Below are 230686 nucleotides of genomic sequence, written 5' to 3' on the forward strand. Positions count from 1 at the left end.
CGCCGGTGCGGACGAAGTGCTGGCCGATGAGCTCACGCAGCACGTCAAGCTGTCGATGACGGCCACGCGGCCGAGCTATCTGCCGCAGCCCGCCTGAGACACCAGCGACTTCCCCGGCTGAACCGGCCGCTTCCATTCGCCCCGCCAGATCGCAAGGTCTGGCGGGGCGGCTGCGTTTGGCAGCGGCCATCGGGTGGTGCGGCCTGGATGCCGGGGCACTTCCACGGCCCGCGCTTATGCCGTGGTGGCTGCAACTCATGCCCCATACATCTAAGTCAAAGCTTATGAGTAATGACCATTTATTCGTATAAGAAACTTAATTTACATTGCTTCTGGTTGTTTAGTTTTGTGGTTGCACGGCAGGTTGCCCGGTGCGACAGATCGTTGTCGACACGGGCCTCCGCCCCAGCATCCGCCCATTTTTTCCCCATCTTCCAGGAGCCTTTTCATGTCCATCCAAGCCATCAACGTCCGCAACCAGTTCAAGGGCAAAGTGCGCGAGATCATTCGCGGCGACGTCGTCTCCGAAGTCGATGTCGAAACCCCCTGGGGCATCGTCACGTCGGTCATCACCACCCGCTCGGTGGACGACCTGGCCCTGGTCGTGGGCTCCGATGTGGTGGCGCTGGTCAAGTCCACCGAAGTCTCCATCGCCAAGCTCTGACCCGGAAGCAGCCATGACCGAGACACGGACTTCGCCATCGTCGACAGAGTTGTCGCGCCAGCGGCGCACGCTGCTGGGCCGCGCTGCGGCCAGCGTGTGCGCGCTGGCCTGCGGTGTGGGCGGTGCCCCGGCCGCGTGGGCCCAGGCGACGGCGGTGCCCGAGTCTTCGCGCATCCTGGTCGGCTTTGGCGCGGGCGGCGGCATCGACCTGCTGGCCCGCGTGCTGGCCGAGCGCATCCCCGCGCACCTGGGCGGCAAGCACAACATCATCGTGGACAACCGGCCCGGTGCCGGCGGCCAGATCGCGGCGCAGGCACTGCTGTCGGCGCCTGCAGATGGCAGCACTTTTCTGATCGCCCCGCTGATCACGCCGGTGCTGTCGCAGATCGTCTACAAGAAGCCGGGCTACGACCCGGCCAAGGATTTCACGCCGGTGGGCCTGCTCGCGCACTTCCAGTTCGCGCTGGCCGTGCCGGCCAACCACCCGGCGCGCAACGTGGCCGAGTTCGTGGCCTGGCTCAAGGCCCACCCCGACCGCGCCAACTTCGGCAGCCCGGCGGCGGGCAGCCTGCCGCATTTCTTCGGGCTGCTGCTGGGTGGCGCGGCGCAGATCGACATCGTGCACATCGCCTACAAGGGCGGCGGGCCCATGCTGTCGGACCTGGCGGGCGGGCAGATCAGCTCGGCCATCCAGACCACTACCGAGCTGCTGCCGCTGCACAAGCAGGGCAAGATCCGCATCCTGGGCACGTTCTCGGAAAAGCGCACGCGCGAACTCCCCGACGTGCCCACCTTCGCCGAGTCCGGCTACCCCAAGGCCGTGGGCAGCGGCTGGTACAGCCTGTGGGCCCGCAGCGGCACGCCGGCAGCCACCGTCACCGCTTTCAACCGTGCGCTCAACAAGGCGCTGGCAGACCCGGTGGTCAAGGCACGGCTCGACGAGATCGCGCTCGACCCGGACCCGCGCACGCCGCAAGCCCTGGAGCAACTGCGCGTGGCCGAGATCGCCAAATGGCGGCCGGTGATCGAGTCGTCCGGGTTCTGGGCGGATTGACCGTGGCCCAGGCTCCCAACATCGTTTTCATCCTGGCCGACGACCTGGGCTGGGCGGACCTGAGCGTCTACGGCGCCACGGACTTCGCCACGCCCCACCTGGACCGCCTGGCCGGGCAGGGTGTGCGCTTCACGCAGGCGTACGCCAATTCGGCCGTGTGCTCGGCCACGCGCATCGCGCTCATCACCGGCCGCTACCAGTACCGGCTGCGCGCGGGGCTGGAAGAGCCCATCGCCTTGCGCGACACCGGCCTGGGCTTGCCGCCGGACCATCCCACACTGCCGTCGCTGCTCAAAGCCGCGGGCTACGACACGGCCCTCATCGGCAAATGGCACCTGGGCCTGCCGCCGCAGTACGGGCCGTTGCAGAGCGGCTACGACCGCTTCTTCGGCAACCTGCACGGTGCCATCGACTACTTCACGCACAAGCCCGGCGTGGGCGACGACGTGGCGCGCGACCTGTGGGAGAACGAGGTGCCCGTGGAGCGTGCCGGCTACTACACCCAGGTGCTGGCCGACGAGGCCACGGCGTACATCAACGCCCGCGCAGGGCAGGGTGCCGACGAGCGCAAGCCGTTCTTCCTGTCGTTGCACTTCACCGCGCCGCACTGGCCCTGGGAAGGGCCGGGCGACGAGGCCGTGGCGCACCAGATCAAGAGCCTGTTCCACTACGACGGCGGCAGCCTGCGCAAATACGGCGAGATCGTCGAGGCGCTCGATGCCGCGGTGGGCCAGGTGCTCGCGGCGCTCCATGATGTGGGCGAGGCCGATAACACCATCGTCGTCTTCACCAGCGACAACGGCGGCGAGCGCTTCTCCAAGACTTGGCCCTTCACCGGCCAGAAGACCGAGCTGCTCGAAGGCGGCCTGCGCGTGCCCACGCTCTTGCGCTGGTCCGCACGCATCGCGCCGCAGGTGCAGCACCAGGTCACCGCATCGATGGACTGGCTGCCCACGCTGCTGGCCGCTGCTGGGTTGTCGCCGCATGCGGACTACCCGAGCGATGGCGAGAACATCCTGCCGGTGCTGCAAGGCGCTGCGCCCGTGCACCCGCGCACGCTGTACTGGCGCTACAAGGCGCAGGCCCAGCGCGCGGTGCGCGACGGCAACTGGAAGTACCTCAAGGTCAATGACAACGAGTTTTTGTTCGACGTGGCCGCGGACGAGCGTGAGCGCGCCAACCTGCGCGACCTTGAGCCCGAGGTCTTCGCCCGCCTGAAGACCCAGTGGGCCGCGTGGGACGCGCAGTTTTTGCCCATCACCGAAGACGTCTACACCCATGGCGTGACGCCCGACATCCAGGCCGACCGCTACGTGCCGCACCGGCTCACGCGGGGGTAGCCGCAGGTCGCCGCGCAGCCTCACGGGCTGCGGCACTGCGAGAAGAAAAGGCGAGCCACGGCTCGCCTTTTTGCGTTCTGGTGGGCAGCCCGATACGCGCCTGCCGCCTACTGCCTACCGCTTGGCACGCGCCCGCGCAGGCACCGGCGCGCAATCCGCACACCGCCCGTACAGCGTCAGCTCGTGCCGCTCCACGGTGAACCCCTGGGGCGCCAGGTTGCGCAGGTCGCCGGGGCACTCGTGCACGTCGAACACCCGCGAGCACACCGTGCATTGAAAGTGATGGTGGTGGTCGTGCGCGGACGACTCGTACCGCGGGCTCTCGCCCGGCAGGTTCACCACCTGCACCGACCCATCTTCCACCAGCGCCTTGATGTTGCGATAGACCGTCGCCAGGCCCAGGCCCTGCACGCTCTCCCTCGCACTGTCCAGCACCTCTTGCGGTGTCAGGGGGCGGTGTGCGTCCGCAATGGCGGCGTGGATGGCGGTGCGTTGCTTGGTGGATCGTTCCATCGGGGAAGACAGGGTGGCGTGGGGCAGGGACTGCGAATTATCGGTGACTGCACTCCCTGCGGTCCGCGATGCCGGGCGTGTGGTTTCTTGTGCGGGCCACCGGATGGGATTCTTTTTTGATATCGATAATGCATTATCATTAAAGGCTGATCTGGCGTCGCCAGGTTTTTGCGCCGATCGCTGGCTGCCCTTGTGCCCTCCTGCCCTTGTGCCTTTGTGCAGTAAACGGCCTGCCTCCCTTTCCCGCGCCTGACTGGAGAACCTCCCCGTGCTCGAAGCCATCGGCCTGACCAAACGCTACGGCGACCACACCGCCCTGCACCCGCTCGACCTGTGCATTCGCCCGGGCGAAATCTATTGCCTGCTGGGCGCCAATGGCGCGGGCAAGACGACCACCGTCAACCTGTTCCTCAATTTCATCGACCCCGACGGAGGGCAGGCGCTGATCCACGGCGTGGACGTGACGCGCGAGCCCGTGGCCACCAAGCAGTACCTGGCCTACATCCCCGAGCAGGTGAACCTGTACGGCACGCTGACCGGGCTGGAGAACCTGCGCTACTTCGCGGCGCTGGCCCTGGGCGAGCCGCCGCCGCGCACGCGCCTGCTGGAGCTGATGGCGCAGGTGGGGCTCGACGCCGGCGCGGCCGACAAGCGGGTGGCCGCGTATTCCAAAGGCATGCGCCAGAAGATCTGGATCGCCGTGGCACTGGCCAAGGACGCCAAGGCGCTGCTGCTGGACGAGCCCACCTCGGGCCTGGACCCGCATGCTGCGGCCGAGTTCACCACATTGCTGCAGCGCGCGAGCGACGCGGGTGTGGCCATCCTGGCCACCACGCACGACCTGTTCCACGCCAAGCAGACGGCCACGCGCATCGGCATCATGAAACAGGGGCGCCTGGTCGAGAGCCTGGACAGCCAGCAGATCAGCGACACCGACCTGCAGGCCCTGTACCTGCGGCACATGCGGGGCGGCCAATGATCTGGCTGATCGCGTTCAAGGACCTGCGCGAGCGCCTGCGCGACGGGCGGCTGTACTGGGCCGGCGGCATGGTCATGCTGCTGCTGTTCACCGCGCTGGCGGTGGGCTACGGTCACCAGAAAGAGGCACGCGCAGAGCAGGCCGCGGCCCAGAACTCCGACTACCAGGACTGGCTGCGGCAGGGCGCACGCCACCCGCACGACGCGGCGCACCAGGGCATGCACGCCTTCAAGCCCGACGCGGCGCTGGCACTGCTGGACCCCGGCATCAACCCCTACATCGGCAGCACCGTGTGGCTGCAGGCGCACCGGCAAAGCGAGGTGAAGTTCCGCCCCGCGCAGGACGCCACCGGCCTGCAGCGCTTCGGCGATTTGTCGGTGGGCTGGATCCTGCAGGTGCTGGGCCCCTTGCTGGTGGTGGTGCTGGGCTTCAACGCCTTTGCAGGCGAGCGCGAGCAGGGCATCCTGCGCCAGACGCTGAGCCTGGGCGTGCCGCCGCTGCGCCTGCTGTGGGGCAAGGCGGCCGCTTTGGGCATGGGCCTGGCGGCGTTGCTGCTGCCGGCCGCGTTGATCGCGGCGGCGGTGGTGGCCCTGTCTGCCGCCAGTGGCGAACGCGGCGACGCCTTGCTGCGCTTTGCGGGCCTGGCGCTGGGCTATGCGCTGTACCTGGCGATCTTCGTGTTCGTCACGCTCGGGGTGTCGGCCGCATCGCGCACCTCGCGCGTGGCCATCACCGTGCTGCTGGCGCTGTGGATCGCCAACACCGTGGTGGCGCCGCGCGTGATGTCCGAGCTGTCGCGTGCCGTGTTCCCCAGCCCGACGCGGCTCGAGTTCAACCAGGCGCTGGACGCCGACCGCAAGGCGACTTCTGACAAGGTCTGGATGCAGGCCTTCGGCACCACCGAGCGCTGGAGCCGCGATGTGCCCCTGAACAAATGGGGCATCGCGCTCAAGCTCGACGATCAGTCCAGCTACGCCGTGTACGACCGCCACTTCGGGCGGCTGTGGGACACCTGGGAGAACCAGCAGGCGGTGCAGGAGGCCGGTGGCCTGCTGATGCCGCTGCTGGCCATACGCACCTTCTCCACCGCCATGGCGGGCACCGACTTCGTGCACCACCGTGACTTCACCACCGCTGCGGAGCGCCACCGCCGCGTCATCCAGGACATCGTGAGCCAGGACCTGATGGCGCACGCCGACCCGCTGGGCCACCAGCACTTTGCCTACCAGGCCAGCCCGTCGCTGTGGGCGCGCGTGCCGGCTTTTGAATACCACGCGCCCTCCGTGGGCTGGGCGCTGGCCCGCAGCGGTGCGAGCCTGGCGGTGCTGTGCGTCAGCCTGCTGCTCGCCGTCGCATTCGCCTGGGCTGCCGTGGCGCGCCAGCGGGCGCTGTAAGGAAACCATCCGTGCAAGCATTTCAGTTCCAACGATTTCGCATGGTCGCCCGGCAGGAGCTGCGCCTGCTGCTCAAGGAGCGCAGCCTGTGGTGGGTGGGCGGCCTGTTCCTGCTGCTCATCGGCTATGCGCTCTTCAACGGCGTGCTGCAGACCACGCAGCGCGACAGCGCGCAGGCGGCCCTGGTGGCGGCCGATGCGCAGTCGCGCGCCGGCCAGCTGGCGCAGCTCCAGCGCATCATGGCGGGCACCGAAACCCCCACGCCGTTCGGCAACCCGGCCAACCCCGCCAACATGGCCGGCGGCCTGGGCGCGCACTACGCCGTCATGCCCAGCGCCGCGCTGGCGCCGGTGGCCCTGGGGCAGACCGACCTGTTCCCGTCGCAGTTCAAGGTCACGCACCAGAGCAAGGTCAACTTCCTGCACAACAACGACATCGAGAACCCCTGGCACCTGCTCAGCGGGCACTTCGACCTGGCGTTCGTGGTGGTGTACCTGCTGCCGCTGCTGATCTTCGCGCTCAGCTACAACCTGCTGTCCGGTGAGAAGGAAGACGGCACCTTGCGCCTGCTGCTCTCGCAGCCGCTGGCCTTGCCCACGCTGATTGCCGGCAAGATCGCAGTGCGTGCGGCGGTGCTGCTGGGCGCCGCCGTGCTGGTGCCGCTGGCCGTGCTGCTGGTGGCGCGCCCGCAGGCGCTGGCCATGCCCGGCGCCACGCTGTGGTGGGCGCTGGTGGTGGGGGCGTATGCGCTCTTCTGGTTCACCGCGGTGGTGGCGGTCAATGCCTTCGGCCGGTCTTCGGCCACCAATGCGATGGTGCTCATCATCGGCTGGGTGGTGCTGGTGCTGGTGGTGCCGGTGCTGCTGAACATCGCGGTCACGCACATCAGCCCGGCACCCTCGCGCGCAGAGCTGGCCACCCGCACCCGCGTGGTCACCGCGCAGGCCATGTCGCAGAACGCCGCGCTGCTGGCCACCGACTACGAGCATGTGGACAAGCCCGACGTGCTGGTGCCCAAGGACGGCCGTCTGGCCATGAGCGGGCGGGCCATGGCCAACTACCGCATCCAGCGCCAGGTGGACGACACGCTGCAGCCCGAGCTGGACCGCTTCGATGCGCAGCAGGCGCAACAACAGGCGCTGGTGGCGCGCTGGAGCGCCGTGTCGCCTGCGGCCGTGGCGTACGAGGGCATCACCGCGCTGGCGGGCACGGGGCACAGCCGCAACGCCTGGTTCATGGCGCAGATCACGGCCTACCACCAGGCGTGGAAGGACTTCTTCTTTCCCCGCATCGACGGTGGCCTGGCCATCACCGAGGCGGACTTCGCGCACATCCCCGCCTTTGCATGGCGCGACGAAGCGCCGGGCACCTTGCAGGCCCAGGCCGCGCGGGCCGTGCTGCAGCTGCTGCTGCCCACGCTGGCGCTGCTGGGCGTAGCGCTCTGGCGCCTGCGCCGCTACCGCTTGGTTTAGAGCGGATGAAAAACTCTTCTGGCGTTGTTGCTGCGTCTTGTCGTACTAGTCGTACTGCCTGCGACGCAGCGCCTAGCCAGAACCGCTTCGCTGAGTTTTTCAGCCGCTCTTAGCCCCCGATCCCTTGACACCCACCCATCCAAAAAAACCCGAGAGGACGATTCCATGACCCCCTTCACCCGCACCGCCGTGGCGCTGGCGGTGGCTGCTGCCACGCACGCCAGCTGGTCCCAGACGCCAGAGCCCGACCGCGAATTGCCCGCGGTCAGCATCGTGGGCGGGCAGGACCGCGACAGCCTGCAGCTGGACCAGCGCAGCACCAGCGCATCGCGCCTGGGCCTCACGCTGCGCGAAACGCCCGCGTCGGTGGAGATCCTGTCGCAGGACGTGATCCAGGAGCGCGGCGCACGCACCTTGAGCGAGGCATTGCGCGGTGCGGCCGGCATGGCAGGCGGGGGCACGCCAGCGGCACCCACCACGCTGTCGATGCGCGGCTTCACCAACGTGCTGTACCTGTACGACGGCGTGCGCATGTCCGGCGCGGGCGTGACCAACCGGGTGCAAGACACCTGGAACTACGAGCGCATCGAGGTGCTCAAGGGCCCGGCGTCGGTGCTGCAGGGCGACAGCGCCATCGGCGGCATCGTCAACTTCCAGACCAAGCGGCCCGACCGTGGCAACCCCGGGCGCGAGGCCCTGCTGTCCTACGGCAGCTACGGCTCCACCCGGGCGGCGGTGGGCCTGGGCGGTGCCGTGGGCGAGACGGGCGCCTACCGCATCGACTACAGCCGCAACGACACCCGCGTGGGCACCATCGACCGCAACAGCGAAAGGCTCGAGCACCTGACCACCGGCGTGTCGTTCGAGCTGGCGCGCGCTACCCGGCTCGATGTGTCGTTCGACTATGCCCGCGACGAAGGCCACGCCTACTGGGGCACGCCGCTCATTCCCGGCAGCCTGGCGACCCAGCCCACCAGCGTGGTCAGCACGCCCGACGGCCGGGTGGTGGACCGGCGCATCGCGCGCAACAACTACAACATCCTGGACGACAGGAACCAGTCCGAGGCCTACTGGCTGCGCGCCCGCATCACCCACCGCCTGACACCCGAGTGGACGCTGCGCAACGAGCTCACGGCCAACCAGGTCGACCGCCTGTGGCGCAATTCGGAAAGCGCGGTGTTCACCGCCCCCGCGTCCATCACGCGCGACCAGACCACCATCGCGCACGACCAGCGCTACCTGTCCAACCGGCTGGATGCCTCGCACACAGGGCGCCTGGCGGGCATGGCGAACAAGTTCGTGGTGGGCGGCGAGATCAGCAAGACCGACTTCGACAACACGCGGCGCTTTTCCAACGGCTCTGCCGCCACTGCCGCCAGCCTGCGCGTGCCGCTGTTCGACCCGGCCGTGGGCACCTACAACGACGACCCGGCGCTCATGGCGGGCGGCGGCAACCGCACCAACTTCACCTCGGACGTGCGCAGCACCTCGGTGTTTGCAGAAGACTCGCTCAAGCTCACCCCGGCCTGGACGCTGGTGGGCGGCCTGCGCCACGACCGCGTGGACGTGGACCGCAGCGTGGCCGACCTCAACCTGGGCACGTTCAGCGCCTTCGGCACGCGGTACTCGTCCAACTCGGCGCGGCTGGGCACGGTGTACGACCTCAGCGCGTCATCGTCCGTCTACGCGCAGTACACCAACGCCACCATTCCGGTGGGCTCGCTCTTCCTGCTGTCGGCGGGCAATGCGGCGTTTCCACAGTCCAAGGGCAAGCAGCTCGAACTGGGCTTCAAGCAAAGCCTGGCCAGCGTGGAATGGACGGCGGCGGCCTACCACATCGCGCTTGACAACGTGCTCTCGCGCGACCCGAACAACGCCAACGTCACCATCAACAACGGCCGGCAGTCGTCGCGCGGGGTAGAGCTGGCCGCCGCCTGGCGCGCGACCCGGCAGCTCACGCTGTCGGGCAACGTGGCGGCGCTCGATGCGCGCTTCGACACGCTGACCGAGGCGGGCGGCGTATCGCGCGTGGGCAACACGCCGCCCAACGTGCCCGAGCGCATCGTGAACCTGTTCGCCAACTACCGGTTCAAGGACCTGCCGCTCGATCTGTTCCTGTCCATCAACCACACCGGCAAGATGTACACCGACAACGCCAACCAGATCCGCATCAACGGCCACACCACGGCCGACGTGGCGGCCAGCTGGCGCATCAAGCCGGTGCTGCTGACCTTCCGTGTGCGCAACCTGACCGACAAGCTCTACGCCAGCTTTGCAGGCCGGGCCACCAGCCAGGTGCTGATCGCGCCGCAGCGCACCTTCGAGCTGTCGGCCCGGTATGACTTCTGACGCGAGGACTGCACCGTGCCCCTAGAATCGCCCCGTTGGTGCTCGCAGCATGGTTCGCATGCCGCAGTTCAACGGGAAGCAGGGAGGCACCACCGAACAGGACCGTGCCGCGCCTGCGCTGCCCCCGCAACGGTCAACGGATGGGTCGCCACCTCGGCAGCCCGCTCCCCTTACGCACAGCCACTGGACTGCCTTGAACAAGCACCTGGGAAGGCTTTGGGGGATTCTTCCGCCAGCCCGGATACCGGCCAACAAGTGGGTGGTGCTCTCAGGGAGCGCTGCCGTGACGCTCAAGCGCTGGCGGGAGGCTGGCGCCGGGCCTATTTGTTTTCCATCATCGTATGAGCCACTCATTTCATCCCCTGCGGATGGCCGCGCTGCCGTTGGCCTTGGCCGCTGCTTTCCCTTTGCATGCCCAGACCGCAGGCACCTTGCCCGATGTCGTCGTGAAGGAATCCGCCACGCCCGGCACGCTGCTCGATCAGCGCACCGACAGCGCATCGCGCCTGGGCCTCACGGTGCGCGAAACACCCGCGTCCATCGACGTGGTGCCGCGCGAGGTGCTGGCCGAGCGCGGCCTGCGCACGGTGACCGAAGCCGCCCAGGCCGCAGTCGGGGTGACGGCCGGGGACTTTCCGGCAGAGCCCAGCGCGTTCTCGATGCGCGGCTTTGCCAACAGCCAGATCAACACGCTGTACAACGGCATCAAGATCGGCCCGCCCAACATGACATCCCGTGTGATGGACGCGGCCAACCTGGAGCGCATCGAGTTCTTGAAGGGCGCGGCATCGCTGATGTCGGGCGAGGGCGCCGTGGGTGGTGCCGTCAACTTCGTCACCCGCGCGCCGCACCGCGGCGCGGTGCAGAGCGAAGTGACCGGTGCGGTCGGCTCGTTCGGCGAGCGGCGCGTGGCCTTCGGCTCGGGCGGCACCACGGCCTGGAAGGACCTGGACTACCGCATCGACGTGAGCGGCTCGAACAGCGACGGCTTCGTCCACGACACCGGCCAGCGCAACCGCCACATCTCGGGCGGGCTCGACTGGCACGTGGCGCCGGGCGTCAAGCTCTTCGTGGCCGGCGAGGCCAAGCGCGACAACGGCAGCAGCTACTGGGGCACGCCGCTGGTGTCGGCCAACGCCCCGGGCATCCAGCCGGTGGGCGGCGTGGTGTCGGGCACCTATACCTCCAACTACAACGGCACCAATCTGGGCCCGGTGGCCATCGACCGCCGCACGCTGCGCACCAACTACAACGTGCTCGATAACCGCAACGAGGCCCGCGAGACCTGGCTGCGCGCGGGCGCCGACTGGCGCATCGACAGCGCCTTCACGCTGCGCACCCAGTTCTACCGCTACACCGCCGACCGCACCTGGTTCAACAACGAGATCGCCGCGTTCAACGCCACCACGGGCCTGGTGGACCGCGAGCGCTTCTTCCTGGCGCACGACCAGACCTCGGTGGGCAACAAGACCGAGCTGCAGTGGGACAGCCAGGTGGCAGGCCGCGACAACCGCTTGGTGGCGGCGTTCGAATACAGCGACCTCGACTTCATCCGCCCCGGTGCGGCCAACTTCCCCGGCGACAGCGTGAGCCTGGTGAACCCCGCGCGCGGCACCTACGGTCCGCTCACGCAGCAGCGGCAGACCACCGGCATCCGCAACACCGTGCTGGCACTGGAAGACCGCCTCAAGCTCACGCCCAGCGTGGCGCTCATCGGCGGCGTGCGGCACGAGTCCATCGAGCTGTCGCGCACCTCGGCCAACGCCCAGGGCGTGCAGCGCAACGGCTTTCCGTTCGACAAGACCTGGCACCCCACCACCGGGCGCCTGGGCTTCACCTGGGAAGCTGCGGCGGGCACCACCGTGTACGGCCAGTACGGCACGGGCGCCGACGTGGCGGCCAACAACATCTTCCTGCTCAGCGGCACGCAGCCGCTGGACCTCACCCGCACCCGCAACGCCGAGGTGGGCGTGAAGCAGGGCTTCTGGCAGGACCGTGGCGAGTGGACCTTCGCGCTGTACGACACCAAGCGCCGCAACGTGTATGCGGGGCAGGGCGGCCAGACGCTGGCACGCGCCGGCGCCCTGCAGTCGCGCGGGGCCGAGGCCTCGGTCGCATTGCGGCCCGATGCGCAGTGGAGCGTGTGGGGCAACCTGGCGCTCAACCGCGCGCGCTACCAGGACTACGCCCTGGCCGGCGGCGGGTCGCTGTCGGGCAACACACCGCCCAACGCGCCGCGCGTGGTGGCCAATGCGGGCGTGGGCTACCGCTTCGTGGCAGGCGTGCCGATGCAGCTGTCGGCCTCGGTGCGGCACGTGGGCGAGCGCTTTCACAGCGATGCCAACACCGTGCGCCTGGCCGCCTACACCGCGCTGGACGCGGCTTTGACGGTGGACGTGGCGCGCGGCGTGCAGGTCACGCTGCGGGGCCGCAACCTGGCCAACAAGGTGTATGCCGCCTGGTCGGACCCGTTCTACCCCGACCAGATCCTGCTGGGCGCGCCGCGCAGCGTCGAGCTGGCCGTGCGCTGGGCGCTATAAGCTCGCCGCATGTCTCCACCCCTGGCCACGCCCACCCCCGTGCTGCAGCTGCAGGCCGCAGGCTTTTGCACCGACGGCGGGCGCGAGCTGCTGGCGCCCATCGATGCGACCGTGCACCGCGGCGAATGCGTGGCCCTGGTGGGGCCCAACGGCGCGGGCAAAAGCACGCTGCTGAAAATGCTGTGCGCACGCATCGCGGCCACGCACGGTGTGGTGCGGGTGCAGGGGCACGACCTGGCCGGCTGGCCTGCGCCGGACCGCGCACGCCACGTGGCGGTGCTCGCGCAGTCCGAATCGGTGGACCTGGGCCTGCTGGTGCGCGACTACGTGGCCATCGGCCGGCTGCCGCACCAGCACCGCGTGGCCCGCGCCGAACACGCGCGGGTGGTGGACGCCGCGCTGCGCACCTGCCGAGTCGACACCCTGGCCGCGCGCAGGCTCTCCACCTTGTCGGGCGGCGAGCGCCAGCGCGTGCACCTGGCGCGGGCGCTGGCACAGGAGCCCACGCTGCTGCTGCTGGACGAGCCTACCAACCACCTGGACCTGGCGGCGCGCGCCGACCTGCTGGCGCTGGTGCGTGGCCTGGGCATCACGGTGGTGGCGGCATTGCATGAACTGGGGCTGGTGCCATCCTTTGCCGACCGGGTGTGGATGCTGCAGGCCGGCCGCCTGGTGGCCGACGGCCCCCCGCGCGAGGCGCTGAGCGCGCAGCGCGTGGCCAGCGTGTTCGGCATGGAGCTGGTGCACACCCGGCACCCACGGCACGGCGGCACGCTGTGGTCGTTTGAAAGAGAGGCCGCGTGATGAAGGCCGTGCTGCGTTTCTGGTCGTTGTCTTTGTCGTTCCTGTGGATGCTGCTGCTGGCTGCCGCAGGCCCCGCCGCTGCAGCGGGTGCCGTGGCGGGCTTTCCGGTCACCGTGTCCAACTGCGGCGACACCCTGCGCTTCGATGCCCCGCCGCAACGCCTGGTGGTGCACGACCTCAACATGACCGAGATGGCGCTGGCCCTCGGCTTGCGCCCGCAACTGGTGGGCGTGACGGGCATCACCGGCTGGTACAAGTCCGACGCATCTCTGCGCGAGACCCTGGGCGACGTGCCCGAGCTAGCGCCCAAGTACCCCACGCTCGAAAACCTGCTCGCTGCGCGGCCCGACCTTTTCATGGCAGGCTGGTACTACGGCATGCAGCCTGGTGGCGAGGTCACGCCCACCACGCTGGCGCGCCACGGCATCAAGACCCTGGTGCTCACCGAAAGCTGCTCGCACACGCTGCGCGACAAGCCCCGCGCCACCCTGGACTTGCTCTACGGCGACATGCTGCGCCTGGGCACGGTGTTCGGCCGCCGCGATGCGGCCGAGCGGCTGGTGGCCCAGTGGCAGGCGCGCGTGCGGGCCGCAGCGCAGCCTGCGCTGCCGGCCGCGCCGCGCGTGTTCGTCTACGACTCGGGCGAGGACAAGCCCTTCACCGCCGGGCGCGCCGCCATGCCCACCGCGCTGATCGACGCCGCCGGCGGCCGCAACGTGATGGACGGCCTGACCATGAGCTGGGGCACCGCGTCGTGGGAGGCCGTGGCGGCCAGCAACCCGCAGTTCATCGTGCTGCTCGACTACCAGAACGGCCAGGGCCCCGACCACCTGCGCCAGGTGCTGCAGTCGCACCCGGCCATGCGGCTCACCGACGCGGTGCGCAACGGCCGCTTCATCCCGCTGCGCTATGCCGAGCTCACGCCGGGCCCGGCCAACATCGGCGCCATCGAGAAGATCGCCCGCGCGCTGCGGGCCGTGCCATGACGCTGCCGCGCTGGGCCTTGCCGCTGGCCGCCGGGGCCGTGCTGCTGGTGCTGGCCCTGCTGTCGCTGACGATGGGCAGCACCCCTGTCGCGTGGCACGAGGCCCTGGCTGCGCTGGCGCCCCCCGGGGGTGGGGGCGCGGATGGCGCCATGGCCCAGGCCATCGTGCGCGACCTGCGGCTGCCGCGCGTGCTGCTGGCGCTGCTGGTGGGCGCCACGCTGGCCATGGTGGGCAGCCTGCTGCAGACCGTCACCCGCAACGACCTGGCCGACCCGTTCCTGTTCGGGCTGTCCTCGGGCGCATCGGCGGGTGCGGTGGCAGTGCTGGCCTGGGCGGGCGACTCGCTGGGCGCCTGGACCTTGCCGCTGGCCACCTTCGCCGGGGCCATGGTGGCCGCGGCGGCCGTGCTGCTGCTGGTGCGCCGCGCGGTGGGGCAGGGCCCGGCGCAGACGGTGCTGGCGGGGTTGTCGGTGTCGTTCCTGTTCGGCGCGCTGACGCACGCGCTGGTGTTTGCCGGCGACCAGCGTGCGGCGCATGCCGTGGTGTTCTGGTCCATGGGCGGCCTGGGCCTGGCGCGGTGGGACAACCTGTGGCTGGCACTGGCGGGCCTGGTGGTGGTGGCGGCCTTCGTGGCGCTGCGGCACCGCGCGCTCGACGCGCTGCTGGCGGGCGACGACACCGCCCACAGCGTGGGCGTGGCGCCCGAGCGGCTGCGGGTGCAGGTCTTTCTCGTCGCTGCCGTGGCGGCCGCCTGCTGCGTGGCGCTCACGGGGGTGATCGGCTTTGTGGGGCTGATGGTGCCGCACGTGGCGCGGCGTTTTGTGGGCCCACTGCATGCGGCGTTCGTGCCGTGCGCGGCCTTGCTGGGCGCCACGCTGCTGCTGGGCAGCGACCTGCTGGCCCGCACCGTGCTGGGGGCGCAGGAGCTGCCCGTGGGCATCGTCACCGCAGGCCTGGGCGCCGTGTTCGTGATGCTGTGGCTGCGGCGCATCGCGGTGCGCTGAGGCTGGCCCAGGTACCCGGCCGTCCGACGGCCATCGATTCACTTCCCCCAAAAGAGTTGGGACCTTGGGAGCCGCTTCGGGCGGAGCTTGCGTTCGCCTCCCGCTCGCCATGCAGCCAGTCCACATAGACATTTTGGGCGGAAAGTTATCTCTATATATTGTTTATCGTTTTAAATTCGTTATTTTAAGATTGACAGGTTATTTGAACTACAACATACAGCCTGTGATCTTCTTCGCCCACCCGACCTATCGTCTGGCTGTGCGCGCCCTTAACGCGCCACCTTCGCTCCCTGCCAGGAGCCAGCCATGAACTTCCAGCAACTGCGCTCCGTGCGCGAGGCCGTCCGGCGCGGCTTCAACCTGACCGAGGTGGCCAACATGCTGCACACCTCGCAGCCGGGCGTGAGCCGCCAGATCCGCGAGCTGGAGGAGGAGCTGGGTGTGGAGATCTTCGTGCGCGCCGGCAAGCGCCTCACGGGCCTGACCCCCCCGGGCGAGGCGCTGCTGCCCACGGTGGAGCGCCTGCTGCTCGAGGCCGACAATTTGAAGCGCGCCGGCCAGGACTTCAGCGCCAGCGCGCAGGGGCGCCTGTCGGTGGCCGCCACGCACTCGCAGGCGCGCTACGCGCTGCCGCAGGTGGTGCGCGACTTCCGGGCGATGTTCCCGCAGGTGTCGCTGCACCTGCACCAGGGCTCGCCGCGCCAGGTGGCCGAGATGCTGATGTCCGGCGAGGCCGACATCGGGGTGGCCACCGAGGCGCTGGCCAGCTACGACGGGCTGGTCACGCTGCCGTGCTACCGCTGGACGCACAGCATCGTCGTGCCCCCGGGCCACCCGCTCTTGGACCTGGCGGGCCCGGTGACGCTGGAGCAACTGGCAGAGCACCCCATCATCACCTACGAGCTGGGCTACACCGGCCGCGCGCACATCGACGAGGCCTTTGCGCGCGAAGGCATCGCGCCCGACATCGTGCTCACCGCCATGGACGCCGACGTGATCAAGACCTACGTGGAGCTGGGCATGGGCGTGGGCATCGTCGCGTCCATCGCGGTGGATGCCGAGCGCGACCGCCACCTGCGCCTGATCGACGCGGGCCACCTGTTCGAGGTGAACCTCACGCGCCTGGGCCTGCGCCGTGGGGCCTGGCTGCGGGGCTATGCCTACCACTTCATCGAGAGCTTCGTGCCCACGCTCACCCGCGACGCGGTGGAAAAGGCGGTGCAGCAAAGCGCGCACGGCCTGGGCCAGGGCGCGGGCGATGCGCCAGGCGACGATGCGGGGCATACCGATATCTGAATTTCTTCGTTGGCGCGGCGGGCCGAGGTTTCTACGCTGAGGGGTTTGTGACCTGCCTTCGGGCCTTTGTTTCGGGACCACCATGACCTCATCTTCCGCACCCGCCACGCCGGCGCCACGCGCGCCGCGCACCCTCCAACTCGGCCTGGTGCTGCACGGCGTGGGGGCCGGGTGGGGCGACTGGCGCCACCCGGATGCCGTGACCGACGCCAGCACCAATTTCGCGTTCTACAAGGCGCAGGCGCAGCTGGCCGAGCAGGCGCGGTTCGCCTTCCTGTTCGTGGCCGACAGCGTGCACATCACGCCGCGCTCCAGCCCCCACTACCTCAACCGCTTCGAGCCCATCACCATCCTGTCGGCGCTGGCGGCCGCCACCTCGCACATCGGCCTGGTGGCCACGCTCACCGCCAGCTACAGCGAGCCCTTCACGGTGGCGCGGCAGTTCGCCTCGCTCGACCATATCAGCGGCGGGCGCGCGGGCTGGAACGTGGTCACGTCGTGGCTGGACGGCAGCGCACGCAACTACAGCCGCCAGGAGCACTACGCCCACGACGTGCGCTACCGCCTGGCGGGCGAGCACCTGGATGTGGTGCAGGGCCTGTGGGATTCGTGGGAGGACGACGCCCTGGTGCACGACAAGGCCACCGGCCAGTTCTTCGACGAAGACAAGCTGCACAAACTGGACCACCAGGGCGAGTTCTTTGCGGTGGAAGGGCCGCTGAACATCGCCCGCTCGCGCCAGGGCCAGCCCGTGATCTTCCAGGCCGGCGCCTCGCACGACGGCAAGACCTTTGCCGCGCAGCGGGCCGACGCCATCTTCTTCCATGCCGACACGTTCGAGGAAGCCCAGGCCTACTACCGGGACGTGAAGGCCCGCGTGCGGGCCGAGGGCCGCAACCCGGACGAGGTGTTCTTGCTGCCGGGCTTTCGGCCCATCGTGGGCCGCACGGAGCAGGAGGCCGCGCAGCGCTACGAGGAACTGGCCGCGCTCGTGCCCATCGAGAACGCCACCGCCGCGCTGGCGCGTCCGTTCAGCGACCACGACTTCTCGCAGTACCCGCTGGACGAACCCTTCCCGGACCTGGGCGACCTGGGCCGCAACAGCCAGCAAAGCGCGAGCGACCGCATCAAGCAGCACGCCCGCGACAACGGCCTGACGCTGCGCGAGGTGGCGCTGTGGCACGCCCGGCCCAAGCGCACCTTCGTCGGCACGGCGGAGCAGGTCGCCGATGAAATCCAGCGCTGGTTCGAGGGCGGCGCCGCCGATGGCTTCAACTTCTTCGAAGCGCTGCCCAACACCTCGCTCAAGGCTTTTGTCGAGCTGGCCGTGCCGGTGCTGCAGGCGCGTGGGCTGCTGCGCACCGAGTACGCGGCCGAGACCCTGCGCGGCAATCTGAGCCTGCCGGTGCCGGAGAACCGGTACACCGCACGGCGCAACGGGGCGCCGCGGGCAGAGGCCGCATCGGCCGCCGTGGCCGCCGATGCACCCAGCAAGCGGGACGCCGTGCCTGCATGACTGGGACCGCAGGGGTGACCACGCTGTAGCACCACCGAATCGATCAGCGGTTGCAAGGTCGATGGGTGCGCAGGTGGGTGCATGCGTGCATGGCTCACCCAAGTCGGTCGGCGATGGAAGCGGGCCTCCAGACCATGCGCAACCGCCCCATGGCACCTGCGACCACCTCCCAGGCAGCGCACTGGCAGTTAAATTTGAATAAAAAAGGCCTCTACCGCTTGATGGTAAAGCGCTAGCAGCTATCGAAAATATAGCAATCGTGATAGTGCTGGCCGCTGGCACATCAACGCGGCAGACACCCCGCCAGGCCTTTGTCCGCCGCCACATCGGCCAGAGACAACGGCGTGGTCTCGTCGTTCTGCGGCGGCGTCTTGGTCAGCCGCAGGCCATTGTTCCAGCGCCACCGCTGGCCATCAAAGCTGTAGACGAAGGTGTGGGTGCGGTTGGAGCGCAGGTGCGCGGGCGTCAGCGTGATGGCTGCCGCCTGCGCCTGCGAACCCGCGCTGGCCTGCGCCACGTTGTCCTTGACCACGATCTTGCCCACGTGCGGCGTGATGGGCGACTCGGTGCGCGTGACCTCGCGCTGCACCTGCGCGGGGCTGTAGCCGGTCTGCGTCCACTGGCCTTCGTTGTCGGGCTGCACCGTGCGCTCCCGGCCCGCCAGCGACTGCGTGCAGGCGGCCACCAGCGTGTCGAAGTCTGTCTCGGCCGTGCTGGCAACTGCAGGCACGGCAGCCTGGGTGCCCAGGCCACCACCCACCCTGTCGCAGGCCGCCAGTGCCACCGCGGCGGCCACCACGGCCACGCAGAGCGCGGCACGCTGCAGTCCGCATTCGGTGATGCTGGTCACGGTCGATGTGGGGGAATGGGAAGACGGGTTCAGGAGGTTTGGCACCGGCCCATTGTGGCCGGGCTGCCAGCGGCCGCCTTGACCTGCATCAAGCGTGCGTGCTGTCGTCGGCTCCGTCGGTCCTGTCGATCTTGTCGGTCGTCTGGTCGCTGCTCCGTGTACCAAGCGCCACCAGTGGCAGCCAGACACGGGCGGCCAGACCCGTCGCCTTCGCACCTGGTTCCGCCTCGCCCAGCTCTAGCCGCCCGCCCATCAGTTGCGCATACCGGGCCACGATGGAAAGCCCCAGGCCCGCGCCCTGGCCCAGTTGCAAGCCCGGGTCGCCCTGCGCCCAGCGCTGCTGCAGCTGCCCAGCCAGGTCGGGGCCCACGCCGGGGCCGTTGTCGGCCACGCACAGCACGGCGTGGTCGGCCTCTGTGTGCAGCGACACGGTGATGCGCGGCGGCTGGCCGCGGCCGTAGCGCAGGGCGTTGTCCAGCAGGTTGTTGAGGATGCCCTCGACCAGCGCCAGGTTGGCCTGCACCGCCACGGCGTGGTCCAGCCCCTCGGCACCCAGGTCCACGCCCAGGGCATCGGCGCGCGGCAGGTAGCGCAGCACCGTGTCGCGCACGGCGGTGTTCAGTGCCAGGTGCTGCAGCGCCAGCGCGATGCCGCCTTCGGTCGCGCGGGCCAGCGCCAGCAGCTGGTCCACGGTGCGGCTCGCGCGCTGCTCGGCGGCGGCGATGCCTTCGAGTTCACTGCGCCACACGGCAGGGTCGCTGTGCGCCAGGGCGTGCGCCGCCTGGGTGCGGATGCCGGCCAGCGGCGTGCGCAGCTCGTGCGCCACGTTGCCGGCAAATTCGCGCTGCGCATGCAGGCTTTGCTGCACGCGGGCCAGCAGGCCGTCCAGCGCCTCGCCCAGGCGCTGGACGTCGCTGGTGGCGGCGCCCTGCGTCAGGGCCTGGGGCAGCGGCTGCAGGTCGGCCGCGTCGCGGCGGTCCATGGCGTCCTGCAGGTCACTCAGCGGCCGCAGGTCGCGCTCGATGCCGCGCAGCAGCCACGAGCCCAGCGCCACCAGCAGCCACAGCTGCGCCAGGCCCGAATACACCAGCAGCCGGCGCAGCAGCTGCGTGCGCTCGGCGGTGGTCTGCGCCATCACCACGGTGAAGGGCTGCGGCCCGTCGATGCGCAGGCTCACCCGGCGCAGCTCCCGGCCGTCGCGCCGCAATTGAGAGAAGGTGTGCGTGCTGCCGGGCGCAACGCCGTCGGGGGCCAGGTCCGCCTCGCCCGCCACCAGCGCGCCGCCGTCGCCATACACCGCAAACCACACGGTCTCGCTCTGGTCGAACCGCAGCAGCCCGACCTCGCGCTGCGTCAGGTCCAGCTGCAGCGGCGCCGTGCCGGGTGCCGCGTCGCCGCCGCGCACGTGCGCCGCCAGTGCATGCGCGTCGTCCAGCAGCGCGCGGTCGAAGGCCTCCGCCACGAAATGGTTGCCCACGCCCAGCACCACAGTGCTGCCCAGGCCCCAGATCAGCACCAGCGACAGCAGCACGTGCCGCCCGATGCGCTCGCGCAGGGCGGGGCGCTGGCGCGCGGGCGTCGTGTCAGCGGGGCGTGGCACTGCGCTCCACCTGCGATGCACGAGGCCGGCGCCGCGCAAGGGCCTCGGCGGGGCGGTGCCTCATTCTTCCTCCAGCAGGTAGCCCAGCCCGCGCAGCGTGCGGATGGCCGCGCCGCTGCCCGCGATCTTGCGGCGCAGGCGCGAGAAAGACGCCTCCAGCGCGTTCTCGCCCAGCGCCTCGCCCGCATCGGACAGGCGCGACGACAGATCGCCCTTGCTCAGCACGCGGCCGGGCGGGGTCATCAGCTCCCACAGCAGGTCGAACTCGCGCGCGGGCAACTCCAGCGGCTGCCCGGCCACGCTCACGCGGCGGGCCTGCCGGTCCAGCGCCAGCTGGCCCACGGTCACCAGGTCGGCCGTACCGCTGGCGCGGCGCAGCAGGGCGCGCAGGCGGGCTTGCACTTCGTTCAACTCGTACGGCTTGCCCAGGTAGTCGTCGGCCCCGGCGTCCAGGCCGGCGATGCGCTCTTCGGTACTGTCGCGCGCGCTGAGCACCAGCACCGGCGTGCGGTCGCCGCGGGCGCGGGCGCTGCGCAGGGCGGTGAGGCCGCTGCCCAGGCCGCTGCGCGCGTGCGCTGCATGGGGCAGGTTCAGGTCGAGCAGCACGGCGTCGAACGCCTGCACGGCCCACCAGTGCTGGGCCTCTTCCACCGTGTGGGCCAGCTCGACGCGGTGGCCTGCATTTTCAAGGCCCCGGGCCATGGTGCGGCTGAGCACGGGGTCGTCTTCCACCAGAAGGAGGCGCATGGTCGGTTCGAAGTTCTACGTGGAATTACGCATGGCCCAGATCAGCCAGCGATCAGGTTCGGTGGGGATAGTCGCATCGTCAGCATACCCCAGCCACCGGTGCGGACCGGCTCGCCGGGGTGTCCCCCACAAGCTTTTCTGGAGACAACATTTCATGGTCAACCGCAACTTAGCCAGGGGCGTCGTCCTCATGGCGCTGGCGCTGGGCTTTGGCCTGCCGTCGGTGGGCTATTCGCTGGGCAAGCTCAGCCACGCCGGGCCCGGCCTGTTCCCGTTCATCGTGAGCTGCATGCTGTTCGCCATCGGCGTGATCACCGTGGTGCGCTCGCGGCTGGTGGCGCCGGCGCCGCTGAATTTCCAGGTGCGCAACATCTCGATCATCCTGGGCAGCCTGTGCGGCTTTGCGGCGCTGTCGCACTACGTGAACATGATCGCGGGCATCGTGTTCCTGGTGTTCTGCTCGGGGTTTGCGGGCACGTCGTACTCGGTGGTGCGCAACCTCAAGATCGCCGCGGTGCTGGTGGGCATCGCCTTCATGTTCCAGAAGCTTCTGGGCGTCAACCTGCCGCTGTTCTGAGAGCACCACCATGGAAGTCCTCCACAACCTCGCGTTCGGCTTCGGCCACGCGCTCACCCTGCAGAACCTGATGTTCTGCGCCCTCGGCTGCACCGTGGGCACCCTGGTGGGCCTGCTGCCGGGCCTCGGCCCGCTGGCCACCATCAGCCTGCTGCTGCCGCTGACCTATTCCATCGACACCACCGGCGCGCTCATCATGCTGGCCGGCATCTACTACGGGGCGCAGTACGGCGACAGCGTGAGCGCCATCACCATGAAGATCCCGCACGCCAGTTCCATCGTGGCGTGCATCGACGGGTACCAGATGACCTTGAAAGGCAAGACGGGCCTGGCGCTGTTCACGGCGGGGGTGTCGAGCTTCATCGGCGGCACGGTGGCCATCCTGGTGCTGACCTTCCTCGCGCCCAGCCTGGGCGAGGTGGCGTTCCTGTTCGGCCCCGCGGACTACTGCGCGCTGATGCTGGTGGGCTTCGTGTGCGTGAGCTTCGTGACCACCGGCAGCCTGCTCAACGGCCTGGCCATGTGCATGGTGGGCGTGCTGCTGGGCTCGATCGGGACCGACGTGAACAGCGGCACGGCCCGCTTCACGCTGGACATGCCCTTCCTGGCCGACGGCGTGGGCATCGTGAGCATTGCGCTCGGGTGCTTCGGCATCGCCGAGATCACCAAGAACCTGGATGCGCGTGAAGAGCGCTCGCCCTTCAACGGCACGATCAAGCTCATCCCCACCTGGCCCGAATTCAAGCGCATCATCCCCAGCGCGCTGCGGGGCAGCGTGGTGGGCTCCATCCTGGGTATCCTGCCCGGCGGCGGCCCGACGATCGCCCAGTTCGCAGCCTACGCGCTCGACAAGAAGGTCAGCAAGTACAAGCACGAGATCGGCAACGGCTCCATCGAAGGCGTGGCCGGCCAGGCCGCTGCCGACGAGGCTGCCGCCCGCACCAGCTTCATCCCGCTGATGAGCATCGGCATCCCCGAGAACGCCGTCATGGCGCTGATGATGGCCGCGTTCATCATCAAGGGCATCCAGCCCGGCCCCAACATGATCGCCGGCCACCCCGAGCTGTTCTGGGGCCTGGTCGCCAGCATGTGGATCGGCAACTGCTTCCTGCTGATCCTGAACGTGCCGCTGGTGCGCTACTGGCTGTCGGTGTTCAAGATCCCGTACAACGTACTGTTCCCGGCCATTCTGTTCTTCTGCTGCATCGGCACGTACAGCATCAACAACAACCTGGACGACGTGTTCATCACCGTGGCCTTCGGTGCACTGGGCTACCTGTTCATGCGGCTCGAGATGGACCCGTCGCCGCTCATGCTGGGCTTCATCCTCGGCCCCATGCTGGAGGAGAACTTCCGCCGCTCCATGCTGCTGTCGCGCGGCAGCTTCGATGTGTTCGTCAACCGCCCCATCAGCGGCACGCTCATCGGCCTGATCGTGCTGTTCATCGCCTGGCAGACATTCGGCTTCTTCCGCCAGCGCGGAAAGGCCAAGGACCTGGAGGTGGTGGCACCGGCTGCGACCTGAAACCAGCTGAAGAAACCACCTCAACGACCCGACAGATTGACTCTCTGTAAGCTGCCCCGGCAGCCTTGACAAGGCCGGTCACCCTGCGTGACCGGCCTTTTTTTTATCGCTGTGTCGCCCCAAGATGAAAAGCGGCCCCGTCGGGAGGCAGCGACCACATGAAGTGGGGAGCGTGGGGGTCATTTCTCACGCTTGCCACCACGTCGGCAGCAACGCCCGCACCTCGCTGCGCCCGAACCGGTCGTCCATCAGGTGCACCACGCCCTCGTCGCTGGGCGTGCGGATCACGCGGCCCGCCGCCTGCACCACCTTCTGCAGGCCGGGGTACAGGTAGGTGTAGTCATACCCGTCGCCGAACAGGGCCTGCATGCGCTGGCGGATCTGCTCATTGACCGGGTTGACCTGCGGCAGGCCCAGCGTGGCCAGGAAGGCGCCGATCAGCCGGCGCCCGGGCAGGTCGATGCCCTCGGCAAACGCGCCGCCCAGCACCGCGAACGCAATGCCTTCGCTGGTGTCGGTGAAGCGGTCCAGAAACTGCCGCTGCTCGGCCTCCAGCATGCGGCGCGACTGGCGCCAGTGCGGCAGGTGCGGGTGGTTGCGCTCGAACACGTCGGCCACCTGCTGCAAATACTCGTAGCTGCTGAAGAACGCCAGGTAGTTGCCCGGCCGCTCGGTGAACTGCCGCGCCATCAGGTCGGCAATGGGCGCCAGCGACGCCTGGCGCTCCGGGTAGCGGGTGGAGATGTGGCGGGCCACCTGCACCTGCAACTGCGTGCTGGCAAAAGGCGATTCCACATCCACCCACACATGCTGGTCGGGCAGGCCCAGCAGGTCGCGATAGTAGCGCGCAGGCTGCAGCGTGGCCGAAAACAGCGTGCTGGTGTGCGCAGCCTGCAGGCGCGGCTGCAGGAAGGGCGCGGGCACCACGTTGCGGATGCACAGCGTGGAGCCGCCCGGCGCCGGTGCCTTGCCGGCTGTGCGCTGCGGGTGATGCGGGCGCTGCGTGGGCTGGTGGGGCTGGTGGGGTTGGGTGATGTCCACCAGCGAATGCGTGTCCAGCAGCTCCGCCATGCGCACCAGGTGCAGCGCATCGAAGTAGAAGGCCTGCAGCGCCGCATCGGGCTCGGCCGGGTGGTCGGCAAAGTGGTCCGACAGCGTGCTGCCGCACTGCTGCAGCGCGGCCAGCAGCTTGTCGGGGAAGGCATCGAAGACCGCGTAGTGGGCGCCAGCCGCGGTTTGTTCCTTGTCCAGCGCCACCCAGCAGCGGCGCACCTTGTCCAGCGCCTTTTTCACGGCGGGGTGGCGCGTGGCGGCGGGCGACTGGCGGGCCAGCGCCAGGCTGTCCGGGCGCAGCTCGGCCGTGTACATCTTGCGGCCGCGTTCCACCAGGTTGTGGGCCTCGTCCACCAGCAGCGCGGCGCGCCACTGGTTGGCCTGCGTCAGGCCATGCAGCAGGCCGCCCAGGTCGAAGTAGTAGTTGTAGTCGCCCACCACCACATCGGCCCAGCGCGCGAGTTCCTGGCTCAGGTAGTAGGGGCAGACCTGGTGGGCCAGCGCCACCTCGCGCACGCGGGCCTGCAGCAGCGGGGCCGGGCCCTGGCAGCCGCCTTCGGTGGCTGGGGCCACGGCGGCGGCGCGGGCCGCAGGCAGCCGGTCGTAAAAGCCCTGCGCCAGCGGGCACGACTCGCCGTGGCAGGCCTTGTCGGGGTGTTCGCAGGCCTTGTCGCGCGCCACCAGCTCCAGCACGCGCAGCGGCAGGCCCGGGGCGGTGGCGGCAGGTGGGGCCAGGCGCTCCAGCGCATCCAGCGCCATCTGCCGGCCGGAGGTCTTGGCCGCCAGAAAGAACACCTTGTCGATCTGCTGCCCCGGGATGGCCTTGAGCAGCGGGAACAGTGTGCCCATGGTCTTGCCGATGCCCGTGGGCGCCTGGGCCAGCAGGCAGCGGCCCGACGCGGCGGCCTTGTACACCGCCTCGGCCAGCGGGCGCTGCCCGGCGCGAAAGGTGCCGAACGGAAACGCCAGCGCACCCAGGGCCGCATCGCGCACCGCACGGTGCGCCACCTGGGCCTCGGCCCAGGCCAGGAACCGCTCGCACTGCGCCTCGAAGTGCTGCTGCAGGTCGGCCGCGGTGTGGCGGTCGGTGAACACGGTTTCCTTTTGCGTGCCGATGTCGAAGTACACCAGCGCCAGGTCGATGTGGCTCCAGCCCTCCTGTTGGCACAGCAGCCAGCCGTAGATGCGCGCCTGCGCCCAGTGCAGCGCGCGGTGCGATGCGGGTTGCCGGTCCAGGCGGCCCTTGAAGGTCTTGACCTCGTCCAGGCGCTGCTGCGCCGCATCGACGCCATCGGCCCGGCCGCGCACGCGCAGCGTCTTGTACTGGCCCGCCAATGCCACTTCGGCGCGGTAGCCAGCGCCCCGGCGCGTGGCCACGGTGGCATGGCCCGCGATGCCCTCCAGCGCCGTGGGCGCCGGGGTGAAGCGCAGGTCCAGGTCGCCCTGCTTGGCGGTGAACTCGCACAGCTCGCGCACCGCCACGGTGTAGGTCATGGCGGGGGCTCGGCGCAGGGTAGGGCGGGGAGGTCGCCGGCCAGCGTGTCGCCGGTGGCCGAGGCGTCGTTGGCCGATGCATCGTTGGCGGGCACCGCGGTCTGCCCTGCCGCATGCCCCGCCGTCTGCTCCGCAGCTTCTGCGGCCTCGCCCAGGTGGGCCTGTGCCAGCTCGGCCTCGCTGCGCATCGGCGTGGCCTTGCACAGCGCCATCCACACCGCGAAGGGCAGGGTGCAGCTGGCATGCCGCGCGGGCCGCAGCAGCTCGAACCGGCTGTGCGCGCCATCGTCCAGCTTGCCGTGCAGCACCCAGATACCGAAGTGCTCCGGGATCTCCTCCGGCTGGGCGATGCCTGCCGGGAACACGTAGTAGCACTCCTCGCACAGCCACTGGTAGGCCTGGCGCTTGGCGTCGTGCCGCAGGTCCGACAGCAGGTCGGCCCGGCTCGCTTTGACCTCGTGCACCATGGGCTGCAGGTAGGCCGGCACGGACGTGTTGCGCACCGAAAACAGGTCGGGCCGCGCCATGCGCCACACGTTGGCGGCGGCGCGGGCTGCGGGCGAATCGGTGTCCTCGTTCCACAGCGGGGTGCTGCGGCCGTGGCCGATGGGTGCGGGGGCGGTCGGCAGGGCGGCGTCCGCCGCGGGGAGCGTCTGCGGCGCCGGCCCGTCCACCACCGCGCGCAGTGACAGCTCGCGCCACACGATGCGCCCCGCCGCCAGCAGGTGCTCGGCGAACCTGGCGGCCAGCCGGTCGTGCGTGCTCAGCGCCCGCACGCTGCGCTGGCGTGCCACGGCCAGCGTGCGGATGCCCTCGTCGGTGAGCCGCAGGGACTCGAACCCCTCGGGCGACACCTGCAGCATCACCAACTGCGCGGCCAGCAGGTCGATCTCCAGCGCGTCCTTGCACGGCCACCCCGCCGAACGCCAGATTTGCATGAGGCGCGTGCGGTGAAAGCGGGTGAGCTGGATGGCGGGCGCAGGGGCCGATGCGGGGGAGGGCAGAGCCGTCATGGGGTGGTGGGGTCGGCAGGCTGGGTACTGATTTTAATCACAGTGCCTTGCAGATGCCCAACGCGGGGTCGCGATCATGCGGCGGGCGAGGGGTTTTGGGATGTTTTTGGGCCCTACCGCGCACTGCATGCGCGGTAGCTGCTATCAAAAATGGAGCATCCTGAAACAAGGGCTGGGGGTGTTCCGAATTGCTTCTCCATCGCAGTCTGTATCCGTCGAAGGTATTAACACTGATAATCATTGAAAGCGAAAAGAAAGATTAATGAAATATGAATGAAAGCTTGGAAAGGGGTTAATACCGATTTGCCAGCAGGCAGCTATCTCGTGTACATTGTGATACATGCTCAAGTCCATCTATTGATTTTCTGATGTATGGATTTTGAGTTTTTGAAAATACCAATCTATTCCAGATGATTGAAATTCTCTGGTTTACGAAATTGATTATCTGCCTCTTGGCTGTCCGTCTGCCCAATATCCTTCGTCATCATCATTATTATGAAAATCAAAACCAGAATACTGTGGCTGTGCGCGGCCACTCTGGCCGGCATGATCGCGCTGTCTGCCGTGGCGCTGAACACGCTTTACCAGTCGATGATGAACGAGCGCAAAGCCCAGTTGGCCAACCTGGTCACGCTCGCCCAGGCCGCCGCCCAGAAGTCCTACGAAAAGGAAAAGAGCGGCGCCCTGTCCCGGGAAGACGCCATCAAGGAGGCCTCGCTCGTGATCAGCGCCTTTGTGCACAAGGACAAATACTTCTTTGTGCGCGGCTATTCGCACGACCTGTCCTTCATTCACCCCAATCCCAAGCGGGTGGGCGCCCTGAGTGACAAGGGCCATAAAGAATCGGGCGAGCGGTTTCGCGTCTCCATGCAGGGGCGCACCGTGGGCTTCGTCGTTCAGTCCGGCACCCGCCCGGGGGTGAAGGAGCCCGTCGACAAGCTCTACGCCGTGATCCGGTTCGAACCCTGGGACTGGATCATCGGCTTTGGCGACTATGTGGACGACATCGAGGACGCATTCTGGCGCAGCGCGGCCATCCTGCTGTCCATCGGCGCGGTGCTGATGCTCGTCGTGGCCATCATGGCCTGGCAGATGCTGCGCACCCTGGTGCGCCAGCTGGGCGGCGAGCCGCAGTACGCGGCCGACGTGGTCACCCAGATCGCACAGGGCAACCTGGCGGTCGACGTCGAGACCTTGCCCGGCGACACATCGAGCATCCTGCACGCCATCCGGGCCATGCGCGACAACCTGGCCCGCCTGGTGACCCAGGTGCGCGACAGCACTGATTCGATCAACACCGCCTCGGCCGAAATCGCGGGGGGCAATGGCGATTTGTCGGGCCGCACCGAGTCGCAGGCCAGCGCCCTCGAAGAAACGGCAGCGTCGATGGAGCAGCTGACTGCCACCGTGCAGCAGAACGCCGCCAACGCCCGCCGCGCCGACGAACTGGCGCGTGCGGCCTCGGCCACCGCAGTGCGCGGCGGCGACGTGGTGCAGCAGGTGGTGAGCACCATGGGCTCCATCGAGCAGTCCTCGCGCAAGATCGTGGACATCATCAGCGTCATCGACGGCATTGCGTTCCAGACCAACATCCTGGCGCTGAACGCGGCGGTGGAAGCGGCGCGGGCCGGCGAGCAGGGCCGCGGCTTTGCGGTGGTGGCCAGCGAAGTGCGCTCCCTGGCCCAGCGCAGCGCTGCAGCGGCCAAGGAGATCAAGGGCCTGATCGACGACTCCGTGGCCAAGGTGGGTGCAGGCACCCAGCTGGTGGAGCAGGCCGGCGCCACCATGCGCGAGGTGGTCGATGGCGTGAAGAACGTGACCACCATGGTGGCCGAGATCAGTTCGGCCAGCGCCGAGCANCTGGTGGAGCAGGCCGGCGCCACCATGCGCGAGGTGGTCGATGGCGTGAAGAACGTGACCACCATGGTGGCCGAGATCAGTTCGGCCAGCGCCGAGCAGAGTGCAGGCATCGCCCAGGTCAACCAGGCCGTGTCGCAGATGGACCAGGGCACGCAGCAGAACGCGGCGCTGGTGGAAGAGGCCCTGGCAGCAGCGCAGTCGCTGAGGCATCGCCCAGGTCAACCAGGCCGTGTCGCAGATGGACCAGGGCACGCAGCAGAACGCGGCGCTGGTGGAAGAGGCCCTGGCAGCAGCGCAGTCGCTCAGCCAGCAGGCCGTGGCGCTGTCGCAGACGGTGGGCCAGTTCCGCCTGGTGGCCTGATCGCCCTGGCCGTTGTTCAGGCACCTGGAACCGCAGCACGGACTGAGCGGCGGTTTGACCTCTCCAGGCGCAGAGCTATCTGCGGAATGAGGTCACCAGCCGTTGCGATTGAAGCGAAAAAAGCGCCGCGGTGGGATGAACTGTTGAATCCATTCAACAAGCGGTTGAATGCAGATGCGCGTCCCTAGAATCCGCCGCAACGCAGGCCGACCGACGCTGCCAGCCCCGCGCTGAGGAGCTGCCCAGGCGGGCCAAGGTGGACCCAAGCCCCAGCCAGCGCAGCCTCCGGCGCGGGCCAGCCCACAGCCGCCAGTCGAGCATCCGCGCCAACACCCATGACCACCGCATTGTTGCCAGCGCATCGCCGGCATGCCGCACAGCCAGCCTGCGCCCGGGCAACGGCTCAGATCGCAAGAACATCCACAAGGAACCCACCGTTGATGCACACCCCTGAACTCGCCGTGTTGGACCTGACCTCGCGCATCGGCGGATACGCACTCGCCCACCTGGGCGTGGCGGGTGCATCGGGTCACGGTGCCTGGGAGAGGCTGCCGCTTGGAGACGTCGCGGGCGCGCTGGAGATCAGCTGGTACCGCCCCGCTGCGGTGGCCGATCTGAAGAAGATGCCTGCGCAGCCCGACGCGCTGGCGATCCTGGTGGGGCCCGGCGGCTTCACCCTTCTGCCTGCCATTTTGGCGCTTGCTGCCGTGCGTTCCGCGCCTGCGGTCTGGTTCATTCTTCTACCCAATGCGGTGATGGAAGACATGGAGATCTCCAAGTTCCTGCGCACCCATGGGCGCGCCGGCGTGCACAAGTACCAGTTGCCCAACAGCGACCCGAAGACGCTGTGGTTCGTGCTTATGGAGCAGTTGGGCAAGGTCCCGCGGGTCAATGATTATTTCAACGAAGACAGAAGGTCGGACGATATGAGTTCCAATTTGAAGAGTTCCATGGATGCCGCGATGACCATCGACGGCGCACAGGCGGTCGCCCTGGTCGACTACCGCAGCGGCATGTGCCTGGCCCAGGCCGGGGGCGGCATGAACCTGGACCTGGCAGCCGCCGGCAACACCCGGGTGGTGCAGGCCAAGCTCAAGACCATGGAGGCACTGGGCATCAAGCGCGGTATTGAAGACATCCTCATCACCCTGGCCGACCAGTACCACCTGATCCGCCTGGTGCCCAACAATGACGGGCTCTTCCTGTACCTGGTGCTGGACAAGGCCAAAGGCAATCTGGCCCTGGCCCGCTACAAGCTGACGGACATCGAGCGGTCGTTGAAAGTGTGAGCCCGCGGTAGTACGCCCGGCCTTCGCGGATGGGCGGGCTGCCTTGGTCGGCACCGCACCGGCCCGCAATCGACTGCGAAGACCGTACGCCACATGGCGGCTTTGCGCGACGACAAGGCACCCTGAGCGCGTGCCATCTCGATCTCTATCGCGCAGCAAGGTAGAAAATTGCCGGTAAGTATCTGGTAAGTCCACTGGCAGCACCCTCGGTACCTCACTCACCGATACCCGTGCCCATGACTACCTTCGACTCTATCGATCACTCCAGAACGGCGTGCCTGCTTGCGGTTTTGAGCTGCGCCATGTTGGCCTTGCCCGCTGCGGCCCAAAGTACCTCACGCACGGCTGCCAAGCCCACCGCAGAGCCGGCTTCGTCCTGGGGCTTGGGGATCGCTGCCTCGGCCGCGAGGCTTCCCTACAAGGGCTACGACAGCAAGAACAGCGCGCTGCCCCTGCTTTTTTATGAAAACTCCTGGGTTCGGTTCAACGGGGCAAGTGCAGACTTCAAGGTCTGGCGTCGCGACTTCAGTGCCGGCAACTCGGTAGAACTCGCTGCGCGGCTCAAATACGACCCCAATGGATATGAGTCCGGCGACTCGCCGTTTTTAGTGGGCATGGACGAGCGCAAGGGCGGTTTTTGGGGCGGGGGTGCGGTCACCTGGAACAACAGCCTTGCCCGCGTGTCGGGGGAATGGTTGGCGGATGTGTCCCGGAGCAGCAAGGGCCAGATGCTCCAGCTGAAGGTGGACCGCAGATTCGCCTCCGGCAACCTTGCGCTGACTCCACGCGTGCAGGCGCAGTGGCTGGACGCCCACTATGTGGACTACTACTACGGCGTGCGTGCCGGCGAGGCGCGCCCCGCCCGCGCCCAGTACACGGGGCAAGCGGCAGTCACGCTGGAGGCCGGGGTGCGGCTGGACTACCAGCTGCGGCCTCGGCAGACGGTGTTCCTCGACCTCAGTACCACCAGCCTGCCCAAGGAGATCAAGAACAGCCCGATCGTCGACCGCTCGAGCACATCGCGCATGACCATCGGCTACCTGTACCGGTTCTGAAGGCCCGATATGGCTGCCTTTCCGCATGTGCCGGTACGGCCACGCCCCGCGGTTTCGGGGGTGTGGCCCATCATGTCCATGGCGATGCTCATGGCGCGCCAACACCCGCAGCTCCCACCCCTCGCGGCGGCCCCCGCCCGGGCCACCGACGCGGTGTTCGAGGATTTTCTGTCGGATTTTCGCGTGCATTTCGACGAGTCGCTGGCCACCGAGCCTGCCGGCGCCGCGCAGCACATCCGGGCCTATGTGCGGGCCCTGTGCGGCAGCGTGATGGCAGATGGCGGCCACCAGGCAAACCACGCCCGGGCCGCTTTGCAGCACCCAGAGTACCTGGCGATGTGGTCCGAGTTCATCGATGAGCTCTTCGCGCAAGACACCGTGGAACCCCAGGTGATGCTGGTGTGCCGGTACGCAACCGGCGGGCTCTGGTACGCCCTATTGCTGGGGCATGCTGCCCCAGCGAGCGACCTGCAGTCCCTGGGTGAATTTCTGCTGGCACTGACCGTGGCGAGAGAATAGGGCCCGTGAGTTGAAAATCCTTCCCACACCCTGCGCCGAAGACCCGGTGCCTGGCGCTGGAAACCACAGGTCGTGCGCCCATGTTCTATGGTCCCGATGGCTGCCCCCTTATGAATCGCATTGCACTCGTTGAAGACCACACCCGGCTGGCGGAGCTGATTCGCCAGGCGACGGTCGCAGCCGGTATTGGGGTGGACGTTTTCCATGGCATCGAGCCTGCCTGGTACGCCGTCAATGCTGTGAACTACAGCGCGCTGGTGATCGACCGCGGCCTGCCCGACGGAGATGGCCTGGAACTCGTCAAGCGGGTGCGGGCGGCCGGCAAGGCGGTGCCCTGCCTGCTGCTGACCGCGCGTGACGCATTGCACGACCGGATTCACGGCCTCGATTCGGGTGCCGACGACTACCTGACCAAGCCATTCCCCATGGAAGAGCTGATCGCCCGGGTGCGCGCGCTGCTCAGGCGGCAGACGGCCCTGCAGGCGCTCAACCCGGTCTTTGGAGACATCCACCTGCTGGTGCAGGAGGGGCGGATGAGCTGCGGCGCAGAGTCGGTCACCCTGGCGCCTGCCGAGATGCAGATCATGCTCAGCCTGGTTCGCCAGGCAGGCGCCACGGTGCGCCGGGCGGCGCTGGAAGCGGCCGCCTGGGGTTTGACCGACGCCGTGACGCCCAACGCGCTGGACGTGGCGCTGCACCGCTTGCGCCGCAAGCTCATGGCCTTGGAGTCGGGCCTGGAGATCGTCAACATTCGCACCCATGGTTATGCGCTTCGCCAAGACGCTGTGGCCCCGTAGCTTTCGCGCCCGGCTCCTGCTGGTGTACCTGGCCGGCCTCACCGTGAGCGCCGTGCTGGTGGGCGTGGGTGTGATCGTTCTGTCGGAGCGCTTCAACCGCTACATGCTCCAGTACCAGGTCTTCGACTACGGCCAGGGGATGGCAGAGAAGATTCAGTTCGGCCCGGATGGGATCCCCTCGGGCATCGACAAAAGTTCGGTGGAGCTGTGGCCGTTCAGGAGCCTGCACCAGGAGGTCATCGTGCAAGTGGTGGACGCACAGGGCCGCGTTGTCTACTCGCCTGTGGCGCGCGTCACAGCGTTGGCTCCGGCCCATGCGGATTTCGACCCGGCCAGGCAAAGGTTCGCGCTCGACCATGAAGGCGTGGCCATGCATGCGGCCACCGTGCCGCGCGTGCACCGCGGCACCACGTGGTACGTGCAGTTTGCGCTGAGCGATCGCATGGTGCTGCAGCTGCGCAAGAGCATCGGCATACCCGCCATCCACCAGGGCATTCTGGTCACGTGCATCACGTTCATGGGCATCTTTTTGGTGACTGTGCACCTGACCTTGAGGCAACTGCTCAAGCCATTGCATCAGGCGTCGGAGGAGGCCCAGCGCATCACGCCCCAGTCGCTGGACGCCCGGCTCGAAGCACGCAACCTGCCGAGCGAACTCGCGCCGCTGGTCGATGCATTCAACCTGGCGCTGGACAGGCTGCAGCAGGGCTTCAGAACCCAGCAGGAGTTTCTGGCCAATGCCGCGCACGAGCTGAAGACACCGCTGGCCCTCATCCGGGCCCAGGTCGAGCTGGCACCGCCCGACGAGAACCGGGCCTACCTCCTGCAGGACGTGGACCGCATGGGGCGCCAGGTTCAGCAACTGCTGCACTTGGCAGAGGCCAGCGAGCCCGGCAACTACCGGATCGAATACGTCGATCCCACACCGACGGTGCTGGAGGCCTGCGACTACATGGAGCGTGTCGCGCAAAGGGCAGGGGTCGAGCTGTCGGTGGTGTTCGGCGACGGCGTGGGGTGCTGGGACATCGATCGGGGCGCACTCTTTACGTTGCTCAAGAACCTGCTGGAGAACGCCATCCAGCACAGCCCCCAAGGCGGTGTTGTCCACCTGGCCGTGGGCGCGAGTGGACTGGTCGTGACGGACCAGGGCGGCGGCGTGGCAGACGATCAACTGGGCCGGCTGTTCGAGCGGTTCTGGCGCGGAGCGTCGCGACGCGACGAAGGCGCCGGGCTGGGCTTGTCGATATGCCAGGAGATCGCACGCGCGCACCGCTGGCGCATCGAGGCCCGCCCCGGCAGCACGGGGCTGGAGATGCACGTGCTGCACCTCTGATGCGCAAGGCGCCATTCGCGCGCGCCCGGTGAGTATCCCGTCACGGAGTGCAGGCGACGATAAGGCCGCCGATCAAAGGGCAATCCCATTCAGAGAGCGGTTTGGCATTTACTGCCATTATGATGTCGGAAACTGACATCTTCTTGTTGTGATCCACCGCGTAGAAACCTCTCGCCTCATCGTTGCACGTGCTGCTGCCCGCCTGTTTGCAGAGCAGGGCGTCAGCGCGACCAGCGGCAGCGACATCGCTGCAGCGGCCGGTATCTCCGAGCGCACGGTGTGGCGGTACTTTCGCAACAAGGAAAGTTGTGTCGCGCCCTTGTTCGCGCAGATCTGGCAGCGCTTTTACCGGGAGCTGCGCGCCTGGCCGCTCGCTGAGCCGATCGAGGTGCATTTGGCCGACCAGTTCGCGCTGGACAAACATTCGCCAGAAGAGATTGCGGACATGGTGCTGGTGGTGCGGTTGATCGCCGCGCTGCCCGACGAGCCCGACCTGCGCTCCATCTGGCTGCACGCGTACCACAATGGCGAGGAAGAAATGGCGGCGCTGATCGGCGACCGGCTGGGGCGGTCCCACCATGATTTCGACGTGCGCCTGTGCGCTGCGGCCGTGATGGGTGCGGTGCGGACGGTGGACGAGACCATCAGCCGGGCGGCCGTGCGCGATGCACGGGCCTTCACCACCACGGAAGTGGTGGCGCAGATGTCCCGGGCCATCCGCGCTGTGAGCCACCTGCCGTTTTGCGACCCGGTGACGCCGCGGCCTTTTGGTGATGCCGCACCGCCACTGGCTGGAACCAAGGCGGCACAACGCCAACGAAAGTAAACGCCCCACGCTGGCGCGGCTAGCGCTCCTCTTCTGCTGACCCACCCCCGACTGCGCTGCCTTTGCGCGCAACGCAACGCTTTCTACCCAATCACCACCATGGCCATTTCCAAGAAAAAACCCCTGCGCACCGGCATCATCGCCCTGGTGCTGCTCGCGGCAGCTGCTGCAGTCGTCAAGTGGCAGTTCTTTCCCGCCAAAGTGCCCAACAACTTCATCATCGCCACCGCCGCCACGGGCGATCTGGAGGACACAGTGCTGGCCAGCGGCACGCTGCAGGCCTTCAAGCAGGTGAGCGTGGGCGCGCAGGTGTCGGGGCAGATCAAGTCGCTGAAGGTGGCACTGGGCGACAACGTGAAGGCCGGGCAACTGGTGGCCGAGATCGACTCCATGACGCAGCAGAACACCGTGCGCAACTCCGAAGCAGCGCTGGCCACGGCGCAGGCCAACCTGCGCGCGCGCCAGGCATCGCTGTCGCAGGTGGAGCTGGCCTACAAGCGCCAGCAGCAGCTGCGCGCGGCCGACGCCGGCCCGCAGGCCGACCTGGAGGCGGCCGAGGCCACCTACCGCACCACGCTGGCCGACATCGATGCCCTGAAGGCCCAGATGCAGCAGGCCGCCATCGCGGCCGACACGGCCAAGGTCAACCTGGGCTACACACGCATCGTCGCGCCCATCGACGGCCAGGTGGTCGCCGTGGTCACGCAGGAGGGGCAGACCGTCAACGCCAACCAGGCCGCGCCCACCATCATCAAGCTGGCCAAGGTGGACACCATGACCGTGAAGGCCCAGATCTCCGAGGCCGACGTGACCCGCGTCAAGCCCGGGCAAAAGGTGTACTTCACCATCCTGGGCGAGCCCGACCAGCGCTACCAGGCCACGCTGCGCGCGGTGGAGCCCGCGCCCGATTCCATCGCCAACGAATCGTCGCTGTCCAGCGCGGCCTCCAGCAGCAATGCCACGGCCACTGCCATCTACTACAACGGCTTGTTCGACGCGCCCAACCCGGACGGCAAGCTGCGCATCTCCATGACGGCGCAGGTCTACATCGTGCGGGCCGAGGCCAAGGGCGTGGTCACCATTCCGTCGGCCGCACTGGGTGCGCGCAACGCCGACGGCACCACCACCGTGCGCGTGGTGGACGCCGAGGGCAATGCCGCGCCCCGGCAGGTGAAGATCGGTTTGAACAACAACGTCAACGCCCAGGTCACCGAGGGCCTGGCGGCCGGTGACAAGGTGGTGCTGGGCGACGGCGCCAGCGCCCCATCGGCCACCAACCCGGGCCGCATGCGCGGCGGCCCGCCACGGCAGTGAGCGGGACGATGCAGGCCATGCAAGACAAGGCACACGAGCCCGGCGGGGGAGTGGCAAACACAACTGCAGCAACCGTAGCAACTACAGCGGCAGTGCAGCCGCTGCTGGACCTGCGCGGCGTCACGCGCGAGTTCCCGGCCGGCGACCAGGTGCTGGCCGTGCTCAAGGACGTGCACCTGACCATCCACGCCGGTGAGATGGTGGCCATCGTCGGGCAATCGGGTTCGGGCAAGTCCACGCTGATGAACATACTGGGCTGCCTGGACACGCCCACCTGCGGCAGCTACCGCGTGGAGGGACGCGAGACCGGGCAGCTGGCGCCCGACGAACTGGCCGAGCTGCGGCGCGAGCACTTCGGCTTCATCTTCCAGCGCTACCACCTGCTGTCGGACCTTACGGCCCAGGGCAATGTGGAGGTGCCCGCCGTGTACGCGGGCCGCACGCGTGCGCAGCGGCACGAACGCTCGGCCGCGCTGCTGGCGCGCCTGGGCCTGGCCGACCGCATGCACCACACGCCGGGCAAGCTATCGGGCGGGCAGCAGCAGCGCGTGTCCATCGCCCGCGCACTGATGAACGGCGGCCGCGTGATCCTGGCCGACGAGCCCACCGGCGCGCTGGACACGCATTCGGGCGCCGAGGTGATGAAGATCCTGGCTGAACTGCACGCCGAGGGCCACACCATCATCATCGTCACGCACGACATGGGCGTGGCCGCGCACGCGCAGCGCGTGATCGAGATCCGCGACGGCGCCATCGTGGGCGACACGCGGCGCGCAGATGCGACCGCACCCGGCACCGGTGCCACACGCCCCGCCAGCCGCGCGCCTACGGGGCTCTTTGCGCGCCTGTCGGCCTTTGGCGACCGGTTTCGCGAGGCCTTCCACATGGCCCTGCTGGCCATGAACGCGCACCGGCTGCGCACCTTTTTGACCATGCTGGGCATCGTGATCGGCATCGCCTCGGTGGTGTCGGTGGTGGCGCTGGGCGCGGGCACGCAAAAGAAGGTGCTGGCCGACATCAGCGCCATCGGCACCAACACCATCGAGGTGTTCTCGGGCTCGGGCTTTGGTGACGTGCGCTCGGCCGCGGTGCGCACCCTGGTACCGGCTGATGCCGACGCCCTGGCCGCCCAGCCGTATGTGGACAGCGTCACGCCCAACCTCAACGCCGCAGCGCGCCTGCGCTGGCGCAACGTGGAGCTGACCGGCACCGTCAACGGCGTGGGCGAGCAGTACTTCCGCGTCAAGGCGGTGAAGATCGCGCAGGGCACGGTGTTCGACGCCAGCGCGGTGCAGGGGCGCCAGCAGGTCGCGGTGATCGACGACAACACCCGCGCCAAGCTCTTCCCCAACGTGGCCAACCCGGTGGGCGAGGTCGTGCTGCTGGGCAGCGTGCCGGTGCGGGTGATCGGCGTGGCCGCCAAGAGCGAGAACGCCTTTGGCAACAGCGAGGCGCTGAACGTCTGGGTGCCCTACACCACGGCCATGGGCCGCATCGTGGGGCAGAACTACCTGCGCAGCATCACCGTGCGCGTGGCCGACACCGCGCCCATGGCCGCGGCAGAGCAGGGCATCAACCAGCTGCTCAAGTCGCGCCATGGCCGCGAGGACTTCTATGTGCTCAACACCGACAGCATCCGCCAGACCATTGAGACCACGACGCAGACGCTGACCTTGCTGGTCGCATCCATCGCCGTCATCTCGCTGATGGTGGGCGGCATCGGGGTGATGAACATCATGCTGGTCTCCGTGACCGAGCGCACCCGCGAGATCGGTGTGCGCATGGCCGTGGGCGCGCGCCAGGGCGACATCCAGCAGCAGTTCCTCATCGAGGCGGTGCTGGTGTGCCTGCTGGGCGGTGGCCTGGGCATCGCCATCGCGCTGGGCTTGGGCGCGCTGATCACCAGCGTGGCGCCGGTGGTGCCGCTGGCGTTCTCGGTGAGCTCCATGGTGTGGGCGTTCGCCTGCTCCACGCTGATCGGCGTGGTCTTCGGCTTTTTGCCGGCGCGCAGCGCGGCGCGGCTCAACCCTATCGATGCGCTTGCACGGGACTAGATGAAGCACCCCCTGAGGCGCTTCGCGCCTTCCCCCTCTCTCGACTCGCTGTGCGAGTCGGGAGGGGGACGCCCCCAGCGCGGCGGGGCGGCCCTTGCGCGGGGGCGCTGGCATTGGGCGCGCCCGTTTCGAGCGTCGCGGGTAACACGCAGTGAAATAAGGAAATGAATAGATGATGAACATGAAGAGCCGTCTGCAAGTGACGACCAAACATTCCTTGCCCCTGCTGCCCCTGGCACTGGCCCTGCTGCTGGTCGGCTGCGCGGGCACGCGCACCGCCTACAAGGCGCCCGATGCCACCGTTCCCTCCGCGTGGCAACAGCAACAGGCGGCACCGGCAACCGCTGCCCAGGTCCCCGACCAGTGGTGGCGCCAGTTCAACGAGCCCGCGCTCACCCAGGTGGTCGAAGCCGCCCTGGTCCGCAATAACGACCTGGCCGCCGCCGCGCTGCGCGTGCGCCAGGCCCAGCTGCAGGCCGGCATCGCGGCCACGGCGCTCGCGCCCACCGTGGCGGGCCGCCTGTCCAGCAGCGCATCGCGCCGGCTCGAAGGGGTCGACAACTCCACGGTGCGCAGCAGCGGCGCATCGCTGTCGGTCAGCTACGAGGTGGACCTGTGGGGCCGGGTGGCCAGCACGCGCGATGCGGCCGAGTGGGCCGCCCGCGCCACTGCCGAGGACCGCGAGGCCGCCGCCCAGGCCCTGGCCGGTACGTCGGCGGGGCTGTACTGGCAACTGGCCTATCTGAACCAGCGTGTGGCCAGTGGCGGCGACAGCCTGGCCTATGCCCAGCGCACGCAGGAGCTGGTGCGCGCGCAGTACGACGCGGGCTCCGTATCGGCGCTGGAGCTGCGCGAGGCCGAGCAGACGGTGGCCAGCCAGCGCGCCGCCCTGGCCCAGCTGGAGCAGCAGCGTGTGGAAACCCGCAACGCCGTCGCCGTGCTGATGAACGCGCCCCCCGGCGCCGCCACCCTGGCCGAGGTGCTGCCCACTGAGCCACAGCGCCTGCCTGAAGCCGCGTTGCCCCCGGTAGCCGCTGGTGCCCCTGCCGAGCTGCTGGCCCGCCGCCCCGACCTGCGCGCCGCCGAGGCCCGCCTGCGCAATGTGCTGGCCAGCGGCGACGCCACCCGCGCCAGCTACTACCCGGCGCTCAGCCTGACGGGGGACCTGGGCACGTCCAGCACCTCACTGCTGCGCCTGCTCTCCAACCCCGTGGCCGCCCTGGGTGCGGGGCTGAGCCTGCCTTTTTTGCGCGCGCAAGAGATGAAGCTGTCGGGCCAACTGGCCGCCGCGCAGTACGAGGAGGCGGTCACCAACTTTCGCCAGACCCTGTACACCGCGTTGGCCGATGTGGAGAACGCACTGTCGGCCCGCACCCAGCTGCTGCGCCAGGGCGAACAACTGGCCCTGCAACTGACGGCCGCCCGCGAGGCCGAGCGCCTGTACGAGGTGCGCTACCGCGCCGGTGCCACGGGTCTGCGCACCTGGCTGGACGCGCAGCAACGCCGCCGCACGGCAGAGCTGGCGGTGCAGGAGAACCAGCTGTCACAGCTCAATGCGCTGGCCACGCTGTATCGGGTGCTGGGGGGCGCGGTGGTGCCAGAGGGGCGCTGAGGATGCATGCGGCAGCGCCGCGGATGGCCGCTATGGCGCTGCAGGTCCGCCACGCTGTCAATCAACGGGGCTTCTGACGCAGGGAGAGGCTGATGTCGGGCACTGTGTCATCTCCACAGCGCTTCCAAACGCACGCCCTCACCACTCGGCAAAACTCCCATCCTTGTGACGCCACACCGGGTTGCGCCACCGGTGCCCTTGCTGCGCACGTTCGCGCACGTACTCCTCGTTCACCTCGATGCCCAGACCCGGCCCGTTCGGGATGGTCACCATCCCGTCCTCGTACGCAAACACCTCCGGGTTGGACACATAGTCCATCAGGTCGTTGTCCTTGTTGTAGTGAATGCCCAGGCTTTGCTCCTGGATGAAGGCGTTGTAGCAAACCGCGTCCAGCTGCAGGTTGGCGGCCAGGGCGATGGGGCCCAGGGGGCAGTGCAGAGCCAGGGCCACGTCGTAGGCCTCGGCCATGGTGGCGATCTTGCGGGTTTCGGTGATGCCGCCGGAGTGCGAGGGGTCGGGCTGGATGATGTCGGCATACCCCCCCTGCAGCACGCGCTTGAAGTCCCAGCGGGAGTACAGGCGCTCGCCCAGCGCGATGGGGGTGGACGAGATGCGGGCGATTTCTTTCAGCGCCTCTTCGTGCTCGCTGAGCACGGGCTCCTCGATGAACATCAGGCGGTAGGGCTCCAGCTCCTTGATCAGCACCTTGGCCATGGGGCGGTGCACGCGGCCGTGAAAGTCCACGCCGATGCCCACATTGGGGCCTACGGCCTCGCGCACCGCGGCCACGTTCTGCAGGCAGCGCTCCACCTTGTCGTAGGTGTCCACAAACTGCATTTCTTCGGTGCCGTTCATCTTCACGGCGGTGAAGCCGCGGGCCACGGCGTCCCGCGCCTGCTGGGCGGTCTCGCTGGGGCGGTCGCCGCCGATCCAGCTGTACACCCGGATGCGGTCGCGCACGTTGCCGCCCAGCAGTTCGGACACGGGCACGCCCAGGGCCTTGCCCTTGATGTCCCACAGCGCCTGGTCGATGCCGGCCAGCGCGCTCATGTGCACACCGCCGCCGCGGTAGAAGCCGCCGCGGTACAGCACCGTCCAGTGGTCTTCGATGTGGCGCGGGTCCTTCCCGATGAGGTAGTCGCCCAGCTCTTCGACCGCGGCGGCCACGGTCTGCGCGCGGCCTTCCAAAATGGGCTCGCCCCAGCCGACGATGCCTTCATCGGTTTCGATTTTCAGAAAGCACCAGCGCGGGGGCACCAGGAACGTGGTCAGTCGGGTGATCTTCATGGGAGGGCGGATGGAAAGGAAGCCGTGGGAATGCGGACGCGGGTGATGAGCGGCAACGCAGCGATAGGACGTCTAGGCAGCCGGGCCCGTGGCGGCATTGGGGTGCGCACCGTGTGCCGGGCTGTAGGCGTCCTGCCACGCGGTGACGAACGCAACGGCCTTGGCGGCCACGTCGCCTGCGCTGTCGCCCGGGCGGTACAGGGCCGAGCCCAGGCCGAAGCCGCTGGCCCCGGCCGCTGCGTAGGTGGCGATGCTCTCGGGCACGATGCCGCCCACCGGCACCAGCGCCATGGGCGGGGTGATGACCGCGCGCCAGGCTTTGAGCACATGCGGCGGCAAGGCCTCGGCCGGAAAGAGCTTGAGCATGTTGGCGCCCGCGGCCAGCGCCGCATAGGCCTCGGTCAGCGTGGCCACGCCGGGTGCGCAGGCCATGCCGGCCGCGCGGGCGGTGCGGATCACCGCGGGGTCGCTGTGGGGCATGACGATGATCTGCCCGCCCGCGGCGGCCACATCAGCGCAGGCCTCGGCCGTGATCACGGTGCCCGCGCCCACCAGGCAGTCGGCGGGCAGCGCATTGCGCAGGGCGCGGATGCTGGCCAGGGGCTGTGGGGAGTTCAGCGGGACCTCGATGATGCGAAACCCCGCGTCGTACAGCACGTGGCCGATGGCCACCACCTCGTGCGGCTGCACGCCGCGCAGGATGGCGATCAGGCCGCAGGCCTGCATGGTGCTGAACAGGTTCTTGTCGATGGGGTTCATGCGGCGTGGCTCCTGGGGAATGGGGTGGGCTCTGCGCCCAGGGTTGTCGTCAACCCGGCAGCGATGGCGATCTGCCACAGGCCCGTGACGGTGGCCTGCGCAGCGATGGTGGGCGGCGCAAAGCCGTAGGCCTGGAGGGCGATGGCGTAGCGGCGGCACAGGTCGGCCTCGCCGCACAGCACCAGCGGGATGGGGGCGGCGCCAGTGGGCGGGTGCAGGCGCGACAGGCTGGCGATCTCGTGCCCGATGAGGATGCCCGACAGGTAGTCCGCCTGCGCCGCGGCGGGCAACGCGCCCGTCAGGCCCAGCGTGCGGGTGCTGAAGATGTGCGACAGCAGGCCCAGCGCCGCATCGCTGCCGCGCGCCACCTGCAGGCCCTGCGCAAAGGCGGCGTCGTCAGGCGCGGCGGGTGCCTGCATCGTCTTGCCCAGGATGGTGTGCCCGCGCAGTGCGGCAAACACTTCGCCCGTCATGAAGGTGTGGAACCCCTGGATGCTGCGCCGCGCACTGTCGCCCTGCGCCACCACCCACTTGCTGTGCGTGCCCGGCAGGCCGACCAGCACGGGGCCTGGGCTGGCGACGGATGTGTCGGCCAAGACACCCAGCACCTGCGTTTCCTCACCGCGCATCACGTTGGGCAGGCCGGTGCGCTGCAGCAGCCCGGGCACGATGTGCAGGGGGGTGCCGCTGCCACGCTGCACCACGGTCAGACCGCGCGCCAGGTCGTCCAGCGAGGCGGGTGCATCCAGGTATTGGGCTTCGCGCCAACCCTGTGCACTGCCCACCATGCCGCAGGCCAGCAGGCGCACCGAGGGCAGGGCGGCCAGCCAGTCGCCGCAGGCGTCCTGCAAGGCGCGCTCGAAGGCTGCGCCGGGCTCAGCATCGGCCTGGCCCGCGGGTACCGGGGGCAGGTTCATGATGCCCCAGGGTCGGTTGCGTTGCTCCAGCACCTGCCCGTGGGCACCCAGGCGAAAGGCGCGCAGCGAGCTGGTGCCCCAGTCCAGGGCCACCAGGCGGTTGTCCGAGAGGTTGGAGGTGTTGGCCATGGCGTGCTTACCGGCCCCAGCGCAGCACCAGCGGGTCCAGCCGGCGTGCGATGTCGATCAGGCCCCGGCGCACTTCAGGGTGCATGGCCGGGAAGGGGTGGCGGCCCGCTTCGCAGGCGATCACGCCGCCTTCCTTCATCAGTGCCTTGGCGGTCAGGATGCCGCCCTGGCGGTTTTCGTGGTTGATGAGGGGCAGCCAGCGCTGGTAGAGCGCAAAGGCCTGGTCCATGTCGCCCTGGCGGTGGGCTTCGATGATGGGTCGTATGCCGTCAGGAAAGGCGCCGCCCGTCATCGCGCCGGTGGCACCGGCATCCAGGTCGGCCAGCAGGGTGATGGCCTCTTCTCCGTCCCACGGGCCTTCGATGGCCGCGCCGCCCAGGCGGATCAGCTCGCGCAGCTTGCTGGCGGCGCCAGGCACTTCGATCTTGAAGTAGGCCAGGTGCTCGATCTCCTGCGCCATGCGGGCGAGGAACGGGGACGACAGCACGGTGCCGCTGGCGGGTGCGTCCTGCACCATGATCGGGATGCTGATCGCATCGGACACACCAGCATAGAACTCGTAGATCTGCGCCTCGGGCACGCGGAAGGTGGCGCCGTGGTAGGGCGGCATGATCATCACCATGGCGGCGCCCATGTCCTGCGCGGCACGGCTGCGCTCGGCGCACACGCGGGTGCCGTAGTGGGTGGTGGTGACGATGACCGGCACGCGGCCGGCCACATGCTCCAGCGAGACGCGGGTCAGCGTCTCGCGCTCGGCGTCGGACAGCGAGAACTGCTCGGAGAAGTTGGCCAGGATGCAGACGCCGTCCACACCGGCGTCGATCATGAAGTCGAGGCAGCGCTTTTGGCTCTCGATGTCCAGGGTGCCGTCTTCATGGAACGTGGTGGGCACCACCGGGAAGATGCCGCGGTAGCGTGGGCTCTGGAGGGAAGGCGTGGCTGGCATGGCGGAGGATGGGTGAAATTTGAATGAAATGCGGCTCTGGCGCTTGTCTGGAAAGCGCTAAAAGCTATGAAATATGTAGCGCTTCCTGTAGCGGATGGGCCACCGGTATCAGTGAGAGTGGCGAGGGACGGCGGCGCCGCGGCAGCCGACGAGGAAGTCGAAGTCGCAGCCGTCGTCGGCCTGCAGCACGTGGTCCACATACAGGCGCTGGTAGCCACCGCGCCCGCCCATGTCGGTGCTGGCCAATGCGGCCAGGCGCGCGGCCAGTTCCTCGTCGCTGATGTCGAGGTGCAGGCGGCCCTGCTCGCAGTCCAGCTCGATGAAGTCGCCATCGCGCACGGCGGCCAGCGGGCCACCCGCGGCGGCCTCGGGCGCCACATGCAGCACCACGGTGCCGTAGGCGGTGCCGCTCATGCGCGCGTCGGAGATGCGCACCATGTCCTTGACGCCCTGGCGCAGCAGCTTCGGGGGCAGGCCCATGTTGCCCACCTCGGCCATGCCGGGGTAGCCCTTGGGGCCGCAGTTCTTCATCACCATCACGCAGCTGGCGTCGATGTCCAGGTCCTCATCGACGATGCGCTCCTTGTAATGTTCGAGGTTCTCGAACACCACGGCGCGGCCCCGGTGCTTGAGCAGCTCGGGCGATGCGGCAGAGGGTTTCAGCACCGCGCCACGTGGCGACAGGTTGCCGCGCAGGATGCAGATGCCGCCGTCGGCGATCAGCGGGTTGTCGATCGTGCGGATCACCTCATCGTTGTACTGGGGCGCCTCGCGCACGTTGTCCCACAGCGTCTTGCCGTTCACGGTCAGCGCGTCGGGGTGGGGCAGCAGGTTGTTCTCGCCCAGGCGGCGAAGCACGGCGGGCAGGCCGCCGGCGTAGTAGAACTCTTCCATCAAAAAGCGGCCCGAAGGCTGCAGGTCCACCAGCGTGGGCGTGCCGCGGCCGATGCGCGTCCAGTCCTCCAGGTCCAGCTGCACGCCGATGCGGCCCGCGATGGCCTTGAGGTGGATGACCGCGTTGGTCGAGCCGCCAATGGCCGCGTTGGTGCGGATCGCGTTCTCGAAGGCTTCGCGCGTCAGGATCTTGGAGAGCGTGAGCCCTTCGTGCGCCATCTCCACGATGCGGCGGCCCGACATGTGGGCCAGCACGTAGCGGCGCGAGTCCACCGCGGGTATGGCCGCGTTGTGCGGCAGCGATGTGCCCAGCGACTCGGCCATGCACGCCATGGTGCTGGCCGTGCCCATGGTGTTGCAGGTGCCGGCGGAGCGGGACATGCCCGCCTCGGCCGCGAAGAACTGGTGCTCGTTGATCTCGCCGGCCTTCAGCGACTCGTGCAGGCGCCACACGGCCGTGCCCGAGCCGATGTCCTTGCCGTCGAGCTTGCCGTTGAGCATGGGCCCGCCCGTGACCACGATGGCCGGCACGTCGCAGCTGGCCGCGCCCATCAGCAGCGCGGGCGTGGTCTTGTCGCAGCCCACCAGCAGCACCACCGCGTCGATGGGGTTGCCGCGAATGGCTTCCTCCACGTCCATGCTGGCCAGGTTGCGCGTGAGCATGGCCGTGGGACGCAGGTTGGATTCGCCGTTGGAGAACACCGGGAACTCGACCGGAAAGCCACCCGCCTCGTAGATGCCGCGCTTGACGTGCTCGGCGATCTTGCGAAAGTGCGCGTTGCAGGGCGTGAGCTCGGACCAGGTGTTGCAGATGCCGATGATCGGGCGGCCGTCGAACTCATGGTCCGGAATGCCCTGGTTCTTCATCCAGCTGCGGTACATGAAGCCGTTCTTGTCGGCTGTGCCGAACCATTCGGCGGAGCGGAGTTTGCGCGGGGTGTTGGTCATTGTGGATGCGGATCAGGGAGAAGATGGGTAAAGGTCAGGACCGCTTGCCGGAGCGGCGTGTGAGCAGGCGCTGCAACAGGCAGAAGACGAACAGCAGAACGCCGACGACGATGCGCGTCCACCACGAGCTGAGCGTGCCGTCGAACGAGATCAGGGTCTGGATGATTCCGAGCATCAGCACGCCGAACAGCGTGCCCACCACGTAGCCGACGCCGCCGGTGAGCAGCGTGCCGCCGATCACCACGGCGGCGATAGCGTCGAGCTCCATGCCGACGGCATGCAGGCCGTAGCCCGAGAGCATGTAGAACGTGAACACGACGCCCGCCAGCGCCGAGCAAAAGCCCGAGAGCGTGTACACCCCGATCAGCGTGGCGCGCACGGGCAGGCCCATCAGCACGGCGGAGTTCTCGCTGCCGCCCACGGCATACACCGCGCGGCCGAACGGCGTGCAGTGCGCGACGAACAGCGCCGCCAGCAGCACCGCCATGGCGATCAGCGCACCCAGCGACAGCGAGGCACCCTCCCACAGCGGCAGACGCCACTGCGAGATCTCGGAATACGCCTCGTGCGTGATGCTGATCGAGTCGATGCTGATGAGGTAGCACAGCCCGCGCGCCAGGAACATGCCCGCCAGCGTCACGATGAACGGCTGCAGCCGAAACCGCTCGATGAGAAAGCCCATGAAAGCGCCGAACAGCGTGCCCATCAGCAGCACCACCGGCACGGCCACCAGCGGGCTCCAGCCCTTGTGCTCCACCAGCGCGGCCAGCACCATGGTGGTCAGCGCCACGACCGAGCCCACCGACAGGTCGATGCCGCCCGACAGGATGACGAACGTCATGCCCACCGCCACGATGATGAGAAAAGCGTTGTCGATCAGCAGGTTGAGGAACACCTGGGCCGAGAAGAACCCGGTGTACATCACCGAGCCCAGCGTCGCCATGGCCATGAACAGCGAGATGGTGGCGGCCAGCGGCAGGTACTTGGGGTTGAGCCGCGAGCGTGTGCCGGCGGCCTGGGGCGCGGATGAGGAGGCCACGGTGCTCAAGCCTGCGGTCTTCGGAACGGCGCTCATGACAGGGCCCCTGCGCCCGGACGGCGCGCGATGGCGCCGACCTGCGCGCGAAACTCGGGCGACTGCAGCAGCATCACGATGAACACCACCACGGCCTTGACCACCAGGTTGACCTCGGGCGGCACGCCCAGCGAGTAGATGGCATAGGTCAGCGTCTGGATGATGAGCGCGCCGATCACGCTGCCCACCAGGCTGAAGCGCCCGCCGGTCAACGCCGTGCCGCCCAGCGTCACGGCCAGGATGGCATCGAGCTCCAGCAGCTGGCCTGCGTTGTTGCCGTCCGCGCTCTTCACGTTGGAGCTGATCAACAGGCCCGCGATGCCCGCGCACACGCCGCAGAAGACGTAGGCGGCCACGGTCAGGCGGCCAGCCTGCACGCCCGCCACGCGCGCCGCCGTGGGGTTGATGCCCACCGCCTGCACGAACAGGCCCAGCGCCGTGCGCGTGACGGCCAGGTACAGCACGGCAAACACGGCCGCCACGATGAACAGCGAGAACGGCAGCCCGGCCAGGTGCCCGCCGCCGATGAAGAAGTAGGGCGTGTAGTAGATGGTGATGATCTGCCCGTCGGTGATCAGCTGGGCGATGCCCCGGCCCGCCACCATGAGGATCAGCGTGGCGATGATGGGCTGCATGCCCACGCGTGCCACCAGCACGCCGTTCCACAGCCCGCAGAGCAGGGCCACCGCAATGGCGCCCAGGATGGCCACGGGCAGCGGAAACCGGCTTTCGGTGCCCGACACCGAACCACCGATCATCCAGGCCGCCACGGCGGCGGCAATGGCCACCACCGCACCCACCGAGATGTCGATGCCGCGCGTGGCGATGACCATCGTCATGCCCAGCGACACCAGCACCAGCGGCGCCGCGCGGTTGAGGATGTCGATCAGGCTGCCGTACAGATGCCCGTCGCGCCACTCGATGCGCAAGAAGCTGGCGTTGAAGGCCGTGTTGACGGCCAGCAACAGCAGCAGCGTGATGATGGGCCAGGCCAGGCGGTGGCGCATCAGCCTGCTGACAAGAGAGGGGGTGTTGCGTTCTTCAAGCATGTTGTTCAGCGGCGATCAGTTCGTAGACGGCGTCTTCGGTGCTGCCAGCGGGCAACTCGCCGACCTTGCGGCGGTCGCGCAGCACCACGATGCGGTGGGCCACGCGCACCACCTCGCTCATCTCGGACGAGATGAACAGCACGGCCATGCCGGCCTGCGCCAGGCGCAGGATCTGGTCCATGATTTCCTGCTTGGCCGCCACGTCGATGCCGCGGGTGGGCTCGTCCAGGATCAACAGGCGCGGCTCAATGGCCATCCAGCGCGCGAGGATGGCCTTTTGCTGGTTGCCGCCCGACAGCAGGCCGATGGGGGTGTCCACGCTCGCGGTCTTGATGCCCAGCAGCTGCACATAGCGGTCGGCAATGGCCGTCTGCTCGGCGCGCGACAGGAACTTGCCCACGCCCATGCGCGCCTGCAGCGCCAGGGCGATGTTCTCGCGCACCGACAGCTCGGCCACGATGCCGTCGGTCTTGCGCTCTTCGGGGCACAGGGCGAGGCCCTGGCGGATGGCATCCATGGGGTTGGAAAAGCCCACCGCCTTGCCGTCGATGCGCAGCATGCCGCGGTCGGGCTGCTCCAGCCCGAACAGCAGGCGCGCCAGCTCGGTGCGGCCCGCGCCCAGCAGGCCCGCCAGGCCCACCACTTCGCCCGCGCGGATCTGCAGGTCCAACGGCTGCAGCTGGCCGGTCTGCCCCAGGCCTTCGGTCTGCAGCAGTGCGGTGTCCGAAGCGTTCGCCACGGGGGGCGGCGATGTTTGCGCGGCCTGCGCAGCCAGGTCGCGGCCCAGCATGGCGGCGATCAGCGCCTGGGGGCCCAGGTCGTTGACGGCCCATTCGCCCACCCAGGTGCCGTTGCGCAGCACGGTGATGCGGTCGGACACGGCATACACCTGGTTCAGGAAGTGCGTCACGAAAACGATGGACAGGCCCTCGCCGCGCAGCTGGCGCAGCACCTCGAAGAGCTTTTGCACCTCGTCGTCGTCCAGGCTGGAGGTGGGCTCGTCCAGGATGAGCACGCGCGCTTCGATGCTCAGCGCGCGGGCAATGGCCACCAGCTGCTGCACGGCCACGGGGTAGTCCGACAGCAGGCGCGTCACGTCGATGTTCAGCCCGATGCGCGCCACCAGCTCGCGCGAGCGCTGGTGCATCTGCGCCCAGTCGATGCGAAAGCCCTGCGCGATGCCGCAGCGCGGGTAGCGGCCCGCAAAGATGTTCTCGGCCACCGAGAGGTTGGGGCAGAGGTTGACCTCCTGGTACACGGTGCTGATGCCCAGGCGCTGCGCGGCCAGCGGCGAGTCGGGCCACACCGCATCATCCCCCAGCCGCATCTGCCCGCCGCTGGGCTTGATCACGCCCGTCAACACCTTGATGAGCGTGGACTTGCCCGCACCGTTCTGCCCCATCAGCGCATGGATCTCGCCGGGGTACAGGCGCAACTGCACATCGCGCAGCACGGGGATGCCCGCGAACTGCTTGTGGATGCCCGTGAGTTCGAGCACGGGGGCAGGGGTGTGAACGGTGGCCGCGTCCATGAGATCAGGCTTTGTTCTTGTTGTAGACGTCAACGAGCACGGCAGCCAGCAGCACCACACCCTTGATCACCTGCTGGTAGTCGATGCCGATGCCCAGGATGGACATGCCGTTGTTCATCACGCCCATCACGAAGGCGCCGATCACCGCACCCATCACCTTGCCCACACCGCCTGAGGCAGACGCACCGCCGATGAAGCAGGCCGCGATCACATCGAGCTCGAAGCCGAGGCCCGCCTTGGGCGTGGCGGTGTTGAGCCGCGCGGCGAACACCAGGCCCGCCAGCGCCGCCAGCACGCCCATGTTGACGAAGGCGTAGAACGACAGCCTTTCGGTCTTGATGCCCGAGAGCTTGGCCGCCTTTTCGTTGCCGCCCATGGCGTAGATGCGCCGGCCGATGGTGGTGCGCCTGGTGATGAAGTCGAACAGCACGATCAGCAGCGCCATCACGATGAGCACATTGGGCAGGCCCTTGTATGAGGCCAGCAGGTAGCTGAAGTAGATGAGCAGCGCGGCAAACACCGCGGTGCGTGCCAGGAAGAATGCAGTGGGTTCCACATGCACGCCGTGGCGCAGCCGGTTGGCCCGGGCGCGCAGGCCGGCCACCACCAGCGCGGCCGCCACGGCCACGCCCAGCAGCAGCGATGTGAGCTTGAGGCCCTCCACGCTGAACAGGTCGGGCATGAAGCCCGAGCTCAGCATCTGGAACGCTTCAGGAAAGGGGCCCACCGACTGCCCGGCCAGCAGCGCCAGCGCCAGGCCCTTGAAGACCAGCATGCCCGCCAGCGTGACGATGAACGAAGGAATGCGCGAGAACGCCACGAACCAGCCCTGCACCGCACCGATGAGGCCGCCGCAGGCCAGGCAGGCCAGCGTGGCGGGCACGAAGTGCCACTGGTACTGCACCATCAGCACCGCAGCCAGCGCGCCGATGAAGCCGCACACGGACCCCACCGACAGGTCGATGTGCCCCGCCACGATCACCAGCAGCATGCCCAGCGCCATGATGACGATGTAGCTGTTTTGCAGCACCAGGTTGGTGAGGTTGAGCGGCTGCATCAGCGTGCCGTCCGTCATGTACTGGAAGAAGCCCATGATGGCGACCAGCGTGATCAACATGCCGTACTCGCGCAGGTTGTGCTTGGCGTGGTCCAGCAGCGAACGGGTGGGGCGCGCGGGCGCACCCGGTGCAGGCGCGGCCGAGGCCGTGGGGGAGGGATTGGTCATCTGGCTCATGGTTGTTATGCGTTGCGCTGCGGGTGGCTGTCTGATGCGGAGGTACTGGCGCTGGAATTGGCACGGTCCAGGCCAGGGCCGCCGTGCAAGGGCCGCCCCGCCGCACGGGCGGCGTCCCCCTCGGGGGGGATGGCGCGAAGCGACTCAGGGGGGGCAGCCACTATCACGCGCATGATCTTTTCCTGCGATGCCTCGGCGGTCGGCATCTCGGCCACGAAGCGCCCCTCGTTCATCACGTACAGGCGGTCGGTGATGCCCAGCAGCTCGGGCATCTCCGACGAGATCACGATCACGCACTTGCCCTCGGCCGCCAGCTGGGCGATCAGGGTGTAGATCTCGTACTTGGCGCCCACGTCGATGCCGCGGGTGGGCTCGTCGAGGATGAGCACCTCGGGGTTGGTGAAGAGCCATTTGCTCAGCACCACCTTCTGCTGGTTGCCGCCCGACAGGTTGAGCGTCTTCTGGTCCACGCCCGAGCAGCGGATGCGCAGCTTCTCGCGGTAGTCCTGCGCCACGCGGTGCTCCTGCCCGCCGTCGATCACGGTGGCGGTGGACACGCCGCCCAGGTTGGCCAGCGACACGTTGAACTGGATGTCCTCGCTCAGCACCAGGCCGTTGCCCTTGCGGTCTTCGGTCACGTAGGCCAGGCCATGGGCCACGGCCTTTTCCACGGTGCTCACATCGATAGGGCGGCCATGCAGCAGCACCTGGCCGCTGATGCGCTGGCCCCATGATTTGCCAAAGATGCTCATGGCGAGTTCGGTGCGGCCCGCGCCCATCAGGCCGGCAATGCCCACGATCTCGCCCTTGCGCACCTGCAGGTTGACGCCCTTGATGAAGGCACGGTCGGGGCGCTGGGGGTGCCAGGCGTGCCAGTCGCGCACCTCGAACACGGTCTCGCCGATGCGGGGCTCGCGCCGCGGGTAGCGGTCGGCCATCTCGCGGCCGACCATGGCCTTGATCACGCGGTCTTCGCTGACCGGCGCTGCGCGGCAGTCCATCGTCTCCACCGTGCTGCCGTCGCGCAGCACGGTGATGGAGTCGGCCACGCGCGAGATTTCGTTGAGCTTGTGCGAGATCAGGATGCAGGTGATGCCCTGGGCCTTGAGTTCCAGCAGCAGGTCCAGCAGGGCCTGGCTGTCGTTCTCGTTCAGGCTGGCGGTGGGCTCGTCCAGGATCAACAGGCGCACCTGGCGCGACAGCGCCTTGGCGATCTCCACCAGCTGCTGCTTGCCCACGCCCAGGTGCGTGACCAGCGTCTCGGGCGATTCGCGCAGGCCCACCTTGTGCAGCAGCGCCTGCGTCTTGCTGTGCGCGGCCATCCAGTCGATGACGCCGTAGCGCGCGGTCTCGTTGCCCAGGAAGATGTTTTCGGCGATGGACAGCAAAGGCACCAGCGCCAGCTCCTGGTGGATGATGATCACGCCCAGGTGTTCGCTGTCGCGGATGCCGCCGAACTGGCGTTCCTCGCCGTCGTAGACGATCTCGCCGCTGTAGCTGCCGTGCGGGTACACGCCGGACAGCACCTTCATCAGCGTGGACTTGCCCGCGCCGTTCTCGCCGACGATGGCGTGGATCTCTCCGGCCTTCACGCGCAGGTTCACCTGGTTCAGGGCCACCACACCGGGGAAGGTTTTGCGGATGTTCCGCATTTCAAGAAGCATGGTTTCGGAGTCTTTGGGCGGGCCTGCTGCCTTGCCTGATTGCAGGCCGTCTGCGCAGCCCCTAGGGCAATGGCAGACGGCGGATCGGTTTGCTATGGAGTCCTTGTCAATCACCTGAAGCGTTCACGCTGAGCCCTTCGGCAGGCTCAGGACAGGCTTGTCAAAGCGCCGCGCGAGGCTTCGACTGGCTCAGCCCGAACGGGGTGTTTGCGCAAACTCCGTGAAGCCTGTCTTACTTGACTTGCGATTCTTTGTAGTACCCGCTACCCACCAGAATGGCGTTCCAGTTGGACGCATCGACCGACACGGGTTTGAGCAGGTACGAGGGCACCACCTTCACGCCGTTGTTGTAGGTCTTGGTGTCGTTGATCTCGGGCTGCTTGCCCGACAGCGTGGCGTCCACCATGTTGGCGGCCACCTTGGCCAGCTCGCGCGTGTCCTTGAACACGGTGGAGTACTGCTCGCCCTTCAGGATGGACTTGACCGAAGGCACCTCGGCGTCCTGGCCGCTGACCACGGGGCAGGGCTGCTGGGCCGTGCAGTAGCCCACGCCCTTCAAGGACGACAGGATGCCGATGGACAGGCCGTCGTACGGCGACAGCACGGCATGCACCTTGTCCTTGCCGTAGTAGGCCGACAGCAGGTTGTCCATGCGCGCCTGGGCGACCGAGCCGTCCCAGCGCAGCGTGCCCACCTTGTTCATGCCCGTCTGCTTGCTGCGCACCACCAGCTTGCCGCTGTCGATGTACGGCTGCAGCACGCTCATCGCGCCGTCGTAGAAGAAGAAGGCGTTGTTGTCGTCGGGCGAACCGCCGAAGAGTTCGATGTTGAACGGGCCCTTGCCTTGCTTCAGCCCCAGCTTGTCCACGATGGACGTGGCCTGCAGCACGCCGACCTGGAAGTTGTCGAACGTGGCGTAGTAGTCCACGTTCTTCGAGCCCTTGATCAGGCGGTCGTACGCGATGACCTTCACGCCCTTGTCGGCCGCGTTCTGCAGCACGCGCGAGAGCGTGGTGCCGTCGATGGAGGCGATCACCAGCACCTTGGCGCCCTTGGTGATCATGTTCTCGATCTGGGCCAGCTGGTTGGGGATGTCGTCGTCCGCGTACTGCAGGTCGGTCTTGTAGCCGCGCTCCTTGAGCACCTTGACCATGTTGTCGCCGTCGGCGATCCAGCGCGACGAGGACTTGGTGGGCATCGAGATGCCGATGCTGCCCTTGTCCTGGGCCGATGCCACCGACGTGGCGCCGATGGCTGCGAGCGCCACGGTGGCCAGCGCGGCCTTGAAAATTGCACGCTTCATTTGTTGTCGTCTCCTGTTGTGAATCTTTTGCTTTAAGGGATGCCAGTGGCGTCATGGCCTTTGCAACTGGCGCGGCCAAAGGCCAGTGCCATCGCGCAAGGGCCGCCACGCAGCGAACGCTGCGTTTCACTTGCGGGCGCTGGTGGCGTCCCCCTCAGGGGGGATGACGCCGCAGGCGGCTCAGGGGGAGTCAATACTTGCGGTTAGGAAATTCTTTCGCCGCGACCTCCATCGGGAAGATGCCTTCTTCCGTCACGATGCGCTTTTGCACCGTCTTGCCGGCCTTGATGTCCTTGACCGCGCTCATCAGCTGCGGGCCCAGCAGGGGGCTGCACTCCACGCTCACGTTGAGCTTGCCGGCGATCATGGCTTCGAAGGCGCCCTTGACCGCGTCGATGGAGATGATGGTGATGTCCTTGGCGGGCTTCATGCCGGCTTCTTCGATGGCCTGGATCGCGCCGATGGCCATGTCGTCGTTGTGCGCGTACAGCACGTTGATCTTCTTGCCCTCGGCCTTGAGGAAGGCTTCCATCACTTCCTTGCCCTTGGCGCGGGTGAAGTCGCCGGTCTGCGAGCGCAGGATCTTGAACTTTGGGTCGGCCTTGATGACTTCCTCAAAGCCCTTCTTGCGGTCGATGGCGGGAGCCGAGCCCACGGTGCCCTGCAGCTCGACGATGTTGACGTCGCCCTTTTGGTCCTTCATCTTCTCGACCAGCCAGCGGCCGGCCTTGCGGCCTTCTTCCACGAAGTCCGAGCCCATGAACGTCACGTACAGCGAGGTGTCCTTGACGTTGACGGAGCGGTCGGTCAGCACCACGGGGATCTTCGCGGCCTTGGCTTCGCGCAGCACGGGCTCCCAGCCGGACTCGACCACGGGCGAGAACGCGATCACGTCCACCTTCTGCGCGATGAACGAGCGAATGGCCTTGATCTGGTTCTCCTGCTTTTGCTGGGCGTCCGAGAACTTCAGTTCGATGCCGGCCTCCTTGGCGGCCGACTTGATGGATTCGGTGTTGGCGGTGCGCCATTCGCTTTCGGCGCCGACCTGGCTGAAGCCCAGGACGATGGGCTTTTGTGCCCAGGCGGCCGAAGGCAGCAGCGCGGCCACGGGGGTGGCTGCAAGGGCTATGGCAAGGGTGCGGCGGTTCAGTTTCATCATTTGTCTCCTGGTTTCTTTAATGGTTGGTTGATGACAGCGTTGCGGGATCGATCGTGCGTCTTTTTCTCGGCTCTCTTGACTCTTCGGTGACTCTTCTTTGACTCTGTTTGATTCGTTCAGGCCAGCATGTAGCCGGTCTTGACGGTGGTGTAGAACTCGGCGGCGTAGCGGCCCTGCTCGCGCGCTCCGTAGCTCGACTCCTTGCGCCCGCCGAAGGCCACGTGAAAGTCCACGCCCGCCGTGGGCAGGTTGACCATGGTCATGCCCACCGCCGCGTGGCGCTTGAAGTGCATGGCGTGCTTGAGCGATGTGGTGCAGATGCCCGCGCACAGGCCGTAAGGCGTGTCATTGGCCAGCGACAGCGCGTGGTCGTAGTCGTCGGCGCGCAGCACGCAGGCCACGGGGCCAAAGATTTCCTCGCGGGCGATGCGGTGCTCTGGCCGCGCCAGGAAGAGGGCGGGGCTCATGTAGTGGCCGGGCGTGGCGCGCTCCATGCGCTCGCCGCCCCACACATGCTCGGCCCCTTCGGTGCGGGCGATATCGACGTAGCTGAGGTTCTGGTCCAGCTGGGTGCTGTCCACCACCGGGCCCATTTCAATGCCGCGCTCCAGCGCATTGCCGACCTTGAGGGCGGTGAGCCTCTCGCGCAGGCGGGCCACGAAGGCGTCGTGCACGCGGGCTTCCACGATGAGGCGGCTCGACGCCGTGCAGCGCTGGCCTGTGGAGAAGTACGAGCCCTGCAGCGCGCAGTCCACGGCCTGCTCCAGGTCGGCATCGGCCAGCACGATCAGCGGGTTCTTGCCGCCCATCTCCAGCTGCACCTTGGCGCGCCGTGCCGAGGCCGAGCGCAGGATGCGGTCGCCGGTGGCCACCGAGCCGGTGAAGCTCAGCGCGTTGACCAGCGGGTGGTCCACCAGGGTCTGGCCGACCTCGCGGCCGCTGCCCATGACGAGGTTGAAGGCACCGGCGGGCAGGCCGCTGCGGCTGATGATCTCGGCCAGCGCCCAGCCACAGGCGGGTACCAGCTCGGCCGGCTTGAAGACCACCGTGTTGCCGTAGGCCAGGGCCGGGGCGATCTTCCAGGCCGGAATGGCGAACGGAAAATTCCACGGCGCGATGATGCCCACCACGCCCACGGGTTCGCGGGTGACGTCCACCTGCACGCCCTGGCGCACGGACGCCATCAGCTCACCCTGGATTCGCAGTGCCTCGCCAGCGAAGAACTTGAAGATCTGCCCGCTGCGCGCGACCTCGGCGATCGCCTCGGGCAGGGTCTTGCCTTCTTCGCGGGCCAGCAGCGTGCCCAGGGCCTCCTTGCGGGCCAGCAGTTCGCTGCCGATCATGTCCAGCACGTCGGCGCGGCGCTGCGGGTTGCTCTGGCTCCAGCTGGGCAGGGCATCGGCGGCGGCGCGTACGGCCAGTTCGGTTTGGTTGCGGTCGGCACGGGCGTATTCGGCCACCACTTCGCGGGTGTCCGATGGGTTGGTGCTGACGCCGGTGGTGGTGCCGATTTCCCAGCGGCCGTTGATCAGGTGCCGGGGGTTCTGCTGCATGTCGCCGAACTTCATGAGGGTCTTAATAAGCCGTTGTGACTGTTGCGGCGAAGTCTATGGATGATTTTGATATCAATCCAATCATTTTTTCGTCAAAATACATATCGATAACCGCATTCTGGAAAACCCCAGCCACCACGCCTCGCGGCGCCCCTCCCCATGAGTACCTACAACCACTGGTTCATCCGCGCCCGCCTCAAGACGCGCCAGCTGCTGCTGCTGGTGGCGCTGGCCGAGGAGGGCAACATTCACCGCGCGGCCCAGGTGCTGAGCATGACGCAGCCTGCAGCGTCCAAGCTGCTCAAGGACCTGGAGGATGTGCTGGAGGTGCCCCTGTTCGAGCGCCTGCCCCGCGGCATGCGCCCCACCTGGTACGGCGAGACCATGATCCGCCACGCGCGCATGGCGCTGGCCAACCTGAACCAGGCGCACGACGAGATCGGCGCGCTCAAGCGGGGCCACTACGGCCAGGTGGGCATCGGCGCGATCACCTCACCGGGCCTGAGCTTGCTGCCGGCGGCGGTGGCGCTGGTCAAGCAGGAGCACCCGAGCCTGCGCATTTCGCTGGACATCGAAACCAGCCCGGTGCTGCTGGAGCGCCTGGACCAGGGCAAGCTCGACATCGTGGTGGGCCGCCTGTATGAAGAGCACGACAAGAGCAACCTGCGCTATGAGCCGCTGACCGAGGAGCTGGTCTGCGCCATTACCCGGCCGGGGCACCCGTTGTCGAGCATGAGCGGGCTGACGTTGCGCGATGTGCTGTCGGCCAGCTGGATCGTGCCGCCCGCGGGGAGTGTGCTGCGGCACCGGTTCGACCTGATGTTCCAGCAGGATGGCCTGGCGCCGCCGGTGAATGTGGTGGAGACAGCGGCCCTGTTGTTCATGACGCGGATGCTGCAGCAGAGCGACATGGTGGCGGTGGTGGGGGCGGATGTGGCGCATTACTACGCGTCGCATGGGATCGTGGCGGTCTTGCCGATGGCGATGCCTTGCCATATGGATGCGTTCGGGATCATCACGCGGACGGATCGGTTGTTGTCGCCGGCGGCGAAGGTGATGATGAGGGCGTTGAAGCAGACGAGTCTGGTGCAGTATGGGAGGAAGCTGGAGGTGGGGGAGTGAGAGGCGTTGTGTGCGCTCACCGGCCGTTCGGGCTGAGCCTGTCGAAGCTTTTGTACGTCATCACTGTCCGGTCGGGTTGAGCTTGTTTGTCGAAACCTGGGCGCATCGATCCACGCCCGTTCGGGTTGAGCCTGTCGAAACCTTGCCCGTCCGCAACGCCATCCCTTCGGGTTGAGCTTGTGGAAACCTGGGCGCTGCTCGCTAGCTCGCTGGTTTGAGAGGTGTGCCTGTGCTGAGGGCGGGAGCCGGGGTGCGCGCCCGGCGGCGCGGTAACTTTCTCTTGNACCTGGGCGCTGCTCGCTAGCTCGCTGGTTTGAGAGGTGTGCCTGTGCTGAGGGCGGGAGCCGGGGTGCGCGCCCGGCGGCGCGGTAACTTTCTCTTGCGTCGCCAAGAGAAAGTCACCAAAGAGAAGGCGACCCCAAGTCTGCGACCCCTTCGCTGCGCTACGGGGCAAACCTGCGGCGGGGCGGTTGCGGGGTGCGCCGTGGAACTCACTTCGCGCTGCGCGCTCCGTTCAGACAACCACGGCGAGCTAGAGCACGAAGCATGCGCGCTCCGACGCGCATGCCACCCCTCAACCGCCCCGCCGCATGCGCAGCCACAGGGGGTGGACAGCCGAACATCCGAACAGCCACACGGGCCATCGCGTTGCTCGGCCCCGAACGCGCAGGCGCTTTGCGCCGCGACCGCCAGGCCGAGCGCAGCGATGGCCCGTGTGGATGTCCTCTCCCCCCGCCCTTCAGGATGCGCCGAGGAGCGCAGGGCGTGGGGTGAGCGTGTGCCGAAGGACACACGCATCGTGAACTGACTCGCTGCGGATGTCTGAGCGTAGCGCGGCAGCGCGCAGTGAGTTCCGCAGCGCACCCCACGACCGAGCACCGCAGGTTGCCCGCAGCGAAGCGAAGGGACGCAGGCTGTAGGGTCGCCCTTTCTTTGGTGACTTTCTTTCGGCGACGCGAAAGAAAGTTACTCGCACGCCGGGCGACTCCCGGCCTCCGCCCTCAACAAAGGCATGCTGCCCATCAGCGAGCCTGCGAGCAGCGCCCAGGTTTCGACAGGCTCAACCCGAACGGCTGTGGACCGATGCGCCCAGGTTTCGACAGGCTCAACCCGAACGGCTGTGGGCCGATGCGCCCAGGTTTCGACAAGCTCAACCCGAACGGACGTGGGTCGCTGCGCCCAGGTTTCGACAGGCTCAACCCGAACGGGCGGGGGTAACCCTAAACCCACCCAGCATCCACCTTGAACTCCTGCGCCGAACACATCGCCGCATCATCCGACGCCAGAAACAACACCATCCGCGCAATGTCATGCGGCCGCAGCTTGTCCGGCAAACACTGATTCCGCGCAATCTCCTCCTCGCCCTTCGCGTCCAGCCACAGCTTGATCTGCCGCTCCGTCATCACCCACCCTGGCGACACGGTATTGATGCGGATCCGGTCCTGCCCCAAGCTCTTGGCCAGCCCGCGCGTGAGGCCGTTCACCGACGACTTCGCAATCGCATAGCAAGGGTAGCCCGTGCCCTTGCCCTGCCAACCGGTAGAGCCCAGATTGATCACCGAACCACCCCCCAGCCTGCGCATGCCCGGCACTGCCACCTGGATGGCAAAGAACGCGGGCCGCTCGTTGATGGCCATGCGCTCGTCGTAGTACGCGGGCGTCACCGACTCGAGCGTGTGGCGGTCGTCGCTGGCCACGTTGTTCACCAGCGTGTGGAAGTCGCCCAGCTCCGTGGCGGCGTCCTGGATGGCGGCGCGCAGGGCGTCGATGTCGCGCACGTCGCACACGCGCCACCAGGGGCGGGCGAATCCGGCGTCTGCCAGTTGTTGCGCCAGGTCTTCGCTGGCCTGCCGGGCCACGTCGACGAAGGCCACGCGCGCGCCCTGCTGGGCGAACGCGGCCACGATGGCGGCGCCGATGCCGCTGCCGCCGCCGGTGACAAACACCGAGCGCCCGCGCAGGCTGGGGAAGAGCGACAGGCCGTCGGGCAGCAGGGCCGATGCCCCCGGGACGGCGGCTGTGGGGATCGAATTTGATGACATATCAATATTGGTATCGATGGATGATAAAAATATAAATTACAGGCATCAGTTTGCGTTGATAAGATGCCGACCGTCAAGAGCCCTGCAGCAGACATGGCCAAAAAACAATCACCGGAGACAACGCGTGAACCAGCTCAATATGTCCACCGCCGCGCCACAGGCAGCGGCTTTCTCAGTGCCCACCATCGGCACCGTGCGCTGCGTGCAGGCGCTGGAGTCGGAACTGGGCGAGGGCCTGATGTGGTCCGTGCGCGAACAGGCGCTGTACTGGGTGGACATCCTCGCGCGGCACCTTCACCGCTGGGACCCGGCCAGCAACGGATACCGGCGCTGGACCTTTGCCGAAGAAATCTCTGCCCTGGCGGAGCGGGCCCATGCGCCGGGCCTCATCGTGACGCTGCGCCGGGGTTTCGCGCTCTTCGACCCGGCCGCCGATGAACAGCCCCGCTACGTGCACCAGCCCGAAATGGAGCGCGCGGGAAACCGCTTCAACGACGGCAAGTGCGATGCGCAAGGGCGCTTCTGGGCGGGCTCCATGGACTTTGCGTGCGAGGCTCCCACGGGCGCCCTGTACCGCTACGACCCCGATGGCCGCTGCACCCGCCATGACGACGGTTTTGCGGTAACGAATGGCCCCACCTGGTCGGGCACGGGACAGGGCCTGACGATGTACTTCAACGACACCGTGCAAGGCTGCACCTACCGCTACGACACGGACCCCGCCACGGGCACCTTGACGAACAAGATGCTGTGGATGCGCTGGCTGCCCGAGGACGGCGTGCCCGACGGCATGACCACGGATGCGCAGGGGCGGCTGTGGATTGCGCACTGGGGCGGCTCGTGCGTGACCTGCCACGACCCGGTGACGGGGGCCGAGCTGGGCCGCGTGGCCTTGCCGGTGAGCCAGGTCACCAACTGCGCCTTCGGCGGGGCCGACTTGCGCACGCTGTTCATCACCTCGGCGCGCGGGGGCCTGACGCCTGCGCAGCTGGCGGCCGAGCCGCTGGCCGGGGCGCTGTTCGCCGTGTCCGTGGACAGCGCGGGCTTGCCCGCCCACCTGTTCGGCGGTTGACCGAGGCGGCGGCGCGCAGCCCTGCACCCCACCGCATCGCATCGCATCGCATCGCGCAGCATGGCAAGCGGGCCGCAGTTCCCCTGCCTTGCCTTGTGCACCCTTCAACGTCTCCATTTCAAGAAAGCCTGCCCATGACCGAAGCCACGCACCCCATCGTCTGGCTCCACCACGCCAACCAGCACCTGGGGCTGGTTCCCACCCTGGGCGGCAGCGTCGCGGCCTGGCAGGTCGATGACCCGCGCGGGTCGCCCGAGCGCATCGACCTGTGGCGACGCTGGGACGGCCAGACCCCTGACCTGTACAAGCTGGCATCGTTCGCGATGGTGCCCTGGTCCAACCGCATCAGCGGCGGCGGGTTCTCGCACGGCGGACAGTTCCATGCCATGCAGCCCAACCGCGCTGGCGAGCCGTACCCCATCCATGGCGACGGCTGGCTGCAGCCCTGGGCCATCAGCCAACCGGCCAGCGACACGCTGGAGATGGCGCTGCGCTCCGAGCGCTTCGACGGCAACCCGTACGACTACGACTGCGTGCAGACCTTTCGCCTGGTGGATGGGGGCCTGGACCAGAGCCTGCGGGTGCGGCACCTGGGCACCCAGCCGATGCCGTATGGCCTGGGCCTGCACCCGTGGTTCCCGCGCACACCGTCCACACACATCACCGCCCCGGTGGAGGCCGTATGGCTCAGCGGCAGCGACCCGATACCGACCCAGCACACCATGCAGTTCCCTGAAAGCTGGAACCTGAGCGAGGGCATCCCTGCGAACGGCAGCCTGATCGACAACGCCTACACCGGCTGGGGCGGCACGGCCCGCATCGAGTGGCCCGAGCGCGGTTTGCAACTGACGGCCCGCATGCCGGACTTCGAACGGGACGGCGGCGCGTCGGAACACTACTGCCTGATCTACCGCCCGCCGCAGGGCGCTGCGTTCTGCTTCGAGCCCATCACCCAGCCCATCGACGCGTTCCACCAGCCCGGGCAGCCGGGGCTGCGCACGCTGGCGCAGGGAGAGTCGCTGGAGTTGAAGGTGCAGTGGCGCTACGAATCGCTGCCGGGTTGAAGCGGGGCTGCAACCCGAAGTTCAGATCAAAATTGCCTGCTACCGCTTGACCAGAAAGCGCTAGCAGCTATTGATTTTGTAGCGAACGTACTCGGGCACAGTCACCGTCACAGCACCTGAAATCCATGGGTGCCATCGCGCCCCAGTTGCGCGACCAGGCCGAACTCCCAGTCCAGATACGCCTGCATGGCTTCGCGCGGGCTCTCCGTGCCTTCGTACGGCCGGCGGTAGCGGTCGATGCGGGGCGAGGCCAGGCGCGTCTCGCCGTGTTCCAGCGGCAGGCCCTGGGCGATCCAGGCCAGCGTGCCGCCTTCCAGCACCAAGACCTCGGCACCACCCGTCAAACGCTCCAGGTCCTTCGCCGCGAATTTGGCCAGCAGGCTGCTGCCGCAAGTCAGCACGTAGCGCTGCGCCTTCGGAATGGACTGCACGGCCTGCGCCAGTTGCGATCGGATCACGAACCACGCGCCCGGGATGTGGCGCAGCGTGTAGTTGGCGCTGGTGGTCAGGTCCAGCACGGCGGTGTGGCCGGGGCTTTCGTCTTTCAGCCAGGCGGCCAGCTGCGCTGGGGTGGCCCAGCGGATGGGGCCTTCGGGCTCGGGCACGGCGTTGGCCACGGCGCCGGTTTCGGTGAAGTCGGCAGGCTGCGCACCATCCAGCACCCACACCTCCCAGCCCATCTGCGCCAGCCACGACGCGCTCATGTTGGCGCGCACGCCGTCGTCGTCCACCAGCACCAGCCGCGCGCCGCGTACCGCGGCCGTGTGGTCGGTTTCCTGCACCAGCTGGCCGCCCGGTGCGTTGCGAAAGCCCGGCAGGTGGCCCGCCGCAAACTCTTCGGGGGTGCGCACGTCCAGCAGGTAGGTGGTGCGCTGGGCCTCGGCGGCAAAGCGGGCCAGGTCGGCGGTCTGCGCGCGCTGCACGCGGGCGCGGTCGGCCACGTTGCGGGCCTGTGCGGGGGCGCGGGTGCGGTCGGCATGCACGGCGGGGTCGAAGCGGCGCGTGGCGCCGCGCTCCAGCGTCTGCCCGGCCAGCAGCCAGCCGATGGTGCCGTTGCGCAAGGCGGCCACGGGGTTGGGGATGCCCGCGTTCACCAGCGACTGCGTGCCGATGATGCTGCGGGTGCGGCCCGCGCAGTTCACGATGATCTGCGTGGCCGGGTTGGGCGCGAGTGCCTGCGCGCGCAGCACCAGCTCGGCGCCGGGCACGCTCACGCCGGTGGGGATGTTCATGGTGTGGTACTCGTCGTAGCGGCGGGCGTCCAGCACCACCACGTCGGCCCGGGCGTCGATGAGCGCCTGCACTTCTTCTGCCGCCAGCGACGGCGTGTGGCGCTCGGCCTCCACCAGTTCGCCGAAGGACTTGCTGGGCACATTCACGTCGATGAACAGCTCGCCCCCCGCATCGCGCCAGCCCTGCAGGCCGCGTGCGAGCAGGCTCACCTCGGTGTAGCCCAGCGCCTGCAGCGTGCGCGCCGCGGGTTCGGCCAAGCCCTCGCCATCGTCGTAGACCACGATGAAGGTGTCGCGGCGCGGAATGCGCGCGAACGCCTCCAGCTCGATCTTGCTGGCGGGCAGGTTGGCGGCGAACAGGGGGTGGCCCTGGGCGAAGGGGTCTTCCTCGCGCACGTCGAGCAGGGCGATTTCACGGCGGGCGAGCAGGGCCTCGCGGACCTGGAGGACGGATGTCTGGGGCAGGGCGGGAGCGGTCATGGGCAAAGTCTTGGAAGGCTGGATCTGTGCTGGAAGGTCAGGCGGCAGCGGCGGGGTTGCGGGACAGGTCCCAGATATTGGGCAGCGTGGCGTTGCTGTAGCCGGAGATGAACGGCTTGGCCGTGCCGTCTTCCAGGTACACGCTGCGCTGCACGGCGCCGATGTTGGCGCCATACACGTGGATGCTGATGGAGGTCTGGCCGTCCCACGCGTTGTTCACCCGGTGCACATCGCCGATGGTGGGGGACACGGCATCCACATCGCCCGCGTGCAAGCGGTGCGGCGAGCCCTGGGGTGCCCAGCGGCCATCGGCGGTGCGGGCAAACGCCTGCGAGTCCTCGGACCCGCGCAGCATGCCGATCAGGCCCCACACCGTGTGGTCGTGGATGGGCGTGGCCTGGCCGGGGCCCCACACAAAGCTCACCACCGAGAAGCGGCCGAGCGCATCGGCATGCAGCAGGTACTGCTGGTAGCGCTCGGGGCTGGGCTGCGCATAGGCAGCGGGCAGCCAGTCGTCGTATGCCACCAGTGCGCCCAGCAGCGCGCTGCCGCGTGCCAGCAGGTCGGGCTCGGGCGGCGCGCTGTCCACCAGGGCGGCCAGTTGCTGCACGAAGTGGCGCAGGCGGGCGGTGTCGGGTGCTGTGGGCGTTGCGGTGGACGCGGGCAGCGGCAGGGCGGTAGAGGCGACGGCATTCATGGGTTCTATTGCACCAGCGCCGGGCATCGGGGTGTGTGGAATCTTTTGCATATGCATCTCCGTTTTTCTTCGTTCTCTTCGCGGGCCGCGCCGTCTTCAATGCGGGCAGTGCGGTGCGGGTCACCGTGGTCTTATTCATTACACGAGGTGCAGAGCATGAACGACAAGGGCCCTATTCTGGGGGGAGCAGGCACGCAGTGGTCGCGCCGGCAGTTGCTGCGCGTGGCCGGTGGCGCCAGCGTGATGGCAGCGTCCGGCGTGGTGGGCAGCCAGGTGCTGGCGGCTGGCAAGCTGCGCGAGGTGAAGCTGGCCTGGAACGCCAACGCGATCTGCCTGTCGGCGGCGCCCGTGGCGGTGGAGCGCGGCATTTTTGAAAAGCACGGCCTCAAGGTCGAGCTCATCAACTTTGCGGGCTCCACCGACCAGTTGCTGGAGACCATCGCCACGTCCAAGGCCGATGCTGGCGTGGGCATGATCCACCGCTGGATCAAGCCGCTGGAGTCGGGCTTCGATGTGAAGCTGGTGGGCAGCTCGCACGGCGGCTGCTCACGCCTGGTGGGCTATGAGGCGGCGGGCGTGACCAGCCTGCAAAAGCTCAAGGGCAAGACCATTGCCGTGTCGGACCTCAACAGCCCGGGCAAGAACTTCTTTGCCGTGCTGCTGACCAAGGCCGGCCTCAACCCCGAAAAAGACGTGACCTGGCGCCAGTTCCCCGGCGACATGCTGGGCCTGGCCGTGGAAAAAGGCGAGGCCCAGGCCATTGCCGACGGGGACCCCAACCTGCTGCTCATCCAGCGCCGCACCAAGGGCCTGGTGGACCTGGCCTCGAACCTGTCGGGCGAGTACGCCGCCAAGACCTGCTGCGTGCTGGGCGTCAGCGGCGCCATGGTGCGCAACGACAAGGGCACGGCAGCGGCGCTCACGCGGGCCATCATCGAGGCCTCGGACTTCGTGGCCGACAACCCCAACGAGACCGCGCGCATCTTCAGCCCGTATTCCAAAGTGCCGCAGGAAGACCTGCGCGCGGTGCTGGGCACGCTCACGCACCGCAGCCACCCGGTGGGCACGGCGCTGCGCCAGGAGATCGAGTTCTACGCGCGCGACTTCAAGCTCGTGAACGTGCTCAAGCCCTCGACCGACCCGGCGCGCTTTGCGGCGCACGTGCACGCAGACGTGCTGGCTTAGCAGGGAGCACCCCGCCGAGTCGCTGCGCGCCATCGCCCGCTCTCGCAGTGCGTTGCACTGCGGGCAGGGGAACGCAGCCCTCGCTGCGGGGCGGCCTTTGCCTGGCTGCCCTGGCATGGGCCGCGCCCATATCGCACCCCTGCAGCGAAGAAGCATTCACCGTGATGAACCCACACCACTGGACCTGACATGAGCACTGTTGCCGACCAAATCCTGGGCGCACCACCGGGCATCAGCCCCAAGCCATCGCCACCACCCCTGCCTGCGCCCGGCGCATCACCGCATGCCTCCATCAGTGCCCGGCCTGCCGCCGTGCCCGACTTCAAGGCGGCCCATGCCTTCCAGCGTTTCTGGTGGACAGGGCTGGCCGCCGCCGTGGCCTGGGCGGCGCTGGCCGTGCTGACCTATGTCTGGCCCAACAAGCCGGCGGGCTTCAGCGAATGGGCGTTTACCGAAGAGTTCGCAGCCGGTGCGGCAGTCATTGCGTTGGCGCTGGCGGTGGTGGCTTTGGCGCCCCGCGTGCTGGGTGCGGTGGGCCAGCGGCTGCGGCCTGCAGGCCCCTGGCTGGTGGCCATTGCCGTCGGTCTGGCGGTGTGGGAGGTCTTCACCGCCAAGCTGGGCACGCTGCCGCCGCCATTCTTCGCGCCGCCGCAAAGCCTGGTCGAGGTGTACGTGACCGACTGGGCGCGGCTGCTGGAGAGCGCCGTGGCCTCGGTTCGTCTGCTGGCGCTGGGCATCGCCATTGGCGCTGTGGCGGGCTTCGTCACTGGTGTGCTGATCGGCTGGTCGCGCCAGGCCAGCTACTGGATCCACCCGGTGCTGCGCATCCTGGGCCCGGTGCCCACCACTGCGCTGTTGCCGGTGAGCTTCTATTTCTTTCCGTCCAGCTGGTCTACCGCCATCTTTCTGATCGCACTGGGCACGGCCTTTCCGGTGGCCATCCTCACCTGGTCGGGCGTGGCGGGGGTGCACAAGAACTACTACGACGTGGCACGCACCCTGGGCGCATCGCCCTGGTTCCTGGTGCTGCGCGTGGCCATTCCGGCAGCGCTGCCGCAGGTGTTCGTGGGCCTGTTCATGGGCCTCGGGGCCGCGTTCTCCACGCTGGTGGTGGCCGAGATGCTGGGCGTGAAGGCGGGGCTGGGCTGGTACCTGACCTGGGCGCAGGGCTGGGCGGCCTACCCCAACATGTATGCGGCACTCATCGTGATGGCGCTGCTGTTCTCCAGCGTGATCACGCTGCTGTTCGTGCTGCGCGACCGCGTGCTGTCGTGGCAAAAGGGGGTGGTGAAATGGTGAGTACCGTGGCAACCCCTGTCGTGCCGGAGGGTGCACGCATCGACGCGCCCGAAGGTAAAGGTGCACGCATCGACGCGCCCGAAGGTAAAGGCGCACGCATCGACGTGCCCGGAAGTAAAGGCGCACGCATCGACGTGCGCAATGTGAGCCACTGGTTCGATGTGCCCGCCGGCCCGCTGCATGTCATCGACGAGCTGGACTTGTCGATCGCGCCGGGCGAATTCGTCGCGCTGCTGGGCCCCAGCGGCTGCGGCAAGAGCACGCTGCTGCGCCTGGTGGCGGGTCTGGAGCCCGCCACCACCGGCGAGCTGCTGCAGGACGGCGCGCCCATCACCGAGCCCGACCCGTCGCGCATCGTGGTGTTCCAGGACCCCACGCTCTTCCCGTGGCGCACGGTGTGGGACAACGTGGCCCTGGGCCTGCAGGCGCGGGGCATTCTGAAGACGCAGCGCCACCGGGTGGACGAAGCCCTGGCCCTGGTCGGCCTGCAGGACTTTGCCAAGGCCTTCCCGCACCAGCTGTCGGGCGGCATGGCGCAGCGCGTGGCGCTGGCGCGTGCGCTGGTCAACGACCCCAGCCTGCTGGTGCTGGATGAGCCGCTGGGCAAGCTCGACTCGCTCACGCGGCTGACGATGCAGACCGAGCTGGTGCAGCTGTGGCAGCGCACGGGGTTCTCGGCCCTGCTGGTCACGCACGATGTGGAAGAGGCGCTCTTCATGGCGCAGCGCGTGGTGGTCTTCTCTGACCGGCCGGCCCGTGTGAAGCAGGTGCTGGTCAACGACCTGCCGTACCCGCGCCACCGCGGCGACCCGCGCCTGGCCGCACTGAGGCACGAGGCCCTGGCGCTGCTGGGGCTGGACGCGAGCTGGTAACCACGGAGCGCCGGTTTTTCCCCTTGTCTCCCGATCTGTTGAACGGCCTGCTCGAAGGTCTGCACGCTGCGCAGCAAGGCCTGCGCGCGCTGCTGCACCTGCTGCGCCTGGCGCCCGATGTACATGGCCAGCCGGCCTGGCCACTCGCCCACCGCATCGCGGCGGAGATGCTGGTGGTGGACGCCGGCCACGCCCGGCGCGTGCTGCTGTCGCTGCTGTGCGCAGCCGGTGCGGTGTTGGCCCTGGGGCTGTCGCTGCCGTGGCGGCGCGCCCGCATGCCGCTTTGGGCCGCTGCCATCGCACTCTTGGTGCTGGCCCCGTGGCCGCAAGCGCACCTGCTGCTGGCGCCTGCCGTGCCCACCAGCCTGCACCAGTCGCCCACTGGCTTCGAAGCCACCGGCATCGTGCGCGGGCAAGCCGTGTACCAGCAGCACTGCGTGCGCTGCCACGGCACCGATGGGCGCGGCGAAGGCCCGGACGCCGCGCAACTGGCGCAGTGGCCCCCCAACCTGAACGGCGCGCTGCTGTGGAAGCGGCTGGACGGAGAACTCTTCTGGCGTGTGCGCGAAGGCATGCACAACCGCGCCGGCGTGGTGACCATGCCCGGCGTGGGCGACGCGCTGCGCGACGATCAGATCTGGGAGGTGCTGGACTACCTGCAGGCCCATGCGGCCGGACAGATGCTGCGCGAATCGGGCACCTGGGACCGCCCCGTGCGCCTGCCAGCCATGGCCGTGGCATGCCGCCAGGGGCGGGTGCGCCACAGCCGTGACTTGGCAGGCCAGCGCGTGCGCGTGGTGGCCGCATCGCAGGGTGCGCCGGCAGTGGCCGATGACCCGCGCCTGGTCACGCTGGTGGCGGGTCTGCCCGCGGGTGCCGATGCCGAATGCCAGCCGCAGGGCGGCGCAGATGCGGAGGCTGCTGCCCAGCAGGCATTGGCCTTGGTGCTGGGCGTGTCGACCGCAGAACTGCCGGGCTACCAGCTCATCGTCGACCGTGCGGGCTGGCTGCGCGCCCGGGGTGCGCCCGGCCAGGCGGCGTGGTCGGAAGACGACCTAGTCTGCCGCTCCAGCGTGGCGGCACCGTCTGTGGACGTTTCGCCGGCAAGCCGTGGCGGCAGCGCTGCGGCGCCAGCAGCGGATGGGCTGCAGGCACTCATTCGCCGCATGGATGCAGAGCCGGTGCGGTTGTTGCGGGGCGGCTTTCCGCATTGACCAGTGGTGGCGCAGCTGATGCAGTTGCTGCGTCGGCGCGGCCTGCGCCTCTGGGCTGCGGGCTGATTTCTGGACGCGCGTTCTTCGGCCAGGTTACCGGGGCGCAGGCGGTGCCGGGTCCACTGCAGGCGGTGGTGCCAGGTTGTGAAGCATCGCCATCGCCAGCGTTTCATACAAAGGCCGCGCCAGCATGCGCGAGACCAGGCTGGCCAGCATCGCGGCGGCCATGAGGCTGAGCACCATGGCATGGCCGTCCACCATCTCCATGACGATGATGAACGCCGTGAGCGGGGCCTGCGTGACGGCCGCGAGAAAAGCCGCCATGCCCATGGCGATGAGGGCAGGGCCGATGTCCGTGCCCAGCAGCACCGACACGTTGTGCCCCACGCCCGCGCCGATGGACAGCGACGGCGCGAAGATGCCGCCCGGCACGCCCAACCAGGCCGACAGCCACGTGGCGATGAACTTGAGGGTGACGTAGAGGGCCGGTACGTCGGCCTGGCCGGCCAGCATGTGCTTGACCGCTTCGGACCCGGCGCCGAAGGTGGCGCCACCGGTGACCAGGCCGATGACGGCCACCACCAGGGCGCCGCACGCGGCAAAACGCAGCGGAAAGCGCGCCCGCAGCCGGGACATGCGCTCGGTACGGCCGGTGAGCGAGGCGGCCAGCAGCTTGGCGAACAGCCCGCCCAGCACGCCGCAGGCGAGGGCGACGGCCAGGCCGGGCAGCAGCGCGTCCCAGTCCAGGCGCGGGACCTTGATGCGGCCGAAGTAGCTCAGGTTGCCGAACACCGAGACGCCCATCAGCCCCGCCAGCACGATGGCCGTGATGATCACGCCGCTGCTGCGCGACTCCATCTTGCGCGACAGCTCCTCGATGGCGAACACCACGCCCGCCAGCGGCGCATTGAACGCCGCCGCAATGCCCGCGGCCCCGCCCGCCACCAGCAGCGCGTGGGCCGTGATGCCCGAGCGCGGGTCGAACCACCGCAGTGCATGGTGCATCACGCCCGCTGCCACCTGCACCGACGGCCCCTCGCGCCCGATGGACAGGCCCGCCAGAAAACCGGCGCTGGCCAGCACGATCTTGGCGAACGACAGCCACAGCGAGACAAAGCGCCCGCGCTGGTTCGCGTCGAGCGCAGGGTCCAGGGCCGTCATCACCTGCGGGATGCCCGAGCCTGCCGCTCCCGGCGCCCAGCGCCGCGTGGCCCACACGACCGCGACGGTGACGGCCGGCATCCACACCAGCACAGCCCAGCCGCCGCGCCAGTGGTAGATGTGCATGAACAGCTCGAACGCGGCATCGGCCATCAGCGTGAAGGCCACCACGCACAGCCCGGCCGCGCACGCACAGGCCAGCACGATGGTGCGGTCCAGCCAGCGCCGGCCGTTCTTCAGTTCTTCACGGACATTCGCAAGGAAGTTGGGCTCTTGGTTCATCGCCTTTCAAAGCATGCAATTGCCATGCCGCGCAAGGCGGGCAGGGTCGGCAGGGCAGGGTCCAAAGGCAGTATGCATGCGCCAACCTGCGGCGCGCTGCGTGGTAACCGTGCCACATGACCCCCGGCGGGCCGTGTGGAAATGCCCGCCGGTACGGATGGGTATTTTCTACACTGCGCTTGTCCACACCACCCCATCCACGCCCCTGGTACACCGCCATGCCGCAGACGATCACCTCGAACCGCGAGAATGCATCGCCCCGTGCCTGGCTGGTGCTGGCACTGTTCGGGCTGTCCCTGGCCGCCGTGGCGCTGGTGTTTGTGTTCGCGGCCATCGTGCCCACGCTGTATGACGGCTGGCGCATGCAGTCCTGGCAGCCGGTGCCCGCAAGGCTGGTGGACGCGGCCATCGAAACCCATGGCAGCGCCCGGCGCAAGACCACCTACAGCGTGCGTGCCGAGTACGTCTACGAAGTGGGTGGTGTGCGCCGTACCGGATCGCGGCCCGCGATCAACGGTGGCGCCGACGATATCGGCCACTTCCAGTACGGCCTGGGCGTGCGGTTGCAGCAGGCTCTGCAGGCGGGCGAGCCTGTCACCGCATACGTGAACCTGGCGCAGCCCGCCCAATCGGTGCTGGACCGCACCATTCGCTGGAACCTGCTTGGTTTCTGGATGATTTTTGTCGCCGCCTTCGGTGGCGTGGGCGGCACGCTGATGGCCTGGGCGCTGCACAACTACCGCAGGGGCGCCAATGCCAGCACTTACGCCACGACGGTGGCCGGCGGCGCCATACAAGGCCTTGCGCCGGTGGAAGACCGCCTGGGTGGTCCCATCTCCGCCCACCAGAAGCTCGAGACGATGCTGCTGGCGGGTTTTGCGGCCATCGCGCTGCCGCTGAGCGTGTGGATGTGCCTGCGGGTGCTGCCCCGGGCCTGGCAAGGCGAACCGGCCGCCTGGGTCGTGCTGATGTTTCCGCTGGTCACCGCGGGCCTGCTGCGGGCGCTGTACAAGCGCGCCCGCATGCGCCGGCGCTTTGGCGATGCGCAGTTGGTCCTCAGCCCGCTGCCGGCCCGCCAGGGCGAGCCATTCACGGCCCATGTCGATATCCGGGCCGCTTACCGGCCCAGCCTGCGCTATGCGGCGCGGCTGCAATGCCTGCGCCACCGCACCACGCGCATCGGCGACGAAGTGCACACCACCGAGCAGGTCGAGTGGAGCGCCAGCGCGCGGGCCCGGGTGAGCGACGAGGGCAGTGGCATGCTGCGCCTGCAATGGCGACTGCAGGTGCCGCACGGCCTGCCTGCATCGACCGAGCCGGGCATCCTGTGGCGGCTTGAAATCCACGACGAGCACGAGGCCCAGGGATACCGTGCGCAGTTTCTGCTGCCGATGGTCGATGCAGCCGATGCGGCCGAGCGAGGCCCTGCACCCGCCGGCCAGAGTCAAGGCACGCAAGTGCTGGCGGACGATGGAGGGCGGATGCCTGGCGCCGATCCTTTCGGTGCCGTCTGCTCCATGCAGGCCGTCGCGGGGGGCGGTGCGCAGCTGGAGCAGCCTGCAGGCCGCATGTGGCGCGCGCAGCGCATCCTCATCCTCACGGTGTGCCTTGTCGGCGTGCCGTTGCTGCTGGCCGTGTCCGCGACAGCGCCGCCCGCCCTGCGGTTGGCGGCTTTTCTGGCGGCCGGTATGGCGGTGGCGTGGGCGCTCTTCGCGGTGGGCAACCGGCGCAGCAGCTACCTGAACGCGCAGCAGGGCATTCGCACGGAGCGTAGGCTGCTGGGCCTGCGCACGTCGTTCCAGCAGGTGCCTGCGGACCAGGTGCAGCAATTGGCCATCCGCCTGGCTTACACCCAGAGCCTGGGCAACGGTCCGCGCGAAGAGATCTACACCTTGTATGCCCAACTGCACGGCGGCGCCAGCGTGGTGCTGGCCGACAGCATCAGCGGCCAGCCGGCCGCGCGGCGGGCCCTGCGCGAGGTGGCCCGGGTCAGCGGGTTTGCGGCAGCTGGCTGATCCTCAGGAAGGCGATGACACGGCTTGGTGCGTGAGTCGGAAGCACTGCAGCACGCGCATCGCAACGCAACGCAACGCAACGCATCCGCAGCATGTTGGTGGCCCAGGGGTATGTCTGCGACAACCGCAACCACCGCTTCAAGCGCGTGTTGCGACAAGAAGCCCGTGGACTTTGCCGACCTTCCCCTCAGCGCTGAGCCATCCACCAGCGCATCACACCCTCGCACCCATCCTCCACCACATCCAGCACATGCTCAAACCCGTCGGCGCCCCCGTAGTACGGGTCGGGCACCTCGTGGGCTTCAAGCCTGGTGCAGAAGTCCGTCAGCCTGCGCAGCCGGTCTTCGCTGCCGGGCGGGCACAGCGCGCGGGCGGCGTGTTCGTTGTGGTCGTCCATCACCAGCACCAGGTCGTAGTCGCTGAAGTCGCGCCGGGTGAGCTTGCGCGCGCGCTGGGCTGACAGGTCGTACCCGCGGCGCGCCGCGTGGGCCTGGGCGCGTTCGTCGGGTGGCTCGCCCACGTGGTAGCCGTGCGTGCCGGCAGAGTCCACGCGGATGCGGTCCGCCAGGCCTGCGTCGGCCACCATTTTCTGCAGCACGCCGTGGGCCGTGGGGCTGCGGCAGATGTTGCCCATGCAGACCATCAGCACGGACATCGGCTCGCCCGATGTCGATGGGTCGTGCCGGGTGTGCTCCAGGGGCGGTTGCTTGATCGTCTTATGGTCCATGGTGCTCGGCCGGGTGGTTGATGATGGGAGCGGTGGCCGATTCTGCATGGTCTGGCCCTCGCACCGCGATCGTGCACTTGCCTGCACGCGCGCAGGCCCGCGTCCTTCAGGCGGCCATCGGTGCGGAGGTGGCTTCGCGGCGCGATTCCACGTTGCAATTCTTTGCTGGGCTGCTTGGGCAGGCGCGCCTATATTGGCGGCAAGGCCCTCCGTTGGGGGGCGTGATGTATGCCTTGCCACTGCGGCCACCTTAACCATTCGCGACCCTGGAGCCTCACCGCATGACCCTTTTGACGCCGGAGCAACAACGCGTGGAGGCCGAGCTGCGAGAGCTGGTGGGCCACGCAGCTTTCGCACTCACCGCCGAAGGCCGGGGCGTGCTCACCGCGGAGGAGGCCACCGTGGTGGTGGACGTGCCCGCGCATGCACGCCACGTGGTCTGCAGTACGGGCCTGGGCTCGCTGCCATCCGACCCAGCGGCCCGCCAATCCGTTGTGATGGCCGCGCTGCAGTACAACATGTTCCTGGCCGAGGGCGACGGTGCCGCGGTGGCCGCGCACCCCAATGGCGACGGGAGCCTGTACCTGTGCTATCGGCTTCCACTCAACGGCCTGGACGGCACGGTGCTGGCCAACGTCATCGCCAATCTGGCGGCCCGCGCCGGCCCGCTCGCCCAGCGACTGTGGGGATCGCAGGCCGGGGCTGCCACGGCAGCCGTTGCCGCTGCGGTACCCGCGCCCGCACTGTCGAGCCAGTTCATGAACCTGCGGGCCTGATCCCATTCACGCACAGCCGTCGAGGCGCCCACCATGTCCAGCCATTTCCCCTCCATCAGCCAGCCTTTCATCGCGCCGCTGTCGCCGTCGCAGGGCGGTTTGCCCCAGGGCGTGCCCAGCCTGTTCACGCCGGGCACGTTGCCGCACGACATGCCCGGCACGCAGCTGGGCGGCGACCTGGCCGACCCTGGGTTGACCGCGTCGACAACGGTGTTCCACATGGCGCTGGTTGTGCCAGATGGCTTTCCGCCACTGCCTGCGGACGACGGCGCTGCGCCTACTGCGTCTACTGCGTCTACTGCGCAAGGCACCAAGCGTGCCCGGGGAGACGAGGGGGGCGATCCCACCACCGAAGCCAGCACCAAGAAAGCGCTGCTCATGTCCTCGTCCGGCAGTGCGGTCAAGGCATCCACCGACCCCATGAGCAGCAGTGCAGCGCTGCAATGGGCCCTGCGCGAGTCGCTGGACGCCACCCGGGCCACGCCTTTGCGCGACAAGCCCAAGACCGAAGAGCTTTGCAGCAGGCTCGAACGGCCCAGGTGGGATACCCCCCTGACCGGCAGAGTCATTTCCCGCAAGGACGGCGAAGGCCACGCGCAGGACCTGCGCCACGTGGTGGCCTACGAAACCATGCAGTCCTCCGTGCAGGCCGTGTTGCGAATCTCCAAGACCGATCAACAGAACTACGCCACCCTGGACCGGCTCGCTGACGCCATGGGCGACGTCTCGCCCATCAAGGACGACCACCAGCGCGGCTTGGCCACAGCAGGCAAGCTCAACAATTTCTTGTTCGTCTGCAAAGGCAACTTCTTTCTGGGCGATGCGTTGGAGAACCAGCGCGCGGGCTCCTCCACGGCGGCACTGCACCACACAGAAGATCAGCGGCTGCAGCAACTCAGTTCGGCCACTGGCGAGGCCGGGATCACCGCCGTGCTTCGCCAGGCCACGGGGAGCCTGAGTGGTCCCATCCTGGACACCACACTGCAGGCCTATGGCCTTCCGGCGGCCGGGCCGAGGCCCGAGCCGAAATCCGGCGAAGACCCGAAGCTGGTGGAAAAGACTTACGACACCGCAAAAAAAGCGTTGCAGGAGGAATTGGCGACCCGCATCCTGGCCTCTCTGCCCACGCTCGATGCCTATCAGGCAGCAACCGACCCCACCCGCAAAGAGTCTTGCTTCACCTTGCTGAAAAGCGACGTTGCCCATCTGATCGAAGGGCTCGCGGACAGCACGGCCTACGACGTGAGCCGCACCGCCCACACCGACCTGAGCGAGAAGCAGAAAGCCTTGAACATGGCGTTTGGCATGTTCCGTGCCGCGGAGCGCACAGGAAGCGCCGATGAACTGGTGCAGGCCGTCAAGATCATGAAATCCATTGACGATGCTGCCCGGGAGCTGGCGCCGGAAGTGTCGGCGCGCAAGGGCAGCACGGCGACCAAGCTGAGCTTCGGACCGTTGTATGAGCAGACGAAGAAGTAGGCACGGTGGGCCAAGTCAGCCAGAGGCCGCATACCAGCACTGCTTGTCGGCGCTCAACTGCGCCTTGGATTTGATGGATTGAAGCTCCAACGTTGGTTGCATGTCATCGGCCCGGTAGTGCCCTGCAGCGCGTAAGGATTCTTTGCCATGTGCCGCATTCGTCCTGCTTGAGCCTTCAGCCGTGCGCATAAAAAAGCCCGCGTTGCGCGGGCTTTACAGGGGCTGGCTCGGTGGACCGGTGCCGTGTTCAGGGCCTTTCGATGGACCGTGGCTGCGCTGCCTCATAGTCGGTCCCAACGGGTGGCTGAGGTTCCACCACTTGCCCCACGGCAGCGCCGCCAAGGGCACCGGCAATCGCGCCCGCCGTACCACCAACGAACACGCCCACCGGCCCGGCCACGGCGACACCCACGGCAGCACCTGCAGCGGCGCCTGCCATCACGCCGCCGCCCATCAGGGCAGATTGCGATTCGCGGCGGGACTCGCTGTCGGTCAGCGCGTGCTGCGCGGCGGGGTCGGGGTCCTGTGATGGAACACCGTGGCCAGGGACGGCCTGGGCTGCCAGGTCTGCGTCGACCGCCATGTGCGTGTCGGTGCTGGTGGCCGCAGGATGTGCCGTAGTGTCGGCGGCAGGGTGGAGGATGGGGTTCATGAGGTGCTCCTTGTCATGTCTTTGAACAGGCGGGGCAGGGCCCGCTGAACAAATTCTTGGGCTGTCTGCACACCTGATTCGCCATCCATCGATTCGCTGGCCTGTCGGACAAAAGCCTGTAGCGCCGCTAGGTCTTGACCGCGGTCAAGAACAAGGCTGGAACAGGGCTGCAGCGGGAGTCGAAACAAGGCTGGACACGAATCGACGCAGGCACCAACGGGGTCGATTCTGTGTGGCTGTGCGGCCCCTGCATCGCAGCCTAAAAGTGCCCGTCCGCGCGACCGAATTAAAGACGCGGCTGAAGGTGACGCAAGTTAAGGATGCGATTGCAACTGCCGGGCCCATCAGCGTTGCCACTGCGGTCGTCGCTGTCGGCGCAAGTCAAGCCACGCGCACTTCAAAGTACGCACCATCAGCTTCGCCCAGGTCCCGAAAACCCGCCTGCTTGGCGGCGACGCTGGCGCGGCCCCAGTGCTTGAGCAGGGTGAGGTCGCCGGGCGAGACGATCTCTGGGGGGGACTCTTCCAGGCTCGACATGGTGTCGAGGGCTGCAGCCACCTGCTCGGGGCCGCCGAACTGCTTTTCCAGCTCTTTGGCATAGCGCCGCTCGGCGTTCGCCCGCTGCTGGGCAGGCAGTTCTTCGGGGTAGTCGCGCAGAGTGACCGTGTAGCAGGCTTCGAGGGTGTCCATGGCGTTCTCCTGGTTGAATGACTGTATAAATGTACAGTTATTTGGGCAGGCACGGCTATGGGATCAACCCTGACAGACCCGTTTTCTCGCAACGACAACGCAGGGCAAGCACCAAAAAAACAGAAGAAATTGCCAGCTACCGCTTGTCCAGAAAGCGCAAGGCGCTATCGAAAACGTAGCATTTACTGCGCGGGGCGTTGCAGGCTGCGACGGGCTGTCACCTCATCGGCTTTCCCCAGGCGCTGTACACGCGCCTTCACTTTGCCTTTGCGCCGGCAGAAGGTTTTCTGCCTGCGGGCTTGGCGGCGTTGAGTGCCACCGCAGCGCGGATGAGCGCCTTGAAAGCGTCGGCGTCCACGGTGTCGCCCTCGTGGATGTCGATGGCCCGCCGTGCATTGCCGTCCAGGCTGGCGTTGAACAGCCGCGCCGGGTCGGGCAGCGACGCGCCTTTGAGGAACGTGAGCTTGACGGCCGCCTTGTAGCTCTCGCCAGTGCACAGGATGCCGCCCAATGACCACACGGGCGTGCCCATCCACTTCCACTCTTCCACCACATCGGGCGCCGCTTCGTGGATAAGCGCGCGCATGCGGGCCAGCACCGGGCCGCGCCAGTCGGTGAGGTTGGCGATGCGCTGGTCGATGAGGGTCGATGCAGGCTGGGTGGTTGTGGTGGGTCTGGACGGCATGTGCGTGTCTCCTGTGGCGCAGTGATCGTGCGACGGGGGCGGATCAGCTCGGCGTGGCGGTCGTGCCCGCGCCCTGGAGGACTCCAGCGATGAACCGCGACTTTTCCTCGCGATAGCGATCCATGCCCTCGGTTGCAAAACGTTGTTTGAGCTGGTTGTACTGCGCCACCAGGTCAGGGTTGGCGCGCAAGGCATCGCGAAAGTGCAGGAAGAATTCGAACTCCGACCCGCTGGCCACCACCTGCAGAGCAACGTCCATGGAAGCGCTGGGCGCCAGTAACATGCACAGCGCGGGCGTGCGCAGCGTGTCTGTCTTGACGACATAGCCTGCAGCTTCCAACGTGGTGACGCTGCGTGCGTGGTCCTGCAGAGGTACCAGTACGCAGATGTCCAGGTCGCCCTTGGAGATGGCGCCTGCAATCGACGACGCACCGATGTGTTCGATGCGGGCGAGCGGAAGGATTGCCGCCACTTGGGCGGCCACATCCGCAAACACGGCTGCGGCCTTGGTCTGGTACTGCGCGGGTTCCTGCAATTTCATCGGGTGCGGGATATATGCAAACAATCCACAACGCAGTGACTGATCACGGGCGGTCTGAGTCTGTGGAGGATGTGCTGCGGGGTATTTTGCGGATCACGGACCAGTATTCGACACTTGCGTCCTCGTCCACCGTCACCGGTACACGGCTCGCATAAAGCCGGTCTCGACCGTTCTTCTTGGGTCCCGATATCCAGTAGTGATCGCCGCTTTCTTCTTCAAAGTAGTTGGCTTTGAACCCTTTGCCTTTGAGGCTTTGGAATGCCTTGCCTTGGTAGTAGACCGTTGCGCCAGTCCTGGAAAAAGATACGCGTCCAATGCGCGCGGCGCCGCTGAGACCGCCCGCCTTGTTTTCGATGTACATGATGCGTTTCTTCATCTTGATGCCTCATCAGTTTCGCGAAGATGGAATGGAAGCCTCGATTGGGTTCCCGCTCATGGACCACGCTTTGGTTAACGGAGCAGAGCGGGTCCGGTATCCCGTGAAGTGAGCCATTCGAACCGGTTGCCCGGCTGCGGACCGTCACTCTAACCGAGCCTTGTTTCCATCGAAACCCGCCGCGCGCCATCTATGAGGCCTGCGACTTTGCAAACACGTTTTTCTTCGTTGGTGCCGCGCGTCCCCGCGCGGATCATGCCCTTCAACCATACCGACCAACGTTCCCAATTACCCCCCCCAGGAGCCCGCTATGCCCGTCCAGTTCATCGGCATGATCCAGCCGCACGAAGTCTCTGAAACCATCCCGCGCAAGGGCCCGGCGATCGACCCGGCCTACGTGCGTGCCTTCGCCCAGGCGCACGAGCATGCGGGCTTCGACCGCATCCTGGTGCCTGCCAGCTCGTCCAGCCCCGACACGCTGCTCACGGCCACCTATGCGGCGTCGGTCACAGAGAAGATCGGCCTGCTGCTGGCCCACCGCCCAGGCTTCGTGGCCCCCACGCTGGCTGCGCGCCAGCTGGCCACGCTGGACCACTACACCGGTGGCCGCCTGGCGGTGCACTACATCAGCGGCGGCTCGGACGAAGACCAGCAGCGCGACGGCGACTTCCTGAGCCACGACGAGCGCTATGCGCGCACGGACGAGTACCTCACCATCCTGCGCCGCGTGTGGGCCGAAGACAAGCCGTTCGACCACGAAGGCACCTACTACCGCGCCAAGGGCGCCGTGTCCGAGGTCAAGCCCCTGCAGGGCCAGCGCGTGCCCATCTACTTTGGCGGCGCATCGGCACCCGCATTGCAGGTGGCGGGCAAGCACGCCGACGTGTACGCGCTGTGGGGCGAATCGCTGGCCCAGGCCGGCGACCTGGTGCGTCGCGTGCGTGCGGAGGCCACGCTCAACGGTCGGCATGTGGACTTCAGCATCTCGTTCCGCCCCATCCTGGGCAAGACCGAAGAAGAAGCCTGGGCCAAGGCCGACCGGATCTTGGACAACACCCGCCGCCTGCGCGTGCAGCAGGGCTACGCGCGCGGAGTGGGCCCGCAGCAAAGCGAAGGCGCGCAGCGCCTGCTGGCCGATGCCGCCAATGGCGACCGCGTGGACGAACGCCTGTGGACGGCGGTGGCGCGCGAGATCGGCGGGCGGTCCAACTCCACGTCCCTGGTCGGCACACCCGAGCAGGTGGCCGACGCGCTGCTCAAGTACTACGACCTGGGCATCACGACCTTCCTGATCCGGGGCTTCGACCCCTTGGTGGATGCCATCGACTACGGCCGCGAGCTGTTGCCCCTGGTGCGCGCCAAAGTCGCCGAGCGCGACGGCGAGCACGCGGCGCACACCCTGCGCAAGGCGGCGTGATGAGCGGCCGCATCGACCACGCCGAGGGCCACCGCCACAGCATCGACAGTGACGGCGCAGGCAGCGCCGGCCACCCCAGCCGCCCCGGCACATCACGCCGCCAATGGCTGCAGCAGGCGGCAGCGCTGTCGGTGGGCGCCACCGGCATCCTGGGCCTGGGCTCTGCCGCGCATGCACAGGCAGTGGCGCCTGCCGCATCGCTCGTCCTAGGCGATCAGGCCGGCGGGCTGCGTGCCCTGTTCGAAGCCGCCAAGACGCTGGACGGCGCACCCTTTGCCTGGCGCTGGGCCAACTTCCAGGGCGCCGCGCCGCTGTTCGAAGCGCACCGCAGCGGCGCGGTCGACACCGCCATGGCAGGCGACCTGCCTGTGCTGGCCGCCGCTGTGGGCAAGACCCCGCTCAAGATCGTGGCGACCCGCGCCGGCCAGCCCGACTCGCTGGGCATCGTGGTGCAGGGCAACTCGCCCCTGCGCAGCGTGGCCGACCTGCGGGGCAAGACGGTCATCGTGTCGTCCGCCCGCGGCAGCATCTCGCAGTACCAGCTGTACGGCGCGCTGGAAGAGGCGGGCGTCAAGCGCGAGGAGGTGACGGTCAAGTTCGTGCTGCCCACCGACGCAGCCGCCGCGTTCGCATCCAAACAGATCGACGCCTGGGCCATCTTCGACCCCTACTACACCATCGCCCTGCAGCAGGGCGGCCGCATCCTGCGCGACGGGCGCGGCATCAACACCGCGCTGGGTTTCATCACCGCCACCGAGGCTGCGCTGGCCGACCCCGCCAAGCGCGCCGCTATCGTGCAGTACCTGGACCGCCTGGCCCGCGCCGGCGACTGGGCCCTGGCCAACCGCGAGGCGTATGCGCAGGTCTACACGCAGCTCACGCGTTTGCCCATCGAGGCCTCGCGCATCATCACGGGGCGCGCTGCCATTGCGGCGCGGCCGGTGACGCAGGCGGATGTGACTGCGCTGCAGACGGTGGCGGACCGGTCTGCGCGGGATGGAATCTTGCCGGTGCGGGTGGATGTGGCGGGGATCACGGATGTGGGGGTGTGGAGAGGCGTGGCTTGAGGGCAGGGCAGCCACGACTTTTGATTCAATGAGGCTCTGCCGCTTGATAGGTAAGGGCCACAAGCTATCAAAATAAGAGCGGTAATTGTGCCGCTCTTTTCCATTGCTCACTGTCATTACTATGGCGATGAATCGCAAAGGCTGGTGCCGTGCGGTCGTGAAGCCAGCCGGATGGAAACGCATCACTCGATGCGCAACTGCATCCGGCAGTTGCTCAACTCACATTGCCTTGGGCTGGATTTTCAACAGCGAATCACCGTTCTCATTCGCTCTCGTATCCCTTCGCGGCATTGGCAAGATACATTCCCCCGACGCAACGTTTCCGATGTGGAATCTGTAAAAAAAGGACTGGCACGTGCATTTTGTGGATCGTTTGATAGCTTCTTTTCCGCCCGCCTTGCAGCCTCCGGAAGAACTGGTTCGCTACTTTCGCTGGATTGCGTCGCAAGAGCCCGTGAACGATCGCAACTATTCCTTGATTGATCCGTCGCAAACCTCTTCAGAGGTGAGTCTCGAACTGGCGGACAGATGGAGTGACATTACTGCCGATAGGCTGGCGCCTTTTTGCCGCACGGGCGGCGACGGCAGTGTGGCTGCGTTGTGGCGCGACGAAGAGGGTGAGCTTCGCTTCGTGCACCTGGGTTCTGGTTCCGGGTCGATCATGGTCGGCGTGCTCGCTAACAACGCGGTGGACTTTCTGCGGCTGCTCGCCATCGGCTATCAAGAACTTTGCTGGCCCGATCACCTGCCCCTCACGCCCATGGAGGCGTTCATCCACGAAAACGGTGAGCCTGACGAATGGGATGATGATGCAGAGCCGCCAGTCGTTCCGTTGGCGCTGCAGCAATGGCTCCAGCAGGAGTTCGACGCAGACATTCCATTGACCGCGGCCGAGTTGACGGGTGTTCTACCTAGCTACGATAAAGCGGGAGCTTCGGACCCTTTCTACCAATGGATCGCCAAGGTGGAGAACTGGCATGAAGAAAAATAGCGAGGGGCTGAATCGACGGGCGCCAGCTTCTTGAACTGTCACCAGCCCTGATTTCTTACCCCCGATGTACGACCCCATCAAGGACGGCATGGACAAAGCCGTCCGTTTTGTCCGATACATGGTGGAAAAGCCACCGGAGCACCTGTCCGCCTGGGTGCATTGCTACTGGGAACTGCGCACGGAGGTCACGCTGGCGCAGGACTTCCACCTGCGCGCCATTCCCGACGCGTGCGTGAACATTTTGTTCAACCAGGTGGACACCGACATCGCTGGTGTCACCGCGCTGCGCACCACGTATGAAATGCTCAACCTCGGCACGTCGTTCCACTACGTGGGCATTCAGCTGTTGCCCGGTGTGTGGCAGGGCGACCCCGAGGAGATTGCGGACCAGTTCGTCGGCACGCCGTATGGGGGCAGCCTGCCGCTGGTAGCCGTGGGCAGGCAACTGGCGGGCCGCGATTTTGCGGGGATGCGGGACGTTCTGTCAGACCTGTTGCAGAGGTTCATCGACGCCGGGCTGGTGGTCAGCAACGCCGTGACCGCGCGGATATTGGCCGGGCTGGATGACATTCGCACGGTGGCCGACATGGCTGCGGTGGCCGGGCTGTCTTCGCGGCAACTGCAGCGCACGCTCAAGCAGACCACGGGCTTTGCGCCGCACGACCTGCTCAAGGTGCTGCGCATGCAGCAGTCGTTCAAGCAGCACTATCTGCATTTGTATGCGGACCAGTCGCATTACATCCATTCCTTTCGCAAGGCCACCGGCTGCACGCCCGCCCAGTACATCGACCGCTTCGATGTCTGATCGCTGTGTGATCGCTGTGTGATCGCTGTGTGATCGCGGTGTGATCGATATGTGATCCATGTCTGATTTACACAATACGACCTGACTGCAAATTTCTAGACTGGGCGCTTCTTCGTCATCAACTACAAGGAGCGCCATATGGCAACGTCGAATGCAACCGGATGGTTTGATATCTATGTCCACGACATGGACCGGGCCGTCGCCTTTTACGAGAGCGTGCTGCAGCACAAGCTGGAGGCCATCGGCGATCCGACCGGCGAGACGCAGATGAGGGGCTTCCCCACCGACATGGGGGTCTACGGCGCCGGGGGTGCCCTGGTGAAGTCGAGCCATGGCCGGCCGGGCGCAGGTGGGACGTTGGTGTACTTCAGCGTGCAAAACTGTGCACAAGAGGAATTGCGTGTTGCGCCGGCGGGCGGTCAGGTGGTGCGGCCCAAATTCTCGATCGGCGAGTTCGGTTGGGTCACGCTGTGCCAGGACACCGAAGGCAACCTGTTCGGTTTGAGCTCGATGAAGTGAGGCGTAGGTCCTCCCGGTGGAGCAGTCCGCATCGCCTGGGCTGCCAACCCACCTGTCGACTGGGCCAGAGCAGCAGCCCAGCGCGCGTGCATCAGTTGTGGGTGGAGTCCGCAGCGCCGCCCACCGCCCGCATCCCCACCAGCCCCGGCATCGCCCCCCGCATCGCCTCCAGGAACAACCGCAACCGCGCCGGATAAAACCGCGCATACTGGGCGGCTTGCGTTTTAGGCCCACACCAAACTGCCCGCGACTGATCACCCAAAAACCTCTGTACTGATCCAGCATGCCAGGTGTGCGCTGTATTGGAATCGGCTACGCAAATCGAAGACTCGCCATAGTTTCAGATACGGCGAGTGCGGGAACGCAGCAAGCTGCTCTTGGCGCTGCGCATGCAGATTGCGCACGACGCGCCAATTCGTGCAGAAAGTCCCGATTCTCACTTTGTATGACTGGATTGCTACTCTATTTGCTCAATAAGTTTATTCTTGAGAATAATTTCTACATCCCGCCTAATAGCCGTTCCAGCCACGTGCCCAATCACTTGATCTTCAACCTTTTTAAGCTCGCCGTTAGGCCAAACGTCATTGAGGATTTTTTCAACCACCACGCTAGGGTTGGTTAAATTTTCCTTAAAAAATTGGCTTGGCCAAGAACTTGATTGAATGAACTCGTTGAGAGAAACTCCACTTTGTATAGTAAAAACTCTTGGATCAATATTGAAATTTCTTTCAAAATCTGATTTTAAGACATCATCGATATCCGATTGGTATTGCATCTCTCTATCTTGAAGGAGCCATATTTCCTCAATGTTGTTTAGTTCGCTAGAAAATCTATTGCTTGTCCAGTTCTCTGAGCTATGAGTAATAATTAGCAATTCGTCTGAATTGGCGCCAAGTGCTAATAATTTTGCGCTTCTTTTCCAAGTGAGTTGCCCGGCCGCCCTCAGTAAGCCGGCCTGTTCTTCGGACCATGTGGCGAGAGTAATTTTATCAACGGTGGGAATGGCCACGCTACGATCCAGCAAATCAGCTTGCTCACCTGCTAAGACGCCAGCGATACCGCTAATAGAACCACCGTAAAGTCCACCCACGGTAATAACGCCGGCTTGCAGTCCAAAGATACTATCGGTATATTCAATAATCGAGCAGCGCCCGAAAATTGTTCCATCAGTATTTGCCATTGGAGATAGATTTTTGGTGGCCACTTCAAGGTCATTGGTGATCCAGAATGGGGATAATGCAAAACGGCCGGGGCATATGCGGTCAATTAAATCCAATGGAGCGATTTCTCGCCAGTCTCCGGCGCTTATTGTTTTTATTTTTTGGTTGCCACCCTCTTGTGTAAATATGTCGATTTCTAAGGCTGGAGCCAAAGCGCCGACTACTTGTTCCAGTTTTAGTAACGTCTCACTCGTAGTGCTTAAGCCACTAAAAAGATCAAACGAAGATTTTTTGAGTTGAAGCAATTTTTCTTGGTTGAGAAGCCTTACCGATACTTTGGTTCCATGTCGTCGAAGGGCTTCGTCCGGTAGAGGTTTACGCAATATAGGTCGAGATGCTATGCCACTCGCGAAATCCAACACCCAATCCGAGTTTGAATCTTCGATGCTCGCAGTTTGTCGTTTCGTTATAACTTTGACTTGATTTCCTAGCATAAAAACTGCAAAAAAACCTATGCCAAAACGCCCTATAGCTTTGAAACCAGTAGCAGCGAGGCCAGGCCATTCACGAGGCAGTACGGTGTCTTTCCAAAGTGAGCGCCCAAAATCGAGAAGCACGTTCAGCAAAACAAAGCGGCTCATGCCGATGCCAGTGTCGGTAACGTGAAGCCAGTGCTCTCCCTCTCGCTCTTCAAGTTGAACGGTAATGGATCCTTCTTTTCCACCGAGGGCTCCAAGAGCCCGGCTGGCCTCGATAGCATCTCTTGCATTTTGGAGTAGTTCGCGTAAAGCTAGATGGGGCTTTTCACCATACAGTTTAGCCCCACCAAATCGTCCAACTACGGATTTAATATCGCTAATGCGTATAGACGAATCCACCGGATGCCAGCCCTGAGTGGGTACGTTGCGAGAAAATGATTCAGGGCTATGGGCGCCAGCGACTTCTTTCGCGGCAAGTGTCTGGAGATGATTATCCCTTAGCAAATGATCAGCTGCTGAGAGTTCCTTATTTACGAGGCAAGCAGCATCGTAGGCAAGCCACCATGCGTCCTTTTCATTTTCAGGAAATGGACTACCAGAAAAAATAAGCTCCGCGCGCCCTACATCACAGGACGGCTGATTTAAACGTGCTTGGAATCGCCAATGTTCTTGTGAAATTCCGCCAGGTTGGTTGAGAGCAAGTAGTAGACGTGGTGCACGCCTAGAATCGATGTGAGCAGCATCTGCGACTCGCAAAAGAATAGCAACCTTTAATGTATTAACTTTCCACGATGCTGGAGAGATACATACTGGGGGTGTTACAGTTTTAGTGGAAAAATATTCCAACTCATTAGGATTGTACCAGTGGCTTTCTGCGATTTCACCGATGATGTGGCCATATGCTTCACGTAATTCATCATGGGGGAACAGGTGCATTAAATTTCCTACTCCATCACTCCATTTTGCAAATGGGAGCCCACGGGCCCTCTGGGGATGCAGAACACGTAGAGTATCGAAAAGCACGGCTTGGAAACCTGGACTGCCTTCAGTCAGCTGGGTAGTAGAAAAATTACGCTGTGCCGCGGAATCTTGCCATTCCACTGTCTGACGAATTTCATCAATACCACCAGGAAATGCGGCGCGACAATGTGCTGCGTCGTGCATTAAAAATGCACCTCCTAGAACAAGAGCTTCTGCTGCATTTATTTCAAAACTAGGCCCGGCGATTTCAGATGCAACACGCCACAATGCATCAATGTGAGTAATATCATGGAGAGTGAGCGCTGGTAGTTCAGATTGAATTTTTGCTAGCAACAAAACGACGCGATCACGAAAGTCGTTATAAGCCCGACGCAGTATTTCCCGTTGCGGGTTTAAATTATCTGATCGGTTGCCAAAAGCTGTTTGCCACAGACTTGTGTACTCGTACATCTCTTGACTCACTTATATTCCCCTATGTGTGAAAAGACAGTCTCAATTGGCGCTCTGATCAATCGGCAGGGTAGCGCTTCGGAAGCAGGTGGGCAAAGATTCTGAACGCCAGGATGCTGTTGTATCAAGCGGACGCAGCTGTTTTAACTGACATTTGCCGCTTGCTCAACCTTCATCCCACCGCCCGCATCCCCACCAGCCCCGGCATCGCCCCCCGCATCGCCTCCAGAAACAGCCGCAACCGCGCCGGATAAAACCGCGCGTACGGGTACACCAGGTACACCGGCAACGGTGACGCGTGCCAGGTAGGCACCAGGTGCAGCAGGTCTCCGCGGCGCACATCGCCGTCCACGATCCAAGCCGATGAAATGCACGCCCCCAGCCCGGCCAGTGCGGCGCTGCGCAGGGCGTACAGGCTGTCGGTGGCCAGGCGCGGCGTGATGCCGAAGGTGTGGGCCTCGCCGCTGGGCTCGTGGGTCAGCGTCACGTCGCGCCGGTAGAAGGTGCTCAGCGCCAGCCAGGGCAGCGGCTGCAGGTCCTGCGCATGCGCTGGCGTGGCGCGCCCGGCCATGAGGGCGGGGGACGCCAGCACGATGCGCGGTACCTCGGCCAGGCGCACGGCCACGACGGAGGGGTCGTCCACCGCGCCGACCTGGATCGCGCAGTCGATGCCTTCGGCGATGAAGTTCGGGCGCCGGTCGTGCAGCATCCATTCCACATCCACCTCGGGGTAGCGGCGCAGGTAGGCCATCAGCGGAGCAATGAACTGGTCTTGCCCGAAGGCGTGCGGCGCCAGCACGCGCAGGGTGCCGCGCGGGGTGTCGGCCGTGCCGCGCAGGTCGTCCTCCATGGCGCGCCAGTCTTCCAGCAGGGCCTTGGCGTGGTCAAAGCAGCGCTCGCCATCCTTGGTGAGCTTCATCACATGGGTGGACCGCTGCAGCAGCTTGATGCCCAGGCTGCGCTCCAGCGCCTGCAGGCGGCGGCTCACGGTGGGCTGGCTGGTGCCTAGCTGCTGGGCAGCGGCAGACAGGCTGCCGGTTTCGACGATGCGGATGAAGGTCTGCATCAGCTCGATGCGGTCGGCGCCGGGTGGCAGGGCGATGGTCATACGCCAAGCGTATAACAAATCTGCAGCCCAACCCACTACCCAGTGCGTTGCAACACAAGAACAATCGCACCATTCCTTTAGTTGAACAGGTGTCGAGATGTCTTCCATTCAAAACGTGCATGCAAGCCCTGCCATCGGCACCGCGCCGGGGCAGCCGCCGGCCGAGGGGACGGTGAGCGCGCCGCTGTTGCTGCTGCTGGCCACCACGGCGGGGCTGAGCGTGGCGTCGCTGTACTACAGCCAGCCCATGCTGGGCGTGCTGGGGCCGGACATGCAGGCCGACAGCCGGGTGGTGGGCCTCGTGCCCACGCTCACGCAGCTGGGCTACGCGCTGGGCATCTTGCTGCTGGCCCCGCTGGGCGACCGGTACGACCGGCGCCGCATCATCGTCATCAAGTCGGTGGCGCTGATGCTGGCACTGTTGCTCAGCGGCCTGGCGCCCGGCATGGGCGCGCTGCTGGCGGCCAGCCTGGCCGTGGGCCTGGCGGCCACGGTGGCGCAGGACGTGGTGCCCGCTGCCGCCACGCTGGCCCCGGCCGCGCAGCGCGGGCGCATGGTGGGCACGGTGATGACGGGGCTTCTGCTGGGCATCTTGCTGTCGCGCGTGGTCAGCGGCTTTGTGGCGCAGCAGTGGGGCTGGCGCACGGTGTATGTGGCGGCGGCTGTGGCGATTGCGCTGCTGACGGTGGCGGTGTGGCGCGGGCTGCCGCGCTTTGCGCCCACCACGCAGCTGGGCTATGGCGCGCTGATCGGCTCGATGGTGGCCTTGTGGCGCCAGCACAGTGCGCTGCGCCGGGCGGCCTGGGCGCAGGGGCTGCTGGCTGTGGGCTTCAGCGCGTTCTGGTCCACGCTGGCGGTGATGCTGCACAGCCAGTTCCACCTGGGCACGGCCGCCGCCGGGGCGTTTGGCCTGGCGGGGGCGGCGGGTGCCCTGGCTGCCCCGCTGGCCGGGCGGCTGGCCGACAAGCGCGGGCCCGAGGTCGTGACCCGATATGGCGCGGGGTTGGCTGCAGCATCGTTTGCTGCGATGGCGCTGGCGCCCTTGCTGCCCGCCCAGGCGCAGCTGGCGTTGATCGTGGTGAGTGCCATCGGTTTTGACTTCGGCGTGCAGGCCACGCTGGTGGCGCACCAGACCATCGTGTACGGCATCGACCCCGCCGCACGCAGCCGGCTCAATGCGCTGCTGTTCACGGGCATGTTCATCGGCATGTCGGCCGGTGCCGCGCTGGGCAGCCTGGCGCTGGCGCAGTGGGGCTGGCTGGGCGTCGTGGCGTTGGCTACGGTGGGGTCGCTGGCTGCACTGGCGGTGCGGATGGCGGGGCGTGTGCGCTGATGTTTGGGTAAAAAGTGCCTCTACCGCTTGCTGGATAAGCGCTAGCAGCTATCAAAAAAAGAGCGGCCATGGAGCCGCTCTTTGTTTTGGACTGCGCCACGCAGGCCAAGCTGTCGGTGGACCCTGCCACCAAGCCTCAGGAATCAGGCCTCAAGCATCAAGCCTTCTTCACCTCGATGTGATACAGCCCCCAGGGGCACAGGCCAAAGCGTTCCTTCACCGGCTTGTCCTTGAACGCGGGCAGCACGTCGGCGTCGTACACGGCCCACTGCGGGCCCAGGCCGCCCAGGGCCATGGGCTGGCCGTCGATGTGGGTGGCAACGATCATGCGGTACGCCTGCGCGTCGGCCATGCTGATGGTGACGTTGTAGCCGTCCACCGCGCGCAGCACCAGCTGCACCGGGCTGCCTGCGGCCACGCCGGCTGCGGCGAGCACGGTGGTGAGCAGGGGGCCTGTCAGGGTGTGGGGCTTGCTGTCGTACTCCAGCGTGGGCTTGATGCTGATGGCGGTCATGCGCTGCAGGGCGGCGGCGTCCAGCGCGTGGGCGTTGCTGAACTGGATGCCGTGCTTGCCCATCATCTGGTCGATGGCGGGGTCGAGCGCGCCGCGGTTGGGCTTGGCGATGGCTCCGCTGAGGGTCAGCAGCGTGGGGCCGGCGGCAGCCTTGGCTGGCGGGGCGGCGTGGCTGCTGCTGCCCGTGGCAGACCACAGGCTGGCGGTGCCCAAAGTGGCGGTGATGAAGTTGCGTTTGTTCATGTAGATGGGCTCCTCGGTGCAAATGAGGGGCGCATCCTAAGCGCAACCGGCGCCAGCGCCACGCAAAAAATGGCACGCTTCGGCCGCCGCTCCATACGCAGGGTCCACCACCGCCCAGGCTTACGCCGCCTTGTCCACGGCCAGGGGCTGCAGCACGCTCTTGAAGCTGCGGTCCCACAGCGGCGCGACCTGGGCGGGGCCGTCCAGTACGCCCAGCTGCAGGAAGGCATCGGCCACCGCCTGGTGGCCCTTGACCACGCCGTCGTCCACGGGGCGCAGGTCATAGTCGCTGCTGCGGTTGTTCCACAGCTCGATCAGGTCGCCCACCGGTACGCGGGTTTCGGCAGACTGGGCGCGGGCGTAGTCGAGGTAGTTGCTGTTGGCCCACAGGTAGGCACGGCGCAGGCGCTGCAGGTAGTCGCTGATGGCGGCGTGGCGGGCCGGGTCTTCCACCGCGCGCGGGTTGGCGTAGATGGGGAAGTTGCCCGACAGGTACCCCTGGCCCGTCTTGAGCACGCGTGCGCCGTAGCGCAGTCGCGCCAACTGGCCGTTGTAGCCGTAGATGGCCCAGGCATCCAGGTCGCCCCGGTCAAAGGCCGACAGCCCATCGGCCGGCGTGAGGTTGATGGCATTGATGTCGGCAAACGACAGGCCCGCCTCGGCCAGCTGCCGGCTCAGGTAGTAGTGCGACGTGGTGGCGCGCACATAACCCACGCGCTTGCCATTGAGGTCGGCGATGCGCTGGATGGGTGCGTCCTTGCGGGCCAGCGTGACCTGGTTATTGAGGTCTTCGCGCACCACGGCGATGAAGCGCACCTGGGCTTTTTGCCGCGCGGCGAACAGGGCCGGGATCTCGCTGCCCGAGCCCAGGTCCAGCGCGTCGCCATTCAGCGCCTCGATGTGCAGCACGCCGTTGTTCAGCTCGCGCCATTCGATGCGGTAGGGCGTGTTGCCCTGGCCGGACGCAGCGATGAGGGCGCGCCACAGGCCCTTGTAGGTGCCGATGCGCAGGGTCACTTTGAAGAGGTCGGGGCCAGGCGGGGCGGCCAGCGCGGGCACGCCCGCCGTGGCAGCCCAGGCGGTGGCGCCCAGGCCGGCCTGGATGAGGTGGCGGCGGTTGAGTGTGGGGGTGGAGTCGCGGTGCATGGTGGTCGGGCCTTTTATGGGTCGGTGGGCAGGAGGAGAGGGGTTGTGTGGTGTGGCTGCGAGATTCCGCCAAGCCCGGCCTGCGCGCAAAGACCTTTGCGTAGCATCGTTATGCGTGAAACGCAGCACCCAGCGCGGTGCATGCCCGCGGTGGTCGCGGCGTGGCGCTGGTTCATGACAAAACCGTATGTGGTCACGCGGATTTCTTCGTTGGCGCGGCGGCGGGGCGCTTCTAAGGTGGGCGGGTCCCTGCATTCCAATCCCCACCGATACCGAAAGCCACCGCCATGTCCGCCGTCCTCAAACCCCTGCCCACCGCCCAGCTCGCCCTCAACCCCGCGCCCCAGCGCAAGGACTGGTTCGACGCCCCGGTGGCGCGCCCCACGGTGGAGGCCGAGCGCCGCCACCGGCAGGAGACGCTGGCCGTGGCCTTCCGGCTGTTTGCGCAGCAGGGCTTCAACTACGGGCTGGCCGGTCACATCACCGCGCGCGACCCGGAGTGGACCGACCACTTCTGGGTGAACCCGCTGGGCCTGCATTTCTCGCAGATCAAGGTGTCCGACCTGCTGCTGGTCAATGCTGCCGGCGAGATCGTGGTGGGCCAGGGCCCGCTGAACCGCGCGGCCTTCGCCATCCACGCCGCGCTGCACGAGACGCGGCCGGACATCGTGGCTGCCGCGCACACGCATTCGACCTACGGCAAGGCCTGGTCGTCGCTGGGCCGCAAGCTTGATGCGCTCACGCAGGACTCGTGCATCTTTTATGAAGACCACGCGCTGTTCGACGACTTCACCGGCGTGGTGCTGGAGACCGACGAAGGCTTTCGCATCGGCGAAGCCCTGGGCGCGCAAAAGGCCGTGATCCTGCAGAACCACGGCATCCTGACCGCAGGCCCGTCGGTGGAGGCCGCCGCGTGGTGGTACATCGCGCTCGAGAACGCCTGCCAGGCCCAGCTGCTGGCCGAAGCCGCCGGCACCCCCAAGCCCATCCCGCACGAGATCGCGCAGCGCACGCACTCGCAGATCGGCGGGCCGGGTGGTGCGCAGTTCGCGTTCAAGAGCCTGTTCGACATCATCGTGCGCGACCAGCCCGAGGTGCTGCAGTGAATGCGCCACTGACGTGGGGGCAGGCCGCACGCGCGCTGGCGGTGGAGTTCGGTGCGCGCGCCGCGGTGCACGACCGCGACGCGAGCTTTCCGCACGCCAACTTTTACGGGCTGCAGCAGGCCGGCCTGCTGGCCCTGGCCGCGCCGCGGTCGCTGGGCGGGCAGGGTGCGTCGGCCGCGCAGCTGGCCGAGGTGATCGGCGCCATCGGCCAGGGCTGCCCGGCCACGGCGCTGGTGCTGACCATGCAGTACATCCAGCAGCGCGGCATGGGCCGCCCTGGCTCGCCCTGGCCGCAGGCACTGGCGCAGCAGCTGGTGAATGAATCGGTGCATGAGGTGTCGCTGATCAACGCACTGCGCGTGGAGCCCGAGCTGGGCTCGCCCGCGCGCGGCGGGCTGCCAGCCACGGTGGCGCGGCACACGGCCGAGGGCTGGCGCATCAGCGGGCACAAGGTGTATTCGACCGGCGCGCCCATCCTGCGTTGGTACGTGGTGTGGGCCCGCACGGACGAGGACGCGCCGCGCACCGGCGCCTTCCTGGTGCGAGCGGGGCTGCCCGGCATCCGCATCGAGGAAACCTGGGACCACCTGGGCCTGCGCGCCAGCGGCAGCCACGATGTGCACCTGCACGATGTGCTGATCCCCCACGCACACGCACTGGACCTTCGCCTGCCGCAGGACTGGGCGCGCGGCGAGCCCGCCATGCAGGCCGAGATGACGGTGATGCTGGCTGCGCTGTACACCGGCGTGGCACGCGCCGCGCGCGACTGGCTGGTGCAGTTCCTGCGCGAGCGCGTGCCCGCCAGCCTGGGCGCGCCGCTGGCGACCTTGCCCCGCGCGCAAGAGGCCGTGGGCCGCATCGAAGGCCTGCTGCTCACCAACGACCGCCTGATCGCCAGCCTGGCCCACGACCTGGATGCCGGCACGCTGGTGCCCACCGTGGATAGCGGCCTGGTGAAGGCCCTGACCACGCGCAACGCCATCGAGGCCGTGCAGGCCGCGCTGGAGCTGACCAGCAACCACGGCCTGGCCCGCAAGAACCCGCTGGAGCGCCACCTGCGCGATGTGCTGTGCGGCCGGGTGCACACGCCGCAGGACGACAGCGCCTATGTTGCCGCGGGCCGCGGGCCGCAGGGCGCTGGCCGTGGGGGCCGCATGAGCGCGGTGCTGGCTGCGCATGATTCTGGCAGTTGCAATGTCGACGCAGCTGCCGACCGCTGGGTCGTCCTGAACCAGACAGGCCCCGAGGCCGACGCGCTACTGGCGGACACTGGCCTGCCCATCGTGCTTACCACCGACAACGCCGCCGTGCCCGCCTGGGAGCGCGCCGCTGATGTGGACATCCTCTTCACCGGCCCGCGCAACGGCTGGCGCCATGCGCCGGCCACCGCACCCGCAGGCTGGCCCGGGCGGTTGAAATGGGTGCATGTGGCATCTGCAGGCATCGACTTCTTTCCGCCGTGGCTGCTGCAGGTGCCGCAGGTCACCTGCTCGCGCGGCGTGGCGGCCGTGCCCATTGCCGAGTACGTGCTGACCGCGCTGCTGACGCACCAGCGCACATGGGACACGCTGCAGGTATCTGGCGCCAGGCCGTGGCGCGAGACCTTTGCGCGGGTGGACCAGCAACTGCCCGGCACGCTGCAGGGGCGGGCCCTGGGCATCGCGGGCTACGGCGCCATCGGACGCGAGGTGGCGCGGCTGGCGCAGGCCTTCGGCATGCAGGTGACGGTGCTGCGCCGCGGCGGAGCGCAGGTGCAGGGCGATGATGGTGTGCGCACCGCCCCCTCCATCGAGAAGCTGCTCGCGGCCTCGGACCACTTGGTGCTGGCGCTGCCCATCACCACGCAGACCTACCAACTGATCAATGCCGCCACCCTGGCTCACGCGCGGCCGGGGTTGCATCTGGTGAACATTGCGCGCGGTGCCCTGGTGGACCAGCAGGCGTTGCTGCATGCGCTGGACAGCGGGCGCCTGTCGGGCGCCACGCTGGACGTGACCGACCCCGAACCGTTGCCCGACGGCCACCCGCTGTACAGCCACCCGCGCGTGCGGCTCACGCCCCATGTGTCGTGGGCGGCGCAGGGCGCAGCGCAGCTGACGGCCCGGAAGTTCGTCGCCAACCTGGCGCGCCATGTGGCGGGGGAGCCGCTGGAAGACGTGGTGGATGGGGCGCGGGGCTACTGATGCCAGGTCGCGCGGGCGGGCAGAGTCCGCACGCGGCCAATGCCCGGCATGCGAAAACCGCATATGGATGGTCGCAAGCCTTCGTTGGTGGAGCGCGGGCCGGGTGATGCAATGGCAGCCAGAGTCCCTTCGACAGTGCCAAACCCATTTCACACCCGACCACCATGCTGCGCCGCCAATTCCACCATCTGCTGACTGCTTCTGTTGCCGCCAGTTCGTTCCTCTCGCCCGTGCTCACCCACGCCCAGCAGCGCGTGTTGCTGCGTGCAGGCGACCAGAAGGGCGGGCTGCAGGCCCTGCTTGACGCTGCGGGCGAACTGAAGAACCTGCCCTACGATATCAAGTGGAGCGAGTTCCCGGCCGCCGCGCCGCTGGCCGAGGCGCTCAACGCCAACGCCGTGGACTTCGGACCCATCGGCGATGCGCCGCTGCTGTTCACCCTGGCCGCGGGCAGCCGGGTCAAGGCGTTTGCGGCCAACCGGTCGGATGCGTACGGCACCGCCGTGCTGGTGGCGCCCAACTCGCCGCTCAAGACGGCGGCCGACCTCAAGGGCAAGAGCATCGCCACCAACCGCGGCTCCATCGGCCACTTCGTCACGCTCAAGGTGCTCGAATCCGCCGGGCTCAAGGCCGACGACGTGCAACTGCGCTTCATCCCGCCGCCAGACGCCAAGCTTGCGCTCACGCAGGGCTCGGTGGACGCCTGGGCCACGTGGGAGCCCTACACCGCGCTGGCCGAAACCAGCGGCCATGCGCGCGTGCTGGTCAGTGGCCGGGGGCTGTGGACGGGCCTGTCTTTCCTGGCCGCCACCGACGCGGCGCTGGCCGAAAAACGCGCCGTGCTGCAGGACTTCAAGGAGCGCGTGGCACGGGCGCAGGTCTGGTCGTACCAGAACTCCAAATCTTTTGGCCAGTCGCTGGCCCGCATCGTCGGCATCCCGGCCGACGCAGCGCAACTGCAGTTCGACCGCCGCGCCACCCGCTGGCAGGACATCGACGCGCAGGTGCTGGCGGACCAGCAGAAGACGGCCGACTTCTACCTGGCGGCGGGGCTCATCAAACAGCGGCTGGATGTGCGGGGCACGTTCGATACGAGCTTCAATACAGGTAAGGGCTGAGCGAGACGTCTGCGACGCGTTCTTCGTGAAGCAGGTCTCCTCGCTTTTCGGGCGGGGCTTGGTGGGGCGCACTGCGAGGCTTCGACAAGCTCAGCCCGAACGGGTGGGGGTGAGGGGTCATCGGCCGAGGGCCATCCCCGCCCATTCGCGCTAAGTCTGTCGAAGTGGCGCTCCCAACGCCACCCGCTCAGTGAAGGGGCAACCATCGACCGAACCGCGGCCCAGACCTTCAACCCCCGGGGTGCATGGCGCACGGCACAAGCACCCTTGCCCCAGCCGCACCACAATCGGGTCCTATGACCTCTTCCTCGACGATGCTGCGGCTGATCAGCCTGGCGGCCTTTTGCAGCATGGCGTCCATGCGCGTGTGCGACCCGATGCTGGTGGCGCTGTCCCTCGAATACAAGATCACCACCGGCGATGCCTCTGCCGTCATCGCCGCGTTTGCCGTGGCCTACGGAGTGCTGCAGCTGGTGTACGGCCCGCTGGGCGACCGCATCGGCAAGGTGCGCGTGATCATCGGCGCCACGGCGGCCTGTGCGGTGTTCAGCGCCGTCACTGCGCTGTCGCAGAGCTTCACGCTGCTGGTGGTGGCGCGTGCCGCCATGGGCGCGGCCGCGGCGGGGATCATTCCGCTTTCGATGGCCTGGATCGGTGACGAGGTGGCCTACGAGCAGCGGCAGGAAACCCTGGCGCGCCTCATGGTGGCCACCGTCACCGGGATGATGGCGGGCCAGTGGTTTGGCGGCTTTGCCACCGAAACGCTGGGCTGGCGCGCCGCGCTGGGCGCCTTGGCCGTGCTGTTCTTTGCCGCCGCCACGATGCTGCTGCGCCATGCACGCGCCAGCGGGGCACTGCGGCCTGCCGCCGCGCCGGGCGCACCCGCCTTCTCTCTGGGTAGTTACCTCGCCGGCACGATGGCGCTGCTGCGCATCGAGCGTGTGCGCTGGGTGCTGACGGTGGTGGCCATCGAGGGGGCGCTCGCGTTCGGCACGCTGGCTTTTGTGCCGGCGCGCATGGTCGATGGCTTCGGCTTGTCGGCCGCCGCAGCCGGGGGCGTGATGGTGCTGTACGGCGTGGGCGGCCTGATCTACAGCGTGTTCGCGCGCCGCTGGCTGGCCGCGCTGGGCGAGCGGGGCCTGGCCATCACGGGCGCCACGCTGATCGCCGTGGGCCTGCTGTCGCTGGCCTGGGCCCCGGCGGTGGGCTGGGCGATGCTGGGCTGCTTCATGGCGGGCATCGGCTTTTACATGCTGCACAACACGCTGCAGGTGCAGGCCACGCAAATGGCACCGCAGGCGCGGGGCGCGGCGGTGACCATGTTCGCGTGCCTGCTGTTCCTGGGCCAGTCCACGGGTGTCTTGATCGTGGCGTTCAGCGTCGACCGGGGCTGGCTGCCGCCCGTGTTCTCGGTGGCGGCGCTGGGCGTGTTCGTGCTGGGCCTGCTGGTCTCGCGCCGGGTGCAGGCGCGCGGGGCCGTGGCTGCAGGCGCCTGAGGCGCAAGGCCCCGGCGGGGCCCCCTTGTCCGCCACCGCTGGGGGATACCCGCAGACCTTCGGCCTGCAGGGTTTTCGCTTGTAGACTCCGAGAGGACCGTGTGCGGTGGCAGGCCCAGTGGGCAGGCACCAGGCGCACTCGGCCCCGCCCTGGCTGCAGCGCACCTGCGGGCCACTCCCCACTTTGGATCATCCACTACGACACAGACTCCGGGCCGACCTTTTTGCCATGACCGATTCCTTCCCGCCCGCATCCCTTGGATTTCCGCACGCCGCTGGCGTGATGAGCGACAAGATCCGGCACTACGACTGGACCCGCCACGCGCTGGGCCCCGCCGAGGGCTGGCCGCGGGCGCTGCGGTTTGCGGTGGAGATGGTGCTGTCGTCGGACTTTCCCAAGTGCCTGATGTGGGGCGAGGACCGCTACTGCTTCTACAACGATGCATTCCGCACCATCCTGGGCGACAAGCCCGACGCACTGGGCCGCCCGGTGCAGGAGGTGTGGAGCGAGGTGTGGGATGTGATCGGCCCCATCGTGGACAAGGCGTTCCAGGGCGAGTCCACCTTTGTCGAGGACTTTCCGCTCACCATCAACCGCCACGGCTACAGCGAAGAGGCGTACTTCACCTTCTGCTACAGCCCGGTGCGCGACGACAACGGCGCCGTGGTCGCCATGATGGACACGGTGATCGAAACCACCGGCAAAGTGGCAGCCGAGCGGCGCTTGCGCGAGGCCGCAGCGTCGCTGGAGCAGCAGGTGGCCGAGCGCACGGCCGACCGCAACCGCCTGTGGCTCGGCTCGGACGCGCTGCTGATGGTCACGCGCTTCGACGGCCACATCGTGGCGGTGAACCCGGCCTGGACGTCGGTGCTGGGCTGGACGGAGCAAGAAACCGTGGGCCGGCCCGTGCAGGCCTTTGCCCACCCGGAGGACGAGCCCACGCTGGTGCGCGAGCTTCAGTCGCTGCAAAAGGGCGCGCCCAAACGCCAGGGCACGCTGCGCTACCGCCACCGTGACGGCACCGACCGCTGGGTGGCCTGGACCGCCGCGCCGGCCGATGGCTTCGTGCAGGCCGTGGGCCGCGACGTGACCGAGGAGCGCGCCCAGGCCGAGGCCCTGCGCAGCGCCGAAGAACAATTGCGGCAGAGCCAGAAGATGGAAGCGCTGGGGCAGCTCACGGGCGGCATCGCGCACGACCTGAACAACATGCTGCAGGGCATCGTCCTGCCGCTGCAGATCATCCGCCAGCGCATCGCCCAGGGCCGCGAGGAAGAGGCGGGCAAATACATCGACGCCGGCCTGGCCGCCGCCAAGCGCGCAGCGGCGCTCACGCAGCGGCTGCTGGCGTTCTCGCGCCGCCAGCCACTCGACTCTCGGGCGGTGGACTTGGGCGCGTCGCTGAGCAGCCTGGAGACCATCGTGCGCAGCACCTGCGGCGAAAACATCACGCTGCAGATGTCGCTGCAGCCGGACCTGTGGCCGGCGTACACCGACGTTCACCAGTTCGACAACGCGGTGCTGAACCTGTGCATCAATGCCCGCGACGCCATGCCCGACCGGGGCACCCTGCGCATCGCAGCCGACAACGTGCAGTTGCAGGCATCGGGCGACGACTCGGTGCTGGGCCTGGACGCTGGCGACTATGTGCGCGTGGCGGTGAGCGACACCGGCACCGGCATGCCGGCCGATGTGATGGCCCGCGCGTTCGACCCGTTCTTCACCACCAAGCCGCTGGGGCAGGGCACGGGTCTGGGACTGTCGATGATCTACGGCTTCATGCGGCAGTCCGGCGGCATGGCGGTGCTGGAGAGCACCGTGGGGCAGGGCACGCGCGTGTCGCTGTACTTTTGCCGGTCGCGCGCCGAAGCCGCTGCCGAACGGGCCGAGCCTGCCACCCCGCTCACCAGCCCGCGCCGCCCGGACTCGGCCCTGGTGGTGGAAGACGACGACACCGTGCGCGCGCTGGCGGTGGAGCTGCTGCGCGACAACGGCTTTTACGTGATGGAGGCCGCGTCGGGCAGCGCGGCCATGGCCTTGTTGTCGGGCGCTGTGCATTTCGATTTGCTGCTGTCCGACGTGGGGCTACCCGGGCCTAACGGCCGCCAGGTGGCCGACTACGCGCGCGAAAAGCTGCCCGCCATCAAGATCATCCTCATGACGGGCTACGCCGAGCAGGCGGCCATGAACCCGCAGTTCCTGGGCACGCAGATGGAGCTGCTGGTCAAGCCGTTCGATGCGCAAGCGCTGGTCAACAAGGTGCATGCGGTGATGGGGACGGGCGGGTAGGCTGGGGCGCTGTCGGGGGCGCAACGGCGCTGACCTGTCGGACTCCGATCCGTGCGTGCCTGGCGCTGGCCCAACGGGCCGGTGTGTTCATGTTTGAACTGGTGTGCCCGCCTGTGAGCTGAAATGCTGCCTACCGTGCATCTAGTAAGCGCTGCAAGCTATCAATAATATAGCAAGCGCAGCCGCTAGCACTGTTCATATAAGCGTCAGGTCTAACCAATCGATTTTTCTATCGTTTGAGATATGAGGCTTCGCCGATACATTTCCTGCATCCCTTTTTTTCACTGACATGGGCGCCGCAGCGGGTTGACAACAGCCTGTGCGGCGCTCTGGCATTTCCATGATCGATTTACGGGGTATCACCCAAACCTACCAGGGCTCACAAGGCCCGGTCGAGGCCTTGAAGGGCATTGACCTGCACATCACGTCCGGCGAAGTGTTCGGCATCATCGGCAAAAGCGGCGCGGGTAAAAGCTCGCTGGTGCGCGTCATCAACCTGCTCAACCGCCCGACCACGGGCCAGGTCATCGTGGATGGCCGCGACCTGACCCAGCTGAACGATGCGCAGCTGCGCGAAGCCCGCCGCGACATCGGCATGGTGTTCCAGCACTTCAACCTGCTGTCGTCGCGCACCGTGTTCGACAACGCTGCGCTGCCGCTGGAGCTGGCCGGCATGGACAAGGCGGCCATCCGCGAACGCGTGAACCCGCTGCTGGAGCTGGTGGGCCTGTCGGCCCTGGCAGACCGCTACCCCGCGCAGATCAGCGGCGGCCAAAAGCAGCGCGTGGGCATTGCGCGCGCGCTGGCCAGCCGGCCCAAGGTGCTGCTGAGCGACGAAGCCACGTCCGCGCTGGACCCGGAGACCACGCGCTCCATCCTGGACCTGCTGCGCCAGGTCAACCGCGAGCTGGGCCTCACCGTGGTGCTCATCACGCACCAGATGCAGGTCATCAAGCAGGTGGCCGACCGAGTGGCCGTGATCGAGGCCGGCCGCATCGTGGAGCAGGGCCGCGTGCTGGAGGTCTTCACCCGCCCGCAGCAACCCATCACCAAGAGCCTGATCGACGAGATCCTGCCGCAAGAGCTACCCGCGAGCGTGCTCGGCCACGTGCGCAAGCTCGCCAGCCAGCTGGGCGCCGGGCGCACGGGCCGGCTGCTGCGCCTGTCGTACGCCGGTGACAGCGCCTACCAGCCCATCCTGTCGCAGCTGATCCGCGAGTTCGGCGTGGACATGAGCATCCTGCACGGCCAGGTGGACGAGATCCAGGACGAGACCTTCGGCTCGCTGGCCGTGTACGCGAGCGGCGAGGCAGAGCGCCTGTCCGGCGCCGTGGCGCACCTGCGCGCGGGCGGTGTCGAGGTCGAAGAAGTCGCTGTGGCAGGCTGAAAGCAGAGGAAACAACCATGTTCAACAACTTCACCCCCGCCATGCTCGACCTGTTCGCGTCCTCGCTGTGGGAGACGCTCATCATGGTCGGCATCTCCGGCATCGTCGGCGGCCTCATCGGCGTGCCGCTGGGCGTCTTCCTGCGGCTGACGGACCACGGCGGCGTGCTGGAAAACGGCCCCACCAACAAGCTGGTTGGCTGGCTGGTCAATGCCGTGCGGTCCACGCCATTCATCATCTTGCTGGTGGCGATCATTCCGTTTACGCGCTTCATCACCGGCTCGTCCATCGGCACGGCCGCCGCCGTGGTGCCCCTGACCATCGCCGCCGCGCCGTTCGTGGCACGCCTGGTCGAAGCCGCACTGCGTGAGGTCGACCACGGCCTGGTCGAAGCCGCCCAGGCCATGGGCGCCACCACCAGCCAGATCGTCTGGAAGGTGCTGCTGCCCGAGGCACTGCCCGGCATCGTCGCCGGCCTGACTATCACCTTCGTCAGCCTGACGGGCTACTCGGCCATGGCCGGCGCCATCGGCGGCGGCGGCCTGGGCGACCTGGGCATCCGCTACGGCTACCAGCGCTTCTTGCCCGAGATCATGTTGGCCGTGGTGCTGGTGCTGATCTTCTTCGTGCAGGCCGTGCAGAGCCTGGGCGACTGGGCGGTGCGCAGGCTGAGCCACCGGTGAGGGTGGGGCCGGTGCCAGCCACCTTGTAGGCTTCCCAGGCATGCGGGTCCGACGCGTTGTCTTCGCCTGCATCGCAGGGGTGGCGGCTTTCGCTCTGGTAGCTGCGGCTGTGGGTGAGTTACTCAGTCATCCTGCCCAGGGGCAGATCGGCCCCCCACCGCACGATTTTCCGGCGCAGGCATTTTTGGCGTACACGCCCGCCGGGCACGCCCTGGCCGGTTGGCTGACCAGCGGACGTCCTGGCAAGGGCGCGGTGCTGCTGCTGCACGGTGTGCGGGCAGACAGAACGCAGATGCTGGCCCGCGCGCGGTTTCTGAACCGCAGCGGGTATGCCACCCTGTTGATCGACTTGCCTGCGCACGGCGAGAGCGCCGGTGACCGCATTACCTTCGGTGCGCGCGAAGCGGCGGGCGTCGTGACAGCTTTGGATTTCTTGCGGCGCGAGTTCCCTGGCGAGCCAGTGGGCGTGATCGGCGTGTCGCTCGGGGCGGCCTCCACCGTGCTCGCAGCGCCGACGCCACCGCCCGACGCAGTCATTCTGGAGTCGATGTACCCCACCATCGATGACGCGGTGGCCAACCGTTTGACCTCGCGCCTGGGCGCGTGGGGCGCCTACCTGGCGCCACCGCTGCTGTGGCAATTCCCGCTCCGGGCCGACGTGCATGTCAGCCAGTTGCGCCCTGTGGAGGCGGTGCACCGCCTGGGCTCGCCGGTTCTCATCATGGGTGGCACGCAAGACCCGTCCACGCCCTGGGCAGAAACCGAGCGCATCTTTGCCGCCGCCTCGCAGCCCAAGGAGCTGTGGCGCGTGGAAGGGGCCGGGCATGTGGACCTGCATGCGTTTGGGCCCGCTGCGTATGAGGACACGGTGCTGCGGTTTCTGGCCCGGCACATGCCAGCGCGGTAACGGGCATTTCGCCGCCGGTGGGTGCCCGGACCGCCCGCCCGCCCGTCGGAGGTGTTGCGCATTCCTCCCAAGACCGTTTCCGAGCCACTACCATCGCCCATCCCTCGACTCCTGATCACCAGCCCATGACTACCCTTAACCCCGCCCCGTCCGACGAATGCGCCCAGTTGCGCACTGCCCTGCTAGGCCTGCACCGCACCTTGGTGGACCTTGAGCGGCGCGACTATGAGAAGCAACACGGCCAGCAGTCTGCGGGGCAGTTTCTGCAGCTCATGGCGTACGACGAGTCCATGCGGTGGCTGGAGCCGTTGAGCCGGTTGATCGTGATGCTGGACGAGGCACTGGACGCGCAAGGCAAGGGCACTGACAGCGTCGCCCCCACGGTGGTCGCGCAGCGGGTGCGCGACCTGCTGCGGCTCAACCGGGAGGAGCCTGGAGAGTTTGGTGCGCGGTACCTTCACCACTTTGACCAGTCGCCCGACCTGGCGGTGGAGCACGCGGGACTGCTGCGTGCGTTGAATCGCTGAACCGCTAACTTGCCGCGCTATGCAGCGGCAGGCGCATCTGTTGGGGTCCGCAAGAAGCCTCGCCGAAACCGGTGTCGCGCCGCGCGACCTCTCGGTACGAGCGTGCAGCAAGGCACGGCACGCCCGGCGGAGCGGGTTGGCTCAGTGCATGGTTGCCGCCATGGCACCCGCCAACGGGCGCCCCAGGCCTCAGCGCATCAGTCCGTCGATATCTTGTGTTCCGTCACCAGCTTGCCCAACCGCGCGGTGTCGCTCGCGATCTGCTGCGCCATTTGCGCCGGTGTGTTGCCGACGGGCTCGGCGCCGATGTCCTGCATGCGCTTCTTGAAGTCTGCCGACTGGATCACCTTGACCATTTCAGCGTTGAGCCGTTCCACGATCTCTGGCGGGGTGCGTGCGGGTGCGAGCACTCCGAACCAGGTGCCGATGTCGAAGCCTGGAAAGCCGCTTTCCGCCAGCGTGGGCACGTCGGGCAGTGATGAAGACCGCCTGGCCGTGGTCACCGCCAGCGCGCGCAGCTTGCCGGCCTTGATGTGGGGCAACACGGGGGTCACGGTGTCGAACGACATCGACACCTGGCCGCCCAGCAGGTCGGTGGTGAGCGGGCCGCTGCCTTTGTAGGGCACGTGCAGCAGCGGCTGGCCGATGGCCGCGGCGAACTGCGTGCCGATCAGGTGCTGCGCCGTGCCTGCGCCGTTGGAGCCGTACGAGAACTTGTCGGGTGACGCCTTGATCAGCGCCACAAGCTCCTTCACGTCCTTGGCGGGCGTGGTGGCGGCCACCGCGAGCACGTTGGGCACCAGCGCGACGGTGGTGATGGGCGCAAAGCTCTTTTGAAAGTCGTAGCCGAGCTTCTTGTACACGCTGGTGGCGATGGTGTGGTGCACCGCGCCCATCAGCAGCGTGTGGCCGTCGGGCGCGGCCTTGGCGACGTAGTCGGCGCCGATGGTGGCGCCCGCGCCGCCGCGGTTCTCCACGATCACCGGTTGGCCCAGGGCTGCGCCCAGCTTTTCGCCCAGCGCGCGTGCCAGCACGTCGGTGGTGCCGCCCGCGGCAAAGGGTACGACGATGGTGACGGGCTTGGTCGGCCACGCGGGCGTTTGGGCCCAGGCCTTGGTGCCAGGTGTCCCGCACACGGCTGCCGCGATGGCGGCAATGGCGGTGTTGGCGATGAGGCTGCGGCGTGAAAGCAGTGCTTGCGGCGGCGAGCCCCGGGCGGGCTGCTGCGTGCCGGTCGAGCAGGGAATGGCGATGGGGTTCATGTTTGTCTCCGTTGTGTTTTTTGTGGTTGTCGTGGCGTGCACGGCTTCGCTGGCAGTGCTACGCGGGTCTTGCTTTGCCGGGGGAAGAAAGTGCCCGGTTGCGCGGGGCCCCTGGCTGGCGGTGTCTTCGCACCGCAGGGCAGGGGCTCGCCTCGCCCGGTCTCAAGCGGCGCGCTGCAGAGGCTGGTGCGCCAGCAGTGCGCACACGGCGTCCGTCACCTGCGCCGTGGTGGCCGTGCCGCCCAGGTCGCGGGTGTGCAGGGCCGGGTTGGCGGTGACCTGCTCGATGGCCTGCATCACCTGCCGGGCGGCCTCGGTCTCGCCCAGGTGCTCCAGCAGCATCACCACCGACCAGAAGGTACCGATGGGGTTGGCCAGGCCCTTGCCCATGATGTCGAAGGCCGATCCGTGGATGGGCTCGAACATGCTGGGGTAGCGGCGCTCGGGGTCGATGTTGCCGGTGGGCGCAATGCCCAGGCTGCCGGCGAGCGCGGCGGCCAGGTCCGATAGGATGTCGGCGTGCAGGTTGGTGGCGACGATGGTGTCCAGCGTGGCGGGGCGGTTGACCATGCGGGCCGTGGCGGCGTCCACCAGCTCCTTGTCCCACTTCACGTCGGGGAACTCCTGGCTGACCTTGGCGGCGATCTCGTCCCACATGACCATCGCATGGCGTTGGGCATTGCTCTTGGTGATGACGGTGAGCAGCTTGCGCGGCCGGGACTGCGCCAGTCGAAACGCAAGGCGCAGGATGCGCTCCACGCCCACCCGGGTCATGATGGAAACATCGGTGGCCGCCTCGATGGGGTGGCCCTGGTGTACGCGGCCACCCACGCCGGAGTATTCGCCTTCGGAGTTTTCGCGCACGATGACCCAGTCCAGGTCCTTGGGGGTGCAGCGCTTGAGCGGCGCGTCGATGCCCGGGAGGATGCGCGTGGGCCGCACGTTGGCGTACTGGTCGAATCCCTGGCAGATTTTGAGGCGCAGTCCCCACAAAGTGATGTGGTCGGGGATGTCCGGGTCGCCGGCCGAGCCGAACAGGATGGCGTCCTTGCCGCGCAGGGCATCCAGCCCATCGGCGGGCATCATCACGCCGTGGGCGCGGTACCAGTCGCCGCCCCAGCCGAAGTTCTCGAACTCGAACTGCAGGCCGGGGTGCTGGGTGGACAGTGCTTCGAGCACGCGCTGTCCGGCGGGAATCACTTCCTTGCCGATGCCGTCTCCGGGAATGGTGGCGATTGAGTAGGTGGTCATGGGGGTAGGGCGTTGAACGCGGTGAGTGGCTGAATGGATGGAGCGGACTGTAGGCCTGGACGCGGCGCAGGAACGGCGATAAAGTGAATCCATCGTTAACCCTGGGTTGAAGGTCTCGCCGATGAGTTCCAGCACCATCCAGCCCGCCGAACTGGGCTTTTTCTCCACCCTGGCCGCCAGCCCCAGCCTGAGCGCCGCAGGGCGCGAGATGGGTGTGTCGACCGCCGCGGTCAGCAAGCACCTGGCGCAGATGGAGCGGCGACTGGGCGTGGTGCTGGTGAACCGGTCCACCCGCCGCATGAGCCTCACGCCCGAGGGCGAGCTGCTGCTGGAACACGCGCGCCGCATCCTGCGCGAGATCGACGCGCTGGACGAACTCATCGTGCAGTCCCGCGCCAGCCCCAAGGGCCTGCTGCGCGTGAACGCCACGCTGGGCTTCGGGCGCATGCACATCGCGCCGGCCATCTCCGACTTCGTGCGGCTGTACCCCGAGGTGGATGTGCAATTGCAGCTGTCGGTGCACCCGCCGCCCATCACCGACGACGCCTACGACGTGTGCGTGCGGTTCGGCGAGCCGCCCGACGGCCGTGTCGTCGCCCGCCGCATCGCCCCCAACCGGCGCGTGCTGTGCGCTGCCCCGGCTTACCTGGAGCGCCACGGCCGGCCCCGCGTGCCGCGCGACCTGATGGCCCACCAGTGCATCGGCATCCGCCAGGGCGACGAGGCTTATGGCCTGTGGCGGCTGACCACCGGGCGGGGCAGCAAGGCGCACACCGAGTCCATCAAGATCACCGGCAACCTGACCACCAACGATGGCGAGATCGCCGTGCTGTGGGCTTTGCAGGGCCACGGCATCGTGATGCGCGCCGAGTGGGATGTGAACCGGCACCTGGCGCAGGGCCTGCTGGAGCCCGTGCTGCCGCAGTACCAGACGCCCGCAGCCGACGTGTATGCGGTGTACCCGCAGCGCCACCAGTTCTCGACGCGGGTGCAGACCTTCGTGAAATTCCTGGCCGAGGCGTTGGCGAAGTCGGGCGAGTTGGCGGGTGTGGATGTTGGGGACATCGCAGGGGCGGGTGCGAGGGCAGGGGCCAAGAACGCTGTGGCAAGGCGCTCCGCCAAGGTGCCTTGAGGTCGCGGTGCCCCAGGAACCACGGCTAGTGCTTCAGGCCGAAAGCCGCACCATCAGCAGCCCTGCGCATACCAGCACGGCCGACACGATGCGCGCCGGGCCCATCCGCTCCTTGAGCAGCCAGGTGGATATCAGCGCCACCAGCAGCACGCTGGTCTCGCGCAGGGCGGACACGGCGCCCATGGGGGCCCGTGCCAGCGCCCACACTGCAATCCAGTACGCGCCCATCTGCATGGTGCCCGCGGCGCTGCAGCGCCAAAGCATGGCCCTGTCCACGCAGAAGGTGCGGGGCCCCTTCCATAGCAGCACGATGAGCGCCGTGGCAATGCCGTCGCCCAGCGTCAGCACGACTGCAAAGCCGATGGCAGAGCCTGCCTGCCGTGCGCCCAGCGCATCCACCACCGTGTACGTCGCGATCAAGAGCCCGGTGAGCAGCGCGTAGCCCACGGCCTGGCGCTGCGTGGTGCCGGTGCTGCGGACCCATGCCAGCGACAGCACGCCGACGCACAAGGACATGACGCCCCACACCGCGCCGGTGCTGGGCCATTCGCCCGCCAGCCACGCCGCACCCGCCATCACCAGCAATGGCGCCGAGCCCCGGGCGATGGGGTACACCTGGCCCATGTCGCCGTGGTTGTAGGCGATGGGCAGGGCGAAGTGGTAGGCGGTGTGCACGGCGATCGACAGGGCCAGCAACGGCCAGCTGGCCGACGCCGGCATGTCCACCCAGGGCAAGGCCAGCAGCGACAGGCCGCTGCCCAGGAGTGTGGTGATGGCCATGGCGGTGATGCGGTCGCCGCCCACCTTGATGGCGCTGTTCCAGCCGGCATTGAGTGCGGCGGACAGCAGCACGATGAAGAAGATGTCGTTGGTGAGCATGAGGGGCGCAGCATTTTGTTTCGAAGCAGAATCATCTTTTTGGGTCAGACTTCTGTAAAGTGAAGTTCAATGACTGTTGAATTCAGAATTTCTGATGCGAAACCTCAACCTCGACCAGCTGCAGACTTTGATTGCCATTGCCGACCTGGGAACGCTCGCTGCAGCGGCCCAGGCGCTGCACCTGGCGCCCCCCACGGTGAGCCTGCACATCAGCGAGCTGGAGTCGCGCCTTGACGCCACGCTGGTGGTGCGCGGACGGCGCCATGCCAGCCTGACCCCCGCAGGTCAGGTGCTGGTGGATGGCGGGCGGCGCCTGCTTGCTGCGTCTGACGAAATGGTGGAGCAGGTGCGCCGGCGCGCGCAGGGGCTGGAGGGTGTGGTGCGCCTGGCCACCACCGCCGGTGTGAGTGTGGGCCTGCTGCCGCCCTTGCTGGAGTGGCTGGCCCGCCAGAGTCCGGGCGTGGACGTCAAGCTCGATGTGCTCAGCTCGGCCGACGCCATGGCCCGCCTGCGCGCGGGCACGCTGGACCTGGCCATCGTGGCGCTGCCCCAGACATCCGGCGGCGGTGTGCAGGTGGACCCCTGGCGCAGCGACCCCATGGTGGCGTTGATCCCCGCCGCGTGGGATGCCCCGGCGCAGGCCACGCCGCAGTGGCTGGCCGATCAGCGGTGGATGTCGTTCGGCCCGGCGACGCAGATGTACCGGCTCACGGCGGGCTGGTTCGCGCAGGCGGGCCTGAACCCGCGGCCCCGCATGGAGTTGAACCACCCGCTGGCGCTGCGCAGCCTGGTGGTGGCCGGACACGGCGTGACCGTACTGCCGCTGGAGCAGCCGGGCGTGGCGGGCATCCATGGCGAGCAGGACACCGCGGGCCTGCAGGTGCGCCCGCTGCACCCGCCCTTGCTGCGCGAACTGGGGCTCGCACGCAGGGCGGCCGAGGCGCAGGACCCGGCCATCCTGGCGGTGTGGCGCGCGCTGGACACGTTTGCGAACGTGGTCGCACCGCCTCCGCCTTCACACCGTGTCGTGCAGGCCTGAAAGAAAGTAACGCGCCGCTTCTGGCAAAGGCCTGTCCTTGCGGATGATGGAGCCGAAAGCGCCCATCTTGTGCTTGATGTGGCACGGCAGGATGCACAGCAGATTGTGCCGCGCGTAGATGTCGGCGATCGACAGGGGAATCACCGCAATCATCGTGGTGTCCGCAATCAGGCGCATGGTGGTCAGGATCGACGCGGTCTCGACCAGCCCGCGGGGCAATGGCGCATGGATGGCGCGGAACTCCTGCTCCAGCACCTCCCGCATCGGGCTGCCAGAGGGCTGCAGGATCCATGAATATTCGAGCAGGCTGTCGAACGGAACATGCTTCCTGCTGGCCAGGGGGTGGTCGACGCCCACCACCACGGACAGCGTCTCGTTCGCCAGCGGCTGGAAGATGAAGTCGGCCCGGTGTTCGGGCGCCACCCGGCCCACGGCGATGTCGATGGAGCCGTCCTTGAGCATCTCCACCAGCCTGTCGCTGGTGTCCAGGGTCACGTGGATCGTGATCAGCGGGTAGGTCTTGTTGAGCGCGATGATGGCCTGATTGAGCAGCGTGGGCAGCGGCGCCATGATGCAGCCGACCGACACCCGCCCGGAGCTGCCGAGCTGCAGCTCGTCGAGCTCCCGCACCATGGATTCCAGCGAGCCGCGCATGCCCTGGAAAAACCCCAGCACCTTCTCGCCGGCCTGGGTCATCTTCTGGCCGCGCCCGTCGCGCTCGAACAGCCGCTGCCCCAGCGCCGACTCCAGCTCCTGAATCATCTTGGTGGCCGCCGGCTGGCTCATGCCCAGTTCAGCGGCCGCACGGCGCAGCGTGCCGTGGTCCGCAAAGCTGAGCAGCAAGGCCACCTGGCGCATGCGCAGGCGGTTGAGGATCTGGGAGACCAAAAGCTGTGTGGTTTCAGGCATTTCTAACAGCACAAAAGTTTGCGTGTACCAAATAGTACATATGAATCATAAATGATAGCCAGAGGTTATCTATCGAGTGCAACTTTTCAATATACGTTAATAGTATTTGTTCTTATATTCGCCACCCATCCGCTTATTGAAGCTTTTTGTAACCACTCTTTACATGATGAAGACAGCAAAGCCCGTCGTTGCCATCACCCTCGGAGACCCTGCAGGCATAGGCCCCGAGCTGATCGCCAAGCTGCTGAGCCAGCCGGGCATCACCGATCAGGCCAACATCGTGGTGGTGGGCGACGAGTGGGTGTGGCGAGAGGGCCAGCGCGTCGCCGGGGTCGAGGTGCCCACCGAAGTGGCCGAGAGCTTGGCAGGCGTTCGCAGTCGCTCGGACACCGGTCGCCCCGCCTTTCTGAGGGTGGCCACCATCAGCCCGGACCAGGTCGAGATCGGCCAGGCCAGCGCGGACTGCGGAGCCTCGGTGCTCAGGGTGCTGAACGCGTGCATGGATGGCGCCAAGGCCGGCGAGGTGGATGCCATCTGCTTTGCGCCCCTGAACAAACACGCCATGAAGCTCGGCGGTCTGGCGCACGAAGACGAGCTGCACCACTTTGCCGAGTACCTCGGTGTGGATGGCTACTTCTGCGAGTTCAACACGCTGGGCGACCTCTGGACGTCGCGCGTCTCCTCGCACATTCCGCTCAAGGACGCCGCCCAGATGCTGAGCCAGGAGCGCATCGTCGCTGCGGCCCGGCTCATCTACCAATCGCTGCAGGCCAGCGGCCACCCAGAGCCCAAGGTGGCGGTGGCTGCGTTCAACCCGCATGGCGGCGACGGCGGCGTGTGCGGGCGCGAGGAGATCGACATCATCGCCCCCGCGGTCCAGCAGCTCAGGGGCAGCGGTTTTCCGGTGGATGGCCCGTTCCCGGCCGACACGATCTTCCTGAAGGCCCGCGACGGCCTGTACCAGGCCATCGTGACCATGTACCACGACCAGGGGCAGATCGCCATCAAGCTCATGGGCTTCAGCAAAGGCGTCACGGTGCAGGGAGGGCTGCCTGTGCCCATCACCACACCGGCCCACGGCACCGCCTTCGACATCGCAGGCAAGGGTGCTGCGGATGTCAACGCGATCTGCAACGCCTTTCAGATCGCCACCCGCATGGGCCTGAGCCAATGGCAGGCCCGCCAGCGGTCCACCGCTACCCACTGACGACCAAGAAGACGCCTGAACATCATGAAAATCAAATCCGTCCGCGCCCGTGTTTTTCAATGGAAGGGCAAGACTGTCCCGCCGCAGGGCAACTTCTGCTCCAACGCCATGGACCTGCTGTATGCGCCGCAGGAGACCATGAGCACCTTCCGCTTCCATGCGTGGACGGTGGTCGAGATCGAAACCGACGACGGCATCGTCGGCCTGGGCAACGTGGCGCTCGCACCCACCATCGCAAAAGCCATCATCGACCAGTACCTGGCGCCGCTGGTGATAGGCCAGGACCCTTGGGACTACGAATACCTGTGGCAGCGCATGTACCGCGCCACCCATGCCTGGGGCCGCAAGGGCGTGACGATGGCGGCGATCTCCGCGGTAGACCTGGCCATCTGGGACATCCTGGGCAAGAGCGTGAACAAGCCCGTGTTCAAGCTGCTGGGCGGGCGCACCAAGGAGAAGATCCCGTGCTACTACTCCAAGCTGTACCGCACCAACCTCGACGACATGCAGGACGAGGCCCAGAGCTTTCTGGAGCAGGGCTTCACCGCATTCAAGATGCGCTTCGGCTACGGCCCGGCGCACCTGCAGCAGGGCGTGAAGGAAAACCTCAAGTCCGTCGAAGCCGTGCGCGAGGTGATCGGCTATGACAACGATCTCATGCTCGAGTGCTACATGGGCTGGAACGTCGAGTACGCCAAGCGCATCCTGCCCAAGCTCGAAAAGTTCGAACCTCGATGGCTCGAAGAGCCCGTCATCGCGGACGACATCGACGGCTATGCCGAGCTCAACCAGCTCACCAGCATCCCGATCTCGGGCGGAGAGCACGAGTTCAGCCTCTACGGGTTCAAGCAGCTGCTCGACAAGAAGGCGGTGAGCGTGGTGCAGTACGACACCAACCGCGTCGGCGGCATCACCGCAGCCCACAAGATCAACGCGCTGTGCGAGGCCTACAGCGTGCCCGTCGTCCCGCACGCGGGGCAGATGCACAACTACCACCTGACCATGAGCACGCTGGCGTCGCCCATGGCCGAGTACTTCCCCATCTTCGACGTGGAGGTGGGCAACGAGCTGTTCTGGTACATCTTCGACGGCGAGCCGATTGCGGAGAACGGCTTCATCCAGCTGAAGGACGACGTGCCGGGCCTGGGGCTGACGCTCAAGACGGAGTACCTGGACCAGTTCGACATCACCGAGTGAACAGCATGCCCGGACTCTCCAGCCCGCGCTACCGCGGTATCTTCCCCGTGGCCCCGACCACCTTCCATGAAGACGGCACCCTGGACCTTGCGAGCCAGAAGCGCTGCGTGGACTTCATGATCGACTCGGGCGTGGACGGCCTGTGCATCCTCGCCAACTTCTCAGAGCAGTTCCTGGTCTCGGACGATGAGCGCGAGACCTTGACCCGCACCGTGCTCGAGCATGTGGCAGGCCGTGTGCCCGTCATCGTCACCACCACCCACACCAGTACCGCGATCTGCGCCGCGCGCAGCCGCCGGGCGCAGGACATGGGCGCGGCCATGGTGATGGTGATGCCGCCTTACCACGGGGCCACGTTCCGATTCAGCGAAGCGCAGATCCATGCGTTCTACGCACAAGTGTCCGACGCCATCGGCATTCCCATCATGGTGCAGGACGCGCCCGCTGCCGGCACGCCGCTGTCGTCCGCCTTTTTGGCACGCATAGCGCAGGACATCGAGCAGGTCTGCTACTTCAAGATGGAAACCGCGGGCGCCGCCAACAAGCTGCGCGAGCTGATCGCTCTGGGCGGCGAGGCCATCGAAGGCCCGTGGGACGGGGAAGAGGCCATCACCCTGCTGGCCGACCTGGAGGCTGGTGCCACCGGCGCCATGACGGGTGCCGGCTTTGCGGACGGCATCCGGCCCATCATCGATGCGCACCGCATCGGCGACCGCGACGCAGCCTTTGCGCAGTACCAGCGCTGGCTGCCGCTGATCAACCACGAGAACCGGCAGGCCGGATTTCTGGCTGCCAAGGCGCTGATGAAAGAAGGGGGCGTGATCGCCTGCGACGCCCCCCGGCACCCCTGGCCACCCCTGCACCCCCAGGTACGCGCGCAACTGATCGACATCGCGCGGCGCCTGGACCCCCTGGTGCTCCGCTGGGCCCGCTGAAAGAACCGACATGCTTCGTTACGACAACCTCATCAACGGCGAACGTGCGCCTGCTGCTGCCTATGCGGCGAACACGAACCCCAGCGACGTGTCCGACGTGATCGGTGAATACGCCCAGGGCGACACCGACGACGTGAATGCCGCGGTGCTGGCCGCGAAAAATGCGTTTGCCGCATGGAGCCAGACGGGCATACAGGCCCGGCACGACGCACTCGAAAAGATCGCTGCCGAGATCCTGGCCCGCAAGGAAGAGCTGGGCAACCTGCTGGCCCGCGAGGAGGGCAAGACGCTGCCCGAGGCCATTGGCGAGGTGACGCGGGCAGGCCATATCTTCAAGTTCTTCGCCGGCGAATGCATGCGGATGGCGGGCGACACCCTTCCATCCATCCGCCCTGGCGTGGGCGTGGATGTCAGCCGCGAGCCGGTGGGCGTAGTGGGGCTGATCACGCCCTGGAACTTCCCGATCGCCATCCCTGCATGGAAGATCGCGCCCGCCCTGGCTTTTGGCAACTGCGTGGTCTTGAAGCCCGCTGAGCTGGCGCCCGGCTGCGCCTGGGCCTTGTCGGACATCATCCTGCGCAGCGGCATTCCGGCTGGTGTGTTCAACCTGGTCATGGGCCAGGGGCGTGTGGTGGGCGAGGCGATGACCCGCCACCCCGACATCGCTGCCATCAGCTTCACCGGCTCGGTGGGCGTGGGCCGCTGCATCTCGGTGATGTGCGCGCAGCTGGGCAAAAAGGTGCAGGTGGAAATGGGCGGCAAGAACCCCCAGGTCGTGCTCGACGATGCAGACCTTGCCCAGGCGGTCGAGCTCAGCGCGCAAAGCGGTTTCTATTCGACGGGCCAGCGCTGCACGGCCTCGAGCCGGCTGATCGTCACCGACAAGATCTACCCTGCGTTCGTGGCGGCGCTGCAAGAGCGCCTGCAGAAGATCAAGGTGGGCGATGCGCGTGCCATCGGCACCGACATGGGGCCGGTGGTCAGCCAGAGCCAGCTCGAGCAGGACCTGGAGTACGCCGAGATCGGCCGTGCCGAAGGCGCGACCCTGGCCCTGGGCGGCCATCCGGTGCGCTGCCACACCGGCAGCGCGAACAAGGGCTATTTCATGGCGCCCACGCTGTTTGTGGACAGCCTGCCGTCGATGCGCATCAACCGCGAGGAAATCTTCGGGCCGGTGGCCAGCGTCATCCGCGTGCGGGACTACGAAGAGGCTCTGCAGGTGGCCAACGACACGCCCTTCGGCCTGTCGGCCGGCATCGCCACCGCCAGCCTCAAGCATGTCATGCACTTCAAACGCCATGTGCAGGCCGGCATGGTGATGGTGAATCTGCCCACCGCCGGCGTGGACTACCACGTGCCCTTCGGCGGGCGCAAGGCAAGCAGCTACGGCCCCCGCGAGCAGGGCACCCACGCCAAGGAATTCTTCACCACTGTGAAGACGGCCTACATCCACGCATGACCGTGAACGAATTTCCTTCTTCCTCCTTGCAGGTCCTGGACCCGCGCGTGGCACCGGTATTTGCTGGCGCGTCGCTACGCCGACTGTGCACAGGCGCCATATGGAGCGAGGGCCCAGTCTGGCTGCCGCACGACGATTCGGTGCTGTGGAGCGACATTCCCAACAACCGCATCCTGCGCTGGTCTGCCAGTGCCGGCATGTCGGTGTGGCGCGAACAGGTCGAGTTCACCAACGGCCATGTGCTGGACAACGAAGGCAATCTTCTGCATTGCTCGCACGGGCTGCGTGCCATCGTTCGCACTCCGCAGGTGCAGGGCATCGTGCGCGCCGACACCATCGACGAGGTGGTGGTGCGGGAGTTCAATGGACGGCGGCTGAACTCGCCCAACGACGTCGTGGTGCAGGGCAATGGCTGCATCTGGTTCACCGACCCGCCCTACGGAATCCTGAGCGACCGCGAAGGCTACAAGGCGCCGCGCGAACTGCCAGCGAACCATGTGTTTTGCTATGACCCGGCGGACGGCGCGCTGCACGCTGCGTCCGACTTCGTGCAGGAGCCCAACGGGCTGGCTTTCTCGCCCGACGAGCGCTTGCTGTACGTGAGCGACACCTCCGCCGCCCTGAGCGCGGACGGCACGGGCAACCACCACATCGTGGTGTTCGACGTGAACGGGCACAGCCTGGAGAACCCGCGCGTCTTCGCCGACATCTCGCCCGGCCTGCCGGACGGGTTTTGCGTGGACCACTGCGGCTGGATCTACACCAGCAGCGGGGACAGCGTGCAGGTGTACCACCCCGACGGGACGCTGCTCGGAAAGATCCTGGTGCCTGAAAAGGTCGGCAACCTCACTTTCGGAGGTGTGCGGGGCGACACGCTGTTCATCACCGCCAGCACGTCGCTCTACAGCATCGTTCTCAATACCCACGGAGTCGTCCGACCATGACCGACAACATCCTTTTGCTGGTGGAAAAGTGCAGCCACTGCCTGAGCTACTACGACATCGACAGCGGCGAGCGCCTGGCCAGCATCGAGCTGCCTGACTTTCCGCACGAGTTCGTGATCGACTCCAACGAGCAGTACGCGTACATCGGCCACTACGGGGTCGAGACATCCGGCCATCTGGGCTTTGGGGGCACGCAGATCTTCCAGGTGGACATCGCCCGCCGCGAGCTGGCTCGCACCATCGACATCGCCCCGTTCAACCGGCTGCACGGCATGCAGATGGACGTGCAGGACCGCCTCTATGCCCTGAGCGAGGACCGCGCGCAGCTCGTGGTCCTCGACCACCCCGCCACCGACACCGCACCCCGCCGGGCGGTCAGCACCGGCGGCATCAAGAGCCACCTGTTCGCCTTGACGCGCGACGGCCAGACGGCTTACTCGATGAACCTGCTGTCGCACACCGTGACGAAGATCCAGCCGCACGACGCCACCGTGGCCCCCGTCGCCTGCTCGCCCGGCGAAAAGCCCGAGGGATACGCGCTGAGCGCCGACGAGAAGACGCTGTATGTGACCTGCCGCTGGAGCAACACCCTGTGCGCCATCGACACGGCGACCATGCAGGTGCAGTACCAGGCTCCGTCCCGCGACGATGCCACACGCCTGTACCTCTACCGCGACGGTCGGCTGGTGGTGACCAACTACGGGGCACGCAGCCTGTCGATCGTGGACCCGGCAACCCTGCAGGAGCTGGCCCATGTGCAGATGGACGCCCGGGCCATCGCCCTGAGTTTTCATCCCACCCGGCCGCTGGCGTTTGTGAGCCAGGACAACGACCTGCTCGGCTACTTCAACATGGAGACGCTGCAGTTCGAGCGCTTCGTGGCCACACAGCGCGAACCGGATGTCTCGCGCGTGCTGTGCCGCGCTTGAGGTGGGTTGCCCATGAATGATTTGATGCAGTGGCTGTTGACGCCCATCAGCGGCGCCACACACCACGAGATCGCCCCCTGGGCCTACTGGCATGCACGCGTCATGGTGCTGGCGTGGGCGGTGCTGCTGCCCCTGGGCATCTTGGTCGCCCGTTTCTTCAAGGTGATGCCGGGCCAGAACTGGCCCACCGTGCGCGACAACAAGGCCTGGTGGCATGCGCACCGCACCCTGCAATACAGCGGCTTTGCGCTGATGCTCGTCGGCATCGGCCTGGCCTGGAGCAATGCCCGTGCGGCGGGCCAGGCGGCCGCCTTGCACGGTGCCATGGGGTGGTGCGTGCTGGGGCTGGCGATCGTGCAGGTCGCGTCGGCGTGGGCCAGGGGCACCAAGGGCGGCCCCACCGCGGCGCACATGCGCGGAGACCACTACGACATGACGGCCACCCGGGTCACTTTCGAGTATGTCCACAAGGCCGGTGGCTACATCGCGCTGTTGGCAGCTGTCGTCACGATCTTCCTGGGCCTCTATGCGGCCGATGCGCCGCGGTGGATGTGGATCGTGCTGGCCGTCTGGTGGCTGGTACTGGGCACGGCATTCGCCTACCTGCAGTACCGAGGCCGCTGCATGGACACCTACCAAGCCATCTGGGGCCCCGATACCGGCACGCCGGCGAGCCGGCAGCCGCCGGTGGGCTGGGGCGTGCGGCGCTACACGGCCGCGCAGTGGCAAAAGAAGTTCGGGCCGCCGCCACCGGCCGCACCCACACCACAACGATAAGCACAGGAGAACACATGGCAGGACTGGAACTACGCAACGTGGTCAAGCGCTTCGGCGACGTGACTGTCGTGCAGCAGATGGACTTGGCAATCCACGAAGGCGAATTCATCGTGCTGCTCGGGGAGTCCGGGTGCGGCAAGAGCACCACGCTTCGGATGATTGCGGGCCTGGAAGAAGTCACGCAAGGGCAGATCCTGATCGGTGGCAAGGACGTCACCCACGCCGCCCCCATGGACCGCGATATCGCGATGGTGTTCCAGAACTACGCGCTTTATCCGCACATGAATGTCGCCGAGAACATGTCCTTTGCGCTGCGGCTCTCGGGCCGGTCCAAGGCCGAGATCGCTGACAAGGTGACCGGGGCCGCCCGTATTCTCAACATCGAGCATCTGCTCGAGCGCAAGCCCAAGGAGCTGTCGGGTGGGCAGCGCCAGCGTGTGGCCATCGGGCGGTCCATCGTGCGGGAGCCCAAGGTGTTCCTGTTCGACGAGCCGCTGTCCAACCTGGACGCCAAACTGCGGGGCCACATGCGCGCCGAGCTGGCCATGCTGCACGAACGGCTGGCCAAGACCACGGTGTACGTAACCCATGACCAGGTCGAGGCCATGACGCTGGCCTCGCGCATCGTGATCTTCGACAAGGGGCGCATCCAGCAGATCGGCACGCCGTCCGAAGTGTTCACGCGTCCGGCCAGTCTGTTCGTGGCGGGGTTCATCGGCACGCCCACCATGAACTTCTTCAAGGCCCGCTACACCACGGAGCAAGGCCTTGGCGTGCTGCGCGGCGAGGGGTTTGCCTGGACCGCGCCCGACTGGCTCGCGGCCCAGCCTCCGCGCGCGGACCAGGCGCTGACACTGGGCCTGCGCCCCCAGGCCCTGCGCCCCCGCGCCGACCACCACAGCGTGCTCAGCCTGAATGTGGATGTCGTGGAGTATCTGGGCACCGAGAGCCAGGTGGTGGGCCACATGAACACGCCCGCCGGCCAGCGCGTGGCGGCCATGCTGCCCGGCAATGCACAAAGCCAGTTGCGCCAGCGGATCGACCTGGGTTTTGACACCGCAGACATGCATGTGTTCGACACCGACTCCGGCACCTCTCTGCACCCTTGAATCCTCCAAGCACTGAACCAATGAACTTGTTCCCACAGGTTTCACGGATTCCCCCCGTCTGAACGTACCCCCATTCGCCCCCCAGGAGACACCCATGAAAAGACGCGATTTCGTAAAAAGTGCCAGCGCCACGGTGTTCGGTGCCAGCCTGCCTTTCAGCGGCATCCACGCGCAGAGCCGCTACTCCAAGTACGCAGGCCAGACGGTGACCTTCAGCGTGCCGTCGCACCCGCACTACGACGCCATGATGAAGATCCTGCCGGAGTTCACCAAGGAGACCGGCATCAAGGTGGAGACAGACCGCCTGGCCATGGGCCGCATGAAGGAAAAGCAGCTGCTCGAAATGGCCAAGCCGCAGGGCGATTACGACCTGGGCTGCTATGTGGTGATGTGGAAGGGCGAGTACGTCGCCAAGAACCTGATCCGGCCGCTGGAGCCATTCTTTCAAAACCCTGCACTGGCCGACCCCGCCTACGACATCAAGGACATCATCCCGGTCTACCTGGAAAACCTGGGCCTGGTGGGCGGCCCCAAGGGCTATCTGGCGGGGCCGGGCGCCAAGCTCTATGGCCTGCCGTACGGCGCAGAGACGTCCGTCCTGGCCTACCGCAAGGACATCTTTGCCAAACACAACCTCAAAGTCCCCGAGACGTATGCCGAGTTTGGCGACTTGCTCCGGGTCATCAAGGACAAGGAAGGCATCGGCGCCTTGGCGTCGCGCGGGCAGGCAGGCCACCAGGCGGTGCACGCCTGGCTGCTGCACCTGAATCCGCTGGGCGGCAGCGTGTTCGACGACCAGTGGCGCGCGCGATTCAACGACAAGGCGGGCATCGCCGCGCTCAAGTTCCTGCAGGAAGTGGTTGCCACCGGCCCTGCAGGCATTGCCGGGTACGGGCAGGGCGAGAGCAACACGGCTTTTTTGCAGGGGCAGGCCGCCATGTACCTCGACTCGACGTCTCTCGCGGGCTTGGTGAACGACCCGGCCAAGTCGAAGGTCGTAGGCAAGGTGAGCTGGGCCCTGCACCCCATGGGCACCCGCAGGGCTTCGCAGTCCGGCGGCCTGGGCCTGGCGATTGCCAAGAATGCCAAGAACGCCGACGCGGGCTTTCTGCTCATGCAGTGGCTGACGTCGAAGGCGCAGGACAAGGCGGTGACCAAGGTGGGCGGCGCGCCCACGCGCAACTCGACGATGTCCGACGCCGACCTGGTGCGGCAGTACCCCGAGTTCATCACTTTCAAGGAGGCGCTCAAGTACTCCAACCCCGACTGGCGCCCCATCATTCCCGTCTGGGACAAGATCAATGTGCAGGCGCTCGGCGTGGGCATCTCGGAGGCGCTGACCGGCAAGAAAACCGCCGAGGCCGCGCTCAATGATCTGGTGGCACCCGTCACGCAGATCATGCGCGAAGCCGGCTACAAGGTCTGAGGAGCGCACGGCATGCGCACACCCGCCTGGGTTCCTCTTTTGTACGTAGGGCCCGCCGCGCTGATCATGGCAGCGGCTTGCCTCTACCCGGTCCTCTCGGCCTTTCAACTGGGCCTGTACGACTGGAGCATGGGCACGCCGTGGAGCGAAGCCCGCTGGGTCGGCCTCGATGCCTTCGTGGCGGCCTTCACCAACCCGCGGGTGTGGTCGTCGCTCTGGACGACGCTGCTGTTTGCCGGCGTCTGCGTCACGGCCGAGATGCTGCTGGGCATCGCGCTGGCATTGGCGCTGGAGCGGCCCGTGCGGGGCACTGCCATCTTCCGCACCTTGTTCATCCTGCCGATGATGATCGCGCCCATCGCGGTGGGCCTGGCGTGGCGCTACATGTTCGATGCGCAGTTCGGCCTGATCAATGCTGTGCTGGGCCTGTTCAAGATCGCACCCTTGACCTGGCTGGCTGACCCCACGCTCGCGTTCGCTGCGATCGTGATTGCCGACATCTGGCAGTGGACGCCATTCGTTTTCATCATGATGGTCGCGGCGCTGGCCAATGTGGATGGCGCCGTGATCGAGGCATCGCGCATCGACGGCGCCAACTGGTGGCAAATGACCACCCTGGTGAAGCTGCCCATGATCGCGCACGTCATCGCCATCACCTTGATGATGCGGCTGGTCGATGCCTTCCGTGTGCTGGAAGTCATCTACGTGCTCACCTTCGGCGGGCCTGGCGATTCGACCGAGATCTTGGCCCTGCACATCTACAAGACCGCCTTCGTGGGCCAGCAACTGGGCGTGGCTGCAGCGATCTCCGTGCTGTTGCTGGTGGTGGTGGCCGCGCTGTCGTTTGCAGCGCTGCGCATCTCCAACCCGCTGGATGCCAAGAAGTGAATGAGGCCGTGACATGTCCATGAAACGCTCCCCCGTGATCGTCACCGCCCACTACGCCATCCTGGTGAGTCTGGCCTTTTTGTGCATTGCTCCCATCGTCGTCATTTTTGCGACCAGTCTTCGCCAGCAGGTCGACATCTTTGCGGAGCCGCTCAACTTCATCTTCACCCCGACGCTGGAGAACTACCGCGGAGTCCTGCAGGAAGACAAGTTCGACCGCTACCTGTACAACAGCCTGTTCGTCGGCATCGTCTCCACGGCGGTCACGCTGATCCTGGGCTGCATGGCGGCGTATGGCTTGGCGCGCTTTCGCTTCCCCGGACGGCATGCGCTGGCGTACACCACGCTGCTGCTCAGAACGGTGCCGCTGGCTGTCATGGCGATCCCGGTGTTCCTCATCTGGAACGAATGGCATCTGGTCAACAGCCTGTGGGGCCTGGTCCTGCTGTACGTGGCGGTCAACCTGCCGTTCACGATCTGGCTGCTGTACGGCTTCGTGCTCCAGGTGCCTGTCGAGCTGGAGGAAGCCGCCGCCATCGACGGCTGCGGCCCCATCCGCGTGTTCACCAAGGTGCTCCTGCCGCTCATGGCGCCGGGGCTGGCCGCGGCGTCGATCTTCACGTTTCGCATTGCCTGGAACGAGTTCATCCTGGCGCTGGTACTCACCGACCGCCACTCCCGCACCTTGCCGGTGGCCGCTTCGCTCTTCATCACCGACATGGGCGTGGATTGGGGGCGCGTCATGGCCATGGGCAGCCTCATCGCCATACCGCCGCTGATCTTCACCTTCGTGGCGGCGCGCCAGATCATCACCGGGCTGACTGCAGGCGCTGTGAAGGGCTGACAGGCCTCGCTCGCCCATTTGCTAGCCCACTCACTCGACCATCCGGCCTCTTCGTTCGCTCGACGGTTCTCGTTGGCACCCGCTTTCCCCTCCATTTTTGTCCTTGCATCGCACCTTATGAGATTCACGCAGAAGCTGAGCATTGCGCAGAAACTTTTTGCCTTGTCGACCACGCTGGCCGCGCTGGTGTTGCTGGGGGCGTGGCAGGTGTCCCGGTGTCTCATCACCATTCTGGGCAAGGCAGCGACCTTGGCCGACGCGGGCCCCATCGCCGACAGCGCAGGGGCCGCGCAGCAGATGCTGGGCATCACGGTGGCGTTGGTGGTGGGCGGGCTGCTGGCCCTGGCGTGGTGGGTGGGCAGTGTTTTGCGCAGGCGGGTGGCGCTGGCACGCAAGTTCAATGACGATGTGCGGGTGGGCAACCTCACCACGCTGATCCACGACCCGGTGGCCGACGAGTTTTCGCCCCTCATGACGGCGATGCGCGAGATGCAGGAGTCGTTGACCAAGGTGGTCACCAAAGTGCGGGCGGGCGCACAGGAGGTGTCCATCGCCAGCGACGAAATATCGCAGGCCAACACCGACCTGTCCGAGCGCACGGAGCGCCAGGCCATGTCGCTGCGGCAGACGTCCGACGCCATCGACGCGCTGGCCAGCAGCGCCTCGCTGGTCGGCGAGAAGTCCGACTCCGGCAACACGATTGCGCAGCAGACGGCAAAGGCGGGCGAGCACGGCAACCGGGCCTTTGCCTCGGTGCAGCAGACGATGCAGCAGATCGCCTCGGACTCGGCACGCGCCTCGGACATCATCTCGCTCATCGACGGCATTGCGTTCCAGACCAATATCCTGGCGCTCAACGCCGCAGTCGAGGCGGCCCGCGCCGGTGAGCAGGGCCGGGGATTCGCCGTGGTGGCCAGCGAAGTGCGGTCGCTGGCCCAGCGCAGCGCTGGTGCAGCCAAGGAGATCAAGGAACTGCTGACCGGCAGCAACGACCGCATCGCCACCGGCGCGAACCTGGTGCACACCGCCGCCAAGCAATTGACCGGCATGACCGACGCCATCCACAGCGCGACCCGCATCATGACGGAGATCGCGCAGTCGAGCCGCACCCAGCGCCAGAACGTTGGCGAGGTGATCCAGTCCATCGAGATGATCGATCAGGCCACGCAGCAGAACGCCGCGCTGGTGGAGCAGACGGCCGCTGCGTCCCAGCAGTTGCGCATGCAGGCGGCCCGGCTGGTCGAGTCGGTGAACGTCTTCACGCTGAACGGTTCGGCGCGCGAGGCGGAAGAGCAGGTGCGGCGCGCCGTGGCGCTCATTCAGCAAGTGGGGCCGGAAAAGGCCTACGCCGAATTCACCCGCGGCACTGCCTTCAAGGACCGCGATCTCTACATCACCGTGTACGACTTCGGCGGCCGCAACCTGGCCCATGGCGCCAACCCCGCCAACGTGGGCAAGACCCTGATCGACATGAAGGACTTCAACGGCGTGCTCATCGTCAAGAACTCCCGCGATCTGGCCCGGGACCGCAACAGCGGGTGGTCTGCGCCGTACCACATTCTCAATCCGGTGACGCAGCGCGTCATGGTGAAAAAGGCCTACGTGCAGCGGGTGGGGGACACGTTCGTCTCGTCTGGCATCTACGTGCTGGACATCGAGTGAACGTCAGCATGGACATGGGCGAAGGCATGCGCATGACAGGGCGGATGGACGCAGGCTTGAATGACCGAGTGAGTGCAGGTCCGGATGCGATTGGGATTGGGATTGCCCGTGTTGTTGCAGGTGTTGTCGAAGTCATGAACCAACCAGGGAATGGGTGAAAGACCGTATGAAACGAAGAGCCTTGATCCAGTCGGCATGCGCCGCAGCCGTCCCTTTAGCCTTTGCGCCCTCGGCGCGATCTGCCGACATCTACGCCCGCTACCGGGGCCAGAAGGTGAGCCTGTGCCTCCCCAAGCACCACCACTACGACGCTGCCGTCAAACTGTTTCCCAGGTTCACCGAAGAGACCGGCATCAAGGTGGAGTTCGAGCAACTGCCCATCGCGGACATGAAGAAAAAGCAGTTGTCCGAGATGGCCAAGGGCCAGGGGGACTATGACCTGATTTCGTACGTCGTCATGTGGAAGGGCGAGTACGTCAAGAAGAACTTCATCCGGGAGATCGAGCCCTTCCTCAAGAACCCGCAGCTCACACCCGGTGACTTCGATCTGCCCGACATCATCCCCAGCTTTCTCGAAAACATCGGGCTGGTGGGCGGGTGGAAGGGCTACCTGGCAGGCGGCGCGGCCAAGCTGTACGGCATGCCCTACGGCGCAGAAACCTCGGTGCTGGCGTACCGCACCGATGTCTTCGAGAAGCTCAATGCGAAGCCGCCCACGTCTTACTTCGAGCTGGAGCAGTTGCTGCCCGTGTTGCATGACAAGGCCGGCATGGGGGCGCTCGCATCCCGCGGAAAAGAGGGGCACCAGTGCGTGCACGCCTGGCTGCTGCACCTGAATCCGCTCAATGGCGGCATCTTCGAGAACAGCTGGCTGCCCCGCTTCAATGATGCGGCGGGCGTGCGCGCGGCGCAGCTGCTCAAGAAAATCATCGACACCGGACCGGCAGGGGCGCTCAATTTCGGCCAGAGCGAGATGATCAATGCCTTCCTGCAGGGCGAGTCCGCCATGTACCTCGACTCCACCCTGATCTTCGGCGCGGTGCGCGACCCCAAGCTGTCCAAGGTGAACGGCAAGGTGGCCTTTGCCAGGCATCCGCGCGGCAGCCGGTATGCATCACAAACCGGAGGTCTGGGCCTGGCCATCCCCACCAACTCCAAGAACGCCGACAGCGCGTTTTTGCTGATGCAGTGGCTCACGTCGAAAGCCCAGGACAAGGCGGTGTGCCACCTGGGCGGCGTGCCGCACCGCATGTCTACCCTGGCGGACGAGGGACTGGGCAAGAAGTACCCGGAGTTCCAGATGCTGTCGCGCAGCATCGGCGACGCCAACCCCAACTGGCGGCCCATCATTCCGCAGTGGGACGAGATCAACACCGATGTGCTGGGCAAAAGCATCCACAGCGTGATAGCCGGCCGCCAACCCGCCGAAGCCGCGTTGAACGATGCAGCGCAGGCAGTGAAGAAAATCATGCAGCGCGAGGGCTACATCACCTGACGGGCCATGCCGAAGGGTGCGCCGCGCGATCTGCGGTGCGGGCAGTTCGGCGGGTGCCAGAGGTACGGGGCGGGGTGACGCACGGTGGGGCGAACTCCAGCGGTGCATGTGCGCCACGGCAGATGGTGTGCGAACAGATGGGTGGGTTGCCTTCGAAACCCTCGCACGCCCTCGACCACACTCCACTAGCTCTTCAGATCCCTGGTCCATGTCAGACCCTCGGAGTCTTCGGCTCCCTTGCTTCTTTCAAACACGCTTGCAAAAGAAGGTGGTGCCGCAGAAGGCGCCATCAGGCATCAGCGCGTAGTCGGGCACCACGCCCACCCGCTGCCAGCCGGCGCGCTCGTACAGCCGCTCGGCGTCGCCACCGGTCACGGTGTCGAGCACCAGCACGGTCTTGCCCGCATCGCGTGCGGCGTCGTCCACGGCGGCCATCAGGCGCTGGGCCACGCCCTGGCGGCGGGCCTTGCGGTGCACCAGCATCTTGGCCACATCGGCGCGGTGGGGCTGGTTGTCGGGCATGGCGGTGATCAGCTGCACCGTGCCCACGATGATTCCTTCTGCGTCCTCGGCCACCAGCAGCACGCGCTCGTTGCGCGCCACACCATCGGCCACGCCGCACCAGAAGGCCAGCGCCTTGTCGTGCGGCAGGGGCCACATGAAGCTGACGGATGCGCCGCCCTGAACGCAGTCGATCAGCACCTCGGCCAGGGCCTCAGCGCAGGCGGCGGCCTCGTTGGCGCCCAGGCGGCGGATGGTAATGCTGGACGCGTCGGCGGCAATGGCTGCCTGGGCCGTGGAGGTTGAGGGTGACAGGGTGGCGTCGGTCATGGTTTTCTTCGGGCGGTGGGGGCGAAGGGGAGGGTGGTCAAGGCGACCACGTAGCGCGCATGCTGGGCGCCGGGGTTATGGAACACGATGGGCTGGTTCAGCTGCATGGCCAGGCAGTCGCCCGCGGCCAGTGCCCAAGTGGTCTCGCCCACGGTCAGGTCCATGCGGCCTTCGATCAGCCAGACCTGCTGGTGGATGTCGGCGTCATGCACTGCCGAGTCCAGCGACACGCGCTGGCCGGGCGGGAAGACCACCTGCACCAGTTGCAGCGGCGAAGGGGCGGGCGGTGACAGCCGGCGGCGCACGTAGCCCGAAGCCGGGTCCTGCCACTGCGGCTGATCGGCAGCGCGGATCAGGGGCGATGGGGCTGCACCGTGGTCGCTGTCGCTGCTGTCCTCGAAGAACGACGCCAGCGCCACGCTCAGGCCGATGGCCAGCTTGTCGAGCACCGCCGCAGTGGGGCTGCTCTGGCCGCGCTCGATCAGCGAGATGTTGGAGCGGCTCACTCCACTGCGTTCCGCCAGGGTCTCCAGCGAATAGCCTCGTGCGGTGCGCAGATCGCGCAGTCGTTGGGCAATGCGGGTGTTGATGTCCATGAAGGCAGTTTAATGGAAATTAAATCCATAAAACTGGATACGGCGGATTTCCACGCTGATGGATTCATCACTCGACGCGCGACGGTGTCACCGTCGAATCAGAGGTGCTCCTGTTTTGATAGCTGCTTGCGCTTGGCAGGCAAGCGGTAGAGCCATTTTTTGCTCATAAGTGCGCTGCAAAATGCTTTGGCACGGTGCACGCCGCCACTCCTGATACTGTGTGTGCGTTGTATTCGCCAAAAAAATCCCAGGAGACAAGACCCATGAACCTGCCTTTGCAACCGCTGGACGCCGACCTGTTCACCCGTGCGCAGCATCTGCTGGACGATGAATGGCTGACCCGCGACCCCGACCTGGCGCCCGTCCTGCCCACCGTGCTCGCGCGCAACGTGGGCCAGGATTGGCACAAGGCGGGCACCTTCCGGCATCACCTGGTCGGCGTGGCGCGGTCGCTCACGGTGTGGCAGCAGCCGCGGGATGTGCGGCTGCTGGGCCTGCTGCACAGCGTGTACGGCAATGCCTTCGTGGACCTGGTGAAGTTCGACCCCGCCAAGGAACGGGCCCGCGTGCGCGAGATCGCGGGCGAGTCGGCCGAGCACCTGGTGTATCTGTTCTGCACGCAGTCGCGCACGCAGTTCGTGCAGAAGGTGCTGGCCGGTGCGCTGGAGGGCGACGGCAGTCTGGTGCTGGAGCAGGACGCGGGCGAAGGCGGCGGTCGCCACGTGCTCACGCCGTACGAGGTGGCGGTGTTCATCATCGTGAGCATGGCCGACACCATCGAGCAGTGGTTCAGCTGGCAGGACGACATCTTCTCGCGCTTTCCGGCGGTGCAGCACCGTCCGCAACCGGTGCACTGGGCGGCCTCGCTGTGGCCCGGCCCGATGCGGCCCAGCGGGCGCATGGTCTCGCAGATCAATGGCCTCGCGCTCGCACTGCAGCACCCGGGTCTGAAGGGCCTGCTGCCCACGCCGCCCGTGTTCGCCCACTGCACCCAGCCCCTGGCTGCGGCCGACGAGGCTGCGGCCGCGTCGCTGTACTGGTCGGTGATACAGCAGGACCAGCCGCTGGTGGACCTGGACGTGGCCACCGGCGTGCTGGAAAGCGCCGTGCGCCACAACCCTTGGGTGGGCGAGCCGCAGATGGTGCTGGCGCAGCTGTACCTCTCGGCCGGGCGCAAGGACGACGCGCGGGTGGCTGCGGCCAGTGCACTGCAACTCTTCAGCGCCTGGGGCAACTCGTGGGACAAGCGTGTGCAGTGGGACGCCTGGGTGGCGTGGACGCGCATCCTGCTGCAGGGCGCCACCGTGGACGGCACCTGGCCCGAGCGGCTGGACAAGCTGAACAACGTGGCGCTCAGAGCTTAGGCAATCTGCAGCTCCTCTCGGTCTGGGGTGACACCGACATCATTGGGTCGAATCAGTGCGAGTGCGATTGGCGCATGCGGGGTTTCTTTATGCCCCTAGGTTCTAAGAAAATAAGAACCTATTCGTTCCAGTTTTATTGGGTAAACCCTAATATGCGAAACATCTCTTAACGAAAAGGTGTCCCTCGTGAACAAGCGCTCGCTGCTGCAAACCACTCTCGCCCTGGCCCTGGCCGCAGGTTTCTCTACCGGCGTGATGGCGCAAGACAAGCCGCTGAAGATCGGCGTCACGGGCGGCCCCCATGCCCAGATCTTCGAGCAGGTCAAGAAGATCGCCGAGAAGGACGGCCTGAAGATCCAGATCGTCGAGTTCAGCGACTATGTGCAGCCCAACGCCGCGCTGGCCGCTGGCGACCTGGACGCCAACAGCTACCAGCACAAGCCCTACCTGGATGCCCAGGTCAAGGACCGCGGCTACAAGCTGGTGCCCGTGGGCTACACCGTCAACTTCCCCATCGGCCTGTACTCCAAGAAGGTCAAGAAGCTCGAAGACCTGAAGGAAGGCGCCAAGTTCGGCATCCCCAACGACCCCACCAACGGTGGCCGCGTGCTGCTGGTGCTGCAGGACAAGGGCCTGATCAAGCTGCGTGACGGCGCGGACCTCAAGGCCACGCCGCTGGACGTGGTGAGCAACCCCAAGAAGCTCAAGTTTGTCGAACTCGACGCGGCCCAACTGCCCCGCTCGCTCGATGACCTGGACGCTTCGGCCATCAACACCAACTTCGCGCTGTCCGCAGGCCTGAACCCCGGCAAGGACGCCATCGCGCAAGAAAACGCCAAGAGCCCCTACGTCAACCTGATCGCCGTGCGCGAAGCCGACAAGGACAAGCCCTGGGTGGCAAAGCTGGTGAAGGCCTACCAGTCGGAAGAGGTGAAGAAGTTCATCCAGACCGAGTTCAAGGGATCGGTGCTGCCGGGCTTCTGATGGCCCCCAGAACCGGTGCCGGCCTGAACGCCGACATTGTTTCGATATGAAAATGGCTGCCACCGCTTGGTATAAAAGCGCTGGCAGCTATTTTTTTGATAGCAATGGGCCGCAGTGCCCTTGCGTGGGGCAGGGCTGCCGCAGCCGGTGCGCTTGATACCCCCAGGTGCACCCCCTAGGATGCGTGGTCCCCCGTTTGCAAACCACCGGCATCGATCACCAAGGAGAGTACCCCCATGGCCCAGCTCAACATCGCCGTCATCGTCGGCAGCCTGCGCAAGGATTCCTTCAACCGCCAACTGGCCACTGCGCTCGCCCGCCTGGCGCCGCAGGACGTGAAGTTCACCCAGCTGCGCATCGACGACCTGCCGCTGTACAACCAGGACGACGACGGCCAGCAGGCCGCCTCGGTGCTGCGCTTGAAGGGCGAGGTCCAGGCCGCGCACGGCGTTCTGTTCGTGACACCGGAATACAACCGGTCCGTGCCCGGCGTGCTCAAGAACGCCATCGACCACGCCTCGCGTCCGTACGGCCAGAGCGCATGGGCCGGCAAGCCGGCGGGAGTGATCGGTGCGTCGGTCGGGGCCATCGGCACTGCGATGTCGCAGCAGCACCTGCGCAACGTGCTGGCCTACCTGGACATGCCCACGCTCGGCCAGCCCGAAGGTTTTATCCACGCCAAGGAGGGTTTGTTCGATGCCGACGGCAACGTGGGCGAGGCCAGCCGCAAGTTCCTGCAAGGCTGGGTGGACAAGTATGTGGCCTGGGTGCGCCAGCACCAGGCGTAATGCCGGCGACGGGCTGAAGCCCGCCACCCTGCGAAGCGGTTGCCCGGATGGCCAGGGTGACCAGCCGCTTTTCAAAGGGCGCAAGGTGTGCGCCCGGAGCCCGCCAAGGCACGGGCAAAAATGCACGAGCCCCGCGACGCGGGGCTCGTGCACTTGTCTTGATCAGCCGCTGCATTCGCCGCGGCATCCACCACGGCATACCCTGCAGGGCGCGACAGCGTCAGGCCGCTTGCGTAACGCTGGCCTGGTTGGCGGCTGCCGCCGTGTGCGCCTGCACATCGCGGTCTGCGTTGACCAGGGCTGCAGCCTTGGCGTCAGGCCCCATGGCCACACCTTCAGCGCGCACGAAGCGCACGTCGGTGATGCCGAAGAAGCCGAACACCACCTTCAGGTAGCTCTCCTGGTGCTCCATGGCCTGGCCACCTTCGCTGGTGGAGTACACGCCGCCGCGGCTCGATGCCACGATCACCGTCTTGCCGCCGGCCAGGCCCACAGGGCCCTTGTCGGTGTACTTGAAGGTGCGGCCGGCCTGGGCGAGGCGGTCGATCCAGGCCTTGAGCTGGCTGGGGATCGAGAAGTTGTACAGCGGCGCACCGATCACGACCACGTCAGCGGCCAGGAACTGGCTCACCAGCGCTTCGGACAGCGCGTTTTCCTGGCGCTCCACGTCGGTGGCAGCGGCCTGGCCGGTGCGAAAACCCATCGACTGGGCCGACAGGTGCGAAGGCGCTTGGGCGGCCAGGTCCAGATATTGCACGGTGGTGCCGGGGTGTGCAGCCTTCCAGGCAGCCACGGTGCGTGCGGTCAACTCGCGGGAGACGGATTGTTCGCCGGTGATGGCCGAGTCGATGTGAAGCAGTTGCATGAAAGAACTCCTTGGAGTGTGTTGGATGTGTATTCGGTAGGTGCCACGGCGTGTGGCCATGGGATGAATTGTGGGCACTCATCAAAATGTTGATAAGGTAGTGAACTTGCGATAGATTGTTCTATCAGTGGAACGATGAACTTTATGCAAGACCTCAACGACATGCTGTATTTCGCTGAAGTGGTGGAGCGCGGGGGCTTTGCAGCCGCTGGGCGCGCCCTCGGCATTCCCAAGTCCCGCCTGTCGCGGCGCGTGTCGGACCTGGAAACCCACCTGGGCGTGCGCCTGCTGCAGCGCACCACCCGAAAGCTGTCTTTGACGGAAGTCGGCGAGGCCTACCTGCGCCATTGCCAGGCCATGCGCGAGTCGGCGCAGGCGGCGGCGGACACCGTGGCCCAGGTGCAGACAGCGCCGCGCGGCACCATCCGCGTGAGCTGCCCGGTGACCCTGGCGCAGACCGTGCTGGCCGAGCTGATGCCCAAGTTCCTGGCCACCTACCCGGAGGTGCGGGTCGAGATCATGGTGAGCAACCGCGCGGTGAATCTGGTGGAGGAGGGCGTCGACGTAGCACTGCGCGTGCGGCCGTCGGTGGAGGACAGCGGCAGCATGGTGGTCAAGCGGCTGGACCACGCCACGCAGATCCTGGTGGCCAGCCCCGAGCAACTCATCCGCCAGGGCACCCCTGAAACGCTGGAAGATCTGGCGCGCCTGGACAGCATCGCCATGTCGGCGCCCGACGGCCGGTCCACCTGGAACCTGATCGGCCCCGGTGGTGTGCACCAGGTCGTGCACCATGCGCCGCGCTATGTGGCCGACGACCTGCTCACGCTCAAGATCGCGGCCATGGCCGGCACCGGCATCTGCTGGATGCCGGACTACATGTGCTACGAAGAAATCCGCGCCCGCCGCCTGGTGCGCGTACTGCCCGACTGGGCACCGCTGCCCGCCATCGTGCACGCCGTCTTTCCGTCGCGCCGCGGCCTGTCGCCCGCGGTGCGCCGGTTTCTGGACTACCTGGGCGAGGCCATGCCGGGCCGCAGCAGCCAAGTCACCCGGCAGGCGATGGACGGTGTGGACGGCTCCAACATCTGAGTGGTGCGGAGGTGGACGTGGAAAAGGCGAGGCTCGGCGCGGTGGACTGGCCGGGCATCTCGGTCCGCCAGGCCTGCGGTAGCGACGCCGCATCGCTCATCGCCATCATGGACGACGCCACCCGGTACAAGGTCGAGCGCGGGGACTTGGCCTGGGGGCCGCACGGCGACTCCGCCCGCCGCGTGGCGCGCGCCATCGAGCGTGGCGAGATGCATGTGGTGAGCCACGCGGGCAAAGACATCGGCACGGCGTGCATCCAGTGGGACGACGAGCCCTACTGGGGCACACAACCGCCCGTGGCGGGGTACCTGCACGGCCTGGCCATCAACAACGGATTTCATGGCGCGGGCATCGGCAGCTGGGTGATGGACTGGGCGCAGCGCCATGTGTCGGCGCAAGGCAGGGGATGGCTGCGGCTTGATTGCTCCGCAGGCAACCCCGGCCTGTGCCGCTACTACGAGCGGTGTGGTTTCGTGCGGGTGGGCGAGCAGGTTTTTGCCAACGGCCATGTGGCAGCGCTGTACCAGCGCGCGGCAGACCGGGCGATGTACCAGCAGCCATTGACCCCCTACCTCGGCCGAGCGTCCACCTGACGCAGAGGTTTGTACCGGCGCCCCATTTTTGGCGCCACAATGCAACCAATTGAAACTGAGTGGGCCACAGCGCACAACCGTGCGCGCTGCCCGGGACGCGCCTTGACTTCTGCCCACCCCATCGACCAGCACATCCGGCAGGTGCGCACGCACCCTACCGTGCGGGCCATCGTGATTCCTCCGTGCCCGGAGTCGCTCCTGCGGCTGCAGGCCATCATGGCCGAGCCGGAGATCGACGCCGATGCGCTCGATCAGCTGGCCTCTTCCGACGTGGCCATGGCGGCGGCGTTGATCCGCCTGGCCAACAGCCCGCTGCACGCGCTGGCGCAGCCGGTGCAAACCGTGGGCATGGCGCTCACGGTGCTGGGCTTGCACCCGTCGGTGGAGCTGCTGTCGGCCTTCATCACCCGCAACGCGCTGCTGGTGCGCTCGCCGCTGCTCGACCATTTCTGGGAAAGCTCCCAACGCCGCGCCATCGCCTGCGAGCACATCGGCCGCCAGCTCTACAGCTTCGACCCCGGCCTGGGCTACAGCTTCGGGCTGTTCTGCCATGTGGGCATGCCGGTGCTGGTGAAGGCGGTGCGCGGCTACGGGTCCACCGTGACCGAAGCACTGGCCCGCAGGGACCGCACCTTCACCCAGACCGAAAACGCCAACCACCGCACCGACCACGCGGTGATGGGCGCCATCGTGGCCCGCACCTGGCATCTGCCCGGCGACGTGGCGCAGGCCATCTGGCTGCACCACGACTTTGCGTGCCTGGGCGACGAGCGCTTCAACCCCACGGTGCGCCACCTGGTGGCGCTGGGGATGCTGGCCGAGTACCTGGTCAACCACCACGACAACCTGCCGCCCACGCGGGAATGGCAGGATCACGGCCAGGCCTGCATGGACCACCTGGCGGTCCCGCCGGAAGAGCTGGACCACTGGATCGACGAGCTGCACCCAGCGTTTGAAGCCGTGCGGTTCTAGGAGCCAGTCAGGGCCCCGCGTCGATCAGGTCTGCGGTGCGCACGTGGCCCAGGCGGCGTGCTTGCTGCGCGGCAGTCAGGCCTGCCTGGTCTGCCAGTGCGCGATTGGCACCCAGGGCCATGATCCGCTGAACGGTGTCCGCCTGGCCGCTGGCGGCGGCCAGCATCAGCGCCGTTTTGCCCGTGTCGTCGCGGGCGTCAAGGGGGGCGCCTTGGTGCACCAGTTGCTCCACGCGCTGGGTGCGGCCCTCACGCGCTGCCTGGCGCAACGCCTGCGCCAACGCGTCGCGGGGCTCGCTGGCGGCGCTGGGCTTGGCTGCAGCGGCACCGGCCGCAACGCCCCCGCTGGCCGCATTGCTGCTTTGCAGGCTACGGGCTGGAGGCGCTGCGGGGGATGCCTGGGCGGCAGGCGTCGGCGCGGGCGCAGGGGCGTTTGCCGGCGCAGGTGCCTCGGCAGATCGCGCCGCATCCCGGGCGGCAGGCATGCGTTGCGCGGTGGCCCGCTCGCGCAATGCTTCAGGCGCGGCGGATGGGTTGGGCGGACCTGCCGGTGGCGACGGTGACGGCTGCGGCGTCTGCACGGGTGCGGGTGCTGGCGCAGGCGCGGTCTGTGGTGCCACAGCGCCATCGGTCACCAGCGGAGCGGGCGCGGGCAGCCGGGGTGCTGCTGCGTTGCTGCCTGGCTCTCGCCGGGCGGACTCGGCCTCGGTGGCCGCAGGGGCAGGGGCCGACTTGGCCTGCGGCCTCGGGGGTGTCTCTGCCGGGTCCACTCGTTCTTGGGCTGCGCGTTGGGCCGCACGTCTTTGCTGGTCCACAGCGCGGTCCTGCGTTGCCTGGGAGGGCGCTGCCGTGGGCGGTGGAGGCGCCGGGACAACGTTGGCATCCGCCGCCGCAGAAGGCGCGGTAGGTGGTGCAGTGGGTGGCGAGGTGGTTGGTGCTGCAGGTTCAGGCGCCGGCAACTCCGCGGGGGGCGATGCCGCCACTTGGCGTTCCCCGAATGCCACTTCGCGTTCTTCGGGCGTTCCGCGCTGAAACTGCAGCAGCAGCAAACCGGTCAGGCCCATCACCGCCACCGTGGCCAGGGCCGACAGCTTCCAGTACGACTGGTTCGCGGCGGCGCGCCCCGGTGCGGCTGTGGTCGGCGACGGCGCTGCAGCGGCAGACGCCGAGCCTGATCCTAAGGCCGCAGCCGCCAGCATCTGGGCATGCGCACGCACGGCATCGCGGACCTGCGCGCCGGGGCGGGCATCGTCCTGGGCGCTGGCTTGGCGGTACCGCTCGGTCAGCTCGTCGTGGTCCGGCGCGCTCATGCAAACTCCTGCAGATGCTGGCGAAGGCTGGCCCGCGCATAGCGCAGGCGGCTCTTGGCCGTTTCAAAATGGACACCGGTGGCTTGTGCAATCTCCTGCACGCTCAGGTCGCCTTCGGCCTGCAGCAAAAAGGCCTCGCGCTGCTCGAAGGGCAACTGCTCCACCGCAGCGATCAGGGCGGCGGCCTGCTCGCGGGACTGCAGCTGGCGCACGGGTCCGAAGCCGGAGTCGGCGGCCAGCGTGTCCGCCAGGCTGCGCTCCGTGTCGTCGTTGGCATCGAGGCTCAGATGCTGCCGGGCGGTGCGGAGATGGTCCACCAGCCGGTTGTGCGCCAGGGTGAACAGCCAAGTGCGGAACCTGGCGGTGGCCTGGTAGCCGCCCGCACTGCGCGCCACGGCAAACCAGACATCCTGCAGCAGGTCGTCGGCCACCGCCTGGACCTTCACGCTGCGATAGACAAACCGCCACACCGCCAGCTCGTGCCGGCCGTACAGCGTGTCGAAGGCGCCCATATCTCCGGCGGCAAAACGCTGCATCAGCGTTTCGTCGGCGTTGTCGGCATCGTCGGAGGAGGGGGCGGTCGGCACCCGCGCATTATGCGAGGCGCCCATTCACCGTCGGCGCGTCGCGTGGCAGGCCGGCATGCACCGGCTGCAGCCTGCGGGCCGTTCAATTCGGGTCGGGCACATACGACACGTTGTCCGACTGCGGGAATGCGCGGGGCGACGGTGCGCGCGCAGGCTGCTCGCGGATCACGCCGCTGGCCACCAGGTTGGCGCGGCTGTCGTAGCGGATGCTGATCACCTCGTTGGGCTGGTCCTGCAGGCGCGTGAAGGTGGTGTGCGACACGACCGAGGTCTCGCGCTGGCCATGGGCGGTGCCCAGCCGGGGCGAGGGTGCCGGCATCGACTTGGCCACGCTGTTAGCGGACCGCTCCGACAGAGCTGATGGCGCAGCGGCAGAGGAGTCCGCTTCAGCGGCCGGGGCAGGCGCCGCCGCTGCAGGCGATGCAGGCGATGCGGGTGGCGGGGGCAGGGCACCGGCAGATGGCATGCTGCGTTGCAGCTCGGCGCTGTCGCGTGCCTCGCGCCGCTGGCGGTAGGGCTCGGGCGTGATGGACGGCACCGCCACTGGCTGCTGCTCGCGGAATAGTGCCACCCCGATCACGCCCACGTTGGCTGGACGGCCCGTGCGGCCGGCATAGGAGTTGGCGATGCTCGAAAATTCGAACGCTGCCACCTCGCTGCTGCTTTTGCGCCAGCCGGTGATCTGGTAGCGCTCGTATGGCGAGAACACATACCCGCGCTGGTCCCAGGCCGCGGTCTCGCCGCTGAGCACGTTCACACCGTCCACCGACGGCACGGCCAGCAAGCGCTCCCCACTGCGGTTGTGCACCGTGACCGCATAGCGTGCCCCCGGCCGGCCCGCCACCCAGTACTCGCCCCTGGCGTAGTGGACCGGCAGCGTGGCGCCGGTGTCGCGGTCCACGATGGTGATGTCGGCCAGGCGGCCGACGGCATGCGCCGGCGCGCTGGCCAGTGTCAGCACGGCAGTCAGGGCCGCGACTGCGGCGTGGGTGATTGCGGGGACGGTGAATGCACCGGTTGTCATGGCAGCTCCATCAAAGTGGTTGTTGGTGCTGGGTGAAACGAACGGGGCGGGCGAATGGGGTTAAGCGGCGCTGAAAAATTTGAAAATTTTTCCAAAGTTCAGGATGCACGGCCTGCCTGTGCCTGTGCGTGTGCGTGTGCCTGGGCGGCAAGGCCATGGCGCCGCCGCAGCCGGTCATTGCGCCCGTTAGCATGGGGCACATGCTGTCTGCCAAACCCTACCTCCAGAGCGTCTGCATCCGCCCGGATGCAGCCATCGACTACGACACCTACCCGTACAACATACCCGCCATCCGCGAGTTAGGTCGGCTGGAGTTTCACCCGGACGTGACGTTCTTCGTGGGTGAAAACGGTTCTGGAAAGTCGACGCTGCTGGAGGGCATTGCCCTCGCCCTCGGCTACAGCCCGGAGGGCGGCACCCGCAACTTTCAGCTGGCCACCGCGGGGTCCGAGTCGTCCCTGCATGAGGTGCTGCGGCTGGCGCGCAGCTACCGCGCGCCGAAGGATGGCTACTTTCTGCGGGCCGAGAGCTTCTTCAACGTCGCGACCTACATGGACGAGGTAGGTTACCTGGAGTCCTACGGCGGCAAGTCGCTGCATGCCCGCTCCCACGGCGAGGCGTTCATGGCGCTGCTCACCCACAAATTCCAGGGCAAGGGCTTGTACCTGCTGGACGAGCCTGAATCTGCGCTGTCGCCCAATCGGCAGTTGGCTGCGCTGGCGGCCATTCACCAGTTGGTCGAGGACAAGTCGCAGTTCATCATCGCCACGCACTCGCCCATCCTGCTGTCTTACCCGAATGCCAAGATCATCCAGTTCGACGGCGGCGGTTTGTCCGAAGTCGCGTTCGAGGAGACCGAGCACTATGTGGTGACACACGACTTTTTGAACAACTATCCGGATCGGCTCCAGCGCCTGCTCGAAGGATGAACGCCCCGAAGTGGATCAGCCCTATAGACCTTTTGGACATTAAGTAAGAGCTATATATTCGTTTGGGTTTTAAAGGCCGGCTCGCAGAATGACCCATCAGACATTCAAGGAGCACGTTCCATGGTCACCCTGCGACTCGGCGACACCGCCCCCGACTTCACCCAGGAATCCACTGCCGGCACCATCCGTTTTCACGAATGGGCGGGTGATTCGTGGGTCGTGCTGTTCTCGCACCCCGCCGACTTCACGCCCGTCTGCACCACCGAGCTGGGCAAGACGGCCGCGCTGGGCGGCGAGTTCGCCAAGCGCCGCGTTTTGCCCATCGCCGTGAGCGTGGACCCGGTCGATTCGCACAACCGCTGGGTGGGCGACATCAACGAGACGCAGAACACCACCGTCAACTTCCCCATCCTGGCGGATGCGGACAAGAAGGTGGCAGACCTCTACGACATGATCCACCCCAACGCATCGACCACGGTCACCGTGCGCAGCGTGTTCATCATCGACCCCAAGAAGGTCATCCGCACCACGTTCACCTACCCCGCCAGCACGGGCCGCAATTTCGACGAGATCCTGCGCGTGATCGACTCGCTGCAGCTGACCGACAGCCACAAGGTGGCCACGCCCGCCAACTGGAAGGACGGCGACGACGTGATCATCGTGCCCAGCCTGCAGGACCCGGCCGAGATCGCGCAGCGCTTCCCCAAGGGCTTCAAGGCCGTGCGCCCCTACCTGCGCATCACGCCCCAGCCCAACAAGTAAGCGCGGCAGAAGACAAAAACCATAACCACAGGGCAGGGCCGCGGCGCAACGCCGTGGCCGGCCCCTGATCTTCGTGACCACCACCTCCATCATCATCGTTCCCGGCTGGCGCGACTCCGGTCCCGGCCACTGGCAGAGCCTGTGGGCCGAGCGCCTGCCGCACGCCAGCCGCGTGATGCAGGACGACTGGATCACGCCCACCCGCGCGGCCTGGGTGGGACAGCTTGAAAAGACCGTGCTTGCGGCACCGAACCCCGTGGTGATCGTGGCGCACAGCCTGGGTTGTATCGCCACCAGCCACATCAGCCCCGAGGTTGCGGCCCGCGTGTGCGGCGCCTTGCTGGTGGCCCCCGCCGACCCCGAGCGCCGCGCGGTGCTCAGCGACTTCGCGCCGGTGCCGTATGCCGCACTGCCGTACCGCAGCATCGTGGTGGCCAGCAGCAACGACCCGTACTGCCCCATCCGCCTGGCGGGCGCCTATGCGCGGGCCTGGGGCAGCGAATTCGTGCGCATGCAGAACGCAGGGCACATCAACATCGAATCCGGCCATGGGGAATGGCCTTTGGGCTGGGCGCTGCTCCAGTCGCTGGAGGGTGAACCCGCCCTCCGGGCCCAGGCCGCCCAGCCGGCCCCGCAGCAGGCGCAGGCGTCTTCGGCCGCGCTGTAGATTGCTAGCTATCAATTTTGTAGCTACTGGCGCTTGTACTGCAAGCGCTAGAGGGTGTTTGGCTGTGAGCGCAATCCTTGCGCGCGACACGCATCAGCGGCGGCTTTCGTCCGCCGCCCGGCCATAGAAAATCTATATGCCAATAGCTGATTATTTAACAAGAATATATTCTTTTGAGTTTTAAGCCGTTGATCCACACAATGGCGCATCTCCAGTACCAGCACCTTCGGGCGAAGCGACCATGACCTCTTTAAAACTCAAGACTCTCCTGGCCTCTCTGGCCTTGGCCGCCAGCGGCATGGCCGCAGCGCAGAACTCACTGCTCAATGTGTCGTATGACGTGGCGCGGGAGTTCTACAAGGACTACAACGCCGCCTTCACTGCCCACTACAAGAAGACCACCGGCCAGGACATCAAGATCGACCAGTCGCACGCCGGCTCCAGCGCCCAGGCGCGTGCCGTGAACGACGGCCTGGCGGCCGACGTGGTCACCATGAACACGACCACCGACGTGCAGTTCCTGGCCGACAACGGCGTGGTGGCCAAGGACTGGACCAAGAAATTCCCGCACGACGCATCGCCCACCACCTCGACCATGCTGTTCCTGGTGCGCAACGGCAACCCCAAGGGCATCAAGGACTGGGAAGACCTCATCAAGCCCGGCGTGCAAGTCATCGTGGTGAACCCCAAGACCGGCGGCAACGGCCGCTACGCCTACCTGGCCGCCTGGGGCGCCATCCGCGAAAAGGGCGGCACCGAAGCGCAGGCCGCAGAATTCGTGAGCAAGCTCTACAAGAACGTGCCCGTGCTGGCCAAGGGCGGGCGCGATGCCACCGCCACCTTCCTGCAGCGCAACCAGGGCGACGTGCTGATCACGTTCGAGTCCGAAGTGGTCTCCATCGACCGCGAGTTCGGTGCTGGCAAGGTCGATGCGATCTACCCGTCGGTGAGCGTGGTGGCCGAAAACCCCGTGGCCGTGGTCGAGCGCACCGTGGCCAAGAAGGGCACGGCCCAGCTGGCCAAGGCCTACCTGGACTACCTGTACTCTGACGAAGCCCAGGAAATCGCCGCCAAGCATGCCATCCGCCCGCGTTCGGAAGCCGTGCTCAAGAAGTACGCCGACACCTTCAAGCCGCTCAAGCAGTTCACGGTGGCCAAGTACTTCGGCTCGCTGACCGAAGCGCAGAAGGTGCACTTCAACGACGGCGGCCAGTTCGACAAGATCTACACGCCCGGCGCCAAGTAAGCCAGCGCGCTTCGTCTCTACCTCCTCACTTATGACCACCGCAACTGCAGTGGCCGCAGCCCCGGCCGGACGGCGCGCGCCCAAACGCGTGCTGCCCGGCTTTGGGCTGACCCTGGGCTACACGCTTTTCTATCTGAGCATCATCGTGCTGATCCCGTTGTCGGCACTGATCTTCAAGACCTTCACCCTGACCTGGGAGCAATTCTGGGCCGCCATCAGCGCGCCGCGCGTGATGGCTTCGTACCGCCTTACCTTCGGCGCCTCGTTCCTGGCGGCACTGGTCAACCTGGTGTTCGGCCTGCTGATCGCCTGGGTGCTGGTGCGCTACAAGTTTCCGGGCAAGAAGATTGTGGACGCGCTGGTGGACCTGCCGTTTGCGCTGCCCACCGCCGTGGCCGGCATCTCGCTGACCGCCTTGCTGGCCGGCAATGGCTGGGTCGGCAGCATCCTGGAGCCCATGGGCATCCAGCTGGCGTTCAAGCCCGCGGGCATCGTGATCGCGCTGATCTTCATCGGCCTGCCGTTCGTGGTGCGCACCGTGCAGCCCGTGCTGGAAGACGCTGAAAAAGAGCTGGAAGAAGCAGCCACCTGCCTGGGCGCCACGCGCCTGCAAACCTTCACCAAGGTCATCCTGCCTTCCATCACCCCCGCGCTGCTCACCGGCTTTGCCATGGCGTTCGCGCGGGCCGTGGGGGAGTACGGCTCGGTGATCTTCATCGCCGGCAACATGCCCATGGTGTCTGAAATCACGCCGCTCATCATCATCGGCAAGCTCGAGCAGTACGACTATGCCGGCGCCACCGCCGTGGCCGTGGTCATGCTGGTCATCTCGTTCATCCTGCTGTTGGTCATCAACGCACTTCAGGCATGGCAGCGACGCCACGCGGGGGCTCCAGCATGAGCGGCAACAACTCCCGAACCATCCGCCGCGCACAGGCGGGCACGACCGAAGCGCCCTGGGTCCGCTACACGCTGATCACCATCGCGCTGATCTTCATGCTGCTGTTCCTGGTGCTGCCGCTGGCCGCCGTGTTCGCAGAGGCTTTGCGCAAAGGCTTTGGCGCCTATCTTGAAGGCCTGCGCGAGCCCGACGCCTGGGCGGCCATCAAGCTCACGCTGATCACCGCCGCCATCGCGGTGCCGCTGAACCTGGTGTTCGGCGTAGCGGCCGCCTGGTGCATTGCCAAGTACGAGTTCAGGGGCAAGGCCTTCCTGACCACGCTGGTGGACCTGCCGTTTTCCGTCTCTCCCGTGGTGGCGGGCCTGATCTACGTGCTGATGTTCGGCGCGCAGGGCTGGTTCGGCCCCTGGCTGCAGGCGCATGACATCAAGATCATCTTCGCCGTGCCGGGCATCGTGCTGGCCACGGTGTTCGTGACCTTCCCGTTCATCGCGCGCGAACTGATCCCGCTGATGCAGGCGCAGGGCAACGACGAAGAGCAGGCCGCCATCGTGCTGGGCGCCACCGGCTGGCAGACCTTCTGGTACGTGACGCTGCCCAACATCAAGTGGGGCCTGCTGTACGGCGTGATCCTGTGCAACGCACGGGCCATGGGCGAGTTCGGCGCGGTGTCCGTCGTGTCCGGCCACATCCGTGGGCAGACCAACACCATTCCGCTGCACGTCGAAATTCTCTACAACGAGTACCAGTCCGTGGCCGCGTTCGCCGCTGCATCGCTGCTGGCCTTGCTGGCCCTGGTCACGCTGGTCATCAAGACCATTGCCGAACACCGCAACGAGCAGGCACAAAAGGCTGCTGCCCAATTGCCCCCCGAGCGCCCCGCACCGGCTGTTGTTACTGCCGCGCGCTGAAGGAACAAGAACATGAGCATTGAAATCCGTAACGTGAGCAAGCAGTTCGGCGACTTCCACGCACTGCGTGATGTCAGCCTGGACATCGCCTCGGGCGAACTCATCGCGCTGCTCGGCCCCTCGGGCTGCGGCAAGACCACGCTGTTGCGCATCATCGCGGGCCTGGAGACGGCCGATGTGGGCACCATCCATTTCAGCGGCGAAGACACCACCGACGTGCACGTGCGCGAGCGCAACGTGGGCTTCGTGTTCCAGCACTACGCGCTGTTCCGCCACATGACCGTGTTCGAGAACGTGGCCTTCGGCCTGCGCGTCAAGCCCCGTGGCGAGCGCCCGAGCGACGCGCAGATCAAGCAGAAGGTGACCGACCTGCTCAAGCTCGTGCAGCTCGACTGGCTGGCCGACCGCTATCCCTCGCAACTGTCCGGCGGCCAGCGCCAGCGCATTGCGCTCGCCCGCGCCCTGGCGGTGGAGCCCAAGGTGCTGCTGCTCGATGAGCCCTTCGGCGCGCTCGACGCCAAGGTGCGCAAGGAACTGCGCCGCTGGCTGCGCCGCCTGCACGACGAGTTGCACGTGACCAGCATCTTCGTGACGCACGACCAGGAAGAGGCCCTGGAGGTGGCCGACCGCGTGGTTGTGATCAACCAGGGCCGCATCGAGCAAAGCGGCTCGCCGCAGCAGGTGTGGGACCAGCCCGCGAGCCCCTTCGTCTACGGCTTCCTGGGCGACGTGAACCTGTTCCATGGCCGCGCCCACGAAGGGCTGGTGCACCTGGACGGCATGCAGATCGACTCCCCCGAACACCAGACCGCGCAGAACGCCAAGGCCTTTGCCTATGTGCGCCCGCACGACCTGGATGTGCAGCGCTACTCGCCCGGCGCAGGGCTTGATGCCGAAGGCCGCCCGCGCGGCATCGTGGCGCAGCTGAGCCGCGCCATCGTCGTGGGCCCCATCGCGCGGCTGGAACTTATTCCATCCGACGATCACAAACCAGCGGACAATGCGTCCCCGGACCACTTGATCGAAGCGCAGATCCCTGCGCAGCAGTTCAAGGAGATGGGTTTCAAAGAGGGTGAAACGCTGGTGGTGACACCGCGCCGCGCCCGGGTTTTTCTGGACCACGCCGCGGGGATCTGATTCCCCCCTGAGTCGCCTTCGGCGCCATCCCCCTCTGGGGGACGCACCCGGTGGACTGGCGGAGCCAGATCACGGGTGCACTGGCATGGGCCGCGCCAGTTGCGTGTCCGGCGCCCTCGGCAACTGCTTTTGGATTGGGAAGAAAAAATGAATTGGTTGACCGCGAACCCGCGCCGTGTGCTGGCACTGATCAGCGCTGCCTGCGTGGCCATGCTGGCTTTCGGCATGTACCTGCAGCATGTGGTGGGCCTGGAGCCTTGCCCCATGTGCATCGTGCAGCGCTACGCACTGATCGGCGTCGCCATCTTCACCGGCCTGGCTGCCGCCCGCGACTCGCGCGGCTGGTGGATGTCGATGGCCGGCATTGCCGCTATCGCCGCAGGCTTCGGCGCTTTCGTGGCAGCCCGCCAGAGCTGGCTCCAGTGGTACCCGCCTGAAGTCGCCACCTGCGGCCGTGACTTCTACGGCATGATCGAAAACTATCCCATCAGCCGCGCCATCCCCATGATCTTCCGCGGCTCGGGCGACTGCGCCGCGATCGACTGGACCTTCCTGGGCGGCTCGATTGCCAACTGGTCGTTCGTCTGCTTCGTGGGCTTTGCGGTGGTGCTGCTGGCGTTGCTGGCGCGCGGCCTTCAGGGCGGTCGCCGCAGCGGGTCCGCCTACTCGACGGTGTGATGCCGTTGCGGTTGCACTAGGTTTCGTAAAAAAGGCGCTCCTCGGAGCGCCTTTTGCATGGGCCTGGCCTTTGCGCCTAGTTCAAGGGCTTTTCTTCGGTGGGCACAGGGGCCGCCTCATCCGGCACTTTGGGAGTGTCGGACGCGTGATGTTCCATGGGCGTCTTCTTGCCGGGCTGCGGCGTCTTGTCGGCGCCGGGAGCGATCTCCTCGTTGTTGTGCTTCTTGGCTTGCTGGACTTTCTTGTCGTGGGCAATGTTGCGAGGGTCGGTCATCAAGGTGCTTTCTGTGGTGAAGCACCATCCTTGTGCCGCAACACAACGCCAGGGGTAGGACAACCGGACGTTGGCGTGCAGTGCCGCGATAGCGCGGTTGAGAGGCGGTTCGGGCAACAGTACTGCGATTGACCGGAGGGCCTGGAGATACTGGAGCACCCTGCGTTGTGATCGACTTGCGCGCGCTCGCTGTGCCGTCGTCCGGCGCTAGGGCACGGGCTCTGCCGGAAACACCACCCCCTGCGTCCCGTCCACCCACGCCGGCAGTTTGTCCATCACGCGGGCCAGCAGCGGCGCCGCCTGCCAGTGCGCCAGCCAGGCCTGCAGATGGGGCCAGGGCTGGGCGTCCCACCAAGGTGCATCGATCGCCGCGAACTGGCGCACGAACGGGCCTATGGCCATGTCGGCCAGCGCCGTATGGGTGCCGAACAGGTGGGGCCGGGTGGACAGGCGCGCGTCCAGCAGGCCCAGCCAGGTGGTGGCTTTGGCACGCTCGGCGTCGATGTCGGTGTCTGGGTAGCGGCTGGGGTACTTGCACCGGTCCAGCGCGTGTTTGAACGGGCCGTCGCATTCGGCAATCAGCGCCAGCATGTCTTGCAGAGCGCCGTCGCTCGGCGCCAGCCAGGCGCCGGGGTCGTGGCGCTGCAGGGCCCACAGCATGATGTCCAGGCTTTGGTCGAGCACCTTTCCGTCCGCCAGCACCAGCACGGGCACGGTCGCTTTGGGCGAGGCTTGCAGCAGGCCCTGAGGCTTGCTGCGCAACACCACCTCGCGCAATTCGCAGACCTGGCCGCTGACGGCCAGCGCCAGCCGTGCGCGCATGGCATACGGGCAGCGGCGAAAGGAATAGAGGACGGGCAGGGCGCTCACGGGGGGCTGTCCTCGCCAGCCACCCCACCTGTCACTTCGCCAGTCGGCTCGTCCGCGATGAGGCGCCGCGCCGGGTTGCCCGGCTGGCGTGCGCCCAGGTGGGCTTCGCCGCGTTGGTCCGCCAGGTCCATCTGGCGCTGGCGCTCGGCCAAGGCGCGTTCCTGCTCTGGCGTGCGGGTGCCGTGGCAATAGGGGCAACTCACGCCGCGCACGTAGTGTGGGGACTGCAATTCGGCCTCGCCCAGCGGCATGCGGCACGACCGGCACAGCTGGTGGTGGCCGCGCACCAGGCCGTGGCCCACCGACACGCGCTCGTCGAACACGAAGCAGTCGCCCTGCCAGCGGCTGGCGTCCTCGGGCACGGTTTCCAGGTATTTGAGGATGCCGCCTTCGAGGTGGAAGACCTCCTCGAAGCCTTGCGACTTGAGCAGCGCGGTGGACTTCTCGCAGCGGATGCCGCCCGTGCAGAACATGGCCACGCGCGGCTTGCCGGCCAGTACGCCGCCCGGTTGCGACTGCGCGGCCACCCAGGCCGGAAACTCCGCAAAGCTGCTGGTGTGCGGGTTGACGGCACCCTGGAAGGTGCCGATGCCCACTTCGTAGTCGTTGCGCGTGTCGACCACCACCACGCCGGGGTCGTCGATGAGCGCGTTCCAGTCCTCGGGCTTCACATAGGTACCCGCGTTGCGCGCCGGGTTCAGGCCCGGCACGCCCAGGGTGACGATCTCGCGCTTGAGCCGCACGCGCATGCGGTAGAACGGCAGGCGCTCCGCATGCGCCTCCTTGTGCTGCAGGGCGGCGAACCGCGGGTCGCTGCGCAGCCAGGCCAGCACGGCGTACACGCCCTGCGGTTCGCCCGCGATGGTGCCATTGATGCCCTCGGGCGCCAGCAGCAGCATGCCGCGCACGCCGTGTGTGTCGCACAGGGACTGCAAGGGCTCGCGCAGGTCTGCAAAGTCCGGCAGGTCGACGAACTGGTAGAGGGCGGCAGTGAGAAAGCGGGGTGTGACCGAGTCCACAAAAATAGCGGGAGGGATGGGAAAAGGGAGGGGCAGGGGGCTGATGATAGCGGTCACTTTTCGTTACGATGTGCGTTGGGGCGCGCACGGCACGCTCTCACCACCGCGGGGCGCAGGGCTTTTATGGGCAAGGAATCCACAGTCAACCTCTTTCGCCGGCTGGAGCAGCTCAACGGCATCGGCGCCGCGCTGTCGCGTGAGCGGGACATCGACCGGCTGCTGGAGAACATCCTGGAGGCCGCCAAGGCCATCACCGGCGCCGATGGCGGCACGCTCTACAGCGTGACGGACGACGGCACGGCGCTCAAGTTCGAGATCCTGCGCACGGATTCGCTCGGCATCCGCCTGGGCGGCACCACGGGCAAGCCCATCGACTTTCCGCAACTGCCGCTGCGCCACGCCGACGGCTCGCCCAACGATTCGCTGGTGGCCGCGCACGCCGCCATCCACGACCGCACGGTGAACATTGCCGATGCGTATGCCGCGGCGGGGTTCGACTTCTCGGGCACGCGGGCGTTCGATGCGCGCACCGGCTACCGCTCGCGCTCGTTCCTGACCGTGCCGATGAAGAACCACGACCATGAGCTCATCGGCGTGCTGCAGCTCATCAACCCGCACGACCCGGACACCGGCGACGTCACCACGTTCTCGGAGGCAGACCAGAGCCTGGCGGAGTCGCTGGCATCGCAGGCCGCCATTGCGCTCACCAACCGGCTGCTCATCACGCAGCTGGAGCGGCTGTTCGAATCGTTCGTGAACCTCATCAACCTGGCCATCGACGAAAAGTCCCCCTACACCGGCGGCCACTGCCAGCGCGTGCCGGCGCTCACCATGATGCTGGCCGAAGCCGTGAACGCCACGCAGAGCGGCCCGCTGGCCGGCTTCAGCATGAGCGACCGCGACAGGTACGAGCTCAAGATGGCCGGCCTGCTGCACGACTGCGGCAAGATCACCACCCCCGTGCACGTGGTGGACAAGGCCACCAAGCTGCAGACCCTGTACGACCGCATCGGCGTGGTGGACACCCGCTTCGAGGTGCTCAAGCGCGATGCCGAGCTGGCCGCGCTGCGCCGCCAGCTGGCGCTGCGCCCGGTGGTGGACGCGCGCGCCGAGGGCCAGGAGCTGCTGGGCCTGCAGCACGAGATCCAGGCGCTGGAAGAAGACCGCGACTTCCTGCGCCGCTGCAATACCGGCAGCGAAGCCATGCGGGCCGAAGACCAGCAGCGCGTGCGCGACATCGCCGCCCTGCGGCACTGGCGCAACCCGCAGGGCGTGCAGACCAGCTTTCTGACCGCCGAAGAGGTGGAGAACCTCACCATCCGCTCCGGCACCCTGAACCAGGCCGAGCGCGACACCATCAACTACCACATCGTCGCCACCATCAAGATGCTGGAGACGCTGCCCTGGCCCCGGCACCTGAAGAACGTGCCCGAGTACGCGGGCGGCCACCACGAGCGCATGGACGGCAAGGGCTACCCCCGCGGCCTGACGCGCGATCAGATGTCGCTGCAGGCCCGCATGATGGGCATCGCCGATATCTTCGAGGCACTGACCGCGGCCGACAGGCCGTACAAAAGCGGCATGACGCTGTCGCAGGCGCTGGCGATCATGTGCCGCATGCGGGACAACGGGCACATCGACCCGGACCTGTTCGAGGTGTTCGTGCGCGAAGGGGTGTATCTGCGCTACGGACACGAGTTTCTCGAAGCGGAGCAGGTGGATGGGGTGGACATTGCTGCGCTGGGGTTTGCGTAGCGCCGGCTTGGCCGCTTGACCTCGCCCGTGGACCGTGGAGTGACCGCCTGCGCCACCCTGCCAATGCCAATGCCGCTGCACGTCTGAACGCCCCGCGCCTCGGGGCTTATCTCCACATCTGGCAAGGAAGCATCTGCTATATTTTTAATAGCTTTTGGCGCCCGTCCAGAGCGCGGTAGCCGCCTTTTTTTACTCCAATTCATCGGTCCCGCTCCGCGCCTGGGCCATCAACCAGTCGCAGAAAGCCGCCATGGCGCCGGTGGCCGTGCGTGATTGCAGCCGCGTAATCCAGTAAGAGCCGCGCTGCAGCTCCTGCGGGAACGGCCGCACCAGCCGCCCCTGGCGCAGCTCGCGCGTGAACATGCGCACCGGCAGCAGTGCCATGCCGGCGCCCTGCGCAGCGGCTTCAGCCAGCGTGAGCGATGAGTCGAACACGGCGCCGCGCACCACTGGGCAGGGTGCGCCCGCCGCCTCGAACCAGGCCGCCCACTCGTCGGCGCGGTAGCTGCGCAGCAGCGGCTGGCGCGCCAGGTCGGCAGCGGTGCGCAGGCCGTGGGCCAGGGCCGGGGTGCACATCACCGACATCGGCGCGTCCATGATGCGTTCGGCGTGCGTGCCATGCCACGCGCCGTCGCCGAACCGGATCGCAAAGTCCAGCCCTTCGCCGGCCATGTCCACCCGGTTGTTGTGGGTGAGCAGGCGCAGGTCCACGAACGGGCACGCCGCCTGAAAGTCGCGCAGCCGGGGCAGCAGCCAGCCGACGGCGAACGTGCCCACGGCGCCCACGGTCAGCACCTCGCGCGGGCGGGTGTCGCCCAGTTTCTCCAGCGCCCGCGCCAGGTTGGCGAACGACTCCACCACCACGGGCAGCAGCGCCTGGCCCTCGTCCGTCAGCGCCAGGCCGCGCGGCAGGCGGCGAAACAGCGGCTTGCCCAGGCGGTCTTCGAGCTTGCGGATGTGCTGGCTCACCGCGGTCTGGGTGACGTGCAGTTCCTCGGCCGCGCGCGTGAGGTTCAGGTGGCGCGCCGAGGCTTCGAAGGCGCGCAGGGCGTTCAGTGGCAGGTGCATTGCGAAGGCTGAGAGCGGATCACACAACTCGGCGCAGCGGGTCGGGCCAGGCGATGCGATACGGACAGTGCGGTAGTACTGGGACCCGGGCGCCGCAGTGACGCCGAAAGCGTTGTGTGTGCCGCTCCAAGTTTTTGTTGGGGCTGGCGGCAATTATTGTCGATGGTGCTGCGGGCCCGGAGTCCTTATCGTTCAGGCCTTGTTTCCACTTCACTCCCCATTTTTATGCAAAGACGACAGTTTTCCTTGGGCTTGATGGCCGCTGCAGCGGTACCTCTGTGGGGTTGTGCCGGCGCCGGCAATGCCGCCGGCGGGCCGGGTCGCGCTGCCGGCGGCCACATTGCGCGGGCCTGGAACGACACCCTGGCCGGCATCGAACGCACCGCCCAGGGCCGCCTCGGTGTGGCCATGCTCGACACCGGCACGGGCTTGGCGCTGGGCTGGCGCCAGGACGAGCGTTTTGCCATGGCCAGCACCTTCAAGGCGGTGCTGGCGGGCTGGATGCTGGCGCTGGTGGACCAGGGCAAGGAGCGGCTGGATGCGCGCGTGCACTACGCCGCGGCCGATGTGGTGGCGTATTCACCCGCCAGCGGCCCCCGCGCGGGCGACGGCGGCGGCCTGACGGTGGGCGAGCTGTGCGCCGCCACCGTGAGCCTGAGCGACAACACCGCCGCCAACGTGCTGCTGGCGCGCCACGGCGGGCCGGCCGGGTTCACCGCCTTCGTGCGGTCGCTGGGCGACGGCATGACCCGGCTGGACCGCACCGAGCCCACGCTGAACGAAGCCAAGGTGGGCGACCCGCGCGACACCACCACGCCGCTGGCCATGCTGCAGACCCTGCAGAAACTGGTGCTGGGCGACGTGCTCACCCCCGCGTCGCGCGCCTGGCTGCAGCGCTGGCTCGTGGAGACCAGCACCGGCGACAAGCGCCTGCGCGCCGGCGTGCCGGGCTGGAAGGTGGGGGACAAGACGGGCACCACCAACAGCGGGACGTCCAACGACATCGCTGTGATGTGGCCGCCGGGTGGCGGGGCGCCGGTGGTGGTGACTTGCTACATCACCGCGTCGACGGCGTCGTCTGAACAGCGCGATGCGGCGATTGCGCAGGTGGCGCGTGCGGTGGTGGCTGCCAGGCAGGGGTAGCTTTCAGTCCCGGTCAAGCCTCAGTCACCGCTTCACCGTTCGGGCTGAGCCTGTCGAAGCCTCTCTCGGCGCTTCGACGGAGCTCAGCGTGAACGGTTTGTGGTGATGGGGCTGGGCATGCGAACCAGGGATAGGTCTCAGTCACGGCAGACCGTTCGTGCTGTGTCTCAGCCGCCACCGACCGTTCGGGCTGAGTCTGAGTAGCCACCCACCGTTCGGGCTGAGCCTGTCGAAGCCTTGCGCGGCGCTTCGACGAGCTCAGCGTGAACGGGTGTGAGGTTGCCATGCCCTACGGTCAAGCCAACTGAAAACCGCAGACCGCAAACCGCACGTCGCACGGCGCAAACAAAAAACTCAGAGCTTCTTCACCAGCACCTGGCTCCGGCGGTCCCAGTTGTACTTGCGCTTGCGTGCATCTGGCAGCCAGTCCGGGTCCACCGGCTGGAACCCGCGCTTGATGAACCAGTGCATGGTGCGGGTCGTCAGCACGAAAATGCTGTCCAGCCCCAGGATGCGGGCGCGCTGCTCGATGCGCTTGAGCAGCTTTTCGCCGTCGCCCGTGCCCTGGCTTTGCGGCGACACGGTCACCGCGGCCATCTCGGCCGTCCGGGCTTCGGGGTAGGGGTAGAGCGCTGCGCAGCCAAAGATCACGCCATCGTGTTCGATGATGGTGTAGGTGGCGATGTCGCGCTCGATCTCGGTGCGGTCGCGCTTGACCAGCGTGCCGTCCTTTTCGAACGGCTCGATCAGTTGCAGGATGCCGCCCACGTCGTCGATGGTGGCCTCGCGCAGTTCTTCGAGCTTTTCATCGATGACCATGGTGCCGATGCCGTCGTGTACATACACCTCCAGCAGCAGCGAACCGTCCACCGCAAAAGGCAGGATGTGGCTGCGCTCCACGCCGGCCTTGCAGGCCTTCACGCAGTGCTGCAGGTAAAAGCCGGTGTCCGTGGGCGTTTGCGCCTCGGGCAGCGTGGCCAGCAGGGCCTGTGCGGCGGCCAGCGGCAGCTCGGTGTCGATGGGGTTGTCTTCGCTCTCGGGCTCGTTCGGCTGCATGCGGATGCCGGGCACCTCGGTCAAAAAGATCAGCTTGTCCGCGCGCAGCTCGATGGCCACGCTGGTGGCCACTTCTTCCATGCTCAGGTTGAAGGCCTCGCCCGTGGGCGAGAAGCCGAAAGGCGACAGCAGCACCAGCGCCCCCATGTCCAGCGTGCGCTGGATGCCCGCCACGTCCACCTTGCGCACCAGGCCCGAGTGCTGAAAATCCACCCCGTCCACGATGCCCACCGGCCGCGCCGTGAGGAAGTTGCCCGAGATCACCCGCACCGTCGCGCCCGCCATGGGCGTGTTGGGCAGGCCCTGGCTGAACGCGGCCTCGATCTCGTAGCGCAGCTGGCCCGCGGCCTCCTGCGCGCAGTCAAGCGCCACCGAGTCGGTGATGCGGATGCCGTGCGAGTATTTGGCCGCATGCCCCTTGGCCGCCAGCTGCTCGTTCACCTGCGGGCGAAAGCCGTGCACCAGCACGATCTTCACGCCCATGGCCTGGATCAGCGCCAGGTCCTGCGCCAGGCTGTGCAGCTTGCCGGCCGCAATCGCCTCGCCCGTCAGGCCGATCACGAACGTCTGATTGCGAAACTTGTGGATGTACGGCGCGACCGAGCGGAACCAGGGCACGAAGGTGAAATTGAAAACGGCGGACATGGCGGGTGGTGTGTGAAAGCCTGCGGTGTAAATCCGCTGTAGGCGCGCATCATAAGCATGCAGGGCATCCTTGTGGTGACCGCGCGCCTCATTGCGTGGCGCCGTGGCGCTGAAACAGCGCCAGCCGCTCGGCAAAGGGCTCCAGAACCAGCGAATCTTCCGCACCGCCGCACGACCCGGGCCGCACGGCGAGCGTCAGGCCCTGGGCCGCCAGCAGCGCCTGCATCTCGTCCTGCGCGATCATGCCGTGGTCCATCAGCGCACCCACCAGCGCGTTCAGCGCGGGCTGGTGGCCGTGCAGCAGCGCCTGGGTGCGCTGGTACTGGGACTGCAGCAGGGCCTCGATGGCGGCATTGCTGGGGCCGACGTCGGTGTTGATGTGGTTGTCCATCTCCACCGTGGCGTCGGTGCGGCTGATGCGCGCGCCAAAGCCGTGGTGGCGCACGTAGCGCGCGGCCTCGGCGGTCACCTGCTTGTAGTCCTGCTCGGCGCCCGTGGTGCAGGCCATCTCGCCGAACACCAGCTCTTCGGCCACGCGGCCGGCCAGGCCCACGCACATCATGTCCAGCGCATTCTGGCGCGTGGTGACCTTCAGGCCCGCAAAGCTGTTGTAGCCGCCCTCGAACGAGGCGATGTTGATCTTCACCTCCTGCGGGGCCTGGCCGAACAGCAGGCAGTAGACCAAAGCATGCCCGGCCTCGTGCACCGCCAGCAGCGCGCGAAAATCCGCGTTGGCGCGCTGCTTGAGGCGGTTGAGCTCCAGCGCCACCGCGAACTGGCGCTCGTGCGTGCCGCCGTGGGCGTCGGTGCCTTGCACGGCCAGGTGGCGGCGGTCTGCCGCGAGGTGGATGGCGAACACCTGCGACAGCGGCAGCGCTTGCTCCATCACCCACAGCGTGGCCTTGACCAGATTCGCGCTCAGGATGGCGTGCACCGACGAGAACAGGGGCCGCGTGCCCTGCGCGGGGAAGACCGCGTTGGCGTAGATCTCGCGCTGCACGTCCTCTCCGATCGCAAAGCGCACGCCGCACTGGGCGGCCACGTCCTGCACGTAGCGGTCGCACAGCTGGCGGATCAGCAGCTCGTACGTGGCGCGGCTGAAGGATGGGTAGATCACATGCTCGTTGCCCAGCCGCGCGATCTGCTCGGGCTTGAAGCGCTCGGACAGCGCCTTCTTCACATCGATGATGGACAGCTTGCGCGTGAGGCGGTGAAAGATGTCGGCGTCGGTATCGCAGTCTTCCACGCGCTGCGCGGTCTCGTGGTACATCTCGTCGAGGTTGCCGCACACGAAGACCAGCAGCCGGCTGTAGTCGGTCTCCCACGACTGGTTGGAGCGCTGGAACTCCATGTACATCGCCAGCACCTTGGCCGAAGGCCATTGCATGATCTCGGCCAGGGGTTCGGAGAGCTTGAGCATGCGCTTGAGCTCCTGCGCGTCCCATGCGTCGAGCTGAAAGCGGTAGGGCTTCTTGCCCGCGCGTTCGTTCTCGTCGTCCTCGGCGCGCTCGGCCTCGTAGTGGCTGTCGGCCAGCTTGCGTTCGATGTTGGACAGGGCCGTCAGCGCGGGCGGCAGGCGCCCGTCCGACAGCAGGGACCACACGTCCTGGTAGCGCTCGACCTTGGCCTCTTCGCCCTTGCGGTCCACCGTGCGAAAGCGCTGGAACTCGTCCAGCACCAGCATGCCCGGCGCACCTTCGGAGATGCCGGAGTCCGCCAGCATGCCGGAGATGGTAGAGCTGCGGTAGCCCGCGCCGTGGCTGAAGCCGTCCATCTGCACTTCGACAAAGCGGTCGTAGAAGCCCAGCAGCTGGGCCAGGCGCCGCGTGAGCTGCGTCTTGCCCGTGCCGGTCAGGCCCCACAGGCAGACGATGACCGGGCGGCGGATGAGCTGCGGCAGCACGTACCAGGCGCGCACCGCATCGATCACGCGGTCAATGACCTCGTCGATGCCGACGAGCTCGGTCTTGAGTTGCGCCGCGGTGTCGGCCAGGTGCTGCTGGCGCTGGGCCAGTTCGGCGGCGGTGGGCAGCCGGTGTGTTGGCACAGCCGCTGCACTGTGCGCGGGTGGCAGCCCGTGCAGGGCCACAGTGGCGTCCACGTGCAGCGTGCGGGGTTCCGTCGGGTCGGGCGTTGCCCTGGATGCAGGTTGTCCTGGGTGCCCGGGTTGTCCTGGGTACCCAGGTTGGGCGGGGCCCCACGGCGCCCGCGTGTCCGCCAGTGCGGCGGTGGGATGGTGGTTGTCAGTCATGGAAAGAAAAGTCTGTTCGTGTCGCCTTGCGCAGGGCGACCTTGTCCGCGCGGCGCTGGGCGCCGGCGCTTCGGATGTGCTTGCCTGCCGCGCTCGACAGGCTGCGCTGGGCCAGCGCAGTGGCCACAGGGTTTCGGGGCGGGCCCGAGGCCTCGAGCTTCAGAACCAGGGGCTGCTTCATGCGGCGCAGCTTCTTGACTTGACCCTGGGCAAAGGCCCGAGAGATTTTTTGAGCACTCATGTGCACTCCACAAACAAAAAACCCCGGCAAGGTAGCCAGGGCTTGTGGAGCGCTGCACGGGGTGCAATAGCGCGCTTGTGGGCCTTGGCTGGACTTGTGAATGCACAGTCCAGCCGGGGCGGTGGACTGTGGTCAGGTGATTGCGGACAAAGGAACAAACATAGCGGTGACCTCCAGTGGTTTCAGCGGCTGCGTGGCGGTGTGCCCGTGGCTGAAAGAAAGAAGCGCGAATTGTGGCGAGGGCTCTGCGGCTTGGCAAGCGCTCAGGGCCGTCGCAGCCTGCATCTGTCGCATGAAAAGCACAGTGCGCCGCAGCCGGCGGGTGTCCCTGGTTGCCGTGGGGCAGGGCGGGGTAGGTGCGTGCCGGGCTAGGCCTGGCGGCGGTAGCTCCACCCGGCCGCGTGCAGCCATTCCTGCTGGTCGCGCGCCTCCACCACCAGCTCGACCAAGTCGCGGCCGTCGTTCAGGGGTACCTGCACTGTCATGCCCGCGCGGTCGGGTGACAGCGGCAGCAAGAACTGGCTGTCGTCCCAGAACAGGTAGCCGGGCAGGTCGGGCAGTTCGCGGAGCGTCGCTGCGGGCACGCCGAACGCCAGCGGAATCGATTCGGGCGCTTCGTTCGCCAACAGCCAGTGGCTGTCCAGGCGTGCCACCCACTGCGCGGGCAAGGGCGCGGCGGCGCGGGGCATCTGCTGCGCCATGGGCATGGTCACCCAGTAGTGCCCGGCGGTGGCGGGCTCGCGCGACAGCAGGTAGCGGCGGCCGTCGGCCTGCTCCCAGCGGTACTGGGTGCGCGGCTGCGCGTCGGACCACCACCAGCCGTCGCTGCGCAGGCGCAGCCCGGCGCTCAGCATCGTCCAGCTCCTGGCCTCGGCCGACCATACCCACAGGTCGATCTGCTGGCTGTCGGGCGAGGTGGCTTTCAAGGGCTTGGCGGACCGGCCGTAGATGCCCAGCACCGCGTCGACCGCGCTGGCCGAAGAGGTGGCCAGTGACGGGGCCGCAGTCGACACCTTGGGCGGCAGCGCTGCGAGCTGCCCGGTCTCCTGCAGCGCCCGCAGCAGGATGCCTTCGGCCACCGGCCCGGGCTTGAAGGCCGATGCGCTGCCGGTGATCAGCAGCGCCAGGCCCGCCTGCGGCAGCACGTAGAAGTCGCTCGAATAGAACATGGTGCCGCCGCTCTTTTGCCAGGCCAGCACGCCCGCGGCAGACAGGCCCTGCTGCTGCGCGCTGTCCCACCCCAGGCCCCACTGCCAGTCGGGCGTCAGGTCGGCGCGCAGGCCCGGGTTCTGGCTGCGGCCCATCTCCAGCACGCCAGCCTTGGAGACGACGCGCCGGCCGTCGTATTCGCCGCCCTGCAGCAGCATGGTGGCCAGCTTCATCATGTCGCCGGGCGTGGTGCACAGCCCGCCGGTGGCGTGGCCCATCACGAACTCCTGGCCCTGGCGCTGCTTGCGGATGTAGCCGTGGGCGAAGCTGCCCTCGGGCAGCGGCAGCAGGGTGTAGCCCGAGCGGGCCATGCCCAGCGGGTTGAGCAGGGCCGACTGCACGAAGGCCGGGTAGGTCTGCCCGGTCACTGCAAGCACGATGCGCTCGATCAGCGTGAAGCCGTCGTTGCAGTAGACCGCCAGCGCCCCGGGCGCGTGCTTGAGGTGGGCGTCGGCCAGCGCTTCTTCCAGCTCGGCGGCATAGCCTGGCAGCGGCGCGGTGGCGAACAGGTTGTGCGTGTGCGTGCCCGGCAGCCCTGATGCATGGCTGAGCAGGTGGCGCACGGTGATGTCGCGGTAGCCCGGCGACAGCATGGTGAACTGCGGCAGGTAGCGCACCACCGGCGCATCGAGCTGCACCAGCTGCCGGTCCACCAGCACCATCACGGCCAGCGCCGCCACCACCTTGCTCACGGAGCCCACGTTGAAGCGCGTGTCCGGCGTCGCCAGCGCGCGGGTGGTGTCGTCCAGCACGCCGAAGGCCTCCTGCCACACCAGCCGGTCGCCCTGCAGCAGGGCGACGGAGGCCGCCCGCGCCTCACCGCGCTGCATGGCTTGGCGGATTTCGCTGCGGCCCCAGGCCATGGTGGCCGCGAGCGTGGGGCCGGGGTTGCCGGTGCCTCCACAGGCCGGCAGCAGGGGCGCCAGGGTGGCGGCGCCGGCCCACGCCAGCCAGTCGCGGCGCGAGGGGTGCGGGGGCTGTGCGGGCGTCGCGCTGTCGTCCGGTGAAAACGGGGTGGCTGATGTCTGCGGGAGCATGCGGTCAAAATCCTGAGGGGCACCCGCCACGCAGACATCGTCGGGGCGGAATGGGGTGTGCGCATTACATCCTGAAATCCACCCCATCAAAAAGTAGCACTCGGCAAAAAGACGGCACCGAGCGGGGCCTGCGCGGGTGCCGTGCGAGGTGCGGCGCGGCGGTGCGCATGGCCTGTGTTGCACAGGGCCAACGCCTGCCTCCGATAATGCGTGCCTTCATGACCGAATCCGCGCCTCCTACCTCCCCGCCAGCAGCAGCCCCGCCCACTGCCCCCAAAACCGCGCCGCTGCGCATCACCTTCCCGGAGTCGCTGCCGGTGTCGGGCAGGCGCGAGGAGATCATGGCGGCCATCGAGAAGCACCAGGTCGTGATCGTGTGCGGCGAGACGGGCTCGGGCAAGACCACGCAGCTGCCCAAGATCGCGCTGGCGCTGGGCCGTGGCAAGTGCAATGCCAAGCCGGGCCAGAAGGGCCAGCTCATCGGCCACACCCAGCCGCGCCGCATTGCCGCCAGCAGCGTGGCCAAGCGCATTGCCGAAGAACTGAACACCCCGCTCGGTGACGTGGTGGGCTTCAAGGTTCGCTTTCAGGACCGGCTGTCGCGCGATGCGTCGGTCAAGCTGATGACCGACGGCATCTTGCTGGCCGAGACGCAGACCGACCCGCTGCTCAAGGCCTACGACACCATCATCATCGACGAGGCGCACGAGCGCAGCCTGAACATCGACTTCCTGCTGGGCTACATCCGCCAGATCCTGCCGCGCCGGCCGGACCTCAAGGTCATCGTCACGTCGGCCACCATCGATGCGGACCGGTTTGCGAAGCATTTCGAATCCACCAAAGGACCCGCGCCCATCATCTACGTGTCGGGGCGCACGTTCCCTGTTGAGCAACGCTGGCGCGCCTTCGAGGACACGCGCGACTACGGCCTCAATGAAGCCATCGCCGATGGGGTGGACGAACTCTGGCAGGGCAATGCCGGTGGCGACATCCTCATCTTCCTGCCCGGCGAGCGCGAGATCCGCGAGGCGGCCGACCACCTGCGCAAGCACCTGGCCCACCAACCGGTCATGCGCAATGCCGAGGTGCTGCCGCTGTTCGCCCGCCTGTCGCAGGCCGAGCAGGACCGCATCTTTGACGGCCACACCGGCCGCCGCCTGGTGCTGGCGACCAATGTGGCCGAGACCTCGCTCACCGTGCCGGGCATCCGGTACGTCATTGACGCAGGCACGGCGCGCGTGAAGCGCTATTCTTTCCGTAGCAAGGTGGAGCAGTTGCTGGTCGAGCCCATCAGCCAGGCCGCGGCCAACCAGCGCGCGGGCCGCTGCGGGCGCGTGGCCAACGGCATCTGCATCCGCCTGTACGACGAGGCGGACTTCAACGCCCGCCCGCGCTTCACCGACCCCGAAATCCTGCGGTCATCGCTGGCCGGCGTCATCCTGCGCATGAAGTCGCTGCACCTTGGCGACGTGGTGCAGTTTCCGTTCATCGAGGCCCCGTCGGGCCGCGCCATTGCCGACGGCTACCAGCTGCTGGCCGAGCTGGGCGCGGTGGACGAGGCCAACGAGCTCACGCCCATGGGCGTGGAGCTGTCGCGCCTGCCGCTGGACCCGCGTGTGGGCCGCATGATTCTGGAGGCGCGCGACCGCAAGGCGCTCGACGAAGTGCTGGTCATCGCCAGCGCCCTGAGCGTGCAGGACGTGCGCGACCGGCCCATGGAGGCCCAGCAGCAGGCCGACCAGGCGCATGCCAAGTTCGACGACGAAAAGAGCGAATTCAGCGGCTACCTCAAGCTCTGGAAGTGGATCAACGAGGCCCGCGGCGGCGCGCCCACGCTGCCCTCGGCCCGCGCGCAGAAGGCCATGGCCCACCAGCGCGCCCCGTCGCAGGCCCACCTGCCCGTGGCCCAGCGGCTGGTGGCCGCTGCGGCACCCGCGCCCGCCGTGGCCAGTGCCTCGGCACCGGCGCCCACTCACAAGCTGAGCAACCGCCAGTACGAGCAGTTGCTGCGCCAGAACTTCATCAGCATCCGCCGCCTGCGCGAGTGGCGCGACATCCACACCCAGCTGCTCACCGTGGTCACCGAGCACAAGTGGCCCATCAACACGCAGCCTGCCAGCTACGAGCAACTGCACCTGTCCATGCTGGCCGGGCTGCTGGGCAACATCGGCGCGCGCAGCGAAGAGGAAGACTGGTACCTGGGCGCGCGCGGCATCAAGTTCTACAAGCACCCGGGCGCGCACCTGTCGAAGAAGCCCGGCCGCTGGATCGTAGCGGCCGAACTGGTGGAGACCACGCGCCTGTTCGGCCGGGGCATCGCCGCCATCGAGCCGCAGTGGATCGAGCAGGTGGGCGGCCATCTGCTGAAAAAGCAGCTGCTCGACCCGCACTGGGAGAAGAAGTCGGCCGAGGTGACGGCACTGGAGCGCGCCACGCTCTACGGCATCGTGATCTACAGCGGCCGCCGCATCAACTTCGGCAAGATCGACCCGTACGCTGCACGCGAGATCTTCATCCGCGAAGCGCTGGTGGGTGGCAACTGGGAGACCAAGCTGCCGTTCTTGGCCGCCAACCAGAAGATGATTGCCAAGGTCGAAGAGCTCGAACACAAGTCGCGCCGACAGGACGTGCTGGTGGACGACGAGCTCATCTACGCCTTTTACGACCAGCAACTGCCGCCGGACATCTGCAACGGCCATGGCTTCGAGGCCTGGTACCGCGAAGAGTCGAAGAAGCGCCAGATGGGCGCCGCGCCCGGCCAGCCCGAGCTGCTCAAGCTCACGCGCGAAGAACTCATGCGCCACGAGGCCGCGGGCATCACCAGCAACGCGTTTCCCAAGACGGTGCGCCTGGGTGGGGTGGACTGCACAGCCACCTACCTGCACGAGCCCGGCGACCCGCGTGACGGCATCACCGTGACCATCCCGCTGTTCGTGCTCAACCAGGTGAACGACGAGCGCTGCGAGTGGCTGGTGCCCGGCATGCTCAAGGACAAGATCCAGGCCCTGCTCAAGAGCCTGCACCAGCGCCCGCGCAGCCGCTTCGTGCCGCTGCCCGAGTCGGCCACGCGCCTGGCCGCGTTGTTCAACACGCCCGAGCGGTTTGGCACCGGCAGCCTCACGGACGCACTGCTCAAGCAGGTGCGCGACGAGACATCGCTCGATGTGAAGCGCGCCGACTTCAAGCTGGACATGCTCAGCCCGCACCTGTTCATGAACTTCCGCGTGGTGGACGAGCACGGCCGCCAACTGGGCCATGGCCGCAACCTGGGCGCCCTGAAGGCCGAATGGGGCGCCAAGGCGCGGGGCGCCTTCCAGGCGCTGGCGGGACTCAAGCTCGGTGGTGGCAGCGGTGGTGGCGCTGCAGACAGTGCAAATATTGAGCAAAAACAGCCTCTACCGCTTGCTGGGCGAGCGCAAGCAGCTATTGAATCAGTAGCAAAAGGCGGGGCGGGTGCCAAAGCCGCACCGGCTGCAGCGCCGTCTTCTGCCCCGGCTGCGCCCGCGGGCCAGCGCTACACCGCCTGGACCTTTGGCGAGCTGCCCGAGCTGATGGAGATCAAGAAGAGTGGCCAGACCCTGGTGGGCTTTCCGGCGCTCATCGACGGCGGTGATGCGGTGACCATCGAAGTCTTCGACGAGCCCGAAGTGGCCGCCGCCAAGCACCGCGCCGGGCTGCGCCGCCTGTTTGCGCTACAGATCAAGGACGCGCTCAAGTACCTGGAAAAGAACATCCCCGACCTGCAGAAAATGGCCGTGGCCTACATGCAGGTCGGCCGGTCGCCGGACGGCACCGGCGGCGGCACGCAGGAAGAGCTGCGCGCCCAGATCATCGACGTGGCGCTGGACCGCGCGTTCCTGCTCGACCCGCTGCCCACCGACGAGTACGCCTTCAAGCGCCGCATGGAAGAGGGCCGGGGCCGCCTGACCTTGATCGCCAACGAAGTGGCGCGGCTGGCCTCGGGCATCCTGGTCGAGTACGCCGCCGCCGCCCGCAAGATCAAGGACACCAAGAACGCCCCCGACGCCACGCAGGACGCGCAGCAGCAACTGCAGCGCCTGGTGCCCAAGCAGTTCATCGCGCAGGCGCCCTGGACTCAGCTGGCGCACTTTCCGCGCTACCTCAAGGCCATCACGCTGCGGCTGGACAAGTACCGCGCCGACCCCGCCCGCGACGCCGCCAAGCTGGCTGAACTGCGCCCGCAAGAGCAGCGTTACTGGCGCCTGGTGGCCGAGCGCAAGGGCGCGGTGGATGCCCGCATGCAGGAGCTGCGCTGGCTGCTGGAAGAGCTGCGCGTGAGCTTCTTCGCGCAGGAACTGCGCACGCCGCAGCCAGTGAGCGTCAAGCGGCTGGACAAGCTGTGGGCGCAGATTCAGAGTTAGGCAGTTCGCGTGATGGTCGCCAACTTGAAATTGAAAGCTATATAGCGCCTCTCGACTAAAGTGCAGGAAATAGCTGATTGATCAAATCCCGCACTGCCATGAATTCCCAGCTCAAGTTAGGTTTCAAATGCACCTCGCCATGCGCTAGTGCGTTGCGAATATGGCGGAAGGCTTCCACCAGCCCCTTGGCAAAGTCCTGCTCGTGTAGAGGTCCCACAAAGGGTGTGTGAGGTACTCCCATGAAACGCAGCATTGCCAAATGCTCAGCCTCTCGCTCGGCACGGTAGGCCGAGGCTTCGAAATTAACGTCCAGCAACCAGCGCCGTTCTAGCGCAGTGTCTAACAGCGCTTTAAGAGTGAACTTATCCGTATTTAGCCCTTCCATTTTGGCGCGCGCCTTGATGGCGGCTTCCCCCGCCACATGTATTTGCATCAGAGCCACCTGCAACAAGCGGTAGTTAAAGAATGCGTACAGCCAAGTGTTGCGCGCGTTCTCGTAATGTTGCTGAACGTCTCTAGGTGCGCCGCCGTGTAGTGCTAAACCCTCGATTAACGCGTGGTGCTGTTCCAAAGTGCGATCGCCGATAGACCACCAGCGCTCATCTCGCGCCAATACGGAGGCTAGCGGCTCTAGGCCATCTGGTAGGTCAGTCATGATGAAAAAGTGCCCAAGCAAGGTAAGCCAGCGCGCGTGTTGGAGTCGGGAACCACCTCGGCTTCGACTTCGCAGAACATGTACAGGGGGTAGCCGACTTCGGCGACGTTTCAGGCCTTGAACGTTTACGTAATCAGATAGCCGGCATAGCCAAAGCCTCTATTAAAAAGAAACTCGCAGACCGACACGCCAAAAGCTGCGTGTATGTCACGGGCAAATGCCAGCCGGCAGCTGTCAACAGTGCATCAAAGGTTGCTATGGTTGTCGCATCTGGCGTTATGCGTTTCCTCCCGGCAATTCTAGGTGGGTGCCATACGTTGGAGCATAGTGGGACTGCAGGAGTGTTGAGGTAGGCGGGATAGCTGGGCCCGCGTCGCAAGGGCTCGTGCGTCACATGTGTGACCGTGCATCGGGCCATCCCCCTTGTCTCCGTCTGATGTGGCCCCTAGGCTGGAGGGCTAAGGAGACTGTCTGCCTCATGCGCCCTCACTACAAGTTCTGGCCCCACCGCCTGCCCAAGGCCATCACGCTGCCTGCCACCTCGCTGTGGGACAACCTGGCCATCAGCGCGCGCCGCTACCCGGACAAGGCGGCGCTGGTCTTTTTTGGCAGCACGCTGACCTACCGGCAACTGGTGGAAGGTGCCGAGCGCCTGGCCGCGCGGCTGGCGGACCTGGGCGTGCAGCGCGGCGACCGCGTGGTGCTGTGCATGCAGAACTGCCCCCAGCTGGTGATGGCGCACTTCGCCATCCTGCGCGCCAACGCCGTGGTGGTGCCGGTCAACCCGATGAACCGGGCTGAAGAGCTCAAGCACTACATCACCGACCCCGACACCAAGGTGGCGCTGACCACCGGCGACCTGGCCGCCGAGATGGCCAAGGCCAGCAACGCGCTGCCCGCGGGCGAGCGCCTGGCGCACCTGGTGGTGACGCAGTTCACCGATGCCTTCGATGTGAATGTGACCGGGGCCGATGCCCCCCCGGAGGCCTGGATGGAGTGGCTGGGCACACGCCACCCGCTGCCCGTGCTCGACGGCGGCCAGGCCCATGCGTGGACCGACGCGCTCGACATTGCGCAGGCGCCGCCCGAGCTGCTGGTGGGCCCGAACGACCTGGCGCTGCTGCCCTACACCAGCGGCACCACCGGCCTGCCCAAGGGCTGCATGCACCTGCACAAAAGCATCGTGCACAACGCGGCCGCGGGCGCGCTGTGGGGCACGGGCTCGGTTGACAGCGTCACGCTGGCCGTGGTGCCCATGTTCCACATCACCGGCATGGTGAGCGTGATGCACACGGCCATCTACTCGGCCGCCACGCTGGTCATCATGCCCCGGTGGGACCGCGACCTGGCCGGGCGCCTCATCTCGCGCTACCAGGTCACCAACTGGACCAACATCCCCACCATGGTCATCGACCTGCTGGGCAGCCCCAACTTTGCCAGCTACGACCTCTCCAGCCTCGTCTACATCGGCGGCGGTGGCGCGGCCATGCCGCAGGCCGTGGCGCAGCGCCTGCTGGAGCAGTACGGGCTGCGGTATTCCGAAGGCTACGGCCTGACCGAGACCGCCGCGCCGTCGCACTCCAACCCGCCGGACCACCCCAAGCAGCAGTGCCTGGGCATCCCGTTCATGAGCACCGATGCGCGCGTGGTCGACCCCGACACCCTGCAGGAAATGCCCGTGGGTGAGCAGGGCGAGATCATCATCCACGGCCCCGAGGTGTTCGAGGGCTACTGGAAACGCCCGGACGCCACGGCTTCGGCCTTCATCGAATTCGAGGGCAAGCGGTTCTTCCGCTCGGGCGACCTGGGCCGCATGGACGAGGACGGCTATTTCTTCCTGACCGACCGCTTGAAACGCATGATTAACGCCAGCGGCTTCAAGGTCTGGCCGGCCGAGGTCGAGGCGCTGATGTTCCGCCACCCCGCCATCCAGGAGGCCTGCATCATCGCCGCCAAGGACAGCTACCGCGGCGAGACGGTCAAGGCCGTGGTGGTGCTGCGCGCATCGCACAAGGACACCACCACCGAGCAGCAGATCATCGACTGGTGCCGCGAGAACATGGCGGTCTACAAGGTGCCGCGGATCGTGCAGTTTGTGAGTGCATTGCCCAAGAGTGGCAGTGGAAAGGTGATGTGGCGCGCGCTGCAGGAGCAGGAAGCGCAGCAGTAGCACGGCGAGCCCGGGCTGAAGCGATGCCCACCTTGGCTCCCTCCCGGCGTTCAGAAGGGCCGGGGAGAGGGGCCGTGTTCAAGGCCCCGCTTGCACCCCTCAGTGCTGCGGCCCCGCCAGCGTCAACTCGCCCAAATCCCGCTCCAGCAGGGCCGGGTCGCCCAGCTGCAGTTCGATCAGGCGGCGCAGGTGGGTCACGCTGTCCAGGTCGATGCCGCGGCACAGCAGGCCGGCGTGCAGGCCCTCGACATGGGCGATTTCGGTGGACATGGCGATGTGGTTGCCCGTCTCGGCCAGCGGGATGGTGAGCTGGCACAGCATGCCTGCTTCCAGGTCAGCCTGGGCGGGGGCCACCAGCAACGCGCCCTTCAGGGACAAGTCCAGCACATGCACGCTGAACGCATCCGTGGCGGTGGTCAGCAGGGCCGGTGCGTCGAAACCAACGCGGACGAAGTGGCGCCGTTCATGGGGCATCGCTGTCTCCTGGGCGAAGCGGGTGGTGGGGCACATGCTACTCCAAGCGCACCGGTCGGAAATTACGTTTGGATGTTTTTACTAGCTTTCGGTAACATATGGCTTTCTCCCATGGGATCAGCTTGTGAAGTCATGCGCATCCCTGATTGAAGCCTGGTGCGCCGCGCGGAGGCCCTGGGCGGTGTTCACGGTGCTGACGGTCGTGCTGTACGTCAGCCTTTTTTGCGCTGGCGCGCAAGCTGCGCCGCGCGAGCTGCGCGTCGGCGTGTATTCGAACGAACCCAAGCTGTTCGTGGACGCGCAGGGCCAGCCGTCCGGCATCTTCGTGGACCTGCTGCAGCTGGTGGCCGCGCGTGAACAATGGACGCTGCGCTACGTGCCGTGCGAATGGCAGGACTGCCTGGACGCTCTGGCCGCGGGGCAACTCGACCTGATGCCCGATGTGGCCCGCACGCGCGAGCGCGAGCGCCTGTACGACTTTCATTCCCTGCCGGTACTGCACAGCTGGTCTCAGGTCTACCGCGCACGCAGTAGCACCATCCAGTCGATGTTCGATCTGTCGGGCAAGCGCGTGGCGGTGCTCAAGGGCTCGGTGCAGCGCACGACCTTCCTGAGCATGATGGACAGCTTTGGCATTGCGGTGCTGCTGGTGGACGCGCCCACGCTGGTGGAGGCGTTCGAGTTCGTGCAGCGCGGCGACGCCGATGTGGTGATTTCCAACCACCTGTTCGGCAATCTGCAGGCAGGGCGCTTCGGCCTGGTCGATTCGGGCATCGTGTTCCAGCCGTCGTCGCTGTACTTTGCCACCGGCCCGGGCCGCAATGCCGATGTGCTGGCCGCCATCGACCGGTCGGTGCAGGGCTGGAGATCGGGGTCCGAGCCGCGCTATACACAGGTCATGAGCCGCTGGGCGGGGCCTGATGAAGGGGCGCAGATGTCCTCGGCCATGGGCTGGGCCATGGTGGCGCTGGCGGTGTTTGCGCTCATGGCGGCCGTGTCGGCCGTGCTGCTGCGGCGCAAGGTGGACGAGCGCACGCGCAATCTGCAGGCCAGCGAGCAGAAGCTGTCCGCCATCCTGGACAGCGTGGGCGCCTTCATCTACATCAAGGGCCAGGACTTTCGCTACCAGTACGCCAACCACCACATCCAGGAACTGTTCGGCCGGCCGGCCCAGGACGTGGTGGGGCTCGACGATTCCGCATTCTTTGACTGGGCCACCACCCAGCAGCTGCAGGCCAACGACCGGCGGGTGCTGCAGCAGGGCGAGCGGCTGGAGGTGGAGGAAGTCAACAAGCACCTGGGCACCGGCGAAACGCGTGCTTACCTGTCCGTCAAGATTCCGCTGCGGCTGCCCGATGGCAGCATCCATGCGCTGTGCGGCATCTCCACCGACATCACCGAACGCCGCAGGTCCGAAGAGTCGCTGCGCATCGCCGCCACGGTGTTCGAGTCGTTCGAGGGCATGGTCGTGACCGGGCCGGACCAGCGCATCCTGACGGCCAACCAGTCGTATGCACGGGTCACGGGCTATTCGGTGCAGGAGCTTGTCGGCCAGACACCGCGGCTGCTGCAGTCCGGCCGCCACGACGAGCACTTCTACACCGCGCTCAAGGACGCGCTCGCAGCCACCGGCGCCTGGCAGGGCGAGGTCTGGAACCGCCGCAAAAATGGCGAGGTGTACCCTGCGTGGATCACCGTCACCGCCGTGCGCGCGCCGCAGGGCGAGATCACCCACTATGTGGGCACGCAGACCGACATCTCCGCACGCAAGTCGGCAGAAGAAGAGATCCGCCTGCTGGCGTACTACGACCCGCTCACGGGCCTGCCCAACCGGCGTCTCATGGCCGACCGCTTGCAGCACGGGCTGGCCAGTGCTGCGCGGCTGGGCACTGGTGGAGCACTGCTGTTTGTGGACCTGGACAACTTCAAGGACCTGAACGACACCCAGGGCCACGAAATCGGCGACCAGCTGCTGTGCCAGGTGGCGTCAAGGCTGGGCGGGGTGCGCCAGGGCGTGACCGTGGCGCGCCTGGGTGGCGACGAGTTCGTCCTGCTGATCGAGGGGCTGAGCCCCCAGCCCACAGAAGCCGCGGCGCAGGCCGAAGCCGTGGGGCGCACCGTGTTGCTGGCGCTGGGGCAGGGCTACCCGCTGGGCGGGCGCATGTACCACGGGTCTTGCAGCATCGGCGTGGCCTTGTATGCCGATGCGCAGGGCTCGGTGGACGAGCTGCTTAAGCGCGGCGACCTGGCCATGTACCAGGCCAAGGCGGCAGGGCGCAACACGCTGCAGTTCTTCGACCCCCGCACGCAGGCGGCCGTGTCGGCCCGCACGGCGCTGGAGGCCGACCTGCGCGACGCGCTGCGTGAGCGCCAGTTCCTGCTGCACTACCAGCCGCAGATCAGCGAGTTCGACGGCATGGTGGGGGCCGAGGCGCTGGTGCGTTGGCAGCACCCAGTGCGCGGCCTGGTGTCGCCGGCCGAATTCATCCCGGTGGCCGAGGCATCGGGCATGATCGTGCCGCTGGGCGCGTGGATCTTGCGCACGGCGTGCGAGCAGCTGGTGCAGTGGGCCCAAAGCCCTGTCACCGCGCACTGGAGCCTGGCCGTGAACGTGAGCGCGCGCCAGTTCCGCCACCCCGACTTCGTCGACGATGTGCTGACGATGCTTGAAGAGACCGGCGCCGACCCGCAGCGCCTGAAGCTGGAGCTGACCGAGACCCTGCTGCTGGACGACGTGGAAGACACCATCTTGCGCATGACCACGCTGCGCGCACTGGGTATTCGCTTCTCACTGGACGACTTCGGCACGGGCTACTCCAGCCTGGCCTACCTCAAGCGGCTGCCGCTCGACCAGCTCAAGATCGACCAGGGCTTCGTGCGCGATCTGCTCACCGACGCCAACGACGCCAGCATTGCACGCACCATCGTCACCCTGGCGCAGACCATGGACCTGGGCGTGATCGCCGAGGGCGTGGAGACCGCCGAGCAGCGCGACATGCTGGCCAGCCTGGGCTGCCACGTGTGGCAGGGCTACCTGTTCGGACGGCCGGGCCCGGCCAGCGCGCTGCTGAACGTGCCCGAAATCGTGTTGGCCTGAGAACATCGTCGTCGCCTTCTTCACTGTCTTAGCGGTGGAGGCCTCGGGCACGGCCGGCATGGCGGGAGGATGCACGGTCTGTTGACCTGACTGTCTTGCGGTCGGGCGGCCAGTCTGTCGCCATTGGATGACACCGCTTCGCGGCGCGATGCAGTAGGCTCAGGAGCGCTTGAGAGTCCAGTGATTTGTGGACATGGTGCACGGTTGGCGTGCGTGGCGCGTTGAACAACTAGGAGCACCCCATGACACACACCACAACCCTCACGATGACCTCCGGTCTTCGCCTTTTCTTTTCTGGCGCCGCCGCTGCGCTGCTGATGGCTGTGGCGGGCGGTGCGCAGGCACAGGGCTACGTCAACGCCACCGTCGGCGGTGAGCTGGCACCGGGTGTGTACGGGCGCATCAACATCGGCAATGCGGCGCCGCCGCCTGTCATCTACGCCGAGCCCGTGGTCATCCACCGCCCCGCGGTCGTGGTGCCCCGCGCGCCCATCTACATGTACGTGCCGCCGGGCCATGCCAAGAACTGGGGCAAGCACTGCGGCCGCTACAACGCCTGCAACCAGCCGGTCTACTTTGTGCAGGAGCCACCACCGCGCCGGGGGCCTTCCCACCACCGCGGCCCGCACGGGCGCGATGACCGCCGCTGGGACGACGACCACCGCCATGGCGGCAAGCACGACCGGGACCGTGGCCGTGATCGCCACCGCGAAGACGACCGGGGACGCGGCCACGGCAAGGGCCACGGGCAAGGCCACCGCGATTGAGGGCTGAGCTGGCGGCCTGAAGCGTCCAGCGCCTTGTCTAGCCTCCCGCGCCTTCCTGAGCCCATAGGCCTCGAAGGCGCTGCCATTTGCGCCAGCGCAGGCGCTGTGCAGGTGGTAGCGGTTAAGCTCGGGCCTCTATGGCCCAAGTCACTTTCTCACCCCCGTTCACCACCCCTTCGGACGTCGCCAATCATCTGAGCCAGCGCGGCTATGCCGTGCTGTCCCCGGCAGACGTGGCCCGCTTCATCGGCGGCGACTTGCCGGCGTTGATGGCGCTCAATCGCGACTGGGACAGCCTGCCGCCCGATGAATTTCTGAAAGACGGCGGACGCTACCGCCGCCGTCGCCACGCTTGCTTCGTGGTGCAGGGCGGACAGGTGCAGCAGGTGCCGCACCGCGCCCACTGGCAGCCGGTGGAATACAACGCGCTGCACGGCGGCATGGAGCGCTGGTTCGCGCCCATGGAGCCCGCCACCGTGGCCCAGCCCGCATGGCATCAGTTGCTGGCGGCTCTGGCCAATGTCTCCGACGCCGTGTTTGCAACCAACGCCAATGCGCCGCAGCCCTGGTTCGTGGAGGCGCACCAATTCCGCATCGACACCACCGACGGCATCGGCCGCCCCACGCCCGAAGGCGCGCACCGCGACGGCGTGGACCTGGTGGCCGTGTTTCTGGTGGGGCGCGCGGGCATCAAGGGTGGAGAGACGCGGGTGTTCGAAGCCCATGGCCCGAGCGGCCAGCGCTTCACCCTGACCGAGCCATGGTCGCTGCTGCTGCTGGACGACGCGCGCATGATCCATGAGTCCACCCCCATCCAGCCGGTGGACGCTGCGGGCCACCGCGACACGCTCGTCGTCACCTGCCGGCGCGGCAACTTCCAGGGTGCGGACGTGGTGGGGACGGTGCCGGCGGGCGGCTGACCCGGCCAGGCCTGCGGGATGCTGGCCGGCGCAGCGTCAAACCCTGCGGGCTCGCGGGAATGACTGCGCCGCATTTGATGCGAATCAAGATGCAAGGTATGGTGGACGTTCACACTGGCGTCAGACGGGCCCGCCACAAGCCGGCCCATCCCCCTTTCCATCCACTCCAAGGAGAAGCACCATGTTCAAGCACATTCTGGTTCCTGTAGACGGCTCGGAGACCTCCGCACTGGCGGTGTCCAAGGCCGCCGCCCTGGCCAAGACCTTTGGCAGCGCAGTGACGGCGGTGTATGTGGTCGACCCCTATCCCTTCACCGGCGTGGGCGCTGATTTCGCCTACGGCCAGGCGCAGTACATCAACGCCGCCACCGCAGAGGCCAACAGTGCGCTCGAAGCCGCGCGCAAGGCCATGGCCGAAGCGGGCGTGCAGGTGACCACCGTGGTCGGCGAAGGCCATGCCGTGCACGACGGCATCCTGCGCGCGCTGGAGAGCACCGGCGCCGACCTCATCGTGATGGGCTCCCACGGCCGCCGCGGCCTGGAAAAGCTGGTCCTGGGCAGCGTCACCCAGCGCGTGCTGGGCGTGGTGCACATCCCCGTGCTGGTCGTTCGCACCTGATACCGCAAACAGCACCGCCCCATGACAAACGGCTCCCAAGGGAGCCGTTTTCATTGCAGTTCTTGACGCCCCTGCCCATCGTCAGCAGCCCGCAGAACAAGCGCGCCCCCAGGCCAGTGCACCCGTGGATCTGGCTCCGCCAGGCCACTGGGTGCGTCCCCCTGGGGGGAAGGCGCAAAGCGACTCAGGGGGTTACTCTATTTTTGCTCCAGAGGCTTCCACGATGCCCTTCCACTGAACATATTCGGTCTTGAGGAGCGTACCCAGCTGTGCAGGCGACATGGCTTCAGGCTCCGCACCCTGGGCATGGATGGCGGCCTTCATGTCGGCCGTGCCCAGCAGTTTGTTGACCTCCGCATTCACCGCGGCCACCACGGCGGCAGGCGTGCCGGCGGGCGCAAACACGCCGTACCACGTGCTCACGTCAAAGCCCTTGAAACCCGACTCGGCCACGGTGGGCACGTCGGGCAGCGACGAGCTGCGCTTGGCCGACGTGACTGCCAGCGGGCGCAGTTTGCCGGACTTGATCTGGCCCATGGCGGACGGCAGCGACGACACCAGCAGGTCTACATTGCCCGCCAGCGCATCCATCAGCGCGGGGTTGGAGCCCTTGTACGGGATGTGGCTGAGCTTCACGCCCGCGGCCTTCTCGAACAGATCGCCCGCCAGGTGGATGGACGTGCCGTTGCCGGGCGAGCCGTAGGTCACGGTGCCGGGCGCGGCCTTGGCGGCGGCCACCACGTCGGCCAGGCTCTTGTACTTGGAGTTCACGCTGGTGGCGATGACCACGGGCGTGTAGGCCACGTGGGCCACGGGCGTCAGGTCCTTGGTGGGGTCCCAGGGCAGGTTCTTGTACAGCCAGGGGCCGATGACCAGGTTGTCCTTCTGGCCCATCACCAGGTCGTAGCCGGTGGGGGCGGCCTTGACGGCCTCGCCGATGCCGATGGTGCCGCCGGCGCCGGCCTTGTTGTCGGCCACCACGGTCCACTTGGCGCTCTCGGTGAGCTTGGTGGCCACCAGGCGCGACAGGATGTCGGTGCCGCCGCCGGGCGGGAAGGGCACGATCAGGCGGATGGGCTTGTTGGGGTAAGCGCCGGACGCGGCCGGGGTGGCGGCCGTCTGGGCCTGGGCGGTGGCGCCCATCGCCAGGGCGAGCGCGGTGAAGGAAGAAAGCAGGGTGCGAATCATGGTCAGATATGTCTCCGTCGGTTCAATGAAATGGGCGGGCGGCGTTGCCCATGTGCATGGGCCGCGCGCCGCTCTGCCGGTCTTGGTGCCAGCACCCGGGGATGATCGCTGATCCGCCGCGGGGCCTGCCTTGCCAATGCAGGGTGGCAGCATCGCCGCTGGCGATGGCTGCCGCACCGGGCGGCGAAGGCATGGACTACATGCGCTCGAAGATCGCGGCGATGCCCTGGCCGCCGCCGATGCACATGGTCACCAGCGCGTAGCGGCCCTGCACGCGCTGCAGTTCGTGCAGCGCCTTCACGGTGATCAGCGCGCCGGTGGCGCCGATGGGGTGGCCCAGCGAAATGCCCGAGCCGTTCGGGTTGACCTTGGCCGGGTCCAGGCCCAGGTCTTGGGTGACGGCACAGGCCTGCGCGGCAAACGCTTCGTTGGCCTCGATCACATCGAGGTCCGCCACGGTAAGGCCGGCCTTCTGCAGCGCCGCCTGCGTGGCCGGCACCGGGCCGATGCCCATGTACTTGGGGTCCACACCCGCGTGGGCATAGGCCACCAGGCGGGCCAGGGGCTTGGCGCCGCGCGCCTTGGCGGCGCCGGCTTCCATCAGCACCAGCGCGGCGGCGGCGTCGTTGATGCCCGAGGCGTTTCCGGCCGTCACCGTGCCGTTTTCCTTGGCGAACACGGGCTTGAGCTTGGCCATGTCGGCCAGCGTGGCGCCGGGGCGAAAGTGCTCATCGGTCGCGTACGACACGTCACCCTTCTTGCTCTTCAAGGTCACGGGCACGATCTGGTCCTTGAAGTAGCCGGCGGCCGTGGCGCGCTCGGCGCGGTTGTGGCTCTCCACCGCCAGCTGGTCCTGCTGCTCGCGGCTGATGCCCCACTTGGCGGCGATGTTCTCGGCCGTCACGCCCATGTGGATGTTGTGGAACGGGTCGTGCAGCGCGCCGATCATCATGTCCACCATCTTGGTGTCGCCCATGCGGGCGCCCCAGCGCATGTTCAGGCTCGCGAACGGTGCGCGGCTCATGACCTCGGCACCGGCGCCGATGGCGACGTCCGTGTCGCCCAGCAGGATGGACTGGCTGGCGTTCACGATGGCCTGCAGGCCCGAGCCGCACAGGCGGTTGACGTTGTAGGCAGGGGTGCCCTCGCCGCAGCCGCCGTTAATGGCCGCCACGCGCGACAGGTACATGTCCCGGGGCTCGGTGTTGACCACATGGCCGAACACCACATGGCCGACGTCCTTGCCGTCCACGTTGGCGCGCGCCAGCGATTCCTTGACGACCAGGGCGCCCAGCTCGGTGGGCGGAATGTCCTTGAGGCTGCCGCCAAAGGTGCCGATGGCGGTGCGCACTGCGCTGACGACGACGACTTCACGGGTCATGGGGAGGTCCTTTCAGAGAGGTTTTGAATCAAATGGGCCGCTACCGCTTGTCCATCAAGCGCCAGCAGCTATCAAAATAGGAGCTTTCTGTTCACGCGTCCCGTACGTCAGCCACCGGGTTGGTGCCGAAATCGGCGCGGTCCAGCCAGGCCAGCACGCGCTCTGCGGCGTCGGCAGGCGACGTGAGCTGCCCGCCCGTCTTGAGGTTGGCAAAGTTCTGCTGGTCCGGGAAGGCATCGGGCGCAGCGCCGCGCAGCTGCACCTGCATGTCGGTGTCGATCACGCCCGGCGCCAGCGAGCACACCTTGGCGCCGTGGGGCTTGATGGCTTCGTCCAGCGCCACGCAGCGCGTGAAATGGTCCATGCCCGCCTTGGCCGCGCAGTACGCGGCTTGCGAGGCCATGGCGCGGCGGCCCAGGCCCGAGGAGATGTTGAGCACCTTGCGCGGCACGCTCGTCCACGCATCGGTGGCGCCCAGGAAGGCGGCGGTCAGCTGCATGGGCGCCTCCAGACCCACGCGCAGGGCGGTGGCCAGGTCGGCGGCATCGCTGCCGGACAGCGGGGCGATGCGCGGGATCATGCCGGCGTTGTTGATCAGCGTGGCGCTGGCAAACGCCTGCGGGCCCTGCGTTGCCAGCCAGGCCTGCAGCTTGTGCGCGGCCTGCTCGCCCTGCGACAGGTCGAGCTGCCATTGTTCGATGGTGACGCCTGCGGCCTTGGCCTCGGTGGCCAGGTCTGCGCTGGCGCTGCGGGCGATGCAGATCAGGGTGTTGCCGCTACGCAAAAGCTGCTGGGCCATGGCCAGGCCCATGCCGCGCGATGTGCCGGTCAGGATGTAGAGGTGGTTTTGGGGCATCCCGCCATGTTACTGCGCAGTACGCATCGCCGAGCATGCCGGTGGGTAACTACTGCCCCGTGGGGGACTCCAGCGCCGACAGCAGCAGCGACAGCCGTGCGTCCAGCGCGGCCAGGTCGGCGGCCTTGAGCGGCGCCAGGATGCGGTGCTCGTTGGCTACATGCGCCTCCACGGCCCGGTCGATGAGCGCCAGGCCCGCAGGCGTGAGCTGCACCAGCGAGCTGCGTGCGTCCTCAGGGTTGGGCAGCCGGGTGATCCAGCCGCAGGCTTCGAGCTTGCCCATGCGGTGCGTCATGGTGCCCGAGGTGACCATGAGCGTGGAAAACAGCGTGGTCGGCGCCAGGCAATACGGCGCGCCAGAGCGGCGCAGCGTGGCCAGCATGTCGAACTCCCACACGCTCAGGCCGAACTCGGCAAAGGTCTCGTCCAGCCGGCGCTCCAGCAGGGCGGTGCAGCGCTTGATGCGGCCGATCGGCCCCATGGGGCTGACGTCGAGGTCGGGGCGCTCGCGGTGCCACTGAGCCAGGATGGCGTCCACGGCGTCGGGTTGGCGTTGTGTGGCCATCGTGTCGGGCTTCAAAGTATCTTGATTTCAAGATTGTATGGTAGAGTTATTTATCTTGAATTGAAGATAAATAACCATGCAAGACACCCGCTCCGCCCCCTGGCTCGATGCGCTCACCACCGCGCTCGGCCCCGTCATCTGGGGCTCCACATACATCGTCACCACCGAGCTGCTGCCGCCAGACCGGCCCTTCACCGCCGCGCTGCTGCGCACGCTGCCGGCCGGCCTGCTGCTGGTGCTGTGGTGCCGCCGCTGGCCGGCATGGGGCGACTGGACCGGCTGGCGGCGCCTGGTGGTGCTGGCGGCGCTGAACATCGGCGTGTTCCAGGCGCTGCTGTTCGTGGCGGCGTACCGGCTGCCGGGCGGGGTAGCGGCCGTGGTGGGCGCCATCGGCCCGCTGGTGGTGATGGGGCTGACCTGGGCGATGGACCACCGGCGCCCCCCCGCCGTGGCCCTGGCGGCCGGTGCCTTCGGCGTGCTGGGCATGGCGGCGCTGCTGCTGTCGCCCGGCGCACGCTGGGACATGGTGGGCGTGGCCGCAGCGCTGGTGGGCACGCTGTGCATGGCGGCGGGCACCTTCTGGTCGCGCCGCTGGCGGTCCGACCTGCCGGTGCTGGCCTTCACCGGCTGGCAACTGCTGGCGGGCGGCCTCATGCTGGCGCCCGTGGCCTGGCTGGTGGACCCGCCGCTGCCCGCGCTGACCGCCGCCAACGTGGCCGGCTACGTGTACCTGAGCGTGGCGGGCGCTCTGCTGGCCTATGCACTGTGGTTCCGCGGCATTGCGCGGCTGCCTTCGGTGGCGGTGTCGTCGCTGGGGCTGCTGAGCCCGGTGACCGCCGTGGTGCTGGGCTGGGCGCTGCTGGGGCAGTCGATGCGGGGCATCTCGCTGGTGGGCATGCTGGTGGTGCTGGGCAGCATCCTGGCGGTGCAGTGGGCGATGTCGCGGCCTGCGGCGGCGTAGCCAGGAGGGCGGCTACCCGGACTGCTGCACGGAGCGGTCACATGCATTTGCTATCGAAATAATAGCTGCTGGCGCTTTATCAGAGAGCGGTAGGCCCTTCTTTTATTCAAAATTTGCAGGCCATTCCAGCACCACCTCTGCCCCTGTGGCCGGGTGCAAAAAGCGCAGGTGGCTTGCATGCAGCAGCAGCCGCGGGGCTTGGGTCTGCGTGGCGGCATCGGCGTACAGCGCGTCGCCCAAAATGGGGTGGCCCACTGCGGCCAGGTGCACGCGCAACTGGTGGGTGCGGCCGGTCACGGGCTCGAGTTCGACATGGGTGGTGCCGGTGGCCGCGTCGTGGCGCAGGGGCCGCCAGCGGGTGAGGCTGGGCTTGCCCAGCACGGCGTCGATCACGCGCAGCGGGCGGCGCTCCCAGTCGGCCGCGATCGGCAGGTCGATGTCCTGCCAGGCATCGGTCGCCTGGCCGTCGGGCTGCATGTAGCCGTGCACCACGGCCTGGTAGCGCTTGTGCACCTGGCGCTCGGCAAACGCGTGGCTCAGGCGCCGCTGGGCGTCGATGTGGCGCGCCATGATCACCAGGCCCGACGTCGCCTGGTCCAGCCGGTGCACGATGAGCGCGCCCGGCCAGCGCTCTTGCGCGCGGGCGCTCAGGCAGTCCTGCTTGTCCGGCCCGCGTCCGGGCACGCACAGCAGGCCTGGGGGCTTTTGCAGCACCAGCAGGTCGGCGTCTTCGTACACCGCCTGCACGGCGAGCGCGGCTTGCGCAGCGGGCGGGGCGTGAAGTGCGTCCAGCGCGTGCCAGGCGCCCACCGCGGGCTCAGCCGGCGTCATCGCCTGCTGCGTTACCGGCAATGAGCCGCTGCACCGTGGCGCAGAGCTCTTCCACATCGTTGGGCTTGTGGATCAAAGCGCGTGCGCCTTCGGCCAGCGCTTCCTGTTCGATCTCGGCCGTCACGTAGCCCGACGCCAGTGCCACCGGCAGGTCGGGGCGGATGAGCCGGGCCTCGCGCACCAAGTCCACGCCGCAGAACCCGGGCATGTTGTAGTCGGTCACCAGCAGGTCGTAGCAGTGGGGGGCGGCCCGCAGCGCGTCCGTGGCCTCGTGCGGGTCGGTGAAGCCGCTGACTTCGTAGCCTCGGCGGCGCAGCAGCCGCTGCACCAAAAACACCAGCGCCTGGTCGTCGTCCACGTACATCACATGCGGCTTGCGCGGTGGCGGTGCGCAGTCGGCCACCTCGGGCTCGGGGGGCGGTGCGGCTGGCAGGGTGTGCGGCACAGGGGGCGGGGTGGGCAGGGTGCTGGCCGGCGCCACCGGAAAGTACAACGTGAACCGGCTGCCCTGGCCGGGCGCGCTTTGCACGTCCACGCCGCCCTCGTGCGTGCGCATCACGCCATGCACCACCGCCAGGCCCAGGCCCGTGCCCTGGCCCACGGGCTTGGTGGTGAAGAAGGGCTCGAAGATGCGCTCCAGCGTGGCGGCGTCCATGCCCTGGCCGCTGTCGCGCACCGTCAGTGCCACGTAGTCGGCGGACGCCAAGCCCAGCCGCTCGGACAAGCGCAGGTCGGGCTGCACCGCGGCGGCCTCGACATGGATGCTGCCCCGCTCGGACCCCTGGCCCTGGATGGCGTGGACCGCATTGGTGCACAGGTTGAGCAGGGCCTGCTCTACCTGCGTGGCGTCGCCCAGTACGGGTGGCAGGCCCTGCTGCAGGTGCATGTGCAGCTCCACCGCGGGGGGGAGCGTCACGCGCAGCAGGCGCTCGGTGTCGTGCACCACCTCGGCCAGCGACACGGCGGTGCGCCGGGGCGGCTCGTTGCGGCTGAAGGTGAGGATCTGGCGCACCAGGTCGCGCGCGCGGCGGCCCGCCTTGTCGATCTCCAGCAGGCTCTCCAGCACGGGCGAGTCGGGTGCGCAGTCGGCCTTGGCCAGCTCCACGTTGCCCAGGATCGCGCCCAGGATGTTGTTGAAGTCGTGCGCAATGCCGCCGGCCATGGTGCCCACGGCCTGCATCTTCTGCGATTCGCGCAGTTGCGCCTCCAGCTCGTTGCGATGCGCCTCGGCCTTCTTGCGGCCGGTCAGGTCGCGCGCGAACACGGTGGTGGTCTCGCCCTCGGCGTGGCGCTCGAACGAGACGCTGACTTCCACCGCCAGCTCCTTGCCGCTGGCCGTCAGCGCCGTCATCTCGCCCAGCATGGCCTGCGTGGTGAGCTGCGCGAATGCCAGCGCTTGCGATGCGTCGGGCAGAAAGCGGTCGAGCGTGCTGCCCAGCGCGTCGCCTGCGCTGCACTGGAACAGCGCCGCCGCCGTGGGGTTGAACACGGTGATGCGCTGGTGCTGGTCCACACACAGAATGGCGTCGAGCGCCGAATTGATGATGGCCTCCAGCCGCTTTTCGCCGGCGTACAGCTGCTGGTTGCGCTGCTGCAGTGCCTGCGCGCTGTGCTGCAGCGCCTGGCGCTCGGCCAGCACGGGGCCCTGGTCGATCACGGCGCACAGAAACTGCGGCATTGGCGGCCCGCTGGCCTGCGGCGCCTCGATGTGCGCGATGTGCAGGTCGCCGATGATGCGGGTGTCGTCGTTGATGCTGAACACCACTTCCTTGACCTCGCTGTGGCCCAGGTCCTCGGCCAGTGCGAAGGCCTCGCGCACGCGGCGGGCGTCCTGCTCGCGCACGAAGGGCATCAGCGCGGTCAGTGGCCGGTCGCGCTCGGTAGGCTGGAACGACCGGTGGGCCATGGAGTTGGCCTGCACCACGAGGTCGTGCTCGTCCACCACCATCAGCGCCAGGGGCACGCTGGCAAACAACGTCTCGAACCGCTCGTACGCGCTCTCGGCCACGGTCTGGCTGTAGCGCAGCACCTTGTTCTGGCTTTCCAGCTCGGCCTGGTAGGCGCGCAGCTCGGCCACCAGGCCGTCGGCAGGCGCGCCAGGCTGCAGCGCGGGCGGGCCGGTGCGCACCACCGATGGGCCCGGCCCACCGGCTGCCTCGGCGGGCATGCGGCGTGAAGGGTCCAGAAAAGACAGATCGGGTTCGCTCATGGGAAGAAGGCCGCGCGGTCTCCACGCAGATGCAGTGCCGGGTCAAAACCCTGCGCTGCCAGCAGTGCTGGGCTTGCGGAAGGGCCGCAAGGCATGCGCCGAAGTGTACGCCCGCAGGTGGCGGGATGGCAGCGGGCGCCTGCAAGACCACAGGCTGCCAGGTGCGTTGTGCCCACGGCGCTTTTGGCCGCACCGGGCTGCTGCAAAAGCAGCGATTGTTGACCAAACGCGAACAATCCTTTTCCCGTTGATGGCTTACCGGGCGGCCGGGGCTTGCATACATTTCATATGCCGCAGCCTGACACAAGGTACGCGCAACCATCACGGCCCAGATCACAGGACTATTCCAACATGACCACTGCCAACAACACCACCACCTCAGCCGCTGCACAGCCGCTGCTCGACCAACTGCAATGGCGCTACGCCGCCAAGAAGCTGAACCCCGAAAAGAAGGTTCCGCAAGACAAGGTCGAGCGCATCCTGGAGGCCGCACGCCTGGCCCCCACGTCCAGCGGTCTGCAACCGTTCGAGATCATCGTTGTGACCGACCCCGCAGTGCGCGCCAAGATCCAGCCCATCGCCTGGAACCAGGCCCAGATCACCGACGGCTCGCACCTGCTGGTGTTCGCCGCGTGGGACAACTACACGGCCGATCGCATCAACATGATGTTCGACCTGACCAACGACCAGCGCGGCTTCAAGAACGAAGGCTGGGAGAACTACCGCCAGATGCTGCTGAACAGCTACCCCCAGCGCGATGCCGAGGTGAACTTTCAGCACGCTGCCCGCCAGGCCTACATCGGCCTGAGCGCCGCCCTGATCGCTGCCGCCTTCGAGCAAGTGGACTCCACCCCCATGGAAGGGTTCGACCCCAACGCCCTGGACGAGATCCTGGGCCTGCGGGCACGCGGCCTGCGCAGCGTGTCGATCCTGCCACTGGGCTACCGCGCTGAAGAAGGCGACTGGCTGGTGAACCTGAAGAAGGTGCGCCGCCCCCGCGAACAGTTTGTGACCGAGGTCTGAACCTGAGGCTTCAGGCGACCCATAAAAAAAATGCCGGGCACACGCCCGGCATTTTTCATGAAGCGGCGCTCAGCGGGCCACGGGTGCCGCATCCGTCACGCGGCGCATGGGCGTCAGCACCAGGGCCAGCGCAGCCAGCACCACCAGCGTGCCGCCGCTGGCAACGAACAGCTGGGTCAGCGTGACGCTCTTCATCAACCAGCCGGTGACGGCGGCAGAGATGGGCGCCAGGCCCATGAAGATGAACATGAACAGACTCATCGCGCGGCCCAGCAGCATGGGCGGCACGCGCTGCTGGATCCAGGTGAACACGCTCACCTGCATGAAGCCGCCCAACAGGCCGATGGCCAGCATCAGCGCAGCCCCCTGCCACACGGCGGTGATCAGGCCCATGGGCATGAACAGCGCGCCGATGATCGCGTCAAACGCGAGAATGGTCATGCCCAGGCTGCCGATGCGCAGCTTCGGCACCATGCCCGACACCACCATGCCGAGCAGCGTGCCTGCGCCATGCGCGCCCACGATGATGCCGAAGGCGGCCGCGCCCAGCCCGGGCGCGCTGCTGGCCAGCACCGGAATGGCAATGTGGATGGGCCCCATGATGAACAGCGCAATCGCGCTCCAGTAGAGAAAACAGGTGCGCAGTTCGGTGTCGCGCCAGAAGTGCACCAGGCCCTGCGCCACCGATGCCAGCACGGCCTGTGGTGGTGCTGCAGGTGCTGCGGCAGACGGTGCACCGCCACCGCCGAGCGTGCGCACCTGGGCTAACGTCCAGGCCGACACCGCAAAGCTCAGCGCATCGAGCGCAAACGCCAGGCCGATGCCGGTGGCGTTAGCGCGCGCTTCACTGCCGCCGCTGGGGTGCGCTGCGGTGGCATCCCCGAACAGCGCGATCAGCACGCCCGCCAGCAGCGGCCCGAGAAACATCGTGAGCTGGCGCAGGCCCAGGTTCACGCCATTGGCGGCCTGCAGCTGGTGGCGGGCCACCACGTGCGGCATCATCGCGACGCCCGCGGGAATGCTGAACGCCGTGGCCAGGCCAATGCCCAGCGACAGCGCATACACCATCCACAGCGTGAGGCTGCCAGCGAGCACCAGGGCGGCCAGCACGGCCAGCAGCACCAGGTTGATGTACTTGGTGATCATCAGCACCTGCTTGGGCGAATGGCGGTCCACCAGCGCGCCGCCGATCAGAATGAACAGCGCGCGCGGCACGCTGATGAGCGCCAACACGGTGCCCAGCACCAGGGTGTCGCCGGTCATCTGCAGCACCAGCCAGGGCAGGGCGATGAGCGTGAACTGGTCGCCCAGCATCGACAGGAAAGCGCCGCCGGTCAGCCAGCGGAAGTTGCGGTCCTTGAGCAATGCGGCGCGCTGGTCCGGGCCGGCCGGGTTGGCCGGCCCGGGCCGGGCTTGCTCCGCGCGCGGCGGCGGGTTGTCGCGGGTGGGGGTGTCAGTGGGCATGGGCAGGTTCTCCAGAGTAGGGACGGGAATGGCGGTGGCCGTTGAGCAACTGGCCCACCGCGGTAAAGCGAACACACAGGTGGTAGCTGGCCAGGCACAGGGCCGTGGTCGCCAGCACGTTGAGAAAAATCTTGGCAACTGCAGGGATCGGCACGCCATACAGCAGCGCGCCAAAGCCCACTGTCAGCGGCAGGTGCACCAGGTACACCCAGTACGCGCTGTCTGCCAGGTAGGCCAGCCAGGCCCGGGGCCGCGCCACATGCCGCAGAAACAGGCCGATGAGCGCAAAGCTCCACAGCCACGACGCGGCGTTGTAGGCCAGCGCCATCCAGAACTGCAGATGCCGCGTCGCCGACACGGGCGCGGCCAGCACGTCGGTGAAGCCGCCCGTCAGCAGCACCAGCGCAAAGGCCGATGCTTCGGGCTGGGCCAGCGCCTCTGACAGGACGCCCTTCACCACGAAGCACGCCAGCCCCGCAGCGGCGAACACCGGCCAATGCCGCTCATAGCGCGCCATCAGCAGCCGCCGCTGGCTGTACAGGCACAGGCCGAACGCATAGAACAATCCGTTGTGCACCCATTCCGCCAGCGGCGGCAGAAACGACCCGCTGGGCGTGACGATGCCGTGGTCGTACTGCGCGCCGATCCACGCCAGCGGCAGCGTGAGCAGCACGCCACCCAGCGGCGATGCGCACAGCCATGCCGCCGCAGCCTGCAGCGTGCGCTGCACCGCCTGGGGCAGCGCACGGGCCGCAGCCCACACCGGCGGGGTGAGCAAGGTCAGCCACAGCAGCATCCACAAAAACCACAGGTGCATGGTGGGCGGTCCCTGCGGCACATTGGGGCCGCGCGGCAGCAGGCTGCGGTCCAACCCCCAGACCCCCCAGGTACCGTGGGCCATGCGGTGCAGGAACATCAGCCCGAGCAGCGCCGTGGCGATGAACAGCGGCGGCCAGAACACCACTAACGGCAGGCCCAGGCGGCGCACCCGGTGGCGTGCGATGCCGGCCAGGCCGCGCTGTTGCACCAGCAGCGCCACGAAGAAGCCCGCCAGGATGAAGAACAGCGGCATGCGAAACGCATGGATCACCGCCACCAGCAGGTCGGCCACCGGCGTGGATAGGTCGTCGTGCCACGGCAGGGGCGACGGTGCTGCCATGTACGCAATGGAGGCGTGCAGCACGATGCCCAGCCACATCATGGTGGCGCGCAGGTGGTCCAGCGCGTGCAGGCGCCCGGAGGCCGCGGCGGGAGAGGGGGAGGGGTCAGCAGTCATGTGTCGGTCAATCAAGAGACCGACTGTCAAGCCTCACGTTGCGTGAGGGTCAAGCGATTTTTGCTGCTTTTTTGCGTTGGGGTGGCGAGGACGCTTTCGCCGCCGTCTTCGCATCCGCTGCTGTGCCGTGTGCATGGGTGTGCGCATGACCGTGGGCCAGCGCGGCGTGCAGGTAGGCCCGCACGGGCGCGCTCAGCGGCGAGCCCGCCTGCAGCAAGGGCTCCTGCATCGACGCGGTGAGCAGCTTTTGGCGCAGTGCGGCGTCGCTGCGAGTCAGCTGGTTGAACAAGGCGTCCCAGTGCCGCACGGCGGCCGCACCGTCAGCGTGCTGCGGGGCCACGCCGCGCGCCAGCAGTTGCTGCACCCAGTCTTCCAGCGCCGCCCACTGCGTGTGGGATACATGACCCAGCGCGCGCAGGTCGTCGCGGGTCAGGTACTTGTCCAGCAGGTTCATGCGCAGCTTGATGGCCACTTCGACGTACTCGATCATCTCGCCCGGCGGCGCATGGTTGCGGCCATGGGTCGTGGGCTCGGTGCGGAACATGTGGCCCCAGCGCTCCAGCAGGTCCATGTCGCCGCCCATCCAGTGCAGCATCAGCGCCATCCAGCGGTATGCCAGCGCCTGCACCTCGGGGTCTTCGGGTGGCAACTGGCGGTCCATGGCACTCTGCACCAGCTCCTTCACCACCAGCCAATCGGACTCGATCAGGCTCCAGTTGGTGAAGATCTGCTTGAGCTCGGCCGAGCTGAAGTACTTGCCGTAGGTGGTCATCAGCGCCAGCGCTTCGAGCCAGTTGCCCATGTCGGGCTCGGCCCCCGCCATGAGCCCGTCGCGCAGCATGGTCAAGCGCCCCCGCAGTTCGGTGGCCTGCGATATCTGCTGGTCCAGCGCGCGGATCTGCTGGCCGATGATGCGTTCGGGCGCCATCGTGTCGCCCACCAGCAGGTCGCCGATGTCGCTGAGCGCCAAGCCCATCTGCCGCATCGTCTGGATGCCGTGCAGCCGCTGCACGTCGGCCTGGCTGTACAGCCGATAGCCCGCGTCCGACCGGCCCGAAGGCTTGAGCAGCCCGATCTCGTCGTAATGGTGCAGCGTGCGCACCGTGAGGCCGGTGCGCCGCGCGAGATCACCGACCTTCAGCAGCATGGGTCTTCTTCTTACTTGCGCACCGAGATCAGTTCGATCTCGAAGTTGAGCGTGCTGTTGGGCGGAATCACGCCACCTGCGCCCGCAGCGCCGTACGCAATGGCAGGTGGGCAGGTCAGCTTGGCCTTGCCGCCGGGCTTCATGCGCTGCACACCTTCGGTCCAGCAGGGGATCACGCGGTTGAGCGGAAACTCGGTGGGCTCGCCGCGCTTGTAGGAACTGTCGAACTCCTTGCCGTCGAGGAATGTGCCCTTGTAGTGCACCTTCACGGTGTCGGTGGACTTGGGCGAATCGCCTGAGCCTTCCTTCAAGGATTCAAACACCAGGCCGCTGGCGGTGGTGACGGGCTGGGCGGTTTGTGCCTGAGCAACTGGGGCAAAGGCAAGAGAGGCGAGCAGTGCGAGAAGAACACGCATGAAGAAAACTCCAGGAAAAAACAAAGGCCTGATGTTAGGGCCTTTCGCTTTTAGCGCATTGCATATTGCCGCAGTGTGTTTGACCCGTTGGTGAGTCTCACGGCGTCATGGCGACCCAAGACATGCGGTTGCTTGAGGTAGCAGAGGACCCAGTGATGCTGTTGGTATTTTTTCCGTCTGAATCGCTGATGGGGTTGGCGGAATTCCAGTCAGATTGAGCTCAGCGGACTCAATGCGCCACTCCGACTTGCGCAATGTGAAGTAGAGGATCTTTCTTGCGTAGAACTCAGTGGATTCATCTCCTGGCTTTGCGGGAGCCGTGCGACAGTTGAACCGTACCTCCATTTGAGTGCGATGGCGTTTTTTCGGACCCGACGAAACCTGCCGTGTCTCGCAAGTGGCGCGGACCCGACGTTGACCTTCGGCGATCGGAATATTCAATTCGAAATCGGAGTCGTGAAGGACGCTCTTGCAGGGCGCTACCAACGCGTGATAGCTGTCAGCCGCGTCTGCAATTGAAGTGATCGAGAGGGCAAGAAGCACAGTCAATGCGGTGAACGCGCAACGGAGCTTTTGGCCGTCCCGACAGACCGTTCGGATAGGCAAAACAGACGGTTGTGACTTACTCATTGTGTGAAGATGGTCTGCAGAATGAGAGTCCTTGTGATAGCCCAGGCTTGGGTGCGGTGCGCGATATTTGGCTTACGCCAGGTCACCTACCGGCACACAACTGCAGAACAGATTCCGATCCCCATACACATTGTCCACGCGTCCCACAGGCGACCAGTACTTACCTTGTCGCAGGGCCGCCACAGGGTAGGCAGCAGCTTCGCGCGTGTACGGGCGGGCCCACTCGCCGGTCAGAAGATTCTCCGCCGTGTGCGGCGCGTTCTTCAGCGGGTTGTTGTCCTGCGGCAGTTTGCCCGCCTCGATCTGGCGGATCTCTTCGCGGATGGCGATCATCGCGTCGATGAAGCGGTCGATCTCGAACAGCGTCTCGCTCTCCGTGGGCTCCACCATCAGCGTGTTGGGCACGGGAAAGCTCAGCGTGGGCGCATGAAAGCCGTAGTCGATCAGGCGCTTGGCGACGTCCTCGGCCATCACGCCGCTGGTCTCCTTCAGGCCGCGCAGGTCCAGGATGCACTCGTGCGCCACATGGCCGTTGGCGCTGGCGTACAGCGTGGGGTAGTGGTCCTTCAGGCGCGCGCTGATGTAGTTGGCAGACAGGATGGCCGTCTCGGTCGCGGCCTGCAGGCCTTCGGCGCCCATCATGCGGATGTACATCCAGCTGATGGGTAGCACAGCGGCGTTGCCCAGCGGGGCTGCGCTAACCGGGCCCACCTTGCCGTCGGCGGGGGACAGCGGCTGGTCGCCCTGGCCTGGCAGGCCGGGCAGGTAGGGCACGAGGTCTTCGACCACGCACACGGGGCCGACGCCCGGGCCGCCACCGCCGTGGGGGATGCAGAAGGTCTTGTGCAGGTTCAGGTGGCTCACGTCGCCGCCGAACTCGCCGGGGGCGGCCACGCCCACCAGGGCGTTCATGTTGGCGCCGTCTACGTACACGCGGCCCCCGTGGCTGTGCACCAGGGCGCACAGCTCCTTGACCTGGGTCTCGAATACGCCGTGCGTGCTGGGGTAGGTGATCATCACGCAGGCAATGCTGCCGCTGTGCTGCTCGCACTTGGCCTTGAGGTCGGCCAGGTCCACGTTGCCGTTGTCATCGCACTTTGTCACCACCACCTGCATGCCCACCATTTGCGCGCTGGCGGGGTTGGTGCCGTGTGCGCTGCTGGGGATGAGGCAGATGTTGCGGTGGCCTTCGCCGCGCGCCCGGTGGTAGGCCTGGATGGCCAGCAGGCCCGCGTATTCGCCCTGGCTGCCGGCGTTGGGCTGCAGGCTGATGCCGGCGTAGCCGGTGGCCTGGCACAGCCAGGCGCGCAACTGCTCGTCCAGCTCGCGGTAGCCGGTCTGCTGGTCGGCGGGCGCAAAGGGGTGCATGTGCGCGAACTCGGGCCAGGTGATGGGGATCATCTCGCTGGTGGCGTTGAGCTTCATGGTGCAGCTGCCCAGCGGGATCATGCTGCGGTCCAGCGCCAGGTCCTTGTCGGACAGCTGGCGGATGTAGCGCAGCATACCGGTTTCGGAATGGTGGGTGTTGAACACCGGGTGCGTGAGGTAGCTGCTGGTGCGGCGCAGTGCAGCCGGGATCAGCGGCTCGACGCCGTTCTCGAACGCGTCGAACGTGGGCAGCGCCTGGCCGTCCTGGGCGAAGACCTTCCACAGCAGCTCGATGTCCGCGCGCGTGGTGGTCTCGTCCAGCGAGATGCACAGGTACTCTTCAAAGTAAATGCGCAGGTTGGCGCCCGCCTGGACTGCGCGAGCAGCTATCGATTTGGTAGCATCACCGGTATGCAGGCTCAGCGTGTCGAAGGTGGCTTGGGGGCGTACCGGCGCGCCCAACTGCACCAGGCCCTGGGCCAGGATGGCGGTGTAGCTGGCCACGCGTTGGGCGATGCGTTGCAGGCCTTCGGGGCCGTGGTACACGGCGTACATGCTGGCGATGACGGCGGGCAGCACCTGCGCAGTGCAGATGTTGGACGTGGCTTTCTCGCGGCGGATGTGCTGCTCGCGCGTCTGCAGGGCCAGACGGTAGGCGGGTTTGCCGTGCACGTCCACACTCACTCCCACCAGGCGGCCGGGCAGGCTGCGCTTGAACTCGTCGCGGCAGGCCATGTAGGCAGCGTGCGGGCCGCCCGCGCCCATGGGCATGCCAAAGCGCTGCGTGGTGCCCACCACGATGTCGGCGCCGTATTCGCCGGGCGGCGTGATGAGCGTCAGCGCCAGCAGGTCGGCGGCCACAATGAAGGCGGCCTGCTTGGCGTGGGCTTTTTCCACATCGGCTCGCAGGTCTTCGATGCGGCCGCTGGTGGCGGGGTACTGGGCCAGCACGGCGAAGTAGTCGCCGGCCAGCAGGTCGTTCCATTCCTCGGCTGAGTTGGCCAGGCGCACTTCCAGGCCCAGGGGCTTGGCGCGGGTCTGGATGACTTCGATGGTCTGAGGGTGCGCGTCGCCCGCCACCACGAAGACATTGCTCTTGGATTTGACTGAGCGCCTGGCCAGGGTCATGGCCTCGGCGGCGGCGGTGGCTTCGTCCAGCATGGATGCGTTGGCAATGGGCATGCCGGTCAGGTCGCACACCATGGTCTGGAAGTTGACCAAGGCCTCCATACGGCCTTGCGAGATCTCGGCCTGGTAGGGCGTGTAGGCGGTGTACCAGGCGGGGTTCTCCAGAATGTTGCGCAGGATGACGCCCGGCGTGTGCGTGCCGTAGTAGCCCTGGCCGATGAAGCTGCGCAGGACCTTGTTCTTGCCCGCAATCGCCTTGAGCTCGGCCAGCGCTGCCGCTTCGGTGACGGGCAGGGGCAGGTCCATGGGCGTGGTGCGCGCGATGGAGCGCGGCACGATGCTTTCGATGAGGGCGCTGCGCGAGGCCTCGCCGATCACCGACAGCATGTGGGTTTCATCCGCAGCGTCGATGCCGATGTGGCGGGGCAGGAATTCGGTGGCGTTCTCGAGCGCGGCGAGGGAGGGCAGGGGGGCTTGGGAGGTCATCGGCGGCGGCGGCAAGGGCGGGGACACATGGCCCGGCAGGTGGCTGCCGGGCCGCGAAGGGAGGGGCAGTCCGATCAGGCGTTCTTGGCGAACTCGGCGTAGGCCGGCTCGTCCATGAGCGCGTCGAACTGCGTCATGTCGGTCACGTGGACCTTGAAGAACCAGCCAGCGCCCATCGGGTCGCTGTTGGCCAGGGACGGGTCGGCGCGCAGCGCCTCGTTCACTTCGACGATCTCGCCGGTGACGGGCATGTACACGTCGGCCGCGGCCTTGACGGACTCGACCACGCCGGCCACTTCACCCTGGGTGAAGGTGGTGCCGACGGCGGGCAGGTCCACGAACACCACGTCGCCCAGCGCGTCCTGCGCATGCAGCGTGATGCCGACGGTGGCGGCTTCGTGGTCAGAGATGTCGATCCACTCGTGGTCCTTGGAATACTTGACAGTCATGGGGGCTCCAGAAAAAGGGTTGTCTAAAAAAGTGCCGATGCCAGCTGCCACTGTAGCCGGGCTGGGGCGCAGGCGATGCAATGCGCGGCAAACGAATGCGGTGGTTCAGCCGCGGTAGTAGCGCGCGGGGGTGAAAGGCATGGCACGCACCTCCATCGGCACGGCCTTGCCGCGCACGATGGCGTTCAAGCGCGTGCCGATGGCCGCGAATTCAGGGACGACGTAGCCCATGGCCACGGGCTCGTTCACCGTGGGGCCGAGCAGGCCGCTCGTGACTTCGCCGATCTTCTGGCCGTCGGTACTCTGCAGTTCGGTGTGCTCGCGCACGGGCACGCGTTCCAGCGCCACGAGGCCGACGCGCTTGCGTTGCAGGGTGGCGGGGTTGTCGATCTGCGCGAGGATCTTGTCCGCGCCCGGAAAGCCCCCCGCCCGTGCGCCGCCGGTGCGGCGCACCTTCTGGATGGCCCAGTTCAGGGCCGCTTCGGGCGGGGTGGTGGTGGTGTCGATGTCGTTGCCGTACAGGCACAGGCCCGCTTCCAGGCGCAGCGAGTTGCGCGCGCCCAGGCCGATGGGTTTGACTTCGGGCTGGGCCAGCAGTGCGCGCGCCAGGGTGTCGGCCTGGGCTGCGGGCACCGAGATTTCAAAGCCGTCTTCGCCGGTGTAGCCGCTGCGGGTGACGAAGCAGTCGCAGCCCGCAATGTCGAACGCGCCGCCGGTCATGAACACCAGCTGGTCCACACCCGGCGCCAGGCGGGCGAGGGCGGTGACCGCCTGCGGGCCTTGCAGCGCCAGCAGCGCATGGTCGGGCATGGGCACCACCTGGCAGCGCTGGCCGATGCGGGCCTCTATGTGGGCGATGTCGCCCACCTTGCAGGCGCCGTTGACGATGACGAACAGGGTGGGCTCGCCTTCGACCGTGCCCTGGTTGAAGAACATCAGGTCGTCGATGACCGTGCCCTCATCGGTCAGCAGCAGGCCGTAGCGCTGCTTGCCCACGGGCAGGTCGATCACATCGACCGGCATCAGGGTTTCGAAGGCGGCCGCAGCGTCCGGGCCGACGAGCTTGAGCTGGCCCATGTGGGAGACATCGAACAGCCCCGCTGCGGTGCGGGTGTGCAGGTGCTCGGCCATGAGGCCGGCCGGGTACTGCACGGGCATGGAATAGCCGGCGAACGGCACCATGCGGGCGCCCAGCTCGATGTGCAGTGCGTTCAGGGGCGTGGTGAGCAGGGGAGCGGTGGCTGACATGGCGGGCTTCTCAGGACAAGGCAAATGAAAGCCGCAGCCTGTACCAGGCCACGGTATTTGCCCTGCTGTCCGCTTTACCTGAGAGATTCACCGCAGCGCCCTGGCTGGCCGTGCGGCTTGCTCCTTCGGTGGATGGGTGCCGCGGTGGGTATGGTGTGCCCGGCGGTCCATCTCTCTCCAGCAAGGAAACGCCCGCATCACTGCGGGCGGTTGCCAGTCCTTTTGCCTGAGCGTTCGGGTTGTCCCTGCGCCTTCGGCGGCCCCCGCGAAGGGGGCTCTCTCCTGACGGGCGCCAGTATATCCGCTGGCGCGTGGCACCCCCGCTGGAAAGCCCCGCTACTTGATGAACCCCCACACCTTCGGCAGCCAGGTGGACAGTTGCGGGATGAAGGTCAGCATCACCAGCACCACGCCATGCGCCCACAGGAAGGGCACCAGCTCGCGCACCAGTTGCGACATCGGCACGCGCGAGACGTTGCAGGTGACGAAGAGTAGCCCTCCGACCGGAGGCGTGATCATCCCGAGCGTGAGGTTGTAGATCACGATCATCGCAAAGTGCACCGGGTCCACGCCCAGCTTCACTGCCACGGGCGCGAGGATGGGCGCAAGCACCATCACCCCCGGCAGCGGCTCGATGAAGATGCCGAACAGCAGCAAGAAGATGTTGACGATGATGAGGAACATCCAGGGCGACAGGTTCATGCTGATGAGCCACTCGGCCATCTGCTGCGGAATGCCCTCGATGGTCAAAATCCACGCGAATGCGGCCGACAGCCCGATGATGATCAGCACCGACGCCGACAGCAGGGCCGAGCGCGCGAGGATGTCAGGCAGCGCCTTCCACTGCAGCGTGCGGTAGACGAACTTGCCGCACACCAGCGCGTAGAACACGGCCACGACCGAGGCCTCGGTGGGCGTGAACCAGCCCGCGCGCATGCCGCCCAGGATCACCACGGGCAGCAAGATGGCGGGCAGCGCCTTCCAGGTGGTGGTCAGGATCTCGGCCATGGGCGGCATCTTGCCGTCGCCCTTGTAGTTGCGCTTCTTCGACACATGGAAGTTCACGATGCACATGGCCACCGCGATCAGCAGGCCCGGCAGCAGGCCGGCCACGAACAGCGCACCCACCGACACCGTTTCATCCTGCAGCGCATAGATGATCATGATGATGGACGGCGGAATGATGGGCCCCACGATGGCAGTGGACGCGGTGAGCGCCGCTGCATACGAACGGTCGTAGCCCGCCCTGTCCATCATGCGGATCAGCATCGAGCCCGGGCCGGCCGCATCGGCCAGCGCCGAGCCCGAGATGCCCGAAAAGAACGTCAGCGACACCACGTTGGTGTAGCCCAGCCCGCCACGCTTGTGGCCCACAAACTGGCCTGCGAAGCGCAGCAGTACCTCGGTCAACGACCCGCCGCTCATGAGCTCGGCCGCCAGAATGAAGAACGGTACGGCCATCAGCGGAAAGCTGTCGATGCCGGTGAAGGTCTCCTTGAGCAGCACCATCAGCGGGTAGCTCTCGGCCAGGATCAGCGTGGCCGCGGTGGCCAGGCCCAGGGCAAACGCCACCGGCACGCCGATGGCCAGGAACAGGCAGGCCGAAACGATGAGGATGATGGACGCGCTCATAGGGAGGCACTCGCATTAGCGTCGAAGTGCTCATCGGCCGCGAAGGTGCGGTCGAGCACATAGCCACGCACGACGAACGCAAAGTGCACGATGAGCAACACCCCGCCGATCAGCATGGCGCTGTAGATGTAGGCGAAGGGCACCTGCGTCACGGCCGTCATCTGGAACATGGTGCGCTGCATGTACAGCCAGCCGTACCAGACCATGAAGCCGAAGAAAGCGAACAGCAGCGCGGCCACCACCGCGCGGATGGCAATGCCGCCGGCGCGGGGCAGGGCGTCCTGCAGGTTCTCCACCGCAATGTGGCCGCCGTAGCGCAGCACCGGGCCCGCGCCCAGGAAGGTCAGCCAGATCATCATGTGGCGCGAGACCTCTTCAGCCCACTCCAGCGAGTTGTGGGTTACGTAGCGCATCACCACGTTGGTGAAGATGATGATCGACATGGCCGCCAGCAGCAGGATCAGCGCCCAGCGGTTGGCGGCAAGGAAATAGCGTTCGAAGGCTTTCACGGTGTTGTTCTCGGTTCTGGCTGAAAGCGAAAAAAAACCGTTCGGGCTGAGCTTGTCGAAGCCTTGCGCGGCGCTTCGACAGGCTCAGCGTGAACGGTTGGAGTTTGTCTGCTCGGGTTAACGAACGTCCTGGATCTTCTTGATGTTGTCGGCCCCGAACTCCTTGGCATAGCCCACATACGCCGGCTTGAGCGCTTCGCGGAAGGCTGCGCCGTCCACCGTCTTCGTGACCTTCATGCCTTGCGATTCAAGCAGCGCTATGCCGTTGTTCTCATCGTCGTTGACCTTCTTGCGCTGCGCCACCGAAGCGCTCTTGGCGGCGTCGGTGAAGACCTTCTTGTCGGCATCGTTGAGCTTGTTCCACACCTTGGGCGAGAGCAGCAGAAGCGCGGGCGAGTACACGTGGCCGGTCAGCGACAGGTGCTTTTGCACCTGCGAGAACTTGGCCGACAGGATCACCGGGATAGGGTTCTCCTGGCCGTCCACCGTGCCCTGCTGCATGGCACCGAACAGCTCGGGGAAGGCCATGGGCGTGGGCAGGATGCCGAAGGTGCGGTAGCCGTCCATGTGCACCTTGTTCTCCATGGTGCGCATCTTCAGGCCCTTGGCGTCCTCGGGCTTGACGATGTCGCGCTTGCTGTTGGTCATGTGGCGAAAGCCGTTTTCGGTCCAGGCCAGCGCGATGATGCCCTTGCTCGGGAACTTGGTCAGGATGTCCTGGCCGATGGGGCCGTCCATCACCTTGCGTGCATGGTCGTAATCGCGGAACAGGAACGGAATGTCCACGATCTTCACTTCGGGCACGAAGTTGCCCACAGGGCCGGTGGAGGTGTTCACCAGGTCCTGCGTGCCGAGCTGGATGGCCTCGATCTGCTCGCGCTCGCCGCCCAGCGCCGAGTTGGGAAAGTACTGGCACTTGTAGCGCCCCTGCGTGCCTTTTTCGACTTCATCGCAGAACACCTTGGAGCCCACGCCATAGTGCGAATCGGGCGCCGTGGCGTAGCCGATCTTGAGCGTCGTGGTCTGCGCGCCGGCCGTGGCGATCAAGCCGAACGCAAGGCCCAGGCCCGCGGCGAGAGAAGTCAGTTGCATGGTGTCTCCTGTATATGTGGTTCTTGCCGTGGTCGCCTGCGTACCTGTCGCTGGAGGCTTCGCGCAGCCAGTGCCACGGACTCAAAAATTATGGCGCTGCAACATGCCGCAGGGCATCGGGGTTTGTGCTGGTAAGCGTGCTTACTAAACAAGGCAGTCGCCACGGGCTTCGCGGCACCAGTGCACGCGTCGCGCGGGCGACAGGACAGGTGAAGGCGGGCGGCGCCATGGAAGTCGGGCTGGCGTGCGGCGAGGTGCCGCTCTGATGGAGCGGCACCGGCCCGTGATGTGAGACTCCGCGGCGGGTGCCCGTGGCGCGGTGAGTCGGTGAAGCGCAAGGGCGTGTGCCGCCACTGCCGTCTTGCCAAGTGCCCCGGTCCGGCGGTAACCGGTCCGGGGCCCTGTCAGTTCGTGCGCTCCGGTAAGAACGCCTTGATGGATGAAGTATGCGCGGCAAGGCTCAGTAGTTCTTGCTGTTCTTTGCTTCAAAAGTCGGCTGTTGCAGAAAATCCTTCTGTATTTGCGCAGTTCAAGGAATAATCCGCAGCATGGACCGTTTAGACAGAAAAATTCTCGCTGTGCTGCAGGGCGACGCGCGCGCCAGTCTGCAGGAGATCGGGCAGGCCGTCGGCCTGAGCCCTTCGCCGTGTTGGGGTCGCATCAAGAAGATGGAAGAGGCCGGTGTCATCCAGGGCTACACCGTGCGGCTCAACCCGCAGGCGCTGGGCCTGTCCGACACGGTGCTGGTGCAGGTCACGCTCGACAGCCACTCGGACAACACGCTGGAGAAGTTCGGCGAGACGCTGGCCAGCATTCCGGAGGTGATCGAAGCCCACCTGGTCTCAGGCGACTACGACTACCTGCTGCGCGTGGTGGTCAAGGACACGCGCGACTACGAGCGCCTGCTGCGCGAGAAGCTCTACAAGATCAAGGGCATACGCCACAGCCGCTCGAGCTTCGTGCTGCGCACGCTGAAAAAGGCCGACATGCCGCTCTACGTGGACTAAGGCCTAAGGCGCTGGCACGTTCGCTGCTCTGCGGGCTGGCACAGGTGCAGAATCCAGCCGCCGCACACACCGTCCACACCGCCAGTACGGCGCCACACACCATGAACCTGCGTTTCGTCGAAGCCTTCTATTGGGTCGCCTCTCTGCGCAGCGTGACGCGCGCCGCCGAAAAACTGTTCCTCACCCAGTCGGCCATGTCCAGCCGCGTGGCGGCGCTGGAGGAAGAGCTGGGCGTGCTGCTGCTGGACCGCAGCGACAAGCGCTTCAAGCTCACGGTGGCGGGCACGCGGTTTCTGACCTATGCGAAGCGCATGCTGGAATTGCAGCGCCAGCTGAAGGCCGAGATGGGGTCGGGCGGGCCGATGGAGGTGTCCATCCGCCTGGGCGCGATCGAGTCGGTGCTGCACTCCTGGCTGATTCCGTGGATCGAGCAACTGCGCAAGGACAACCCGGCGCTGGAGCTTGAACTCACCATGGAAACCACGCCCGTGCTGCTGGACCAGATCCGCCGCGGCGCGCTGGACACGGTGTTTGCAGCGCTGCCGGCGTCCGCCGAAGGCATCCGCACCCAGGCCCTGGCGCCCATGGAGATGGTGTTCGTCGGCAACAGCAAGTTGCACCGCAAGCGGCGCTACGCGCTGGCGGATTTTGCCGAGATGGACATCCTGACCTTCCAGCGCGGCTCGCACCCGCACGTAACGTTGCTGGATGCGCTGCGCCAGGCCCAGGTGGAGCCGCGCCGCGTGCACACCATCTCGTCCATCTCGGCCATGGTGCAGTTGGTGCAGGGCGGCTTCGGCATCGCGACCTTGCCGCGCCACGCCGTGCAGCGGCTGCTGGCGTTTCCGGACCTGCGGGCGCTGGCCTGCGACACGGAGTTGCGGCCCTTGCCCATCCACCTGAGCTACCGCGAAGACCCGTCCACCCCGGTCGACAGCGTGGTGCGCTCGGCCATGGCGTTCCTCGAACTGCAGTCCGAACGCACCAAGGTGCGCGCCAAAACCTGAAGCCAAGCTGACGGACGGCGCGTCTCCCGCGTCGCCACGGCGGTGGCCTGCGCGCTGCGCAAGCCTTTGGGGTGCGCTGCGTGGCTGCCGCGCGCACTCTCCAATGGTCTCCATCGCGTTCCAGTGCCTGCTGTTGGTGCATGCCATCGGCACGCACAAGCCCGGGTGCGGCCGGCATCGTCTGGATGGCGCGCCATCACCATCGGCCACAAAAGCCCGCCGCACGGGGCTTGCGGCGGTATCGGCCAGGCGCGCGACGGTGCGGATTCCAGGGGCCTAGGGTTTTCACTGAGCACCAAGTTGGGTGAAGTGTGCTCCAGCGTAGTGCATCGAAAAAATCGATGAAGTGAGAGAAAATTTTTGAATTTGCCAGTGCTCGCACCCCGCCAACACAATCCTCCCATCGTCATGCATTTGACATTTTTCGATGCGAGGAAACACGGTGGAACCGGAAGCAAAAAACACACTGGCAGCCTTCGGCCCTGAGGGCCACGGCGACGCAGCCCATGTGCGCGGCGTCATTCGCAAAGGGCTGTGGACCCTGCACACCAGTGGCTTGGCGCATGGCCATGTGCAGGGCAACCTCGTCATCCTGCCCGAGGCGCTGGCCGGCGACTTCCTGCGCTTTTGCCAGCGCAACCCCAAGCCCTGCCCGGTGCTGGCCGTGGGCGAGCCCGGCCAGGTGGGCCTGCCCAGCCTGGGCGAGGACATCGACATCCGCAGCGATGTGCCGATGTACCGCGTCTGGCGCCACGGCGAGCTCAAGGACGAAGTCGCCGACATCACGGACCTGTGGCGCCCCGACCTGGTGACCTTCGTGCTGGGCTGCTCATTCTCGTTCGAGCATGCGCTGCAGGAGGCCGGCATCCGCCTGCGCCACATCGACGAGAGCCGCAACGTGGCGATGTACCGCACCAACATCGCGACCGAGCCTGCCGGTCCCTTCAGCGGCGCCATGGTCGTGTCCATGCGGCCCATGCCCGCGGCCGATGTCATCCGGGCGGTGCAGGTCACCTCGCGCTTTCCCAACGTGCACGGCGCGCCGGTGCACATCGGCGACCCGTCGCTCATCGGCATCAAGGACCTGGCCCGGCCCGACTACGGCGACGCGGTGGAGCTGGCCCCCGGCGACATCCCTGTCTTCTGGGCCTGTGGCGTCACCCCCCAGTCGGCCATCCTGACCGCGCAGCCTGCGTTCTGCATCACGCATGCACCCGGGGCCATGTTGGTGACCTCGTTGCTCAACCACCACCTCGCGTCTTTCTGAGTTCTTCACCCCGCGACGAATCCTTCAACCTTTCAAAGGAGTATCTGAGATGAAAAAGACCCTCTGGGCCCGTGTGGCCGCGGCTATCGGTGGCGCCTGCATGACCTTGGCCGCCCATGCGCAGCAGGAAGTCAAGATCGGCGTGATCTACCCGCTGACCGGCACCGGCGCGGCCGTGGGCGCCGAGCTGCGCAGTGCGCTGGAGCTGGCCGCCGACATCGTCAACAACGGTGCTCCCTCGGTCCCCAACCTGCCGTTCGCGGCTGGCAAGGGCCTGCCCAACCTCAAGGGCGCCAAGATCAAGCTCGTGTTCGCCGACCACCAGTCCAACCCGCAGATCGGCGCGACGGAAGCCGAGCGCCTGATCACCCAGGAAAAGGTGGTCGCCCTGATCGGTTCGTACAACAGCAACGTCACGGCCACGGCCAGCCAGGTGGCCGAACGGGCCGGCATTCCGTTCCTGAACCCCGAGTCGTCCTCGGCCTCGCTCACGCAGCGCAACTTCAAGTGGTTCTTCCGCACCACGCCGCATGACGATCTGTTCGTGCACAACGCGTTCGAGTTTTTGAAGGAGTTCGAGGCCAAGCGGGGCATCAAGCCCAAGGTGATCGCATCGCTCAACGAGAACGGCTTGTGGGGCGCCGAGACGACCAAGCTGCAGACCAAGCTGGCGACAGAGTTCGGCCAGAACATCGTCAAGCAGGTGTCCTACCCGGCCAAGACCACGCAGCTCACGTCCGAGGTGCAGACCCTGAAGGCGGCCAACCCCAACCTGGTGCTGCAGTCGTCCTATACGGCAGACGCCATCATGTCCATCAAGACGTACAAGGAACTGGGCTTCTCGCCGGACATGATTCTGGCCAACAACGCGGGGTTCACCGACACCGATTTCATCAGGACGCTGGGCAAGGATGCCGACTTCATCATCACCCGCGAGACCTGGGCGCTGGACCTGGCCACGCGCAACCCGATGATCAAGGAAGTGAACGACCTGTTCCAGAAGCGCTACAAGATCAACTTCACCGGCAACAGCTCGCGCACCTTCACCGGGCTGATGGTGATGGCCGATGCGATCAACCGTGCGGGCTCCACCGAGCCCGAGGCCGTCCGCACCGCGCTCACGCAGACGAACATCCGGGCCGACGACATCATCATGCCGTGGAAGGGCGTGAAGTTCGACACCTCGGGCCAGAACACGCTGGGCCGCGGCATCCTGGTGCAGATCATCGACGGCAAGTACCACACGGTCTGGCCCTTCAACATGGCGACCCGCGAAGTGGTGTGGCCCATGCCCAAGTGGGACCAGCGCAAGTGAAGGCCCCACGGGCTGAATCCTGAAAGAAAACCATGACTGCGGAAATTCTGTTTCAGACGCTGGCCTCGGGCGTGATGATCGGGTTGATATATGCGCTGGTTGCGATCGGATTGACCATGATTTTCGGGGTCATGGACATCGTTAACTTCGCGCACGGTGAGTTCCTGATGCTGGGCATGTACTCGGCGTTCTGGATGTTCTCGCTGTACGCGCTCGACCCCCTCTATACCCTGCCGCTCACGGTCCTCATGCTGTTTGCGTTCGGTGTGCTGCTGTACCAGTTCGTGATCGTGCGCATCATCAATGCGCCCATGCTCTCGCAGATCTTCACGACCTTCGGAATCATGATCTTGCTGCGCGGCGTGGCCCAGTTCTTCTGGAAGCCCGACTTCCGCTCCATCGAGAACTCGCTGGTCAGCGGCACCGTCAAGGGCTTCGGCGTGCAGGTCGGGCAGCCCCAGCTGGTGGCGGGCATCGGGGCCATCGTCATCACGGGCCTCATCTACTTCTTCCTCAACAAGACGCGCCTGGGAGCGGCGCTGGAAGCCACCGCGTCCGACAAGGAAGCCGCGCGCCTGATGGGCATCGACTCGCACAAGATGTTTGCGCTGGCCTGGGGCGTGGCAGCTGCCTGCGCCGGCGCTGCCGGGGTGCTGCTGTCGACCTTCTTTCCCATCTTTCCGGACGTCGGCGCGAACTTCATCCTGCTGGCCTTCGTGGTGGTGAACCTGGGCGGCTTCGGCAGCATCACCGGTGCGTTCTGGGCCGGGATTCTGGTCGGCGTGATCGAGGTGATGGGGGGCCTGTTGCTCGGGCCCCAATACAAGACCGCGGTGGTGCTGGTGCTCTTCCTCGGAGTGCTGATGTTCCGCCCGCAAGGCCTCATGGGCAAGGCGTGATCACCATGAAAAACTCAATCCTTATCGCAGCGCTGCTGCTGGCCACCCTGGCGCTGCCGTCCTTCGTGGATGCGTCGCACCTGAACATGGCCATCCTGGTTCTCATGGCCGCCCAGCTGGGCGTGGCGTGGAACATGCTCGGCGGCTACGCCGGGCAGGTGTCCCTGGGCCATGCCGCGTTCTTCGGGCTGGGGGCCTATACCTCCACGCTGCTGCTGCTCAAGTTCGGCGTCAACCCGTGGATCGGCGCGCTGATCGGCGGGGCCCTGTCGGCCTTGCTCAGCCTGGCGTTCGGCTGGTCGTGCTTTCGCTTGAAGGGCCACTACTTCGCCATGGCCACCATTGCCGTGGCCGAGCTGGTGCAGATATTCTTCAACGAGTGGGAATACGGCGGCGCCGCCGTGGGCCTGTACGTGCCCATGGACAAGCAGGGCTGGCTGTGGATGAACTTCGCCACCAAGCTGCCGTACTACTGGCTGGCGCTGGGCCTGCTGGTGCTGACCCTGGCCGCCAACTGGTGGGTGGAGCGCAGCTACCTGGGCTACTACTTCCGGGCCATCAAGGACGAGCCCGATGCTGCGCGCAGCGTGGGCATCAACATCGCCCGCTACAAGCAGGTCGCCTTGTCGCTGAGCGCCTTCTTCGCGGCGCTGGGTGGCAGCCTGTATGCCCAGAAGGAGCTGTTCATCGACCCGGGCTCGGTGCTGTCCACGGCGCTGTCGATCAAGATGGCCCTGGTGGCTATCCTGGGCGGGGTGGGCACGCTGTTCGGTCCGGTGGTGGGTTCCATCGTGCTCACCAGCATCGAAGAATTCACACGCATCGTCTTCGGTGGCACGGGCCGCGGTACGGACGTGATCATCTACGCCACCATGATCATCCTGATCGCCGTGTACTACCCCATGGGCATTCTCGGATGGGTCAAGAGCTTCAAGGAGCGGCGGGCGGCCCGTGCCGACGCATCGCGCCAGGTGGCCGAGCATGCAGCAGGCGCTGCACCCATGCAGTCGGCAAAGGGAGAGGTCTGATGAAACTGCTCGAAGTCAAACAAGTCAGCAAGCGCTTTGGCGGGCTGACCGCCAACCAGGACGTCTCGTTCGATGTGGACAAGGGCACCGTCGTGGGCCTGATCGGTCCCAACGGCGCGGGCAAGACCACCATGTTCAACTGCGTAGCGGGCTACTTCGCACCCACCGAGGGCAGCATCCTGCTGGGCGGGCGCAACATCGCCGGCCTGCCGCCCGAGGCCTGCGCCCGGGCCGGCGTGGCGCGCACTTTTCAGGTGGCGCGCAGCTTCACCAGCATGACGGCGTGCGAGAACGTCATGACCGGCGCCATGCTGCTGCAGCACAACGTGGCCAAGGCCCGCGTTTCGGCGATGCAGTGGCTGGCGTTCGTCAACCTGCACCGTTTTGCCGACAAGCCTGCGGGCAGCATGACCATCAGCGAGCAGCGCCGCCTGGCGGTGGCCCGCGCGCTGGCCACCGAGCCGCAGATATTGCTGATGGACGAAGTGATGGCGGGATTGAACCCGTCCGAAGTGCGCGAAGCCGTGGACGTGGTGCTCAAGATCCGCGAGCGGGGCATCGCCTGCCTGATCGTGGAACACGTGCTCGAGGGCATCATGCCCATCGCCGACAAGATCGTGGTGCTGGACCGGGGCGTGAAGATCGCGGAGGGCACGCCGAAACAGGTCTCCAGCGACCCGCACGTCATCTCCGCCTACCTGGGAGACGAATGAAAATGCTCGACATCCAAAACCTCAAGGTCTGCTACGACGACGTGCTGGCCATCTCGGACGTGAGTCTTACCGTGGGGGCCGGCGAGATCGTGGCCCTGGTGGGCGGCAACGGCAACGGCAAGTCCACCACCTTGCGCGCGGTGGCAGGCCTCAACGCTGCCGCAGCGGGCGACGTGTCCTTCAACGGCCAATCCATCGGTGGGCTGCCAGCCCACAAGCGGGTGTCGCTCGGGCTGTCGCTGGTGCCCGAAGGGCGCCGGCTGTTCCCGCGCCTCACGGTGCTGCGCAATCTGGAGCTCGGGGCGTTCACCCGCACCGACAAGCACGAGGTGGCCAGCAGCATCGACGAGATGCTCGGGCTGTTCCCCATCCTCAAGGAGCGTGCGACGCAGCTTGCCGGCACCATGAGCGGCGGCGAGCAGCAGATGCTGGCCATCGCCCGCGGTCTGATGGCGCGGCCTAAGCTGCTGATGCTGGACGAGCCTTCCTGGGGCATCGCGCCCAAGTTCGTGACCAAGGTGCTGGACGTCATCCAGCAAATCAACGCCAAGGGTGTCTCCATCTTGCTGGTGGAGCAGAACCTGCACAAGGCGCTGGCGATTGCCCACCGCGGCTATGTGATCCAGACCGGGCGCATCGCCATGGAAGGCCCCGCCCAGACGCTGCTGCACGACGAAGGCGTCAAGAAGGCGTACCTGGGCCTTTGAGCTCGCGCGTCCGCGCGCCTGCGTGCCCCACCAGCCACGACCCATCTGCCACGCCCCGCCAGCCAGTCGACCCACCTGCCAGGAGTTCCTGTGAAAACTATTTGGATGACCGCACTGTGTGCGGCGGGGATGGGCTGCGCCTTCGGTTTGCAGGCCCAGGCCCAGACCCCGGTGCAATGGAAACTGGCCACGGGCTACCGCGCCGAGTCGTTCCACACGCGCAACCTGGTGCAGTTCGCACAAGAGGTGCAGACCGCGTCCGCGGGCGCCCTGCACATCGAGGTGCACGCCAACAACACGCTGGCCAAGCTGGCCGACATTCCTGCGGCAGTGCAGGGCGGCAAGGTCCAGGCAGGCGAGACCATCATGACCAGCCTCGTGGCCGAGATGCCCATCGCAGGGGCCGATGCCGTGCCCTTCGTGGTGCACAGCTATGCCGACGCGCGGCGCATGTGGGGACTGCAGCGGCCGCTGATCGAGGGGCATTTCGCGCGCAAGGGGCTCAAGGCCCTGTACGCGGTGCCGTGGCCGCCGCAGGGGTTGTTCTCCGTGGCGCCCGTGAAGTCGTCCGCCGACTTCAAGGGCACCCGCATGCGCACCTACAACCCCGCCACCGTTCGCATTGCCGAGCTGCTGGGCGCCACGCCGGTGGACGTGCCCATGGTCGAGGTCAACAAGGCGCTGGCCGGCGGGCAGCTCGACTCCATGATCACCTCAGCCCTCACCGGCGTGGAGAACCAGGTCTGGGGCCAGATCCGCCAGTACTACGGCATCGACGCGTGGTTCCCCAAGAACATCGTGTTCGTCAACCAGCAGGCGTTCGACGCGCTGCCGCCACCCGTGCGCCAGGCCGTCACCAAGGCGGCAGCCGAGGCGGAGACCCGCGGCTGGGCGATGAGCGAGGCCATCGCGCAGGAGTCGGTCGGCGAACTGCAGCGCAAGGGCATCAAGGTGGAGCGCCCCACCGCCGAGCTCAACGCCGAACTCAAGCGGCTGGGCGAACGCTTCTCGCGCGAGTGGGTGCGATCGGTGGGCAGCGAGGCCAACCAGCTTTTCATTCCGTACTACACGCAGCGCTGAAAGGCGCTGCGGCATTCCGTTTTTCCCTTTCTCAACTGTCGGAACCATCACACCATGAATAGCCTGACACCCCCCACACACACGCCCCGCTGGCAGTTCTGGATCGACCGGGGCGGCACTTTCACCGACATCGTGGCCAAGCGGCCCGATGGCTCGCTCACCACCCACAAGCTGCTGTCCGAGAACCCCGAGCAGTACAAGGACGCCGCGGTGGCGGGCATACGCCACCTGCTGGGGCTCAAGCCCGGCGAGCCGGTGACGCCCGCCCAGGTCGAGTGCGTGAAGATGGGCACCACCGTGGCCACCAATGCACTGCTGGAGCGCAAGGGCGAGCCCACGCTGCTGGTCACCACGCGCGGCTTTCGCGATGCGCTGCGCATTGCGTACCAGAACCGTCCGCGCCTGTTCGACCGCCATATCCAGTTGCCCGAGCTGCTCTACACCGAGGTGATCGAGGCCCGCGAACGCATGGGTGCGCACGGCAGCGTGATGCTGCCCCTGGACGAGCCCACGCTGCGCGGCGATTTGCTGGCAGCCTACGCGCGCGGCCTGCGCAGCGTGGCCATCGTGTTCATGCACGGCTACCGCTACGCGCAGCATGAAAAGGCGGCGCAGCGCATCGCGCGGTCGGTCGGGTTCACGCAGATCAGCACATCGCACGAAACCAGCCCCATGATGAAGTTCGTGAGCCGCGGCGACACCACGGTGGTGGATGCATACCTCTCGCCCATCCTGCGCCGCTACGTGGACCAGGTGGCCAGCGAGATGCCGGGCGTCAAGCTGTTCTTCATGCAGTCGTCCGGTGGCCTCACCGATGCGGGCACCTTCCAGGGCAAGGACGCCATACTGTCCGGCCCGGCCGGCGGCATCGTGGGCATGGCGCGCACGGCAGGACTGGCGGGGCATGAGAAGGTCATCGGCTTCGACATGGGCGGCACGTCCACCGACGTGAGCCACTACGCCGGTGCGTTCGAGCGCGAGTTTGAAACCCATGTGGCCGGCGTGCGCATGCGCGCACCCATGATGAGCATCCATACGGTGGCAGCCGGCGGCGGGTCGGTGCTGGCGTACGACGGATCGCGGTTCCGGGTGGGCCCGGAGAGCGCGGGTGCCAACCCCGGCCCCGTCAGCTACCGCCGCGGCGGCCCGCTGGCCGTGACGGACGCGAACGTGATGGTCGGCAAGGTGCAGCCACGCTACTTCCCCAGCGTGTTCGGCCCGGCCGCCAACGAGACGCTGGATGCCGACGCGGTGCGCGCACGTTTTCAGGACATCGCCACGCAGACCCAGCGCAAGCCCGAGGAAGTCGCCGAAGGCTTCATCCAGATCGCCGTGCAGCAGATGGCCAACGCGATCAAGAAGATCAGCGTGGCGCGCGGCTACGACGTCACGCGCTACACGCTGCAGTGCTTTGGCGGCGCGGGCGGCCAGCATGCCTGCCTGGTGGCCGATGCGCTGGGCATGACGCGGGTGTTCGTACATCCGCTGGCGGGCGTGCTCAGCGCCTACGGCATGGGCCTGGCGGACCAGAACGTGATCCGAGAGCAGGCGGTGGAGATGCCGCTGGCCACCGAAGTGCTGCCCCTGATTGCCGAGCGCCTGGACGCACTGGGCTCTGCCGCCCAGGCCGAGCTGGAGCGCCAGCAGGTCAGCGCCAACCCAGTGCAGGTGCGCCACAACGTGCATGTGCGCTACGAGGGCACCGACTCCGCGCTCATCGTGCCGTTTGGCGACATGGCGGCCATCCAGTCCGCCTTCGAGGCGGCGTACCGCCAGCGCTTCGCCTTCCTGATGGTGGGCAAGGGCCTGGTGGTGGAGGCCGTGTCGGTCGAGGCGGTGATCGCCGGCGATGCACCGGCAGAGCCACGCTTGCCGCTGCACCCCCACCGCAAGCACCCGCTGCGCGAAACGGTGAAGATGTATTCGGGCAGCGAGTGGCATGACGCAGCCCTGGTGGTGCGCGAGGACCTGCACCCCGGCGACGTGGTCCCGGGCCCCGCGATCATTGCCGAGAAGAACACCACCACCGTGGTGGAGCCCGGCTGGTCGGCGCGCCTGACCGACCTGGACCACCTGGTGCTGGACCGCGTGACCGCGCGCAAGGTCCAGTACGCCGCCGGCACCACGGTGGACCCGGTGCTGCTGGAGGTGTTCAACAACCTGTTCATGAACATCGCCGAGCAGATGGGCCTGCAGCTGCAGAACACGGCCTATTCGGTGAACATCAAGGAGCGCCTGGACTTCAGCTGCGCGTTGTTCGATGCTGCCGGCAACCTCATTGCCAACGCGCCGCACATGCCGGTGCACCTGGGTTCGATGGGCGAGAGCATCAAGACCGTGATCCGCGAGAACACCGGCAAGATGCACCCGGGCGATGTGTTCATGCTCAACGACCCCTACCACGGCGGCACCCATCTGCCCGATGTGACGGTGATCACACCGGTCTACGTGGCCGCGGGCGCAGAGCCCACGTTCTACGTCGGCAGCCGGGGCCACCATGCGGACATTGGCGGCACCACGCCGGGCTCCATGCCGCCGTTTTCGACGCGCATCGACGAGGAGGGCGTGCAGATCAACAACGTGAAGCTGGTGGACCGCGGCATCTTCCTGGAAGAGGAGGTGCGCACGCTGCTGGCCACGGGCGGCGGCACCACCCAGTACCCCAGCCGCAACCCCCAGCAGAACCTGGCCGACCTGCGCGCGCAGATCGCGGCCAACGAGAAGGGCGTGCAGGAGCTGTCGAAAATGGTGGACCAGTTCAGCCTGGAGGTCGTGCAGGCCTACATGGGCCATGTGCAGGACAACGCCGAAGAGTCGGTGCGCCGCGTGATCACGCAGCTCAAGGACGGGCAGTTCACCCTGCCGCTCGACAACGGCGCGCAGATCAGCGTGTCGGTCAAGGTCAACGTGGCCGAGCGCAGCGCGGTGATCGACTTTGCGGGCACCAGCGCGCAGCAGACCAACAACTTCAACGCGCCGCGTGCGGTGTGCATGGCCGCGGTGCTGTACGTGTTCCGCACGCTGGTGGACGACGATATTCCGCTCAACGCCGGGTGCTTGAAGCCCTTGCAGGTCATCATCCCGCAGGGCTCCATGCTCAACCCCAACCCGCCGGCCTCGGTGGTGGCGGGCAATGTGGAGACCTCCACCTGCATCACCAATGCGCTGTTCGGCGCCCTGGGCGTGATGGCGGGCAGCCAGCCCACGATGAACAACTTCACCTTCGGCAACGCGCAGTACCAGTACTACGAAACCATCGCGGGCGGCAGCGGTGCGGGTGCGGTGTTCGATGCATCAGGCCGCGCGGTGCGCGGGTTCGACGGCACCAGCGTGGTCCAGACCCACATGACCAACTCGCGCCTCACGGACCCCGAGGTGCTGGAGTTCCGCTTCCCGGTGGTGCTCGACAGCTACGAGATCCAGCGTGGGTCAGGCGGCGCCGGGCGCTGGGCCGGTGGTGACGGCGGCGTGCGGCGCGTGCGCTTTCTGGAGGCCATGACGGCCAGCATCCTGTCCAACGGGCGGCTCAACCCCGCCTTCGGCATGGCGGGCGGCCAGCCGGGCCGCGCAGGCGCCAACCGGGTGCTGCGCGCGAACGGCCAGGTCGAGGAGCTGGGCCACATCGGCGCCGCGCAGATGCAGCCGGGCGATGTGTTCGAGATCTCCACCCCGGGCGGTGGCGGGTTCGGCGAATGCGTGGCCGCTGAGTGAACCGGGCCTGCGGGCCCGCGCCATGAAAAAGGGCCTGCATGGCAGGCCCTTTGATCTGGGTGGCTGGCGGCGTATCGCCAGCGCGGGTCACATGCCCGAGTAGTTCGGGCCGCCGCCGCCTTCGGGCGTCACCCACACGATGTTCTGCGTCGGGTCCTTGATGTCGCAGGTCTTGCAGTGCACGCAGTTCTGCGCGTTGATCTGCAGGCGCTGCGCGTCGCCGCCCTTGGCCACATCGGGCACGAACTCGTACACACCCGCCGGGCAGTAGCGCGCCTCGGGGCCGGCGTAATTGGCCAAGTTGATGTTGACTGGCACGCTCGCGTCCTTGAGCGTCAGGTGGGCCGGCTGGTTCTCTTCGTGGTTGGTGTTGCTGATGAACACGCTGCTGAGGCGGTCGAACGTGAGCTTGCCATCGGGCTTGGGGTAGACGATGGGCTTGCACTCGGCCGCGGGCTTGAGGTAGGCGTGGTCGGGCTTGTCGCGGTGCAGCGTCCAGGGCATGCGGCCGCGCAGTATCAGCTGCTCGAAGCCGTTCATCACCGTGGCCGTGGTCAGGCCGTACTTGAACCAGTTCTTGAAGTTGCGGTCCTTGTTCAGCTCGGTGTAGAGCCAGCTTTCCTCGAAAGCCTTGGGGTAGGCCTTGAGTTCGTCGTGCTGGCGGCCGGCCACAACGGCGTCGTACGCAGCCTCGGCGGCCAGCATGCCGGTCTTGATGGCGGCGTGGCTGCCCTTGATGCGGCCCACGTTCAGGTAGCCTGCGTTGCAGCCCACGAGTGCGCCGCCCGGGAAGATGGTCTTGGGCAGGGCGTTGATGCCGCTGGCGTTGATGGCGCGCGCGCCGTAGGACAGGCGCTTGGCCGTGATCTCGCCTTTTTCGTTCTCGAAGTAGTAGCGGACGTTGGGGTGGGTTTTCCAGCGCTGGAATTCCTCGAACGGGCTGAGGTAGGGGTTCTTGTAGCCCAGGCCGGTCACGAAGCCGAGCGCAACCTTGTTGTCGTCCAGGTGGTACAGGAATGCGCCGCCGTAGGTGTCGTTCTCCATCGGCCAGCCGGCGGTGTGCATCACGAAGCCGGGCTGGTGCTTCTTGGGGTCGATCTCCCACAGCTCCTTCACGCCCAGGCCGAAGCTTTGCGGGTCGCGCCCTTCGGACAGGTGAAAGCGCTCGATCAGCTGGCGGCCCAGGTGGCCGCGCGCGCCTTCGGCGAACACGGTGTACTTGCCCAGCAGTTCCATGCCCAGCTGGAAGTTCTCGGTGGGCTCGCCGTCCTTGCCCACGCCCATGTTGCCAGTGGCCACGCCCTTGACCGAACCATTCTCGTTGTAGAGCACTTCGGCGGCGGCAAAGCCGGGGAAGATCTCCACGCCCAGGGCCTCGGCCTGCTCGGCCATCCATTTGGTCACGTCGCCCAGGCGCACGATGTAGTTGCCGTGGTTCTGTGCGAAGGGGGGCAGAAAAACATTGGGCACGCGCAGGCCCGATTTTTCCGACAGGAAGATGTAGGCGTCGTCGGTAACGGGCTGCTTGAGGGGTGCGCCGCGCTTTTTCCAGTCGGGGATCAGCTCGGTCAGTGCCTTGGGGTCCATGATGGCGCCCGACAGAATGTGCGCGCCGGGCTCGGAGCCTTTTTCCAGCACCACCACCGAGACATCCTGGCCCTTTTCGGCAGCCAGCTGCTTCAGGCGGATCGCGGTGGCCAGGCCGCCAGGGCCGCCGCCAACGACCACCACGTCGTATTCCATCGATTCACGGGGACCATACTGGGCGATGATTTCTTCGTTTGTCATGGGCTTCTCGTCGGGCGTTTGATAATGGATATTTTGAACAGAACAGGATGCAATGCCCTGTCTGGCTGGCGACTGATTGTATTCATGGAATAGCGACAATCGAACGACCGTTCTATTTTGTTGAGTGGAGAGACTCTAAATGGCTTACAGCATCGACTTGTCCGGCCGGGTGGCCTTCATCACGGGCGCCTCCAGCGGCCTGGGCGCACAGTTTGCCCGCACGCTGGCCCGCGCCGGCGCCGGGGTGGTGCTGGCCAGCCGCCGGGTGGAAAAGCTCAAGGAGCTGCGCGCGCGCATCGAAGGCGAGGGCGGTGACGCCCACGTGATCGAGCTCGACGTAACTGACCACGACTCCATCAAGTCCGCCGTGGCGCACGCCGAGACCGAAATGGGCTCCATCGACATCCTGGTCAACAACTCGGGCGTGAGCACCACGCAGCGCCTGCAGGACGTGACGCCCGAAGACTACGACTTCATCTTCGACACCAACGTGAAGGGTGCGTTCTTCGTGGCGCAGGAGGTCGGCAAGCGCATGCTGGCCCGCTCGCGCGGTGCGGCGCCGGGCAGCTTCACGGGTGGGCGCATCATCAACATCGCCTCGATGGCGGGCCTCAAGGTGCTGCCGCAGATCGGCGCCTACTGCATGAGCAAGGCCGCCGTGGTGCAGATGACCCGCGCCATGGCCATGGAATGGGGCAAGTTCGGCATCAACACCAACGCGATCTGCCCCGGCTACATCGACACCGAGATCAACCACCACCACTGGGACACCGAGCAGGGCAAGAAGCTCATTGCCATGCTCCCCCGCAAACGCGTGGGCAGCCCGCAGGACCTGGATGCCTTGCTGGTCATGCTGGCCAGCGACCAGAGCCATTTCATCAACGGCGCCGTCATCGCCGCCGACGACGGCTTCGCTGTATAGAAAAGCCCCCCTGAGGCGCTGCGCGCCATCCCCCGAGGGGGACGCCACCGGTGGCCTGGCGGAGCCAGTTCCACGGTGGCACTGGCCTTGGGGGCGCGCCAGCTGCAGAGCGCTGGGCGGTACCACCAAACTGGACTATCGATGAAGATTGAAATTCCTGAAGCCAAGAAGCTGGTCTACGAGATGCGTTTTCCCGTGCGCTGGGGCGACATGGATGCGATGGGCCATGTCAACAACACGGTGTACTTCAGGTACCTGGAGACGGCGCGCATCGACTGGCTGGTGTCGGTGGGCTGCAACCCCGACCCGCAGGGCCAGGGGCCGGTCATCGTCAATGCGTTCTGCAACTTCTACCGGCAGCTGGAGTACCCGGCCGATGTGCTGCTCAAGCTCTACGTGAGCGACCCGGGCCGCACCACGTTCGAGACCTGGGGCACCATGGAGCGCGTGGACCAGCCGGGCGTGGTGTGCGCGGCAGGCGGCGCCACCACCATCTGGGTGGACTTTCCGCGGCAGAAGGCCACGGACCTGCCCGACTGGATGCGGGCGCTCGTCAGTGCCTGATGGGGTATTGAAAATTCAAGCGAAATAGTGCTCTACCGCTCACTGGTAAAGCGCTAGCAGCTATTGAAATAGTAGCATTCCGCTGGGGCTCAGCTCAGCTCAAGTCACCGGCGCCGGGTTGAACAGCACCAGCGCATTGCGCAGCTTCCAGTGTTCGGCCCAGGTCTTCTTGCGGCCGCTGGCCACCTCCAGCATGAGGTGGAACATCTCCCAGCCCACGTCTTCGATGGTCTTCTCGCCGGTGGCGATGGTGCCGGCGTTGACGTCCATCAGGTCGTGCCAGCGGCGTGCCAGGTCGTCGCGCGTGGCGACCTTGATGACGGGCACCTCGGCCAGGCCGTAGGGCGTGCCGCGACCGGTGGTGAAGACGTGCAGGTTCATGCCGGCTGCCACCTGTAGCGTGCCGCAGATGAAGTCGCTGGCGGGCGTGGCGGCGTAGATCAGGCCCTTTTGTTGGAGCTTCTCGCCCGGGGAGATCACGCCGGTGATGGGCGAGCTGCCGCTCTTGACGATGGAGCCCATGGCCTTTTCCACGATGTTGGACAGGCCGCCCTTCTTGTTGCCCGGCGTGGTGTTGGCGCTGCGGTCCACCCGACCGCGCTGCAGGTAGGCGTCGTACCAGGCCATCTCGCGGATCATGGCCTCGGCCACCTCGGGGGTGGAGGCGCGCGCGGTCAGCTGGTCGATGCCGTCGCGCACCTCGGTCACTTCGCTGAACATCACGGTGGCGCCCGCACGCACCAGCAGGTCGGTGCAAAAGCCCACGGCCGGGTTGGCGGTGACGCCGCTGAAGGCATCGCTGCCGCCGCACTGCACGCCCACGACGAGTTCGCTGGCGGGCACGGGTTCGCGGCGGCGCTGGTTCAGGCGCTGCAGATGCCGTTCGGCCTGGCGCATCACCGAATCGACCATGGACATGAAGCCCACATGCGCCTCGTCCTGCAGGCAGACCACGTCCAGCGGGGTGTCTGCCTGCGTGCGTTCGTCCACCAGCGGGATGGAGCCGGGAGGGAGCAGGCGCTCGGGTTGCAGCTTCTCGCAGCCCAGGCTCACCACCATCACCTCGCCGCCGAAGTTGGGGTTCAGGCTGATGTTGCGCAGCGTGCGGATGGGGATCACGGCGTCGGGCGCGTCGATGGCCACGCCGCAGCCGTAGGTGTGGGCCAGGGCGACCACGTCGTTCACGTTCGGGTACTTCGGCAGCAGCTCGGCCTTGATGCGCTGCACCGCGAACTCGGTCACGCCGGCCACGCACTGCACGGTCTCGGTGATGGCCAGGATGTTGCGTGTGCCCACCGAGCCGTCTGCGTTGCGGTAGCCCTCGAAGGTGTAGCCCGTGAGCGGCGGTAGTGCAGCCGGCTTCACGGTGGCGATGGGCAGGCCTTCGAGCGAGCGCGCATCGGGCATGTCCAGCAGCTTTTCATGCACCCAGCTGCCGGCCGGGATGGCGCGGATGGCATAGCCGATGGGCACGTTGTAGCGCCGCACCACGCCGCCTTGGGCGATGTCCTGGAGCGCCACCTTGTGCGCCTGGGGCACGGCATCCACCAGCGTCACGCCCGCAGGCAGGGTGGTGCCTGCCGGCAGGCCACCGTCGTTGGCGACGATCGCGACATTGTCGGCCTCGTGCATCTGGATGCAAAGCGGGGGGCGCGAGGTCATGGTTCTGGCGTTCATGGTGCTGGCTCCTGGGCACGCAGGGCGTGCCGTGGGTTTGACGCGCTGGCGGGTTGTGGTGGTTGCGGGATGAGGTAGTGGGGTAGGCAACGCAGGGTGAGCCGTCAGGCCCGCTGGCCCACCTCGATGGATTCGCGGGTCCAGGCGCGGGCCTGCTCCGTGAGCGAAAGGCCCAGACCTGGGCGGGTGGGCACCAGCATGCGGCCGTCTTTCAGTTCCAGGCGTTCGTTGAACAGAGGCTCCAGCCAGTCGAAATGCTCGACCCAGGGCTCGCTGGGGTACACGGCGCCCAGGTGCACGTGCAGCTCCATCGCGAAGTGCGGGGCCAGCATCACGTTGGCCATTTCGGCCTGCGCCGCGACCTTGAGGAAGGGCGTGATGCCGCCCAGGCGCGGGCCGTCGGGCATGAGGAAGTCGGCGCTGCGGTGGCGGATCAGCTCGCCATGCTCGGCGGCGCTGGTCAGCATCTCGCCGGTGGCGATGGGGGTGTCGAACTGCGCGGCCAGCGCGGCGTGGCCTTCATAGTCGTAGGCGTCCAGCGGCTCCTCGATCCAGATCAGGTTGTACTGCTCGAAGATGCGGCACATGCGCTGGGCGGTGGGGCGGTCCCACTGCTGGTTGGCGTCGACCATGATGGGCGTGGCGTCGCCCAGGTGTTCGCGCATGGCCTGCACCCGCTGGATGTCCAGCGCGCAGTCGGGCTGGCCCACCTTGAGCTTGATGCCGCCGATGCCACGGTCCAGCGAGGCCCGGGCGTTCACCTTGAGCTGGTCGAGCGGCGTGTGCAGGAAGCCGCCCGAGGTGTTGTAGCACCGCACGGACTCGCGCTGCGAGCCCAGCAGCTTGGACAGCGACAGGTGAGCGCGGCGGGCCTTCAGGTCCCACAGCGCCACGTCGAACGCGCCGATGGCCTGCACGCCCATGCCACTGCGGCCCACCGAGGCGCCCGCCCAGCACAGCTTGGTCCACAGGCGCGCGATGTCGTTCGTGTCTTCGCCGATGAGCGCGGGAGCGATCTCCCTGGCATGCGCGAACTGGCCGGGGCCGCCTGCGCGCTTGGAGTAGCTCAGGCCCAGCCCACGGTGGCCGTCGCGGGTCTCGATCTCGGCGAACAGCATCGCGATCTCGGTCATGGGCTTTTGGCGGCCGGTCAGCACCTTGGCGTCGCTGATGGGGTTGGCCAGCGGCAGGTAGCACGACGAGAGGCGGATCCAGGCGATGCTGTCGGGGCTCAGCGGGGTGTTGTCGGCGGATGAGAGGGCAGTCATGGCGTTCAAGCGGGGGGCGACGAAAGGACGAAAGGCAAAAAAAGGGCTGGGAGCAGGGCGATGCGTGCAAGGGAAACCCGCGGCGGCCTGCGCGGGTTTCCCGGTGGCCAGAGGTCAGTCGATGGTGATCTTTCCGGCCTGGATCACGGTCTTCCAGCGGTCGTATTCCTTGCGCTGGAAGGCGGCGAATTCTTCCGGCGTGTTGGCCACCATCTCGAACCCGATGGAGACGAATTGCTCCTTCACCTTGGGGTCGTTCAGCGCTTCCACGAACGCGGCATGGGCCTTCTGGCGCACGGCAGGCGGCAGGCCCTTGGGCGCGACGATGGCTTGCCAGGATGCGACTTCGACGTTCTTCACGCCTGCTTCGGCCAGCGTGGGCAGATCCGGCAGCACGGGCGAGCGCTGGGGGCTGGTCACGGCCAGTGCGCGCATCTTGCCGCCCTTGATGTACTGGATCACGGCGTTGATGTTCTGGAACGACGCGTCCACCTGGCCGCCGATCAGGTCGGTGTGCGCGGGAGCGCCGCCCTTGTAGGGGATGTGCACGCCCTGGGTGCCCGTCTGCTGCCAGAACAGCTCGGCCGTGAGGTGGTCGCTGGAGCCATTGCCGGCGGACGCGAAGCTCATCTTGTTGGGGTTGGCCTTGAGGTGCGCGATCACGTCGGCCACGCTCTTGTGGGGCGAGTTGGCGGGCACCACCAGCACGTTGGGCGAGGCCACGGCCACGGTGATGAAGTCGAAGTCCTTGGTGGGGTCGTAGGGCAGGCTCTTGAGCAGGTGCGGCACGATGACCAGCGGGCCGAGCGACGTGACCAGGAAGGTGTAGCCGTCCGCCGGGGCCCGCTGCACGAAGGTGGCGCCGATCGTGCCCGTGGCGCCGGCGCGGTTGTCGACCGTGAAGGGCTGCTTGAGCTTTTCGGTCAGGCGCGGGCTGACGGCACGTGCGACCTGGTCTGTGGAGCCGCCGGGAGGAAAGGGCACCACCAGCGTGACGGCCTTGTCAGGCCAGGCCAGGGCCGAGGTGCTCAACGTCGCCATGGCCAGCGCGGCGGTGATCCAAAGTTTCTTCATGCTTGTCTCCTTGATGGTTGAATGACATCGTTGTCATTTTTGGACGAATGCCAGCATCTGTTTTATTTCTGTCGCCATGAACTCTGTTTTTTTGTTGGCCGGATAAATGATATCGTTGTCATTTCAAAAGTCAATGCGGGGTGATCTGCTGCATGTTTCGCTGGGTACGGCGCCAAGGGCACCTGCTGGGCGCGGCCATCGGGTGGTGGTTAGCAGGCGCTCCTCGCAGCCTTTGCGCAGGCGGGCACCGGGGTGGGGCCGCTGCGCTATCTGCTAACGTCGCGCATGGCGGGTCGCGCTGCGGCTTGTGCGTTGCAGCGCATGGCCGCCAGCGCCCACTGCACTGGCCGTGGCCCCCTCCGGCCGCTTCTCGCACCGACATCCGCTTGTCCGCACCTTCCGCTCTTTCCGCAGTCTCCGCCGTACCCTTCATGAACCTGCCATCGCCCCGCAAGCCCGCCACCCTGCACGACGTCGCCCAGGCGGCCGGCGTCTCGCCCATCACGGCGTCGCGTGCGCTGGGGAACCCCGGCATCGTGTCGGAGAAGACGCGGGCGCGCGTGCAGCAGGCGGTGGAGGCCACGGGCTACATCCCCAATCTGCTGGCCGGCGGGCTCAAGTCCAAGCGCAGCCGCATGGTGGCGGGGATCGTGCCGGCGCTGTCGGTGTCGCAGTTTTTGCCCACGGTGCAGTCGCTCACGGCCGCGCTGGCGGAAGAGGGCTACCAACTCCTGCTGGGCCAGACGTTCTACGACGCGCAGCGCGAGATCGATGTGCTCAACGCCATGGTCAGCCGGCAGCCGGACGGCATCGTGATGATGGGCCTGGTGCAGTCCGAAGCCGCGCGCGACCGCTTGCGCAAAGCGGGCGTGCCGGTGGTGGAGACCTGGGACATCAGCGACCGGCCGGTGGACATGGTGATCGGGTTTTCGCACCTCAAGGTCGGCAGTGCGCTGGCGGGGTACTTCCTGTCGCGGGGCTACCAGCGCGTGGGCATCGCCACTGGCGGCGACCAGCGCGCGATGGAGCGGCGCGAGGGTTTTCTGGCCGCCTGGGGCCGCGACGTACCCACGGCCGTGGTGCCTGCGCCCAGCACGCTGCAACTGGGCCGCAGGGCGCTGTGCGAGCTGCTCGCCCGTGAGCCCGGCCTGCAGGCGGTGGTGTGCAGCTCGGACATGCTGGCCCACGGCATTCTGGTGGAGGCGCAGGCGCGCGGTCTGCGCGTGCCGCAGGACCTGGCGATCTCCGGCTTTGGCAATGCGGACTTCAGCGCGCACATGGTGCCGCCCATCACCACCGTGCACGTGGACGGGCCCGAGATCGGCCGCCTGGCAGCGCAGCTCATCATGGACCGCTGCCGCGGCGTGCAACCGCAGCGCTCGACGTTCGACCTGGGGTTCGAGCTGATCGAGCGGGCCTCCACCGCAGCCGTGCCGGGCTGACGCCGCGGCCGGATCGGCCACGTTGTAAGGGCCCCCGGGCTTGCCGGGGCCGCACCTACTTGTTCTTCTCGCGCGGCAGGCGGCCCATCAGATAGAACTCGGGGTTGGGCTGCATGCCGGCAAAGCTGGCCATGCGGTTCGACAGCCCGAAGAACGCGGTGATGGCCGCGATGTCCCAGATGTCCTCGTCGTCGAAGCCGTGCGGGTGCAGAGCCTCGAAGTCGGCGTCCTCGATCTCGTGCGAGCGCTGGCAGACCTTCATCGCAAAGTCCAGCATGGCGCGCTCGCGCGGGCTGATGTCGGCCTTGCGGTGGTTGACCGCCACCTGGTCCGCAATGAGCGGCTTTTTCTCGTAGATGCGCAGGATGGCGCCGTGGGCCACCACGCAGTACAGGCATTGGTTGGCAGCGCTGGTGGTGGTGACGATCATCTCGCGCTCGCCCTTGGTCAGGCTGCCTTCTTCCTTGAGCATGAGCGCATCGTGGTAGGCAAAGAACGCGCGCCACTCGGCAGGGCGGCGGGCAAACGCCAGGAACACGCTGGGGATGAAGCCAGCCTTTTCCTGCACTTCCACGATGCGTGCGCGGATGTCGTCGGGCAGGGTGTTCAGGTCAGGGAAGGGATAGCGGCTCACGAAGGTCTCCTTGGCAGTGTTGTGTGTCGTGGATGCCAGTATCTGCGATGCATGCGTCGCGCACGCCCCCCGAAACTGGCGCTGGCCATGCCAGTGCACCCGTGGATCCGGCTCCGCCGGTCCACCGGGGGCGTCCCCCTTGGGGGAAGACGCCGCCAGGCGGCTCAGGGGGAGCTCAAGGATGCCAGTGCGTGGCCCGCACCGGGCTTTGCGCGGGCGCTGCCGTGTTGCCTGCCAGCGCATACGACAGCTGCGTCGCCGCGGCAATCACCGTATGGGCCAGCGCTTCGAGCTTTTCAGCGGGCAGGCGCGATGCGGGGCCTGAGATGCACACGGACCCCATCAGGCGCCAGTGCATGCCGAACACCGGCGCCGACACCGTGGCCACGCCTTGCTCGCGTTCGCCGATGGACCAGTGGTAGCCCTTCTTGCGAATGTCTTCATACGCCTTGCCCGGCTCGCCCGAGAACGCCAGGATCACGCGGCCCGGGGAGCCTTTGTCCAGCGGCAGCCCTTCGCCCATGCGGGCGTGGTGGCGCAGTGCCTGCGGGCCCTCCACGCGCACCAGGCAGGTCCGCACCTGGCCTTCGCGCACGTAGAAGGCCGCGCTTTCGCCCGTGGCGTGGGTCAGTTCGCGCAGCGCGGGCTCCAGCACGTTCTGCACGTCAAAGCCCGCCTGGTAGCGCGCGCCCAGCCAGCCCGCGGCCGGGCCCAGGCGCCAGTCGCCGTCTTCGCGCTGCACCATGAAGCCCGACTGCGCCAGCGTGCGCGCCAGGCGCAGCACCGTGGTCTTGTGCAGGCCGCAGCGGCGGCTCAGCTCGGCCAGCGGCAGGCTGGATTCGCCCAGGGCAAAGGCTTCGAGCACCTGCAGTGCGCGTGTGACGGCGATCACGCCGCCGGCCGCGTCGGGCTGCGGGGCCGGGGCAGGTGCCGAGGAGGGCGGCAATGGCGGTGGCGCGAGGAGAGAAGACTTGATGGACTTGTTGCTCATGGCGCTATACGTTTCACTGTGTGCAACTGCATTGTATGGGTTGAAACGTCTGCGTAAAGTCGCAGCCACGGCGCCGGGCCGTCGCAGGTTCTGCAGACCGGCGTGACGAACCACCATAAAACGGAGACAAATCCATGCCAGCTTTTCCCTCGCTTTCGCGTGCTGTCGGCGCGCACCTGTGCGCAGCCCTGATGGGCCTTGCCGCAACCGCCGTGCCCATGGGTGCCGCCCAGGCCCAGGCCGCGTACCCCAACAAGCCCATCCGCCTCATCGTCCCGTTCCCACCCGGTGGCGGCACCGACATGATCGCGCGCACCGTGGCGCAAAAGCTCACGGACCAGAACAAGTGGAACGTGATCGTGGACAACCGCCCCGGCGCGGGCGGCAACCTGGGCGTGGACGCCGCGGCCAAGTCCGCTCCTGACGGCTACACGCTGGTCATGGGCCAGACCAGCAATCTGGCGATCAACCCCACGCTGTACCCCAAGCTGCCCTACGACGCCATCAAGGACCTGGTGCCCGTGGCACTGGTGTCGTCGTCGCCCATCGTGATCGCCGCGCCGGCCAATTCGCCGTACAAGACCTTCGCCGACGTGGTGGCAGCGTCGAAGGGCAAGCCCGATGCGCTCACCCTGGGCTACTCGGGCAACGGCACGGTGGCCCACCTGGCCGGCGAGCTGGCCGAGAACGCGGCGGGCATCAAGCTGCGCCACATCCCCTACAAGGGCGCGGCCCAGGCCATGACGGACCTGGTGGGCGGGCAGATCGATCTGTACATGTCGTCCGTGCCCACGCTGCTGGGCCAGGTGCGCAACGGCAAGCTCAAGGTGCTGGCCATCACGTCGGCCAAGCGCTCGTCGCAATTGCCCGATGTGCCCACGCTGGCCGAGTCGGGCTACAAGGGCTTCGAGGCCGTGACCTGGTTCGGCATCCTGGCGCCGGCCGGTACGCCCGCGCCCATCGTGGCGCAGCTGAACAAGGCGATCAACCAGGCGCTGCAGCACGCCGAAGTGGCCGACAAGCTGCGCTCCGAAGGCGGCGACATCCTGGGCGGAACGGCCGATCAGTTTGGCCAGCTGCTGCGCACCGAAGTGCCGCGCTGGGGCAAGATCGTCAAGGACTCGGGCGCCAGCCTGGACTGACCGGCAGCACCGCCACAGCGACCGCTTCACGCCCCCCCAAGAGTCCGCGCCATGCACCGCGACAGCCTTGTCACGCCTGTGCGTACCGCCCATGCCGTGCGGTTTTCAGCCGGCACCGCCGCGCCGCGCACCCTGGTGCCGGCCGGTGCCTGCGACTGCCACGTGCATGTGTACGACAGCCGCTTTCCAGCAGCGCCGCAGGCCAAACTTCTGCCGCCTGATGCGTCGGCGCTGGACTATGCCGTGTTGCAGCAGCGCATCGGCACCACGCGGGTGGTGCTGGTCACGCCGTCGACCTACGGCACCGACAACCGCCCGATGCTCGAAGGCCTGGCCGCGCTGGGCGCCATGGGCGTGCCAGCCCGTGGCGTGGCGGTGATCGACGGCACCGAGAGCGATGCAGCGCTGCAGCGCCTGCACGCCGCCGGCGTGCGCGGCGTGCGGCTGAACCTGTCGCTGGGCGTGTCGGGCACGGCGGATTCGCTGCTGCCGCTGGCCCGCCGCATCGCGCCGCTGGGCTGGCACCTGCAACTGCTGATGGCGCCCGATGTGCTGATCGCGCAGGCCGATGTGCTGCGCCAGTTGCCCGTGCCGGTGGTGTTCGACCACTTCGGCCGCATCGCTCCCGCGCAGGCGGGGCGGCACCCCGCCCATGCGCTGCTGCTGGCGCTGCTGCAGTGCGGGCAGGCGTGGGTCAAGCTGTCGGGCGGCTACATCGTGAGCGAACAGCACTCGGTGGAAGACCCCGCGCTCGACACCCTGGCTGCCAGCTACCTGCGCTGCGCGCCCCACCGCGTGGTATGGGGCAGCGACTGGCCGCATGCCACCGCATCGGCCGGCGTGCAGCCCCTGCCCGACGACGCCCGCCAGGTGGACCGGCTGGCCGACTGGGCGCGCGAGGCTGGCGACAGCAGCGCGACGCTGCAGCGCGTGCTGGTGGACAACCCGGCCGCGCTCTACGGCTTCGCGCCGACCATTTCTTCATTGTCTTGATAACCGGGGAGACACCACCGTGACCGAATCCACCACTGACCTTCCATCTGCCGGCCTGTCGCGCCGTGGCGTGCTCGCCGCCGGCGGTGCCGCGCTGCTGGCCCCGTGGCTGGCCGCCCCAGCACGAGCCCAGGGCGACTGGCCCGCCGGCCGCGTCATCACCTGGGTGGTGCCGTACCCCCCAGGCGGCAGCACCGACGTGCTGGGCCGCAACGTGGCGCAGCGCATCGGCGCGGCGCTGTCCACCAACGTGATCGTGGACAACAAGGCCGGCGCCACCGGCACCATCGGCGCGGCCTTCGTCGCCAAGGCGGCGCCCGATGGCACCACGCTGCTGGGTACCTCCATCGGGCCGCAGGCGATCGCGCCGCACCTGATGGGCAAGCTGCCGTACGACCACATCACGGCCTTCGAGCCCGTGGTCATCATCGGCACCATTCCGCACATTTTGGTGGTGGGCACGGACCAGCCGTTCAAGACGGTGGCCGACCTGCTGGCCGCTGCCAAGGCCCAGCCGGGCAAGCTTGCCTTCGCCTCGGGCGGCAACGGCACCATCTTGCAGATGCAGGGCGAGCTGCTGCAGCAGCAGACCGGCGCGCGCTTCATCCACGTGCCCTACAAGGGCGACACCCCGGCGCTGCAGGACACGCTGGCCAGCCAGGTGCAGTTCATGTTCGCGCCCGCGGCCGCCGCGCTGCCGCATGTGCAGGCGGGCAAGCTGCGCGCGCTGGCCGTCACCTCGGCCCAGCGCCTCAAATCCCTGCCGGCCGTGCCCACGATGGCCGAGGTGGGCATGAAGGACTTCGTGGTGGAGCAGTGGCAGGCCGTGTTCGCGCCGGCCAAGACGCCCACTGCGGTCGTGCAGCGCCTGAACCAGGAGATCAACAAGGCCCTGAAGGACCCCGCCGTGGTCGCCCTGGCCGACAAGCTGGGCGTGACGCTGGTGGGCGGCACGCCCCAGCAGCTGGGCGACCTGCAAAAGGCCGACTCCGCCAAGTGGGCCAAGGTCATCAAAGACGGAAACATAAAAGCTGAGTAAGACCGCCTTTGCAGCCGGCATTGTCTGCACGCACCCCTTCTTCATTTTTCAAACGGACAGAACACCATGAGCCAACTCCCCGACATCATCCGTGACATCGAGCGCGTGAGCGCCGACGTCGTGAGCAAAGCCGCGACCTTCCAGGCCGCCATCCTGGCCGACGTGGCGGGCCGCCGCGGCACGATGCACGGCCGCGTGGCGCCGGTGCACCAGGGCATGCAGGTGGCAGGCCCGGCCTTCACCGTGGAAGTGCGCCCCGGCGACAACCTCATGATCCACGCCGCCATTGCGCTGGCCCAGCCCGGCGACGTGCTGGTGATCGACGGCAAGGGCGACCTGACCGCCGCCCTCATGGGCACGCTGATGCTCAGCGCCTGCAAGAAGCGCGGCCTGGCCGGCGTGATCGTGGACGCCGCCATCCGCGACAAGCTGGAGATCCTGGAGCTGGACTTCCCGGTGTTCAGCGCAGGCTTCAACCCCGCCGGGCCCACCAAGTACGTGCCCGGCCGCATCAACCACCCCATCTCTGCCGGCGGCGCAACCGTGAACCCGGGGGACCTGGTGGTGGGCGATGCCGACGGCGTGGTTGTGATCGAGCGCGCCAAGGCCCCCGGCATGATGGCCCTGGCCGACAAGAAGTTGGCCGACGAGGCCGCCCGCATCGAAGCCATCGCCCGTGGCGACACGGCCTCCAAGTGGCTGCCCGCCGCGCTGCGTGCGGCCGGTGTCCTGGCGGAAGGGGAATCGCTGTGAGCACCAACCCCACCATCATCGTCACAGGCGCCGACCTGGCGCAGCAGGCGCTCGGCCTGCTCAGCGGCTACGACATCGTCTACGCCGGCAAGACGCCCACCGAAGACGACATGGTCGCCCTCGCCAAGCAACACGACCCGGTGGCCATCATCGTGCGCTACGGCAAGGTGGGCCCGGCCGTGATGGACGCGGCGCCTTCGCTCAAGGTGATCTCCAAGCACGGCAGCGGCACCGACACCATCGACAAGGTGGCGGCCCAGGCGCGCGGCATCCAGGTGGTGGCCGCCGTGGGCGCCAATGCTGCGGCCGTGGCCGAGCAGGCGCTGGCACTGCTGCTGGCCTGTGCCAAGTCGGTGGTGCAGCTGGATGCGCGCATGCATGCCGGCCATTGGGACAAGGCAACGCACAAGAGCCTGGAGCTCGGCGGCCGCACCGTGGGCCTGGTGGGCCTGGGCGCCATCGGCCTGCGCTTTGCGAAGATGGCCGATGCGTTGGGCATGCGCGTGATCGGCTTCGATCCGTTCGCCAAGAACCTGCCGGACTACGTGCAGAGCGTGAGCCTGGAGACCATCTGGCGCGAGGCGGACGCCGTGTCCCTGCACTGCCCGCTGACCGACGAGAACCGCGGCATGCTGAACGCCGCCACGCTCGCTCAGTGCAAGCGCGGCGTGATCGTGGTGAACACCGCGCGCGGCGGCCTCATCGACGAAGCCGCGCTGCTCGCAGCCGTGCGCTCGGGCCAGGTGATGGCGGCGGGCCTGGACAGTTTTGCGGTGGAGCCCATGGTGGCCGGCCACCCGTTCCAGGGCGAGAAGAATTTCATCCTCAGCCCGCACATCGGCGGCGTGACCAGCGACGCCTACGTGAACATGGGCGTGGGTGCGGCCACGAACCTGCTGGCAGTGCTGGCCCGCGAGACGCCAGCGATGCGTGCCGCGTAGGCATGGCAGGGAAAGCCCGGCGAACAGGATTTTGAATAAAAAATGGCCTCTACCGCTTGTCCATCAAGCGGTTATAGCTATGTTATTAATAGCATTTGGGCTGAATGCCCGCATGAACGATGGATCGGAGACAAGACATGTTGCGTTTTCTCAAACCCCTGATCACCGCCTGCGCCCTGGCCACGGGCCTGGCCCATGCCGCGTTCCCCGAGCGCCCGATCACCATCGTCGTGCCGTATGCGCCCGGCGGTGCGGCCGACGCCGTGGCCCGCGTGCTGGCCACGCGCCTGGGTGCCAGGCTGGGCACCAGCGTGATCGTGGACAACAAGGCCGGCGCCAGCGGCACCATCGGCGCGAGCTACGTGGCCAAGGCCAGCCCTGATGGCTACACGGTGCTGTACGACGCCACGCCGTACTCCATCAACCCGCACCTGTTCCCCAAGATGCCGTATGCCGCCAACGCGCTGCAGCCGCTGTCGCTGGTGCTGCTGGCGCCCAACGTGCTCATCGTGAAGGCGGACTCGCCGCTCAAGAACATCAACGACCTGGTCGCCCGGGCCAATGCGGCGCCGGGCAAGCTCAACTTCGCCTCGGGCGGCAGTGGCACGGTGCAGCGCCTGGCGGCCGAGCTGATGCGCCAGCAGCTGAACCTGGACATGGTGCACGTGCCCTACAAGAGCGGCGGCCCCGCCATCACCGACGTGATGGCCGGCCAGGTGGACTTCATGTTCGGTACCGTGGCGGCCACCTACCCGCACGTGTCGGGCGGCAAGCTGCGCGCACTGGCCGTGTCGGCACCCGAACGGTCCAAGCGCCTGCCCGACGTGCCCACGGTGGCCGAGACGGTGATCCCCGGCTACGAAGCATATGAATGGAACGGCATGTTCCTGCCCGCAGGCACGCCCGAGCCTATCGCTGCCAAGCTGCGCGAGGCCGTGCAGGAGGTGATGAAGGAAGACGAGCTCAAGCAGCGCCTGGCCGACATGGGCGCGCAGCCCGTGGGCTCCACGCCCGCCGAGTTCGCGGCCTTCCTCAAGAAGGAAGACAGCAAGTGGGGCGATGTGGTGCGCAAGGGCAACATCAAGCTGGACTGATCGCCCATGGTCCTGCCGTTGCGCGATGCCATGCCGCATGGATGCGGTGGGGGCCGCCTCGTCGACAACCCGGCACGGCGGTATGGTTTCGGCGCTCCTGCCTGAACAACAAGAAAGACACCGCCATGTTTCTGCTGCAACCACCCCAGGTCCGTGACCTGGATGTGTTCACCTCCATGCCCGACCACTTTCGCCGCCGCGAGCGCAGCGAGTGGGCCGATGCCAACCGGGGCGGCACCGTCACCGATTCGTTTCTGGAGGGCCCGGTGTTCGACGACGCAGGCCACCTGTACGTGACCGACATCCCGTGGGGCCGCATCTTTCGCATCAGCCCAGAGGGCGCGTGGACGCTGGTGGCCGAGTACGACGGCGAGCCCAACGGCATGAAGTTCATGGACGTCGGCACGCTGCTGATCACCGACTACAAGAACGGCCTCATGCGCCTGGATGTGGCCACCGGCACCGTCACGCCGCACCTGGAGCGCCGCAACAGCGAGCGCTTCAAGGGCGTGAACGATTTGATCTTCGACGCCGACGGCAACCTGTACTTCACCGACCAGGGCCAGAGCGGCCTGCACGACCCGAGCGGCCGCCTGTACCGCCTGCGCCCGAATGGCCAGCTCGACCTGCTGCTGGCCAATGTGCCCAGCCCCAACGGCGTGGCCCTGTCGCCCGACGGGCGCGTGCTGTATCTGGCGGTGACCCGCGGCAACTGCGTGTGGCGCGTGCCGTTGCTGCACGACGGCAGCGTGGCCAAGGTGGGGCAGTTCTTCACGTCCTACGGCCCCAGCGGCCCCGACGGCCTGGCCGTGGATGCGCAGGGCCGGCTGCTGGTGGCCAACCCGGGCCTGGGTTATGTCTGGGTGCTCAACCACCGGGCCGAGCCCGAGCTGGTGCTGCGCGGGCCGGCGGGGGCATCGACCACCAACCTGGCTTTTGGCTGCGGGGCAGGCGAGGGCGCCCGCACGCTGTACGTGACCGACTCCACGCACGGCCATATCCTGCGCGCGGACATGGACGCATCCGGCCTGCCATTGCACGCAGCGCGCGGTCGTCAGTAAATCAACGGTAGCCGCGGCGGCGGCAAAACAGCGCAGCGGCTTTGGGCCGTGGGTGACCATTTTTTGGTCGTGCGATGACACTGCAAGCCAGGCGCCCGGTACGTGTCGGTGGTGGTGTGAGGTGAAGACCTGGGCGGCCGCGGTGGCTGCCGGGGGCCGACTGCACTCTTGTGCGGCAACCCCGCCACAATTGCCCTGCGGCCTTGGGGCGCACGGCTGAGTCGCTCAGCCCGTGTCACCCTCTGCCTTGTCGGGATACTCTTCACAAACCCAGATCGGACAGACCGGGGTGGTCATCGGGGCGGCGACCCAGAGGCCAGTGGAATTTGCGCTCCGATTCCTTGATGGGCATGTCGTTGATGCACGCGAAGCGCCGTTGCATGAGCCCGTCGGCCGCGAATTCCCAATTCTCGTTGCCATACGAGCGGAACCAATTCCCAGCGTCGTCATGCCACTCGTAGGCGTACCGAACCGCGATGCGGTTGTCGCCATACAGCCAGAGTTCCTTGATGAGCCGGTAATCAAGCTCCTTCGTCCACTTTCTCTCCAGGAAGGCCTGGGCTTCGGCGCGGCTGTTGGCGAACTCGGCCCGGTTGCGCCACTGCGTGTCGGGGGTGTAGGCCATCGCAACCTTGGCCGCGTCGCGGGTGTTCCAGCCGTCTTCGGCCAGACGGACCTTTTGAACAGCGCTTGCCAATGAGAACGGGGGAACGGGTGGGCGAGTTTCCATGAGGTGACCTTTGAAGTAAGTAGAAAGATCTGTCTACATGACAATATTAATGTGTGTGGAACGATCTGTCTACAATATCCGCATGAAAACTTCTGACCAGACCCCAGAGCCATTGCCACCCCGGGAGCGCATCCTGATGGCGGCCCATGCGCTCTTCTACGGAGAAGGCATCCGGGCCACCGGCGTGGACAAAATCATCGAGCGGTCTTCGGTCAGCAAAGTCACGTTCTACCGGCAGTACGCCAGCAAAGACGACCTGATCAGGGCCTACCTTGACTACCGCCATGCCAAATGGATGGACTGGTTCCAAGGCAGTTTGGCGCACGCCACGGCTGCGGGTTCGTCAGCGGTGGGGGCACTCGTCACGACCCTTAAAAGTTGGTTCAGCCAGCCTGACTTCAGGGGTTGTGCATTTCTCAATGCAGCGGCGGAACTGGGGTCGTCCGATCCCGAAATCCTCGCCACGGTCCGTCGCCACAAGCAGGAGATGTCGTCCGTGCTGGACGACCTGTTCAGCCGCGATGCCGCGTCTTCGGGGCGTGCACTATCGCTGGTGATCGATGGCGCCATCGTTCATGCGCAGATGGGTCATGGCGTGGATGATGTGATGAAAGACTTCGAGGCCGTGGTCTCACGCCATGTGCGCTGACTGAGGTGCTCTCAGCCTGGCGCCGCACCCAGGAGCCAGGACCTGCGGGGTCGCGGAGAGCGGCGCCTGATACCCCAGCCTCAAGCCGTCTGCTGGGTAGAGCGCGCAGCGCCCCGGTAGCGCGATAGCCAGTGGGCATACGGCGCGGGCAGCGTGGTCCATTCGGGCTTGGGCGCGCCCAGCACCTGGGCCAGGTGGTAGGTGTAGTGCGGGTTGGACAGGTGGGCGCGGCCGATCATCACCAGGTCCATCTGCCCATCCGCCACCGAGCGCTCGGCGACCTGCGGATCATCGATGCCCCATGACGATGCCACGGGCAGGCCGGCTTCGCTGCGCACGCGCTGGGCCACCGGGGCCAGGAAGGCCGGCGTGGCCCAGGGGATCTGCGTCTCTGCGATCACGAAATTGGCGCTCACGTTGACCATGTCCAGGCCGCGCTCGCGCATCTGGCGCACCAGCTCGATGGATTCGGCCACGGTTTCCTCGTCGCGGCCGTCGTATTCGATCACGCCGAAACGTGCCGTGAGCGGCAGGTGCGCGGGCCAGACCTTGCGCACCGCCTCCACCGTTTCCAGCAGAAAGCGTGCGCGGTTGTCGAAGCTGCCGCCGTACTGGTCGGTGCGCTGGTTGCTGTGGGCCGAGAAGAAGCTCTGCGCGAGGTAGCCGTGGGCAAAGTGCAGTTCCAGCCATTCGAAGCCCGCGGCCACCGCACGGCGGGCAGCGGCGACGAAATCGGCCTGCACGCGGGCGATGTCCTCCAGCGTCATAGCCTTGGGCACGCGGGGCAGGCCGCCGCCATAGGCAATGGCGGACGGGGCGATGGGCTGCCAGGCACGCGGGTCGTCCGCGGGAATGTGGTCGTCGCCTTCCCACGGGCGCTGGGCGCTGGCCTTGCGCCCGGCGTGGCCGATCTGGATGCCGGGCACGGCGCCGGCGGCCTTGATGTTGGCGGCGATGCGGGCCAGGCCTTCGACCTGCTGGTCGTTCCAGAGGCCCGTGCAGGCCGGTGTGATGCGGCCTTCGGGCGACACGCCGGTGGCCTCGACGATCACGAGGCCTGCGCCGCCACGGGCAAGGCCGGCGTAGTGCGCCTGGTGCCATTCATTGGTCAGGCCGTCGGTGGCGCTGTACTGGCACATCGGCGGGACGGCGATGCGGTTGCGCAGGGTGACGCTTTGGAGCTGGAACGGGGTGAACAGGGCAGACATGTAGCTTTCTTTCTTGTACGAGACTGAAAAATGGAGTGAAGCGGGGAGGGCCAAAGGACGCAGTGGCCACGCACGGTGAGGATGGTGGGTACGATCCAGCCATAAACCAAATCGATATTTCTTATTTTTGAAATCATGAAAATAGATATCAGATCCATGGACCTCAACCTGCTCAAGGCCCTGGACGCGTTGCTGGACGAGCGCAGCGTGACCCGCGCCGCCCAGCGCCTGTCCCTGACCCAGCCGGCAGTGAGCGGCATGCTGACCCGGCTGCGCGAGAGTTTTGACGACCCGCTGTTCGTGCGCACGCAGCGCGGCATCACGCCCACCTTGCGGGCGCAGGAGCTGGCCGCGCCCGTCAAGGAATTGCTGGGCGGGATCGAGTCCTTGCTGCAGCCCCGGGCGTTCGACCCGGCCACGGCGCAGATGACCGTGCACCTTGCTTCCACCGACTACGCGCTGCAGGTGGTGGTCGTGCCGTTCCTGGCCCGGCTGCGGCGGCATGCGCCCGGTGTGCGTGTGGCCGTGGTGCCCGCCCAGCACTTGCCGGTGTACGAGCGGCTGGAGCGCGGCGACATCGACCTGGCCCTGATCAGCCCGGAGAACACGGCGCCCGACCTGTACGCCCGTCACCTGTTCGACGAGTGCTATGTCTGCGTGATGCGCGAGGGGCACCCGGATGCCCAGGGTGGTGTGCTGTCGCTCGACCGTTTCTGTGCGCTGGACCATGCGCTCATCTCGTACACCGGCGGCAGCTTCTGCGGCGTGACGGACGAGGCGCTGGCACGCCTGGGCCGGTCACGCCGGGTGGCGCTGTCGATCACCAGCTTTCTGGTGCTGCCGCAGATTCTGCGCACCAGCGATTTGATCGCGGTCGTGCCGCAGCGGGTGGTGGCCGATGCGCCGGGGCTGGTCGTCATGGAGCCGCCGGTGGCCATACCGGGGTTCGTGAAAACTGCCGCCTGGCACGAACGCACCCACCGCTCCGCGGGGCATCGCTGGGTGCGCTCCGTGCTGTTCGACACCTGTGGTTGCGGGGAGCCGGAAGCTCCGTTGAAGCTCGCTCATTTTCAATAAAAACTATCGCCTTGATGAAGATGATTGCCTTTTCAATGGGGTGCACATTTTTTAGGATCGGAGCCGTTCATCAGCCATAACAAGGAGTGACCCATGACGACAGACGCAAAGTGCCCCTTCGATCACACCCAGGCCGCCGCGCCCAAGGGCCGTGGCAACGCCGACTGGTGGCCCAACCAGCTGAACCTGCGCCCCCTGAACCAAAGCTCGCCGCTGGTCGACCCCATGGGCGACGGCTTCAACTACGCCGAAGAGTTCAAGAGCCTGGACCTGGCCGCGGTGAAGGCTGACCTGCACGCGCTGATGACCGATTCGCAAGACTGGTGGCCGGCCGACTTCGGCCACTACGGCCCGCTGTTCGTGCGCATGGCCTGGCACAGCGCCGGCACCTACCGCCTGGCCGATGGCCGCGGCGGCGCCGGGGCAGGGCAGCAGCGTTTTGCGCCCCTGAACAGCTGGCCCGACAACGCCAACCTGGACAAGGCCCGCCGCCTGCTGTGGCCCATCAAGCAAAAATACGGCCGCAAGATCTCGTGGGCCGACCTGATGATCCTCACGGGCAACGTGGCTCTGGAATCGATGGGCTTCAAGACCTTCGGCTTTGCCGGTGGCCGCCCCGACGTGTGGGAGCCCGATGAAAACGTGTACTGGGGCGCCGAGAGCACGTGGCTCGGCGGCGACAAGCGCTACAGCGGCGAGCGCGACCTGGCCAAGCCCCTGGCCGCCGTGCAGATGGGCCTGATCTACGTGAACCCCGAAGGCCCGAACGGCAACCCCGACCCCCTGGCCGCAGCGCGCGACATCCGCGACACCTTTGCCCGCATGGCCATGGACGACGAAGAAACCGTGGCGCTGATCGCCGGCGGCCACACCTTCGGCAAGACCCACGGCGCAGGCGACGCGGCCCTGGTGGGCCTGGAGCCCGAAGGCGGCGGCATCGAGGACCAGGGCTTCGGCTGGATCAGCAAGCACGGCAGCGGCTTTGGCGGCGACGCCATCACCAGCGGCCTGGAAGTCACCTGGACCACCACGCCCACGCAGTGGAGCAACAACTTCTTCGAAAACCTGTTCGGCTTTGAGTGGGAGCTGACCAAGAGCCCCGCCGGCGCGCACCAGTGGACCGCCAAGAATGCCGAGGCGTCCATCCCGCATGCGCACGACCCGTCCAAGAAGCTGCTGCCCACTATGCTGACCACCGATTTGTCGCTGCGCTTCGACCCGGCCTACGAGAAGATCTCGCGCCGCTTCCTGGAGCACCCCGAACAGTTTGCCGATGCGTTTGCCCGCGCCTGGTTCAAGCTGACCCACCGCGACATGGGCCCACGTTCGCGCTACCTGGGCGCGGACGTGCCGGCCGAAGTGCTGGTGTGGCAAGACCCCGTGCCGGATGTGGACCATGTGCTGGTCGACGCACAGGACGTGGCGGCGCTCAAGGCCCAGGTGCTGGCATCGGGCCTGTCGATCGCCGAGCTGGTGTCCACCGCCTGGGCGTCGGCCTCCACCTTCCGGGGTGGCGACAAGCGCGGCGGTGCCAACGGTGCCCGCATCCGCCTGGCGCCGCAAAAGGACTGGGAGGTGAACCAGCCCGCGCAGCTGGCCAAGGTGCTGGGCCAGCTCGAAGCGATTCAGCAGGCGTTCAATGCAGCGCAACAGACCAGCGGCAGCGGCAAGAAGATCTCTCTGGCCGACCTGATTGTGCTGGCCGGCGGCGCCGCGGTGGAAGCCGCCGCGAAGAAGGCGGGCCAGGATGTGACGGTACCGTTCACTCCCGGCCGCACCGATGCATCGCAAGCGCAGACCGATGTGCCATCGTTCGAAGTCATGGAGCCTGTGGCCGATGGTTTCCGCAACTACGTGAAGCCGGGCCTGGAAGGCGCCGTGTCCGAGTTGTTGATCGACCGTGCCAACCAGCTCACGCTGACCGGGCCCGAGATGACGGTGCTGGTGGGCGGCCTGCGCGTGCTGGGTGCCAACGTGGCGGCCGCGTCGGCGCACGGCAACTTCACGCAGCGCCCGCAGACGCTGAGCAACGACTTCTTCGTGAACCTGCTGGACATGCGCACCAAGTGGCAGAAGTCCGCAACGTCGGCAGGCGTGCTGGAAGGTGTGGACCGCGCCGGTGGCGCGCCGAAGTGGACGGGCACGGTGGCCGACCTGGTGTTCGGCTCCAACTCGCAACTGCGCGCCCTGGCCGAGGTGTATGGCAGCAGCGATGCGCAGGCGGTGTTCGTCAAGGACTTCGTGAAAGCATGGACCAAGGTGATGAACCTTGATCGATTTGATGTGGCGTGATGATGCACAGTGCCGCTGAGTGAGCGGTAGCCTGCTGTTCACTCAACACAAACCAACGCCGCGCAGCCCATGGCTTGCGCGGCGTTGGTGTTTGTGGGCATCGCTACCATTGATCGGTTGCCGAACCGACCATTCCGAAACCATGAAGGAGAAGACCGCATGACACAGCCCCCCGCATCGAAGGACTACGAACAAGGCCTGGCCACCCGCCGTGAGGTCATGGGCGACGACTACGTGGACCGCGCACTGGGCAATGCCACGGCGTTCACCCAGCCCATCCAGGAGTTCATCACGCGCAATGCGTGGGGCGATGTGTGGCAACGGCCCGGGCTGGACCGCCGCACGCGCAGCATGATCACCGTGGCCATGCTGATCGCCATGGGCAAGCAGCACGAACTCAAGGCCCACGTGCGCGGCGCGCTCAACAACGGTGTGACCGCCGAGGAACTGCAGGAGTTGCTGCTGCACGCGAGCATCTATTGCGGCTTGCCCAGCGCCGTAGACGCATTCCGCACGGCTGCCGAAGTGGTTGACGGACCCATGAAGGGGTAACGGACAGGAGGTTCAAAACCGAGTCCTGCGATCTGCACGCGGCCTTTGCCACTGGCGCGATCCACGCCAGTGCACCCGTGGAACTGGCTTTGCCGGGCCACCGGGTGCGTCTCCCTTGGAGGAAGACGCGAAGCGGCTCAGGGGGGCTTGTCAACTCCCAGCGAGGAGTTTCTGCACGAGATCGGCGGCGGTGGATGCGTTGTACTTGCGCATGAGCCGCGCCCGGTAGATCTCCACCGTGCGGTGGCTGATCTCCAGCGCCTTGCCGATCTCCTTGGACGTGAGCCCTTCGAGCAACCGGGCCGCCACCTCGCGCTCGCGGCCGGTCAGCTCGGCCTTCACCGGGCGTTGGGCCGACAGGTCTTCGAAGCTCCAGATGCCCGAGGCATGCGGGTCGGCGCGGTTCAAGGCGCGGCCCGACACATGGCACCAGAAGACCTCTCCGTTGGCGCGCTTCATGATGCGGTTGTCGGCGTAGTGGCCTTTGGCGTTCAGGATGGGCTCCATGTGCGCGCCCAGGCGTTCGTACTCGTCGGCGCTGGGGTACAGGACCTGGAAGGACTGGCCGATCAGCACCTCGCGCGAGGCGCCGAACATCTCGCACACATGCCGATTGCAGTCCACCATGGTGCGGTTGCGCGAGAGCACCAGGCCTACGGGGGCCATGTCGAAAGCCAGCCGGTAATCAACGTCCATGGTACAAGTCTTTACGAGAAACTACTTATGCAGATACGTAGTATCGTAGCGCATCCCAATTCATAAGGAGATCGTGGTGAACAAGATATTCCCCTCGGCTGCCGAAGCCCTCAAAGGCGTGGTGGCAGATGGCCAACTGATGGCTGTCGGTGGCTTCGGGCTGTGCGGTATTCCGGAGGCCCTGATCGATGCGCTGCGCGATTCTGGCGCCAAGGATCTCACCGTGATCTCCAACAATGCCGGTGTCGACGGCTTCGGCCTGGGCAAGCTGCTCGAGACGCGCCAGATCAAGAAGATGATCTCGTCGTACGTGGGTGAGAACAAGGAGTTCGAGCGCCAATACCTGGCGGGCGAGCTGGAACTGGAATTCACGCCCCAGGGCACGCTGGCCGAAAAGCTGCGGGCTGGCGGCGCGGGCATTCCGGCCTTCTTCACCAAAACGGGTGTGGGCACCATCGTGGCCGATGGCAAGGAACTGCGCGAGTTCGACGGCGAAACCTATGTGATGGAGCGCGCCCTGGTGCCCGAGGTCTCGCTGGTCAAGGCCGATGTGGCCGACAAGTCGGGCAACCTGCGCTTCAACCTGACTGCGCGCAACTTCAACCCCGCAGCCGCCACCGCTGGCAAGGTCTGCATCGTCGAGGTGGAAAAAATTGTGGAAGTGGGCGAGCTGGCCCCGGACGACATCCACCTGCCGGGCATCTACGTGCACCGCATCGTGCTCAATGCCAATCCCGAAAAGCGCATCGAAAAACGCACCATCACCGAAGCGCCGCGCGACCCCGCGGCCCAGACAGAGAAAGCAGGAGCCTGACCATGCCGTGGACCCAAGACCAGATGGCCGCCCGTGCGGCGCAAGAACTCGAAGACGGCTTCTACGTGAACCTGGGTATCGGCATCCCCACGCTGGTGGCCAACTTCACGGGCGACAAGGAGGTGTGGCTGCAGTCTGAAAACGGCATGCTGGGCATCGGCCCCTTTCCGACCGACGACAAGGTGGACCCGGACCTCATCAACGCCGGCAAGCAGACGGTGACGACCATCAAGGGCTCGTCCATCTTCGGTAGCGACCAGTCGTTCGCCATGATCCGCGGCGGCAAGATCAACCTGTCCATCCTGGGCGCGATGCAGGTCAGCGAAAAGGGCGACCTGGCCAACTGGATGATCCCCGGCAAGATGGTCAAGGGCATGGGCGGCGCGATGGACCTGGTGGCCGGCGTCAAGCGCGTGATCGTGCTCATGGAGCATGTGGCCAAGAAGAAGGACGGCACCGAAGACCTGAAAATTCTGCCCGCCTGCACACTGCCCTTGACGGGCGTGGGCGTGGTGGACCGCATCATCACGGACCTGGCGGTGCTGGATGTCACGCCCGAGGGGCTCAAGGTGGTGGAACTGGCACCCGGCGTTGCGTTCGACGCGCTGCAGGCCAAGACGGGTGTGAAGTTGATCGCTTGATCTCTTGACCATGTGATCGTTTGATCGTGTGATCCCAGCGAGCGGGCCATGTCCCGCAGTGCTGTATGCAAGGCCGGGCACCCGTGGGTGCGCCGGCCTTTGTTGTGTCTGGGGAAAAGGTTCGTGGGCCAGTCATCGCCTGCGCGCCCTTTGTGTCAAAACGTAGGAACACGGCGGGCACTGCACGTTCGCCCCTATGATCGCGCCGAACCAATCCGGGCGCCCCATGTCATCGCTTGCCTTGTCCCCACCCTCCCTGTCCCAGCCCCCCATCACGCAGCTGCTCAATGCCTGGTCTGAAGGCAAGGACCAGGCGCTGGAGCGGCTGATACCGCTGGTCTATGGCGATCTCCAACGCATCGCCCAGTTCCATATGCGGGGCGAGCGTGACGACCATGTGCTGCAGCGGACAGCGCTGGTCCACGAGGCCTTCATGCGCCTGGGCGAGCAGCGCGGCAACGTGTGGGCCTCGCGCAGCCAGTTCTTCGGCTGGATGTCCACGCTGATGCGCCGCATCCTGGTGGACCACGCCAGAAACCGCGATGCCGTCAAACGCGGCCGCGGCGCCACCGACAAGAGCCTGGATGCCTTGAAGGAGGACGCGCCCGAGGACATGCTGGCGTGCGCATCCAGCGAGCAGTGGCAAAGCCTGCTGCACCTCGACCAGGCCCTGGCACGCCTGGAGCAGCTCGATGCGCGGCAGGGCAGGGTGGTCGAACTGCGGTTCTTCGGGGGGCTGTCGGTAGAGCAGACCGCCGAAGCGCTGAAGGTGTCCGAGGCCACCGTCAAGCGGGAATGGGCCACAGCCCGCGCCTGGCTGCTGCGCGAACTGAACCCGTGACGGGCACAGCCAGCCCGGACAACGCCGCGCAGGCAGCGCGCTGGCAGCGGCTCAAGCGCATCCTGGCCGACGCGCTGGAGATGCCGGCCGAGCAGCAGCAGGCCTTCCTCGCGCAGCACGCGTACGATGCCCATGAGCTGCACGAGTTGCTGTCGCTGCAGGCCGCAGGTCAGTCTCAGAGCCCGCTGCTGGATGCCGGATCTGGCGCCATGCTGGCCGAGGCCGTGTCGGCACGGTTCGGTGCCGATTGGTTGGGGCGAGAGCTGGGCAGCTACCGGCTGGTAGAGCTGATCGCCCGCGGCGGAATGGGGCAGGTGTACCGCGCCGAGCGCCTGGACGGCGCGCCCGGCGGCGACGTTGCCATCAAGCTGGTGCGGGACGGCTTGGGGAGCGGGGCTCTGGCCTCGCGCTTTTTTGCAGAGCGCGAGATATTGGCCAGACTGCAGCATCCGAACCTGGCGCGGTTGCTCGATGGCGGGGTGGCCGACGGCGTGCCCTACCTGGTGATGGAGCTGGTGCATGGGGAGCCCATCGACACGTACTGCCAGCGCAATGCGCTCACGCTCGAGCAACGCATCGCACTGTTTCAGACCCTGTGCGGCGTGGTGCACTACGCGCACGGCGAAGGCATCGTGCACCGTGACCTGAAGCCGGACAACGTGCTCGTCACACACCACGGCGACGTGAAGCTGGTTGATTTCGGCATCGCCAAGAGCCTGGGCAACCAGCCCCAGGCCGGCACCGCCACCACGGTGCGGGTGATGACCCTGGCATGCGCCAGCCCCGAGCAGGTGCGGGGGCAGCCGATCACCCCGGCCAGCGACGTGTATTCGCTGGGTGTGCTGCTGTACCAGTTGCTGACCGGCCAGGCGCCCTACCGGCTGGACGCAGCCAGCGACGACCTGGAGGTGCGCAAGGCCATCTGCGAAACCACGCCCGTGCGCCCGAGCCGGGTGGTCACCGGCGCCGCGCGCCAGGCGCTGGGCCAGGGCGTGGATGCGGTCGTGATGAAGGCGCTGAGCAAGGAGCCCGGGCAACGGCAATCGAGTGCGCTGGCGTTGTCGCAAGAGTTGAGCGCGTGCAGGCATCGCCTGGCGCAGGGCCAGCGCAAGACCTGGGCTGGCGCGGCGGTGGCATTCGTTCGCCAGCGACGAGCCCCTGCAGGCGCGGTGGTGGGGGCCGGCGTGCTCGCCCTTGCGGCCCTGGCCGTTGTGGCATGGGGGTGGCATGCGCGGGAAGTCTCCAGCCAGCAGGCGCACCAGTTGCAACAGGTGCAACAGGTGCATCAACTGCAGCAGCTACAGCAGTCGCTGGAGTCTTCACTGGCGGAAATCGAGGCTGGGCAAGAGTCCCTGGTGCCGGCCAGCCAGCAGCGCGCATCCATCGCGCATGGGGTTGCGCGGCTCGCAGAGCTGAAAGATTGGATGGCCACGAACGGCCTCAGCGCCCAGCCGGCGCTGCACATGGGCATCGGAATGGCCTATGTGCGCATTGCACAGGTACAAGGCGGTCCGCAGGGAATTCATCTGAACGACACTGCAGGCGCCATGGGCAACTACGCCCTGGCGGTGGCGGCGCTCGACACGGCCCTGAATCACCAGCCCGACGGGGACACTGCGCGCCGTGCCCGCCAGGCCAAAGCCATGGCGCACAGCGGCTGGGCTCGCTTGCTGCAGTGGGAGGGCCAGTACGACGAGGCGAAATCCATGGCCGCAGAGGCGGTGGCAGACGCGGCGGGCATCGCCCAAGCCGACGTGGCGGATGAGCAAGGGCGCCTGCTGTTGGCCCGCGTGCAGCTGGACTTTGCCCACGTGCTCGCGAGCCAGCAGAAAGAGGCCGAAGCGCAAGCGGCGCTGCACGCTGCGCTAGCCCTGCTGGAGGCCGTGTCGCCAAAGCACCCCATGGACCCGAGCGTGGCCGAGGTGCTGGCGGACGCCCATGTGTTGCGTGGGCAGCGGTGGATGCACGCAGGCTCTGGCACGGCCTCCCAGGCAGGACATGCCGTGGACCCGGGGCACGTCGGACAGGTTGCACAGGCTGTACAGACCGTACATACCATACAGACTTCTCGCAGCGCAGAAGAGGCAGCCAAGGCGTTCCAGCAAGCAGAAGACGGGCTCGAGCCTGCCGTGCAGGCACAACCGCGCAGCGTCCGATTGCAGTGGCGGCT

At 66.9% G+C, this 230686-nt stretch carries 195 protein-coding genes, 5 pseudogenes and 3 riboswitches (2 of these 203 cut by a window edge); of the genes and pseudogenes, 122 read left to right on the forward strand and 78 right to left on the reverse strand.

Annotated elements, in window-relative coordinates; translation table 11 throughout:
* The 4 genes from ASF16_RS14255 to ASF16_RS14270 form a co-directional block, all read left to right on the forward strand.
* Positions 1–97, forward strand: the 3' end of a protein-coding gene (locus ASF16_RS14255) for an SDR family oxidoreductase (RefSeq protein ID WP_056168194.1). It extends 611 nt beyond the left edge of the window; 97 of the gene's 708 nt are visible here — the last part of the coding sequence; its start codon lies off the left edge, out of view; its stop codon occupies positions 95–97.
* A 351-nt stretch (positions 98–448) separates the two neighbouring features.
* Positions 449–664: a molybdopterin-binding protein gene (locus tag ASF16_RS14260; RefSeq protein ID WP_056168199.1), complete on the forward strand. Its 216-nt coding sequence runs from the start codon at positions 449–451 to the stop codon at positions 662–664.
* 13 nt (positions 665–677) lie between these two features.
* A complete protein-coding gene (locus ASF16_RS14265; protein WP_082516923.1) occupies positions 678–1718 on the forward strand; it encodes a Bug family tripartite tricarboxylate transporter substrate binding protein in 1041 nt (346 codons plus the stop codon).
* A complete protein-coding gene (locus ASF16_RS14270) occupies positions 1676–3058 on the forward strand; it encodes a sulfatase (protein ID WP_056169236.1) in 1383 nt (460 codons plus the stop codon). Before ASF16_RS14265 ends, ASF16_RS14270 begins: the two co-directional genes overlap by 43 nt.
* A 114-nt stretch (positions 3059–3172) precedes the next feature.
* Here the strand turns inward: ASF16_RS14270 and ASF16_RS14275 are convergent, their stop codons facing one another.
* Entirely contained in the window at positions 3173–3571 is a 399-nt protein-coding gene (locus ASF16_RS14275) for a Fur family transcriptional regulator (RefSeq protein WP_056168203.1), read from the reverse strand.
* Positions 3572–3839: 268 nt separating this feature from the next.
* Between ASF16_RS14275 and ASF16_RS14280 the strand changes: the two genes are divergently transcribed.
* The 10 genes from ASF16_RS14280 (at position 3840) to ASF16_RS14325 (ending at position 17911) form a co-directional block, all read left to right on the forward strand.
* Complete coding sequence (locus ASF16_RS14280; RefSeq protein ID WP_056168206.1) at positions 3840–4550, forward strand: ABC transporter ATP-binding protein; 711 nt, start codon at positions 3840–3842, stop codon at positions 4548–4550.
* On the forward strand, positions 4547–5944 hold the full coding sequence (locus ASF16_RS14285) for a DUF3526 domain-containing protein (RefSeq protein ID WP_056168208.1): 1398 nt from the start codon (positions 4547–4549) through the stop codon (positions 5942–5944). The genes ASF16_RS14280 and ASF16_RS14285 overlap by 4 nt, the downstream gene beginning before the upstream one ends.
* Positions 5945–5985: 41 nt before the next feature.
* Entirely contained in the window at positions 5986–7416 is a 1431-nt protein-coding gene (locus tag ASF16_RS14290; RefSeq protein WP_056168211.1) for an ABC transporter permease subunit, read from the forward strand.
* 165 nt (positions 7417–7581) lie between these two features.
* Complete coding sequence (locus ASF16_RS14295) at positions 7582–9765, forward strand: TonB-dependent siderophore receptor (protein WP_056168214.1); 2184 nt, start codon at positions 7582–7584, stop codon at positions 9763–9765.
* Between the two features lie 19 nt (positions 9766–9784).
* Positions 9785–10033: riboswitch (cobalamin riboswitch) on the forward strand.
* Between the two features lie 73 nt (positions 10034–10106).
* Positions 10107–12305 carry a TonB-dependent siderophore receptor gene (locus tag ASF16_RS14300; protein WP_082516924.1) on the forward strand — a complete coding sequence of 733 codons (2199 nt, stop codon included), beginning with the start codon at positions 10107–10109 and terminating at the stop codon, positions 12303–12305.
* A gap of 9 nt (positions 12306–12314) precedes the next feature.
* A complete protein-coding gene (locus ASF16_RS14305) occupies positions 12315–13109 on the forward strand; it encodes an ABC transporter ATP-binding protein (RefSeq protein ID WP_056168220.1) in 795 nt (264 codons plus the stop codon).
* Positions 13109–14095 (forward strand): ABC transporter substrate-binding protein, encoded by a 987-nt coding sequence (locus ASF16_RS14310; protein ID WP_156372077.1) that lies wholly within the window; start codon positions 13109–13111, stop codon positions 14093–14095. The genes ASF16_RS14305 and ASF16_RS14310 overlap by 1 nt, the downstream gene beginning before the upstream one ends.
* Positions 14092–15099, forward strand: a complete 1008-nt coding sequence (locus ASF16_RS14315; protein ID WP_156372078.1) for an iron ABC transporter permease — start codon at positions 14092–14094, stop codon at positions 15097–15099. Before ASF16_RS14310 ends, ASF16_RS14315 begins: the two co-directional genes overlap by 4 nt.
* Before the next feature lie 306 nt (positions 15100–15405).
* Positions 15406–16395, forward strand: a complete 990-nt coding sequence (locus ASF16_RS14320) for a CysB family HTH-type transcriptional regulator (protein ID WP_056168222.1) — start codon at positions 15406–15408, stop codon at positions 16393–16395.
* An 82-nt stretch (positions 16396–16477) separates the two neighbouring features.
* Entirely contained in the window at positions 16478–17911 is a 1434-nt protein-coding gene (locus ASF16_RS14325) for an LLM class flavin-dependent oxidoreductase (RefSeq protein WP_056168225.1), read from the forward strand.
* 283 nt (positions 17912–18194) lie between these two features.
* On the opposite strand, the gene ASF16_RS14330 is transcribed toward ASF16_RS14325, so the two are convergent.
* The 3 genes from ASF16_RS14330 to ASF16_RS14340 all read right to left on the reverse strand — a co-directional run bounded on the left by ASF16_RS14330 (position 18195) and on the right by ASF16_RS14340 (position 21108).
* Positions 18195–18761 carry a hypothetical protein gene (locus ASF16_RS14330; RefSeq protein ID WP_235507376.1) on the reverse strand — a complete coding sequence of 189 codons (567 nt, stop codon included), beginning with the start codon at positions 18759–18761 and terminating at the stop codon, positions 18195–18197.
* Positions 18762–18849: 88 nt separating this feature from the next.
* Positions 18850–20361, reverse strand: coding sequence for a sensor histidine kinase (locus ASF16_RS14335; RefSeq protein WP_056168230.1), 1512 nt, complete (start codon positions 20359–20361; stop codon positions 18850–18852).
* Between the two features lie 60 nt (positions 20362–20421).
* Entirely contained in the window at positions 20422–21108 is a 687-nt protein-coding gene (locus tag ASF16_RS14340) for a response regulator transcription factor (RefSeq protein ID WP_056168233.1), read from the reverse strand.
* Between the two features lie 154 nt (positions 21109–21262).
* On the opposite strand from ASF16_RS14340, the gene ASF16_RS14345 reads away from it, so the two are divergent.
* Together ASF16_RS14345 and ASF16_RS14350 are read left to right on the forward strand one after the other, a co-directional pair.
* Positions 21263–21685, forward strand: coding sequence for a tripartite tricarboxylate transporter TctB family protein (locus ASF16_RS14345; protein WP_056168236.1), 423 nt, complete (start codon positions 21263–21265; stop codon positions 21683–21685).
* Between the two features lie 10 nt (positions 21686–21695).
* The gene (locus ASF16_RS14350; protein WP_056168239.1) at positions 21696–23210 is read left to right on the forward strand and encodes a tripartite tricarboxylate transporter permease; all 1515 of its coding nucleotides are present in this window, start codon (positions 21696–21698) and stop codon (positions 23208–23210) included.
* 186 nt (positions 23211–23396) lie between these two features.
* Here ASF16_RS14350 and ASF16_RS14355 read toward each other — a convergent pair whose 3' ends face one another.
* Together ASF16_RS14355 and ASF16_RS14360 are read right to left on the reverse strand one after the other, a co-directional pair.
* Complete coding sequence (locus ASF16_RS14355) at positions 23397–25757, reverse strand: helicase C-terminal domain-containing protein (RefSeq protein ID WP_056168241.1); 2361 nt, start codon at positions 25755–25757, stop codon at positions 23397–23399.
* Positions 25754–26770, reverse strand: coding sequence for a hypothetical protein (locus ASF16_RS14360; protein WP_235507377.1), 1017 nt, complete (start codon positions 26768–26770; stop codon positions 25754–25756). Before ASF16_RS14360 ends, ASF16_RS14355 begins: the two co-directional genes overlap by 4 nt.
* A 495-nt stretch (positions 26771–27265) precedes the next feature.
* Here ASF16_RS14360 and ASF16_RS14365 point away from each other — a divergent pair.
* The 12 genes and pseudogenes from ASF16_RS14365 to ASF16_RS14410 all read left to right on the forward strand — a co-directional run.
* Positions 27266–28629: methyl-accepting chemotaxis protein (locus tag ASF16_RS14365; protein ID WP_304439416.1), on the forward strand; the 1364-nt coding region annotated here is incomplete at its 3' end.
* Between the two features lies 1 nt (position 28630).
* A pseudogene (locus ASF16_RS27155) lies at positions 28631–28843 on the forward strand (methyl-accepting chemotaxis protein); the annotation flags it as partial.
* A gap of 16 nt (positions 28844–28859) precedes the next feature.
* Positions 28860–28991: a hypothetical protein gene (locus tag ASF16_RS27160; RefSeq protein WP_369817164.1), complete on the forward strand. Its 132-nt coding sequence runs from the start codon at positions 28860–28862 to the stop codon at positions 28989–28991.
* Positions 28992–29431: 440 nt separating this feature from the next.
* A complete protein-coding gene (locus tag ASF16_RS27165; RefSeq protein WP_369817162.1) occupies positions 29432–30280 on the forward strand; it encodes a hypothetical protein in 849 nt (282 codons plus the stop codon).
* A gap of 236 nt (positions 30281–30516) precedes the next feature.
* The gene (locus ASF16_RS14375) at positions 30517–31335 is read left to right on the forward strand and encodes a MipA/OmpV family protein (RefSeq protein WP_082516926.1); all 819 of its coding nucleotides are present in this window, start codon (positions 30517–30519) and stop codon (positions 31333–31335) included.
* 9 nt (positions 31336–31344) lie between these two features.
* Positions 31345–31854 (forward strand): hypothetical protein, encoded by a 510-nt coding sequence (locus tag ASF16_RS14380; RefSeq protein WP_156372079.1) that lies wholly within the window; start codon positions 31345–31347, stop codon positions 31852–31854.
* Between the two features lie 110 nt (positions 31855–31964).
* Positions 31965–32651: a response regulator transcription factor gene (locus ASF16_RS14385; protein WP_056168250.1), complete on the forward strand. Its 687-nt coding sequence runs from the start codon at positions 31965–31967 to the stop codon at positions 32649–32651.
* Positions 32614–33984: a HAMP domain-containing sensor histidine kinase gene (locus ASF16_RS14390; protein ID WP_082516927.1), complete on the forward strand. Its 1371-nt coding sequence runs from the start codon at positions 32614–32616 to the stop codon at positions 33982–33984. Before ASF16_RS14385 ends, ASF16_RS14390 begins: the two co-directional genes overlap by 38 nt.
* Positions 33985–34132: 148 nt before the next feature.
* Positions 34133–34810: a TetR/AcrR family transcriptional regulator gene (locus tag ASF16_RS14395; RefSeq protein WP_056168255.1), complete on the forward strand. Its 678-nt coding sequence runs from the start codon at positions 34133–34135 to the stop codon at positions 34808–34810.
* Between the two features lie 99 nt (positions 34811–34909).
* Complete coding sequence (locus ASF16_RS14400; RefSeq protein WP_056168258.1) at positions 34910–36124, forward strand: efflux RND transporter periplasmic adaptor subunit; 1215 nt, start codon at positions 34910–34912, stop codon at positions 36122–36124.
* A 17-nt stretch (positions 36125–36141) separates the two neighbouring features.
* On the forward strand, positions 36142–38178 hold the full coding sequence (locus ASF16_RS14405; RefSeq protein ID WP_082516981.1) for a MacB family efflux pump subunit: 2037 nt from the start codon (positions 36142–36144) through the stop codon (positions 38176–38178).
* A 181-nt stretch (positions 38179–38359) separates the two neighbouring features.
* On the forward strand, positions 38360–39790 hold the full coding sequence (locus ASF16_RS14410) for an efflux transporter outer membrane subunit (protein WP_200926902.1): 1431 nt from the start codon (positions 38360–38362) through the stop codon (positions 39788–39790).
* Between the two features lie 138 nt (positions 39791–39928).
* On the opposite strand, the gene dgoD is transcribed toward ASF16_RS14410, so the two are convergent.
* The 13 genes from dgoD to ASF16_RS14475 form a co-directional block, all read right to left on the reverse strand.
* Positions 39929–41077 (reverse strand): galactonate dehydratase, encoded by a 1149-nt coding sequence (gene dgoD / locus ASF16_RS14415; protein ID WP_056168263.1) that lies wholly within the window; start codon positions 41075–41077, stop codon positions 39929–39931.
* A gap of 72 nt (positions 41078–41149) precedes the next feature.
* On the reverse strand, positions 41150–41836 hold the full coding sequence (locus tag ASF16_RS14420) for a 2-dehydro-3-deoxy-6-phosphogalactonate aldolase (protein ID WP_056168265.1): 687 nt from the start codon (positions 41834–41836) through the stop codon (positions 41150–41152).
* Positions 41833–42882 (reverse strand): 2-dehydro-3-deoxygalactonokinase, encoded by a 1050-nt coding sequence (locus ASF16_RS14425; protein WP_056168267.1) that lies wholly within the window; start codon positions 42880–42882, stop codon positions 41833–41835. The genes ASF16_RS14420 and ASF16_RS14425 overlap by 4 nt, the downstream gene beginning before the upstream one ends.
* Positions 42883–42889: 7 nt before the next feature.
* Positions 42890–43828, reverse strand: a complete 939-nt coding sequence (locus tag ASF16_RS14430) for a dihydrodipicolinate synthase family protein (RefSeq protein WP_056168271.1) — start codon at positions 43826–43828, stop codon at positions 42890–42892.
* 108 nt (positions 43829–43936) lie between these two features.
* The gene (locus ASF16_RS14435; protein WP_056168273.1) at positions 43937–45670 is read right to left on the reverse strand and encodes an IlvD/Edd family dehydratase; all 1734 of its coding nucleotides are present in this window, start codon (positions 45668–45670) and stop codon (positions 43937–43939) included.
* Between the two features lie 34 nt (positions 45671–45704).
* Positions 45705–46745: a galactofuranose ABC transporter, permease protein YjfF gene (gene yjfF / locus ASF16_RS14440; protein WP_200926903.1), complete on the reverse strand. Its 1041-nt coding sequence runs from the start codon at positions 46743–46745 to the stop codon at positions 45705–45707.
* On the reverse strand, positions 46742–47794 hold the full coding sequence (locus tag ASF16_RS14445) for an ABC transporter permease (protein ID WP_056168276.1): 1053 nt from the start codon (positions 47792–47794) through the stop codon (positions 46742–46744). Before ASF16_RS14445 ends, yjfF begins: the two co-directional genes overlap by 4 nt.
* Positions 47787–49325, reverse strand: coding sequence for a sugar ABC transporter ATP-binding protein (locus ASF16_RS14450; RefSeq protein WP_056168279.1), 1539 nt, complete (start codon positions 49323–49325; stop codon positions 47787–47789). The genes ASF16_RS14445 and ASF16_RS14450 overlap by 8 nt, the downstream gene beginning before the upstream one ends.
* 4 nt (positions 49326–49329) lie before the next feature.
* Entirely contained in the window at positions 49330–50559 is a 1230-nt protein-coding gene (gene mmsB, locus ASF16_RS14455) for a multiple monosaccharide ABC transporter permease (RefSeq protein WP_056168281.1), read from the reverse strand.
* A gap of 5 nt (positions 50560–50564) precedes the next feature.
* The gene (mmsA, locus tag ASF16_RS14460; protein ID WP_056168283.1) at positions 50565–52223 is read right to left on the reverse strand and encodes a multiple monosaccharide ABC transporter ATP-binding protein; all 1659 of its coding nucleotides are present in this window, start codon (positions 52221–52223) and stop codon (positions 50565–50567) included.
* Positions 52224–52455: 232 nt separating this feature from the next.
* Positions 52456–53526, reverse strand: a complete 1071-nt coding sequence (gene chvE / locus ASF16_RS14465) for a multiple monosaccharide ABC transporter substrate-binding protein (RefSeq protein WP_056168285.1) — start codon at positions 53524–53526, stop codon at positions 52456–52458.
* A 190-nt stretch (positions 53527–53716) separates the two neighbouring features.
* Positions 53717–54682, reverse strand: coding sequence for an ABC transporter substrate-binding protein (locus ASF16_RS14470; protein WP_056169251.1), 966 nt, complete (start codon positions 54680–54682; stop codon positions 53717–53719).
* A gap of 119 nt (positions 54683–54801) precedes the next feature.
* A complete protein-coding gene (locus tag ASF16_RS14475; RefSeq protein ID WP_056168287.1) occupies positions 54802–56253 on the reverse strand; it encodes an aldehyde dehydrogenase family protein in 1452 nt (483 codons plus the stop codon).
* Positions 56254–56397: 144 nt separating this feature from the next.
* Between ASF16_RS14475 and ASF16_RS14480 the strand changes: the two genes are divergently transcribed.
* On the forward strand, positions 56398–57360 hold the full coding sequence (locus ASF16_RS14480) for a LysR family transcriptional regulator (RefSeq protein WP_056168290.1): 963 nt from the start codon (positions 56398–56400) through the stop codon (positions 57358–57360).
* Between the two features lie 1220 nt (positions 57361–58580).
* Here ASF16_RS14480 and ASF16_RS14485 read toward each other — a convergent pair.
* Positions 58581–59402, reverse strand: a complete 822-nt coding sequence (locus tag ASF16_RS14485; RefSeq protein ID WP_235507378.1) for an SDR family NAD(P)-dependent oxidoreductase — start codon at positions 59400–59402, stop codon at positions 58581–58583.
* Positions 59403–59541: 139 nt separating this feature from the next.
* On the opposite strand from ASF16_RS14485, the gene ASF16_RS14490 reads away from it, so the two are divergent.
* Both ASF16_RS14490 and ASF16_RS14495 read left to right on the forward strand, forming a co-directional pair.
* Positions 59542–60474, forward strand: a complete 933-nt coding sequence (locus tag ASF16_RS14490; RefSeq protein ID WP_056168293.1) for an SMP-30/gluconolactonase/LRE family protein — start codon at positions 59542–59544, stop codon at positions 60472–60474.
* Between the two features lie 134 nt (positions 60475–60608).
* Positions 60609–61538: an aldose 1-epimerase gene (locus tag ASF16_RS14495; RefSeq protein WP_056168295.1), complete on the forward strand. Its 930-nt coding sequence runs from the start codon at positions 60609–60611 to the stop codon at positions 61536–61538.
* 107 nt (positions 61539–61645) lie between these two features.
* On the opposite strand, the gene ASF16_RS14500 is transcribed toward ASF16_RS14495, so the two are convergent.
* Together ASF16_RS14500 and ASF16_RS14505 are read right to left on the reverse strand one after the other, a co-directional pair.
* Positions 61646–63250, reverse strand: a complete 1605-nt coding sequence (locus ASF16_RS14500; protein ID WP_056168298.1) for a rhodanese homology domain-containing protein — start codon at positions 63248–63250, stop codon at positions 61646–61648.
* Between the two features lie 37 nt (positions 63251–63287).
* Positions 63288–63947, reverse strand: coding sequence for a cysteine dioxygenase (locus tag ASF16_RS14505; RefSeq protein ID WP_200926904.1), 660 nt, complete (start codon positions 63945–63947; stop codon positions 63288–63290).
* A 156-nt stretch (positions 63948–64103) separates the two neighbouring features.
* Here ASF16_RS14505 and ASF16_RS14510 point away from each other — a divergent pair, with 156 nt between their 5' ends.
* The 4 genes from ASF16_RS14510 to ASF16_RS14525 all read left to right on the forward strand — a co-directional run bounded on the left by ASF16_RS14510 (position 64104) and on the right by ASF16_RS14525 (position 68517).
* Positions 64104–65132 (forward strand): ABC transporter substrate-binding protein, encoded by a 1029-nt coding sequence (locus ASF16_RS14510; protein ID WP_056168302.1) that lies wholly within the window; start codon positions 64104–64106, stop codon positions 65130–65132.
* A 189-nt stretch (positions 65133–65321) separates the two neighbouring features.
* Positions 65322–66431 carry an ABC transporter permease gene (locus tag ASF16_RS14515; RefSeq protein WP_082516929.1) on the forward strand — a complete coding sequence of 370 codons (1110 nt, stop codon included), beginning with the start codon at positions 65322–65324 and terminating at the stop codon, positions 66429–66431.
* 68 nt (positions 66432–66499) lie between these two features.
* Positions 66500–67303, forward strand: a complete 804-nt coding sequence (locus ASF16_RS14520) for an ABC transporter ATP-binding protein (protein WP_056169263.1) — start codon at positions 66500–66502, stop codon at positions 67301–67303.
* A 23-nt stretch (positions 67304–67326) separates the two neighbouring features.
* The gene (locus ASF16_RS14525; protein WP_056168305.1) at positions 67327–68517 is read left to right on the forward strand and encodes a cytochrome c; all 1191 of its coding nucleotides are present in this window, start codon (positions 67327–67329) and stop codon (positions 68515–68517) included.
* 93 nt (positions 68518–68610) lie between these two features.
* Here the strand turns inward: ASF16_RS14525 and ASF16_RS14530 are convergent, their stop codons facing one another.
* On the reverse strand, positions 68611–69960 hold the full coding sequence (locus ASF16_RS14530) for a chloride channel protein (protein ID WP_056168309.1): 1350 nt from the start codon (positions 69958–69960) through the stop codon (positions 68611–68613).
* A gap of 218 nt (positions 69961–70178) precedes the next feature.
* Here ASF16_RS14530 and ASF16_RS14535 point away from each other — a divergent pair, with 218 nt between their 5' ends.
* Positions 70179–71975, forward strand: a complete 1797-nt coding sequence (locus ASF16_RS14535) for a DUF3592 domain-containing protein (protein WP_056168312.1) — start codon at positions 70179–70181, stop codon at positions 71973–71975.
* 187 nt (positions 71976–72162) lie between these two features.
* Here the strand turns inward: ASF16_RS14535 and ASF16_RS14540 are convergent, their stop codons facing one another.
* Complete coding sequence (locus ASF16_RS14540; protein ID WP_056169267.1) at positions 72163–72618, reverse strand: low molecular weight protein-tyrosine-phosphatase; 456 nt, start codon at positions 72616–72618, stop codon at positions 72163–72165.
* A gap of 365 nt (positions 72619–72983) precedes the next feature.
* Between ASF16_RS14540 and ASF16_RS14545 the strand changes: the two genes are divergently transcribed.
* Positions 72984–73478, forward strand: a complete 495-nt coding sequence (locus ASF16_RS14545) for a type III secretion system chaperone (protein WP_082516931.1) — start codon at positions 72984–72986, stop codon at positions 73476–73478.
* Between the two features lie 33 nt (positions 73479–73511).
* Complete coding sequence (locus tag ASF16_RS14550; RefSeq protein ID WP_056168316.1) at positions 73512–74957, forward strand: hypothetical protein; 1446 nt, start codon at positions 73512–73514, stop codon at positions 74955–74957.
* A gap of 247 nt (positions 74958–75204) precedes the next feature.
* On the opposite strand, the gene ASF16_RS14555 is transcribed toward ASF16_RS14550, so the two are convergent.
* From ASF16_RS14555 to ASF16_RS25495, 5 genes are all read right to left on the reverse strand, one after another.
* Positions 75205–75540 carry a hypothetical protein gene (locus ASF16_RS14555; RefSeq protein ID WP_056169271.1) on the reverse strand — a complete coding sequence of 112 codons (336 nt, stop codon included), beginning with the start codon at positions 75538–75540 and terminating at the stop codon, positions 75205–75207.
* A gap of 450 nt (positions 75541–75990) precedes the next feature.
* Positions 75991–76299, reverse strand: coding sequence for a hypothetical protein (locus tag ASF16_RS14560; protein ID WP_056168319.1), 309 nt, complete (start codon positions 76297–76299; stop codon positions 75991–75993).
* Positions 76300–76555: 256 nt separating this feature from the next.
* Positions 76556–76984, reverse strand: a complete 429-nt coding sequence (locus tag ASF16_RS14565; RefSeq protein WP_056168321.1) for a DUF1801 domain-containing protein — start codon at positions 76982–76984, stop codon at positions 76556–76558.
* 43 nt (positions 76985–77027) lie between these two features.
* The gene (locus ASF16_RS14570; protein WP_056168325.1) at positions 77028–77525 is read right to left on the reverse strand and encodes a GrpB family protein; all 498 of its coding nucleotides are present in this window, start codon (positions 77523–77525) and stop codon (positions 77028–77030) included.
* A gap of 43 nt (positions 77526–77568) precedes the next feature.
* Positions 77569–77901 carry a 1-deoxy-D-xylulose-5-phosphate synthase gene (locus ASF16_RS25495; protein WP_200926905.1) on the reverse strand — a complete coding sequence of 111 codons (333 nt, stop codon included), beginning with the start codon at positions 77899–77901 and terminating at the stop codon, positions 77569–77571.
* A 310-nt stretch (positions 77902–78211) separates the two neighbouring features.
* Here ASF16_RS25495 and ASF16_RS14575 point away from each other — a divergent pair, with 310 nt between their 5' ends.
* The 5 genes from ASF16_RS14575 (at position 78212) to ASF16_RS14595 (ending at position 82700) form a co-directional block, all read left to right on the forward strand.
* Positions 78212–79318 (forward strand): LLM class flavin-dependent oxidoreductase, encoded by a 1107-nt coding sequence (locus ASF16_RS14575; RefSeq protein ID WP_056168328.1) that lies wholly within the window; start codon positions 78212–78214, stop codon positions 79316–79318.
* Positions 79318–80385: an ABC transporter substrate-binding protein gene (locus ASF16_RS14580; RefSeq protein ID WP_082516932.1), complete on the forward strand. Its 1068-nt coding sequence runs from the start codon at positions 79318–79320 to the stop codon at positions 80383–80385. Before ASF16_RS14575 ends, ASF16_RS14580 begins: the two co-directional genes overlap by 1 nt.
* 355 nt (positions 80386–80740) lie before the next feature.
* Positions 80741–81376, forward strand: a complete 636-nt coding sequence (locus ASF16_RS26565; protein ID WP_200926906.1) for a hypothetical protein — start codon at positions 80741–80743, stop codon at positions 81374–81376.
* A gap of 64 nt (positions 81377–81440) precedes the next feature.
* Positions 81441–82181: an AraC family transcriptional regulator gene (locus ASF16_RS14590; protein ID WP_056168334.1), complete on the forward strand. Its 741-nt coding sequence runs from the start codon at positions 81441–81443 to the stop codon at positions 82179–82181.
* Between the two features lie 138 nt (positions 82182–82319).
* Positions 82320–82700: a VOC family protein gene (locus tag ASF16_RS14595; RefSeq protein WP_056168337.1), complete on the forward strand. Its 381-nt coding sequence runs from the start codon at positions 82320–82322 to the stop codon at positions 82698–82700.
* A 457-nt stretch (positions 82701–83157) separates the two neighbouring features.
* On the opposite strand, the gene ASF16_RS25500 is transcribed toward ASF16_RS14595, so the two are convergent.
* Complete coding sequence (locus ASF16_RS25500; RefSeq protein WP_082516983.1) at positions 83158–85770, reverse strand: ATP-binding protein; 2613 nt, start codon at positions 85768–85770, stop codon at positions 83158–83160.
* 172 nt (positions 85771–85942) lie between these two features.
* Complete coding sequence (locus ASF16_RS14600) at positions 85943–86878, reverse strand: LysR family transcriptional regulator (protein ID WP_056168340.1); 936 nt, start codon at positions 86876–86878, stop codon at positions 85943–85945.
* Between the two features lie 97 nt (positions 86879–86975).
* Here ASF16_RS14600 and ASF16_RS14605 point away from each other — a divergent pair, with 97 nt between their 5' ends.
* Positions 86976–88211: an MFS transporter gene (locus tag ASF16_RS14605; protein WP_056168342.1), complete on the forward strand. Its 1236-nt coding sequence runs from the start codon at positions 86976–86978 to the stop codon at positions 88209–88211.
* Positions 88212–88368: 157 nt separating this feature from the next.
* On the opposite strand, the gene ASF16_RS14610 is transcribed toward ASF16_RS14605, so the two are convergent.
* A complete protein-coding gene (locus ASF16_RS14610; RefSeq protein WP_056168345.1) occupies positions 88369–88968 on the reverse strand; it encodes a hypothetical protein in 600 nt (199 codons plus the stop codon).
* 120 nt (positions 88969–89088) lie between these two features.
* A complete protein-coding gene (locus ASF16_RS14615; protein WP_056168347.1) occupies positions 89089–90114 on the reverse strand; it encodes an ABC transporter substrate-binding protein in 1026 nt (341 codons plus the stop codon).
* 287 nt (positions 90115–90401) lie between these two features.
* Here ASF16_RS14615 and ASF16_RS14620 point away from each other — a divergent pair, with 287 nt between their 5' ends.
* From ASF16_RS14620 to ASF16_RS14665, 10 genes and pseudogenes are all read left to right on the forward strand, one after another.
* A complete protein-coding gene (locus tag ASF16_RS14620) occupies positions 90402–91220 on the forward strand; it encodes a class II aldolase/adducin family protein (RefSeq protein WP_056168349.1) in 819 nt (272 codons plus the stop codon).
* Positions 91217–92356 (forward strand): annotated as a pseudogene (locus tag ASF16_RS27170) (acyl-CoA dehydrogenase family protein); the annotation flags it as partial. The gene ASF16_RS14620 and the pseudogene ASF16_RS27170, both read left to right, overlap by 4 nt.
* A gap of 489 nt (positions 92357–92845) precedes the next feature.
* Positions 92846–93403 (forward strand): annotated as a pseudogene (locus ASF16_RS27175) (NAD(P)-dependent oxidoreductase); the annotation flags it as partial.
* Positions 93404–93567: 164 nt separating this feature from the next.
* Positions 93568–94521, forward strand: coding sequence for an ABC transporter substrate-binding protein (locus ASF16_RS14635; protein ID WP_056168352.1), 954 nt, complete (start codon positions 93568–93570; stop codon positions 94519–94521).
* Positions 94522–94817: 296 nt separating this feature from the next.
* Positions 94818–96017: an MFS transporter gene (locus ASF16_RS14640; protein WP_235507380.1), complete on the forward strand. Its 1200-nt coding sequence runs from the start codon at positions 94818–94820 to the stop codon at positions 96015–96017.
* A gap of 229 nt (positions 96018–96246) precedes the next feature.
* Positions 96247–98304, forward strand: coding sequence for a PAS domain-containing sensor histidine kinase (locus tag ASF16_RS14645; protein WP_056168355.1), 2058 nt, complete (start codon positions 96247–96249; stop codon positions 98302–98304).
* A 340-nt stretch (positions 98305–98644) separates the two neighbouring features.
* Positions 98645–99691: a methionine ABC transporter ATP-binding protein gene (locus ASF16_RS14650; protein ID WP_056168356.1), complete on the forward strand. Its 1047-nt coding sequence runs from the start codon at positions 98645–98647 to the stop codon at positions 99689–99691.
* A gap of 17 nt (positions 99692–99708) precedes the next feature.
* Complete coding sequence (locus tag ASF16_RS14655) at positions 99709–100374, forward strand: methionine ABC transporter permease (RefSeq protein ID WP_056168360.1); 666 nt, start codon at positions 99709–99711, stop codon at positions 100372–100374.
* Between the two features lie 184 nt (positions 100375–100558).
* A complete protein-coding gene (locus ASF16_RS14660; RefSeq protein ID WP_235507381.1) occupies positions 100559–101281 on the forward strand; it encodes an alpha/beta hydrolase in 723 nt (240 codons plus the stop codon).
* A 125-nt stretch (positions 101282–101406) separates the two neighbouring features.
* The gene (locus tag ASF16_RS14665; protein ID WP_056168364.1) at positions 101407–101808 is read left to right on the forward strand and encodes a hypothetical protein; all 402 of its coding nucleotides are present in this window, start codon (positions 101407–101409) and stop codon (positions 101806–101808) included.
* A 197-nt stretch (positions 101809–102005) separates the two neighbouring features.
* Here the strand turns inward: ASF16_RS14665 and ASF16_RS14670 are convergent, their stop codons facing one another.
* Both ASF16_RS14670 and ASF16_RS14675 read right to left on the reverse strand, forming a co-directional pair.
* On the reverse strand, positions 102006–103070 hold the full coding sequence (locus ASF16_RS14670) for a tripartite tricarboxylate transporter substrate binding protein (RefSeq protein WP_082516933.1): 1065 nt from the start codon (positions 103068–103070) through the stop codon (positions 102006–102008).
* A gap of 162 nt (positions 103071–103232) precedes the next feature.
* The gene (locus tag ASF16_RS14675; protein ID WP_056168367.1) at positions 103233–104321 is read right to left on the reverse strand and encodes a tartrate dehydrogenase; all 1089 of its coding nucleotides are present in this window, start codon (positions 104319–104321) and stop codon (positions 103233–103235) included.
* Between the two features lie 121 nt (positions 104322–104442).
* Between ASF16_RS14675 and ASF16_RS14680 the strand changes: the two genes are divergently transcribed.
* On the forward strand, positions 104443–105453 hold the full coding sequence (locus ASF16_RS14680) for a LysR family transcriptional regulator (RefSeq protein ID WP_235507382.1): 1011 nt from the start codon (positions 104443–104445) through the stop codon (positions 105451–105453).
* Positions 105454–105486: 33 nt separating this feature from the next.
* On the opposite strand, the gene ASF16_RS14685 is transcribed toward ASF16_RS14680, so the two are convergent.
* Positions 105487–106332: an EamA family transporter gene (locus tag ASF16_RS14685; protein WP_056168371.1), complete on the reverse strand. Its 846-nt coding sequence runs from the start codon at positions 106330–106332 to the stop codon at positions 105487–105489.
* Positions 106333–106426: 94 nt separating this feature from the next.
* Between ASF16_RS14685 and ASF16_RS14690 the strand changes: the two genes are divergently transcribed.
* Positions 106427–107371, forward strand: a complete 945-nt coding sequence (locus ASF16_RS14690; protein ID WP_056168373.1) for a LysR family transcriptional regulator — start codon at positions 106427–106429, stop codon at positions 107369–107371.
* Here the strand turns inward: ASF16_RS14690 and ASF16_RS14695 are convergent.
* Positions 107348–108280: a LysR family transcriptional regulator gene (locus ASF16_RS14695; protein ID WP_056168375.1), complete on the reverse strand. Its 933-nt coding sequence runs from the start codon at positions 108278–108280 to the stop codon at positions 107348–107350. The two genes, ASF16_RS14690 and ASF16_RS14695, sit on opposite strands and share 24 nt — an antisense overlap.
* Before the next feature lie 163 nt (positions 108281–108443).
* Between ASF16_RS14695 and ASF16_RS14700 the strand changes: the two genes are divergently transcribed.
* From ASF16_RS14700 to ASF16_RS14760, 14 genes and pseudogenes are all read left to right on the forward strand, one after another.
* Positions 108444–109487 carry a 4-hydroxythreonine-4-phosphate dehydrogenase PdxA gene (locus ASF16_RS14700; protein ID WP_056168378.1) on the forward strand — a complete coding sequence of 348 codons (1044 nt, stop codon included), beginning with the start codon at positions 108444–108446 and terminating at the stop codon, positions 109485–109487.
* 24 nt (positions 109488–109511) lie between these two features.
* The gene (locus tag ASF16_RS14705; RefSeq protein WP_056168381.1) at positions 109512–110684 is read left to right on the forward strand and encodes an L-rhamnonate dehydratase; all 1173 of its coding nucleotides are present in this window, start codon (positions 109512–109514) and stop codon (positions 110682–110684) included.
* A 5-nt stretch (positions 110685–110689) separates the two neighbouring features.
* On the forward strand, positions 110690–111619 hold the full coding sequence (locus tag ASF16_RS14710) for a dihydrodipicolinate synthase family protein (RefSeq protein WP_056169285.1): 930 nt from the start codon (positions 110690–110692) through the stop codon (positions 111617–111619).
* Positions 111620–111629: 10 nt separating this feature from the next.
* Positions 111630–113078 (forward strand): aldehyde dehydrogenase family protein, encoded by a 1449-nt coding sequence (locus ASF16_RS14715; protein ID WP_056168385.1) that lies wholly within the window; start codon positions 111630–111632, stop codon positions 113076–113078.
* Positions 113075–114022, forward strand: a complete 948-nt coding sequence (locus tag ASF16_RS14720; protein ID WP_056168387.1) for an SMP-30/gluconolactonase/LRE family protein — start codon at positions 113075–113077, stop codon at positions 114020–114022. Before ASF16_RS14715 ends, ASF16_RS14720 begins: the two co-directional genes overlap by 4 nt.
* Positions 114019–114951 carry a hypothetical protein gene (locus ASF16_RS14725; protein ID WP_056168390.1) on the forward strand — a complete coding sequence of 311 codons (933 nt, stop codon included), beginning with the start codon at positions 114019–114021 and terminating at the stop codon, positions 114949–114951. The genes ASF16_RS14720 and ASF16_RS14725 overlap by 4 nt, the downstream gene beginning before the upstream one ends.
* 12 nt (positions 114952–114963) lie before the next feature.
* Complete coding sequence (locus ASF16_RS14730; protein WP_056168394.1) at positions 114964–115728, forward strand: cytochrome b561 domain-containing protein; 765 nt, start codon at positions 114964–114966, stop codon at positions 115726–115728.
* 14 nt (positions 115729–115742) lie between these two features.
* The gene (locus tag ASF16_RS14735) at positions 115743–116837 is read left to right on the forward strand and encodes an ABC transporter ATP-binding protein (protein WP_056168396.1); all 1095 of its coding nucleotides are present in this window, start codon (positions 115743–115745) and stop codon (positions 116835–116837) included.
* Positions 116838–116931: 94 nt separating this feature from the next.
* Entirely contained in the window at positions 116932–118263 is a 1332-nt protein-coding gene (locus ASF16_RS14740) for an extracellular solute-binding protein (RefSeq protein WP_056168399.1), read from the forward strand.
* A gap of 12 nt (positions 118264–118275) precedes the next feature.
* Positions 118276–119151, forward strand: a complete 876-nt coding sequence (locus ASF16_RS14745) for a carbohydrate ABC transporter permease (RefSeq protein WP_056168401.1) — start codon at positions 118276–118278, stop codon at positions 119149–119151.
* 19 nt (positions 119152–119170) lie between these two features.
* Entirely contained in the window at positions 119171–119995 is an 825-nt protein-coding gene (locus ASF16_RS14750; RefSeq protein WP_056169288.1) for a carbohydrate ABC transporter permease, read from the forward strand.
* 612 nt (positions 119996–120607) lie between these two features.
* Positions 120608–121099 (forward strand): annotated as a pseudogene (locus ASF16_RS27180) (methyl-accepting chemotaxis protein); the annotation flags it as partial.
* A gap of 24 nt (positions 121100–121123) precedes the next feature.
* A pseudogene (locus ASF16_RS27185) lies at positions 121124–121657 on the forward strand (cache domain-containing protein); the annotation flags it as partial.
* Positions 121658–121823: 166 nt separating this feature from the next.
* The gene (locus tag ASF16_RS14760; protein WP_056168406.1) at positions 121824–123152 is read left to right on the forward strand and encodes an ABC transporter substrate-binding protein; all 1329 of its coding nucleotides are present in this window, start codon (positions 121824–121826) and stop codon (positions 123150–123152) included.
* 246 nt (positions 123153–123398) lie between these two features.
* Here ASF16_RS14760 and ASF16_RS14765 read toward each other — a convergent pair whose 3' ends face one another.
* Together ASF16_RS14765 and ASF16_RS14770 are read right to left on the reverse strand one after the other, a co-directional pair.
* On the reverse strand, positions 123399–123983 hold the full coding sequence (locus ASF16_RS14765; protein WP_082516934.1) for a GNAT family N-acetyltransferase: 585 nt from the start codon (positions 123981–123983) through the stop codon (positions 123399–123401).
* Positions 123980–124579, reverse strand: a complete 600-nt coding sequence (locus tag ASF16_RS14770; RefSeq protein ID WP_056168408.1) for a helix-turn-helix domain-containing protein — start codon at positions 124577–124579, stop codon at positions 123980–123982. The genes ASF16_RS14765 and ASF16_RS14770 overlap by 4 nt, the downstream gene beginning before the upstream one ends.
* 263 nt (positions 124580–124842) lie before the next feature.
* Here ASF16_RS14770 and ASF16_RS14775 point away from each other — a divergent pair, with 263 nt between their 5' ends.
* The 3 genes from ASF16_RS14775 (at position 124843) to ASF16_RS14785 (ending at position 127715) form a co-directional block, all read left to right on the forward strand.
* Complete coding sequence (locus tag ASF16_RS14775; RefSeq protein ID WP_056168410.1) at positions 124843–125943, forward strand: DUF6817 domain-containing protein; 1101 nt, start codon at positions 124843–124845, stop codon at positions 125941–125943.
* Between the two features lie 186 nt (positions 125944–126129).
* Complete coding sequence (locus ASF16_RS14780) at positions 126130–126927, forward strand: MetQ/NlpA family ABC transporter substrate-binding protein (RefSeq protein ID WP_056168414.1); 798 nt, start codon at positions 126130–126132, stop codon at positions 126925–126927.
* A 236-nt stretch (positions 126928–127163) separates the two neighbouring features.
* A complete protein-coding gene (locus ASF16_RS14785; protein WP_056168416.1) occupies positions 127164–127715 on the forward strand; it encodes an NADPH-dependent FMN reductase in 552 nt (183 codons plus the stop codon).
* Positions 127716–127935: 220 nt separating this feature from the next.
* Here ASF16_RS14785 and ASF16_RS14790 read toward each other — a convergent pair whose 3' ends face one another.
* Positions 127936–128580: an FMN-dependent NADH-azoreductase gene (locus ASF16_RS14790; protein ID WP_056168422.1), complete on the reverse strand. Its 645-nt coding sequence runs from the start codon at positions 128578–128580 to the stop codon at positions 127936–127938.
* A 144-nt stretch (positions 128581–128724) separates the two neighbouring features.
* Between ASF16_RS14790 and ASF16_RS14795 the strand changes: the two genes are divergently transcribed.
* The 3 genes from ASF16_RS14795 to ASF16_RS14805 all read left to right on the forward strand — a co-directional run bounded on the left by ASF16_RS14795 (position 128725) and on the right by ASF16_RS14805 (position 131237).
* Positions 128725–129672: a LysR family transcriptional regulator gene (locus tag ASF16_RS14795; RefSeq protein ID WP_056169294.1), complete on the forward strand. Its 948-nt coding sequence runs from the start codon at positions 128725–128727 to the stop codon at positions 129670–129672.
* A gap of 17 nt (positions 129673–129689) precedes the next feature.
* Positions 129690–130265 (forward strand): GNAT family N-acetyltransferase, encoded by a 576-nt coding sequence (locus tag ASF16_RS14800; RefSeq protein WP_235507384.1) that lies wholly within the window; start codon positions 129690–129692, stop codon positions 130263–130265.
* 102 nt (positions 130266–130367) lie between these two features.
* Positions 130368–131237 carry an HDOD domain-containing protein gene (locus tag ASF16_RS14805; RefSeq protein ID WP_056168428.1) on the forward strand — a complete coding sequence of 290 codons (870 nt, stop codon included), beginning with the start codon at positions 130368–130370 and terminating at the stop codon, positions 131235–131237.
* A gap of 7 nt (positions 131238–131244) precedes the next feature.
* On the opposite strand, the gene ASF16_RS14810 is transcribed toward ASF16_RS14805, so the two are convergent.
* From ASF16_RS14810 to ASF16_RS14820, 3 genes are read right to left on the reverse strand one after another with little or no spacing between them, the layout of a single operon-like run.
* A complete protein-coding gene (locus tag ASF16_RS14810) occupies positions 131245–132546 on the reverse strand; it encodes an ankyrin repeat domain-containing protein (protein ID WP_056168431.1) in 1302 nt (433 codons plus the stop codon).
* The gene (locus ASF16_RS14815; protein WP_056168434.1) at positions 132543–133157 is read right to left on the reverse strand and encodes a sigma-70 family RNA polymerase sigma factor; all 615 of its coding nucleotides are present in this window, start codon (positions 133155–133157) and stop codon (positions 132543–132545) included. Before ASF16_RS14815 ends, ASF16_RS14810 begins: the two co-directional genes overlap by 4 nt.
* Positions 133158–133215: 58 nt before the next feature.
* Complete coding sequence (locus ASF16_RS14820; RefSeq protein ID WP_056168436.1) at positions 133216–134157, reverse strand: hypothetical protein; 942 nt, start codon at positions 134155–134157, stop codon at positions 133216–133218.
* A 200-nt stretch (positions 134158–134357) separates the two neighbouring features.
* Here ASF16_RS14820 and ASF16_RS14825 point away from each other — a divergent pair, with 200 nt between their 5' ends.
* From ASF16_RS14825 to ASF16_RS14860, 8 genes are all read left to right on the forward strand, one after another.
* Complete coding sequence (locus ASF16_RS14825) at positions 134358–135086, forward strand: AAA family ATPase (RefSeq protein ID WP_056169297.1); 729 nt, start codon at positions 134358–134360, stop codon at positions 135084–135086.
* A gap of 120 nt (positions 135087–135206) precedes the next feature.
* Positions 135207–135848 carry a peroxiredoxin gene (locus tag ASF16_RS14830; RefSeq protein ID WP_056168439.1) on the forward strand — a complete coding sequence of 214 codons (642 nt, stop codon included), beginning with the start codon at positions 135207–135209 and terminating at the stop codon, positions 135846–135848.
* Between the two features lie 73 nt (positions 135849–135921).
* Positions 135922–136515, forward strand: coding sequence for an alpha/beta hydrolase (locus ASF16_RS14835; RefSeq protein ID WP_056168442.1), 594 nt, complete (start codon positions 135922–135924; stop codon positions 136513–136515).
* Between the two features lie 241 nt (positions 136516–136756).
* Positions 136757–137761: a sulfate ABC transporter substrate-binding protein gene (locus tag ASF16_RS14840; protein ID WP_056168445.1), complete on the forward strand. Its 1005-nt coding sequence runs from the start codon at positions 136757–136759 to the stop codon at positions 137759–137761.
* 31 nt (positions 137762–137792) lie between these two features.
* Positions 137793–138662 carry a sulfate ABC transporter permease subunit CysT gene (cysT, locus tag ASF16_RS14845; RefSeq protein WP_056168448.1) on the forward strand — a complete coding sequence of 290 codons (870 nt, stop codon included), beginning with the start codon at positions 137793–137795 and terminating at the stop codon, positions 138660–138662.
* Positions 138659–139573, forward strand: a complete 915-nt coding sequence (cysW, locus tag ASF16_RS14850; protein WP_056168451.1) for a sulfate ABC transporter permease subunit CysW — start codon at positions 138659–138661, stop codon at positions 139571–139573. Before cysT ends, cysW begins: the two co-directional genes overlap by 4 nt.
* Positions 139574–139585: 12 nt before the next feature.
* A complete protein-coding gene (locus ASF16_RS14855) occupies positions 139586–140710 on the forward strand; it encodes a sulfate/molybdate ABC transporter ATP-binding protein (protein ID WP_056168454.1) in 1125 nt (374 codons plus the stop codon).
* A gap of 147 nt (positions 140711–140857) precedes the next feature.
* Positions 140858–141388 (forward strand): disulfide bond formation protein B, encoded by a 531-nt coding sequence (locus ASF16_RS14860; RefSeq protein ID WP_056168457.1) that lies wholly within the window; start codon positions 140858–140860, stop codon positions 141386–141388.
* 76 nt (positions 141389–141464) lie between these two features.
* Here the strand turns inward: ASF16_RS14860 and ASF16_RS14865 are convergent, their stop codons facing one another.
* The 3 genes from ASF16_RS14865 to ASF16_RS14875 all read right to left on the reverse strand — a co-directional run bounded on the left by ASF16_RS14865 (position 141465) and on the right by ASF16_RS14875 (position 143551).
* Positions 141465–141662: a hypothetical protein gene (locus ASF16_RS14865; protein ID WP_056168460.1), complete on the reverse strand. Its 198-nt coding sequence runs from the start codon at positions 141660–141662 to the stop codon at positions 141465–141467.
* Positions 141663–141869: 207 nt separating this feature from the next.
* Positions 141870–142532 (reverse strand): glutathione S-transferase, encoded by a 663-nt coding sequence (locus ASF16_RS14870; protein ID WP_235507385.1) that lies wholly within the window; start codon positions 142530–142532, stop codon positions 141870–141872.
* Positions 142529–143551 carry a rhodanese-related sulfurtransferase gene (locus ASF16_RS14875; RefSeq protein WP_056168465.1) on the reverse strand — a complete coding sequence of 341 codons (1023 nt, stop codon included), beginning with the start codon at positions 143549–143551 and terminating at the stop codon, positions 142529–142531. The genes ASF16_RS14870 and ASF16_RS14875 overlap by 4 nt, the downstream gene beginning before the upstream one ends.
* Positions 143552–143674: 123 nt before the next feature.
* On the opposite strand from ASF16_RS14875, the gene ASF16_RS14880 reads away from it, so the two are divergent.
* The gene (locus ASF16_RS14880; protein WP_056168469.1) at positions 143675–145306 is read left to right on the forward strand and encodes an HD family phosphohydrolase; all 1632 of its coding nucleotides are present in this window, start codon (positions 143675–143677) and stop codon (positions 145304–145306) included.
* A 189-nt stretch (positions 145307–145495) separates the two neighbouring features.
* On the opposite strand, the gene ASF16_RS14885 is transcribed toward ASF16_RS14880, so the two are convergent.
* On the reverse strand, positions 145496–146374 hold the full coding sequence (locus tag ASF16_RS14885; protein ID WP_056168472.1) for a LysR family transcriptional regulator: 879 nt from the start codon (positions 146372–146374) through the stop codon (positions 145496–145498).
* A gap of 225 nt (positions 146375–146599) precedes the next feature.
* On the opposite strand from ASF16_RS14885, the gene bla reads away from it, so the two are divergent.
* Positions 146600–147517 carry a class A beta-lactamase gene (gene bla / locus ASF16_RS14890; protein ID WP_056168475.1) on the forward strand — a complete coding sequence of 306 codons (918 nt, stop codon included), beginning with the start codon at positions 146600–146602 and terminating at the stop codon, positions 147515–147517.
* Between the two features lie 354 nt (positions 147518–147871).
* Here bla and argA read toward each other — a convergent pair whose 3' ends face one another.
* From argA to ASF16_RS14910, 4 genes are all read right to left on the reverse strand, one after another.
* Positions 147872–149218, reverse strand: coding sequence for an amino-acid N-acetyltransferase (gene argA / locus ASF16_RS14895; RefSeq protein ID WP_056168478.1), 1347 nt, complete (start codon positions 149216–149218; stop codon positions 147872–147874).
* Between the two features lie 88 nt (positions 149219–149306).
* Positions 149307–151292, reverse strand: a complete 1986-nt coding sequence (locus ASF16_RS14900; protein ID WP_369817163.1) for an AAA family ATPase — start codon at positions 151290–151292, stop codon at positions 149307–149309.
* A 169-nt stretch (positions 151293–151461) separates the two neighbouring features.
* Positions 151462–151710: a hypothetical protein gene (locus tag ASF16_RS14905; protein ID WP_056168481.1), complete on the reverse strand. Its 249-nt coding sequence runs from the start codon at positions 151708–151710 to the stop codon at positions 151462–151464.
* A gap of 368 nt (positions 151711–152078) precedes the next feature.
* The gene (locus tag ASF16_RS14910; protein WP_056168483.1) at positions 152079–153956 is read right to left on the reverse strand and encodes a serine hydrolase; all 1878 of its coding nucleotides are present in this window, start codon (positions 153954–153956) and stop codon (positions 152079–152081) included.
* A 218-nt stretch (positions 153957–154174) separates the two neighbouring features.
* On the opposite strand from ASF16_RS14910, the gene hrpA reads away from it, so the two are divergent.
* Positions 154175–158338: an ATP-dependent RNA helicase HrpA gene (hrpA, locus tag ASF16_RS14915; protein ID WP_056169301.1), complete on the forward strand. Its 4164-nt coding sequence runs from the start codon at positions 154175–154177 to the stop codon at positions 158336–158338.
* A gap of 55 nt (positions 158339–158393) precedes the next feature.
* Here the strand turns inward: hrpA and ASF16_RS14920 are convergent, their stop codons facing one another.
* Complete coding sequence (locus ASF16_RS14920) at positions 158394–158993, reverse strand: hypothetical protein (RefSeq protein ID WP_056168486.1); 600 nt, start codon at positions 158991–158993, stop codon at positions 158394–158396.
* A 478-nt stretch (positions 158994–159471) separates the two neighbouring features.
* Between ASF16_RS14920 and ASF16_RS14925 the strand changes: the two genes are divergently transcribed.
* Positions 159472–161163 (forward strand): long-chain fatty acid--CoA ligase, encoded by a 1692-nt coding sequence (locus tag ASF16_RS14925; RefSeq protein ID WP_056168490.1) that lies wholly within the window; start codon positions 159472–159474, stop codon positions 161161–161163.
* 99 nt (positions 161164–161262) lie between these two features.
* Here ASF16_RS14925 and ASF16_RS14930 read toward each other — a convergent pair whose 3' ends face one another.
* Complete coding sequence (locus ASF16_RS14930) at positions 161263–161637, reverse strand: PilZ domain-containing protein (RefSeq protein WP_056169305.1); 375 nt, start codon at positions 161635–161637, stop codon at positions 161263–161265.
* Positions 161638–161818: 181 nt separating this feature from the next.
* Here ASF16_RS14930 and ASF16_RS27035 point away from each other — a divergent pair, with 181 nt between their 5' ends.
* The 4 genes from ASF16_RS27035 (at position 161819) to ASF16_RS14950 (ending at position 167040) form a co-directional block, all read left to right on the forward strand.
* Positions 161819–164734 (forward strand): EAL domain-containing protein, encoded by a 2916-nt coding sequence (locus ASF16_RS27035; protein WP_304439417.1) that lies wholly within the window; start codon positions 161819–161821, stop codon positions 164732–164734.
* A 242-nt stretch (positions 164735–164976) separates the two neighbouring features.
* A complete protein-coding gene (locus ASF16_RS14940) occupies positions 164977–165501 on the forward strand; it encodes a hypothetical protein (protein WP_082516936.1) in 525 nt (174 codons plus the stop codon).
* A 137-nt stretch (positions 165502–165638) separates the two neighbouring features.
* Positions 165639–166421, forward strand: a complete 783-nt coding sequence (locus ASF16_RS14945; RefSeq protein ID WP_056168494.1) for a 2OG-Fe dioxygenase family protein — start codon at positions 165639–165641, stop codon at positions 166419–166421.
* Positions 166422–166602: 181 nt separating this feature from the next.
* A complete protein-coding gene (locus ASF16_RS14950; RefSeq protein WP_056168496.1) occupies positions 166603–167040 on the forward strand; it encodes a universal stress protein in 438 nt (145 codons plus the stop codon).
* Between the two features lie 192 nt (positions 167041–167232).
* On the opposite strand, the gene ASF16_RS14955 is transcribed toward ASF16_RS14950, so the two are convergent.
* The 4 genes from ASF16_RS14955 to ASF16_RS14970 form a co-directional block, all read right to left on the reverse strand.
* The gene (locus tag ASF16_RS14955) at positions 167233–168228 is read right to left on the reverse strand and encodes a tripartite tricarboxylate transporter substrate-binding protein (RefSeq protein ID WP_056168498.1); all 996 of its coding nucleotides are present in this window, start codon (positions 168226–168228) and stop codon (positions 167233–167235) included.
* A 196-nt stretch (positions 168229–168424) separates the two neighbouring features.
* Positions 168425–169609, reverse strand: a complete 1185-nt coding sequence (gene bktB / locus ASF16_RS14960; RefSeq protein WP_056168501.1) for a beta-ketothiolase BktB — start codon at positions 169607–169609, stop codon at positions 168425–168427.
* 91 nt (positions 169610–169700) lie between these two features.
* The gene (locus ASF16_RS14965) at positions 169701–170465 is read right to left on the reverse strand and encodes an SDR family NAD(P)-dependent oxidoreductase (RefSeq protein WP_056168504.1); all 765 of its coding nucleotides are present in this window, start codon (positions 170463–170465) and stop codon (positions 169701–169703) included.
* Between the two features lie 49 nt (positions 170466–170514).
* Positions 170515–171030 (reverse strand): MarR family winged helix-turn-helix transcriptional regulator, encoded by a 516-nt coding sequence (locus tag ASF16_RS14970; RefSeq protein ID WP_056168506.1) that lies wholly within the window; start codon positions 171028–171030, stop codon positions 170515–170517.
* Positions 171031–171106: 76 nt separating this feature from the next.
* Between ASF16_RS14970 and ASF16_RS14975 the strand changes: the two genes are divergently transcribed.
* Positions 171107–171991: an EamA family transporter gene (locus ASF16_RS14975; protein WP_056168510.1), complete on the forward strand. Its 885-nt coding sequence runs from the start codon at positions 171107–171109 to the stop codon at positions 171989–171991.
* A gap of 102 nt (positions 171992–172093) precedes the next feature.
* Here the strand turns inward: ASF16_RS14975 and ASF16_RS14980 are convergent, their stop codons facing one another.
* On the reverse strand, positions 172094–172822 hold the full coding sequence (locus ASF16_RS14980; protein WP_082516937.1) for an RluA family pseudouridine synthase: 729 nt from the start codon (positions 172820–172822) through the stop codon (positions 172094–172096).
* On the reverse strand, positions 172809–175031 hold the full coding sequence (locus tag ASF16_RS14985; protein WP_056168513.1) for a PAS domain-containing sensor histidine kinase: 2223 nt from the start codon (positions 175029–175031) through the stop codon (positions 172809–172811). Before ASF16_RS14985 ends, ASF16_RS14980 begins: the two co-directional genes overlap by 14 nt.
* Before the next feature lie 351 nt (positions 175032–175382).
* Here ASF16_RS14985 and ASF16_RS14990 point away from each other — a divergent pair, with 351 nt between their 5' ends.
* Positions 175383–176054, forward strand: coding sequence for an NAD(P)H-dependent oxidoreductase (locus ASF16_RS14990; RefSeq protein WP_056168516.1), 672 nt, complete (start codon positions 175383–175385; stop codon positions 176052–176054).
* Positions 176055–176123: 69 nt separating this feature from the next.
* On the opposite strand, the gene ASF16_RS14995 is transcribed toward ASF16_RS14990, so the two are convergent.
* The 10 genes from ASF16_RS14995 to ASF16_RS15040 all read right to left on the reverse strand — a co-directional run bounded on the left by ASF16_RS14995 (position 176124) and on the right by ASF16_RS15040 (position 188899).
* Positions 176124–177518: an MFS transporter gene (locus ASF16_RS14995; protein WP_082516938.1), complete on the reverse strand. Its 1395-nt coding sequence runs from the start codon at positions 177516–177518 to the stop codon at positions 176124–176126.
* The gene (locus tag ASF16_RS15000; RefSeq protein ID WP_056168519.1) at positions 177508–178794 is read right to left on the reverse strand and encodes an acyltransferase family protein; all 1287 of its coding nucleotides are present in this window, start codon (positions 178792–178794) and stop codon (positions 177508–177510) included. Before ASF16_RS15000 ends, ASF16_RS14995 begins: the two co-directional genes overlap by 11 nt.
* A gap of 49 nt (positions 178795–178843) precedes the next feature.
* The gene (locus tag ASF16_RS15005; protein WP_082516939.1) at positions 178844–179941 is read right to left on the reverse strand and encodes a MerR family transcriptional regulator; all 1098 of its coding nucleotides are present in this window, start codon (positions 179939–179941) and stop codon (positions 178844–178846) included.
* Between the two features lie 11 nt (positions 179942–179952).
* On the reverse strand, positions 179953–180357 hold the full coding sequence (locus ASF16_RS15010; protein WP_056168522.1) for an FKBP-type peptidyl-prolyl cis-trans isomerase: 405 nt from the start codon (positions 180355–180357) through the stop codon (positions 179953–179955).
* A gap of 702 nt (positions 180358–181059) precedes the next feature.
* Entirely contained in the window at positions 181060–183969 is a 2910-nt protein-coding gene (gene gcvP, locus ASF16_RS15015; RefSeq protein ID WP_056168526.1) for an aminomethyl-transferring glycine dehydrogenase, read from the reverse strand.
* A gap of 74 nt (positions 183970–184043) precedes the next feature.
* Positions 184044–184418 (reverse strand): glycine cleavage system protein GcvH, encoded by a 375-nt coding sequence (gene gcvH, locus ASF16_RS15020; protein ID WP_056168529.1) that lies wholly within the window; start codon positions 184416–184418, stop codon positions 184044–184046.
* Positions 184419–184523: 105 nt separating this feature from the next.
* Positions 184524–185666, reverse strand: a complete 1143-nt coding sequence (gene gcvT, locus ASF16_RS15025; protein ID WP_056168531.1) for a glycine cleavage system aminomethyltransferase GcvT — start codon at positions 185664–185666, stop codon at positions 184524–184526.
* A 55-nt stretch (positions 185667–185721) separates the two neighbouring features.
* Positions 185722–185857: riboswitch (glycine riboswitch) on the reverse strand.
* Positions 185858–185870: 13 nt separating this feature from the next.
* A riboswitch (glycine riboswitch) is annotated at positions 185871–185961 on the reverse strand.
* Positions 185962–186002: 41 nt separating this feature from the next.
* Positions 186003–187298 (reverse strand): TRAP transporter large permease, encoded by a 1296-nt coding sequence (locus ASF16_RS15030; RefSeq protein ID WP_056168535.1) that lies wholly within the window; start codon positions 187296–187298, stop codon positions 186003–186005.
* Complete coding sequence (locus ASF16_RS15035) at positions 187295–187807, reverse strand: TRAP transporter small permease (RefSeq protein ID WP_056168538.1); 513 nt, start codon at positions 187805–187807, stop codon at positions 187295–187297. The genes ASF16_RS15030 and ASF16_RS15035 overlap by 4 nt, the downstream gene beginning before the upstream one ends.
* Before the next feature lie 117 nt (positions 187808–187924).
* Positions 187925–188899, reverse strand: coding sequence for a TRAP transporter substrate-binding protein (locus tag ASF16_RS15040; RefSeq protein WP_056168540.1), 975 nt, complete (start codon positions 188897–188899; stop codon positions 187925–187927).
* Between the two features lie 548 nt (positions 188900–189447).
* Here ASF16_RS15040 and ASF16_RS15045 point away from each other — a divergent pair.
* The 10 genes from ASF16_RS15045 to ASF16_RS15090 all read left to right on the forward strand — a co-directional run bounded on the left by ASF16_RS15045 (position 189448) and on the right by ASF16_RS15090 (position 201633).
* Positions 189448–189906: an Lrp/AsnC family transcriptional regulator gene (locus tag ASF16_RS15045; RefSeq protein ID WP_056168542.1), complete on the forward strand. Its 459-nt coding sequence runs from the start codon at positions 189448–189450 to the stop codon at positions 189904–189906.
* 101 nt (positions 189907–190007) lie between these two features.
* Positions 190008–190913 carry a LysR family transcriptional regulator gene (locus ASF16_RS15050; protein WP_056168545.1) on the forward strand — a complete coding sequence of 302 codons (906 nt, stop codon included), beginning with the start codon at positions 190008–190010 and terminating at the stop codon, positions 190911–190913.
* Between the two features lie 508 nt (positions 190914–191421).
* On the forward strand, positions 191422–192180 hold the full coding sequence (locus ASF16_RS15055; protein WP_056169316.1) for a putative hydro-lyase: 759 nt from the start codon (positions 191422–191424) through the stop codon (positions 192178–192180).
* A 49-nt stretch (positions 192181–192229) separates the two neighbouring features.
* Entirely contained in the window at positions 192230–193495 is a 1266-nt protein-coding gene (locus ASF16_RS15060) for an ABC transporter substrate-binding protein (RefSeq protein ID WP_056168547.1), read from the forward strand.
* A gap of 32 nt (positions 193496–193527) precedes the next feature.
* Positions 193528–194394 (forward strand): branched-chain amino acid ABC transporter permease, encoded by an 867-nt coding sequence (locus tag ASF16_RS15065; RefSeq protein WP_056168550.1) that lies wholly within the window; start codon positions 193528–193530, stop codon positions 194392–194394.
* Positions 194395–194399: 5 nt separating this feature from the next.
* Positions 194400–195422 carry a branched-chain amino acid ABC transporter permease gene (locus ASF16_RS15070; protein WP_056169318.1) on the forward strand — a complete coding sequence of 341 codons (1023 nt, stop codon included), beginning with the start codon at positions 194400–194402 and terminating at the stop codon, positions 195420–195422.
* Complete coding sequence (locus ASF16_RS15075; RefSeq protein WP_056168553.1) at positions 195422–196135, forward strand: ABC transporter ATP-binding protein; 714 nt, start codon at positions 195422–195424, stop codon at positions 196133–196135. Before ASF16_RS15070 ends, ASF16_RS15075 begins: the two co-directional genes overlap by 1 nt.
* Positions 196136–196137: 2 nt before the next feature.
* Positions 196138–196842: an ABC transporter ATP-binding protein gene (locus ASF16_RS15080; protein ID WP_056168556.1), complete on the forward strand. Its 705-nt coding sequence runs from the start codon at positions 196138–196140 to the stop codon at positions 196840–196842.
* Positions 196843–196932: 90 nt separating this feature from the next.
* Complete coding sequence (locus ASF16_RS15085; protein WP_235507386.1) at positions 196933–197922, forward strand: TRAP transporter substrate-binding protein; 990 nt, start codon at positions 196933–196935, stop codon at positions 197920–197922.
* Positions 197923–197976: 54 nt separating this feature from the next.
* Complete coding sequence (locus ASF16_RS15090) at positions 197977–201633, forward strand: hydantoinase B/oxoprolinase family protein (protein ID WP_056168561.1); 3657 nt, start codon at positions 197977–197979, stop codon at positions 201631–201633.
* 87 nt (positions 201634–201720) lie between these two features.
* On the opposite strand, the gene ASF16_RS15095 is transcribed toward ASF16_RS15090, so the two are convergent.
* Positions 201721–203421 (reverse strand): electron transfer flavoprotein-ubiquinone oxidoreductase, encoded by a 1701-nt coding sequence (locus tag ASF16_RS15095; RefSeq protein WP_056168563.1) that lies wholly within the window; start codon positions 203419–203421, stop codon positions 201721–201723.
* 139 nt (positions 203422–203560) lie between these two features.
* Between ASF16_RS15095 and ASF16_RS15100 the strand changes: the two genes are divergently transcribed.
* Both ASF16_RS15100 and ASF16_RS15105 read left to right on the forward strand, forming a co-directional pair.
* The gene (locus tag ASF16_RS15100; RefSeq protein ID WP_056168565.1) at positions 203561–204343 is read left to right on the forward strand and encodes an SDR family oxidoreductase; all 783 of its coding nucleotides are present in this window, start codon (positions 203561–203563) and stop codon (positions 204341–204343) included.
* Positions 204344–204484: 141 nt separating this feature from the next.
* Positions 204485–204907 carry a thioesterase family protein gene (locus tag ASF16_RS15105; RefSeq protein ID WP_056168568.1) on the forward strand — a complete coding sequence of 141 codons (423 nt, stop codon included), beginning with the start codon at positions 204485–204487 and terminating at the stop codon, positions 204905–204907.
* 99 nt (positions 204908–205006) lie between these two features.
* Here ASF16_RS15105 and garD read toward each other — a convergent pair whose 3' ends face one another.
* From garD to ASF16_RS15120, 3 genes are all read right to left on the reverse strand, one after another.
* Positions 205007–206584 carry a galactarate dehydratase gene (gene garD / locus ASF16_RS15110; RefSeq protein ID WP_369817155.1) on the reverse strand — a complete coding sequence of 526 codons (1578 nt, stop codon included), beginning with the start codon at positions 206582–206584 and terminating at the stop codon, positions 205007–205009.
* A gap of 104 nt (positions 206585–206688) precedes the next feature.
* Positions 206689–207852 (reverse strand): mandelate racemase/muconate lactonizing enzyme family protein, encoded by a 1164-nt coding sequence (locus ASF16_RS15115; protein WP_056169320.1) that lies wholly within the window; start codon positions 207850–207852, stop codon positions 206689–206691.
* 114 nt (positions 207853–207966) lie between these two features.
* Positions 207967–208926, reverse strand: a complete 960-nt coding sequence (locus ASF16_RS15120) for a tripartite tricarboxylate transporter substrate binding protein (protein WP_056168572.1) — start codon at positions 208924–208926, stop codon at positions 207967–207969.
* A 431-nt stretch (positions 208927–209357) separates the two neighbouring features.
* On the opposite strand from ASF16_RS15120, the gene ASF16_RS15125 reads away from it, so the two are divergent.
* Complete coding sequence (locus ASF16_RS15125) at positions 209358–210368, forward strand: LacI family DNA-binding transcriptional regulator (RefSeq protein ID WP_056168575.1); 1011 nt, start codon at positions 209358–209360, stop codon at positions 210366–210368.
* A gap of 55 nt (positions 210369–210423) precedes the next feature.
* Here the strand turns inward: ASF16_RS15125 and ASF16_RS15130 are convergent, their stop codons facing one another.
* Positions 210424–211002: a peroxidase-related enzyme gene (locus ASF16_RS15130; RefSeq protein ID WP_056169324.1), complete on the reverse strand. Its 579-nt coding sequence runs from the start codon at positions 211000–211002 to the stop codon at positions 210424–210426.
* A gap of 175 nt (positions 211003–211177) precedes the next feature.
* Positions 211178–211993, reverse strand: coding sequence for an IclR family transcriptional regulator (locus ASF16_RS15135; protein ID WP_056168578.1), 816 nt, complete (start codon positions 211991–211993; stop codon positions 211178–211180).
* A 134-nt stretch (positions 211994–212127) separates the two neighbouring features.
* Here ASF16_RS15135 and ASF16_RS15140 point away from each other — a divergent pair, with 134 nt between their 5' ends.
* The 7 genes from ASF16_RS15140 to ASF16_RS15170 all read left to right on the forward strand — a co-directional run bounded on the left by ASF16_RS15140 (position 212128) and on the right by ASF16_RS15170 (position 219016).
* On the forward strand, positions 212128–213135 hold the full coding sequence (locus ASF16_RS15140; protein ID WP_056168581.1) for a tripartite tricarboxylate transporter substrate binding protein: 1008 nt from the start codon (positions 212128–212130) through the stop codon (positions 213133–213135).
* A 51-nt stretch (positions 213136–213186) separates the two neighbouring features.
* Positions 213187–214128: an amidohydrolase gene (locus tag ASF16_RS15145; protein WP_056168583.1), complete on the forward strand. Its 942-nt coding sequence runs from the start codon at positions 213187–213189 to the stop codon at positions 214126–214128.
* 19 nt (positions 214129–214147) lie between these two features.
* Complete coding sequence (locus ASF16_RS15150) at positions 214148–215167, forward strand: tripartite tricarboxylate transporter substrate binding protein (RefSeq protein WP_156372080.1); 1020 nt, start codon at positions 214148–214150, stop codon at positions 215165–215167.
* Between the two features lie 66 nt (positions 215168–215233).
* Positions 215234–215920 carry a diguanylate cyclase gene (locus tag ASF16_RS15155; protein ID WP_056168586.1) on the forward strand — a complete coding sequence of 229 codons (687 nt, stop codon included), beginning with the start codon at positions 215234–215236 and terminating at the stop codon, positions 215918–215920.
* A complete protein-coding gene (locus tag ASF16_RS15160) occupies positions 215917–216861 on the forward strand; it encodes an NAD(P)-dependent oxidoreductase (RefSeq protein WP_056168589.1) in 945 nt (314 codons plus the stop codon). The genes ASF16_RS15155 and ASF16_RS15160 overlap by 4 nt, the downstream gene beginning before the upstream one ends.
* Positions 216862–216998: 137 nt before the next feature.
* Positions 216999–217955, forward strand: a complete 957-nt coding sequence (locus ASF16_RS15165; RefSeq protein WP_056168593.1) for a tripartite tricarboxylate transporter substrate binding protein — start codon at positions 216999–217001, stop codon at positions 217953–217955.
* A 125-nt stretch (positions 217956–218080) separates the two neighbouring features.
* Positions 218081–219016 carry an SMP-30/gluconolactonase/LRE family protein gene (locus ASF16_RS15170; protein WP_056168596.1) on the forward strand — a complete coding sequence of 312 codons (936 nt, stop codon included), beginning with the start codon at positions 218081–218083 and terminating at the stop codon, positions 219014–219016.
* Between the two features lie 262 nt (positions 219017–219278).
* Here the strand turns inward: ASF16_RS15170 and ASF16_RS15175 are convergent, their stop codons facing one another.
* Positions 219279–219746 (reverse strand): nuclear transport factor 2 family protein, encoded by a 468-nt coding sequence (locus ASF16_RS15175; protein WP_056168599.1) that lies wholly within the window; start codon positions 219744–219746, stop codon positions 219279–219281.
* A gap of 82 nt (positions 219747–219828) precedes the next feature.
* Here ASF16_RS15175 and ASF16_RS15180 point away from each other — a divergent pair, with 82 nt between their 5' ends.
* Positions 219829–220395 carry a TetR/AcrR family transcriptional regulator gene (locus ASF16_RS15180; protein ID WP_056168602.1) on the forward strand — a complete coding sequence of 189 codons (567 nt, stop codon included), beginning with the start codon at positions 219829–219831 and terminating at the stop codon, positions 220393–220395.
* An 80-nt stretch (positions 220396–220475) separates the two neighbouring features.
* Here the strand turns inward: ASF16_RS15180 and ASF16_RS15185 are convergent, their stop codons facing one another.
* Positions 220476–221603, reverse strand: coding sequence for an NADH:flavin oxidoreductase/NADH oxidase (locus tag ASF16_RS15185; protein ID WP_056168605.1), 1128 nt, complete (start codon positions 221601–221603; stop codon positions 220476–220478).
* 135 nt (positions 221604–221738) lie between these two features.
* Here ASF16_RS15185 and ASF16_RS15190 point away from each other — a divergent pair, with 135 nt between their 5' ends.
* From ASF16_RS15190 to pcaC, 3 genes are all read left to right on the forward strand, one after another.
* Entirely contained in the window at positions 221739–222680 is a 942-nt protein-coding gene (locus ASF16_RS15190) for a LysR family transcriptional regulator (RefSeq protein WP_056168608.1), read from the forward strand.
* 93 nt (positions 222681–222773) lie between these two features.
* Positions 222774–224972: a catalase/peroxidase HPI gene (gene katG, locus ASF16_RS15195; protein ID WP_056168610.1), complete on the forward strand. Its 2199-nt coding sequence runs from the start codon at positions 222774–222776 to the stop codon at positions 224970–224972.
* Between the two features lie 159 nt (positions 224973–225131).
* Positions 225132–225524: a 4-carboxymuconolactone decarboxylase gene (gene pcaC / locus ASF16_RS15200; RefSeq protein WP_056168613.1), complete on the forward strand. Its 393-nt coding sequence runs from the start codon at positions 225132–225134 to the stop codon at positions 225522–225524.
* Positions 225525–225674: 150 nt separating this feature from the next.
* Here the strand turns inward: pcaC and ASF16_RS15205 are convergent, their stop codons facing one another.
* Positions 225675–226220, reverse strand: a complete 546-nt coding sequence (locus ASF16_RS15205) for a PAS and helix-turn-helix domain-containing protein (protein ID WP_056168618.1) — start codon at positions 226218–226220, stop codon at positions 225675–225677.
* A 76-nt stretch (positions 226221–226296) separates the two neighbouring features.
* Between ASF16_RS15205 and ASF16_RS15210 the strand changes: the two genes are divergently transcribed.
* The 4 genes from ASF16_RS15210 to ASF16_RS15225 all read left to right on the forward strand — a co-directional run.
* Positions 226297–227034, forward strand: coding sequence for a CoA transferase subunit A (locus tag ASF16_RS15210; protein WP_056168621.1), 738 nt, complete (start codon positions 226297–226299; stop codon positions 227032–227034).
* A gap of 2 nt (positions 227035–227036) precedes the next feature.
* Positions 227037–227675, forward strand: a complete 639-nt coding sequence (locus tag ASF16_RS15215) for a 3-oxoacid CoA-transferase subunit B (protein WP_056168624.1) — start codon at positions 227037–227039, stop codon at positions 227673–227675.
* Positions 227676–227916: 241 nt separating this feature from the next.
* On the forward strand, positions 227917–228516 hold the full coding sequence (locus ASF16_RS15220; RefSeq protein WP_235507387.1) for an ECF-type sigma factor: 600 nt from the start codon (positions 227917–227919) through the stop codon (positions 228514–228516).
* On the forward strand, positions 228513–230686 hold the 5' portion of the coding sequence (locus ASF16_RS15225) for a serine/threonine-protein kinase (protein ID WP_156372081.1). Its footprint extends 520 nt past the window's final position; only the first 2174 of its 2694 coding nucleotides appear in the window; it begins with the start codon at positions 228513–228515; the stop codon falls past the right edge of the window. Before ASF16_RS15220 ends, ASF16_RS15225 begins: the two co-directional genes overlap by 4 nt.

It is taken from the genome of Acidovorax sp. Leaf78, assembly GCF_001422735.1.
Taxonomy (GTDB): Bacteria; Pseudomonadota; Gammaproteobacteria; order Burkholderiales; family Burkholderiaceae_C; genus Acidovorax.

Bases quoted from the DNA above. Each gene is read 5' to 3' on its own strand.
- ASF16_RS14260 (WP_056168199.1), top strand. From the start codon at position 449: ATGTCCATCCAAGCCATCAACGTCCGCAACCAGTTCAAGGGCAAAGTG.
- ASF16_RS14265 (WP_082516923.1), top strand. From the start codon at position 678: ATGACCGAGACACGGACTTCGCCATCGTCGACAGAGTTGTCGCGCCAG.
- ASF16_RS14270 (WP_056169236.1), top strand. From the start codon at position 1,676: ATGGCGGCCGGTGATCGAGTCGTCCGGGTTCTGGGCGGATTGACCGTG.
- ASF16_RS14275 (WP_056168203.1), bottom strand. From the start codon at position 3,571: ATGGAACGATCCACCAAGCAACGCACCGCCATCCACGCCGCCATTGCG.
- ASF16_RS14285 (WP_056168208.1), top strand. From the start codon at position 4,547: ATGATCTGGCTGATCGCGTTCAAGGACCTGCGCGAGCGCCTGCGCGAC.
- ASF16_RS14290 (WP_056168211.1), top strand. From the start codon at position 5,986: ATGGTCGCCCGGCAGGAGCTGCGCCTGCTGCTCAAGGAGCGCAGCCTG.
- ASF16_RS14295 (WP_056168214.1), top strand. From the start codon at position 7,582: ATGACCCCCTTCACCCGCACCGCCGTGGCGCTGGCGGTGGCTGCTGCC.
- ASF16_RS14300 (WP_082516924.1), top strand. From the start codon at position 10,107: ATGAGCCACTCATTTCATCCCCTGCGGATGGCCGCGCTGCCGTTGGCC.
- ASF16_RS14305 (WP_056168220.1), top strand. From the start codon at position 12,315: ATGTCTCCACCCCTGGCCACGCCCACCCCCGTGCTGCAGCTGCAGGCC.
- ASF16_RS14310 (WP_156372077.1), top strand. From the start codon at position 13,109: ATGAAGGCCGTGCTGCGTTTCTGGTCGTTGTCTTTGTCGTTCCTGTGG.
- ASF16_RS14315 (WP_156372078.1), top strand. From the start codon at position 14,092: ATGACGCTGCCGCGCTGGGCCTTGCCGCTGGCCGCCGGGGCCGTGCTG.
- ASF16_RS14320 (WP_056168222.1), top strand. From the start codon at position 15,406: ATGAACTTCCAGCAACTGCGCTCCGTGCGCGAGGCCGTCCGGCGCGGC.
- ASF16_RS14325 (WP_056168225.1), top strand. From the start codon at position 16,478: ATGACCTCATCTTCCGCACCCGCCACGCCGGCGCCACGCGCGCCGCGC.
- ASF16_RS14340 (WP_056168233.1), bottom strand. From the start codon at position 21,108: ATGCGCCTCCTTCTGGTGGAAGACGACCCCGTGCTCAGCCGCACCATG.
- ASF16_RS14345 (WP_056168236.1), top strand. From the start codon at position 21,263: ATGGTCAACCGCAACTTAGCCAGGGGCGTCGTCCTCATGGCGCTGGCG.
- ASF16_RS14350 (WP_056168239.1), top strand. From the start codon at position 21,696: ATGGAAGTCCTCCACAACCTCGCGTTCGGCTTCGGCCACGCGCTCACC.
- ASF16_RS14355 (WP_056168241.1), bottom strand. From the start codon at position 25,757: ATGACCTACACCGTGGCGGTGCGCGAGCTGTGCGAGTTCACCGCCAAG.
- ASF16_RS14360 (WP_235507377.1), bottom strand. From the start codon at position 26,770: ATGACGGCTCTGCCCTCCCCCGCATCGGCCCCTGCGCCCGCCATCCAG.
- ASF16_RS27165 (WP_369817162.1), top strand. From the start codon at position 29,432: ATGCACACCCCTGAACTCGCCGTGTTGGACCTGACCTCGCGCATCGGC.
- ASF16_RS14375 (WP_082516926.1), top strand. From the start codon at position 30,517: ATGACTACCTTCGACTCTATCGATCACTCCAGAACGGCGTGCCTGCTT.
- ASF16_RS14380 (WP_156372079.1), top strand. From the start codon at position 31,345: ATGGCTGCCTTTCCGCATGTGCCGGTACGGCCACGCCCCGCGGTTTCG.
- ASF16_RS14385 (WP_056168250.1), top strand. From the start codon at position 31,965: ATGAATCGCATTGCACTCGTTGAAGACCACACCCGGCTGGCGGAGCTG.
- ASF16_RS14390 (WP_082516927.1), top strand. From the start codon at position 32,614: ATGGTTATGCGCTTCGCCAAGACGCTGTGGCCCCGTAGCTTTCGCGCC.
- ASF16_RS14400 (WP_056168258.1), top strand. From the start codon at position 34,910: ATGGCCATTTCCAAGAAAAAACCCCTGCGCACCGGCATCATCGCCCTG.
- ASF16_RS14405 (WP_082516981.1), top strand. From the start codon at position 36,142: ATGCAAGACAAGGCACACGAGCCCGGCGGGGGAGTGGCAAACACAACT.
- ASF16_RS14410 (WP_200926902.1), top strand. From the start codon at position 38,360: ATGAAGAGCCGTCTGCAAGTGACGACCAAACATTCCTTGCCCCTGCTG.
- dgoD (WP_056168263.1), bottom strand. From the start codon at position 41,077: ATGAAGATCACCCGACTGACCACGTTCCTGGTGCCCCCGCGCTGGTGC.
- ASF16_RS14420 (WP_056168265.1), bottom strand. From the start codon at position 41,836: ATGAACCCCATCGACAAGAACCTGTTCAGCACCATGCAGGCCTGCGGC.
- ASF16_RS14425 (WP_056168267.1), bottom strand. From the start codon at position 42,882: ATGGCCAACACCTCCAACCTCTCGGACAACCGCCTGGTGGCCCTGGAC.
- ASF16_RS14430 (WP_056168271.1), bottom strand. From the start codon at position 43,828: ATGCCAGCCACGCCTTCCCTCCAGAGCCCACGCTACCGCGGCATCTTC.
- ASF16_RS14435 (WP_056168273.1), bottom strand. From the start codon at position 45,670: ATGACCAACACCCCGCGCAAACTCCGCTCCGCCGAATGGTTCGGCACA.
- yjfF (WP_200926903.1), bottom strand. From the start codon at position 46,745: ATGAGCGCCGTTCCGAAGACCGCAGGCTTGAGCACCGTGGCCTCCTCA.
- ASF16_RS14445 (WP_056168276.1), bottom strand. From the start codon at position 47,794: ATGCTTGAAGAACGCAACACCCCCTCTCTTGTCAGCAGGCTGATGCGC.
- ASF16_RS14450 (WP_056168279.1), bottom strand. From the start codon at position 49,325: ATGGACGCGGCCACCGTTCACACCCCTGCCCCCGTGCTCGAACTCACG.
- mmsB (WP_056168281.1), bottom strand. From the start codon at position 50,559: ATGAGCCAGATGACCAATCCCTCCCCCACGGCCTCGGCCGCGCCTGCA.
- mmsA (WP_056168283.1), bottom strand. From the start codon at position 52,223: ATGCTTCTTGAAATGCGGAACATCCGCAAAACCTTCCCCGGTGTGGTG.
- chvE (WP_056168285.1), bottom strand. From the start codon at position 53,526: ATGAAGCGTGCAATTTTCAAGGCCGCGCTGGCCACCGTGGCGCTCGCA.
- ASF16_RS14470 (WP_056169251.1), bottom strand. From the start codon at position 54,682: ATGAAACTGAACCGCCGCACCCTTGCCATAGCCCTTGCAGCCACCCCC.
- ASF16_RS14475 (WP_056168287.1), bottom strand. From the start codon at position 56,253: ATGAAGTTCGGCGACATGCAGCAGAACCCCCGGCACCTGATCAACGGC.
- ASF16_RS14480 (WP_056168290.1), top strand. From the start codon at position 56,398: ATGAGTACCTACAACCACTGGTTCATCCGCGCCCGCCTCAAGACGCGC.
- ASF16_RS14485 (WP_235507378.1), bottom strand. From the start codon at position 59,402: ATGTCATCAAATTCGATCCCCACAGCCGCCGTCCCGGGGGCATCGGCC.
- ASF16_RS14490 (WP_056168293.1), top strand. From the start codon at position 59,542: ATGTCCACCGCCGCGCCACAGGCAGCGGCTTTCTCAGTGCCCACCATC.
- ASF16_RS14495 (WP_056168295.1), top strand. From the start codon at position 60,609: ATGACCGAAGCCACGCACCCCATCGTCTGGCTCCACCACGCCAACCAG.
- ASF16_RS14500 (WP_056168298.1), bottom strand. From the start codon at position 63,250: ATGACCGCTCCCGCCCTGCCCCAGACATCCGTCCTCCAGGTCCGCGAG.
- ASF16_RS14505 (WP_200926904.1), bottom strand. From the start codon at position 63,947: ATGAATGCCGTCGCCTCTACCGCCCTGCCGCTGCCCGCGTCCACCGCA.
- ASF16_RS14510 (WP_056168302.1), top strand. From the start codon at position 64,104: ATGAACGACAAGGGCCCTATTCTGGGGGGAGCAGGCACGCAGTGGTCG.
- ASF16_RS14515 (WP_082516929.1), top strand. From the start codon at position 65,322: ATGAGCACTGTTGCCGACCAAATCCTGGGCGCACCACCGGGCATCAGC.
- ASF16_RS14530 (WP_056168309.1), bottom strand. From the start codon at position 69,960: ATGAACCAAGAGCCCAACTTCCTTGCGAATGTCCGTGAAGAACTGAAG.
- ASF16_RS14535 (WP_056168312.1), top strand. From the start codon at position 70,179: ATGCCGCAGACGATCACCTCGAACCGCGAGAATGCATCGCCCCGTGCC.
- ASF16_RS14540 (WP_056169267.1), bottom strand. From the start codon at position 72,618: ATGGTCTGCATGGGCAACATCTGCCGCAGCCCCACGGCCCACGGCGTG.
- ASF16_RS14545 (WP_082516931.1), top strand. From the start codon at position 72,984: ATGACCCTTTTGACGCCGGAGCAACAACGCGTGGAGGCCGAGCTGCGA.
- ASF16_RS14550 (WP_056168316.1), top strand. From the start codon at position 73,512: ATGTCCAGCCATTTCCCCTCCATCAGCCAGCCTTTCATCGCGCCGCTG.
- ASF16_RS14555 (WP_056169271.1), bottom strand. From the start codon at position 75,540: ATGGCGGTCGACGCAGACCTGGCAGCCCAGGCCGTCCCTGGCCACGGT.
- ASF16_RS14560 (WP_056168319.1), bottom strand. From the start codon at position 76,299: ATGGACACCCTCGAAGCCTGCTACACGGTCACTCTGCGCGACTACCCC.
- ASF16_RS14565 (WP_056168321.1), bottom strand. From the start codon at position 76,984: ATGCCGTCCAGACCCACCACAACCACCCAGCCTGCATCGACCCTCATC.
- ASF16_RS14570 (WP_056168325.1), bottom strand. From the start codon at position 77,525: ATGAAATTGCAGGAACCCGCGCAGTACCAGACCAAGGCCGCAGCCGTG.
- ASF16_RS25495 (WP_200926905.1), bottom strand. From the start codon at position 77,901: ATGAAGAAACGCATCATGTACATCGAAAACAAGGCGGGCGGTCTCAGC.
- ASF16_RS14575 (WP_056168328.1), top strand. From the start codon at position 78,212: ATGCCCGTCCAGTTCATCGGCATGATCCAGCCGCACGAAGTCTCTGAA.
- ASF16_RS14580 (WP_082516932.1), top strand. From the start codon at position 79,318: ATGAGCGGCCGCATCGACCACGCCGAGGGCCACCGCCACAGCATCGAC.
- ASF16_RS14590 (WP_056168334.1), top strand. From the start codon at position 81,441: ATGTACGACCCCATCAAGGACGGCATGGACAAAGCCGTCCGTTTTGTC.
- ASF16_RS14595 (WP_056168337.1), top strand. From the start codon at position 82,320: ATGGCAACGTCGAATGCAACCGGATGGTTTGATATCTATGTCCACGAC.
- ASF16_RS25500 (WP_082516983.1), bottom strand. From the start codon at position 85,770: ATGTACGAGTACACAAGTCTGTGGCAAACAGCTTTTGGCAACCGATCA.
- ASF16_RS14600 (WP_056168340.1), bottom strand. From the start codon at position 86,878: ATGACCATCGCCCTGCCACCCGGCGCCGACCGCATCGAGCTGATGCAG.
- ASF16_RS14605 (WP_056168342.1), top strand. From the start codon at position 86,976: ATGTCTTCCATTCAAAACGTGCATGCAAGCCCTGCCATCGGCACCGCG.
- ASF16_RS14610 (WP_056168345.1), bottom strand. From the start codon at position 88,968: ATGAACAAACGCAACTTCATCACCGCCACTTTGGGCACCGCCAGCCTG.
- ASF16_RS14615 (WP_056168347.1), bottom strand. From the start codon at position 90,114: ATGCACCGCGACTCCACCCCCACACTCAACCGCCGCCACCTCATCCAG.
- ASF16_RS14620 (WP_056168349.1), top strand. From the start codon at position 90,402: ATGTCCGCCGTCCTCAAACCCCTGCCCACCGCCCAGCTCGCCCTCAAC.
- ASF16_RS14635 (WP_056168352.1), top strand. From the start codon at position 93,568: ATGCTGCGCCGCCAATTCCACCATCTGCTGACTGCTTCTGTTGCCGCC.
- ASF16_RS14640 (WP_235507380.1), top strand. From the start codon at position 94,818: ATGACCTCTTCCTCGACGATGCTGCGGCTGATCAGCCTGGCGGCCTTT.
- ASF16_RS14645 (WP_056168355.1), top strand. From the start codon at position 96,247: ATGACCGATTCCTTCCCGCCCGCATCCCTTGGATTTCCGCACGCCGCT.
- ASF16_RS14650 (WP_056168356.1), top strand. From the start codon at position 98,645: ATGATCGATTTACGGGGTATCACCCAAACCTACCAGGGCTCACAAGGC.
- ASF16_RS14655 (WP_056168360.1), top strand. From the start codon at position 99,709: ATGTTCAACAACTTCACCCCCGCCATGCTCGACCTGTTCGCGTCCTCG.
- ASF16_RS14665 (WP_056168364.1), top strand. From the start codon at position 101,407: ATGACTACCCTTAACCCCGCCCCGTCCGACGAATGCGCCCAGTTGCGC.
- ASF16_RS14670 (WP_082516933.1), bottom strand. From the start codon at position 103,070: ATGAACCCCATCGCCATTCCCTGCTCGACCGGCACGCAGCAGCCCGCC.
- ASF16_RS14675 (WP_056168367.1), bottom strand. From the start codon at position 104,321: ATGACCACCTACTCAATCGCCACCATTCCCGGAGACGGCATCGGCAAG.
- ASF16_RS14680 (WP_235507382.1), top strand. From the start codon at position 104,443: ATGAGTTCCAGCACCATCCAGCCCGCCGAACTGGGCTTTTTCTCCACC.
- ASF16_RS14685 (WP_056168371.1), bottom strand. From the start codon at position 106,332: ATGCTCACCAACGACATCTTCTTCATCGTGCTGCTGTCCGCCGCACTC.
- ASF16_RS14690 (WP_056168373.1), top strand. From the start codon at position 106,427: ATGCGAAACCTCAACCTCGACCAGCTGCAGACTTTGATTGCCATTGCC.
- ASF16_RS14695 (WP_056168375.1), bottom strand. From the start codon at position 108,280: ATGCCTGAAACCACACAGCTTTTGGTCTCCCAGATCCTCAACCGCCTG.
- ASF16_RS14700 (WP_056168378.1), top strand. From the start codon at position 108,444: ATGATGAAGACAGCAAAGCCCGTCGTTGCCATCACCCTCGGAGACCCT.
- ASF16_RS14705 (WP_056168381.1), top strand. From the start codon at position 109,512: ATGAAAATCAAATCCGTCCGCGCCCGTGTTTTTCAATGGAAGGGCAAG.
- ASF16_RS14710 (WP_056169285.1), top strand. From the start codon at position 110,690: ATGCCCGGACTCTCCAGCCCGCGCTACCGCGGTATCTTCCCCGTGGCC.
- ASF16_RS14715 (WP_056168385.1), top strand. From the start codon at position 111,630: ATGCTTCGTTACGACAACCTCATCAACGGCGAACGTGCGCCTGCTGCT.
- ASF16_RS14720 (WP_056168387.1), top strand. From the start codon at position 113,075: ATGACCGTGAACGAATTTCCTTCTTCCTCCTTGCAGGTCCTGGACCCG.
- ASF16_RS14725 (WP_056168390.1), top strand. From the start codon at position 114,019: ATGACCGACAACATCCTTTTGCTGGTGGAAAAGTGCAGCCACTGCCTG.
- ASF16_RS14730 (WP_056168394.1), top strand. From the start codon at position 114,964: ATGAATGATTTGATGCAGTGGCTGTTGACGCCCATCAGCGGCGCCACA.
- ASF16_RS14735 (WP_056168396.1), top strand. From the start codon at position 115,743: ATGGCAGGACTGGAACTACGCAACGTGGTCAAGCGCTTCGGCGACGTG.
- ASF16_RS14740 (WP_056168399.1), top strand. From the start codon at position 116,932: ATGAAAAGACGCGATTTCGTAAAAAGTGCCAGCGCCACGGTGTTCGGT.
- ASF16_RS14745 (WP_056168401.1), top strand. From the start codon at position 118,276: ATGCGCACACCCGCCTGGGTTCCTCTTTTGTACGTAGGGCCCGCCGCG.
- ASF16_RS14750 (WP_056169288.1), top strand. From the start codon at position 119,171: ATGAAACGCTCCCCCGTGATCGTCACCGCCCACTACGCCATCCTGGTG.
- ASF16_RS14760 (WP_056168406.1), top strand. From the start codon at position 121,824: ATGAAACGAAGAGCCTTGATCCAGTCGGCATGCGCCGCAGCCGTCCCT.
- ASF16_RS14765 (WP_082516934.1), bottom strand. From the start codon at position 123,983: ATGACCGACGCCACCCTGTCACCCTCAACCTCCACGGCCCAGGCAGCC.
- ASF16_RS14770 (WP_056168408.1), bottom strand. From the start codon at position 124,579: ATGGACATCAACACCCGCATTGCCCAACGACTGCGCGATCTGCGCACC.
- ASF16_RS14775 (WP_056168410.1), top strand. From the start codon at position 124,843: ATGAACCTGCCTTTGCAACCGCTGGACGCCGACCTGTTCACCCGTGCG.
- ASF16_RS14785 (WP_056168416.1), top strand. From the start codon at position 127,164: ATGGCCCAGCTCAACATCGCCGTCATCGTCGGCAGCCTGCGCAAGGAT.
- ASF16_RS14790 (WP_056168422.1), bottom strand. From the start codon at position 128,580: ATGCAACTGCTTCACATCGACTCGGCCATCACCGGCGAACAATCCGTC.
- ASF16_RS14795 (WP_056169294.1), top strand. From the start codon at position 128,725: ATGCAAGACCTCAACGACATGCTGTATTTCGCTGAAGTGGTGGAGCGC.
- ASF16_RS14810 (WP_056168431.1), bottom strand. From the start codon at position 132,546: ATGAGCGCGCCGGACCACGACGAGCTGACCGAGCGGTACCGCCAAGCC.
- ASF16_RS14815 (WP_056168434.1), bottom strand. From the start codon at position 133,157: ATGGGCGCCTCGCATAATGCGCGGGTGCCGACCGCCCCCTCCTCCGAC.
- ASF16_RS14820 (WP_056168436.1), bottom strand. From the start codon at position 134,157: ATGACAACCGGTGCATTCACCGTCCCCGCAATCACCCACGCCGCAGTC.
- ASF16_RS14825 (WP_056169297.1), top strand. From the start codon at position 134,358: ATGCTGTCTGCCAAACCCTACCTCCAGAGCGTCTGCATCCGCCCGGAT.
- ASF16_RS14830 (WP_056168439.1), top strand. From the start codon at position 135,207: ATGGTCACCCTGCGACTCGGCGACACCGCCCCCGACTTCACCCAGGAA.
- ASF16_RS14840 (WP_056168445.1), top strand. From the start codon at position 136,757: ATGACCTCTTTAAAACTCAAGACTCTCCTGGCCTCTCTGGCCTTGGCC.
- cysT (WP_056168448.1), top strand. From the start codon at position 137,793: ATGACCACCGCAACTGCAGTGGCCGCAGCCCCGGCCGGACGGCGCGCG.
- cysW (WP_056168451.1), top strand. From the start codon at position 138,659: ATGAGCGGCAACAACTCCCGAACCATCCGCCGCGCACAGGCGGGCACG.
- ASF16_RS14855 (WP_056168454.1), top strand. From the start codon at position 139,586: ATGAGCATTGAAATCCGTAACGTGAGCAAGCAGTTCGGCGACTTCCAC.
- ASF16_RS14860 (WP_056168457.1), top strand. From the start codon at position 140,858: ATGAATTGGTTGACCGCGAACCCGCGCCGTGTGCTGGCACTGATCAGC.
- ASF16_RS14865 (WP_056168460.1), bottom strand. From the start codon at position 141,662: ATGACCGACCCTCGCAACATTGCCCACGACAAGAAAGTCCAGCAAGCC.
- ASF16_RS14880 (WP_056168469.1), top strand. From the start codon at position 143,675: ATGGGCAAGGAATCCACAGTCAACCTCTTTCGCCGGCTGGAGCAGCTC.
- ASF16_RS14885 (WP_056168472.1), bottom strand. From the start codon at position 146,374: ATGCACCTGCCACTGAACGCCCTGCGCGCCTTCGAAGCCTCGGCGCGC.
- bla (WP_056168475.1), top strand. From the start codon at position 146,600: ATGCAAAGACGACAGTTTTCCTTGGGCTTGATGGCCGCTGCAGCGGTA.
- argA (WP_056168478.1), bottom strand. From the start codon at position 149,218: ATGTCCGCCGTTTTCAATTTCACCTTCGTGCCCTGGTTCCGCTCGGTC.
- ASF16_RS14905 (WP_056168481.1), bottom strand. From the start codon at position 151,710: ATGAGTGCTCAAAAAATCTCTCGGGCCTTTGCCCAGGGTCAAGTCAAG.
- ASF16_RS14910 (WP_056168483.1), bottom strand. From the start codon at position 153,956: ATGCTCCCGCAGACATCAGCCACCCCGTTTTCACCGGACGACAGCGCG.
- hrpA (WP_056169301.1), top strand. From the start codon at position 154,175: ATGACCGAATCCGCGCCTCCTACCTCCCCGCCAGCAGCAGCCCCGCCC.
- ASF16_RS14920 (WP_056168486.1), bottom strand. From the start codon at position 158,993: ATGACTGACCTACCAGATGGCCTAGAGCCGCTAGCCTCCGTATTGGCG.
- ASF16_RS14925 (WP_056168490.1), top strand. From the start codon at position 159,472: ATGCGCCCTCACTACAAGTTCTGGCCCCACCGCCTGCCCAAGGCCATC.
- ASF16_RS14930 (WP_056169305.1), bottom strand. From the start codon at position 161,637: ATGCCCCATGAACGGCGCCACTTCGTCCGCGTTGGTTTCGACGCACCG.
- ASF16_RS14940 (WP_082516936.1), top strand. From the start codon at position 164,977: ATGACACACACCACAACCCTCACGATGACCTCCGGTCTTCGCCTTTTC.
- ASF16_RS14945 (WP_056168494.1), top strand. From the start codon at position 165,639: ATGGCCCAAGTCACTTTCTCACCCCCGTTCACCACCCCTTCGGACGTC.
- ASF16_RS14950 (WP_056168496.1), top strand. From the start codon at position 166,603: ATGTTCAAGCACATTCTGGTTCCTGTAGACGGCTCGGAGACCTCCGCA.
- ASF16_RS14955 (WP_056168498.1), bottom strand. From the start codon at position 168,228: ATGATTCGCACCCTGCTTTCTTCCTTCACCGCGCTCGCCCTGGCGATG.
- bktB (WP_056168501.1), bottom strand. From the start codon at position 169,609: ATGACCCGTGAAGTCGTCGTCGTCAGCGCAGTGCGCACCGCCATCGGC.
- ASF16_RS14965 (WP_056168504.1), bottom strand. From the start codon at position 170,465: ATGCCCCAAAACCACCTCTACATCCTGACCGGCACATCGCGCGGCATG.
- ASF16_RS14970 (WP_056168506.1), bottom strand. From the start codon at position 171,030: ATGGCCACACAACGCCAACCCGACGCCGTGGACGCCATCCTGGCTCAG.
- ASF16_RS14975 (WP_056168510.1), top strand. From the start codon at position 171,107: ATGCAAGACACCCGCTCCGCCCCCTGGCTCGATGCGCTCACCACCGCG.
- ASF16_RS14980 (WP_082516937.1), bottom strand. From the start codon at position 172,822: ATGACGCCGGCTGAGCCCGCGGTGGGCGCCTGGCACGCGCTGGACGCA.
- ASF16_RS14985 (WP_056168513.1), bottom strand. From the start codon at position 175,031: ATGAGCGAACCCGATCTGTCTTTTCTGGACCCTTCACGCCGCATGCCC.
- ASF16_RS14990 (WP_056168516.1), top strand. From the start codon at position 175,383: ATGACCACTGCCAACAACACCACCACCTCAGCCGCTGCACAGCCGCTG.
- ASF16_RS14995 (WP_082516938.1), bottom strand. From the start codon at position 177,518: ATGCCCACTGACACCCCCACCCGCGACAACCCGCCGCCGCGCGCGGAG.
- ASF16_RS15000 (WP_056168519.1), bottom strand. From the start codon at position 178,794: ATGACTGCTGACCCCTCCCCCTCTCCCGCCGCGGCCTCCGGGCGCCTG.
- ASF16_RS15005 (WP_082516939.1), bottom strand. From the start codon at position 179,941: ATGCTGCTGAAGGTCGGTGATCTCGCGCGGCGCACCGGCCTCACGGTG.
- ASF16_RS15010 (WP_056168522.1), bottom strand. From the start codon at position 180,357: ATGCGTGTTCTTCTCGCACTGCTCGCCTCTCTTGCCTTTGCCCCAGTT.
- gcvP (WP_056168526.1), bottom strand. From the start codon at position 183,969: ATGACCTCCCAAGCCCCCCTGCCCTCCCTCGCCGCGCTCGAGAACGCC.
- gcvH (WP_056168529.1), bottom strand. From the start codon at position 184,418: ATGACTGTCAAGTATTCCAAGGACCACGAGTGGATCGACATCTCTGAC.
- gcvT (WP_056168531.1), bottom strand. From the start codon at position 185,666: ATGTCAGCCACCGCTCCCCTGCTCACCACGCCCCTGAACGCACTGCAC.
- ASF16_RS15030 (WP_056168535.1), bottom strand. From the start codon at position 187,298: ATGAGCGCGTCCATCATCCTCATCGTTTCGGCCTGCCTGTTCCTGGCC.
- ASF16_RS15040 (WP_056168540.1), bottom strand. From the start codon at position 188,899: ATGCAACTGACTTCTCTCGCCGCGGGCCTGGGCCTTGCGTTCGGCTTG.
- ASF16_RS15045 (WP_056168542.1), top strand. From the start codon at position 189,448: ATGGACCGTTTAGACAGAAAAATTCTCGCTGTGCTGCAGGGCGACGCG.
- ASF16_RS15050 (WP_056168545.1), top strand. From the start codon at position 190,008: ATGAACCTGCGTTTCGTCGAAGCCTTCTATTGGGTCGCCTCTCTGCGC.
- ASF16_RS15060 (WP_056168547.1), top strand. From the start codon at position 192,230: ATGAAAAAGACCCTCTGGGCCCGTGTGGCCGCGGCTATCGGTGGCGCC.
- ASF16_RS15065 (WP_056168550.1), top strand. From the start codon at position 193,528: ATGACTGCGGAAATTCTGTTTCAGACGCTGGCCTCGGGCGTGATGATC.
- ASF16_RS15070 (WP_056169318.1), top strand. From the start codon at position 194,400: ATGAAAAACTCAATCCTTATCGCAGCGCTGCTGCTGGCCACCCTGGCG.
- ASF16_RS15075 (WP_056168553.1), top strand. From the start codon at position 195,422: ATGAAACTGCTCGAAGTCAAACAAGTCAGCAAGCGCTTTGGCGGGCTG.
- ASF16_RS15080 (WP_056168556.1), top strand. From the start codon at position 196,138: ATGCTCGACATCCAAAACCTCAAGGTCTGCTACGACGACGTGCTGGCC.
- ASF16_RS15090 (WP_056168561.1), top strand. From the start codon at position 197,977: ATGAATAGCCTGACACCCCCCACACACACGCCCCGCTGGCAGTTCTGG.
- ASF16_RS15095 (WP_056168563.1), bottom strand. From the start codon at position 203,421: ATGACAAACGAAGAAATCATCGCCCAGTATGGTCCCCGTGAATCGATG.
- ASF16_RS15100 (WP_056168565.1), top strand. From the start codon at position 203,561: ATGGCTTACAGCATCGACTTGTCCGGCCGGGTGGCCTTCATCACGGGC.
- ASF16_RS15105 (WP_056168568.1), top strand. From the start codon at position 204,485: ATGAAGATTGAAATTCCTGAAGCCAAGAAGCTGGTCTACGAGATGCGT.
- garD (WP_369817155.1), bottom strand. From the start codon at position 206,584: ATGAACGCCAGAACCATGACCTCGCGCCCCCCGCTTTGCATCCAGATG.
- ASF16_RS15115 (WP_056169320.1), bottom strand. From the start codon at position 207,852: ATGACTGCCCTCTCATCCGCCGACAACACCCCGCTGAGCCCCGACAGC.
- ASF16_RS15120 (WP_056168572.1), bottom strand. From the start codon at position 208,926: ATGAAGAAACTTTGGATCACCGCCGCGCTGGCCATGGCGACGTTGAGC.
- ASF16_RS15125 (WP_056168575.1), top strand. From the start codon at position 209,358: ATGAACCTGCCATCGCCCCGCAAGCCCGCCACCCTGCACGACGTCGCC.
- ASF16_RS15135 (WP_056168578.1), bottom strand. From the start codon at position 211,993: ATGAGCAACAAGTCCATCAAGTCTTCTCTCCTCGCGCCACCGCCATTG.
- ASF16_RS15140 (WP_056168581.1), top strand. From the start codon at position 212,128: ATGCCAGCTTTTCCCTCGCTTTCGCGTGCTGTCGGCGCGCACCTGTGC.
- ASF16_RS15145 (WP_056168583.1), top strand. From the start codon at position 213,187: ATGCACCGCGACAGCCTTGTCACGCCTGTGCGTACCGCCCATGCCGTG.
- ASF16_RS15155 (WP_056168586.1), top strand. From the start codon at position 215,234: ATGAGCCAACTCCCCGACATCATCCGTGACATCGAGCGCGTGAGCGCC.
- ASF16_RS15165 (WP_056168593.1), top strand. From the start codon at position 216,999: ATGTTGCGTTTTCTCAAACCCCTGATCACCGCCTGCGCCCTGGCCACG.
- ASF16_RS15170 (WP_056168596.1), top strand. From the start codon at position 218,081: ATGTTTCTGCTGCAACCACCCCAGGTCCGTGACCTGGATGTGTTCACC.
- ASF16_RS15175 (WP_056168599.1), bottom strand. From the start codon at position 219,746: ATGGAAACTCGCCCACCCGTTCCCCCGTTCTCATTGGCAAGCGCTGTT.
- ASF16_RS15180 (WP_056168602.1), top strand. From the start codon at position 219,829: ATGAAAACTTCTGACCAGACCCCAGAGCCATTGCCACCCCGGGAGCGC.
- ASF16_RS15185 (WP_056168605.1), bottom strand. From the start codon at position 221,603: ATGTCTGCCCTGTTCACCCCGTTCCAGCTCCAAAGCGTCACCCTGCGC.
- ASF16_RS15190 (WP_056168608.1), top strand. From the start codon at position 221,739: ATGAAAATAGATATCAGATCCATGGACCTCAACCTGCTCAAGGCCCTG.
- katG (WP_056168610.1), top strand. From the start codon at position 222,774: ATGACGACAGACGCAAAGTGCCCCTTCGATCACACCCAGGCCGCCGCG.
- pcaC (WP_056168613.1), top strand. From the start codon at position 225,132: ATGACACAGCCCCCCGCATCGAAGGACTACGAACAAGGCCTGGCCACC.
- ASF16_RS15205 (WP_056168618.1), bottom strand. From the start codon at position 226,220: ATGGACGTTGATTACCGGCTGGCTTTCGACATGGCCCCCGTAGGCCTG.
- ASF16_RS15215 (WP_056168624.1), top strand. From the start codon at position 227,037: ATGCCGTGGACCCAAGACCAGATGGCCGCCCGTGCGGCGCAAGAACTC.